General features: G+C 37.6%; 229 protein-coding genes, 1 other RNA gene, 2 pseudogenes, 2 riboswitches and 1 other annotated feature (2 of these 235 running past the window's edge). Of the genes and pseudogenes, 181 read left to right on the forward strand and 51 right to left on the reverse strand.

The genetic code is table 11. The features are described from left to right. Positions 1–81, reverse strand: partial view of a hypothetical protein gene (locus HCB38_RS07850; protein WP_185352204.1) — the 5' end (the start) only. It extends 261 nt beyond the left edge of the window; only the first 81 of its 342 coding nucleotides appear in the window; the start codon lies at positions 79–81; its stop codon lies beyond the left edge, outside the window. A gap of 152 nt (positions 82–233) precedes the next feature. Next, positions 234–1178: a tyrosine-type recombinase/integrase gene (locus HCB38_RS07855; protein WP_185638171.1), complete on the reverse strand. Its 945-nt coding sequence runs from the start codon at positions 1176–1178 to the stop codon at positions 234–236. A 613-nt stretch (positions 1179–1791) separates the two neighbouring features. Between HCB38_RS07855 and HCB38_RS07860 the strand changes: the two genes are divergently transcribed. The 9 genes from HCB38_RS07860 to tsaD all read left to right on the forward strand — a co-directional run bounded on the left by HCB38_RS07860 (position 1792) and on the right by tsaD (position 7735). Beyond that, on the forward strand, positions 1792–2418 hold the full coding sequence (locus HCB38_RS07860; protein ID WP_185319258.1) for a GyrI-like domain-containing protein: 627 nt from the start codon (positions 1792–1794) through the stop codon (positions 2416–2418). Between the two features lie 103 nt (positions 2419–2521). Then, on the forward strand, positions 2522–2911 hold the full coding sequence (gene crcB, locus HCB38_RS07865; RefSeq protein ID WP_185319257.1) for a fluoride efflux transporter CrcB: 390 nt from the start codon (positions 2522–2524) through the stop codon (positions 2909–2911). Further along, positions 2901–3257, forward strand: coding sequence for a fluoride efflux transporter CrcB (gene crcB / locus HCB38_RS07870; RefSeq protein ID WP_185319256.1), 357 nt, complete (start codon positions 2901–2903; stop codon positions 3255–3257). The genes crcB (HCB38_RS07865) and crcB (HCB38_RS07870) overlap by 11 nt, the downstream gene beginning before the upstream one ends. 94 nt (positions 3258–3351) lie before the next feature. Continuing rightward, on the forward strand, positions 3352–3732 hold the full coding sequence (locus HCB38_RS07875) for a hypothetical protein (protein WP_185319255.1): 381 nt from the start codon (positions 3352–3354) through the stop codon (positions 3730–3732). Positions 3733–3864: 132 nt separating this feature from the next. Beyond that, on the forward strand, positions 3865–5007 hold the full coding sequence (locus tag HCB38_RS07880) for an Lmo2079 family surface lipoprotein (RefSeq protein WP_185638173.1): 1143 nt from the start codon (positions 3865–3867) through the stop codon (positions 5005–5007). 106 nt (positions 5008–5113) lie between these two features. Then, complete coding sequence (gene tsaE / locus HCB38_RS07885; RefSeq protein WP_185638175.1) at positions 5114–5575, forward strand: tRNA (adenosine(37)-N6)-threonylcarbamoyltransferase complex ATPase subunit type 1 TsaE; 462 nt, start codon at positions 5114–5116, stop codon at positions 5573–5575. After that, entirely contained in the window at positions 5572–6264 is a 693-nt protein-coding gene (tsaB, locus tag HCB38_RS07890) for a tRNA (adenosine(37)-N6)-threonylcarbamoyltransferase complex dimerization subunit type 1 TsaB (RefSeq protein WP_185319252.1), read from the forward strand. The genes tsaE and tsaB overlap by 4 nt, the downstream gene beginning before the upstream one ends. Beyond that, complete coding sequence (gene rimI / locus HCB38_RS07895; protein WP_185319251.1) at positions 6261–6716, forward strand: ribosomal protein S18-alanine N-acetyltransferase; 456 nt, start codon at positions 6261–6263, stop codon at positions 6714–6716. Before tsaB ends, rimI begins: the two co-directional genes overlap by 4 nt. Next, positions 6713–7735: a tRNA (adenosine(37)-N6)-threonylcarbamoyltransferase complex transferase subunit TsaD gene (gene tsaD, locus HCB38_RS07900; RefSeq protein ID WP_185319250.1), complete on the forward strand. Its 1023-nt coding sequence runs from the start codon at positions 6713–6715 to the stop codon at positions 7733–7735. The genes rimI and tsaD overlap by 4 nt, the downstream gene beginning before the upstream one ends. Positions 7736–7808: 73 nt before the next feature. Here tsaD and HCB38_RS07905 read toward each other — a convergent pair whose 3' ends face one another. Both HCB38_RS07905 and HCB38_RS07910 read right to left on the reverse strand, forming a co-directional pair. After that, positions 7809–8768: an alpha/beta hydrolase gene (locus HCB38_RS07905; RefSeq protein WP_185618253.1), complete on the reverse strand. Its 960-nt coding sequence runs from the start codon at positions 8766–8768 to the stop codon at positions 7809–7811. Between the two features lie 23 nt (positions 8769–8791). Further along, complete coding sequence (locus HCB38_RS07910) at positions 8792–10744, reverse strand: ABC-F family ATP-binding cassette domain-containing protein (protein ID WP_185319248.1); 1953 nt, start codon at positions 10742–10744, stop codon at positions 8792–8794. A gap of 310 nt (positions 10745–11054) precedes the next feature. Here HCB38_RS07910 and HCB38_RS07915 point away from each other — a divergent pair, with 310 nt between their 5' ends. Then, positions 11055–11702, forward strand: coding sequence for a redox-sensing transcriptional repressor Rex (locus tag HCB38_RS07915; protein ID WP_003722329.1), 648 nt, complete (start codon positions 11055–11057; stop codon positions 11700–11702). Positions 11703–11728: 26 nt separating this feature from the next. Here the strand turns inward: HCB38_RS07915 and HCB38_RS07920 are convergent. Next, positions 11729–11933, reverse strand: a pseudogene (locus tag HCB38_RS07920) (DUF4305 domain-containing protein). 1 nt (position 11934) lies between these two features. Further along, complete coding sequence (locus HCB38_RS07925) at positions 11935–12621, reverse strand: CPBP family intramembrane glutamic endopeptidase (RefSeq protein WP_185638177.1); 687 nt, start codon at positions 12619–12621, stop codon at positions 11935–11937. Positions 12622–12855: 234 nt separating this feature from the next. Here HCB38_RS07925 and groES point away from each other — a divergent pair, with 234 nt between their 5' ends. The 4 genes from groES (at position 12856) to HCB38_RS07945 (ending at position 16119) form a co-directional block, all read left to right on the forward strand. After that, positions 12856–13140 (forward strand): co-chaperone GroES, encoded by a 285-nt coding sequence (gene groES / locus HCB38_RS07930; RefSeq protein ID WP_185319246.1) that lies wholly within the window; start codon positions 12856–12858, stop codon positions 13138–13140. 34 nt (positions 13141–13174) lie between these two features. Beyond that, the gene (groL, locus tag HCB38_RS07935) at positions 13175–14803 is read left to right on the forward strand and encodes a chaperonin GroEL (RefSeq protein ID WP_185319245.1); all 1629 of its coding nucleotides are present in this window, start codon (positions 13175–13177) and stop codon (positions 14801–14803) included. A 672-nt stretch (positions 14804–15475) separates the two neighbouring features. After that, on the forward strand, positions 15476–15685 hold the full coding sequence (locus tag HCB38_RS07940; RefSeq protein WP_003763314.1) for a hypothetical protein: 210 nt from the start codon (positions 15476–15478) through the stop codon (positions 15683–15685). Positions 15686–15729: 44 nt separating this feature from the next. After that, complete coding sequence (locus tag HCB38_RS07945; protein WP_185638179.1) at positions 15730–16119, forward strand: hypothetical protein; 390 nt, start codon at positions 15730–15732, stop codon at positions 16117–16119. Between the two features lie 53 nt (positions 16120–16172). Here HCB38_RS07945 and mscL read toward each other — a convergent pair whose 3' ends face one another. Together mscL and HCB38_RS07955 are read right to left on the reverse strand one after the other, a co-directional pair. Beyond that, positions 16173–16565 carry a large conductance mechanosensitive channel protein MscL gene (mscL, locus tag HCB38_RS07950; protein ID WP_185319243.1) on the reverse strand — a complete coding sequence of 131 codons (393 nt, stop codon included), beginning with the start codon at positions 16563–16565 and terminating at the stop codon, positions 16173–16175. A gap of 60 nt (positions 16566–16625) precedes the next feature. After that, complete coding sequence (locus tag HCB38_RS07955; protein WP_185638180.1) at positions 16626–16817, reverse strand: hypothetical protein; 192 nt, start codon at positions 16815–16817, stop codon at positions 16626–16628. A 147-nt stretch (positions 16818–16964) separates the two neighbouring features. Here HCB38_RS07955 and HCB38_RS07960 point away from each other — a divergent pair, with 147 nt between their 5' ends. The 3 genes from HCB38_RS07960 to HCB38_RS07970 are packed head-to-tail and all read left to right on the forward strand — an operon-like array spanning position 16965 to position 19880. Further along, entirely contained in the window at positions 16965–18590 is a 1626-nt protein-coding gene (locus HCB38_RS07960; RefSeq protein WP_185638182.1) for a copper resistance CopC/CopD family protein, read from the forward strand. Between the two features lie 12 nt (positions 18591–18602). After that, positions 18603–19220 (forward strand): YcnI family copper-binding membrane protein, encoded by a 618-nt coding sequence (locus tag HCB38_RS07965; protein WP_185319240.1) that lies wholly within the window; start codon positions 18603–18605, stop codon positions 19218–19220. Between the two features lie 18 nt (positions 19221–19238). Further along, positions 19239–19880 carry an MOSC domain-containing protein gene (locus tag HCB38_RS07970; protein WP_185607851.1) on the forward strand — a complete coding sequence of 214 codons (642 nt, stop codon included), beginning with the start codon at positions 19239–19241 and terminating at the stop codon, positions 19878–19880. Between the two features lie 5 nt (positions 19881–19885). Here HCB38_RS07970 and HCB38_RS07975 read toward each other — a convergent pair whose 3' ends face one another. Together HCB38_RS07975 and HCB38_RS07980 are read right to left on the reverse strand one after the other, a co-directional pair. Continuing rightward, the gene (locus HCB38_RS07975) at positions 19886–20629 is read right to left on the reverse strand and encodes a potassium channel family protein (protein WP_185607852.1); all 744 of its coding nucleotides are present in this window, start codon (positions 20627–20629) and stop codon (positions 19886–19888) included. Between the two features lie 108 nt (positions 20630–20737). Then, positions 20738–21655: a COX15/CtaA family protein gene (locus tag HCB38_RS07980; RefSeq protein WP_003723941.1), complete on the reverse strand. Its 918-nt coding sequence runs from the start codon at positions 21653–21655 to the stop codon at positions 20738–20740. A 235-nt stretch (positions 21656–21890) separates the two neighbouring features. On the opposite strand from HCB38_RS07980, the gene cyoE reads away from it, so the two are divergent. The 7 genes from cyoE to HCB38_RS08015 all read left to right on the forward strand — a co-directional run bounded on the left by cyoE (position 21891) and on the right by HCB38_RS08015 (position 27007). Further along, the gene (gene cyoE, locus HCB38_RS07985; RefSeq protein WP_185319237.1) at positions 21891–22796 is read left to right on the forward strand and encodes a heme o synthase; all 906 of its coding nucleotides are present in this window, start codon (positions 21891–21893) and stop codon (positions 22794–22796) included. Positions 22797–22942: 146 nt separating this feature from the next. Beyond that, complete coding sequence (locus tag HCB38_RS07990; RefSeq protein WP_185319236.1) at positions 22943–23998, forward strand: CAP domain-containing protein; 1056 nt, start codon at positions 22943–22945, stop codon at positions 23996–23998. A 47-nt stretch (positions 23999–24045) separates the two neighbouring features. Then, positions 24046–24495 carry a YlbF/YmcA family competence regulator gene (locus HCB38_RS07995; RefSeq protein WP_185618262.1) on the forward strand — a complete coding sequence of 150 codons (450 nt, stop codon included), beginning with the start codon at positions 24046–24048 and terminating at the stop codon, positions 24493–24495. Positions 24496–24525: 30 nt separating this feature from the next. Beyond that, complete coding sequence (locus HCB38_RS08000; protein ID WP_003726138.1) at positions 24526–24807, forward strand: YlbG family protein; 282 nt, start codon at positions 24526–24528, stop codon at positions 24805–24807. 97 nt (positions 24808–24904) lie between these two features. Beyond that, positions 24905–25462, forward strand: a complete 558-nt coding sequence (gene rsmD / locus HCB38_RS08005) for a 16S rRNA (guanine(966)-N(2))-methyltransferase RsmD (protein WP_185319234.1) — start codon at positions 24905–24907, stop codon at positions 25460–25462. Positions 25463–25464: 2 nt separating this feature from the next. After that, positions 25465–25947: a pantetheine-phosphate adenylyltransferase gene (gene coaD, locus HCB38_RS08010; protein WP_185319233.1), complete on the forward strand. Its 483-nt coding sequence runs from the start codon at positions 25465–25467 to the stop codon at positions 25945–25947. Positions 25948–25966: 19 nt separating this feature from the next. After that, entirely contained in the window at positions 25967–27007 is a 1041-nt protein-coding gene (locus HCB38_RS08015) for a SepM family pheromone-processing serine protease (RefSeq protein WP_185638184.1), read from the forward strand. A 42-nt stretch (positions 27008–27049) separates the two neighbouring features. Here the strand turns inward: HCB38_RS08015 and HCB38_RS08020 are convergent, their stop codons facing one another. Together HCB38_RS08020 and HCB38_RS08025 are read right to left on the reverse strand one after the other, a co-directional pair. Further along, positions 27050–29290 (reverse strand): ATP-binding cassette domain-containing protein, encoded by a 2241-nt coding sequence (locus HCB38_RS08020; protein WP_185319231.1) that lies wholly within the window; start codon positions 29288–29290, stop codon positions 27050–27052. Between the two features lie 83 nt (positions 29291–29373). Beyond that, on the reverse strand, positions 29374–30549 hold the full coding sequence (locus tag HCB38_RS08025; protein WP_185607856.1) for a nucleotidyltransferase: 1176 nt from the start codon (positions 30547–30549) through the stop codon (positions 29374–29376). A 129-nt stretch (positions 30550–30678) separates the two neighbouring features. Between HCB38_RS08025 and HCB38_RS08030 the strand changes: the two genes are divergently transcribed. The 4 genes from HCB38_RS08030 to HCB38_RS08045 all read left to right on the forward strand — a co-directional run bounded on the left by HCB38_RS08030 (position 30679) and on the right by HCB38_RS08045 (position 32905). After that, positions 30679–31215: a YceD family protein gene (locus HCB38_RS08030; RefSeq protein WP_185607857.1), complete on the forward strand. Its 537-nt coding sequence runs from the start codon at positions 30679–30681 to the stop codon at positions 31213–31215. An 82-nt stretch (positions 31216–31297) separates the two neighbouring features. Further along, positions 31298–31471 (forward strand): 50S ribosomal protein L32, encoded by a 174-nt coding sequence (gene rpmF / locus HCB38_RS08035; RefSeq protein ID WP_003726143.1) that lies wholly within the window; start codon positions 31298–31300, stop codon positions 31469–31471. A gap of 149 nt (positions 31472–31620) precedes the next feature. After that, positions 31621–32526, forward strand: a complete 906-nt coding sequence (locus HCB38_RS08040) for a 2-dehydropantoate 2-reductase (protein ID WP_185607858.1) — start codon at positions 31621–31623, stop codon at positions 32524–32526. Continuing rightward, positions 32519–32905, forward strand: a complete 387-nt coding sequence (locus HCB38_RS08045; protein WP_185319227.1) for a DUF3397 domain-containing protein — start codon at positions 32519–32521, stop codon at positions 32903–32905. Before HCB38_RS08040 ends, HCB38_RS08045 begins: the two co-directional genes overlap by 8 nt. Here HCB38_RS08045 and HCB38_RS08050 read toward each other — a convergent pair. Next, positions 32902–34650, reverse strand: coding sequence for an SgrR family transcriptional regulator (locus tag HCB38_RS08050; protein ID WP_185607859.1), 1749 nt, complete (start codon positions 34648–34650; stop codon positions 32902–32904). The two genes, HCB38_RS08045 and HCB38_RS08050, sit on opposite strands and share 4 nt — an antisense overlap. Before the next feature lie 114 nt (positions 34651–34764). On the opposite strand from HCB38_RS08050, the gene HCB38_RS08055 reads away from it, so the two are divergent. The 16 genes from HCB38_RS08055 (at position 34765) to HCB38_RS08130 (ending at position 51704) form a co-directional block, all read left to right on the forward strand. Further along, entirely contained in the window at positions 34765–36012 is a 1248-nt protein-coding gene (locus tag HCB38_RS08055) for an MDR family MFS transporter (protein WP_185319225.1), read from the forward strand. Between the two features lie 203 nt (positions 36013–36215). Continuing rightward, entirely contained in the window at positions 36216–36647 is a 432-nt protein-coding gene (gene mraZ / locus HCB38_RS08060; RefSeq protein ID WP_003763280.1) for a division/cell wall cluster transcriptional repressor MraZ, read from the forward strand. Between the two features lie 12 nt (positions 36648–36659). Further along, positions 36660–37598 carry a 16S rRNA (cytosine(1402)-N(4))-methyltransferase RsmH gene (gene rsmH / locus HCB38_RS08065; RefSeq protein ID WP_185319224.1) on the forward strand — a complete coding sequence of 313 codons (939 nt, stop codon included), beginning with the start codon at positions 36660–36662 and terminating at the stop codon, positions 37596–37598. Between the two features lie 16 nt (positions 37599–37614). Continuing rightward, positions 37615–37977 (forward strand): cell division protein FtsL, encoded by a 363-nt coding sequence (ftsL, locus tag HCB38_RS08070; RefSeq protein ID WP_185319223.1) that lies wholly within the window; start codon positions 37615–37617, stop codon positions 37975–37977. Further along, the gene (locus tag HCB38_RS08075) at positions 37974–40232 is read left to right on the forward strand and encodes a penicillin-binding protein (RefSeq protein WP_185638186.1); all 2259 of its coding nucleotides are present in this window, start codon (positions 37974–37976) and stop codon (positions 40230–40232) included. The genes ftsL and HCB38_RS08075 overlap by 4 nt, the downstream gene beginning before the upstream one ends. A gap of 171 nt (positions 40233–40403) precedes the next feature. Then, a complete protein-coding gene (locus HCB38_RS08080; RefSeq protein ID WP_185638188.1) occupies positions 40404–41879 on the forward strand; it encodes a UDP-N-acetylmuramoyl-L-alanyl-D-glutamate--2,6-diaminopimelate ligase in 1476 nt (491 codons plus the stop codon). Positions 41880–41925: 46 nt separating this feature from the next. Beyond that, on the forward strand, positions 41926–42900 hold the full coding sequence (gene mraY / locus HCB38_RS08085; RefSeq protein ID WP_185319220.1) for a phospho-N-acetylmuramoyl-pentapeptide-transferase: 975 nt from the start codon (positions 41926–41928) through the stop codon (positions 42898–42900). Positions 42901–43039: 139 nt separating this feature from the next. Next, a complete protein-coding gene (gene murD / locus HCB38_RS08090) occupies positions 43040–44407 on the forward strand; it encodes a UDP-N-acetylmuramoyl-L-alanine--D-glutamate ligase (protein ID WP_185319219.1) in 1368 nt (455 codons plus the stop codon). Further along, the gene (murG, locus tag HCB38_RS08095) at positions 44404–45495 is read left to right on the forward strand and encodes an undecaprenyldiphospho-muramoylpentapeptide beta-N-acetylglucosaminyltransferase (protein ID WP_185319218.1); all 1092 of its coding nucleotides are present in this window, start codon (positions 44404–44406) and stop codon (positions 45493–45495) included. Before murD ends, murG begins: the two co-directional genes overlap by 4 nt. Positions 45496–45517: 22 nt before the next feature. Further along, the gene (locus HCB38_RS08100) at positions 45518–46330 is read left to right on the forward strand and encodes a cell division protein FtsQ/DivIB (RefSeq protein ID WP_185319217.1); all 813 of its coding nucleotides are present in this window, start codon (positions 45518–45520) and stop codon (positions 46328–46330) included. A 363-nt stretch (positions 46331–46693) separates the two neighbouring features. Further along, complete coding sequence (gene ftsA, locus HCB38_RS08105) at positions 46694–47974, forward strand: cell division protein FtsA (protein WP_185319216.1); 1281 nt, start codon at positions 46694–46696, stop codon at positions 47972–47974. 66 nt (positions 47975–48040) lie between these two features. Beyond that, the gene (gene ftsZ / locus HCB38_RS08110; RefSeq protein ID WP_003769589.1) at positions 48041–49219 is read left to right on the forward strand and encodes a cell division protein FtsZ; all 1179 of its coding nucleotides are present in this window, start codon (positions 48041–48043) and stop codon (positions 49217–49219) included. Between the two features lie 120 nt (positions 49220–49339). Further along, positions 49340–50029 (forward strand): YggS family pyridoxal phosphate-dependent enzyme, encoded by a 690-nt coding sequence (locus HCB38_RS08115; RefSeq protein WP_185319215.1) that lies wholly within the window; start codon positions 49340–49342, stop codon positions 50027–50029. Positions 50030–50032: 3 nt separating this feature from the next. After that, a complete protein-coding gene (locus HCB38_RS08120) occupies positions 50033–50491 on the forward strand; it encodes a cell division protein SepF (protein WP_185319214.1) in 459 nt (152 codons plus the stop codon). Between the two features lie 22 nt (positions 50492–50513). Then, entirely contained in the window at positions 50514–50804 is a 291-nt protein-coding gene (locus tag HCB38_RS08125) for a YggT family protein (protein WP_003728826.1), read from the forward strand. Between the two features lie 123 nt (positions 50805–50927). After that, entirely contained in the window at positions 50928–51704 is a 777-nt protein-coding gene (locus HCB38_RS08130; RefSeq protein ID WP_185638191.1) for a YlmH family RNA-binding protein, read from the forward strand. A gap of 33 nt (positions 51705–51737) precedes the next feature. On the opposite strand, the gene nadA is transcribed toward HCB38_RS08130, so the two are convergent. The 3 genes from nadA to nadB are packed head-to-tail and all read right to left on the reverse strand — an operon-like array spanning position 51738 to position 55131. Next, on the reverse strand, positions 51738–52838 hold the full coding sequence (gene nadA, locus HCB38_RS08135) for a quinolinate synthase NadA (RefSeq protein WP_185638193.1): 1101 nt from the start codon (positions 52836–52838) through the stop codon (positions 51738–51740). Continuing rightward, positions 52835–53680, reverse strand: coding sequence for a carboxylating nicotinate-nucleotide diphosphorylase (gene nadC, locus HCB38_RS08140; protein WP_185618283.1), 846 nt, complete (start codon positions 53678–53680; stop codon positions 52835–52837). The genes nadA and nadC overlap by 4 nt, the downstream gene beginning before the upstream one ends. Continuing rightward, positions 53677–55131 carry an L-aspartate oxidase gene (gene nadB, locus HCB38_RS08145; protein ID WP_185638195.1) on the reverse strand — a complete coding sequence of 485 codons (1455 nt, stop codon included), beginning with the start codon at positions 55129–55131 and terminating at the stop codon, positions 53677–53679. Before nadB ends, nadC begins: the two co-directional genes overlap by 4 nt. A 131-nt stretch (positions 55132–55262) precedes the next feature. Here nadB and HCB38_RS08150 point away from each other — a divergent pair, with 131 nt between their 5' ends. From HCB38_RS08150 to cspB, 7 genes are all read left to right on the forward strand, one after another. After that, positions 55263–56369: an IscS subfamily cysteine desulfurase gene (locus HCB38_RS08150; RefSeq protein ID WP_185638197.1), complete on the forward strand. Its 1107-nt coding sequence runs from the start codon at positions 55263–55265 to the stop codon at positions 56367–56369. A 4-nt stretch (positions 56370–56373) separates the two neighbouring features. Then, a complete protein-coding gene (locus tag HCB38_RS08155; RefSeq protein ID WP_185319208.1) occupies positions 56374–56895 on the forward strand; it encodes a transcription repressor NadR in 522 nt (173 codons plus the stop codon). A 95-nt stretch (positions 56896–56990) separates the two neighbouring features. Beyond that, on the forward strand, positions 56991–57518 hold the full coding sequence (gene divIVA, locus HCB38_RS08160; protein ID WP_003725769.1) for a septum site-determining protein DivIVA: 528 nt from the start codon (positions 56991–56993) through the stop codon (positions 57516–57518). After that, positions 57515–57748: a binding site (T-box leader), on the forward strand. (Overlaps the previous gene by 4 nt.) 52 nt (positions 57749–57800) lie before the next feature. After that, on the forward strand, positions 57801–60566 hold the full coding sequence (gene ileS, locus HCB38_RS08165) for an isoleucine--tRNA ligase (RefSeq protein WP_185638199.1): 2766 nt from the start codon (positions 57801–57803) through the stop codon (positions 60564–60566). A gap of 111 nt (positions 60567–60677) precedes the next feature. Continuing rightward, positions 60678–61667, forward strand: a complete 990-nt coding sequence (gene dapF, locus HCB38_RS08170; RefSeq protein ID WP_185638201.1) for a diaminopimelate epimerase — start codon at positions 60678–60680, stop codon at positions 61665–61667. Between the two features lie 13 nt (positions 61668–61680). After that, positions 61681–62376 carry a phosphatase PAP2 family protein gene (locus tag HCB38_RS08175; protein WP_185319205.1) on the forward strand — a complete coding sequence of 232 codons (696 nt, stop codon included), beginning with the start codon at positions 61681–61683 and terminating at the stop codon, positions 62374–62376. A 286-nt stretch (positions 62377–62662) separates the two neighbouring features. After that, complete coding sequence (gene cspB, locus HCB38_RS08180) at positions 62663–62863, forward strand: cold-shock protein CspB (protein WP_003723180.1); 201 nt, start codon at positions 62663–62665, stop codon at positions 62861–62863. Positions 62864–62930: 67 nt separating this feature from the next. On the opposite strand, the gene HCB38_RS08185 is transcribed toward cspB, so the two are convergent. Then, complete coding sequence (locus tag HCB38_RS08185) at positions 62931–66029, reverse strand: alpha-mannosidase (protein ID WP_185638202.1); 3099 nt, start codon at positions 66027–66029, stop codon at positions 62931–62933. A 263-nt stretch (positions 66030–66292) separates the two neighbouring features. On the opposite strand from HCB38_RS08185, the gene HCB38_RS08190 reads away from it, so the two are divergent. The 22 genes from HCB38_RS08190 to HCB38_RS08295 all read left to right on the forward strand — a co-directional run bounded on the left by HCB38_RS08190 (position 66293) and on the right by HCB38_RS08295 (position 91265). Further along, positions 66293–68941, forward strand: a complete 2649-nt coding sequence (locus tag HCB38_RS08190) for an alpha-mannosidase (RefSeq protein ID WP_185638204.1) — start codon at positions 66293–66295, stop codon at positions 68939–68941. Between the two features lie 3 nt (positions 68942–68944). Beyond that, positions 68945–70249, forward strand: coding sequence for a glycoside hydrolase family 125 protein (locus tag HCB38_RS08195; RefSeq protein ID WP_185607864.1), 1305 nt, complete (start codon positions 68945–68947; stop codon positions 70247–70249). A gap of 59 nt (positions 70250–70308) precedes the next feature. Further along, positions 70309–70920, forward strand: coding sequence for a YesL family protein (locus HCB38_RS08200; protein ID WP_185319201.1), 612 nt, complete (start codon positions 70309–70311; stop codon positions 70918–70920). A gap of 56 nt (positions 70921–70976) precedes the next feature. Then, on the forward strand, positions 70977–72716 hold the full coding sequence (locus HCB38_RS08205; RefSeq protein ID WP_185638329.1) for a sensor histidine kinase: 1740 nt from the start codon (positions 70977–70979) through the stop codon (positions 72714–72716). Then, a complete protein-coding gene (locus tag HCB38_RS08210; RefSeq protein ID WP_185607866.1) occupies positions 72716–74200 on the forward strand; it encodes a response regulator transcription factor in 1485 nt (494 codons plus the stop codon). The genes HCB38_RS08205 and HCB38_RS08210 overlap by 1 nt, the downstream gene beginning before the upstream one ends. 112 nt (positions 74201–74312) lie before the next feature. Beyond that, entirely contained in the window at positions 74313–75242 is a 930-nt protein-coding gene (locus HCB38_RS08215; RefSeq protein WP_185319199.1) for an ABC transporter permease, read from the forward strand. Between the two features lie 18 nt (positions 75243–75260). Further along, on the forward strand, positions 75261–76232 hold the full coding sequence (locus HCB38_RS08220) for a carbohydrate ABC transporter permease (protein ID WP_185319198.1): 972 nt from the start codon (positions 75261–75263) through the stop codon (positions 76230–76232). 19 nt (positions 76233–76251) lie between these two features. Further along, a complete protein-coding gene (locus HCB38_RS08225) occupies positions 76252–77709 on the forward strand; it encodes an ABC transporter substrate-binding protein (RefSeq protein WP_185618299.1) in 1458 nt (485 codons plus the stop codon). Between the two features lie 186 nt (positions 77710–77895). Next, a complete protein-coding gene (alsS, locus tag HCB38_RS08230; RefSeq protein WP_003769540.1) occupies positions 77896–79590 on the forward strand; it encodes an acetolactate synthase AlsS in 1695 nt (564 codons plus the stop codon). 114 nt (positions 79591–79704) lie between these two features. Then, positions 79705–80700: an aldo/keto reductase gene (locus tag HCB38_RS08235; protein ID WP_185319195.1), complete on the forward strand. Its 996-nt coding sequence runs from the start codon at positions 79705–79707 to the stop codon at positions 80698–80700. Between the two features lie 170 nt (positions 80701–80870). Continuing rightward, complete coding sequence (locus HCB38_RS08240) at positions 80871–81602, forward strand: GntR family transcriptional regulator (protein WP_185618303.1); 732 nt, start codon at positions 80871–80873, stop codon at positions 81600–81602. 2 nt (positions 81603–81604) lie between these two features. Beyond that, complete coding sequence (locus HCB38_RS08245) at positions 81605–82306, forward strand: GntR family transcriptional regulator (RefSeq protein ID WP_185319193.1); 702 nt, start codon at positions 81605–81607, stop codon at positions 82304–82306. Between the two features lie 18 nt (positions 82307–82324). After that, a complete protein-coding gene (locus HCB38_RS08250; RefSeq protein WP_185319192.1) occupies positions 82325–82792 on the forward strand; it encodes a PTS sugar transporter subunit IIB in 468 nt (155 codons plus the stop codon). Positions 82793–82814: 22 nt separating this feature from the next. After that, entirely contained in the window at positions 82815–83633 is an 819-nt protein-coding gene (locus tag HCB38_RS08255; protein ID WP_160466100.1) for a PTS mannose/fructose/sorbose/N-acetylgalactosamine transporter subunit IIC, read from the forward strand. Then, positions 83614–84435 (forward strand): PTS system mannose/fructose/sorbose family transporter subunit IID, encoded by an 822-nt coding sequence (locus tag HCB38_RS08260; protein WP_185319191.1) that lies wholly within the window; start codon positions 83614–83616, stop codon positions 84433–84435. The genes HCB38_RS08255 and HCB38_RS08260 overlap by 20 nt, the downstream gene beginning before the upstream one ends. A 12-nt stretch (positions 84436–84447) precedes the next feature. Beyond that, positions 84448–85512, forward strand: a complete 1065-nt coding sequence (locus HCB38_RS08265; protein ID WP_185618305.1) for an SIS domain-containing protein — start codon at positions 84448–84450, stop codon at positions 85510–85512. Positions 85513–85534: 22 nt separating this feature from the next. Further along, entirely contained in the window at positions 85535–86530 is a 996-nt protein-coding gene (locus HCB38_RS08270) for an SIS domain-containing protein (RefSeq protein ID WP_185319189.1), read from the forward strand. A 16-nt stretch (positions 86531–86546) separates the two neighbouring features. Further along, the gene (locus HCB38_RS08275) at positions 86547–86963 is read left to right on the forward strand and encodes a PTS sugar transporter subunit IIA (protein ID WP_185319188.1); all 417 of its coding nucleotides are present in this window, start codon (positions 86547–86549) and stop codon (positions 86961–86963) included. Positions 86964–87061: 98 nt separating this feature from the next. Next, entirely contained in the window at positions 87062–88009 is a 948-nt protein-coding gene (deoR, locus tag HCB38_RS08280; protein ID WP_185319187.1) for a DNA-binding transcriptional repressor DeoR, read from the forward strand. A gap of 62 nt (positions 88010–88071) precedes the next feature. Beyond that, positions 88072–88743 (forward strand): deoxyribose-phosphate aldolase, encoded by a 672-nt coding sequence (gene deoC / locus HCB38_RS08285; RefSeq protein ID WP_185319186.1) that lies wholly within the window; start codon positions 88072–88074, stop codon positions 88741–88743. A gap of 79 nt (positions 88744–88822) precedes the next feature. Then, positions 88823–89833, forward strand: coding sequence for a substrate-binding domain-containing protein (locus tag HCB38_RS08290; protein WP_185319185.1), 1011 nt, complete (start codon positions 88823–88825; stop codon positions 89831–89833). Positions 89834–89963: 130 nt separating this feature from the next. Beyond that, entirely contained in the window at positions 89964–91265 is a 1302-nt protein-coding gene (locus HCB38_RS08295) for a pyrimidine-nucleoside phosphorylase (RefSeq protein ID WP_185638206.1), read from the forward strand. A 36-nt stretch (positions 91266–91301) separates the two neighbouring features. On the opposite strand, the gene budA is transcribed toward HCB38_RS08295, so the two are convergent. From budA to ilvD, 10 genes are all read right to left on the reverse strand, one after another. After that, complete coding sequence (gene budA, locus HCB38_RS08300; protein ID WP_185319183.1) at positions 91302–92021, reverse strand: acetolactate decarboxylase; 720 nt, start codon at positions 92019–92021, stop codon at positions 91302–91304. A gap of 191 nt (positions 92022–92212) precedes the next feature. After that, positions 92213–93481, reverse strand: coding sequence for a threonine ammonia-lyase (ilvA, locus tag HCB38_RS08305; protein WP_185319449.1), 1269 nt, complete (start codon positions 93479–93481; stop codon positions 92213–92215). Positions 93482–93499: 18 nt separating this feature from the next. Further along, entirely contained in the window at positions 93500–94081 is a 582-nt protein-coding gene (leuD, locus tag HCB38_RS08310; protein ID WP_185638209.1) for a 3-isopropylmalate dehydratase small subunit, read from the reverse strand. Next, positions 94068–95456: a 3-isopropylmalate dehydratase large subunit gene (leuC, locus tag HCB38_RS08315; RefSeq protein ID WP_185638211.1), complete on the reverse strand. Its 1389-nt coding sequence runs from the start codon at positions 95454–95456 to the stop codon at positions 94068–94070. Before leuC ends, leuD begins: the two co-directional genes overlap by 14 nt. A gap of 1 nt (position 95457) precedes the next feature. Then, entirely contained in the window at positions 95458–96510 is a 1053-nt protein-coding gene (gene leuB / locus HCB38_RS08320; protein WP_185638212.1) for a 3-isopropylmalate dehydrogenase, read from the reverse strand. Position 96511: 1 nt separating this feature from the next. Then, on the reverse strand, positions 96512–98050 hold the full coding sequence (locus tag HCB38_RS08325) for a 2-isopropylmalate synthase (protein ID WP_185319179.1): 1539 nt from the start codon (positions 98048–98050) through the stop codon (positions 96512–96514). 156 nt (positions 98051–98206) lie between these two features. After that, positions 98207–99202 carry a ketol-acid reductoisomerase gene (gene ilvC / locus HCB38_RS08330; RefSeq protein ID WP_003723151.1) on the reverse strand — a complete coding sequence of 332 codons (996 nt, stop codon included), beginning with the start codon at positions 99200–99202 and terminating at the stop codon, positions 98207–98209. 96 nt (positions 99203–99298) lie between these two features. Beyond that, positions 99299–99790 carry an acetolactate synthase small subunit gene (gene ilvN / locus HCB38_RS08335; protein WP_003723150.1) on the reverse strand — a complete coding sequence of 164 codons (492 nt, stop codon included), beginning with the start codon at positions 99788–99790 and terminating at the stop codon, positions 99299–99301. Continuing rightward, positions 99791–101512, reverse strand: a complete 1722-nt coding sequence (gene ilvB, locus HCB38_RS08340) for a biosynthetic-type acetolactate synthase large subunit (protein WP_185638213.1) — start codon at positions 101510–101512, stop codon at positions 99791–99793. It abuts the gene before it with no gap. Positions 101513–101529: 17 nt separating this feature from the next. Further along, on the reverse strand, positions 101530–103224 hold the full coding sequence (gene ilvD, locus HCB38_RS08345; RefSeq protein WP_185638214.1) for a dihydroxy-acid dehydratase: 1695 nt from the start codon (positions 103222–103224) through the stop codon (positions 101530–101532). Positions 103225–103912: 688 nt separating this feature from the next. Here ilvD and HCB38_RS08350 point away from each other — a divergent pair. Both HCB38_RS08350 and HCB38_RS08355 read left to right on the forward strand, forming a co-directional pair. Beyond that, positions 103913–104440, forward strand: coding sequence for a GNAT family N-acetyltransferase (locus HCB38_RS08350; RefSeq protein WP_185638215.1), 528 nt, complete (start codon positions 103913–103915; stop codon positions 104438–104440). After that, a complete protein-coding gene (locus HCB38_RS08355; protein WP_185319175.1) occupies positions 104413–104898 on the forward strand; it encodes a DUF6884 domain-containing protein in 486 nt (161 codons plus the stop codon). The genes HCB38_RS08350 and HCB38_RS08355 overlap by 28 nt, the downstream gene beginning before the upstream one ends. Here the strand turns inward: HCB38_RS08355 and HCB38_RS08360 are convergent. From HCB38_RS08360 to zwf, 3 genes are all read right to left on the reverse strand, one after another. Further along, on the reverse strand, positions 104881–105018 hold the full coding sequence (locus HCB38_RS08360) for a hypothetical protein (RefSeq protein ID WP_003727979.1): 138 nt from the start codon (positions 105016–105018) through the stop codon (positions 104881–104883). The two genes, HCB38_RS08355 and HCB38_RS08360, sit on opposite strands and share 18 nt — an antisense overlap. Positions 105019–105049: 31 nt before the next feature. Beyond that, the gene (locus tag HCB38_RS08365; protein ID WP_185319174.1) at positions 105050–105481 is read right to left on the reverse strand and encodes a YueI family protein; all 432 of its coding nucleotides are present in this window, start codon (positions 105479–105481) and stop codon (positions 105050–105052) included. 118 nt (positions 105482–105599) lie between these two features. Further along, a complete protein-coding gene (gene zwf / locus HCB38_RS08370) occupies positions 105600–107075 on the reverse strand; it encodes a glucose-6-phosphate dehydrogenase (RefSeq protein ID WP_003767646.1) in 1476 nt (491 codons plus the stop codon). Between the two features lie 300 nt (positions 107076–107375). On the opposite strand from zwf, the gene rnz reads away from it, so the two are divergent. From rnz to HCB38_RS08420, 10 genes are all read left to right on the forward strand, one after another. Continuing rightward, positions 107376–108296 carry a ribonuclease Z gene (gene rnz / locus HCB38_RS08375; protein ID WP_185618325.1) on the forward strand — a complete coding sequence of 307 codons (921 nt, stop codon included), beginning with the start codon at positions 107376–107378 and terminating at the stop codon, positions 108294–108296. 4 nt (positions 108297–108300) lie between these two features. Continuing rightward, positions 108301–109092, forward strand: a complete 792-nt coding sequence (locus HCB38_RS08380) for an SDR family NAD(P)-dependent oxidoreductase (protein WP_185319172.1) — start codon at positions 108301–108303, stop codon at positions 109090–109092. Positions 109093–109200: 108 nt separating this feature from the next. Beyond that, entirely contained in the window at positions 109201–110271 is a 1071-nt protein-coding gene (dinB, locus tag HCB38_RS08385; protein ID WP_185638222.1) for a DNA polymerase IV, read from the forward strand. A 186-nt stretch (positions 110272–110457) separates the two neighbouring features. Continuing rightward, positions 110458–111207, forward strand: a complete 750-nt coding sequence (locus tag HCB38_RS08390; protein WP_003767639.1) for a GntR family transcriptional regulator — start codon at positions 110458–110460, stop codon at positions 111205–111207. 17 nt (positions 111208–111224) lie between these two features. Further along, positions 111225–111668 carry a PTS sugar transporter subunit IIA gene (locus HCB38_RS08395; RefSeq protein WP_003767638.1) on the forward strand — a complete coding sequence of 148 codons (444 nt, stop codon included), beginning with the start codon at positions 111225–111227 and terminating at the stop codon, positions 111666–111668. Beyond that, positions 111668–111949 carry a PTS sugar transporter subunit IIB gene (locus tag HCB38_RS08400; RefSeq protein ID WP_003767637.1) on the forward strand — a complete coding sequence of 94 codons (282 nt, stop codon included), beginning with the start codon at positions 111668–111670 and terminating at the stop codon, positions 111947–111949. Before HCB38_RS08395 ends, HCB38_RS08400 begins: the two co-directional genes overlap by 1 nt. 15 nt (positions 111950–111964) lie before the next feature. Further along, positions 111965–113233, forward strand: a complete 1269-nt coding sequence (ulaA, locus tag HCB38_RS08405) for a PTS ascorbate transporter subunit IIC (protein ID WP_070024769.1) — start codon at positions 111965–111967, stop codon at positions 113231–113233. 23 nt (positions 113234–113256) lie between these two features. After that, positions 113257–114174 carry a phosphotriesterase family protein gene (locus HCB38_RS08410; protein WP_070024772.1) on the forward strand — a complete coding sequence of 306 codons (918 nt, stop codon included), beginning with the start codon at positions 113257–113259 and terminating at the stop codon, positions 114172–114174. Between the two features lie 18 nt (positions 114175–114192). Continuing rightward, positions 114193–114801 carry a bifunctional 4-hydroxy-2-oxoglutarate aldolase/2-dehydro-3-deoxy-phosphogluconate aldolase gene (locus tag HCB38_RS08415; RefSeq protein ID WP_185638223.1) on the forward strand — a complete coding sequence of 203 codons (609 nt, stop codon included), beginning with the start codon at positions 114193–114195 and terminating at the stop codon, positions 114799–114801. A 12-nt stretch (positions 114802–114813) separates the two neighbouring features. Continuing rightward, positions 114814–115557: a creatininase family protein gene (locus tag HCB38_RS08420; protein WP_185319169.1), complete on the forward strand. Its 744-nt coding sequence runs from the start codon at positions 114814–114816 to the stop codon at positions 115555–115557. Positions 115558–115603: 46 nt separating this feature from the next. Here HCB38_RS08420 and HCB38_RS08425 read toward each other — a convergent pair whose 3' ends face one another. Then, complete coding sequence (locus HCB38_RS08425) at positions 115604–116803, reverse strand: toxic anion resistance protein (protein WP_185638225.1); 1200 nt, start codon at positions 116801–116803, stop codon at positions 115604–115606. Continuing rightward, the gene (locus HCB38_RS08430; RefSeq protein ID WP_003767630.1) at positions 116781–117440 is read right to left on the reverse strand and encodes a 5-bromo-4-chloroindolyl phosphate hydrolysis family protein; all 660 of its coding nucleotides are present in this window, start codon (positions 117438–117440) and stop codon (positions 116781–116783) included. The genes HCB38_RS08425 and HCB38_RS08430 overlap by 23 nt, the downstream gene beginning before the upstream one ends. Positions 117441–117717: 277 nt before the next feature. On the opposite strand from HCB38_RS08430, the gene HCB38_RS08435 reads away from it, so the two are divergent. The 4 genes from HCB38_RS08435 to timR all read left to right on the forward strand — a co-directional run bounded on the left by HCB38_RS08435 (position 117718) and on the right by timR (position 121169). Then, complete coding sequence (locus HCB38_RS08435) at positions 117718–118275, forward strand: NUDIX hydrolase (protein WP_185638227.1); 558 nt, start codon at positions 117718–117720, stop codon at positions 118273–118275. A 574-nt stretch (positions 118276–118849) separates the two neighbouring features. Next, entirely contained in the window at positions 118850–119737 is an 888-nt protein-coding gene (gene timA, locus HCB38_RS08440; protein ID WP_185319167.1) for a macrodiolide ABC transporter ATP-binding protein TimA, read from the forward strand. Continuing rightward, the gene (timB, locus tag HCB38_RS08445) at positions 119734–120549 is read left to right on the forward strand and encodes a macrodiolide ABC transporter permease TimB (protein ID WP_185319166.1); all 816 of its coding nucleotides are present in this window, start codon (positions 119734–119736) and stop codon (positions 120547–120549) included. Before timA ends, timB begins: the two co-directional genes overlap by 4 nt. Continuing rightward, positions 120549–121169 (forward strand): macrodiolide transporter TimAB transcriptional regulator TimA, encoded by a 621-nt coding sequence (timR, locus tag HCB38_RS08450; RefSeq protein WP_185638229.1) that lies wholly within the window; start codon positions 120549–120551, stop codon positions 121167–121169. The genes timB and timR overlap by 1 nt, the downstream gene beginning before the upstream one ends. A gap of 15 nt (positions 121170–121184) precedes the next feature. Here timR and HCB38_RS08455 read toward each other — a convergent pair whose 3' ends face one another. Both HCB38_RS08455 and HCB38_RS08460 read right to left on the reverse strand, forming a co-directional pair. Next, positions 121185–122183, reverse strand: coding sequence for an NAD(P)/FAD-dependent oxidoreductase (locus HCB38_RS08455; RefSeq protein ID WP_185638231.1), 999 nt, complete (start codon positions 122181–122183; stop codon positions 121185–121187). Continuing rightward, positions 122173–122997: an ABC transporter ATP-binding protein gene (locus tag HCB38_RS08460; RefSeq protein WP_010991738.1), complete on the reverse strand. Its 825-nt coding sequence runs from the start codon at positions 122995–122997 to the stop codon at positions 122173–122175. The genes HCB38_RS08455 and HCB38_RS08460 overlap by 11 nt, the downstream gene beginning before the upstream one ends. 165 nt (positions 122998–123162) lie before the next feature. Between HCB38_RS08460 and HCB38_RS08465 the strand changes: the two genes are divergently transcribed. From HCB38_RS08465 to ribU, 15 genes are all read left to right on the forward strand, one after another. Further along, entirely contained in the window at positions 123163–124104 is a 942-nt protein-coding gene (locus HCB38_RS08465; protein ID WP_185607868.1) for an iron-hydroxamate ABC transporter substrate-binding protein, read from the forward strand. Between the two features lie 101 nt (positions 124105–124205). Continuing rightward, the gene (locus tag HCB38_RS08470; protein WP_185638234.1) at positions 124206–125231 is read left to right on the forward strand and encodes a FecCD family ABC transporter permease; all 1026 of its coding nucleotides are present in this window, start codon (positions 124206–124208) and stop codon (positions 125229–125231) included. Beyond that, on the forward strand, positions 125231–126253 hold the full coding sequence (locus tag HCB38_RS08475) for a FecCD family ABC transporter permease (protein WP_185319161.1): 1023 nt from the start codon (positions 125231–125233) through the stop codon (positions 126251–126253). Before HCB38_RS08470 ends, HCB38_RS08475 begins: the two co-directional genes overlap by 1 nt. Positions 126254–126495: 242 nt before the next feature. Beyond that, positions 126496–126954 (forward strand): ferric iron uptake transcriptional regulator, encoded by a 459-nt coding sequence (gene fur, locus HCB38_RS08480; protein ID WP_185638236.1) that lies wholly within the window; start codon positions 126496–126498, stop codon positions 126952–126954. A gap of 145 nt (positions 126955–127099) precedes the next feature. After that, positions 127100–127993: a site-specific tyrosine recombinase XerD gene (gene xerD / locus HCB38_RS08485; RefSeq protein ID WP_185319159.1), complete on the forward strand. Its 894-nt coding sequence runs from the start codon at positions 127100–127102 to the stop codon at positions 127991–127993. A gap of 28 nt (positions 127994–128021) precedes the next feature. After that, positions 128022–129206: a phosphopentomutase gene (gene deoB, locus HCB38_RS08490; RefSeq protein WP_185638238.1), complete on the forward strand. Its 1185-nt coding sequence runs from the start codon at positions 128022–128024 to the stop codon at positions 129204–129206. Positions 129207–129224: 18 nt separating this feature from the next. Beyond that, positions 129225–130043, forward strand: coding sequence for a purine-nucleoside phosphorylase (locus HCB38_RS08495; RefSeq protein WP_185319157.1), 819 nt, complete (start codon positions 129225–129227; stop codon positions 130041–130043). 181 nt (positions 130044–130224) lie between these two features. Further along, complete coding sequence (lysA, locus tag HCB38_RS08500) at positions 130225–131535, forward strand: diaminopimelate decarboxylase (protein WP_185607870.1); 1311 nt, start codon at positions 130225–130227, stop codon at positions 131533–131535. 15 nt (positions 131536–131550) lie between these two features. Beyond that, a complete protein-coding gene (locus HCB38_RS08505; RefSeq protein WP_185319155.1) occupies positions 131551–132300 on the forward strand; it encodes a segregation/condensation protein A in 750 nt (249 codons plus the stop codon). Then, positions 132297–132893: an SMC-Scp complex subunit ScpB gene (gene scpB / locus HCB38_RS08510; protein ID WP_185319154.1), complete on the forward strand. Its 597-nt coding sequence runs from the start codon at positions 132297–132299 to the stop codon at positions 132891–132893. Before HCB38_RS08505 ends, scpB begins: the two co-directional genes overlap by 4 nt. 2 nt (positions 132894–132895) lie before the next feature. After that, a complete protein-coding gene (locus tag HCB38_RS08515) occupies positions 132896–133630 on the forward strand; it encodes a pseudouridine synthase (protein WP_185319153.1) in 735 nt (244 codons plus the stop codon). A 183-nt stretch (positions 133631–133813) separates the two neighbouring features. Next, positions 133814–134530: a response regulator transcription factor gene (locus tag HCB38_RS08520; protein ID WP_185319152.1), complete on the forward strand. Its 717-nt coding sequence runs from the start codon at positions 133814–133816 to the stop codon at positions 134528–134530. 97 nt (positions 134531–134627) lie between these two features. Continuing rightward, entirely contained in the window at positions 134628–136418 is a 1791-nt protein-coding gene (locus tag HCB38_RS08525) for an ATP-binding protein (RefSeq protein ID WP_185319151.1), read from the forward strand. Positions 136419–136433: 15 nt separating this feature from the next. Continuing rightward, positions 136434–136952, forward strand: coding sequence for an acyl-CoA thioesterase (locus tag HCB38_RS08530; protein ID WP_185319150.1), 519 nt, complete (start codon positions 136434–136436; stop codon positions 136950–136952). Between the two features lie 129 nt (positions 136953–137081). Continuing rightward, positions 137082–137204, forward strand: a riboswitch (FMN riboswitch). Between the two features lie 189 nt (positions 137205–137393). Further along, positions 137394–138005, forward strand: coding sequence for a riboflavin transporter RibU (ribU, locus tag HCB38_RS08535; protein ID WP_185607871.1), 612 nt, complete (start codon positions 137394–137396; stop codon positions 138003–138005). Positions 138006–138046: 41 nt separating this feature from the next. Here the strand turns inward: ribU and HCB38_RS08540 are convergent, their stop codons facing one another. Further along, a complete protein-coding gene (locus HCB38_RS08540) occupies positions 138047–138271 on the reverse strand; it encodes a ferredoxin (protein WP_185607907.1) in 225 nt (74 codons plus the stop codon). 153 nt (positions 138272–138424) lie between these two features. Between HCB38_RS08540 and HCB38_RS08545 the strand changes: the two genes are divergently transcribed. The 26 genes from HCB38_RS08545 to HCB38_RS08670 all read left to right on the forward strand — a co-directional run bounded on the left by HCB38_RS08545 (position 138425) and on the right by HCB38_RS08670 (position 164298). Next, positions 138425–139432, forward strand: coding sequence for a YpbB family protein (locus tag HCB38_RS08545; protein ID WP_185607872.1), 1008 nt, complete (start codon positions 138425–138427; stop codon positions 139430–139432). Continuing rightward, positions 139429–140832 (forward strand): RecQ family ATP-dependent DNA helicase, encoded by a 1404-nt coding sequence (locus HCB38_RS08550; protein WP_185638240.1) that lies wholly within the window; start codon positions 139429–139431, stop codon positions 140830–140832. The genes HCB38_RS08545 and HCB38_RS08550 overlap by 4 nt, the downstream gene beginning before the upstream one ends. 319 nt (positions 140833–141151) lie before the next feature. Then, positions 141152–141877, forward strand: a complete 726-nt coding sequence (locus HCB38_RS08555) for a LysM peptidoglycan-binding domain-containing protein (RefSeq protein ID WP_185319145.1) — start codon at positions 141152–141154, stop codon at positions 141875–141877. An 81-nt stretch (positions 141878–141958) separates the two neighbouring features. After that, entirely contained in the window at positions 141959–142921 is a 963-nt protein-coding gene (locus HCB38_RS08560) for an asparaginase (protein ID WP_185319144.1), read from the forward strand. 15 nt (positions 142922–142936) lie between these two features. Continuing rightward, positions 142937–143611 carry a (d)CMP kinase gene (cmk, locus tag HCB38_RS08565; RefSeq protein ID WP_185319143.1) on the forward strand — a complete coding sequence of 225 codons (675 nt, stop codon included), beginning with the start codon at positions 142937–142939 and terminating at the stop codon, positions 143609–143611. A 359-nt stretch (positions 143612–143970) separates the two neighbouring features. Continuing rightward, the gene (gene rpsA / locus HCB38_RS08570) at positions 143971–145116 is read left to right on the forward strand and encodes a 30S ribosomal protein S1 (RefSeq protein WP_185319142.1); all 1146 of its coding nucleotides are present in this window, start codon (positions 143971–143973) and stop codon (positions 145114–145116) included. A 143-nt stretch (positions 145117–145259) separates the two neighbouring features. Next, on the forward strand, positions 145260–146570 hold the full coding sequence (gene der / locus HCB38_RS08575) for a ribosome biogenesis GTPase Der (protein ID WP_003769459.1): 1311 nt from the start codon (positions 145260–145262) through the stop codon (positions 146568–146570). A gap of 22 nt (positions 146571–146592) precedes the next feature. Next, positions 146593–147609, forward strand: a complete 1017-nt coding sequence (locus tag HCB38_RS08580; protein ID WP_185319141.1) for an NAD(P)H-dependent glycerol-3-phosphate dehydrogenase — start codon at positions 146593–146595, stop codon at positions 147607–147609. A 101-nt stretch (positions 147610–147710) separates the two neighbouring features. After that, the gene (locus HCB38_RS08585; RefSeq protein ID WP_185607874.1) at positions 147711–148691 is read left to right on the forward strand and encodes a tyrosine-protein phosphatase; all 981 of its coding nucleotides are present in this window, start codon (positions 147711–147713) and stop codon (positions 148689–148691) included. A 413-nt stretch (positions 148692–149104) separates the two neighbouring features. Further along, entirely contained in the window at positions 149105–149380 is a 276-nt protein-coding gene (gene hbs, locus HCB38_RS08590; protein WP_003720260.1) for a non-specific DNA-binding protein Hbs, read from the forward strand. Positions 149381–149593: 213 nt separating this feature from the next. Further along, entirely contained in the window at positions 149594–150163 is a 570-nt protein-coding gene (folE, locus tag HCB38_RS08595) for a GTP cyclohydrolase I FolE (RefSeq protein ID WP_185319139.1), read from the forward strand. Between the two features lie 57 nt (positions 150164–150220). Beyond that, positions 150221–150988 (forward strand): heptaprenyl diphosphate synthase component 1, encoded by a 768-nt coding sequence (locus HCB38_RS08600; protein WP_185319138.1) that lies wholly within the window; start codon positions 150221–150223, stop codon positions 150986–150988. 22 nt (positions 150989–151010) lie between these two features. Next, positions 151011–151724 carry a demethylmenaquinone methyltransferase gene (gene menG / locus HCB38_RS08605; RefSeq protein WP_185319137.1) on the forward strand — a complete coding sequence of 238 codons (714 nt, stop codon included), beginning with the start codon at positions 151011–151013 and terminating at the stop codon, positions 151722–151724. Between the two features lie 10 nt (positions 151725–151734). Continuing rightward, positions 151735–152700 (forward strand): heptaprenyl diphosphate synthase component II, encoded by a 966-nt coding sequence (gene hepT, locus HCB38_RS08610; protein ID WP_185319446.1) that lies wholly within the window; start codon positions 151735–151737, stop codon positions 152698–152700. A gap of 19 nt (positions 152701–152719) precedes the next feature. Continuing rightward, a complete protein-coding gene (ndk, locus tag HCB38_RS08615) occupies positions 152720–153163 on the forward strand; it encodes a nucleoside-diphosphate kinase (protein WP_185638243.1) in 444 nt (147 codons plus the stop codon). A gap of 203 nt (positions 153164–153366) precedes the next feature. Then, a complete protein-coding gene (gene aroC, locus HCB38_RS08620) occupies positions 153367–154533 on the forward strand; it encodes a chorismate synthase (protein ID WP_185607876.1) in 1167 nt (388 codons plus the stop codon). A gap of 2 nt (positions 154534–154535) precedes the next feature. Beyond that, a complete protein-coding gene (aroB, locus tag HCB38_RS08625; RefSeq protein ID WP_185607877.1) occupies positions 154536–155633 on the forward strand; it encodes a 3-dehydroquinate synthase in 1098 nt (365 codons plus the stop codon). After that, positions 155630–156004 carry a chorismate mutase gene (aroH, locus tag HCB38_RS08630; protein ID WP_185319133.1) on the forward strand — a complete coding sequence of 125 codons (375 nt, stop codon included), beginning with the start codon at positions 155630–155632 and terminating at the stop codon, positions 156002–156004. The genes aroB and aroH overlap by 4 nt, the downstream gene beginning before the upstream one ends. After that, positions 156004–157086 (forward strand): histidinol-phosphate transaminase, encoded by a 1083-nt coding sequence (gene hisC / locus HCB38_RS08635; RefSeq protein ID WP_185638245.1) that lies wholly within the window; start codon positions 156004–156006, stop codon positions 157084–157086. Before aroH ends, hisC begins: the two co-directional genes overlap by 1 nt. 20 nt (positions 157087–157106) lie before the next feature. Further along, complete coding sequence (locus HCB38_RS08640; protein WP_185607878.1) at positions 157107–158210, forward strand: prephenate dehydrogenase; 1104 nt, start codon at positions 157107–157109, stop codon at positions 158208–158210. A 13-nt stretch (positions 158211–158223) separates the two neighbouring features. Then, positions 158224–159510, forward strand: a complete 1287-nt coding sequence (aroA, locus tag HCB38_RS08645) for a 3-phosphoshikimate 1-carboxyvinyltransferase (RefSeq protein ID WP_185319130.1) — start codon at positions 158224–158226, stop codon at positions 159508–159510. 127 nt (positions 159511–159637) lie between these two features. Further along, positions 159638–160891 carry a tetratricopeptide repeat protein gene (locus HCB38_RS08650; RefSeq protein ID WP_185638247.1) on the forward strand — a complete coding sequence of 418 codons (1254 nt, stop codon included), beginning with the start codon at positions 159638–159640 and terminating at the stop codon, positions 160889–160891. A 28-nt stretch (positions 160892–160919) separates the two neighbouring features. Beyond that, positions 160920–161465, forward strand: coding sequence for a proteolytic degradation factor ReoY (gene reoY / locus HCB38_RS08655; protein WP_185319128.1), 546 nt, complete (start codon positions 160920–160922; stop codon positions 161463–161465). A gap of 87 nt (positions 161466–161552) precedes the next feature. After that, positions 161553–162149, forward strand: a complete 597-nt coding sequence (gene lhaT, locus HCB38_RS08660; protein ID WP_185319127.1) for a lipoprotein heptaprenylglyceryl N-acetyltransferase LhaT — start codon at positions 161553–161555, stop codon at positions 162147–162149. A gap of 85 nt (positions 162150–162234) precedes the next feature. Continuing rightward, positions 162235–162918 carry a zinc metallopeptidase gene (locus tag HCB38_RS08665; RefSeq protein WP_185319126.1) on the forward strand — a complete coding sequence of 228 codons (684 nt, stop codon included), beginning with the start codon at positions 162235–162237 and terminating at the stop codon, positions 162916–162918. Between the two features lie 114 nt (positions 162919–163032). Then, positions 163033–164298 (forward strand): BaiN/RdsA family NAD(P)/FAD-dependent oxidoreductase, encoded by a 1266-nt coding sequence (locus HCB38_RS08670; RefSeq protein WP_185638249.1) that lies wholly within the window; start codon positions 163033–163035, stop codon positions 164296–164298. Positions 164299–164343: 45 nt separating this feature from the next. On the opposite strand, the gene pflB is transcribed toward HCB38_RS08670, so the two are convergent. The 7 genes from pflB to HCB38_RS08705 form a co-directional block, all read right to left on the reverse strand. Continuing rightward, positions 164344–166623, reverse strand: coding sequence for a formate C-acetyltransferase (pflB, locus tag HCB38_RS08675; RefSeq protein ID WP_185319124.1), 2280 nt, complete (start codon positions 166621–166623; stop codon positions 164344–164346). Positions 166624–166830: 207 nt separating this feature from the next. After that, positions 166831–167838, reverse strand: a complete 1008-nt coding sequence (locus HCB38_RS08680) for a serine hydrolase domain-containing protein (RefSeq protein WP_185618370.1) — start codon at positions 167836–167838, stop codon at positions 166831–166833. Positions 167839–167840: 2 nt separating this feature from the next. After that, the gene (locus HCB38_RS08685; RefSeq protein WP_185638252.1) at positions 167841–169484 is read right to left on the reverse strand and encodes an NAD-dependent malic enzyme; all 1644 of its coding nucleotides are present in this window, start codon (positions 169482–169484) and stop codon (positions 167841–167843) included. Between the two features lie 108 nt (positions 169485–169592). After that, the gene (locus HCB38_RS08690) at positions 169593–170276 is read right to left on the reverse strand and encodes an EAL domain-containing protein (RefSeq protein ID WP_185319121.1); all 684 of its coding nucleotides are present in this window, start codon (positions 170274–170276) and stop codon (positions 169593–169595) included. 18 nt (positions 170277–170294) lie between these two features. Then, on the reverse strand, positions 170295–171299 hold the full coding sequence (locus HCB38_RS08695; protein WP_185319120.1) for a glycoside transferase: 1005 nt from the start codon (positions 171297–171299) through the stop codon (positions 170295–170297). After that, complete coding sequence (locus HCB38_RS08700) at positions 171296–172423, reverse strand: GGDEF domain-containing protein (RefSeq protein ID WP_185319119.1); 1128 nt, start codon at positions 172421–172423, stop codon at positions 171296–171298. Before HCB38_RS08700 ends, HCB38_RS08695 begins: the two co-directional genes overlap by 4 nt. 20 nt (positions 172424–172443) lie before the next feature. Continuing rightward, a complete protein-coding gene (locus tag HCB38_RS08705) occupies positions 172444–173583 on the reverse strand; it encodes a GGDEF domain-containing protein (protein ID WP_185319118.1) in 1140 nt (379 codons plus the stop codon). Positions 173584–173902: 319 nt separating this feature from the next. Here HCB38_RS08705 and HCB38_RS08710 point away from each other — a divergent pair, with 319 nt between their 5' ends. Beyond that, positions 173903–175009: an NAD(P)/FAD-dependent oxidoreductase gene (locus HCB38_RS08710; protein ID WP_185638254.1), complete on the forward strand. Its 1107-nt coding sequence runs from the start codon at positions 173903–173905 to the stop codon at positions 175007–175009. Here HCB38_RS08710 and HCB38_RS08715 read toward each other — a convergent pair. Further along, complete coding sequence (locus HCB38_RS08715) at positions 174999–175865, reverse strand: YitT family protein (protein ID WP_185319116.1); 867 nt, start codon at positions 175863–175865, stop codon at positions 174999–175001. The genes HCB38_RS08710 and HCB38_RS08715 overlap by 11 nt on opposite strands. Positions 175866–176004: 139 nt before the next feature. Between HCB38_RS08715 and HCB38_RS08720 the strand changes: the two genes are divergently transcribed. The 16 genes and pseudogenes from HCB38_RS08720 to HCB38_RS08795 all read left to right on the forward strand — a co-directional run bounded on the left by HCB38_RS08720 (position 176005) and on the right by HCB38_RS08795 (position 190615). Then, on the forward strand, positions 176005–176340 hold the full coding sequence (locus tag HCB38_RS08720; RefSeq protein ID WP_185638256.1) for a nucleotide pyrophosphohydrolase: 336 nt from the start codon (positions 176005–176007) through the stop codon (positions 176338–176340). After that, positions 176337–177128, forward strand: a complete 792-nt coding sequence (gene dapB / locus HCB38_RS08725; RefSeq protein WP_185319114.1) for a 4-hydroxy-tetrahydrodipicolinate reductase — start codon at positions 176337–176339, stop codon at positions 177126–177128. The genes HCB38_RS08720 and dapB overlap by 4 nt, the downstream gene beginning before the upstream one ends. Before the next feature lie 15 nt (positions 177129–177143). Next, positions 177144–177548: a methylglyoxal synthase gene (gene mgsA / locus HCB38_RS08730; protein WP_185319113.1), complete on the forward strand. Its 405-nt coding sequence runs from the start codon at positions 177144–177146 to the stop codon at positions 177546–177548. A gap of 14 nt (positions 177549–177562) precedes the next feature. Next, a complete protein-coding gene (locus tag HCB38_RS08735) occupies positions 177563–178744 on the forward strand; it encodes a CCA tRNA nucleotidyltransferase (protein ID WP_185618379.1) in 1182 nt (393 codons plus the stop codon). Beyond that, complete coding sequence (locus HCB38_RS08740) at positions 178734–179711, forward strand: biotin--[acetyl-CoA-carboxylase] ligase (protein ID WP_185319111.1); 978 nt, start codon at positions 178734–178736, stop codon at positions 179709–179711. The genes HCB38_RS08735 and HCB38_RS08740 overlap by 11 nt, the downstream gene beginning before the upstream one ends. A 147-nt stretch (positions 179712–179858) precedes the next feature. Then, positions 179859–180332, forward strand: a complete 474-nt coding sequence (locus HCB38_RS08745; protein ID WP_185618383.1) for a thioredoxin family protein — start codon at positions 179859–179861, stop codon at positions 180330–180332. A gap of 167 nt (positions 180333–180499) precedes the next feature. After that, positions 180500–181333: a 3-methyl-2-oxobutanoate hydroxymethyltransferase gene (gene panB / locus HCB38_RS08750; protein WP_185607883.1), complete on the forward strand. Its 834-nt coding sequence runs from the start codon at positions 180500–180502 to the stop codon at positions 181331–181333. 3 nt (positions 181334–181336) lie between these two features. Continuing rightward, positions 181337–182194, forward strand: coding sequence for a pantoate--beta-alanine ligase (gene panC / locus HCB38_RS08755; protein WP_185638258.1), 858 nt, complete (start codon positions 181337–181339; stop codon positions 182192–182194). Between the two features lie 3 nt (positions 182195–182197). After that, positions 182198–182581 carry an aspartate 1-decarboxylase gene (gene panD / locus HCB38_RS08760; RefSeq protein WP_003728013.1) on the forward strand — a complete coding sequence of 128 codons (384 nt, stop codon included), beginning with the start codon at positions 182198–182200 and terminating at the stop codon, positions 182579–182581. 96 nt (positions 182582–182677) lie between these two features. Next, on the forward strand, positions 182678–185464 hold the full coding sequence (locus HCB38_RS08765) for an ATP-dependent DNA helicase DinG, 3'-5' exoribonuclease type (protein ID WP_185638260.1): 2787 nt from the start codon (positions 182678–182680) through the stop codon (positions 185462–185464). Between the two features lie 44 nt (positions 185465–185508). After that, positions 185509–186094, forward strand: a pseudogene (locus HCB38_RS08770) (cell wall elongation regulator TseB-like domain-containing protein). A 22-nt stretch (positions 186095–186116) separates the two neighbouring features. Next, positions 186117–187298, forward strand: a complete 1182-nt coding sequence (locus HCB38_RS08775) for a pyridoxal phosphate-dependent aminotransferase (RefSeq protein ID WP_185638262.1) — start codon at positions 186117–186119, stop codon at positions 187296–187298. 13 nt (positions 187299–187311) lie between these two features. Beyond that, positions 187312–188604 (forward strand): asparagine--tRNA ligase, encoded by a 1293-nt coding sequence (gene asnS / locus HCB38_RS08780; protein ID WP_185319105.1) that lies wholly within the window; start codon positions 187312–187314, stop codon positions 188602–188604. A 140-nt stretch (positions 188605–188744) separates the two neighbouring features. Continuing rightward, complete coding sequence (locus HCB38_RS08785; RefSeq protein WP_185638264.1) at positions 188745–189464, forward strand: DnaD domain-containing protein; 720 nt, start codon at positions 188745–188747, stop codon at positions 189462–189464. A 10-nt stretch (positions 189465–189474) separates the two neighbouring features. Beyond that, the gene (gene nth, locus HCB38_RS08790) at positions 189475–190134 is read left to right on the forward strand and encodes an endonuclease III (protein ID WP_185638266.1); all 660 of its coding nucleotides are present in this window, start codon (positions 189475–189477) and stop codon (positions 190132–190134) included. Beyond that, entirely contained in the window at positions 190127–190615 is a 489-nt protein-coding gene (locus HCB38_RS08795; protein WP_185319102.1) for a YpoC family protein, read from the forward strand. The genes nth and HCB38_RS08795 overlap by 8 nt, the downstream gene beginning before the upstream one ends. Before the next feature lie 44 nt (positions 190616–190659). Here the strand turns inward: HCB38_RS08795 and HCB38_RS08800 are convergent, their stop codons facing one another. Both HCB38_RS08800 and recU read right to left on the reverse strand, forming a co-directional pair. After that, complete coding sequence (locus HCB38_RS08800; RefSeq protein WP_185319101.1) at positions 190660–193152, reverse strand: penicillin-binding protein 1A; 2493 nt, start codon at positions 193150–193152, stop codon at positions 190660–190662. Between the two features lie 30 nt (positions 193153–193182). Beyond that, positions 193183–193788 (reverse strand): Holliday junction resolvase RecU, encoded by a 606-nt coding sequence (recU, locus tag HCB38_RS08805; RefSeq protein ID WP_185319100.1) that lies wholly within the window; start codon positions 193786–193788, stop codon positions 193183–193185. Positions 193789–194034: 246 nt separating this feature from the next. Between recU and HCB38_RS08810 the strand changes: the two genes are divergently transcribed. From HCB38_RS08810 to HCB38_RS08860, 11 genes are all read left to right on the forward strand, one after another. After that, positions 194035–194400 carry a YppE family protein gene (locus HCB38_RS08810; protein WP_185319099.1) on the forward strand — a complete coding sequence of 122 codons (366 nt, stop codon included), beginning with the start codon at positions 194035–194037 and terminating at the stop codon, positions 194398–194400. After that, positions 194397–194945, forward strand: a complete 549-nt coding sequence (locus HCB38_RS08815) for an SLOG family protein (protein ID WP_185319098.1) — start codon at positions 194397–194399, stop codon at positions 194943–194945. Before HCB38_RS08810 ends, HCB38_RS08815 begins: the two co-directional genes overlap by 4 nt. Before the next feature lie 131 nt (positions 194946–195076). Continuing rightward, positions 195077–195418, forward strand: coding sequence for a cell division regulator GpsB (gene gpsB / locus HCB38_RS08820; RefSeq protein ID WP_185319097.1), 342 nt, complete (start codon positions 195077–195079; stop codon positions 195416–195418). 36 nt (positions 195419–195454) lie between these two features. Further along, positions 195455–195836: RNase P RNA component class B (rnpB, locus tag HCB38_RS08825), an RNA gene on the forward strand. A gap of 162 nt (positions 195837–195998) precedes the next feature. Next, on the forward strand, positions 195999–197147 hold the full coding sequence (locus HCB38_RS08830) for a THUMP domain-containing class I SAM-dependent RNA methyltransferase (RefSeq protein WP_185638268.1): 1149 nt from the start codon (positions 195999–196001) through the stop codon (positions 197145–197147). 15 nt (positions 197148–197162) lie between these two features. Next, positions 197163–198671, forward strand: a complete 1509-nt coding sequence (locus HCB38_RS08835) for a carboxypeptidase M32 (RefSeq protein WP_185638270.1) — start codon at positions 197163–197165, stop codon at positions 198669–198671. A 45-nt stretch (positions 198672–198716) separates the two neighbouring features. Continuing rightward, a riboswitch (purine riboswitch) is annotated at positions 198717–198817 on the forward strand. An 81-nt stretch (positions 198818–198898) separates the two neighbouring features. Beyond that, positions 198899–199477: a xanthine phosphoribosyltransferase gene (locus tag HCB38_RS08840; RefSeq protein ID WP_185638273.1), complete on the forward strand. Its 579-nt coding sequence runs from the start codon at positions 198899–198901 to the stop codon at positions 199475–199477. Between the two features lie 6 nt (positions 199478–199483). Further along, positions 199484–200791 (forward strand): nucleobase:cation symporter-2 family protein, encoded by a 1308-nt coding sequence (locus HCB38_RS08845; RefSeq protein WP_185319093.1) that lies wholly within the window; start codon positions 199484–199486, stop codon positions 200789–200791. A gap of 190 nt (positions 200792–200981) precedes the next feature. Further along, positions 200982–202040, forward strand: a complete 1059-nt coding sequence (gene chiA, locus HCB38_RS08850; RefSeq protein ID WP_185319092.1) for a chitinase ChiA — start codon at positions 200982–200984, stop codon at positions 202038–202040. A 122-nt stretch (positions 202041–202162) separates the two neighbouring features. Beyond that, positions 202163–202432, forward strand: a complete 270-nt coding sequence (gene rpsN / locus HCB38_RS08855; RefSeq protein WP_185319091.1) for a 30S ribosomal protein S14 — start codon at positions 202163–202165, stop codon at positions 202430–202432. Between the two features lie 75 nt (positions 202433–202507). Continuing rightward, on the forward strand, positions 202508–203380 hold the full coding sequence (locus HCB38_RS08860; RefSeq protein ID WP_185319090.1) for a 5'-3' exonuclease: 873 nt from the start codon (positions 202508–202510) through the stop codon (positions 203378–203380). 17 nt (positions 203381–203397) lie between these two features. On the opposite strand, the gene HCB38_RS08865 is transcribed toward HCB38_RS08860, so the two are convergent. Together HCB38_RS08865 and cspD are read right to left on the reverse strand one after the other, a co-directional pair. After that, entirely contained in the window at positions 203398–203799 is a 402-nt protein-coding gene (locus tag HCB38_RS08865; RefSeq protein ID WP_185638274.1) for a ribonuclease HI family protein, read from the reverse strand. Positions 203800–203922: 123 nt separating this feature from the next. Further along, positions 203923–204123 carry a cold-shock protein CspD gene (gene cspD, locus HCB38_RS08870; RefSeq protein ID WP_003728273.1) on the reverse strand — a complete coding sequence of 67 codons (201 nt, stop codon included), beginning with the start codon at positions 204121–204123 and terminating at the stop codon, positions 203923–203925. A 373-nt stretch (positions 204124–204496) separates the two neighbouring features. Between cspD and mntR the strand changes: the two genes are divergently transcribed. From mntR to HCB38_RS08920, 10 genes are all read left to right on the forward strand, one after another. Next, a complete protein-coding gene (gene mntR / locus HCB38_RS08875; RefSeq protein WP_185319089.1) occupies positions 204497–204925 on the forward strand; it encodes a transcriptional regulator MntR in 429 nt (142 codons plus the stop codon). A gap of 158 nt (positions 204926–205083) precedes the next feature. Then, a complete protein-coding gene (locus HCB38_RS08880; RefSeq protein WP_185319088.1) occupies positions 205084–206766 on the forward strand; it encodes a formate--tetrahydrofolate ligase in 1683 nt (560 codons plus the stop codon). A gap of 118 nt (positions 206767–206884) precedes the next feature. After that, a complete protein-coding gene (locus HCB38_RS08885; RefSeq protein WP_185638276.1) occupies positions 206885–208777 on the forward strand; it encodes an ABC-F family ATP-binding cassette domain-containing protein in 1893 nt (630 codons plus the stop codon). Between the two features lie 12 nt (positions 208778–208789). Continuing rightward, positions 208790–209734, forward strand: a complete 945-nt coding sequence (locus HCB38_RS08890; RefSeq protein ID WP_185618403.1) for a thymidylate synthase — start codon at positions 208790–208792, stop codon at positions 209732–209734. A gap of 15 nt (positions 209735–209749) precedes the next feature. Continuing rightward, positions 209750–210232 (forward strand): dihydrofolate reductase, encoded by a 483-nt coding sequence (locus HCB38_RS08895; protein ID WP_185638278.1) that lies wholly within the window; start codon positions 209750–209752, stop codon positions 210230–210232. A 52-nt stretch (positions 210233–210284) separates the two neighbouring features. Beyond that, positions 210285–211160 carry a putative RNA methyltransferase gene (locus HCB38_RS08900; protein WP_185319084.1) on the forward strand — a complete coding sequence of 292 codons (876 nt, stop codon included), beginning with the start codon at positions 210285–210287 and terminating at the stop codon, positions 211158–211160. 68 nt (positions 211161–211228) lie between these two features. Next, positions 211229–212740 (forward strand): phosphohexomutase domain-containing protein, encoded by a 1512-nt coding sequence (locus HCB38_RS08905; protein WP_185638280.1) that lies wholly within the window; start codon positions 211229–211231, stop codon positions 212738–212740. A gap of 134 nt (positions 212741–212874) precedes the next feature. After that, positions 212875–213498, forward strand: a complete 624-nt coding sequence (locus tag HCB38_RS08910; protein ID WP_185607886.1) for a DedA family protein — start codon at positions 212875–212877, stop codon at positions 213496–213498. A gap of 94 nt (positions 213499–213592) precedes the next feature. After that, entirely contained in the window at positions 213593–214576 is a 984-nt protein-coding gene (locus HCB38_RS08915) for an aromatic acid exporter family protein (RefSeq protein WP_185618407.1), read from the forward strand. A gap of 3 nt (positions 214577–214579) precedes the next feature. After that, a complete protein-coding gene (locus HCB38_RS08920) occupies positions 214580–214957 on the forward strand; it encodes a VOC family protein (protein WP_185319079.1) in 378 nt (125 codons plus the stop codon). A gap of 48 nt (positions 214958–215005) precedes the next feature. On the opposite strand, the gene ppdK is transcribed toward HCB38_RS08920, so the two are convergent. The 4 genes from ppdK to trhA form a co-directional block, all read right to left on the reverse strand. Continuing rightward, entirely contained in the window at positions 215006–217645 is a 2640-nt protein-coding gene (ppdK, locus tag HCB38_RS08925) for a pyruvate, phosphate dikinase (RefSeq protein ID WP_185638282.1), read from the reverse strand. Positions 217646–217663: 18 nt separating this feature from the next. Further along, positions 217664–218476 (reverse strand): pyruvate, water dikinase regulatory protein, encoded by an 813-nt coding sequence (locus HCB38_RS08930; RefSeq protein WP_185638284.1) that lies wholly within the window; start codon positions 218474–218476, stop codon positions 217664–217666. Between the two features lie 12 nt (positions 218477–218488). Next, the gene (ccpN, locus tag HCB38_RS08935; protein ID WP_185319076.1) at positions 218489–219106 is read right to left on the reverse strand and encodes a transcriptional regulator CcpN; all 618 of its coding nucleotides are present in this window, start codon (positions 219104–219106) and stop codon (positions 218489–218491) included. A gap of 118 nt (positions 219107–219224) precedes the next feature. Then, a complete protein-coding gene (gene trhA / locus HCB38_RS08940) occupies positions 219225–219857 on the reverse strand; it encodes a PAQR family membrane homeostasis protein TrhA (protein ID WP_185319075.1) in 633 nt (210 codons plus the stop codon). Between the two features lie 179 nt (positions 219858–220036). Here trhA and HCB38_RS08945 point away from each other — a divergent pair, with 179 nt between their 5' ends. The 13 genes from HCB38_RS08945 to HCB38_RS09005 all read left to right on the forward strand — a co-directional run. Then, complete coding sequence (locus HCB38_RS08945) at positions 220037–220876, forward strand: fatty acid kinase binding subunit FakB (RefSeq protein ID WP_185319074.1); 840 nt, start codon at positions 220037–220039, stop codon at positions 220874–220876. A gap of 14 nt (positions 220877–220890) precedes the next feature. After that, positions 220891–221676 carry an SGNH/GDSL hydrolase family protein gene (locus tag HCB38_RS08950; RefSeq protein WP_185319073.1) on the forward strand — a complete coding sequence of 262 codons (786 nt, stop codon included), beginning with the start codon at positions 220891–220893 and terminating at the stop codon, positions 221674–221676. A gap of 15 nt (positions 221677–221691) precedes the next feature. Further along, the gene (locus HCB38_RS08955) at positions 221692–222306 is read left to right on the forward strand and encodes a YpmS family protein (protein ID WP_185319072.1); all 615 of its coding nucleotides are present in this window, start codon (positions 221692–221694) and stop codon (positions 222304–222306) included. A gap of 35 nt (positions 222307–222341) precedes the next feature. Next, the gene (gene msrA, locus HCB38_RS08960) at positions 222342–222875 is read left to right on the forward strand and encodes a peptide-methionine (S)-S-oxide reductase MsrA (RefSeq protein WP_185319071.1); all 534 of its coding nucleotides are present in this window, start codon (positions 222342–222344) and stop codon (positions 222873–222875) included. Between the two features lie 6 nt (positions 222876–222881). Then, the gene (gene msrB / locus HCB38_RS08965) at positions 222882–223319 is read left to right on the forward strand and encodes a peptide-methionine (R)-S-oxide reductase MsrB (RefSeq protein ID WP_185319070.1); all 438 of its coding nucleotides are present in this window, start codon (positions 222882–222884) and stop codon (positions 223317–223319) included. A gap of 82 nt (positions 223320–223401) precedes the next feature. After that, positions 223402–224307 (forward strand): Gfo/Idh/MocA family protein, encoded by a 906-nt coding sequence (locus tag HCB38_RS08970; RefSeq protein WP_185607887.1) that lies wholly within the window; start codon positions 223402–223404, stop codon positions 224305–224307. Positions 224308–224369: 62 nt separating this feature from the next. Further along, entirely contained in the window at positions 224370–224603 is a 234-nt protein-coding gene (locus HCB38_RS08975) for a YozE family protein (protein WP_003720177.1), read from the forward strand. A gap of 13 nt (positions 224604–224616) precedes the next feature. Continuing rightward, a complete protein-coding gene (gene deoD / locus HCB38_RS08980) occupies positions 224617–225318 on the forward strand; it encodes a purine-nucleoside phosphorylase (RefSeq protein ID WP_003723411.1) in 702 nt (233 codons plus the stop codon). Positions 225319–225375: 57 nt separating this feature from the next. Next, positions 225376–226200 carry a M15 family metallopeptidase gene (locus tag HCB38_RS08985; RefSeq protein ID WP_185638286.1) on the forward strand — a complete coding sequence of 275 codons (825 nt, stop codon included), beginning with the start codon at positions 225376–225378 and terminating at the stop codon, positions 226198–226200. Between the two features lie 124 nt (positions 226201–226324). Next, on the forward strand, positions 226325–226618 hold the full coding sequence (gene csoR / locus HCB38_RS08990; RefSeq protein WP_003729496.1) for a copper-sensing transcriptional repressor CsoR: 294 nt from the start codon (positions 226325–226327) through the stop codon (positions 226616–226618). A 14-nt stretch (positions 226619–226632) separates the two neighbouring features. After that, a complete protein-coding gene (locus HCB38_RS08995; protein WP_185319067.1) occupies positions 226633–228846 on the forward strand; it encodes a heavy metal translocating P-type ATPase in 2214 nt (737 codons plus the stop codon). 11 nt (positions 228847–228857) lie between these two features. Next, positions 228858–229064 (forward strand): heavy-metal-associated domain-containing protein, encoded by a 207-nt coding sequence (locus HCB38_RS09000; RefSeq protein WP_185638288.1) that lies wholly within the window; start codon positions 228858–228860, stop codon positions 229062–229064. A gap of 152 nt (positions 229065–229216) precedes the next feature. Then, positions 229217–230686, forward strand: partial view of a lmo1851 family serine protease gene (locus tag HCB38_RS09005; protein WP_185319065.1) — the 5' portion only. 21 nt of this gene lie beyond the right edge of the window; only the first 1470 of its 1491 coding nucleotides appear in the window; it begins with the start codon at positions 229217–229219; the stop codon falls past the right edge of the window.

Consider the following 230686-nt stretch of genomic DNA (forward strand, 5'->3'; position numbering starts at 1 on the left):
TTGCCAGAAACTTACGTTTGTTTGTTCGTATCCCCAACTTGTGCAAAAAATATCGTTTACCTTAATTTCTTCTAATAACATAATAAAATCGCTCCTTTAAATGTGTGGTTTGTTTATAATTACATTATACGTTATAACGTATATAATTGTCAACTATTATTCGCAAATAAGCGAGAAAATATCAAAAAAGAAACCACGTAATAATTAGATTTAAAACGTAGTTTCTTTCACCCTTATTTAAATATATCGCCGTAATCTGCCTTTAGCTTCGCCTGGTTTTTTAAATCACTCCCCCAAAGTTGCACATACTGCTTCGTCACTTCGATTGAGTTATGCCCCAAAAGCGAAGCCAAACTGAATGGATCAATACCCGCAAGTACGGCTTGCTTTGCATAAGTACGTCGGCACATGTGTGGACTTACATTTTTTTTAACCCCGCTTAGTATTGTAATTGACTTCAAATGCTCCTGAAAAGTACGTGAGCGCAACCGTTCATTCTCAATATTAACAAATAGAAACGGTGTAGCAAGTTGTCCACGAACTTTTATATATATTTTTAAGCGTGCAACCATATCCCCAGATAGATATACGACGCGTTGACTTAAGTTTTTAGTCTCTGTAATTACTATATAATCCTCATGCACATCATCAACTTTAATATGCAAGCATTCATTAATACGTATTCCGGTATCAAGCAACAGTTGAAATATTGTCAAGTTTCGAAATGCGCGGAATGTATTTTTTTTCTTGAACTCGCGCACAATTAATTTAATTTCATTGCGTTCTAATGTTTCATATATTTTACGGCGTACTCTCAGTTTGTGCACTTTTTCCGCAACATTGGTCGCAGTTAACCTCTGTTCGTATAAAAAGTTATAAAATGCCCTTATACAACTCAGTTTACTGTTTATGCTTGTCGTTTTTAACCTCGTCATCCAAAGTTCAATAACGCAGTGAATATCAGGTGCAGTAATTTCCGTAAACCTTTTCTCGATAGATAAATCATCTAGTGAGCGTCTAAAAGTATGCAGTCCAACTTCGTAAAATTTCAGTGTCGATGGGCGCACGTTCTTAATATAACGTGATTTAATAAACATTTCAACAACTTCTTCGTCTGAATAAACAGACACTTCACCGAGTAACGCAAGTTCCTGTTGTGTTAGCTCTTTTTTTCGCATAAAAAAACACCCCTCATAAATTTGTAGGCGCGTTATGTTTTCCCTATATATAACTGTGTGTGAGTTGTTTAATTCCGGTCTAAAGCGGGCTATTATGCGATCTAGGCCCTCAACCTAGCGCGTCTGCCGATTCCGCCACGACCGCGTATGCGTAGCAAAACTAATTATAATATTGATTCTGTTATTTTGTCAATAAAATCTAGCAATATACCTAGGGAAAAGTAAACACCTTCTTGTATAATAAGTAGTACTAACTTTAATCATAGGGAGAGTTAATAATGAAAGTATCCCAGCTAAAAATGATACATAATGAAAAAAAGATTTCTAAGATAAAAAAGGATTTTCAGTTACTAGAAAATATCAGATGGAGAAATTAAAAACATCAGATGCGAAAGGAAATATTTTAAGATATATTGGGAAGGAAGAAATTGCAGATTTTTTGGGAGCATTATGCACTTTATACAATAATACATAATATATCAGCTCTTAGTTAGGCAGGACAAGATAAATCACGTAATTTAGAGAAGTTAATAAATTTTGCAGTAAAAATGGCAACTAGTTATGATAATTTTCAAAAGCTAATACCAAAATGGATGAACGAGGAGGAATTCAAATGACTGAAAAGAAAATTGATTTTAAAAAAGAGGAAAAGAAATTCTATGCACCTAAAAGGAAACCAGAGCGTATTTTTGTACCAGAAATGAATTTTTTGATGGTGGATGGGAAAGGTGACCCGGATGGTGAAGAATACCAAAAGGCGGTGCAGTCTCTTTATGCGATTGCGTACACGATTAAAATGAGCAAGATGGGCGAGACGCGTTTGGATGGTTATGCGGATTTTGTTGTACCGCCGCTGGAAGGTTTTTGGTGGTCTGAAGAGAAGTTTGATTTAAAGGACAGAGATGCGTGGCTTTGGACATCTATTCTTAGACAACCAGACTTTGTCACCGAAGAAGTGGTGGAATGGGCGAAAGAGCTTGCTAAGAAGAAAAAGCCTGATGTTGATACGAGTCGTGTGAAATTGATTCGTTTTGAAGAAGGGGAATGTGTACAAATGATGCATATTGGTCCTTTTAGTGAAGAAGTGAAAACGGTCGCGGAAATGCACCAATTCATGGAAACAGAAGGGCTTCATAATGATACGGGGGCTGCTCGTAAACATCACGAAATTTATTTAAGCGATCCACGTAAAGTAGACCCAGAAAAAATGAAGACCATCCTTCGACTTCCAGTGAGTTGAATAATTGGAATGTTTTGCGTTATAGTATAGAAGAAATAGGAAAAGGCTGCTGCCCGGAATGAAATATTTCAGGGCGTTTTTTTGTGAGGTGGGATTTTAAAAGATGTATTTTTTATATGTGGGAATTTTTGGTGCATTAGGTGGGATGTGCCGTTATGCGATGAATTTATTGCTTGGTGGCGGAAGTTTTCCTTATGCAACGTTAACAGTTAATTTAATTGGTTGTTTTTTGTTAGCTTTTTTAATGCGGTTTTTAGCGGGGAAAACGGGTATTTCCTTAGTGCTTTTAAATGGAATTGGAACAGGTTTTATTGGTGCTTTCACTACGTTCTCGGCATTTAGTGTGGAGACGATTCAACTAATCCAAAAGGGTGAAATGTTTTTTGCGATTGGTTATGTTTTTGTTAGCTTAATGGGAGGGCTCGCTATGGTGAAGCTCGGTAATATATTTAGTAATAAGCTTTTGAAAAGAGGTTCGCATCATGTTGGTTAATTTCTTACTCGTTGGTTTTGGAGCTGGCCTTGGTGCGATTTTACGTTACGGAATTTCTGTATTAGTTAAAAGTAAATGGAAGACTAACTTTCCTTATGCGACATTTTTTATTAATATAACAGGGTCATTTTTGTTGGGGTTTGTTGTTTCTTCTGCACTTGGACCAGGTTGGCAGCTTTTTTTAGGCACTGGATTTATGGGGGGATATACTACTTTTTCGACCTTCAAACTAGAAAGCATGGAACTAAAATGGAAAACGAATTATCGTGTATTATTTTCCTATATGGGATTAACATACATATTTGGCTTGTTGGCGGCTTTTAGTGGGATTTTGATGGGTGTATAAGAATTGTTTAAGAAAATAAGAAAACGATTGCCTGAGATTGGTGTAAATGCTATGCTAGAAAGAACGATAAGCTTCAGAGAGGACGAGAACGAGAATGGCAGGTTTTAAGAAGATAATTATACCCATTATACTCAGCGTATTATTTTTAGCAGGCTGTAACCAAGAGGAGGTTCCATATTTAGTGCTTGATGGGACAGTAACGGATGCTAGTTTGTTAGAAAATAATAGTGAACTAACAGTAAATGGCACGTTAACATGGAGCGGCGAGAAGAATAATTATGCAAGTGAACTTATTGTAACTGTTAATAGTAATACAGCTGTGACAAATGAAACGACTGGTAAAGCGATAAAATTAGCTGATATTAAAGACGGGGACACTGTTAAAGCTGTTTTTCCCCAAGGCACGAATGTGACTTCTCCTGCTCCTGGGAAAATTTCTGAAAATGCTACTTCCTTAAAAGTGACTCCAAAATAAAAAGTGTGCCTGTTCTTTGGGCACGTTTTTTTATTTGAAATTGTGTCAGACTAGTGAATTATTGGGGATTTGCTTGTTTTCTATATCCAAATTGTGTTAGTTTTAGTATATTAACTAAGCAGGAGGAAAAAGATGAAAAAAGGGATTTTATTTTCAATTCTGTTAGCTTTAGCGCTTGTAATTAGTGCTTGTGGAGAGAGCCCAGCAGAAAAAGCAGCAAAAACACCACAAGGGAAATTTGTTCAAGCAATAAAAAACGGGGCTAATGTACCGGACCAATCTACTTATACTACTTCGTTTGCAGTTACAGATATTCAAATGGCAAAGAGTGATTCTAGTGCGCAAACATTAGGTATTTTGAAAGATATTAAATTTTCAATAACATCTTCCACGGATAAAAAGTCAGATAAGGCGGAAGCAAAATTAAATATCACGTCTACTAACAACTTATTTCCGATTTCAGTTGATTTAGATTTCTTAGTGGATTCAAAAACTGGTAATACATATATACCACTTAAAACCATTGTACAGCCTGATGAATCGTTACTTAGTTATTTAGACCAAGTTACTGGTGGAATGTGGTCAAAAATTAATACTGAGTACCCAGATTTAAAAAACAAATATATCAGTTCAGAAGAATTAACGAGTTCTTTAACTGGCGAAGGTAAAGCGGAAACAGCTGTTGATACGAAGAAATTTGAAGCTGCAGCAAAAAACTTAAATAAAAAAACAACAAAACTATTGGACAATTATTTTAGTAGCTTAGACCAAGAACGTTTTAAAGAAGCGAAAGATGGAACAGTGAGTGTCACGCTTAAAAATGCGGATTTTGCTAAGATGTGTACAGACTTTGCAAAACTAATGGACGACGAAAAAGTTAAAGCAGATTTCAAAGTATTAGTAGAGAGTCAAGGTTCTGAATCAGTAACAGATTTTGATGCTTCCTACACAGAACTTCAAACAAATCTAGAGGATGCTTCTAAAAAATTAAAAGAAAATAAAAACACCACAATTGATATGAAAGTATCGCTGAAATCTGGAAAAGAAAATACATTAGATACGCTAACTTTGAAAACAAAAATAGAAGAAAAATCAGATGGAAATTCTCCAGAATCAATTAGCTTTACTACGAAAACTAAAGCAGAAAAATTTGTACCTATTGATGATTTCCCAACAAAAGATCAAATTATTTCTAGTGAAGAATTAAATAAAATTATTACAGAAATTACCACTCAAATGTATGGTGGAATGGATTTAACTGAATCTAATTATTAATCTACTTTAAAAACGTAGCGGCTTATAAGTCGTTACGTTTTTTGCTTTTTATTTTGGTACAGCTTTGTGGTATGATATGTAGAGAAAATGATGGACGGGTGAGGGAATGGAATTCGAATTAATAATGGCAAGTGAAGCAAAGACAAGACTTCTTGCAAGACAACTTGGTGAAAAACTTGTAGCTGGAGATGTGATTTTACTCGAAGGTGATCTTGGGGCCGGGAAAACGACTTTTACAAAAGGAATTGGTGAAGGTCTATTGATTCCGCAAATGATTAAAAGCCCAACATTCACCATTATCCGTGAATACAAGAAAGGGCGTTTGCCTCTTTACCACATGGATGTATACCGCTTAGAAGATACGTCAGCTGATGAACTCGGTTTGGAGGAGTATTTTTACGGAGCTGGTGTTAGTGTGGTTGAATGGGCACAATTTGTTCGTGAAGATTTACCAGAAGAATATTTGGAAATTAAACTTTTTCATATAGATGAGAATACACGCAAAATGGTTGTTAAACCATTTGGCGAAAGACACAAGCAACTTGCAATGGAGGTTTTTGGCAAATGATACTTGGGATGGATACGTCCTCAGATACAATGACGATAGCACTCTTTAATAAGGGTGTCGTTTTAGGAGAATATACAACAAATTTGAAAAAAAATCATAGTGTGCGCTTACTTCCAGCAATTGCTGCTTTGATGGAAGAATGCGGCGTAAAACCTACTGATTTAGAAAAAATTGCTGTTGCAAAAGGCCCAGGTTCTTATACAGGGCTTCGAATCGGCGTAACCGTAGCTAAAACAATGGCATGGGATGCGGGAATTCCGATTGTTGGTATTTCCTCTTTAGCACTTTTAGCAGAAAATGGCTTATATTTCCCTGGAAAAGTAGTTGCTTTGATGGATGCCCGTCGTTTGAATGTTTATGCAGGTGTTTATCAAGCGAATCATGGCGAAATGAAGAATCTGATAGCGGATAGCCATACTGCGCTAACTGATTTATTAGAACAGTTAAAACATGGGACGGATACGATTTTATTTATAGGAACATTAACGGAACAAATTTGCTTTACTGTAATGGAAGTTCTTGGAGAACGAGCGATTTTTGCTCAGGCAGATTATTCTTACTCGCGTGCTAGTTCTCTTGTAAAGTTGGCAGAGAATTTGATCGGTGAATCAGCAGATAATTTTGTTCCAGATTATTTAAAACTTGCAGAAGCGGAAAGTAAATGGTTAGAAGCGAGGGGTTCTGAGTGAGTTTGGAAGCGGCTTTGTTATTTCGAGAAGCAACCGTGACTGACTTGAAGAGTATTATGAAGGTAGAAAACGCTGCATTCACGGTACCTTGGACAGAAGCAGCTTTTCGGAATGAATTTATAATTAATCAATATGCTTATTATTTACTTGCGACATACAAGAATCAAGTAGTGGGGTATGCAGGTGTTTGGCTCGTGCTGGATGAAGGACATATTACGAATATTGCGATTCATCCTGATTTTCAAGGTAACCATTATGGTGAGGCGCTTTTACGAGAAATGATTCGTATAGCAAAAGAGCGTGGTACCATTCGGATGACACTAGAAGTTCGTGTTTCCAATAATGTAGCACAAGGGCTTTACAAAAAATTAGGATTTCAAGACGGCGCCATTCGGAAAAACTATTATCCGGATACGAAAGAAGATGCGCTAGTGATGTGGGTGGACTTATGAAAAAAAATACATTAATTCTTGGGATAGAATCAAGCTGCGATGAAACAGCCGCTTCTGTCGTAAAAAATGGCTGTGAAATAGTATCTAGCGTGGTGGCTTCACAAATTGAAAGTCATAAGCGATTTGGCGGAGTGGTTCCAGAAATTGCATCACGACACCATGTGGAACAAATTACTATTGTGATTGAAGAAGCTTTAAAACAAGCAAATGTAACGATGGACGATTTGGACGGGGTGGCGGTAACGGAAGGGCCTGGTTTAGTTGGGGCGCTTTTAATTGGTGTCAATGCTGCAAAAACACTTGCTTTTATGCATAATTTGCCTCTTATTGGTGTCCATCATATTGCTGGACATATTTATGCGAATCGTTTTGAAACAGCATTTAATTTTCCACTGTTATCATTAGTTGTTAGTGGCGGGCATACGGAACTTGTTTTAATGAAAGCAGACAATGAATTTGAAGTTATCGGGGAAACAAGAGATGACGCGGCTGGAGAGGCATATGATAAAGTGGCGCGCACACTTGGTTTAGCTTACCCAGGTGGTGTTCAAATAGACAAACTTGCTAAAGATGGTGAAGACACGTTTCATTTTCCGCGGGCGATGATGGATGATGGTTCGTTCGACTTTAGTTTTAGTGGATTGAAATCTTCTTTTATAAATACACTGCATAATTTAAGGCAACGCGGTGATGAACCAAATCCCCATGATATGGCAGCAAGTTTTCAAGCAAGTGTAGTCGATGTTTTAGTGAATAAGACAATCCGTGCAGCTAAACAATACAAAGTGAAACAATTGCTTCTTGCTGGAGGAGTTGCGGCAAATCAAGGTTTAAGAGAACGGCTCATTCAAGAAGTAAAACTAGAACTTCCTGACACCGAGCTGATTATCCCGCCGTTATCATTATGTGGTGATAATGCGGCTATGATTGCTGCTGCAGGAACAGTTAGCTTCTTACAAGGAAAACGAAGCAATTATGATATGAATGCAAATCCAGGTTTATTGTTAGAGGACATATAAAAAAACATGCGGAATTAAATGCCACATGCTTTAAACTGTAGGCAAAGCGAGAAATCACTTTGCCTACAGTTTTTTACATTGTTTTAGTTAAAAATTGTCGTACTTTTTCTTCGTATGTTTTTGGATCAACGGTGAACGCTTGACCGTGTTCAGCGCCTTTTACAATCCATTTCTCCTTGTAACTTTTTGTTGCATCGTATAGTTCGTCTATCATAGAGGTAGGGACAAATGCATCTGAATCACCGTGAATATAGAAAATAGGCAAATTAGTTTTAGCTACTGCATTAACCGCACTTGCTTCGCTGAAAAAGAAACCTTCTTTTACTTTATTTATGAGGCTCGCTGTTGGAATAATGGGGAATTTTGGTAAATGAAACATTGCTTTTAATTGATAAGATAATTCGGCATCCATGGAAGTATAACCACAATCCGCGATAATACTTTTAACTTGTTTTGGGAGTTTCTCGCCACTTGTCATCAAGACGGTGGAACTACCCATAGAAACTCCATGAAGGACAATTTCTGTATCATCACCATTTTTATCAAGTACTTGCTTCGTCCACTGAACATAATCTTTACGTTCTGGCCAACCAAAGCCTATATTTTCCCCTTCACTTTCGCCGTGAGCTCTCGCGTCAGGCATTAATACGTTGTAGCCGAACTTTTGATGATACATCCTTGCTAGACCGGCCATTTCGACTTTGCCGCTTTTTCCGCGATAACCGTGAGCTAAAATAATGGTTGTATTAGAAGGGGTGGAAGCTTCTAAATAATTAGCGACCAATTTCAACCCATCTGCCGAGGTTTCTGTCCATTTTGTGAGTGGTTGCTCTTTTATCCAAGCGACATTTTCTTCTCGGTTTTTTTTCGCAAGTTTGGCTGTTTCAGTAGTTTGATCTGTAGTTGGTTTGTCATTCATACTTGAATTATCACGAGATAGTGCATAGCTATATAAATAAAAGCTCGCGCAAATAGTAATAATTACAAGTAACCCGACGGTAATTGAACCAGAAATAATTAAAATCTTTTTCATAGTTTGCTCCTTTTTTATGTAGATTACATAGATTCTAGTTCTTCGCTTACTTTCTCCCACTCCTCCATCAGTTTTTCACCACGTGCTTTTACCACATCAAGTTCTTGCGTAATTTCAAAAGCTTTCTCATGGTCCTGAAAAATTTCCGGTTTGGTTAATTGGAGCTCTAGTTCGGCGATTTTTTCATCCGTTTCTTCCATAGATTTTTCTACTTCTTCTAGTTTGCGTTTTCTTTGACGAAGTAGTTTTTGTTGTTCTTTTTCTTCTTGATAGTTCAATTTTCTAACAGATGCGGTTGCTTCGACCTCTTCTCCTTTTTTTCGACGTTCTTCTCTATCAAGGCGCGCTAGTTCTTTTGCTTCGGCGATTTTTTCTTGGTAATAATCGTAATCACCAAGGAAAACAGTCGCTTTCTCTGGAGCTAGTTCGACCACTTTAGAAGCGATTCGGTTAATAAAGTAACGGTCATGAGAAACAAAGAGAATTGTCCCTTCAAAATCGATTAAAGCAGCTTCTAAAACTTCTTTACTTTCAATATCTAAATGGTTGGTCGGTTCATCCAGAATAAGTACATTAGCTTCAAGTAAAGTAAGTTTGGCAAGAGCAAGTCTAGCTTTTTCGCCACCACTAAGGGATTGGACATTTTTTAGCACGTCATCATCTGAAAATAAGAAATTACCCAGTGTTGTTCGAACGTTCACTTCATTTAATTCTGGATAATCATCCCATAGCTCCATTAGAACGGTTTTATTTGATGTTAGTTTGGCTTGTTCTTGGTCATAGTAACCGATTTTGACACCTGCTCCAAAATGGAATTCACCGCTAAGAGCTGGAATATCGCGAATGAGTGTTTTAAGAAGGGTAGATTTACCGATTCCGTTTGGACCAACGAGCGCTAGACTATCTTGACGTTTCATTTCGAACGTTAGATTGGAAGCAATGCGCTTGTCTTTTGTGTAACCAATACTTAATTCATCTACCATTAAAACATCTTTACCAGTTTGCTTTTCAAATTGGAAGCCAAAATGAGCCGCTTTTTCATCGCCTTGAGGTCGAGCGAGTACATCCATTTTTTCCAATTGTTTTCTTCTACTTTGAGCTCGTTTCGTTGTAGAAGCACGAACGATATTTCTTGCGACAAAATCTTCTAGCTTAGAAATTTGTTTTTGTTGTTTATCGAATTCTTTCCACATCTGTTCTAGTTTTGCTTGTTTTTGACTAACAAATGAACTGTAATTTCCTTTATAGTGATCAATTTTTGTGCGACTAATTTCGTATACTTGGTTAACGACTTTATCTAAGAAATAGCGGTCATGAGAAACGATAAGTAAAGAACCATGATAGTTTTGCAAATAGGTTTCTAGCCAAGCTAATGTTTCAATATCTAAATGGTTTGTCGGTTCATCGAGAACAAGAATATCCTGTTTCGCGAGTAATAACTTAGCCAGTGCAAGCCTTGTTTTTTGCCCACCACTGAGTGAGGCAATTTCTACTTCATAATCTTCTGGATAAAAGCGCAAACCGTTTAAAACGGAGCGTATTTCTGCTTCATACGTATACCCGCCAACTTCTTTAAAAGTATGTTGTAAGGTATCATAATCGGTCATCAATGCTTGATATTTTTCCGGATTATTATAAAGCTCAGGTTCCCCGAGACGGAGCTCCATTTTGCGTAAATCTGCTTCCATTTTTCTAAGCGAATCAAAAACACTTAACATTTCATTCCAAATGGTTTTCGTGGATTCAAGGCCGGTATTTTGAGCCAAATAGCCGATTTCGACACTTTTAGGTTTGGAAATAGTTCCGCTATCATAACTCATTTTTCCAGCGATAATTTTAAGTAAGGTAGATTTACCTGCACCATTTCGACCAACTAGGGCAATGCGGTCGCCTGTTTTTACTTCTAATTTAATATTATCTAAAATAACTTCTGCACCGAAGAATTTAGAAATTTGCTGAACTTGTAATAATATCATAATCTCTCTCCTCGAACGTTCTCCTTACTAGTTTATCTTAAAAGCCAAGTAATCGCAATGAGAGAAGAAAAGCTTCACGTAGAAGATAGATTGTGAAAACACTCGCATTATTTGTGATTTTAGCGTAGAATGGAAAAGAAGGAAAACACTAGATATTTTGCAGGACAAACTATTGCTTGAAAATCATGAGCAAAAAGTTTGTGCATTCCTTGTGAAATGTTTATAGTATATAAGCAAGCATGTGAAAGGAAGTACAGTTCACAACAGCTTCAACTTCAGAAAAAATTTAAAAGAAGAAGGGACAGAAGGCATGATGGAGGAAACAACAAAAATTCCACAAGCGACAGCAAAACGCTTACCATTATATCATCGTTACTTGAAATACCTAGATGAATCAGGTAAGGAACGAGTATCATCTGCGGAATTAAGTGAAGCGGTGAAAGTTGATTCAGCGACTATACGACGTGATTTTTCGTACTTTGGCGCTTTAGGTAAGAAAGGATACGGGTATAACGTTTCTTACATACTCGACTTTTTCAGTAAAACACTTAGTCAAGACAAACAGACAAATGTTGCACTAATTGGGGTAGGTAACCTTGGTACAGCATTATTACATTATAATTTCATGAAAAATAATAATATCAAAATCGTTGCTGCATTTGATGTGGATCCAGCGAAAGTAGGTAGTGTTCAACAAGACATTCCAATTTATCACTTAAATGATATGGAAGAAATTGTTCGTGAAAATGGTGTGGAAGTAGTTATTTTGACAGTTCCAGCTGATGAAGCTCAAGTAACAGTAGATCGTTTAATCGAAGCAGATGTGAAAGGTATTCTAAACTTTACACCAGCTCGTATTAGCGTTCCAAAACAAGTTCGTGTACACCATATCGATCTTACAACAGAATTACAAACGTTAATCTATTTCCTAGAAAACTATCCAGCGAAAACAGAATAAAAAAACCTGTAGAAGGTAAGCAACACTTACTTTCTACAGGTTTTTTTTACGTCTTTTAAGCCCAGTGATAATAAGGCCAATACCAATACCAAAATCAATTAACATCATTAGTATGAGTATATAGGCAACAAGGTCATAACCATACTCAGCCACTCGAACAATAACGAAATAGACAAATACAAGACCAAGCGCAAAATAAAGAAAACTTTGCTTTATCAATGAATTTTTCATATTATCCTCCAATGATTCCAAGACTCACGAGCAAAACAATGGTATTCATTAAAATATGTGCACCCATCGAAACGGCAATTCGTTTCGTTTTCGTATAAAGAAAACAAAGAATTAGCCCGATAACAAAATAAGTAAGTAAAAAGGAGATATCTCCGTGAAGTAATCCAAAGAAAAGCGAACTAATAACCGCAGCTACATGAATATTCATCACATTACTTAGTCCACCAAAAACTACTTTTCTAAAGACAAGCTCTTCTAAAATTGGCCCAAGAACAGAAATGAAAATCAAGAAGATAGGTGCTGATCTAGTTAAATCAACTAGTAATTCCGTATTTGCAGAATTACTTAAATCCCCAGAAATCATTGTAATAATAATACTACAAATAATTTGTGCCACGTATAATCCAATGACACCTCCAATAATCCAAACAATACTCAGAAGCGGTTTCGTTTTTTCTCCAAGTTCTATTTTATTTTCTTTCGGTTTCCTGTAGAGCATCGGAATAATAATCGCAAGTGATAATAGATTAGAGAATATCGACCAAATAACCATTCCATACGATGCAGCATCTTCTTGAGAAAGGGATGTCGTACTAAGTAAAAGATGTTGAACAACTGGAATCCCAACAGACGCAGAAAATAATAATAATAAATAAACTAATACAATTGTAATATAACGTTTAGCCAAAAAATACGCATCCTTTCTAAAAACAAACTTCGGCTAAATTCCTTCGAGCAAGCGGAAATAGCTCTCCTTATTGTACTCGTTATCTAGCTTTACCGCAAATAAGAATTCTTCTGTTTTTTAAACGTTTTTGCTTGCAATTTTTATTCAGTTTGGTATCATAATAACTGTATTAGCACTCTAATGTGTCGAGTGCTAAAATGAAAAATTTAATTATATCAGAGGAGGTCATTTACATTGTTAAAACCATTAGGAGATCGTGTTGTAATTGAAGTACTTGAAGCAGAGGAAAAAACAGCAAGTGGAATTGTATTACCAGACTCTGCCAAAGAAAAACCGCAATCAGGAAAAATTATTGCAGTTGGTTCAGGTCGTGTTCTAGAAAATGGAGCAAAAGAACCGCTTGAAGTTGCAGAAGGTGACACAGTTATCTTTGCAAAATACTCTGGAACAGAAGTGACATACGAAGGAACTGACTATCTGATTTTACGTGAAAGTGATATTTTAGCAATTACTAAATAATTTAAAAAAAGAAATAATCGGAGGGAAATATAAAATGGCAAAAGATATTAAATTTAGTGAAGATGCTCGTCGTGCCATGTTACGTGGTGTCGACCAATTAGCAAACGCAGTAAAAGTAACGCTTGGCCCAAAAGGTCGTAATGTTGTTTTAGAGAAGAAATTCGGTTCTCCGTTAATTACAAATGATGGCGTAACGATTGCAAAAGAAATTGAATTAGAAGACCCATTTGAAAACATGGGAGCAAAACTTGTATCTGAAGTTGCTTCTAAAACCAATGATGTTGCTGGGGACGGAACTACAACCGCTACCGTTTTAGCGCAAGCAATGATTCAAGAAGGCTTGAAAAACGTAACAGCTGGAGCAAATCCAGTAGGCGTACGTCGTGGTATCGAAAAAGCCGTAGCAACAGCTATTGAAGAATTAAAAGCTATTTCTAAACCAATTGAAAGCAAAGAGTCTATCGCTCAAGTTGCTGCCATTTCTTCTGGTGATGAAGAAGTTGGTAAATTAATCGCAGAAGCAATGGAACGTGTTGGTAACGACGGCGTTATTACTATTGAAGAATCCAAAGGTTTTGCAACAGAATTAGACGTAGTAGAAGGTATGCAATTTGACCGTGGCTACACTAGCCCTTATATGGTAACTGATTCTGACAAAATGGAAGCAGTTCTTGAAAAACCATACATTTTAATTACGGATAAAAAAATCAACAATATTCAAGAAATCTTACCAGTTTTAGAACAAGTGGTTCAACAAGGTCGTCCAATGTTAATTATCGCGGAAGATGTTGAAGGGGAAGCTCAAGCAACTCTAGTATTAAACAAACTTCGCGGAACATTTAACGTAGTAGCAGTGAAAGCTCCTGGTTTCGGTGACCGCCGTAAAGCAATGTTAGAAGATATTGCTGTTTTAACTGGTGGACAAGTAATCACAGAAGACCTAGGTTTAGAACTGAAAACAGCTACCGTTGACCAACTTGGAACAGCTAACAAAGTAGTTGTAACAAAAGATGATACAACCATCGTAGAAGGAGCAGGCGATTCCACACAAATCAGCGCTCGTGTAAACCAAATTCGCGCGCAAATGGAAGAAACTACTTCTGAATTTGATAGAGAAAAATTACAAGAACGTTTAGCAAAACTTGCAGGCGGAGTAGCTGTTGTCAAAGTCGGCGCTGCAACTGAAACAGAGCTAAAAGAACGTAAATTACGTATTGAAGATGCGCTTAACTCTACTCGTGCAGCAGTAGAAGAAGGTATCGTTGCTGGTGGTGGTACGGCGCTTGTAAGTATTTACAATAAAGTAGCAGCACTAGAAGCTGAAGGTGATGTAGAAACTGGTATTAACATTGTGCTTCGTTCCCTAGAAGAACCAGTTCGCCAAATCGCGCATAACGCTGGACTTGAAGGTTCTGTTATTGTAGAACGTTTGAAACACGAAGCTGTCGGAGTTGGTTTCAACGCAGCAAACGGCGAATGGGTAAACATGATTGATGCGGGTATTGTTGATCCAACAAAAGTAACTCGCTCCGCATTGCAAAATGCTTCATCCGTTGCAGCACTTCTGTTAACTACGGAAGCTGTTGTAGCAGATCAACCAGATGAAAACGGCCCAGCAGCAGTTCCTGACATGGGAATGGGTGGCATGGGCGGCATGATGTAAGAAAGCATCAGCTGACATTTCAAAAAGGTCTCTGGATTTTATTCAGAGGCCTTTTTTATCTTAAATTAATAATAAAAACCGCTTTTATTTTCAAGGATAGAGGTGAAAAACAAAAGTGGAATTACATTATGAAACAATAAATCTAACGGTAGACGAATTATTTCCAGAAATTAACAAATATACAAAAAGTAGTGAGCAAAAAAATGGTCTGAGGAGTTAGGAGACTCTCCATATTTTTATTTTCCAGCACTTTGGATGTTATTGAATCTCAGGTTAACAGAAAAAGATTTTAATAATACATTAAGAGATAGAATGCTCACTTTTATGGAAGAAATGGCGATTAGTAAGGACAAGAGAGTGGTTGAATTAGTTACTGTGGAAATACTAGAACCAATTTTTAGACTGGATTTTAAAACTTACCAACTTGTAAAAAGATTCATCAACAACAGTCAAATTATAGGTGTCCATTCTAGTGAGAGGCTTTAGAAAGTAAGGAGGACCGCTCGTAAATATGACCAATAATTAAGATAGCTATGACAGGGTATCTGCTTGTCATAGTTTTTTTATGCGATAAACCAAAACTTGTTATGAAGCGAACAATTTTGGGACCAAAAAAGTAAGAATTTACCTCTAAACCATTGTTATAATAAAAGAAAAGGAGATGCGCTTATTATGAGAGAAAATTCCATTATTGGTCGAATTATTGCATTTTGTGCGATTTGCTTTGCATTTTTTAATCCGAAAACGGTAACTTATTGGCTTGGAGTTCGCGCAGAATCTGGGCCGGCTTGGTATCTTACAACAGTTGTCGCATGCGGGATTGCGGTTTTCGTACTGATTGATTTAATCAAAAAAATAAAACGAAGAAAAGCGGCAGAATGATAATTTTCGTGGTATACTACTAGAAAAACGACTAGGAGAACGCCATGAACTGGACACGTATAAGTAGTATTTTAATAGTTGGTTTTACAGCAATTGGAGCAATTTATGGTGGCTTATCCATGGTATTTAAGCCAAGCGGTAGTTTACTATCTCTTTCGACAGGGTTGCTTGATGGTTCACCATTTGTCGATTATTTAGTCCCAGGCATATTTTTATTCGTCTTTGTTGGGCTATTCCATTTTGCCGCACTTATTTATTTACTGAAAAAACTGCCACGAACTAAAGAAGTCATGTTTGCAGCAGCCGCTGTTTTGGGTGTGTGGATGGTTGTACAATTACTAATTATTGGTTATGTATTTATTTTACAAATTATCTTTTTAGTAGTCGCTGTGTTTGAAATGTTCTTAGCGCTACAATTAAAGAAACAACAATAAAAAGACAGGAACTTTTAGTCAAAAATAGCTGACTAAAGTTTCTGTCTTTCCTTTTAAATTTCTTTTTGTTGTTCTTTCAATAAATCGCGAATTTCTTTTAAGTATTCTTCTGTTGGTGGCACTGGTGTTTCTTCTGTAGGTTGTTCTTTTTTCTTCATAAAACTAGTAAGTATTTTGACAAATATAAAAATAGCAAAAGCGATGATGATAAAGTCAACAATAGATTGAATAAAAGCACCGTACTGAATAACAGATTTACCCACTGTCACACTTAATTTTGTGAAATCAAGTCCACCAAGAAGTACACCAACAACTGGCATAATGATATTATCTACTAAAGAAGAAACAATTTTTCCGAATGCAGCTCCAATAACAACCGCTACCGCAAGATCCAGTACGTTCCCTTTTAATGCGAAATCTCTAAACTCAAGCAACATTTTTTTCATAAAATTCACCTCCCGCTTCCCAGTATAAAACATCTAACTGTGATGTGAAAGCAACTGAACTTATTTTAGTAATAAACTGCCTATGTAAAGAGTCGGGGCCATTAAAGCATAGCCAATTATAATAAAGGTAAGTGCTCGGAGCCAAAAAGAGCTTAAAATACTTGGTTTCAATTTAGCTAAAAGTGCTTGAAGCCACATCGTGATGAGTGTAACAAAGGCAAACATAAAAAATAATTCGATATAACGAAGCATAGATAAAAATCTCCTTTTCCTTTTCTTTTACTATGCCATAATCTGTGCATCATTTGCAATAGCGAGTGAGCCAATTATTTCCATTCAATTGTTGCACGTGATAAGTTTAAAAAGAGTAAAACCGTGTGTTTGAAAAAGGAGTAGTAAATGAAATTATTAAAAAAGGTCAGTTTTATTCTTATCTTATTATACATATTAATTGTTCCAGTTCAACATGTTTCAGCCCATGCTTATTTGGAAAATTCAAATCCAGCTGATCAATCGCATATTAAAACAGCGCCAAAACAAGTAACGCTCGTTTTTAATGAAGAAATTGAAGCAGATTTTCCTTTGATAGAAGTAAAAGATTCAAATGGGAAGCGGGTTGAGACTGGAAAGACTGCTGTTTCAAAGAAGAATAATCATATGGTGGAAGCTTCTTTGCCAGCTAAATTAAAAGCAGATGTCTATTCCATATCGTGGCGAGTTGTTTCTGCTGATGGTCACGCGGTAAGTGGCGTCTTATCATTTAAATTAGGCGATACAAAAGCGACATTCCAAAGCACAGAAGTACCAACAAATGCTTTCGACCTGCAAATTAGTTCCGTTCAAAAAGCAATACTTTACATAGGCTTTTCATTGTTTATCGGGATGCTAGTTTTTGGACTAGGACTTTATCCGCGACAAGAGCAACTACCAGAAAAAATTACTACACGTTTAAAGAAAATAATCTGGTTTGCGCTCGCCTTTCTTGGCACGGCGCTACTAATGCAACTTTTTGTACAAACGAGCATTACAACGGGTGTTTCTATTAGCGAAAGTTTCCAGCCCGATAAATTAGCGGCTTTCTTAACGACGAAAACCGGCTATATTTGGCTTAGTGAGATTATCTCATGGCTCGTTCTTGTTATTTTTACTGCTATCATGCTTCGTAAAAATAAACAATGGAGCTGGTTCGCGCTTCTGACAGAGAGTGCATTAATTGGTTATTTGATTTTTGCGAAGGCTCAGAATGGACATGCTGCAGCGAGTGCCGATAAAATAGTAAGTATTACAGCAGATATGCTTCATATGATTGCAGCAAGTGTTTGGGTTGGCGGCATTTTAGTACTATTATTCGTATTACCGAAAACTGGGAAAGCGCGTGAAGTTTGGAGCAGATTTGCCATTGTAGCAATCATCGCGGTAGCTTCAATACTAGTTAGTGGCTTACTTATGGCAGTGATGAACATTGGTCAAATGGCAAACTTATTTACAACCAACTACGGCAAAATTCTGCTATTCAAAATAGGTTTATTTTTACTAATGGCATTATTAGGTTTAGGACATTACATCTATCTCAAACTCAAAAACAAAAAGTTGCCATTTAAAACAATATTAATTGAACTTATCATTGGGACAATCATTCTTATCGTTGCAAGTGTTTTAACAAACGTACAAACCCCGCCACCACCTGCCCCAAAAGCATTTGAAGAAACAATTGCAGCAGAAGGCGAAAATGCAAAAATTAATTTACGAGTAGAGCCAGCAACAGTCGGTCAAAACCAATTTATTATCACCTTTACTTCCGCAGATGGAGCCACCAAAACAGATTTCGAACAAGTGACTATCACAACAAAATCTACTAAAACCGTGGAAAAATCTACTTTCCAAGCGAAACTCGCAAATGAGAATCAATATTTTGCAGAAGGACTTTATATTAACCAAACTGGAAAATGGGAAATTACGGTCCATGGTCTAACGAAAGATTTTACCGATATTAATCAAACTTTTACAACCAATATTACACAGTAAAGGGGAAAAACAATGAAAAAAATTATTAGCTCCATTGTCGTTTTATTAGCTACTTTTATGATACCCTTGCAGGCGAGTGCCCACGTCTCTGTTTTACCAAGTGAGTCTACTGTTGACTCTTGGGAAACTTATACGATGAAAGTACCTTCTGAAAAAGACGCTGCATCAAAGAAAATCGTATTAAAAGTAGCAAAAGGTGTTTCATTCGAATCATACGAACCAGTGTCAGGATGGACAACTACGGTAGATAAGAAAAACAGTACAGTAACATGGCAAACTGAAGGAAGCGGGATTGAAAAAGGTCAATTCCAACGTTTTAGTTTTATCGCTAAAAACCCAAGTGAAGAAGGAGAAGTAGCTTGGAATGCCTACCAATATTATGAAGATGGCTCCATAGTTGAATGGGTTGGCGCAGAAGATTCCGAAACACCCCATGCGACTACGAAAATTTTGAAAGAATCTTCAAAAACTACCACAGGGTCACACGGAGAAATGGTTGCAGGAGCCGAGAATACTGCTGCGAATACAAGCGAGTCTAATGACAATACGATTTTATTATGGACGGCGCTTGCCATTGGTGTGCTCGCATTAATTACAAGTATTCTTGCTATCTTAAGCCGAAAAAAATAACATCAAAGGAGTAAATAGATGGAGAGGAAAATCATCCATTTAGCAGTTGGAAAACCAAAAAATTTAACCCTTCCAAGTAATAAACGAATGATGACTGGAATTGAAAAAAAGCTCGTTAAAAAAGCGCAATTAACTATGAATGGCTTTGAAAACGATGCACCTCATAATTTGAAATATCATGGAGGAGCGGATCGAACTGTATGCATTTATCCATATGAGCATTATGCCAAATGGGCTGAAATGTTTGGAGAAGAACTACAAGTAACCGCGTTTGGGGAGAATCTAATAGTCACTAATATGTTAGAGAGCACGGTCCATATCGGTGATAAATTTCAAATTGGTGAAACTGTAATACAAGTAACAGAGGCGCGAAACCCGTGTAGCACGATTGAGAAATTTAATGGAATACCAAATCTCTATAAAGCAATTCGCGAAACAGGCTTGACAGGTTATCTATGCCGAACAATTACCTCAGGAGAAATCAGTGAAACGGATAAGATTAGACAAATACACCAAGAGTCGCACGGGGTAACAGTTGCTTTTTGTCATGAAAAAGTATTGCATAAAAAAGGTACAAAAGAAGACTTTGAGCGAATTTTAGCTGTTCAAGCTTTATCCGAACGTTACCGGAATCAAGTAGAAAAGCTAATAAAAAAGTGATAGCGTCATTCGCTATCACTTTTTTTGGTTTCGTTTATTAATTCATTCTTTCTCAGTGTTAAAAATTGTTCAACTATGGCAATTTCTTCTTTCGTTAAATCAGGTGTGTCGGCAATTAATTGGGTGATTTTACTTGCGCGTTGTGTGCTAGAGGTAGAAGTTTTCTTAGCACGAAAAAAGTTGGTTAATGTACTAGTAATCATCCCAATAAACGCTATTCCAAATAGCATCATTATCGATGCTAAAATTCGTCCGATTGGTGTAACTGGAACGATATCTCCGTAGCCTACTGTTGTCGACGTAACGATTGCCCACCACAGTGCATCAGGATAGTTGTTTATTTCAGGTTCAATAAAAACCATTGGAACCGGAATAATAATCACAAGTAATACAAAAATCATTAAAAAGCGACTTAATCCATTGGAACGGAAAAAGCTATAAATCGGTACAATATAACGTCTTCCCATCGCAGTAATACTTAGAAGATGGATAAAACTTACAATCCGAGCCGCTCTAAATCCGCCGTAAAAAGGAATGATTGCAATCAATTGGAAAGGATGCGTTTTTACATAATGCCACTTATCATCTGCTCGGTGAAACCTAACAAAATAATCTAATGTAAATATCACCCAAATAATCCAATTTAAAATAAAAGTAAAGTTGTTTCTGTATGGCAATAGGGCAAGGGAAAGTACTATGAGACTAAGCATAAAAATCTCATAAATCATTTTTCTCTTTGTTTTATCCAAGTTATTCACCTCGTTTAACGTGTATTCTTATTTATTTTAGCATAAAACCGGCTGAAAACTGTAGATAAATCAAAAACAGCTGATGATATATGTCATCAGCTGTTTTCTTTATTTAATTCGTAGCCGATTACTTTTACTTCTAGATGCGAGCAAGCATAGGTAGCAAAGTAAGGCGAAGAGCATTGTAATAATTAAGCTGTGTGCCAGTGCGATATATAAGTTCACTCCTGTATAAACAGAAAGCGCACCAGTAACCGCTTGAAGAGCGATAAACACAAGTGACAATACCATACTAAAAGTTAACACGCGGTATCTTCTATAATCACGGAACACAAGCCAAGTTACATAAAGTAACCAAACAATTAAAATAAATGCGGCTAACCTGTGGAAATACTGCACATAATCTTGTACAGAAGTAGGCATAATAAAGTGCCCATTTTCAAACGGCCAAACCGGAACGGCCATACTTGCCTTTTCATGACGTACAAGTGCGCCAGTATAAACGGCTAAATAAGTATAAATCGTTAGCGCGTATATATTAATTCGTAATTTTGTCCCCATCACAAGGTTTCTAGCATCAAATTTCCTGTCTACTTCGAAAATCATTAGGGCAAGTAACACAATCGAGGCATAACATATAATGGAAATACCAAAGTGAAGTGCCATAATGTACGGATTTTGACCCCAAACTACTGCTGCCATTCCCATTAACGCTTGAATAATTAGAAACAACACAGCGATAATTGCAAGTGGTTTTGTTTCGCGGCGATTTTTCATATAAATCCAAGCACAAATTGCTAATACAATAACAAAAATCGAACTGATTCCTGTTGTCATTCGGTGCATAAATTCAATGAGTTTTTCTGGGGTAACATCTGTTAAACGAACTAATTGTCCATTACAAAGTGGCCAACTATTACCACAACCATCTGCCGAACCAGTTTTCGTCACCAGTGCCCCGCCAAAAACAACGACCGTCATACAAATAATCGTTAGTACAGACCAAACTTTTAAGAATTTTTTCATTATCTACCAATCTCTCCTTTAGATGCGTGTGAGATTTTACTAAAATTTGTTTATATGTATATGTTCATGAGTACACATCAAACTAATTGTAGCGTGTTTATTTAAAGAAGTAAAGCGTACAAGACTAAAGCCGATTTATTGACAAAAGGGGCGTATTTTTCACATAATAAGGGTATAGGATATGTATCAGTTCGCAATCACTGGTTTATATCAGCAAGTGTTAGGGGGAGAAAAATTGAATCAGATAGAGAAGACTGGGGAGTTAACTTCGAGTAGATTTACTGTCCGTGATTTTACCGAGCTTGTGAAAATCGGAATCGTTAATTCTAATACGATTACTGCTTTTACAGGTATGTGGCTAGCCTTTCAGTTAAATGGAATTTCTTTTATTCAAAATGTAGATGTAATATTTTTTACTATCGTCGGTTCGGCACTTATTGTCGCTGCTTCGGGCGCTTTTAACAATGTCATTGATCGTGATATTGACGGAATTATGGAAAGAACGAAAAACCGACCAACGATGACCGGGAAAATTTCTGGTAAACGTGCACTGATGGTCGCACTTGTGTTAGGTGTTGTCGGGACAATTATGTTATTTATGACGACTTGGCAAGCAGGAGTTCTTGGTGTTATCGGTGTCTTTTTGTATGTAGTCGTTTATTCCCTTTATGCGAAAAGAAAACTAGTTAGTAATACTGTCATTGGTAGTTTTTCAGGAGCTGTTCCACCGCTTATCGGTTGGTTTGCAGTTGAGCCATCATTTAGCATTGTGCCAATTATGCTATTTCTTGTCATGTTTTGTTGGCAACCACCTCATTTTTATGCAATCGCGATTAAACGGAAAGAGGAATACGCAGCCGCTGGAATTCCAATGTTGCCAGTAGTAAAAGGCATTGAACGCACAAAGAAAAGTATGTTTTTCTGGGTGATTTTATTAACTGTTTTACCATTCTTTATGTTTGATTTAGGGCTTGTATATGTTATTTTAGCAACCTTACTCAATATCGGTTGGCTGGCACTAAGTATTTATGGATTTAAAATGGAAGATAGCATCAAATGGGCAAAATGGATGTTTATTTACTCGCTAAATTACATGACAATTTTATTTGTTGCGATGGTCGTTATTTCGATTTTCTTATAAAGACAACTACAATTACGAGAACCGCATTTTGGCGCGGATTTTCGTAATTGTTTTTTTATGATTTTTAAAGCTTTTCAAATGATATGAGAATTGGTAAAATGAAACTTACATCAAGAAAAACAAAATACCGCCGAGGAGGGCAAAATGTGAAGTTTATTATACGAGTAGCTGTGCTATTAATCATTTGCCTGTTCATTGGATATAACACAGATCTTTTTTTTAGTAAATCAGTTGAAAAAAATACGGCCGAAGATACTGCTACAAAATCTAATTTTCCTGATGATAAAAAAACAACAAATGAAAATCCGAAACAAGTACAAGATAGTTCTAGCTTGGCAAGGTTTATTAATAAGAACGTAAGTGAGTTAAACAAAGAATTTGGTGACCCGGTACGTGTGGACAAAACAGCATACGGTTATGATAATTACGTTTATAGCCAACCAGGAACTAGCTACATGTTAGTTGGAGTAACCAATAATGTTATACAAACGATTTATGCGCTCGGTCAAGACTTAAATGTTATGCCTTATACTATCGGAATGTCGACAGAAAAAGTATTTACTGATGCGAATTTACAATCAGAAATATCTTTTAATTATAAAGATAGTTATTATAAATTTGAACTTTCCGAAGAAGATTTAAATGCTCGACCAATTGTCAATATCGGAAGTGGTGTGTATGCGCAACTGAATTTTGATAAATTTAAGTCAAAACTAGTTAGTGTCCGCTACTTGAATAAATTAGCTTTCATAAAAATGCGACCTTATGAATTATCTTATCAAGGTGAAATTTATGAAGAGAAATTATCTCAAGAAGATTGGAATGCGATTGACCAAGCTTCCAGTAAACAGGTATTAGAAATTACAAACGTCATTCGCGACCGTTACGGTATAGAAGAAGTGGCGTGGGATGTTGGCGTAGCAAGAGTAGCATATGGTCATAGTTTTGATATGAAGAAAAATGATTATTTTGATCACAATTCACCAACACAAGGCGATCTGAGCAAGCGGTTAAGCGCGGGTAATATAAAATATACTAAAGCAGGAGAAAATATTGCTTATAATTATGTAGATAGTGCAGCTGCTGTAGAAGGCTGGTTAAATTCGAAAGGGCACAGAGAAAACTTACTAGATGGTTCTTATACCTATATGGGTGCTGGAACTTATCGGAAGTATTATACGCAAAATTTTATTATTAAATAATCGTTCTATGGTATAATAGAAAAGTAAGTAAGATGGAGGTGGCTAGATTGCTCGCTACAATGGAAAATATGGCGCTACTTGACTTATCAGATGAGCTTGCTAGCATGATTCTAGACTCCGAAGAAGCACAGAATTATAAGCATACTAGACAAGTATTACTAAATGACGCCAATTCACAAAAAAATATTCGTCAGTTTATACGAATAAAAGAACAATATGAGGAAGTACAACGGTTCGGCCGGTATCATCCTGATTATAAAGAAGTAACCAGGAAGACTCGTGCGTATAAACGCGAAGTCGACATGGATCAAAATGTGGCAGCTTTTCGCCGAGCAGAGATGGATTTACAATCTCTCTTGGATGAAATTAGTTTGCTTCTCGCAAGTGCAGTCTCAGAAAATATTAAAGTACCGACTGGTAATCCATTTTTTGAAACGAAATCTGCTTGTTCTACAGGCGGTTGTGGCAGCGGGGGAGGCTGCGGTTGTTCAGCGTAAAGCTTATCCTAAAAAGAAGGGGCTTAGACAATGGAAAATGATAGACAAGCTATCGTCGTTTGGATGAATCATCTCAAACAAGTTAGATCTTTGAAGCGATTTGGAAATGTTCATTATGTATCGCGTAAGTTAAAATATGCGGTGTTATATTGTGATATGGCCGAAGTAGAAGATATCTCTAACAAAGTTTCTCGTTTTCATTATGTGAAACGTGTGGAAATGTCTTTTCGTCCGTTCTTAAAAACAGAATACGAATCCAAAAAAGAAATGATGTATGAACATAAAAACGAAGATGTACAAATCAGTATTTAATCAAAACGGCGAGGCTATTTCGACTAGTCTTGCTGTTTTTTTGCATCTATTTATGATAAAGTAAAAAAGACATTGAAGTAAAGGTTGTGCGAAAAACATGAGAGTCATTGCAGGAGAACGAAAAGGGCATGCTTTAAAAGCTGTTCCAGGAAATAATACAAGACCAACTACAGATAAAGTAAAAGAATCCTTATTTTCAATAATCGGTCCATTTTTTGATGGTGATATAGTTCTAGATTTATTCGCTGGAAGTGGTGGACTTGGAATCGAAGCGCTAAGTCGAGGTGCCGAACGTGCTGTTTTTATTGACCAAGCAACACTCGCAATTAAAACAATCCGTCAAAACATAGAAGGATGCCATTTTACAGAGCGCGCAGAAGTATACCGAAATGACGCCGAAAGAGCACTCAAATTACTCCATAAAAATGAGCGGAAATTCGACCTTGTTTTCTTAGATCCACCATATAAAAAGCAACAATTAGAAAAATTACTGGGATCTTTAGAAAAATTAGAATTAGTGAACGAAAACGGAAGAATTATTTGCGAACATGATAAAGAAGCAGTCATGCCAGAGACAATTGGTAAATTCGAGAAAATCAAGTCTGTTTCTTATGGAATTACCGTTTTATCCATATTTGAATTTCAGGAGGCGTAGAAATGGAAGATAAAATTGCTGTTATTCCCGGAACATTTGATCCGATTACAAACGGTCACTTAGATATTATTGAACGTGCAGCAAAGATTTTCGATGTGCTTTATGTTGCTGTATTAAACAATTCATCCAAAAAACCGCTTTTCACTATAGAAGAGCGAATGGGAATGATTAAAGAAGTGACGTCTCATTTATCAAATGTTCAAGTAGAAAGTGCGAGCGGATTGACCGTTGATTATGCTGCTATGCGCGGAGCTACAGCCATTGTCAGAGGCCTTCGTGCTGTGAGTGACTTTGAATACGAAATGCAAATTGCTTCAATGAACCGAACGCTTAATGCAGAAATCGAAACTTTTTTCGTCATGACTAACACGAAATACTCTTTTTTAAGTTCGAGTATGGTTAAAGAAGTCGCGCAGTATCAAGGAGATATCTGCGAACTTGTGCCAGAAGTCGTGAATAAAGCAATACAAGCAAAATTCAAGTAAGTAGGAGATGGAGAAGATAATGCGTAAAGAGTGGAAAAAAATAACGGCAATAGTGCTGTTGATTATTATTATAGCGGGCTTTTTTATTCCAGTTCCGTATTATATTTCAAAACCTGGTGGAACCGAAGAACTTGCACCACTCGTTACGGTTGATAACCATCCAAATAAAAAAGACGGATCACTCAGTCTAGTGACGATTGCGATGGGAAAAGCAAATATTTATACATATGTGACAGCTAAATTTCTACCATATCATGAACTAGAAAAAGATAGCGACATCAAATACGATAATGAATCTGATGAAGAATACAACGTTCGCCAAATGCAAATGATGAATGAATCCAAAAACAACGCCATTCAAGTAGCTTACAAAGCAGCCGGACAAGAAGTCAAAGTTACTTATGATGGCGTATACGTATTAAGTGTAAAAGACGATGTTCCGGCAGCTGATATCCTTCACGCTGGTGATTTAATTACAGAAATTGACGGGCACTCGTTTAAATCAAGCCAAGAATTTATTGATTACATCCACAGTAAAAAAGTGGGTGCCACTGTCAAAATCAGCTATAAGCATGGTGATAAAAACGAGCAAGCCAACATCAAACTAACAGCCATTGATAAAAAAGGTACTCCAGGAATTGGTATCACGCTTGTGGATGATGAAAAAATCACCGCAGATCCAACCGTGAAAATCGACTCTGAAAAAATCGGCGGACCTTCTGCTGGTTTGATGTTCAGTCTAGAAATATACAGCCGTTTCGAAAAAAATGACCTTACAGATGGCAAAAAAATTGCTGGAACTGGCACAATTGATCCTGATGGAACCGTGGGAAGAATCGGCGGTATTGATCAAAAGGTCGTTGCGGCAGATAAGAGTGGTGCAAAAATTTTCTTTGCTCCAAATGATCCAATCACTGAAGAAATGAAAAAAAGCGATCCAAGTATCGAAAGTAATTACGATACAGCAGTCGAAACAGCGAAAGACATTGATACCAAAATGAAAATTGTTCCAGTTAAAACCTTCCAAGATGCCGTGGATTATTTAGAAAAACTAAACTAAAAAAAGTCGTTTTGTCTGCTTTAGACAAAACGACTTTTTAATTTAGAGATATTTCGCAGTCAATGATTGTTGGTTTTCAAGTAAATCAAGTGGGGCACCTTCAAAAATAATTTGTCCACCTGAACTTCCACCTTCTGGACCAAGGTCAATAATCCAGTCAGCATTTCGAATAATATCGACATTATGTTCTATCACAATAACCGTATTTCCTTTGTTTACAAGTGAGTGAATAATCGTCAAAATATGTTCAATGTCTGACATGTGTAAACCAGTTGTAGGTTCATCCATAATATAAATCGACCCTTTTTTATGAAGCTCATTGGCGAGTTTTAAACGTTGACATTCCCCGCCTGATAAGGTGCTAAGTGCTTGGCCAAGCGTGACATAACCAATTCCAACTTCTTCCATTGCTTCAATTTTTTTCAAGATTTTTTTATCCGTAAAGAAATCAAGCGCTTCTGAGACAGTTAGTTCTAAGACGTCACTAATCGATTTACCATTCAGCTTATATTGTAAAACAGAATCCTGGAATCGCTTGCCGTGACATACTTCGCAAGGTGTGCGAATCGAATCCATAAAAGCCAAATCCATTGTCGTGAAACCAAGTCCTTTACAGTTTTCGCAGGCGCCTTTGGAATTGTAACTAAAGAGTGATGGACTGACATCATTTTCTTTTCCAAATGCTTTTCGAATCGGGTCCATTATGCCAGTATAGGTGGCGGGATTGGAGCGGATATTGGCATGTGCGGCTGATTGGTCTATCACAATTGCATCTGGATATTCTTTTAGGAAGACAGAATGAATCAAAGTACTTTTACCCGATCCAGCCACGCCAGTTACTACGGTAAGGACTTCTTTTGGAATGTTGGCCTGAATATCCTTTAGGTTAAAGCGACTACTTTTTTCTGTTGTTAAAAAGCCTTTTGATTGTCGCGGTTTGCTATTAATTGGTAAATGGCGATTGAGGAACTGACCAGTCAATGTGTCCGACTTCAACAAATCTGTATAACTTCCGACGAACTGAATCTCACCCCCATGTTTCCCAGCATGTGGGCCTACATCAACAATATGGTCAGCAATTTTGATGACATCTGGATCGTGCTCTACAACGAGAATAGTATTCCCTTTATCGCGTAATTTCACAAGTAATTCATTCAGGCGATGAACATCCCGTGGATGAAGGCCAATACTAGGTTCATCGAAAATATAAAGTAAATCCGTCAAACTACTATTCAAATGACGAATCATCTTGACGCGTTGTGATTCCCCGCCAGAAAGAGAAGCAGTTTGACGATCTAATGTCATATAACCAAGGCCAATATCAATCAAATGTTGCACTCGTTCAGTGATGCTTTTGACCATTGGAGCAGCGATGGGATTATCAATACTCGCAATCCTTTCTTTTAGTTCGTCTAATTGCATTGCTGTGAAGTCGGCGATATTTGCGCCATTTATTGTACAAGATAATGCTTGCGCGGAGAGTCTCGTGCCTTCGCAAGTCGTACAAGGCGCAATATGGGTGAATTTATCGACACGTTTTTTTGTAGAAGCGGACATTTCACCTTCTTTTTGAATGTACAAACGATTGAATTTTGGAATTAATCCTTCATAGGTTGCGTTCATACTACCCATGGGAGTCTCTAGAAAGACTTTAATATCCTTTCCATTTAAAAGCATATCGTATTCTTCGTCAGTGTAATCTTTAATTTTTTTATTCACATCAAAAAAGCCGGAATAAGCATAGGAATTCCAGTACCATGAATCTACCGAAAACGTCGGAAATAAAATGGCGCCTTCTTTAAGTGATTTATTTGGATCAAGTAATTTTACTAAATCGACCGAAACTTTTTGACCAACACCGTGGCAATCAGGACACATACCAGCAGGATCATTAAAAGAAAACAAATTCGCGGTGCCGATACTAGGTTTACCGACACGTGAGAAAAGCAATCGCAAAATCGAATTAATATCCGTGATGGTACCAAGGGTGGAGCGGGAATTACCGCCAAGTCGTTTTTGATCAATAATAACAGAGGTGGAGAGGTTTTCAATTGAATCTGCATCCGGTTGCGTATACTTCGGAAGGAAATTACGAAGATAGGCGCTGTATGTTTCGTTTAACTGTCTTTGCGATTCCGTGGCAATAGTTTCAAATACAATAGAAGATTTTCCAGAACCAGATACACCAGTAAAAATAGTGATTTTTCGTTTTGGTATATCCAGGGAAATATTTTGGAGATTGTTTTCACGAGCTCCTCTTAATCGAATATATTCTTGTACCATACACATACCTCCTGTTTTTTTGAGTCGGACAAATATCTTAGCAAAATAGAACTATGAAAGTCAACCAAAAACCTTGTAAATGTTTACAAGGTTAGAATAGGTGGAGTATGAAAGTCGCCCGCTTGATAATTTTCTAATCCATTTATTAGTGTATAAATGTCTGTTGCTCGTAGATCTTCTTTTAAAAGACTTGGATCTGCTTTAGAAACAGTCGTAACAATTGGAAGCGAAATATTTTTCTTATGAAGTGATAAGTATTTTTGACCAGCTTTACTCATTCCAAGCACTCGGATATAGGGCTCTGCAGGAGGCGTATTTTGGGCATTTAATAAAATTTGTAAAGCGGTTCGTTGTAAGCGCGCGTTGCTGTATCGTTTTGTTTTCATTATTTCAATAAAATCTGAAAAACTGTGCGCTTTTTTTGCCGCAAGTTGCATTCGATTTTGAATTCCTTCACTAACACCGCGAACCCCATCAAGCTCATCCGAACTAGCTTGGATTAAACGAAACTTTAGAAGCGGCCAATAATCTTCAAACGATAAAAATGGTCCGCTATAATTATTTAAAACTTCTATAGAGTAATCGGGAAGGTAGCGACTAGCTTCTTCTAAATTCCCAGTAAGGAGTAACTTTCGAATCGCAGTTGCACTAGCAATATAATCGTGGCTTGCTTCCGCATCGTGATAACCCGAATGTTCACGCGACATCGTTTGAAGTGCAATCGAAGGATTTTGTTTTTGAATAGCGAGTGCGTAGTGGAAACCAAGAATGTTATTAGGCTTAGTAACATCCAGTAATTCTTTTCCAAATAAGTGTGTAAAAGCTTTTGTATAAGCTCTCGCATACGATGTTTTCTTATCATCTAAAGCAAGCTGAATGGCTTCATTAAAAGCAGCTTCGTTCTCAACAACTGTTTTAGCAGCGGCAGAAAAATCTTCACTAACCCCGTGCTCACTTCCGAAAAAAAGTGTATCTATATGAAGTGCATCTAATAGTCGAATAGACTCGTCTGCAAAAATTGTCGCATGTTGTGTCGCAAACGAAACAGGGAGCTCAATAACCATATCGACGCCAGCTGCAAGGGCCATTTTTGTTCGTTCCCATTTAGGTATAATTGCTGGCTCGCCGCGCTGTACAAAAGAACCACTCATTACCGCAATTACCACATCGCTTTTTGTAAGTTCGCGTGCCTTATTTAAATGTAACTGGTGGCCATTATGAAAAGGGTTATATTCGACCACAATTCCAGTTGCTTTCATTTCGGTTCCCTCCTTTAGATAATCTATTTTAGCATAAAAATCAGCCGGCAGTTTCGGTCCCTGAAAAACCATTGACAAAAGCCTTGAAAAAAGCTATAATATTTTGTGTTGCGCTTGGAGTGATGTAGGATGAAATGGTCTATCAGTCAATTGAAAAAATATCGTGACAGCAACTTCACGATTAATGAAAAAGCTGACCTAAAAAAGTTCTTTCAAGAGAACAATATAGACGTTCGTGATGCAAGCCCCGTACAAGTAACTGGGGAACTTATTGTACACCCAGAAGAAGTTACCGCTAACCTAACTATGAAAGGCGAGTGGACACTTCCATGTGCTCGTACACTTGAGGATGTTATTTATCCTTATGAAGTGCATGCGACGGAAACCTTTGTGAAATCCAAAGAACAAGTTCTAGATGAATCTTGGCATGTGATGGAGCAAGATATGGTGGACTTAACCCCTGTAGTAGAAGAACTTTTACTTGTTGAAATTCCGATGCAAGTTTTCAGTGAAGACGCACTCGAAATGAGTAACCTTCCACGAGGCAAAGAATGGGAAATGAAAACAGAAGAAAGTAATCTACTAGAACAAATAGCAAAAGAACCAAAAGTGGATCCTCGTCTTGCGGGATTAGCCAATTTTTTCGATGAGAAAAAAGAAGACTAAACTTCCCCGTGAAGCTGGAATATATTAAGGAATTTATTTTTCTTAGATTAACGATTAGTTATCGTCAAGGAGGTGTAAGGAAATGGCAGTACCTTTTAGAAGAACTTCAAAAGCCAAAAAGCGTAAGCGTCGTACACACGTTAAACTTCAACTTCCGGGCATGAACGAATGCTCGAATTGCGGCGAATATAGACTTTCCCATCACGTATGCCCAGAGTGTGGACAATATGATGGCAAAGATGTAGCAAACAGCTAATACAGTTAAAAACAGGTGACGTTTCACCTGTTGAAGACGAACCTCGAAAGACGCCATGGGTCTTTCGAGGTTTTTGTTTGCATACAAAAGTGCAAAGACTCATCACTTCTGATAAAATAAAAGCATCAATCAATATGGAGCTGAAATCAATGGAAAACCAAATAAACGTTGGAATCATTGGCGCCGGAGCAATGGGACTGTTATACGCGGCTAATTTTGCTGATAAATCTAAACTAACACTTTTTACACATCGTGAAGAACAAGCTACTTTATTAAATCAAAAAGGAATTTCATTAATAGATAATGTAACAACGAAAAATATACATATACATGCAGTATCTCTTGCTGAAGAAGAACAATTAACTAATCAGAAGTTATTAATTATTGCCGTAAAGCAGTATTCTTTAAATGAAATACTACCAATTCTTCAAAAGTTACCGTCAAATATTCCAATTTTATTTATTCAAAATGGAGCTGGTCACTTAGGGTATTTAAGTCAGCTTGGACAAACCCGTACCATTTTATTAGGTGTTAGTGAGCACGGGGCAGGTCGTGAAGACGATACGACCGTTATTTGGCGTGGACACGGCCGAACAAAATATAGCATTTACCAAGGAGAACTGAATGACGACCTAGAAGAATTACTAACGTCTAGACCAGTTTTTCCAATTGAAAAGCATGCAAATTATCTAGAAATTATTCAAGAAAAATTATTTATTAATGCAGTTATTAATCCATTAACAGCAGTTCTTGGTGTTCAAAATGGGAAACTTTTAGAAAATCAAGAATGGCATAATTTGTTAATAAGAGTCGTAAAAGAAGTTGGAGCTGTTTTACCTATAGAAGATGCACAAAAGAAAGTCGAAACGATTTGCCGTACAACTGCACTTAATTTTTCCTCAATGGCGCTTGACTGCATGAATAGACGGATGACAGAAATTGATGGGATTGTGCTACCGATTTTAGAAAAAGGGAGTCAAAGAGAAATTTCCCTTCCTACACTTCAAACGCTTTACCAGATTATTAAAGGAATGGAAGGAGAACATCATGTTTGATTGGTTAACTAATTCAACAGCTATTATTATTATTTTACCTGTAGTGGTATTTGTTCTTACATTATTTCTAGCACGTTTTAAATTTCGGAAACCACAACGTAGAATTATGTTAGCAGCAGATTTATCAACAATTTTCTTAATTATCGCTGTTCACTTTTTTATGATTGTCATCTTTAATCATTCGTTTTTATTGTATATATTGTTGTTTTTATTTGTCTTAGGAATCATTATTGTTGTATTAGCAGCCAAAAAAGAAGGCGAAATTAAGTTTCGCAAAATCTTTCGTGGTTACTGGAGACTTTGTTTCTTTATTTTCGCCCTACTATATGTTGTTCTTTATTTATACGGAATTATTTATAGCTTAATATTACTTTTTTAAGGAGTTTTTGTTTCAATCCATACTTTGCTTAAATCGAAGTAGCCATATGGATTTTCAGCAATGCCTTTTATCATGGAATGGAGCGATTGGCTTTTTTCTGGATGATGTAAATAAATTAAATAATTATTTTCGGTTAGATAACGATCAATGTTCGTTTGCAAAACGTCTCTTTTGGAGGCGTTTTTTTCCAATTTCATTTCATCTAATTTTTTTGAAAGTTCAAGAAGAATACTAGCATTAAATAGTTGTTGTGGTAAAAGATAAGGGTTATTTAAGAAATCCAAATAAGCCATTTCGTTATCAGAAGCTGGAATTTCTCCCATCATCATCAAATCTGTTTCCTCTTTTGGCACATTTGTATAAGAAGCTTCTTGATGAGAGATGATTTTTTGCTCAAGATTAATACCGAATTGAGCTGCCCGGTCACGGATCCATTTTGCTTCTTTTAAAGCGGTAGGATGCTGAGTTGTCGCAAATATGACTTTTTCGCCTTGATAATTTGCTTCTTTTAATAAGCTAGCAATTTTTTCAGGATTTTTAATAGGCGTAATCGATTTTTCTGGAAAGTAATTGGAAGCTATTGTGCCGTAATTTTCAAAATCTAGCTCACTCGCTATTTGGCAATCTATTAACTGATAAAGTGCTTCGCGAAATGCAGGATGTTGTGCTGAACCATGCCTATGGGTATTGAAACAAATAAAGTTAACACCAACACCTGGTTTACGGCGCTCGATATAAGCTTTATTTTCCTCGTAATCAACGGAAGTAAATTGCATAGGAATATTTGTTAAAGCATCTCCTGTTTGAGCTGTCCAAAATTCTACCCGGTCAAGAAGTGGACGTTCTAAAAAGTAAGCGTCAAATGCTTCTAAAACAAGCCGTTCGTCATTTCGCTCTACTATGCGAAAGGGACCGGTTGAAATCCATTTATATTCATCAAAAATAACATCCCGAGGTAAAATAGCCATATTGGCTGTACATAAATAGCGAATAAAAAAAGGATCCGGTTTGTTTAAATAAATCGTAATCGTAAATTTATTTAAACATTGAATTGATTTAATGGATTTTAATTGCCAGGAGCTGACAGAATTTTTTTCCATCGAACGGAGTAAGGTGTATTTGACGTCTTCGCTATCAAGCATGCGACCATGATGAAATAAAACACTTTTTCGTAAATAAAAAGTCCATTCTGTATAATCATCGGATACTTTCCAATTATGCGCAATATGTGGAGTAATAGTCTTTTTTATTTCATCATATTTTACGAGAGTATCACTGATTTGCGTAATCAAAAAAGCTTCCATAGATACAGAAGTTTGCAGGGGATCTAAGGTAGTGAGCTTACGTCGAACAATAGAGCGGAGTATTTCTTGTTGATTTTCTGTTACTTGTAAACCAAACATATGCTGAATTTCAGTAGATATGTTAGAAAACCAACTTTTAGGAATAGGTAATTGTAGCAGAAATAATATATCACTAAATGCATCGTTTGCTAAACTTTGCTCCAAAACTTCAAGCACTTCTTCTTCTAATTGTTTAGGAAAAATAAGTCGTGAAATATTTCCTCGACCAAGTCCGGGCAAATAAGTGAGTATTTTCTTTGTTTGATATTGTTGTAATTTTCGCTTGGCATTTTTAGTAGTACAAAACCAAATCTCTGCTAAATTACTTAGTTTAAAAGGCACATCTAAATCTGTTGTTTGCGTATATAAATACGCACGCATAGTGAAATAATCTTTGTCCATAAGTCAACTCCAATCTAAAAGGGGACAATATATGTTTCTAAATACCCTTTTTATCTTTCTATTCCCCCTTTATACTAACAGAGAAGTTAAGAAATTTGCAATGGAGGGGATTTCATGTTTAAAGAGTTACACCCAAATATTCGTGCACGGATTTTGATTCAATTTTTAAGTAAAGTAATCGGGTCAATGATTTTTCCTTTTATGGCAATTTATTTTTCAATGGAGATTAACAGCGGGGTTGCGGGAATTCTCTTGATGATTAATGTATTGGTACAGTTTCTTGCTGGAATGTACGGCGGACATTTGGCAGATATTATTGGTCGTAAAAAATTAATGGTATCTGGAGAAGTGCTAAAAGTGTTTGCATTTCTAGGAATGGTGCTTTGCAATTCGCCGATTTTTCATTCACCATGGATAACTTTTGTGATGTTACTTCTTATTGGTGTGGCACAAGGACTCATAAATCCTGCGGGAGAAGCAATGCTGATTGATGTAAGTACGCCGGAAAATCGTTCCTTTATGTATTCAGTTAGTTACTGGGCAAATAATTTATCTATGATGATAGGGATTATTGTTGGTGGTTGGTTTTTCGTGGATTACTTATTTCCCTTGCTGATTGTGCTTTTTGTTATGTCATTCGTTACTGCATGGCTTACTATAAGCTTGATTTCAGAAACTTTAAAGCAAAAAGCAGTATTACAAAAAGGAACTTATGGTTTAGTAGGTATGTTTAAAAATTATGGGCAAGTGTTACATGATTATCGTTTTCTTCTATATACTATCGGTGGAATTGCAGTTATGTCGATTGAATTTCAACGAACCAATTATATCTCCGTGCGTTTAGCAGAAGATTTTCAAGCGTTACTCGTTCATTTTGGCCCCCTTGGGAATATTACATTAAATGGTGTGCAAATAGTTAGTGTTTTAACAGCTGTGAATACACTGTTTATCGTTCTTTTTACAGTACCAGTTGCAAAGTTTGTCACAAAACGAGCCCAACAACCTATTATGTACGTTGGTTTTACTTTATTTGCAATAGGTTTTGCTGTTTGTGCTTTTGCAAATAATCTTGCGGTGTTATTACTAGCGACTGCAGTTCTTTCTATCGGGGAGTTGCTTTACGTACCAACGCGCCAAACAATTTTAGCAGCAATTGTTGATGATGACAGACGTGGAGCATACATGGCGTTTAACGGTATTATTTTCCAAATTGGTAAAATGATAGGTTCGGTGAGTCTTGTATTTGCACCTTTTATTGGTAAATATGGCATGGGGGCTTTTACGATTTTACTTGGGATTTTAAGTATTGTATTTTCTGCTGCTGCATTAAAAGCTGGCTGGGAAAAAGTATTAGCAAAATAGCTTTTTGGGTAAGAAGTGGGGAATCCCTCCACCTGGTCCCACAATCATTTTAAAAAGAAATTTTAGTTAAAATGGCTTTAAATAAAGGTTTAATCATTCTACTTAAATAGTAGAATGATTTTTTTTTACTCTTTTTTAAGTTTTTGGTGGTACGAAGTGGGGAGATGTGGTAAAGTGGTATGTAGGAAAGTGGGTGAAGTCTAATGTTCATGGGAGAATATCAACATAACATCGATATAAAGGGCAGATTAATTGTGCCAGCTAAATTCCGTGAGCTTTTGGGGGATAATTTTGTTATAACCCGAGGACTTGATAAGTGTCTATTTGCTTATCCACAAGAGGAATGGAAAAAGCTTGAAGAAAAGCTCCAAACCTTACCACTTACTAAAAAAGATGCTCGTTCCTTTACACGTTTCTTCTTTTCCGGTGCGTCTGAATGTGAACTAGACAAACAAGGACGGATAAACATTCCATCCAACTTGCTACAGTATGCGGATTTGGAAAAAGAAACAGTAATTATCGGGGTTTCAAGTCGTATTGAAATTTGGAGTAAATCAGAGTGGGATAATGTCTTTAATGAGGCAGAAGAATCCTTTGCTGATTTAGCTGAAAATATGATTGGCTTTGATATTTAAGGGGGAATTTGCATGTTTAAGCACGAAACCGTATTACTACATGAAACAGTCGATATGCTTGAAGTAAAACCAGATGGAATCTATGTCGATGCAACACTTGGCGGCGCAGGTCACTCAGAGTATTTACTAAATAAGCTTAATGAACAAGGGCACTTATTTGCTTTTGACCAAGATCAAACAGCAATTGACAATGCAAAAATTAAATTAGCAGATTATAGCGATAAAGTAACTTTTATTAAAGCCAATTTTCGCGATATGAAAAAAGCATTAAATGAGCGTGGTATCGAAGCAGTTGATGGGATTTTGTATGATTTAGGTGTTTCTTCCCCTCAGTTGGATGAGAGAGAACGCGGTTTTAGTTATCATCAAGATGCTGAACTTGATATGCGAATGGATCAAGAACAAGAATTGACAGCTAAAATAGTGGTCAATGAGTGGTCTTATCAAGACTTAATCCGTATATTTTTCCAGTATGGTGAAGAAAAATTCTCGAAACAAATTGCTAGAGAAATCGAACGTCGTCGTGAAGTGAAACCAATTGAAACCACTGGCGAACTAGTAGATATTATCAAAACAGCTATCCCGGCGCCAGCAAGAAGAAAAGGCGGACACCCAGGGAAACGCACTTTTCAAGCTATCCGAATCGCTGTTAATGACGAATTAGGTGCAGTAGAAGATTCGCTTGAAAAAGCCTTAACTTTATTAAAACCAGGCGGCAGAATTAGCGTAATTACGTTTCATTCTTTAGAAGACCGCATTACAAAACACTTATTCCAAGAAGCGACAAAAGGACCAGATTTACCACCAGGTCTTCCTGTCATTCCAGATGAATATAAACCAGATTTCAAACTTGCGACAAGGAAACCAATCGTACCAAGTGAAGAGGAACTGGAACAAAATAATCGAGCGCGTTCTGCAAAACTACGTGTGATCGAAAAAATTATTAAATAGCAGGAGTTGAAAAAATGTGAGCAATGTCGCCTATAAATCGAATCTCGAACCAAATAGAGTACATAGAGAAGCGGAACAACCTAAAAAACAAATCCTAAGACGAGGACAAATGACACTCGGCGAAAAAGTAATCATCACGATAGCGCTTGCGATTGTTTTAGTTGTTGCTTTCCGTATCATCAGTGTACAGGCACAAATTTATACAGTGAATCAAGAAATCCAAACAAAAGAAACAAAAATCCTTGAACAACAAAAATCAAATGAAGATTTAAAAGTAGAAGTAAAAGATTTAGGGAGATATGAACGTATTTTAAAAATCGCTAAAGAAAAAGGGTTAAAACTTGATGGCGATAATGTGAAAGTGGTAGATGGTCAATGAAACGGCGTATAGGTAACATGAGAAGGGGAGCTTTAGTGCTTTTTATCTTTTTCACTATTCTCTTTCTCTTAGTTTCTGGCCGTTTTCTTTATTTGCAAATTACGGGAGAAGCAAATGGGGTTCCGCTAGCAGCTAAAGCATCTAAACAACATTTAAAAAGCAGTGTTCTCGAAGCAAAACGCGGCTCCATTTTAGATCGAAAAGGAGAAGTGCTAGCAGAGGATACGGCTTCTTACACGATTGCAGCGGTAGTTAGTGATAAATTATCCAAAACAACGAAAAATCCGATGCGAGTAGTTGATGAAGAAAAAACAGCTCGTATTCTTGCAAAATATATTCCTATGGACGAATCTGACATTCTAGATAAACTCAATGAAAAAGGAAAATATCAAGTGGAATTTGGTTCTGCAGGAAAAAACATTTCTACAGAAACAAAAGCTAAAATCGACAAAGAAAATTTACCAGGTATTGAATTTACTCGTCAATCAGAGCGTTTCTATCCTAATGGTACTTTCGCAACGCAATTAATCGGCTTTGCGCAACAAGAAGAAGAAAAAAACACTACTAAATTAGAAGGTAAAATGGGCATCGAATCCAGCTATAACGATATACTAACAGGTAAAAATGGGAAAATCGATTATAGTACCGACCGAATGGGCTATATTTTGCCTAATTCAAAAAACAAAGTAACAGAAGCAAAAGACGGTAAGGATATTACATTAACATTGGACAAAAAAATCCAAACCTTCTTAGAAGATACAATGACAACTGTCGATGCAAAATATAAACCGAAAAATATGATGGCCGTAGTTGCAGATCCGAAAACAGGAGAAATTTTGGCCATTAGTCAACGTCCTTCATTTAATCCAGCTGATAGGTCGACAATTACTGGGAATAGTTCGAGTATTTGGCAAGATTTACCAGTAGAATATGCTTATGAACCAGGTTCAGTAATGAAAATCATCTCCTTAGCATCTGCCATTGATACAAACGTATATAATCCAAACGAATATTACCAATCAGGATCTTACAAAGTTGGTGATATAGCAATTCATGACCATAATAATGGGAATGGTTGGGGTTCAATCCCATACCGCGAAGGCGTAGAACGTTCCAGTAACGTTGCATTCGCTAAACTTTTAAACAAAATGGGTACTGATACATTTAAAACCTATTTAGATAAATTTGGTTTTGGTAAGAAAACAGGTATTGCTTTGCCAAATGAAACTAAAGGAAAGATTCTTTATAACTACCCGATTGAAAAAGTAACGACTGTCTTCGGTCAGGGAACAACAGTTTCAATGATGCAAATGATCCAAGCTGCATCAGCAATTGCAAGCGATGGTACAATGAAAGAGCCATATGTAGTTTCGAGCGTCAAAGATACTAATACTGGAGAAGAGACAGAAACAAAAACCAAAATCGCTGGAAAACCGATTAGTGCCGAAACAGCTAAGAAGACTCGAAATGAATTAAAAAATGTTATTAGCGGACGAAATGGAACAGGTAAACTATATGCGATTCCTGGTTACGATGTTGCTGGTAAGACAGGAACGTCACAAATTCCAAATTCAAAAACAGGTAAATATATGACTGGGGCAGAAAATTATATTTTTTCTTTCTTAGGAATGGCCCCAGCAGATAACCCTGAGCTAGTGATATATGTGACAATGCAACAACCGCAATTATCTGGTAGTCAAACAGGTGGAGAAGCAGTTTCAGAAGTATTTAATCCAGTAATGAAAAACAGTTTGCAATATATGAACATTAAACCAGGTGATGTTGAAAAACTAGCGAGCGAAAAAGTTCCTGTAGTAGCTGAAAAAACAGTAGATGAAGCAAAAAAAGCTGTACAGGCAAAAGGGCTGGAACCAGTAATTGTTGGTAATGGTAAAAAAATTGTTCAACAACTTCCGCTGGCGAACAGTGAAATAATGCAAGGGCAAAAAGTAATACTAATGACTGACGGAGATATGACTGCTCCAAATATGGTGACTTGGTCAAAAGATGACGCGCTAAAAGTATCAGAAATCACTGGTATCCCATTTGAGTTTAGTGGAAGTGGCTATGTGAAGAGTCAAAGTGTTTCAGCAGGTAGTGTAATTAATAGTGAAACGAAAATGAAAATAACGCTCGCCTTACCAGAACAAATTAGCGAATTTAATCAAAATCATGATCAAGATACCGCGAATGAAAATAAAAAAGCGACAGACATCCGAGAAAATGCAGGAATTGGTGATTTACTGAATGAATAATAGGAAGATAGAAGTATGTCAGCTGAGTAAAGTGGCATACTTCTAACTTTAAAAGCAAACTGTGTCTTTAGTCGTGGTAGATATACTTTGTTGTTTTTGCTAAGATAGAAAAGAATTCTTTTTGATTTTAGCAAAATTAACAGAAAGAATAAGTTTGAGGAGATGGCAAGAATGAAGTTAAATGAACTAATGCAAGCTATCCCGGTTTATACTGGAAACGCAAGTGCAGCAATTGAAGTTAGCCACATTGCACAAGATAGTCGTAAAGTACAATCAGGTAGCTTATTTATTTGTATAGATGGTGAAATAGTAGATGGACATCAGTTTGCTCAACGTGCTGTAGAGCTCGGCGCAGTAGCGATTATCGCTGAAAAACAACTAGATGTTTCCGTGCCAGTTCTTTATGTTAGAGATTCTAAACGAGCAATGGCAATGCTAGCAGATTATTTTTACGGTTCTCCAACCCAGGCATTAAAACTTGTTGGGATTACAGGGACAAATGGTAAAACAACGGTTAGCCATTTAGTGGAACAAATTGTTCGCGAAAACGGCGAGCAAACTGGCTTAATTGGTACGATGTATCGTAAAATTGGTGATGAAATTTTAGAAACAAAAAATACGACGCCAGACAGCTTAACATTGCAAGAAACTTTTCGAGATATGCTTTTAAGTGGTGTTAGTACAGCTGTAATGGAAGTCTCCTCTCACGCCTTAGTTCAGGGTAGAGTATATGGTTCGGATTATGACGTAGCAGTATTTATGAATCTATCTCAAGATCATTTAGATTATCATCATACAATGGAAGAATATGCTTACGCTAAAAGCTTATTGTTCGCGCAGCTCGGTAACAGTTATAACACGAGTAAGCCTAAAATCGCTGTTTTAAATGCAGACGATGCGGAAAGCGTGCGGATGCAAACAGCGACTGCCGCACATATTATTACTTTTGGAATAAAAGAACCAGCTGACTTTGCCGCATCCAACATCCAAATTACAAGCCACGGATCCACTTTTGATTTAAAAACACCTGTGGGAAATTTCTCATTAAAAATAAAAATGATTGGGAATTTCAGCATATATAATGTATTAGCAGCAATTGCAACAAGCTTTGCGCTTCAGATTCCTGTAGAAAAAGCAATTGCCACTGTTGAACGTATTCCAGGCGTGAAAGGACGTTTTGAACTGGTGAATGCAGGGCAAGATTTTCCAGTAATAGTGGATTATTCTCATACGCCTGACAGCTTGTTAAATGTTCTACAAACGATTGCTGAATTTGCCAAAAAACGTGTTTTTGTTGTTGTAGGATGTGGTGGTGACCGTGATAAAGGAAAACGACCACAAATGGCAAAAATTGCTGTTGACTATGCGACAAATCCAGTCTTCACATCAGATAATCCGCGTAGTGAAGACCCACATGCGATTATTGAAGATATGATTCAAGGTGTTCTGGATAGCGATTCATATGTTGTTCATGAGAATCGTCGCGATGCCATTCGTTATGCTGTAAATATGGCAGAAGCAGGGGATGTTATTCTGATTGCTGGTAAAGGGCATGAAGATTATCAAGTAATTGGTGACGAGGTTATTGATTTCGATGATCGCGTAGAAGCTCGAATAGCTATTGAAAAAAAACTCGGACTCGAATAAAATATGAAGTGAAGTGCTTTGACAAACAGATTGGGGAGAATTTATTGTGTCTTTATACATGTTAGTATCAACTTTTGCAGTGGCTTTTATCATCACGGTGATAGGTGTCCCACTATTTATACCATTTTTAGTGAAATTGAAATTCGGTCAAAGTATCAGGGATGAAGGACCGAAGATGCACGAAAAGAAATCAGGAACGCCAACTATGGGTGCAGTTGTTTTTATTACTGCTATGCTCATTAGCTTTTTGATTTTTTCATTCATCAGTGGTGAAGCTAGTGCGGCTACTTGGCTGCTATTTATCGCGCTGGCATTATTTGGCGCATTAGGTTTTCTGGACGACTATATCAAAGTAGTTCAAAAACGGAACCTAGGCCTCACTTCGAAACAAAAATTCTTAGGTCAAGTTGCGATTTCGATTTTATTTTATCTGGTGTATCATTTTAGTGGTTTTGCCGAAACACTTAATATTCCATTTACGAATATAGAAGTGAATCTTGGGTGGTTCTTTGTTATCTTTATTTTGTTCTGGTTAGTTGGTTTCTCCAATGCAGTTAATTTAACAGACGGTTTAGACGGACTTGTTTCTGGTTTATCTGTGATTGCGTTCTCTGCTTTTGGTGTGATTGCTTTTTACCAAGAGCAGATGGATGTAGCGATTTTCTGTTTCGCGATTGTAGGCGGAATGCTTGCGTTTCTCCTATTTAATAAAAATCCAGCGAAGATTTTTATGGGAGATACTGGATCACTTGCGCTTGGTGGAAGTATTGCAGCAGTTTCCATTTTAGTACATCAAGAATGGCTATTACTTTTAATCGGAATTATTTTCGTAATCGAAACTGCGTCTGTTATTTTACAAGTTTTTTACTTTAAGGCAACAGGAGGAAAACGAATTTTCCGTATGACGCCAATTCATCATCATTTTGAGCTTGGTGGTTGGTCCGAGTGGCGTGTTGTTTTAACGTTCTGGGGAATCGGATTAATTGGCGCAATTATTTCAGTCTGTATCGTTATTTTTTAAATAAAGCGCCGTAATTTTTGCGGCAAAAGCGTCTCTAGTTGGCTGTTTTTTTACAGAATCTGGTTGGCGCTTTCCGTCGTTTTTATGATTTTCATAGAATCGATCGCCAATTTTGATATAAATGGGGGAACCAAAGGAAATGAAAAAAATTGAAATGTACCATCACAAAAAAGTGCTTGTTTTAGGTCTTGCGAGAAGTGGTGTTAGCGCGGCAACAATTATGCATAAATTAGGAGCGTTTGTCACAGTAAATGATCAAAAGCCGTTTAGTGAAAATCCGGAAGCACAAGGTCTACTTGAGCAAGGGATTAAAGTTATTTGTGGATCGCATCCTATTGAGCTGCTTGATGAAGGATTCGAACTCGTAATTAAAAACCCGGGGATTCCGTACAACAACCCTATGATTGAAAAAGCGTTAAAACTTAAAATTCCAGTTATTACTGAAGTAGAATTAGCTTACCAAATTTCTGAAGCGCCGATAGTTGGTATTACTGGAACTAACGGGAAAACAACGACAACAACGATTATTCACCATATGTTAAATGCGCATAAAGAAAATAGCTCTTTACTTGCAGGAAACATTGGTTTTCCGGCATCGGCTGTTGCAGAAAACGCAACAAGCGATCAATACATTTCGATGGAATTATCTTCTTTCCAATTAATGGGGGTTGAAACATTTAAACCGCATATTTCTGTCATTACAAATATCTATGAAGCGCATTTAGATTACCATACAGATCGAAGTGAATACGTACAAGCAAAGTGGCACATTCAACAAAAACAAACAGCAGATGATTTCTTAGTAATTAATTGGGACCAAGAAGAATTGAAAAATTTAACCAAACAAACAAAAGCACAAGTTATTCCTTTTTCAACAACGCAACGCTTAGGGGAAGGAAGTTATGTCCAAAATGGCAATATTATGTTTGATGATGAAGTAATCGGTTCACGCGATAGCATTTTACTTCCTGGAGAGCATAATTTAGAAAATGTTCTAGCATCTGTTGCGGTAGCTAAAACTTTAGGTGTAACTAATGAGGAAATTATGCGTGTTTTAGAAACATTTAAAGGTGTAGAGCACCGGACTCAGTTTGTAGTGGAATGGCAAGATCGTAAATTTTACAACGATTCTAAAGCAACTAATATTCTTGCAACTCAAAGTGCGTTAAAAGGATTTAAAAATCCAGTTGTATTACTTGCTGGCGGATTAGATCGTGGAAACTCTTTTGACGAACTACTACCGTTTTTCAAAAATGTAAAATCACTTATTGTTTTTGGTGAAACGGCAGACAAGATTGGGCGTGTTGGAAAAATTGCAGGAATTGAAGTGCATTATGTAGATAATGTAGAAGCTGCTGTTCCGGTTGCATATCGCGAGTCAGCACCAGGAGATATAATCTTACTTTCACCGGCTTGTGCAAGTTGGGATCAATACCGGACATTTGAAGTTCGCGGGAATGCCTACATGAACGCAATCAGTGAACTAATAGAAGAGGTGGAAAAATGAAAGTAGCAATAAGCGGTGGTGGTACTGGAGGGCACGTTTATCCAGCACTTGCTTTCATCAGAGAATTAAAAAAAATACATCCAGAAGCTGAATTTTTATATATTGGAACAGAAAAAGGTTTAGAAGCAGGAATCGTAAAACGAGAGGGTATTCCTTTTGAATCAATAGAAATTACTGGATTTAAGCGTTCATTATCGCTTGAAAATATCAAAACTGTCATGCGCTTTCTAAGTGGCGCTAAAAAAAGCAAGCAAATTTTACGTGAATTTAAACCTGATGTTGTAATTGGAACAGGAGGATATGTTTGCGGTCCTGTGGTTTATGCAGCAGCAAAATTAAAAATTCCCACTTTAATACACGAACAAAATAGTGTCGCTGGTTTAACCAATAAATTTTTAAGCCGCTATACAGATAAAGTTGCCATTTGTTTTGAAGAGGTAAGTGATTCGTTTGCTTCTGAGAAAATTGTTTTCACTGGAAATCCTCGTGCTTCGGAAGTAGTCGGCGTGGATGGTCTTGGCGCGCTAGAAGCATACGGGCTTGTTTCTGGGAAGCCTACTGTACTTGTTTTTGGAGGTAGCAGAGGTGCTCGAGGTGTGAACGAGGCAGTGGAAGCAATCTTGCCGGAATGGAACAAACGAGATTTTCAGTTATTGTATGTGACGGGAGATGTCCATTTCGAAAAAATGAAAGGTGCTTTAGCGGAAATGAACTTAGGAAGTCATATTAGTGTTCAACCATTTATTTATGATATGCCTAAGATTTTAAATGCCGTGACTCTCGTTATTTCTAGAGCAGGAGCGACCACATTAGCTGAACTTACAGCGCTTGGGGTACCTAGTATTTTAATACCGAGCCCTTATGTAACAGCGAATCATCAAGAATATAATGCACGTGCGTTAGAAAAAAATAATGCGGCTGTAGTTATTACCGAACCTGAGTTAAAAGATACGGATTTAATGGCGACAGTAGATTCTATTTTAACAGACGAAGCAAAACTAAATAGTATGAAATTAAGTGCTAAACAAATGGGACGCCCAGATGCAGCTATAAAACTGGTAGAAGCAGTCCTAAGTATTATGAAATAAATTGCAGAAAGGAGCGAATAAAATGGCTGAAAACAAACGAGTAATTTCCATCGAAAACCGTATACCTGAATTAAAAAAATACCGCAAAAAAAAGTTAATAAGACATTTAGCCATTTTAATCGGAATTTTTGCGATTTTAATCTTAATTACACTTTATTTCCTTTCCCCACTGAGCAAGCTAGATAAAATTGCAGTAAGTGGGAATAAACAATTAACTGAAAATGAAGTGCGTAAAGAAAGTGGGCTTACTATCGGTGAATTTATCCTTGGAATAAGAAATGGAAAAACAGAAGAAACGCTCGAAAAAAATACATTAATTAAAAATGCAACAGTTTCCAAAGTGGGCTTAAATGATGTGAAAATTAATATTACAGAATATAAAACTATTGGCTACCAACAAAATAATGGTAAATACTATGATGTGCTTGAAAATGGTATTATGCTAAAAGACCAACCGAGGCAATTTCCAATAGGAAACGATTTACTGTTCCAAAATTTTAAAAATGGAAAAACACTCGAAAAAATGGTAGAACAAATTAATAAACTTCCAAAAGATGTAGTAAATTCCATTTCCGAAGTGATTTATAGTCCTACAAAAACGGATAAAAGTCATATTAAATTATATATGAATGATGGAAATCAAGTCTCAGCAGATATAAGTAGTTTTGCAGAAAAGATGCAGCATTATCCAGCAATTGTCGCTCAACTAGCGAAGGGACAAAAAGGCGTAATTGATATTGAAGTAGGTTCATATTTCCAAAGTTACTATCAACAAAATGCCGAAAAAAAAGCTACCGAAGAAAAAGATGCAGAGAAGAAAAAAGAAAACGAATAAACCCTTTGTTTCTTCTCTCGTATTTTGAGGAAACAATAAATTAACAGATATGTCAAAAAGATGACAAAATGATAACCTACAAGCGTGTGACGCCAACACTTGTTCGCTTTTTGAATAAAATGAAAAAAATATCTTAAGAATTTGCCAAAAATTGTTCTTTGTGCTTTTATTACCTTCTTTCTTAGTGTAGACTGTAAATAAGTGATTTTGTATGTTAGGCAGAATGGGGAATCATTCTACACTAACACCATATAAATAAAGAAGTAACATGGTTTTTTTAAGCAAGTTAAAAAACCGGCTTTGCTCGGTATAAAAATGAAATATGATACTTTAAATGACTAGAATAAAAGGAGGTGCCGATAAATGGGTGATAGCGAAATTTATGTAAGTTTAGACATTGGAACAGCTTCTGTAAAAGTAATCATCGCGGAAATGGCTGACGATAGACTCAATATTATCGGTGTTGGGAATGTCGAGTCATCCGGAATAAAAAAAGGGATTATTATCGACATAGACAAGACTGTAGAATCCATTAAAAAGGCAATTGAACAAGCAGAGAGAATGGTTGGCGTTGAAATTTCTCAAGTGATTGTTGGGGTAGTATCGAGTCAAGTGCATTTAGAAGCTTGCCGAGGAATTGTGGCAGTAGGTAGCGAAAATCGTGAAATCACAGATGATGATGTCTGGAATGTGATGGATGCTGCTCAAGTCGTTCCTCTATCTCCTGAACGAGAAATTATTAATACTATTCCAGATCAATTTGTTGTGGATGGTTTAACAGGAATTACAGATCCACGTGGAATGATTGGTGTTCGTCTAGAAATGGAAGGCACACTAATTACAGGTTCAAAAACAATTTTACATAATACGTTACGTTGTGTAGAACGTGCTGGTCTCGAGATTTCTGATATTGCTTTACAACCGCTTGCTGAGGCTTCTATTTCTTTATCAGAAGATGATAAAGAATTTGGTACTGCTCTTGTGAATATTGGTGCAGGAACGACAACTATTAGTGTGTTTGAGCAAGGTAGGTTAACATACACTGGTGTTATTCCAGTAGGTGGAGATAATATCACAAAAGACTTATCTCTCGGACTAAACACATCTACTGCCAATGCAGATCGTGTTAAATTAGAACACGGTTATGCATTTTATGATGATGCTTCTCCTGATGAAGTTTTTGCAATTGATGTTATCGGTAGTGACCAAAAACAACATTTCACACAAGTAGAAGTAGCAGATATTATTGAAGCGCGTATGGAAGAAATTTTCCAATTAGTTGTGGAAGAACTGAATCGAGTAGGTAAAACGCATCTTCCAGGAGGCTATGTATTAACTGGTGGCTCAATGGCGATTCCAGGAGCTATTGATTTAGCTGGAAAAACGTTGGCAGCACATGTTAGACTGGCGATTCCTGATTATATCGGTGTTCGCGAACCATCCTTCACAACTGCAGTAGGCTTAATTAAATATGCTTATCAAATGGCTGAATTAGAAGGTCGTGATGTAAGTAGTACTGCTAGTGAGCCACGTTATGATGACGAAGCACCAAAACCAAAACAACCTAAACAAAAACCAAAAAAATCAGATGACGAAAAAGTATCAACGAAAATGAAGAATTTTTTCGGCGCATTTTTTGAATAAAAGCGAATAGCTGGTAAGTCAGCAAGAAAAACGAATCGTATAAATCGGCAAATAGGAGGCAATAATATGTTAGAATTTGACACTAGTTCAGAAAGTTTGGCAACAATTAAAGTAATCGGTGTTGGCGGCGGCGGTAACAACGCTGTAAACCGTATGATTGAGCATGGTGTTCAAGGAGTAGAATTTATCTCCGTTAATACAGACGCTCAAGCACTTAATTTAGCAAAAGCAGAAACAAAATTACAAATCGGTACAAAATTAACACGTGGTTTAGGCGCGGGAGCTGTACCTGAAATTGGTAAAAAAGCAGCAGAAGAAAGTCGCGAACAAATTGAAGAAGCTTTAAAAGGCTCTGATATGGTATTCGTAACTGCTGGAATGGGCGGCGGAACTGGAACTGGTGCTGCACCTGTTATTGCTCAAATCGCTAAAGAAATGGGCGCTCTAACTGTAGGTGTTGTTACACGACCATTTGGTTTTGAAGGACCGAAACGTACGAAACAAGCCCTAACTGGAACAGAAGCAATGAAAGAAGCGGTGGATACTTTAATTGTTATCCCCAACGACCGTTTACTTCAAATTGTGGATAAAAATACGCCAATGCTGGAAGCTTTCCGTGAAGCAGATAATGTTTTACGTCAAGGTGTACAAGGGATTTCTGATTTGATTGCCGTTCCTGGTTTAATTAACTTAGACTTTGCCGATGTAAAAACAATTATGACTAACCGTGGTTCTGCCCTTATGGGAATCGGGATTGCAACTGGTGAAAATCGTGCTGCAGAAGCTGCGAAAAAAGCAATTTCTTCTCCACTTCTTGAAACTTCCGTTGACGGAGCAAAAGGTGTCCTAATGAATATTACAGGCGGATCTAACCTAAGTCTTTATGAAGTACAAGAAGCAGCAGAAATCGTATCAAGTGCATCAGATGAAGATGTAAACATGATTTTCGGTTCTGTTATTAACGACGAATTAAAAGATGAACTGATTGTAACTGTTATTGCAACAGGTTTTGATGAAGAAAAGCAAGCGCAACAACAAGCGCAAGCGAATCGTCGTCCTAACCAATCCATTCAAGTGAATCGTCCAAGCTATGCTGTGCAAGATGAACCACAAAATGATTACGCGCAAAATGCACCGCAACAAGGGAATAATCCGGTACACGAACAACCACAAGCTGAACCACAACAAAATAGTTCAGACGTTGATGTACCTGCATTTATCCGTAACCGTAACCGTCGCGGATAATACTTATAACATAATTTCACCCGGCCACTTTGGAAGCATTGCCAAGTGACCGGGTATCTGATTATAACAAGAAGCGTTTTAATTTAAGCGCTTCGGGAATTATATAAGGTGATTAAATAAATGACAAAACAAGCTAATTTAGAAAAAGTAACCGCACAAATTGAGCGTGTCTGTGAAGAAAGTAATCGTGCCCCGGAAGACGTAACATTAGTAGCTGTTACAAAAACAATTGATGTAACTGGAATTACAGAACTGTATGATTTAGGTATCCGCCATTTTGGTGAAAATCGTGCAGATGTTTTCCTAGAAAAAACAGTAGAACTTGCAGATAAAGGTGACATTAGTTGGCATTACATTGGATCTTTACAAACGCGTAAAGTCAAAGATGTTTTACCAAAAATTGATTATTTGCATTCGCTTGACAGAGCATCACTTGCAAAAGAAATTGAAAAGCGTGCTAATAAACCAGTGAAATGTTTTCTTCAAGTGAATATTTCTGGTGAGGAGAGCAAACATGGCTTTTCTAAAAAAGAGGCGCTAGCTTTTTTACAAGAATCAGATTTCAACTTTATTGAAGTTGTTGGATTAATGACAATGGCACCTATTACAAATAGTGACATAGAGCTGCATCACGTATTTCATGAGTTAAAGCAATTGCAGCAAGAAATTCATGCGCTTCAGTTAAAAAACATTCCGTGCACTGAGTTGTCTATGGGGATGACAAATGACTACGGGATTGCGATTACAGAAGGTGCAACATTTATACGAGTAGGAAGAGCTTTGGTGAGTGACGATAATATGGAGGTGTAACAAATGGGACTATCGAATAAATTTAAGTCATTCTTTTTCTTAGATGAAGAAGAGGAATATTATGAAGAGGAAGTAGCGAGGGAACCTGAACCTATGCAAAAGAAAACGAAGAAAGAAAAACCAAATAAAAATCGTTTTTATGCGGTTGAAGAAGAAGATGCGAAGGTGGTCAGTATGCAGGGAGCTCAGTATTCTAGTCGTATGGTACTCGCAGAACCGCGAGTATATGCAGAAGCCCAAGAACTTGCGGACTATTTAAAAGATTATAAAACAGTAGTTGTAAACTTACAACGCATTAGCCACGACCAAGCGACACGTATTGTTGATTTCTTAAGCGGTACAGTTTATGCATTGGGTGGAGATATTCAACGTGTTGGAAATAATATTTTCTTATGTACTCCAGATAATGTGGAGGTAAATGGCTCGATTTCCGAAATGCTTGATGAACAAAACTTTATGTGATGAATTAGAGGTGTAAACTAGATTGCAAAGTATTTTATATCAAGTGGTGGAAGTCATTTTATTTATTATTAGATGGTTGCCAACACTAATGTTTATTTATTTCTTGATGAGCTGGTTTCCAGGTGCAAGAGAATCGAAAATCGGTCAATTTTTAGCTCGTATTTTTGAACCGATTTTAGAGCCTTTTAGAAGAATTATTCCGCCGATTGGTATGTTTGATATTTCGTCCCTTGTGGCTTATTTCATTTTCCAATATGCGATGAGAGTTTTAACAGGTTTAATTCAAGTGTATGTCATTCCAATGTTATTTTAAAAAGCGCACCCGTTTTCATATGGGTGGCTTTTTTTATCAAGAAGCAAGATTAGCTTAGTAGCAGCTAGTTTCATGGTATAATTGGGCTAAAGAATCGGAACGGATTGAAAGGGAGAAATTATAATGGATGGAATTTATCAGCATTTTCGCGCGGAAGAATACGCATTTATTGATAAAATTTTAGGAGTTACGATGCAAGTTGAAAATGAATATACACCGCAACTAACGGATTTTTTGGACCCGAGGCAACGTTATATTACCGAGACAGTTATTGGTGGTTATGAGCATATTGGCGTCCAGTTTTTTGGTGGGGTGCCGCACGCGGAACGCCGCCGTGCACTGATTTATCCAGATTATTATACACCAACAGAAGCTGACTTTGAGATTACTTTATTCCATATTCGCTATCCGGTGAAATTTACGACACTCACACATCAAAAAATTCTTGGCACATTAATGTCGCTTGGAATGAAGCGCGATATTTTTGGAGATATTTTAAATAATGGCACTGAATGGCAGTTGTTAGTAGAAAGTACGATGAAGGATTATTTAACATTACAGCTTGAAAAAATTGGTAAAGTGAATGTGATGTTAGAAGAGACTGATTTGGCGAATGCTGTCTATGCGCCAGTTGTTTGGGAAGAAATGGGCTTAACGGTTTCTAGTATGCGACTCGATGTAATTATTAGTAATGCGCATCATATCTCTAGGCAGAAGGCGAAACAACTAGTCACCGCGGGACTTGTTAAAGTGAACTGGAAAACAGTAGAAAATCCTGATTTCGAATGTGAGGAAGAAGACGTATTATCGGCTCGTGGATATGGACGAGTGAAAGTATTATCAACTGGCGGTAGAACGAAAAAAGATAAAATTCGGATAGAAATTGGGTATTTAAAATAAAAACGAAAGCAGTTGCTGCTTTCGTTTTTTTGGCTAGCTTAATTGGAGCATTCTTTCTAATGCTTTTAACGCAAATTTGGTTGTATGTTCATCGACTTTGATTTGATTTCTTTGTTCCCCGTTTTGAATAGCTTCGAGTGTCCAAAGTAAATGAGGTAAGTCGATTCGATTCATTGTCATACACGGACACATAAAAGGGTTGAGCGAGACGATTTTTTTATCTGGATTTTCTTGAATAATGCGACCGACCAGATTAGCTTCTGTGCCGACAGCCCATTCGGTGCCAGGTGCTGCGTTACTTATTTCCGTCACAATTTTTTTCGTTGAACCAGCGTCATCTGCTAGTGAAACGACTTCATGAGTGCATTCAGGATGAACAATAATTCGCATGTTAGGATGATTTTTACGAATGTTTTCGATATTTTTAACTGTAAAATGTTGGTGGACGGAGCAGTAGCCTTTCCATAAAATTACTTTACAATCAGCTAGATTACCGTCATATTCCAGTTCGTTTTTTATCGGATTCCAAATGGCCATATGTTCTAACGGAATGCCTAGTTCAAAAGCTGTATTCCGACCTAGATGCTGGTCTGGAAGAAAGAAAATCCGCTCTTTTTGCTGAAGCGCCCATGAGACAATCTTAGTTGCATTACTGGATGTAACTGTTGTACCACCATGCTCGCCAACGAAGGATTTAATTGCAGCCGTGGAATTAATATAAGTGACTGGTAAAATCGTATCGCCAAAAAGGGTTTGGAGCTTTGGCCAAGCGTTGGTTAATTGGTGAATATCTGCCATATCCGCCATCGAACAACCAGCTCGCATATCCGGTAACGTCACAATCTGCTCATTTGTCGTGAGCATATCTGCTGTTTCAGCCATAAAATGAACGCCACAAAAAACGATATGTTTTGCTTTTTTATTATTTGCAGCTATTTGTGCTAACTGTAAAGAGTCACCAATTGCATCTGCAAAAGGAACGACTTCATCTTTTTGATAATGGTGGCAAGGAATAAAAAGGTCTTCGCCAAGTTGCGCTTTGATTTCTGTGACACGAGTTATCATTTCTTGTGGGGGCATATGTTTATAACGAGCCGGCATCGTATCTTGTTCTACAGTCTCTAGTAAATTCATGCTTTTATACCTCCTTTGCTATTAAAACTAATATCAAGGGCAGAAACAGAATGTGTTAATGACCCTAAAGAAATATAATTCGCACCAGAACCTTTATAATGATTAATATTATCTAAAGTGATATTACCGGAAATCTCCGTAGTAATGTGGTCTGGCACTAGTTTAACAAGTTGTTTGATTTCTTCTGGTGTGCGGTTATCAAACATAATGATGTCTGCACCAGCTTGAACGGCTTCTTTTACTTGTGAGGCAGTTTCTGTTTCGACTTCGATTTTTACCATATGTCCCAGTTTTTCACGAGCGATAGAAACAGCTTCGGTTATACCACCAGAGAAGGCGATATGGTTATCTTTTAGCATGACCCCGTCGTACAGACCATTTCGATGGTTAAAGCCACCACCGCTCTGTACGGCGTATTTATCGAAGGTACGGAGACCGGGTGCTGTTTTTCTTGTATCGCAAATTCGGATCGTCGAATCGTCTAACTGTTTTATGGCAATATGGGTTTGGGTAGCAATACCGCTCATTCGCTGCATTAAATTTAAAATAACACGCTCGCCGGAAAGTAAAGTGCGAACTGGGGCCGAGACAGTCGCGATAATGTCTCCTTTTTTAATTGTGTCACCATCTTTTTTTACAGCTTCAAAATGCACGTTTCCACCAAGAATTTCATATACTAATGGCGGGATAGCGATGCCACAAAGAATACCTGTTTCCTTCGCTATAAAAACACCTTCTCCCATCGTTTCACTGGAGAAAATACTATCTGAACTTAAATCATGCTGACCAATATCTTCTAATAAAAATGCTTGAATTGCTTGATTCATAAGTATTGAGTTCATTTCGTTACTCCTTTTAAAATTCTATGTGCGCCAAGGCTTTCAGTTCGTTTTAGGGCGCTTTCGGCAATTAATTTTGAGGTAATAATCATATGACTTATTTCAGCTGTTTCTCTCGTATGGTTAGCGTAATCAAATGTTTCTAACCAATGGAGAAATTCCGTGATTTTCTCAGGTTTTCGTGTAATTCCTAATGTTTCCCAGATTTTTTCTTGGAGTTGTTGTTTTTCAGGTAAATGGGGCGTTGTTGTTTGATAAGTGGGGGGATTCTCTGGAACTATTATTCGGTTGGTTTTTTGCGTGTGAATATATTCAGCAACTTTTTCACCAAAAACAAGTGTTTCAAGAAGGGAGTTGCTGGCGAGACGATTGGCGCCGTGTACACCTACATTTGCCACTTCACCAATGGCATAAAGATGAGGGATATTCGTCTTGCCGTTCAAATCAGTTCGAACACCACCCATTAAAAAATGCGCACCTGGATGAACGGGAATTCGTTTAGTGTCGCGAAATGGTACTTGGTGTTCGTCTAAGCTGGTTGTAATTGCAGGAAATCGCTTTTCAAAATGAGCCACTTTGGTTATATCAAGAAACACTTGGTCACCCCGTTCAATTTCTTCAAAAAGTGTGGCTGCAACGATATCACGTGGAGCAAGATCTGCTAGTGGATGCACGGTTACCATAATAGCCGAACCATCTGCGCGAATAAGTGTAGCTCCTTCGCCACGAACTGCCTCAGAAATTAAACCATGACAACGTCCGTTTAGAAAAAGCAAGGTTGGATGAAACTGAATAAATTCCATGTCGGATAGTGTCGCACCAGCTCGGTAAGCAAGAGCCAAGCCGTCTCCAGAAATAGTTGCAGCATTAGTGGTTACAGGAAAAAGTTGTCCGAGTCCGCCACTCGCTAAAATAATATGTTCGCCGTAATAAGTATGTAGTTGGTTTTCTTTATCTAAACAATGAACACCAATCGCTTTACCGTCATGTTTAATAATCTCTATAGCCATTTTTTGCTCTTGCCAGTTAACCTTTGTCAATTTTTCTTGTAAAAATGTAGTAAGAAATTTGCCGGTTTGATCCCCTCCAGAATGCAAAATACGAGGCAGTTGGTGCGCGCCTTCTAATCCAAGTGAAAGTTCGCCATCTTTTTCGTCAAAAGTCATTCCTTCTTTTATTAATTTTTGGATCACAATCGGTCCACAAGTCACAAGTTGGTTTACAGCGCGAACTTTATTATGAAAACAGCCAGCTTGAAAGGTATCGCTAAAATGTTTTTTTGGTGTATCGCTTTTTGATATAGCCGCGGCGACACCACCTTGAGCGAGCATAGAGTTACTTTGTTCTTTATGACCTTTTGTGATTATTGTCACATCATAGTCCTGCATTAATCTGAGGGCAGCAGTGCAACCTGCGATACCACTCCCAATGATAATCACTCGTTCTTTTGTCATCATTTCCACCTCTTGCATAGTAGGTTCGATTAATTGTATACTTCTTAATGAATATACAGTTGTCTTGTCATCTATAATCACATAAAATTAAACTAAATTCAAGTATAAAATTTTAAGGGAGAGATAAAGAGATGATTTACTTTGACCATGCAGCAACTACGAAAATGAGTGAAGCTTCCTTACAAGTTTTTATGGATGCCTCGCGAGAATTCTTTGCTAATTCGGAGAGTTTACATGATGCCGGGACGAAATCAGCAGCACTTTTAGAAAAATGCCGGGAAAGTTTTGCTGAGTTATTACAAGTTCCAAACCGCGGAATTTTATTTACGAGTGGTGGAACAGAAAGTAACCAAATCGCCATCCAAACGCTACTCCATACAACTGATAAGAAAGAAGTGCTCGTAAGTCCGCTGGAACACGCTTCTGTTTGGCAGCAACTAATGGCACTCGAACAAGCGGGAAAGTGTCGCATTAAAGCATTACCAGTTGATTCGTTTGGGCAAGTAAATCCAGCTACTTTAGAAAAAATGATTTCTGCTGGGACGGGGCTTATTATTATTCAACATGTTAATTCGGAAATCGGAACCATCCAACCAATTGCGGAACTAGCTCACATTGCTAAAAAAGCAGGTGTCTTTTTTCATACTGATATTGTTCAATCTTTTGGAAAACTTGATTTAGAATTAAGTGATGTTACTAGTTTTAGTATTTCATCGCATAAAATTTATGGACCAAAAGGGGCTGGAATCCTTTTTATGAAACCAGATTCTCCTTTGCAGGCGGTTTTGTCAGATGTACATCATGAATTTGGCTTTAGACCAGGGACGGTAAATGTTCCAGCTATTGCTGCCTTTACAACTGCCGCCTATGATATAATAGAAAATAGAGAACAAGAAGCGATTAGAGCTATAAAACTAAAAGCTGCGATTTGCGACACATTAGAAGCGCGAGTAGAAGTGGAAGGTGGACCCAATACATCGCCGTATATTTTAGGACTTACTTTGCCAAATATGCAAGGTCAGGAAGCGTTACTTGCTTTAAACGAAGCAGATATTCAAATCTCGACGACGAGCGCATGTAGTTTACGTGATTTAGCTCCGTCCAGAACATTAATTGCTACTGGAAAAACAACAGAAGAAGCAAACCGTTTTATCCGGCTATCTTTTGGAAAAGAAAATGAATTAAACGATAGTGCTATTTTTAAGGAAGAAATCGATAAATTACTACGAAAAAGGTGATAAGATGAAAAAAATATTAGGTGATACGCGTAGGCAAATGATTTTAAAATGGCTGAAAGAAGCCGAGGTACCAATTTCTGGAAATCAATTAGCACAGAAAACAAATGTTAGCCGCCAAGTGATTGTTCAAGATATTTCTTTGTTAAAAGCTGGCAATGAACCAATTATGGCTACTCCACAAGGTTATATTTATGCGAACGAGACGAGTTATACAGGTGAAAGGCGCGTTATTGCTGTAAAACACACGAAAGAGCAAGCTGCCGAGGAACTAAATATTTTGGTGGATCACGGTGTTTCCATTATTGATGTGATTGTGGACCATCCAATCTACGGCGAAATCACTGCTTCACTGCATTTAAAAAGCCGTTTTGATGTAGAAAAATTTGTGCGGAAATTGCAAACAACAGGAGCGGTCATGCTTTCTGGTTTAACGGATGGAACACATTTACATACGATTGAAGCAGATACGAAAGAACAATTAGAGCAAGCGATTAAAGCGCTAGATAAAGCAGGATTTTTAATCTAACCATTTTTCAATATAAATTCTAGGAAAAAGCTAGTAACTATGATAGAATGTATGTTAGGTATTTATAAACAAATAGTCGTATGGAGGTGCTAGATATGCCATTATCGCCGCTGGATATACATAACAAAGAGTTTACCCGTGGTTTTAGAGGTTATGACGAAGACGAAGTAAATGACTTCCTCGATCAAATCATTAAAGATTATGAACAAGTTATTAAAGAGAAAAAGCGTATTGAGGACACTTTAAATAATAGTGAAGAACGTTTAGGTCATTTTACAAACATTGAAGAAACATTAAACAAATCATTAATCGTGGCACAAACAGCTGCCGAAGAAGTGAAAGCTTCCGCTGAAAAAGAAGCAAAACTTATTATACGTGAAGCTGAAAAAAATGCAGACCGAATTTTAAGCGACTCACTTTCTAAAGCGCGCAAAATCGCGATTGAAATTGAAGACCTAAAACGCCAATCTAAAGTATTCCGTGAGCGTCTGCGTATGTTAGTAGAAGCGCAAATGGATTTAATTAAAAGTGAAGATTGGCAGCAAATGATGGCTTACGATGTAGATGCAACAGAACTAGCGTCTATTAAAGAAGTCGAAGCTGCTGAATCAGAAGAACGTTAAAAACGATTATAAGAGACAAGTAAATTTTTTAGATATAGGATACAAAGCGAGTTGGTGCAAGGTGCGAGACCAGCTATCCTCTAAAAAATCGAAATCACTCTTTAGTTCTAACCCGAAAAAGCAACTGCTTGAGTAAGTGTTAGCGCGAGCCGGCGTTATGGCTTTAATGAAGTGGGCAAGCAATTAACATGCATGTCAACAAGGGTGGTACCGCGAATCTCGTCCCTTTTTTGGGAGAGATTTTTTTGTGTTTAAAAATAAAGATTTAAAGGAGAATAAAACATGGAATATAAAGATACGTTATTAATGCCAAAAACAGATTTTCCAATGCGTGGAAATTTGCCAAACAAAGAACCTGAATGGCAAGCAAAATGGGAAGAAGAAAAACTATATGAGAAAATCCAAGAAAAAAATGCTGGACGCAAGGCGTATATTTTGCATGATGGGCCTCCTTATGCAAACGGTGAGCTTCATATGGGTCATGCTCTAAACAAAACAATCAAAGATATTATTGTTCGTTATAAATCAATGGCTGGCTTCAGCTCTCCGTATGTTCCTGGTTGGGACACACATGGACTGCCAATCGAAACAGCTATCGCCAAAAAAGGTGTTAAACGGAAAGAAATGTCTATCGCTGAATTCCGTAAACTATGTGCTGAATATGCAATGACGCAAGTAGACGGTCAACGTACAGGATTCAAACGTCTTGGAATTAACGGCGACTGGGAAAATCCTTACATTACACTTTTACCAGAATACGAAGCAGAGCAAATCAAAGTCTTCGGTGAAATGGCGAAAAAAGGTTACATTTATAAAGGTAAAAAACCTGTTTATTGGTCTCCTTCTAGTGAATCTGCACTTGCAGAAGCAGAAATCGAATATCAAGATAAAAAATCTGCTTCGATTTTCGTGGCTTTCAAAGTAACAGACGGAAAAGGTGTACTAGATGAAGGAACGAATATCGTTATCTGGACAACAACTCCTTGGACAATCCCTGCAAACATGGGTATTACTGTTAACCCTGATTTGGACTATGTAGTAATTGAATCTGCGGGTGAAAAATATGTTGTAGCAGAAGCACTTTTACCAAGTTTACGTGAAAAACTAGGCTTTGAAGATGCGACAGTTGTTAAAACAGTTCGTGGTTCTGAGCTTGACCGCGTTGTAACTAAACACCCATTCTATGACCGTGATTCCTTAGTAATGAACGGCGAACATGCCACTGCTGAAGCCGGAACGGGTGCGGTTCATACGGCTCCTGGACACGGGGAAGATGACTTTTTAATCGGGAAAAAATACGATTTGGAAATTCTTGCTCCACTAGATGATCGTGGCGTATTTACAGAAGAAGCTCCAGGATTTGAAGGCGTATTTTACGATACAGCGAATAAAATGGTGACAGAAAAACTAGAAGAAGTGGGCGCATTACTAAAAATGGAATTCATCACTCACTCTTATCCACATGATTGGCGTACGAAAAAACCAGTTATTTTCCGTGCTACAGCGCAGTGGTTTGCTTCGATTGATGCATTCCGTGATGATTTACTCGCAGCTGTTAAAGGTGTCAACTGGACTCCTGCTTGGGGCGAAACACGTCTATTCAATATGGTTCGCGACCGCGGCGACTGGGTTATTTCTCGTCAACGTGCGTGGGGCGTTCCGCTACCTATTTTCTATGCGGAAAACGGGGAAGCGATTATCACAGACGAAACAATCAACCATATTTCAGAACTATTCCGTGAGCATGGTTCGAACGTTTGGTTTGAACGCGATGTGAAAGATTTATTACCTGCTGGCTTTACGCATCCAGGTAGCCCAAATGGCGAATTTACAAAAGAAACGGATATTATGGATGTTTGGTTTGATTCTGGTTCAAGTCATCAAGCCGTATTAAACGCTCGTCCAGAATTAAGTCGTCCAGCTGATTTATACATGGAAGGCTCTGACCAATATCGAGGTTGGTTTAACTCATCCCTAACAACAGCTGTAGCAATTACTGGCGAAGCGCCTTACCGTAACGTGCTGAGTCATGGTTTTGCACTGGATGGGGAAGGCCGTAAAATGAGTAAATCACTTGGAAATACTCTTCTTCCAGGCAAAGTAATTAAACAACTTGGAGCGGATATTGTTCGCCTTTGGGTGGCTTCTGTGGATTATCAAGCTGATGTTCGTGTTAGTGATGAAATCTTAAAACAAGTATCCGAAGTGTACCGTAAAATCCGTAACACAATGCGTTTCTTACTAGGAAATATCAATGACTTTAATCCAACTACTAACAGTGTTTCTTATGAAAACTTACGTGAAGTAGATAAATACATGCTGATTAAATTAAATGATTTAGTGAAAAATGTGAAGGATAGCTATGAAGCGTTTGAATTCTCTACTATTTACCACCAAATCAATAATTTCTGTACAGTAGAATTAAGCCAATTTTATATGGACTTTGCCAAAGATGTTGTATACATCGAAGCAGCAGATAGTCATGATCGTCGTGCTATGCAAACAGTCTTTTATGAAGCGGTTGTTACTTTGACAAAATTACTTGCTCCAATTTTACCGCATACGACAGAAGAAGTTTGGAATAGCTTGATTGGTGAGGGCGCGGAAAGTATTCATTTACAAGACTTACCAGATGTAAAAGTATTAGCTGATAGTGAAGAAATTACTGCGAAATGGGACGCGTTCATGCAAATCCGCGATAACGTTCAAAAAGCTTTAGAATTCGCTCGTAACGAAAAATTAATCGGTAAATCAATGCTTGCTAAAGTAACTTTATATGTAGACGGCGAAGCGAAAACACTATTTGATTCTTTAGAAGGCGATTTTGCACAACTATTCATCGTTTCTGATTTTGAACTAGTGGAAGGTTTAGAAAATGCACCAGAATCCGCATTTAAATCGAATCAAGTAGCTGTTCAAATTACTGTAGCAGAAGGCGAAACTTGTGAACGTTGCCGTGTAGTGAAAAAAGATGTAGGCGTAAATCCAAAACATCCAACACTTTGTGGCCGCTGTGCTGATATTGTTGTAAAACACTACGAAGCTTAATGCTCGCTTGGGGAAAATCCTAGTAGTTTAAAAAGGAGGTTCCCCAAGCTTTTTTAATTTAAGATGTGGTATTATAGACGTAATTCCAAATAAAGGAGGTTGCTTGAAGGAATGGCAACAATTCACTTTACAAAAGTACATGGTTCGCAAAACGATTTTTTCTTAGTTGATGAAGAAGAAAATCAAATTATGGATTGGTCGGATACGAAACGTGCTGATTTTGCAATAAAGCTTTGTGATAGAGCGCATTCGCTTGGTGGGGCAGATGGTATTTTATATGTCACAAAAAGTAATGAAGCTGGACCAATTGGCCAAATGCGTGTCGTTAACTCGGATGGATCGATTGCTTCAATGTGCGGCAATGGCTTAAGAACAGTAGCTCGCTATTTACTTGAAAAGCACGCATTAACAGAAGCAAAAGTCGAAACAATGAAAGCGATACTGGATGTCAAAAAAGCAACTTCACTTGGTTTTGATATACCAACGTATCAAGTCGAAATTTCTCCAGTTAAATTTAATGCAAAAAGTTTACCAATGAATGTCGGTATGGAAAAATTATTTAATCAAGTCGTTCCTGAACTAGATTCGGAACTAGCTTTTTCTGCTGTGTCGGTTCCAAATCCACACTTGATTACCTTTGTGGACCAAACCGTGTTAGACACGGATAAACAAGCAACATTAGCGAGTTATTTAAACAGCGAAAATCCTTATTTTCCTGATGGCGTCAATGTTAGTTTTGTGAAACGTTTAAGCGATGATGCAATTTATGTGCGGACATTTGAACGCGGCGTTGGTTTTACGAATGCTTGCGGAACAGCGATGTCGGCTTGTAGTTTAATTAAAAAAATATTAGACCAGGATACTTTTGAAACGCCACTTAATGTTTATAATGATGGTGGGCGGGTGCAAGTGACTGCCAAAAAAGACGAAGCTGGTGAAATTTCGCTACAATTAATTGGTAATGCAACATTTGTTAGTACGGGATCAGTTAGCTACGAAAGAGACACTGTAACTGAACTTACAAATGAAGCGACACCGGAACAAGCGCAGTATCAAGAACTTGTAAAAGAAGTAAAGCAATTTTTAAAAACAACCGAATGAAAAGGAGTTAACCATGAATACAAATCGAAAAAAAGCGACACCATTATTCGTTATTGGCGGATTTTGTCTGATTTTATTTATTACAATCGCCGCAGCCATTGCAACAGAAAGTAACTGGGTAGCGCGTTTTGACCTAAGTTGGATTGAAAAGATTCGCGGCGGGATTCAACCTGATAAAACAGCTATCGTTAAACTAGTGACCAATTTAGGTAGTGCAGAAACAACGATTATTTTAACGATTGTAGTCGTTCTTATCTTATTCTTTTTACGAAAATTTGTTGTCGGACTATGGTTTGGTGGAACGATGCTCGCTTGTGGTGTTGTCCTTAATCTAGTTTTGAAAACATTAGTTGCTCGTACACGTCCAGATAGCGTTAACTGGTTAATAGAGGAATCTGGTTTTAGTTTCCCTAGTGGACACGCGACTGCTACGGCGGTTTTCTATGGCCTTGCAGCGATGTTCTTAATTTTCACAGTGCCAAAAATGTGGCAAAAAATCATTATCGGAATTATCGGCTATGGATTTATCTTGTTTGTAATGTATACACGTGTTTATTTAGGCGTGCATTTCCCAACAGATGTACTAGGTGGATTTTTCCTTGGTACAGCTTCTGTGCTTATTTCTTTAGGCGTTTATTTCTTAGTTCGTAAACCATTACATAATTTACTTGTGAAATGGCGTATTAAAGATAGAAGTATTATCGATTAATAGAAAACCTTGTTATAAGAATTAACTTATAGCAGGGTTTTTTAGTCAATAAACTGAATACTCTATTTTGTAACCGTGCGACTTTTTCACTTGATTTATTTGTCCGTTGGCGTTAATATATAAGTGTTGCAGGAAGTATATTTATGTATTAGCAAGGATATTGATGTAAATGAGTATCTTTACTAATATGTGAATTTTGTAATTGAAAAAATGATTAGCTTGTTGTTAACATCTTTTTCGTTAGTAAAAGAAACATATTAAGAAAATTTTTGGAGGTTTGTGAAATATGCAAACAGGTACAGTTAAATGGTTTAATAGTGAAAAAGGTTTCGGTTTCATCGAAGTAGAAGGCGGAGATGATGTATTCGTACACTTCAGCGCTATCGAAGGTGAAGGATTCAAAACTTTAGACGAAGGTCAAAGCGTTGAATTTGAAATCGTTGAAGGTCAACGTGGCCCACAAGCAGAAAAAGTTACTAAACTTTAATCTGATCACGTTAAACTAATAAAACACGCAGCGGACTTCTTAGGGAGAAGCCTGGCTGCGTGTTTTTTTATTTTAGATAAATTCGGTAAGTTTTAATTTCAAAAGGAGTAATGGCAAATGTTGTTGTTTCAAGAGTTGTTTCGTTTTCCTCCAGTAAGTTACATTCTGTGATGGAAGTAATAGCATAATCGCTAGTTAATGTCACTTCGCCGTGTGTACCTGCGAATTCATGCAGTCGGATGATAAGACCATTACCGTCCTCAGCTTGTTTGACGCTATCAATCATCACATAAGGATTAGTAACTTGGAAAAGCGAGAATGGTTCGATTTCTCCGTTAGATGTGAAAATCGGGTTGTTTAATTCCCAAGCAGTTTGGACTGTTTCTCCGTCTAAGAAATCTCCTTGATGTGGAAAAAGCGAATACGTAAACTGGTGAAGGCCTAAATCGGCTTCTGGGTCAGGGTATCCAGCTGCTTTGAGTAAGGTTAGTCGAATTGTCGAGTCTTTAATATCATAGCCGTATTTGGAATCATTTAACAAACTGACACCGTAATTCTTTTCAGAAAGATCGGCCCACTGATGTCCAACTGTTTCAAAACGAGCATAATCCCAGCTTGTGTTCCAGTGCGTCGGTCGTTTGACATTACCAAATTGAATATCATAACTAGCTTCACTGGCATGAACGGAAACAGGGAAAGCAACTTTAAGCAACTGGTTACGGTCACGCCACTCCACTTCTGTTTCAAATCTGATTTCAGGGGTCTCATGGTAAAAATGAATCCACTGCGTAATTTGTGATTTCTCTGAGTGAAGCACCTGTTTAATAGTGAGCTCAAGTGGTCCATTATTGATTACTTCAAAAGAGTCTAATGTGGTTATTTCCTTTTGTTTTTCTTGATAAAATAAATCAATATCCCAGGCATCATGCCACATCGGCTTATCTTCAAATAATTGAAATACATTACCTCGCGCGTTTTCTGCTAATACTTGACGGTTATTTTTTTTGTCAAAAATGGATGTGAATTGGCCGTTTTCATTCCAAGTTATTTGATAATAGGGTGTTTCTAATTGCTTGTCTTTGTAAGTGAAAGGCGATTTTGCTAGCTCATCAGTTGCTTCTTTAACGGAAACACTTGTGGCACCGAGCGCTGGCAAGTTATGGTGCTGGATGAGCCACGCGCCATTTGCTAATTTTTGTGCAGGGAGGTGCTTGTTTTTTTGATCATAAAAGGCTAAGTTACTAGCGGGATTATCGGATTTAATTTCGATATAGCGCGGCCGATTCCAAGTGGAACTATTCCATAGCGTTATTTTTTCAGAAGCTTGCTGGGTTAATTTTTCCAGTTGTTTAGAGATAATCGCATTATTTTCGGTGAATGCTTCAGTATACTCAATTAGCGCATCATCATATACTTCTTTGATGGAAGAGCCAGGAATAATATCGTGAAACTGATTTCGAAGTAGTATTTGCCAAATGTTCGCTAATTTTTCAGTTGGATAAGTAGTTCCTTCTTTTAGGTTCGCTAAAACAGAAAGCCATTCACTATTTCTTAAACCAAGCTCGATTTTACGGTTCATTTTTTTCGTGAAGGCTTGGCTAGTGTAAGTTCCGCGGTGGTATTCAAAGTAAAGTTCCCCGTTCCAAGTGTGGACATATTGATCAGTGCTCTGAATCGTTTCATGTAAATTATTGAAATAATCGGTAGCACTTTTTGGTTTTACTTCAGGGATTCCTGGCATTTTATCATAGCGACGACGCATCTCAAGCATTTCGCGATTTACTCCGCCCCCTCCATCGCCGTAGCCGTAAGCAAGTAATAATTCTTGGTTTATTTCTTTATCTTGGTATTTATCCCAAAGTCCCACCAGTTCACGCGCGGTCATTTTACCATTATAAGTAGAAATTCGGCTGTTTTTTTCTGGTGCAGTGATGAAGTGAGTTAGGATTTCTGTACCGTCAATACCGCGCCACTGGAACGTATCATGCGGCATACGATTATATTGATTCCAACTAATTTTAGTCGTCATAAAAGTTTTGATGCCTGATTTACGGAGAATTTGTGGCAAGGCCCAGCTATAACCAAACACATCAGGAAGCCATAAAAAACTAGAAGGTTTGCCAAACTCCTCGCGTAAAAATTTCTGACCGTAGAGCATTTGTCTGACGAGTGATTCTCCACTAGGGATATTACAATCGGCTTCAAGCCACATTCCGCCATCAGCTTCCCAGTTTCCTTCCTCGATTTTAGCTTTTATTTTGGCATAAATTTCTGGATAATCTTCTTTGATGTAGGCGTATAGTTGGGGCTGTGACTGTAAAAATAAGTATTCAGGATAATCTTCCATTAAATGGAGCACGGTCGAGAATGATCGTGCTGCTTTTTCTCGGGTATGTTTTAAACGCCATAGCCATGCTACATCAATGTGGGTATGTCCAACTGCTGCCACTTTGATAGGAAAGTTTTTCGGCATTTCTTTTAGTGCTGCTTGCAAGATTCGGTTAGCGTCTTCCATGGAGGCAAGATTTTGGTTAGAGCCTGGTGTTCCCCAATCAATCGCTAGGTAAGCGCGGTTAATAGCTTGAAGTAGGGGAGCGTGCGTCGGATTATTTTCTTCCAGTTGATCGAGTGTTTTTAAGGTAGCTTTACTCGTGAAATACAAATCGTCAATCACGAGGTTTAAATAACCGATAAATGCTTCTTTTAAGTAATGTGTTTGGATGGAAGGAATGCCGCCACCTTCAAGACCAGACCACAAACGAAAGACAAGTTCGGTTGTTTTTCCAGCAAAACTATCTGGGAAAAGAACTTCTTGATGATTTTGGTCGACGCCTTGGAGTGGTTCGCCGTTTACGAATAATAAGGATTCAAAACCAGAATTATGACCGTCGCCGGTATTGCCAAAATCAAAGTAACCGATTAAGCGAGTACCTTGTTTGGTACTGGGGAAGGTAATCGTTGTTTTTAACCAGACGTAGCGATCGCGGCCGGCCCAGTTTTCTCCAATGTTTAATTCGTTATCATAAATGACAGTTTTAGGGCGCGCTGCAATGTTTCCGTCCTTATCCTCAGCTGCTTGGAATTTCTGAATCGGATGCGTTTTTTCATAGCGGTAAAGTGCGACTTCATCGAGTCTGCCGCGTAATTTATCTTTTGTGAAAAACATCTATATACTCAAATCCTTTCTTTTTGTCTAGAACGGTTTCAATATATCATAGCGGGAAAAGAAGTCAATTTGGCTTTTGAAAGGAATTTAGCAGGGCCGTTTTTCTCATCTTTAGAGCGGTAAGGAATAAGCTTTTTCTAAATGGACAAATCAAGGGAAAATGGATTATTCATAGTAGTTTTTGGCGTAGCATTGCAATTCGCTTTAGCCCTTACTATACTTAGCTTGAAAGCGAATACAAAAAGAATATTTGGAGGGGCAAAATGACTAGAAAGAAAGCGCATATTATATCGCATTCTCATTGGGACAGAGAATGGTTTTTACCACTGGAAAGCTTAAGATTTAGGCTCGTTACACTTATGGATGAAGTAGAAGATTTACTTGATAAAGAAACTGGTTTTAATCATTTTCATATGGATGGACAAATGATTATGTTAGAAGATTATTTAGCTGTAAAACCTGCTAAACGAGAAAAAATGAAACAACTGGTTGCGGACGGGAAACTGCGAATCGGCCCTTGGTATATGTTACAAGATGCTTTTTTGACGAGTGGAGAAGCGAATATTCGTAATTTGCAATATGGATTAGAAATGGCGGAAGAATTCGGTCAAGCGGAAAAAATTGGTTATTTTCCTGATACGTTTGGTTTATATGGTCAAGTGCCGCAATTAATGCGTCAAGCTGGTTTTGACACAGTTGTTTTTGGACGAGGCGTTAACCCAACTGGCTTTAATAACCAAGTATTTGATAGTGCTTTTGCCTCAAAATATTCAGAGATGTTCTGGGAAAGTCCGGATGGCTCGAAAGTTTTAGGAATTTTACTCGCCAATTGGTATTCCAATGGTAATGAAATTCCAACTGATAAAGAAGCAGCAAAAAAATTCTGGGATAAAAAATTGGCAGACGTGGAACGATTTGCGTCAACAGATGAATGGTTATTTATGAACGGTTGTGACCACCAGCCTGTCCAAACAGATTTAGCAGAAGCGCTTGAAGTAGCGCGGGAACTGTATCCAGAGATTGATTTTATTCATAGTCATTTTGAAAAATACCAAGATGCTGTCAAAGCCGGGCTTGAACCTGAAAAATTACAAACAGTTCACGGAGAACTAACGAGCCAACAATCAGATGGTTGGTCAACGCTTGCTAATACGGCTTCCTCGCGTATTTACTTGAAACAAGCCAATGCTAAAATGGAACGTTTATTAGAGCGTTTAGCGGAACCAATTTCAGTAATGGCGACAGAAGCAGGTGTTAGTTATCCGCATGAATATCTGGCTTTTGCTTGGAAATTACTCATGGAAAATCAAATCCATGACAGCATTACAGGATGTAGTTTGGATGAAGTGCACCGCGAAATGGAGACTCGTTTTGAAAAAGTCGAACAAACAACTATGGCGATTATTCAAAACGCAGCACGTAAAATAACGGGACAAATCGTAACGAATGATGCGGGTATTCCAATTACTGTTTTCCATGCAGGTGGGATAGAAGCAACTAGAACTGTCGAACTTAAACTTGAAACAGACGCGATTCATTTTTCTGAGATGCCTTTTGAACTGATACCAGATGAATTAGCAAAACTTCCCGAACAAAGTTTTCGGATGGAAACAAGTAATGGGGAGGAAATTCCGGTTGTGGTTGAGTCACTTGGTATTCATTTTAACTATGATTTACCAGAGCGAAAATTCCGTGATTCTTATTTTGCAAGAAAATATAAACTAACCTTTACTGTGGAACATTTACCAGCTGTTGGTTATCAAACAATCTATGCGCATCCGGTCGCAGTTTCGGATGATAAAAAAGAGCTAACAAAGGACTTACAGTTAGAAAATCAATATTTAAAAGTAGAAATCGCGCCGAACGGAACTTACTCCATTTTGGATAAAGAGACTGCTGTAGAAGTCGCGGGGCTTGGTGCATATGAGGATGTTGGCGATATTGGTAACGAGTATATGTTTAAAGAAACGGGCGATAATTTACGAATAAATACCTATAATTCAAAACCTGAGATTCGCGTGTTGCGTGAAGATAAGCTTGGAAAGACAATCGAAATTAAACATGAAATAGAAATCCCAGTAAGCGCAAGTGCGACATTTGCTGAAGAAAAACGCCGACTAGTTTGGCATCCGGCACGGAAGTCACATCGTTCGGACTATCGTACTACTTTTAAAATCACTACAGAATTGACGCTAAATAAACATGATAAGCAACTAACTGCTCGCGTTAAACTAGATAACCGAGGGGATGACCATCGCCTTCGCGTACTTTTACCAACTGGAAAACAAACAGAAACACATCAAGCGGGCAGTGTTTTTGAAGTAGTAACGCGCGCGAATAAACAAGTGGAAGAATGGACAAATCCTGCTAATGATAACCGGAAACAAGGTTTTGTTGCCAGTGGAAATATCGTTGTTGCAAGCCTTGACTTACCGGAATATGAAGTAAGCGAGCAAGGGGATAGATTGGAACTAACACTGTTACGCGCAGTATCAGAAATTGGCGACTGGGGTGATTTCCCGGCATATGAAGCAGAATGCCACCGCGAAATCACAGCCGAGTTCCATGTATTCCTTACAGACGAATCAAACGTCAATGTCCCTGCACAAGTTAACGCACTCTTAACACCTACTTTTGCCATTCAACACCCTTCATCATCAAAAGAAAAAATCCTTGCAGAAACAAAAGATTTTGCGAAATGGAAAGTAGCAGACGGACTGGTTTTTTCCGCATTTAAACTAGCGAAAGACAATCAACCAATTATTCGTTTTTATCAAACAGCATCCGAGCCAAAACTATTAAACACAGTTGATTTGTGGAGAAAATCGACCATTTTAGAAGAAACAGCAGGAGATGCCAAAAATCAATTTACCGTTAAACCAAACGAAATTATCACATTAAAAGGAGTGTAATTCATGACAAAGAAAGTACCAACAAGTTTTAACAAATGGATTGATATAGTAAAAACGACCTTTCCAGAAAATAAAAAATTACATCGCATGTTTGAAAAATGTTTTACTAACACCTATACAACTACTTTGCAGGAAACAGAAGAGGGGCATCCGTTTGTTATTACAGGCGATATTCCAGCTATGTGGTTACGCGATTCAACAAGCCAAATCCGCCCTTATTTAATTGTTGCAGAAGAAGATGAGGAGATGGCGACGTTAATTGAAAATCTTGTAAAACTGCAAACAAAATATATTCTTCATGATCCTTATGCGAATGCTTTTAATAAAACTGCGAATGGTGCCGGTTTTCAACAAGATAAGACAGCGATGACAGACCTTGTTTGGGAGCGGAAGTATGAAATTGATTCACTTTGCTACCCAGTCCAGTTAGCTTATCTATTATGGAAAAGCACTAATCACACGGGTCATTTTACCGAGGAATTTAGGCTGGCTTTGCATCAGATTATCGATGTATTTAAAACGGAACAAAAGCATACGGAGCAAAGTCCATATCGTTTTGAACGAGAAAATGTGCGTCAATCAGATACTTTAAATAATAATGGCAAAGGAACAGATGTAAGTTATACGGGAATGTCTTGGAGTGGCTTTAGACCAAGTGATGATGCGTGTATGTACGGTTATCTTGTGCCAAGTAATATGTTTTTGGTCGTAGTGATGGATTACGCTAAAGAAATAGCGGCACAGTTTTACCCGGATGATAAGGAATTAACCCAAGCTAGTTCAGAGTTAAGAGAAGAAGTCGCAACTGGAATTGAAACATACGCTAAACAAGCGCACCCGTATTACGGCGATGTTTACGCTTATGAAGTTGACGGAACTGGGCGTAAGTTATTTATGGATGATGCCAATGTACCAAGCTTACTCGCTGCGCCGTATCTAGGTTTTTGTGAGAAAAATGATCCAGCATATCAAGCGACTAGAAAACTCATTTTAAGTCGAGAAAATCCTTATTTTGTAGAAGGTAGCGTACTTACTGGAATTGGTAGTCCTCATACGCCAGATCATTATGTTTGGCCGATTGCGCTCAGTATTGAAGGGTTAACCGCAGGAACAGAAAGCGAGAAACAAGCGATTTTAGAGATGTTAATAGCTGGTGATGGCGGAACGGATTACATGCATGAAGGAGTAAATGCTTCCAACCCAGCTGAATTCACTCGCGACTGGTTTGCTTGGTCGAATGCGATGTTTAGTGAATTTGTCCTAAGTTTATGTGGTGTATATGTAAAGGGAAGTCCATTAAGTAAATAAAAAAGAAAAGTCTGGGCGAAAAACTCAGGCTTTCTCTTACTATCAAAGGAGAAAAAAGAATGAAACTTATTGATAAATTCTCAGTTATTAGTGATTGGATAATACGGCTTGTTTGGACGAATTTAGTATGGCTTTTTCTTGTATTAATGGGCGGGATTGTGCTTGGGTTTATGCCAGCGACAGTTGCTCTTTTTACGATTACGAGAAAATGGGCGAGAGGTGATTTAGACACGCCTGTTTGGAAATCAGCTTGGCAAACTTATAAGCAAGTATTTGTTTCTGCTAATTTAGCAGGTGGGATTTTTGCAGCCATTGGGATATTTCTTTATGCTGATTTACGGATTGTTTTTGAACTGATGCAAGGATTTTGGTCGACCATTTTATACTTTTTCTTGATGTTCTTACTTTTTCTCGTTGGTATTGCCTTTTTACAGTATTTTACCGTATTTGTTCACTTCCAAATGAAAAATGTTCGCGCTTATGTTGGTCAAGCATTCTTACTAGCTATTACAAGTTTTAAAAATACCTTTATGATTGTGGTTGGACTTGTTTTTTGTGCATGGTTGATTTCTAAAATGCCAGCTTTTATTTTGTTTATCTCGGGCGTTTTACCAAGTTATTGGATAATGAAAATCAACTTACACCGTTTCAAACAAATGGAGCCAAAGTAACCCCTTACATTATTTTTGATAGTATGCAATAATCAGAAAGGAAAAGGGGGCAGGGAATTAGAATGACACAAGAATTACCACGTAAGCGCGTTTTTAAAAGGATGTTATTAATTTTTTCTTTAACAAGTCTTTTTACCGTGAGTTTGTTACTTTTTTTCATTTATAAATATTATACCAACATTCAGCTAGATACCAATCTCCAAAGAGCGGAAACTATCGCCAGCAAGCAGTTGGAAGCTTTAACTGAAAAGCAAAAGGCATTAATTAGTTTAACGCAAGATATTTACCGCAATAGTGATTTGATGCAAGATGTTCAAATTGCGATGACAAATGACTACGGTAGCTACACCGAGCAAAATATCGACAACTATTTTAAAAGTAAAAATTTTTATTCTGTAGATATGCAAACCTATTTACAGTCTTATTTTTCGTATGATGAAGATATTATTGCGCTTCAACTCATTTCGGATGACGGAAGCTACTCCTATACATTCCCGAGCCGTTACCGTGAATGGAAAGAAACTGTTGATACATATGGTGAAGAAAATATTGCCAGTCAAGCATCGAAACAAGGAAATTTTTATACGATAGAAAATAAAATTGTCGTGAAGCAGCCGATTAACGATCCGAGTACATTAAAACAAATGGGCTATCTATTGCTTTATATTGATCCGACCTTTTTAAACAAATGGATTACGAAAGATTATAAAAACTCGATTTTCCAAATAAATAATACTAAAGGAGCCGAGTTATATTCCAATCACCCTGCAAAACAAATAACTCCACCCGAAAAACAAGGCTGGATGAATGTAGATAATAAGAAAATCTACTTTCAAAAAACAGAGGATGAAACTACTGGCTTAAAAAATAATACTTTTTTATATCGTGTCACGGATGATAGTGCGCCACTAATAGAGTTGACTTTATTTGGGATTGGTTTGTTACTCGTTATTTTTTCAATTAGCGTTAATTTTGTGATAAGCAGGCGCTACTCCAAGCGGATTTTGACAATTATTGGTGGGATGAACCGAGTAGAAAATGGAACGCTTGATGCAAAACTTCCTGTCGATAATAACGGGGATGAACTGACGATGATTAGTGAGCGATTTAACCATATGACTGAAAATCTCGACGCTTATGTGAAGAAGGTCTATAGTCTCGAAATGGAAGAACAAAAAGCGCGACTCAAAGCGCTTCAAGGACAAATGCAACCTCATTTTCTTTATAATTCTTTAGAAGCAATTAGGATGAACGCGCGGGTAGAAGGGGCAAAAGAAACAAGTGATATGATCTACCAACTTGCGACGTTATTACGCTATACTGCTAACCATCGCGAAATCACGACTTTAGGCGAAGAAATCAATTATGTAAAACAATATGTTCGTTTTATGGAAATGCGCCACGAACAGCCGATTAAGCTAGACATCCATATTGAAAAGCGTTTTAATCATACGCATATTCCAAGATTTGCGTTGCAGCCACTCATTGAGAATTTTTTCAAATATGCCTATAAAGAAAACCAACATCCAGTAGTTACTATTACAGTCATGGCGGAAAATAGCAATTTACAATTTCAAATAAAAGATAATGGCAAAGGGATGGACGCGGAAAAACTAAAAGAAGTGCAAGAAACGATTGAAAGTAAAGCTGAAACAAGCCACATCGGCCTAGCTAATTTAAACAAACGACTGCAACTTTTATATGGTGAAGCTTACTCATTAACGATTACAAGTAAGCCAAATGAAGGTACGATCATTCTATTTCAAGTACCTCAAAATACGGGAGGAGAAAAGTGATGCTAAAAATAGTACTAGTAGACGACGAACCCCTTATCCTTAAAGGTTTAGAAAGCATTATTCCAGAATTTGAGCAAAACATTGAAATTGTTGGGACAGCCAAAAATGGCGCACTAGCCCTAGAGTTATTTGCGGATCAAGAAGTGGATGTACTTTTAACAGATATAGAAATGCCTGTGATGAACGGTTTAGAATTAATCGATGCATGGAAAAAACGCCAACCGACGACTAAAACCGTCGTTCTTTCCGGATTTGAAGATTTTCATTATGTAAAACGTGGGCTTTCAGCGGGAATCGAAAATTATTTATTAAAACCTTTAAACGAACAAGAATTAAAAGAAACATTCGTACAAATAGAGAAAAAACAAGTGACAGATAATGTCGTACCAAGGGAAGAAGCGTACTACATTCTACGGGACAATACAATTTGGCGTTGGCTAAATTTACGAATTAATAAAGAAGAATGGGAAGAGCGCTTGGCGTTATACGATATGACTTTAAATCAAAACGAGAGCGCCGTCCTCATCCAGATTCAACCAACCAAAGAAATCGACATAGCTGAATGGAAAAAGCTTTCTGAATACTACCGGCGCACTTATCCATTTATGCTGCTTACTCCAGAAAATGAAATCATCTTAGGAATAACCGAAAAAATCTCTATATCCGAACAAATTTTAGCGATTCATCAAGAGATTAAAAAACGAATCTCGAATGAAGCTTTTTATATATTTATTAGTGAAAAAGTACAAGGGGAGATAATGTATCCGCAAGCATTTCGTCAACTGACAAGATTACTTCCAGAACGACTTGTAAAAGAGTCCGGCAGCTTAATTGCTTACCAAAAACGTACGAAACATACTTGGCGACCAAAAAGAAAACAACATCAACTTGCAAAACTACTCGTAATGAATAATGAAAAAGAAATCAAAATATGGATCAACAACTTTTTTAAAGAATGGAACGATCATAAATTAGAAAGCGATCCGCATCAAATGCTCCATATTTTGAATGAGCTGCTTGTGATGATGGCAGAATCAGACCCTAAAGAATTAAGTGAGTCAATGGGGCGAATTGCAGAAGAAACAAGTATTGAGGGGCTAGAAGAAGCGACACTTAACTATGCTATTCGTTACTACAATCGTAAAAAACAAACCGATGAATCAAAAAGCCCTATTATCCAAAATGTATTATCATATATTACCGAACATTTTGCAGAAGGGATGTCTTTAAAAACGCTTGGCAACGATTTCCACATTAATGCTGTTTATCTCGGGCAACTTTTTCAAAAAGAAATGGGTGAGCATTTTACGGATTATTTAAATCGCTACCGAGTTAACTATGCGAAGGAAGAATTGCTGCAAACAAAAGATAATTTAACGATCATTGCTGGAAAATCTGGTTATACCGATATGGCTTATTTTTATCGACAATTTAAAAAGCACACAGGAGAAACACCAAATCGCTACCGAAAAATCCATCAATAAGATTATTTCTAATGTTTGTCTATAAATCTAAACATCCGCAACTATTTTAACCCTTGGAAAAACGATAAACTAAAGATGTTGAAAGCACTTACAAAAAAGAGGGGTGGATGGATTGAAAAAAGTTTTATCACAAATTCGAGCTAATCGGATTTGGCTATTAATGGTACTTCCAGGTGTCCTTTGGTTCCTGGTTTTCTCATACTTACCGATGTTTGGTACAGTGATTGCGTTCAAAGATTACAAGATTGATGGGAAAGGATTTTTATCCAGTATTATGAACAGCGACTGGGTGGGGCTTGAAAATTTTAAATTCCTATTCCAAACAAACGACGCTTTTATTATTACCCGAAACACCGTTCTCTATAATTTAGTATTTATTATTGTGGGACTATTTCTTGGTGTCGCACTTGCTATTATTTTTAACAGCCTACTAAATAAACGAGGAGCAAAAATTTATCAAACAGGAATGCTTTTCCCCCATTTTTTATCATGGGTAGTTGTGAGTTATTTCTTATTTAGCTTTTTAAGTGAAGATAGCGGACTCATGAACAATATTTTACTTGCATTCGGACAGGACCCGATTTCCTGGTATAACGATCCGAAATACTGGCCGTTTATCCTTATCATGATGAATGTCTGGAAAGGGCTTGGTTATGGAAGTATTGTTTATCTTGCAGCGATTGCCGGAATTGACCGGACATACTACGAAGCCGCGATGATTGATGGGGCTGGTAAATGGCAACAAATCAGACATGTAACGATTCCTGCACTAACGCCACTGATGGTTATTTTAACGATTTTGAATGTCGGGAAGATTTTTAACTCTGATTTTGGTTTGTTTTATCAACTACCGCGAAATTCAGGACCACTTTATCCTGTGACGGATGTTATTGATACATATGTATACCGTGGTTTAACGTCACTTGGAGATATGAGTATGAGTGCGGCAGCTGGTTTCTATCAGTCAATTGTCGGCTTTATTCTAGTGTTACTCACTAACTACATCGTGAAAAAAATAAATCCGGAATATGGCTTATTTTAAAAAAGGAGGCGAGGCACTTTGGCAGAACAGCTTGAAGCGGTAAGTGAAATAGAACAAGTCCGAGGCGAAATGGAAAAACCAGCAAAAAACCAGCCAGCAAAAGATATTATCGGTTTTGGCAAAAAGATGAATGTGGCGATGAATGTTATGCTCGCTTTCTTAGCGCTCATCTGTATTTTTCCATTTTTATATATTATTGTTATTTCTTTTTCGAGCGAAACATCTCTGGCGGCAAATGGCTTTCAACTAATACCGAAAGAGTGGAGCATGGAAGCGTACGAGTATTTATGGAAGATGAAAGGTCAGCTTTTACAATCATATGGCATCACGATTTTAGTTACAGTTATTGGTACTGTATGCAGTGTTGCAATGATTGCGCTTTATTCTTACGCAATATCCAGACCACAATTTAAATATCGCCGTCAATTCACATTTATTGCCTTCTTCACAATGTTATTTAGTGGCGGAATGGTGCCAGCATATATCGTTATGACACAATTCTTGCACTTACGAAACAGCATTTGGGCGATGATTTTACCACTAGCAATGAATGCTTTTTACATTATGATTATGCGCACGTTCTTTTTACGGTCTATTCCAGAACCAATACTTGAGGCAGCTCGAATTGAAGGGGCTGGGGAACTAAGAATCTTTTTACAGATGGTCGTCCCGCTTTCCTTACCAGGGCTTGCGACAATCGCGCTTTTCTCTACGCTCGGTTACTGGAATGACTGGTTCCAAGCATCACTTTATATTGATAATCCAAATTTAGTTCCGTTACAATCGCTACTTATGAAAATTGAAAACAACTTAGAATTCATGCGGCAAAACTCTGAAATTGCTTATACTGCCGGCGCATTTAAGTCCATACCACAAGACGGTGCAAAAATGGCGATGGTTGTTATTTCGACATTACCAATTGCGATTACCTATCCGTTCTTCCAAAAATACTTCATTAGTGGACTGACCATTGGCGGCGTAAAAGAATAAAAAAGATGGAGGGAATTTAATGAAAAAGAAATGGGGAGTAATCATCGCATCACTCTGCTTGCTACTAGTTTTAGGGGCGTGCGGAAGCGATGAGAAAGCAGATGCAAATGAAGTTCCGACACTGAAATGGTACATGATTGGTACACCTCAAAAAGACACAGAAAAAGTAATGAAAGAAGTAAATAAATATACCGAAGAAAAAATTGGTGTCAAAGTAGAAATGACACAAATCGACTGGGGCGACTACGGCAAGCGGATGCAAACCGTTATTAACTCCGGAGAAAACTTTGATATTGCTTATTCAGCAGCAGGAGAATTCGTTTCTTATTCGCAAAAAGGTGCATTCTTGCCATTAAATAAATACCTAGATAAAGAAGGCAAGAAAATGAAAGCAGAATTAAATGATGTTCTTTGGGAAGGGGCAACGATTGACGGTAATATTTACGGTGTACCTTCCAACAAAGAAGTCGGCGAACAACAAGTCTATGTTTTCAATAAAAATCTAGTCGATAAATATAAAATGGATATATCGAAAGTAAAAAATTTCAGTGATTTAGAACCAATGTTAAAAACAATTAAAGAAAACGAACCAAGCATCACACCAATTGGTGGGAATAAAGACTTTAAGCCAGCATTTTCATATGATTATTTAATCGATAACGCTGTACCACTTCCTTTTGCTGTTAACCAATACGAGGATACTGGTAAAATCGTTAACTTTTATGAACAACCAGATACGTTAGAAACCTTAAAATCGCTTCATAGCTTCTACCAAAAAGGCTACGTTACAAAAGATATTGCGACATCGACAGATCCATGGTCTTACGATAAAGAAAACTGGTTTGTACGTATTGAGAAATACCAACCATACGCAGAAAACATTTGGGATAAAAATACAGGCGGTAAATATAAAGTAGTCACACAACCAATTGCTGAAACACCAATCATTAAAAATAACTCAGTCACAGGCGCAATTCAAGCTGTATCCGTGACAAGTCAACATCCTGAAGAAGCAGTGAAATTCCTTGATTTACTGAACACAGATGAATATTTACGCAATTTGGTTGATAAAGGAATTGAAGGCACCCATTATAAAGAGTTAGATGATGGCAAAATTCAAGATTTACCAGCACGCGTCGAGCGTTATAGTATGCCAACTTATGCACTTGGAAATCACTTCATTTTAAAATTATATGAAGATGAACCAGCAGATAAATGGGATCAATTTAAAGAGTTCAATAAAAAATCAGTAGCATCACCGGGCTTAGGTTTCTATTTCGACTCATCTAAAGTAAGAACAGAAATCGCTTCAATTACAAATGTTTGTAATGAATTTGCCCCAGCACTTTTAACCGGAACAGTCGATCCAGTAGAATATACAGAGAAATTCAAAGCTAAATTAAACGATGCGGGTATGAAAAAAGTAATGAAAGAAATGCAAAAACAATACGACGAATATCGCGCCACGCAAGAATAAGCACCGGAAAGGACTTAGTTTGACTAAGTTCTTTCTTTTTTTGTGTAACAGTTTTTATATAATTGTATAACAGTTTTCGAGACGGTAATCTTGCAATAATTCTTTTGAGTAGTATAATAAGTCTAGTGAATGAGATTTTATTATAATCTGTACTACTTAAATATAAATAATTTATATAACAAAAGGATGATAAAGATGGAAAAGCATGAAAAAGACCAAACAAAAGGTAAATCAGGAGCAGACTTAGTTGTTGATAGTTTAATAAATCAAGGAGTAACGCATGTTTTCGGTATTCCAGGTGCGAAAATTGATAAAGTTTTTGATGTAATGGAAGAACGCGGACCAGAGTTAATTGTCAGTCGTCATGAACAAAATGCGGCGTTTATGGCTGCTGCTATCGGTCGTCTAACGGGGAAACCTGGTGTTGTGCTTGTAACTAGTGGGCCTGGCGCATCGAACCTTGCGACAGGGCTCGTAACCGCAACAGCAGAAGGAGATCCTGTAGTGGCGATTGCGGGAAACGTAACTAGACAAGATCGTTTGAAAAGAACTCACCAATCGATGGATAACGCTGCGCTTTTCCGTCCGATTACAAAATATAGTGAAGAAGTAGTTCACGCTGAAAGTATTCCAGAAGCAATCACCAACGCTTTTCGTTCAGCGGCAGAACCGAACCAAGGCGCGGCTTTCGTGAGTTTGCCACAAGATATAGTGAACGAACCAAATGTACCTGTAAAAGCAATTCGTCCACTTGCTAAACCAGAAAATGGACCAGCTTCTAAAGAACAAGTCGCTAAATTAGTTGCTCGTTTGAAAAAAGCGAAATTACCAGTATTGTTATTAGGTATGCGTGCCTCAAGCCCAGAAGTAACAGGTGCCATTCGTCGTTTACTGCAAAAAACAAGTATTCCAGTAGTAGAAACTTTCCAAGCAGCAGGTGTGATTTCGCGTGATTTAGAAGATAACTTCTTTGGACGTGTAGGTCTCTTCCGCAATCAACCAGGTGATATTTTGCTAAATAAAGCCGATTTAGTTATTACGGTAGGTTATGATCCAATTGAATACGATCCGAAAGCTTGGAATGCTTCAGGCGATAGAACGATTGTACATTTAGATGACATCCGTGCTGATATTGACCATTACTACCAACCAGTGACCGAATTAGTTGGAAATATTGCACTTACATTAGATCGTGTTAATGCGAAATTTAGCGGTTTGGAATTAGCTGATAAAGAACTTGAAACGTTAAAAGAACTTCATGCGCAATTAGAAGAAAGAGATGTACCACCAGAAAGTGATGAAACAAATCGCGTACATCCGTTATCTGTCATTCAAACGCTTCGTTCGGCGATTGATGATAATGTAACCGTGACAGTCGATGTTGGCTCGCACTACATTTGGATGGCGCGTCACTTCCGTTCTTATGAGCCACGCCGTTTACTATTTAGTAATGGTATGCAAACGCTTGGTGTCGCTCTTCCTTGGGGAATTGCTGCAACACTCGTACATCCAGGCGAAAAAGTTGTTTCGATTTCAGGTGATGGCGGCTTCTTATTTTCGGCAATGGAATTAGAAACAGCTGTCCGCTTGCGTGCGCCACTTGTGCACCTTGTGTGGAATGACGGAAGCTATGATATGGTCGCTTTCCAACAAAAAATGAAATACGGCAAAGAAGCAGCTGTTCGTTTTGGCGATGTCGATATTGTTAAATTCGCCGAAAGCTTCGGTGCAAAAGGACTTCGTGTGACTAAACCGTCAGAACTTAGCGACGTATTAAAAGAAGCGCTTGAAACAGAAGGCCCAGTCGTTGTAGATATTCCAATTGATTATCGCGACAACATCAAACTAGGTGAAACATTACTACCGGACCAATTTTATTAAAAAGCAAAAAATCTCTCGGGCTTTCCGGGAGATTTTTTTAGTTAAAGGTTGACTTGGAGTGGACTTCAAGGTATATGCTGTAATAGTACTAGAAATTAACTAGGAGGGTTTCCAATGGAATATGTGAAATTTGGCAATACTGGGATGGATGTTTCGAAAATTTGTTTAGGAACAATGGGCTTTGGCGACAAAGATAAATGGATTCATAAATGGGTTTTGGATGAAGCGAATAGCCGCCCAATCATTAAAAAAGCACTTGATCTGGGTATTAACTTCTTTGATACTGCAAATATTTATTCTTACGGCGAAAGTGAAAAAATTGTTGGTCGAGCACTCAAAGACTATGCTAACCGAGATGATATTGTCTTAGCCACAAAAGTACACCAAACGATGCGCCCTGATCGTCCGAATAGCGGTGGTTTATCGAGAAAAACCATTTTAAGTGAAATTGACCATAGTTTAAAACGCTTAGAAACTGATTATGTCGATTTATATATCATTCACCGTTTTGATGAAAATACACCAATTGAGGAAACAATGGAAGCTTTGCATGATGTCGTTAAGTCAGGTAAAGCACGTTATATCGGTGCAAGTGCAATGTATGCTTGGCAGTTCCAAAAAGCGCAACGAGTTGCTGAAAGAAATGGATGGACAAAATTTGTTTCCATGCAAAATCATTACAACATGATTTACCGGGAGGAAGAACGAGAAATGATTCCGTTTTGCCGAGATGAAAAAATTGCTATTACCCCATATAGTCCATTGGCTTCAGGTCGATTAACACGCGATTTTGCTGAAACAACTAATCGTTCTAAAACAGATCCAATTCAAAAATCTAAATACGATGGCATGATGAATTCGGATAAAGGAATTATTGAACGCGTAGCTGAACTTGCTTTACAACATGAAGTGTCGCGGGATAAAATTGCTTTAGCATGGTTGTTAAATAAAGATGAAATCACTTCGCCGATAATTGGCGCTCAAAAAGAAAGTCATTTGGAAAGCGCGATTGGAGCACTGGATATTAAATTAACGGAGGCGGAAGTTAACTATTTAGAAGAACTATATATCCCGCATCCAGTAGTGGGTGCTCTCCCTACGAGCAAGTAAAAATATTAAGCATGAGTTAGAAGAAAAAACTAACTCATGCTTTTTTTATGGAAAAAGCTATTGACAAATAATTTGCAACCGTTTACAATAAAGTGGTATTAAAAATAGTTAAAGCTGTATCTTTTGAGAACTTGAATATTACAGTTGATTTTGAAATAAGAGGTGGAGAAATGGAGTATAAAGACTTATCACCAGCTGTGCAAAGTGAAGAACAGTTAAGACAGCTTATTCAAGAAAAAGTAGCAGCAAAAGAGACGAACTTTCCATCGGAGCGAGCGCTTGAAAATGAACTAGGTGTTAGCCGGACCACGCTTAGAAGGTCACTCGATACACTCGAAAAAGAAGCTGTTATTCAAAAAAGAAATCGTAAAGGAATCGATATTAACCAAAAGCAAACAATCAATATTTTAAAAATGAATTCCATGAGTAGTCAACTTCCTGGTGAACAAAAGGTAGAGGTATTATCCCAAGAGATAGTGGAGGGCGTAGATGATGTAAATCGCTTTTTGGTACTTGATGAAGACAAGCCTATATTTAAATTAGTACGACGGAGAATTGTTGAAAAAAAGCCATTTTCTTATGAAATTTCATTTGTAGATAGTGTCAGGTTTTCTGGGATTGAGAAGATTGATTTAAATAATTCTTCACTCTACAACGTTTTAGAGAGGGAATTTGGTATTAAACCCACCTATGGACGTGAAGAATTGCGTTTTGTATCTGCGAATGAAAAACTTGCGGAAGCTTTGAAGGTGCCACTTAATACCCCGCTTTTTGAAGTTGTGAGTAAAGCATTTGACCAAAATGATGAACCGTTTGAGTACAGCAAACAATATCTAATCGGTAATCAAATCAAATACAAAATTAATGCGAAAAATATATTTGATTACTTGGAGGATGAGTAAACATGGCAGCTAAACAACCACTATTTGAAGTAATTGCTTCGAAAATAAAAGATAGTATTAATCGTGATGAATATAAAACGGGAATGCTTATGCCAAACGAAACCGCGCTACAAGAAATTTATTCCAGTAGCCGGACAACGATTCGTCGTGCAGTGGACTTATTAGTAGAGGAAGGGCTTGTCGTACGTAAAAATGGTGTGGGCCTTTATGTACAACCAAAATTAACCGCACAAAATATTTTAGAAATGACAGGTGTTATGAAAAATGATACCAATGAAAATTTAAAGAAAGATATGAAAGACTTTTACATTCGTAAAGCTGGAAAATTTTACGCAGAAATATTTGGAATGAAAGAAAATGAACTCGTTTACTCCATTAAGTTTGTACAAAAAAGTGAGCACAGTTCTACACTAGATCGTTTAATTTTACCACTAAGTTTATACCCTGATTTACAAGCAAAGGATTTTCAAATTATTAATATTATTGAGCTTGTTAATTCAGGTAAATATAAATTATTTGAGCTTGAGCAGGAACTTCAACTTATTTTAGCTGGGAATGAGCAAATCAAAAATATGCATTTAAACGAAAATGATCCTGTTTTTAAATTAAGTAGTGTTTTTTATGCAGAAAATAATATGCCAATTGCCATCCAATATCATTATGAAGATGCTGAATCAACCAAATATGTAGTTGATTTTAACTGATAATAAGGAGGAAGAAAAATGATTCAATTTCTAAGAGTAGACCATCGTTTATTACATGGGCAAGTAGCGGTATCTTGGTTTAATGCTTTAGATGTAAATACAATTTTAGTAGCAAATGATGGGGTAGCAGCAGATGACTTTCGTAAATCTGCAATACGTTTGGCTAAACCCGAGGCCGCAAAACTAGTTATGAAAAGTATCGCTGAAAGTATTGACTCCATTAATTCGGGAGTGACTGATAAGTATAATTTACTTATTGTTGTAGAATCTGTTGAAGACGCTTACAAGCTAATCCTTGGTACAAATGGAAAGATTCCAATGCTAAATCTTGGAGGAACTAAGCAAAGAGAAGGGACATCTAACTACTCAAAAGCAGTCAATTTAACCCCTGAAGAAGTGGAAAAACTAACAGAGCTTCAAAAAGAAAAAATTGATGTATTTATGCAACAAGTGCCAAACGAGAAAAAAGTAACTTTTGAAGCATAAAAGACGAAAGAAGGGATAAATTATGGAACAGTTTGGAACAGCAATTTTGCTTGCACTTGCAGCAATGCTTGCAAATGGAGAATATTTATTTGGTTCATCAATGCTATCAAGACCACTTGTAACATGTACGCTTGCCGGACTCATCATGGGCGACGTGCAAATGGGAATTATTATGGGAGCAACTTTAGAATTAGCTTTTGTAGGATCGTTTTCTATTGGTGCATCTATTCCACCAGAAATTATTTCAGGAAGTATTCTAGGAACGGCTTTTGCAATTGCAACTGGTGAGAGCACCGCCGTAGCGTTAGCACTTGGTATTCCAATCGCCTCTTTAGTACTTGTCGTAAAAAATCTATGCTTTATTTTCGTACTACCATACTTTGTTCATAAAGCGGACAAATACGCACTCGAGGGAAATTCAAGAGGGATTAGCCGAATGCAATTACTAGGTGGATTTTTATCAATTAACTTACCAATCGGTATCATTGTTGCAACGTCCTATTTAGTTGGAAGTCCAGTGATTCAAAACGTACTTGATGCCATCCCAGCTTTTGTTATAGCAGGACTTGGTATTGCGACAGGTTTACTACCAGCATACGGTTTTGCTTTGCTACTAAAATTAATGGTCAACAAGAAGAATGCAGTATTTTTCGTATTTGGCTTTGCTTTAGCAGTTTACTTAAAAGTACCTGTAACAGGAGTAGCAATTTTCGGAGCTTGTTTAGCACTAATTTTAACAGGTTATGCAACACTTAAAAATGACAATGGACCAACGAAAAATAATACAGAGCCAGCACTTGCGAATGATGGAGGTATTAACTATGAAGATGAAGAATTCTGATGTATTAACAAAAAAAGACTTAATGAAAGTTTTCTGGCGTTCGTTCACAATGGAATGGTCATGGAACTATGAACGACAATCCAACCTAGGTTACGGCTTTTCCATGTTACCTGCCTTAAATAAAATTTTTAAAAATGATAAAGATAAACGAATTTCTTCCTATCAAAGACATTTAGAATTTTATAATGTAACGCCTTGGCTTTCCACTTTTCCACTTGGGATTTCGATTGCGATGGAAGAGCAATCAGCGAAAGATAATAACTTTGATACCGACTCCATCAATAATATAAAAGTAGCTTTAATGGGACCTTTAAGTGGAATTGGGGATTCATTCTTCTGGGGAACTTTACGAGTAATCGCTACAGGTATTGGAACTTCCCTTGCTTTACAAGGAAATATGTTAGGACCGATTTTATTCCTTCTTATTTTTAATATTCCAGCTATTCTGACTCGTTATTATGGGTTATTCATTGGTTACAATATTGGCGCTAATTTTATCGAAAAAATTCAAAAAACTGGATTAATGGATAAACTGTCTTATGGTGCTTCGGTTATTGGGCTAGCTGTAGTCGGAGCCATGGTCGCCACGATGGTAAACATTAATATGCCAATGAAATTTGGTTCTGGTGATGATGCAGTAACGATTCAAAGCGTTTTTGATGGTATCGTTCCAGGAATACTAGCACTTGGTTTTACTTTCTTTATTTTCTGGTTAGATAAAAAAGGACTTAAAGCACACTGGATTCTTTTATTAATCGCAGGAATTGGGATTTTAGGAGCATTCACTGGTTTATTAAAATAAGTAGGTGAAAAAATGAAAAATATGGATTACTATATCCGGTCAGAACAAGATGTTTATGAAAATATAATCCGAAATCGGAAGGAACTTTTACAAGACATCCTTCAGATGAAGCATACGGATTATGAAGCTATCGTAATTTTTGCAACAGGATCAAGTTCTAATGCAGCGTTCTCGGCACAGTTATACATGTCGGCGAAACTAGCTGTACCGGTTTATGTAGAAGAACCGTCTACAGCAGCTAACTACATGCTTCATTTAAACAAAAACACATTATATATCGCTATATCCCAAGGCGGACACAGTTACTCCACTATTCATCTTGTAAAAGAAATTGAGCGTCAAGGCGGTATTGTTTTCACCTTAACGAGCAATTTAACGAGTCCAATTGCGAAAGCAGGTACGCACACAATTGATCTTGGAATGGGCATAGAAGAAATGCCATATGTCACACTTGGCTACAGTGCAACGATTCTAATGTTGAATTTAGTGGCGCTTGAGATGGCTCTTTTACAAAATAAAATGTTGGAGACGGAATATCAGACGGAAATTGCAGAATTGAAAAAAATTACCGCTCATTTACCACAAGTGATAGAGAAATCAGCTATTTGGGTAGAAGAGCATACACAAGAATTGATGGAAGCTGAGCGGATTTTCTTTATCGGTTATGGTGCCGCTTATGGTGTAGCTCGTGAAGGAGAAACAAAAGTAACGGAAACCATCCGAATTACTTCTTTTGGTAAAGAACTAGAAGAATATATGCATGGTCCTTATATAGGTTTATCCGAGAAGGACTATATTATCTTCATTGAGCCACAAGGATTACTAGAAGATCGTGCTCAAAAACTAAAACAATTTTTAAAAGGTCATGTAAAGAAAATCCGGACAATTTATGCAGATACAGGCGGAGAAAATGCGGATGACTTATTACTTGGTGTGCGGGCAGCAGAACTTCTAACACCATTATTTATGACTATCCCTGTTCATTTATTATCCTTTAAAATTTCTAAGGAAAAAGGCATTAATTTAGAAGTGTCTGCTTTTCCGGAATTCGACCAAATAACAAAATCCAAAATTTAATCATAGAAAGTAGGAATGAGTAGTGCTAAAATTTGATGAACAAAAAATGAAAGAAAACATGGAAGGGGCGCTGAAATTACGCCCACAAATTAATGAAGTGGTAGACCAAATACACAACCGAGGATTTAGCAATATTTGCTGGCTAGGAATTGGCGGAACATACGCCTCTGCCATGCAAGCGGTGGTTCATATGAAAGAAAAAACAGCGCTAGAGACTTTTTATGAAAACGCAGCGGTATTTCTAACTACAGGTAATAAACGTGTCACCAAAGATACACTTGTAGTTATCTCATCAGTAACCGGAAGCACGCAAGAAGTAGTAGATGCAGTGAAAAAATGTAATGAAATTGGCGCGACTGTATTTGGATTTATTGATAAAGCAGAAACAGAACTTGCAAATTTAGTAGATCACTTAATCTCGTATCCGTTAAATGAACAATTGAAATTCTTTATGGTAGCAGATCGTTTTATGTATTTAGCAGGTGAATTTGATGATTATGATGCGTTTTATCAAGAAATGGATCAACATTTTGCTAAAGGGATTGTAGAAGTAGAAAAAGCGGCAGATAAATTTGGGCAAGAATTTGCCCTAAAACATCATCAAGACGACATTCATTATTTCGTTGGTGCTGGGAACCAGTGGGGTGCGACCTATTCTTACGCAATGTGCTACTGGGAAGAACAACACTGGATTAAAACAAAATCGATTGAGTCACATGAGTTTTTCCATGGCATGTTTGAAATTGTGGAGCGGGATACACCAGTTACTATTTACGTTACCGAAGACAGCCAGCGCTCATTAAGTGAACGGGTAGTTAATTTCATTCCGCAAATTTGTGCTAATTATACAGTAATTGATGCAAAAGATTACGATATGCCAGGTATTTCCGCTAAATTCAGAGGGGCGTTGTCGCCATTTATTATCCACGCAGTTAACAATCGTATTGATGTACACGTGGAAAAAATCAACTGTCATCCAATGGAAATTAGAAGATATTATCGTCAGTTAGACTATTAAAAAGGCGGTTTAGAAAATGAAAGCAATTTTTGTTTGTACTCACGGAAATGCCGCAAAAGAACTCATACAATCTGCTGAGATGATTTGTGGTAAACAAGAAAATACAAGTTTTGTTCCTTTTGAAGTAAATGAATCCGCGGAAAATTTACAGGCGAAAATTGCCAGTGAAGTAGCTAAACTCAATTTAACAGAAGGAATCCTATTTCTAACAGATTTAAAAGGTGGCACGCCATTTAATGTACTCGTTCGCCTACTTGATAATTTTAATGAAGTAGAACTTGTTGCAGGAGTGAATATTCCGCTTCTATTAGAGGCATTCCTCAGTCGGGAAGTACTATCCTTAAAAGAACTTGCGAATCAAGTTGCCGAAACTGGGCGGTTAGGCATTTATGAATATACCGCGCCACTTGAGGAAATAGAAGAAGATTTTTAAGAAAAAAAAAGACAGCCCAGGCTGTCTTTTTTTTTTCTTCCCCCTCGAACTCTTTCCGTTCTTACGTTATACTAAAAAGAAAACGATGGAGGGATGAAATGGATAAACAAAAAGAACAGCTCAGTGTGGAGGTGGCGAGACTTTATTATCAATCCGATCTCGGTCAGCAAGAAATCGCCACGCGCTTAGGTGTTTCTAGACCGACCGTTTCCAGATTGCTCCAAAACGCAAAAATAAAAGGATACGTCAAGATTGAAGTTCAAGATCCATTTTCTAATCTCGCAGAACTAGCGGCGGCTTTAAAAGAAAAATACCAACTAAAAAATGTTACCGTTGCTTTCAGTCAAACAAATGATTATAGTGAAATCACTAAGCAAATCAGCCAAAGTGCTGCAGAATATTTAGAAGAAATTATCCGTGATGGCGATATTCTTGGTGTGAGTTGGGGAACTACAATGTATAAAATTGCCCAAAAACTGACCCAATTAAAAGCAGAAATAAAAGTCGTCCAGCTAAAAGGCGGCGTGAGTCACTCTGATGTGAATACATATGCTGCTGAGACGTTAGCTTTATTCGGTGCAGCCTATGACACAGCACCAGTATCACTACCTCTGCCTGTTGTACTTGATAACCCGCTTACGAAACAAATGGTAGAAGCAGATCGTCATATAAAAAATATCATCGAACTTGGCAAAAAAGCCAATATCGCTATTTTTACAGTAGGAACTGTGCGTGATGAAGCCTTGCTTTTCCGCCTAGGCTATTTTTCTGATGAAGAAAAGGCTCGCCTAAAAGAAAAAGCAGTTGGTGATATTTGTTCGCGCTTTTTCACTATCAATGGAGAAATTGCCGATGGAAAAATGGACGAACGTACCATTGGCATCAATTTGCATGATTTAAAACAAAAAGAAACAGCTATCCTTGTCGCAGGTGGTGAACGAAAAATAAAAGCAATTCACGGTGCGCTTTGTGGTGGTTATGCCAACCATTTTATTACCGACCAATTTACCGCAAAACAGCTACTTGAACAAAATTTCATCAATTAGTTTACAAATGTTCGTTAGTGCGGTATGATGAAACCAAATCCAATTTTAAAGGAGTTTTTACAATGACAATTGCCAAAATGATCGACCATACTGCTTTAAAACCAGACACAACGAAAGAACAAATTTTAACATTAACAAAAGAAGCAAGAGAATATGGTTTTGCTTCCGTATGCGTGAACCCAACTTGGGTAAAACTATCCGCTGAACAGCTGTCTGGAGCAGAATCCGTAGTATGTACTGTTATCGGTTTCCCGCTAGGAGCAAATACCCCAGAAGTAAAAGCTTTTGAAGTAAAAGATGCTATCAAAAACGGTGCAAAAGAAGTGGACATGGTTATCAACATCGGCGCACTAAAAGACAAAGACGACGAATTAGTAGAACGTGATATTCGTGCTGTAGTCGATGCTGCCAAAGGAAAAGCCTTGGTAAAAGTAATTATTGAAACTTGCCTATTAACAGACGAAGAAAAAGTTCGCGCATGTGAAATCGCTGTAAAAGCAGGAACAGACTTCGTTAAAACATCCACTGGATTCTCCACAGGTGGCGCAACTGCCGAAGATATTGCTTTAATGCGTAAAACTGTAGGACCAAACATCGGCGTAAAAGCATCTGGCGGAGTTCGTACAAAAGAAGATGTAGAAAAAATGATTGAAGCGGGCGCAAATCGTATTGGCGCAAGTGCAGGTGTCGCAATTGTTTCCGGCGAAAAACCAGCTAAACCAGATAATTACTAATTTTGAATGAAACCCCTTTATTATTATTCTCAAATGTGGCAAAATAAGGAGAATAGATAATCTGACTGGGGGAGTTTAAATGGCTGCAACCATCCGCGAAATAGCAGAAAAGACAGGCGTTTCAATTACGACGATTTCTCAAATTTTGAATGGTAAAGGGGAACGATTTAGCGACTTAACTCGTGAAAAAGTCCTAAAAACAGCAAAAGAGATGTCTTACAAACCAAACTTTTTCGCTAAAAATATGATTGTTAGTCACACAAACACCATCGGAATGATTGTCCCGGAAGTAACTGATCCTTTTTTCTCCCAAATGGTAAAAGGGGCGGAAGATTACTTAAATAAAGAAGGCTACATGATTATGCTCTGTAACTCTTCTAATGATAAAGAACGAGAAGATTTATATGTAGAAGAATTATTGCACCGGGCTGTCGATGGCTTAATTATCGCCAGCCCTAATATTCTGCTTTCGGGTGTTATTAAACGTATGGAAGAGAAGCGTTCACCGTATATTTTACTTGATCGTCAGCGAAATCCGAGGCAAGAAGGAAATATTGCAATTGATGATTTCAAAGGCGGTTATATGGCGACCGAGCATTTAATAAAGCTGGGCCATGCGCGCATCGGAATCATTATTTCGGATACATCTTTTTATAACGTACATGAACGCTACGAGGGTTACTTGGCGTGCATGAAAGACTATAAACTTACTGTAAAAGATGCTTGGATTGTGAGCGGGGATCAGACGATGAATGGCGGCTATGTTGCAACGCAAAAATTACTCCAAGAAAATCTGAGCGCTATTTTTGCAACCAATGATTTAATGGCGATGGGAACCTACCGAGCAGCACTCGAAAAAAACCTGAGCATTCCTAATGATCTTAGCGTCATCGGTTTTGATGATATTGAACTTTCCGAATATATGACCCCGCCACTTACGACAATCCGTCAACCAATTTATGGTATTGGCGAAATTGCTGCCGAACTATTACTAAAAAATCTCCAAAATCCAACCGAGAAATTAGAGAATCGTTTACTCGATATTTCACTAATCAATCGTAGTAGTACAAAAAGTATTGACAACCAGTAAGAGAGTAAGTTATAGTGAGCATGTTAAGCACATGTTCTTGTTTAGTAAAACGGTTTACTTAAAAAGTGTAACCGTTCTCAATAAAGGTACATAAAATGCTAAAGTGGACAAAAAGAAAGGGTGAAGAGAAATGAGAATGGTGGATATTATTTCCAAGAAAAGGGACGGCAAAGCTTTATCAACAGAAGAAATTCAGTTTTTCATTGATGGCTATACAAATGGGGAAATTCCAGATTATCAAGCAAGTGCTCTAGCCATGGCAATCTTTTTCCAAGATATGAATGACCAAGAACGCGCAGATTTAACAATGGCAATGGTTGGCTCTGGCGATACGATTGATCTATCCGCAATCGATGGCATCAAAGTCGATAAACATAGTACTGGTGGGGTTGGTGATACAACAACACTTGTTCTTGCCCCGCTCGTAGCAGCTGTTGGCGTGCCAGTCGCGAAAATGTCTGGACGCGGCCTAGGTCACACAGGAGGAACCATTGATAAACTAGAATCTATCGAAGGCTTCCACATCGAACTAGATAAGAAAGATTTCATTGACCTTGTAAACCGCGACAAAGTAGCAGTTATTGGCCAATCAGGGAACCTTACTCCAGCCGACAAAAAAATGTACGCGCTTCGTGATGTAACAGGAACCGTGAACTCTATTCCACTCATTGCAAGCTCCATTATGAGTAAAAAAATTGCAGCTGGCGCAGATGCAATCGTACTAGATGTAAAAACCGGTGCTGGTGCATTTATGAAAACCGACGAAGATGCGGAAAACCTAGCACATGCAATGGTTCGTATTGGTAATAACGTTGGTAGAAATACAATGGCAGTTATTTCTGATATGTCTCAACCACTTGGTGAAGCAATCGGAAATGCTTTAGAAGTAAAAGAAGCTATTGATACATTAAAAGGTCAAGGTCCAGAAGACTTAACAGAATTAGTACTCGTACTTGGTAGTCAAATGGTCGTTCTTGCTAAACAAGCGGAAACCCTAGATGAAGCCCGTGCTAAACTAATCGAAGTAATCGAAAATGGTTCAGCACTAGAGAAATTCAAAACCTTCCTTTCTAATCAAGGCGGTGATGCAAGTATTGTTGACCATCCAGAAAAACTCCCACAAGCCAAATACCAGATCGAAGTACCCGCTAAAACATCCGGTTTCGTAAGCCAAATCGTTGCTGATGAAATTGGTATTGCTGCAATGATCCTAGGCGCTGGTCGCGCAACGAAAGAAGACGAAATCAATTTGGCTGTAGGTTTAAAGTTACGTAAAAAAGTTGGCGAACAAGTCAAAGAAGGCGAATCTCTTGTAACGATTTTCGCTGACCAAGAAGATGTCGAAAATGTAAAAGCAAAAATTTACGAAAACATTCAAATTTCCGACCACGCAACAGCACCAACGCTTATTCATAAAGTGATTACAGAATAAAAGAAAGCTCCCAATTTAATTTGGGAGCTTTCTTTTTCAATTTTCCGCGGCTTCAATCTGTTCTAACATATCTGGCGTACTTAAATCGCTTCTAAGAAATTCTGTTGTTTGTGGTAACTGAAGTTCGAATTCAGTTTGTTGTGCAACTTCAACCGTACCTTCAAGCATTTCGTAATCAAATACGTGACCACCAATTTTGCGCATATCATCAATGAAGTGTACATGATAACCCGAAACACCAATACCGCTAATATAAGCAGGTGTCCAGAAACCGACAATTGTACCAGTAATATATTCAAAGTGATACGTTGGCTGTTCCTTCACCGCTTCAATAAGTGGCGGATACGGTCTTTGTTGTTTTGGAACAACACGAGTGTCCACATAACGGAAATTCCCAGTCATTTTCACTGCGTAAAAAACGTTCGGTCCTTGTACTAATTCCGCGATTTTTTCTTCCACTGCTTGTTTCGAAGTAGGTTCTGAAACAGTAAAAGATGTATCGGCTTCAAAAAAAGTAGTGCTCGCATAAGGTGTTGTGTCTTCTGGTTTTACTTTATAAGCTTGACCATCTGAGCGTATTTGAAAAGCTTCCCCGTCCAAAATAATTAGTTCGCCATCAAATTGATCAAGCGTTCCTATACCGAGGTCACCGTGTTGTAGTAATTCTTTAAAACTTGTCGTTCCGCTAAAAAGACCACCAACAAGTGCTGCCATTGTAGAATGCTGAAATAATCGATTTTTTCTTACTGTGTCCATCATTGCCACTCCTTGAATTGTTATATATAAAAAGTTGCTTTTAAATAATACAGTTTAATTTCTATATGTTCATTATACTACTTTATAACCTTAAACAAAAGATTTTAAACCGATTCTCAAAATAAACTGTTACTATAACAGATGAATAAACTGTAATATAAATAGGCTCCCGCTTCATGCGAGAGCCCATTTTAAACAAGTAATGTGTAAAGTGTTTGGTTATCATTAATCGGTATATAACTCGGATCAAAAGCAGCAACCCGGTCAAGCAAACCTTCATAATCATTTTTATTTTGCAACAAAACACCGATAATAACTGGTCCATTACCGCGATTGACTTTTTTCGTATATTCGAATTTGGTGATATCGTCATGTGGACCGAGCACATCGTTAACAAACTCTTTCAAAGCCCCAGGACGTTGCGAGAAATTGACGATAAAATAATGCTTTAATCCTTCATGCAGAAGGGAACGCTCTTCAATTTCTTGCATTCGGTTAATGTCATTATTTCCACCGCTAACGATGCAAACAACTGTCTTGTCCTTAATCTCTTCACGGTAAGTTTCAAGTGCGGTAACGGATAGTGCACCAGCTGGTTCTGCGACAATCGCTTGCTTCGTATACATATCCAAAATCGTAGAACAAACAGCACCTTCAGAAACAGTTGTCACTTCATCGACTAATACTTTCGCATGTTGGAACGTTAAGCTACCAACTTCTTTTACCGCAGCCCCATCGACAAATTTATCAATCTTATCTAGTGCTACGACCTGATTTTGCTTTAAAGCTTCCGTCATCGAAGGCGCGCCGTCAGGTTCCACCCCGATGATTTTCGTGATAGGGCTCTTCGCTTTGAGATAGGTTGCAACACCGCTAATTAGTCCACCACCACCAATTCCAGCAAAAACATAATCTGCTTGCTCATGGGCTTTATTTAAATCTTTTACCATTTCTACAGCAAGAGATCCTTGCCCAGCAATAATATCAGGGTCATCAAACGGTGGGATAAAAGTTTGGCCATGCGCGGCAGCAAATTCTTTTGCAGCAGTTGCAGAAGCATCAAACGTATCACCAACTAAAACTACTTCCACATTACTACCACCGAAAAATTTTACTTGTGATACTTTTTGTTGTGGGGTGGTGGTCGGCATAAAAATCGTAGCTGGAACTGTCATTCGTTTACACGTATAAGCAACTCCTTGGGCATGGTTTCCAGCACTAGCACACGCGACTCCTTTTTCTAATTGCTCGGCTGACAATCTAGAAATAGCATAAAAAGCACCACGTAATTTAAAGGAACGCACTCTTTGCAAATCTTCACGTTTTAGATAGACATTGCAATGATATTTTTCCGAAAGATAAAAATCATATTCAAGCGGAGTATGTTTGACGACCGGCTTTAAGACATCATAGGCTTTTTCGACATCTTCTTCTGATACTAATAAGTCAACTAATTCCATCATCCTCACTACCTTTTCTTATATTGAATCCACTTTTTGTTCGTAGGCTTTAATCGCATCTATATGTTCAAATGTGATGGCGATATCATCAAGCCCGTTAATAAATTTATTTTTCCATGTAGCATCAATTTCAAAAGGGTAGGTACCAACTGAACTAATAACTTGTTGGTTGGGCAAGTCAATTGTCACATTCTCATCAGCAGTAAGTTTGGCTAGTTTTTCACGCGCTTCTCTAGGAAGGACAACAGGGAGCACGCCGTTTTTCGTACAATTCATATAAAAAATATCACTATAACTGCCAGCAATAATCACACGAAAACGATAGTCGAGTAGTGCCCATGCGGCATGTTCCCTCGAAGACCCACAACCAAAGTTATCCCCAGTAATCAAAATTGTCGCTTCTTGGCGGTCCGGAGCATTGAGCGGAAAATCCGGATTTGGTTTACGGTTCGGTAGGTAGCGCCAACTATCAAATAGAAATTCACCAAAACCAGTACGTTCGATTCGTTTTAAGAAACTTTTTGGAATGATTTGATCGGTATCAATATTGTCATTCATTAGTGCTACTGTTTTACCGATGTGTACTTTAATTTCCTCCACTGATAACCGCCTCCTTTCGTACATCAATAAAGTGTCCGTTGATTGCCGCCGCTGCAGCCATTGCTGGAGAAACAAGATGGGTACGTGCCCCTTTACCTTGGCGCCCCTCAAAATTACGATTTGAAGTAGAAGCACAATGGACACCATCTGGAACTTGGTCGGGATTCATTCCGAGACACATTGAACAACCAGGTTCACGCCATTCAAAACCAGCTTCTATAAAAATTTTATCTAGCCCAATAGATTCTGCCGCATTACGAACTTGGCGAGAACCAGGAACAACGAGTGCACGAATGTTATTTTTTACTTTGTTTCCTTTGACGATACGAGCGGCTTCTTCTAAATCAGAAAGTCTGGCATTCGTACAAGATCCAATAAACACATAGCCAAGCTCGATTTCTTCAGCAGTTTGACCAGGTTTTAGGCCCATATATTCATAAGCGCGCTCATAGTTCATATCTTTAATTTCCGGAAATGCTTTTGAAAAAGGGACACCCATCTCTGGATTTGTTCCCCAAGTGACGTACGGTTCTAAAATACTAGCATCCATTTTGATATGAAGGTCATATTCCGCATCTGGGTCTGTTTTAAGTGTTTCCCAATCACGAATGGCTTTTTCCATGTCAGAAGGAGCATATTCACGACCGCGAACATATTCAAAAGTAGTTTCATCTGGCGCCATCATGCCCATTTTTGCGCCGCCTTCAATTGCCATGTTACAAATCGTCATTCGTTCTTCCATGGACATTTTGCGAATCGTTTCGCCATAATACTCGACGGCATAGCCAGTTCCAAAAGCGACACCATATGTGGCAATTAAATGCAAAATAATATCTTTTGCATAAACGCCTTTTGGAAGTTTTCCGTTAATTTCAATCCCCATAGATTTTGGCTTTTGTTGCCAAATAGTTTGAGTGGCAAAAACATGTTCTACTTCACTAGAGCCAATCCCGAAACCAATCGCGCCAAATGCACCATGTGTTGCCGTATGCGAATCTCCACATACAATCACTTTTCCAGGTTGAGTAAGACCAGTTTCAGGTCCAACCATATGAACGATTCCTTGTCGGTCGCTGCCCATATCAGCTAGCGTTACCCCGAATTCCTCGCAGTTAGTCTGTAATGCTTCAATTTGTTTTTTAGCAACTAGATCTTGAATATTGAAAATATCTTCAGTTGGAACATTATGATCCATTGTAGCAAAGGTTTTATCTGGTCTCCGCAGTGGACGATTTTCCATTCTTAATCCTTCAAACGCTTGAGGAGAAGTGACTTCATGAATCAAATGAAGGTCAACATATAATAATTGTGGTTCACCTTCTTTACCATAAATCACATGGCGGTTCCAAAGTTTATCAAAAAGTGTTTTCCCCATTTTATTCTCCTCCTTCAATTTGTTTTAGAACTTCATTTGTAAAATCGGTTGTGGAAGTATTACCTCCAAGATCAGCCGTTAAAAATCCAGCTTGCATTGTTCTTGCTGTAGCAGCATCAATTGCATCTGCTTCTTTAAAAAGAGAGAAAGATTGGCGGAGCATCATTGACACTGAAGAAATCATTGACATCGGGTTGGCAATATTTTGATTAGCAATGTCTGGTGCAGATCCGTGAATTGGTTCATATAAAGAAGGTCCGTCTTCCGCATGGCTAGCAGAAGGGAGCATGCCCAGAGAACCAGTAATAACAGAAGCTTCATCGCTTAAAATGTCACCAAATAAATTTTCCGTTACGATTACATCGAATGTCGTTGGTCGTTGAATCATTAGCATTGCAGCCGCATCAACATATAAATGCTCTAGTGTAATATCTGGATGACGGCTTGCTACTTCTTCAGCAATTTTGCGCCATAATTTACTTGAGGCTAGTACATTTGCTTTATCAACAGAAGTTACTTTTTTATTTCTAGTCGAAGCAATTTCGAATGCCTTTTCTATAATTCGTTCGATTTCTACGCGAGTATAGGTTAAAGAATCAATCGCCGCCTTGTCATCCCAATGTTTCGGTTCCCCAAAATAAAGTCCACCAGTCAACTCACGAACAACAACAAAATCAGTGTTTTCGACAATTTCCTTTTTTAAAGGAGAGAGGTGTGTGATAGAACTTGGAACTTGGATGGGACGGATGTTAGCGAAGAGACCAAGCGCTTTTCGTAGCGAAAGCAAGCCGTCTTCGGGGCGTCTCGGCGCGTTATCCCATTTAGGACCACCAATGGCTCCAAGTAAAATAGCATCTGCATCTTGGCACGCTTTTAAAGTTTCGCGGGGGATTGGATCACCAGTTGCATCAATTCCGGCTCCTCCAAAAGGATGCGATTCAATTTCAAATGTATGATTATATTTGGCAGCGATAGCTTCTAGTATTTTGATTCCAGAAGCCATAATTTCCGGACCAATTCCGTCGCCTGCTAAGGAAGTAATTTTATATGCCACGTTACTTTACCTCCTCGAAATCAGCTTGCTTACTTGTAGTTTTGCTTTTTCCAGATGCTTGCAAATAAGCTTTAGCACTAGCTGTTAAAACGTCAAAATCAATACCGATACCATGGAATTCAGTGCCATTATCATCTTTAATGATGACATGGACTTCTGCTTGAGCATCTTGGCCTGCTGTAATCGCTTGAATACGATAATCGGTTAATTCAATATCTTGTTTCATTAGTCGGTTAATAGTATTATAAATGGCTTCAATACTTCCAGAACCTGTTGCTGCATCTTCTATTAACGCGCCATCACGTTCTTCAATCCGCACGATGGCACCTTGGACACCGCCAGTAACGTACTGTACTTGTAAATGTTTTAATTCGAAAGCATCATGAGATTCAGAAGATTGACCAAGAATTAGCGCATGCAAGTCTTCTTCGGTCACGTCTTTTTTTGCATCTGCAAGTTGTTTGAAACGTTTAAAAGCATCTTTTTGTTCTTGTTCACTTAGCGTATAACCCATTTCTTCCATTCGTGTATTGAAGGCATGTTTTCCAGAAAGTTTGCCAAGGGGAAGAGAATTTTTATCAACACCAACAAGAGCAGGTGTGATGATCTCGTACGTATCTGGGTTTTTTAGAACGCCATCTTGGTGAATACCGGATTCATGTGCGTAAGCATTTCCACCAATTACAGCTTTATTACGCGGAACAGGCATACCAGACAAGCGGCTAATCAAATCACTTGAGTTTTTAAATTGATTTAAGACAATATTTGTTTCTGCTTGATAAAAATCTTTACGGATATGAAGTGCGACGGCTACTTCTTCAAGGGCTGTATTTCCGGCACGTTCACCAATACCATTAATCGTTCCTTCAACGCGTCTTGCACCATTTTCGATTGCAGCAAGCGCATTCGCAGTTGCCATACCAAGGTCATCATGGCAATGGGAAGCGAAAATAATATCATCAAATTGCTTTATTTCGCGGCGCAAATCTTGGAATAATTGCCCGAATTCGGTCGGGTTTGTATATCCGACTGTATCCGGAATGTTGATGACAGTTGCTCCTGCATCAATCGCTGTTTGCACTGCTTCAATCAGAAAAGCACGATCTGACCGTGTTGCATCTTCTGGTGAAAACTGTACTACTTCAAATTTTTGTCTAGCATAATTAATGTGGTGTTTAATGGAAGCAAGAACTTCCGCCCGACTCATTTTTAATTTGTATTCCATATGCACATCGCTCGTTGCTAAGAAGATATGTATTTGCGGGGAAACTGCGTCTTTCAGTGCTTCTTCCGCCCGGTCAATATCCGCTTCAACACAGCGTGCTAGCCCTGTTACAGAACAATGTTTAATCGCTTTTGCAATTGCCTTGACGCATTCAAAATCTCCAGGAGAAGAAATCGGAAAGCCGGCTTCAATCACATCAATTCCAAGTTTTTCGAGTTGTAAGGCAATCTGGATTTTCTCCTTTACGTCAAAATTAACTCCAGGGGTTTGTTCGCCATCTCTAAGTGTAGTATCAAAAAACTGGATTTTCTTCATTCGATTTCACCTCTTGTTTTATATTAGATAGGGAAGCTTGGATTTTTCCTGCTTTCAGTATCAGTTTAAGAAAGAAACGCGTTCTATCTTAAACTCATATGGAAAAAAGATAAACGGTTGCTAGGCGAGTTTTCGCCTAGCAATCCGAGTTAAGTATTAATGTTGTGGTTTGACAAATGGCATCATTTCGCGAAGTTCTGCTCCAACTTTTTCGATTTGATGACCTTGTTGTTCTTTGCGCATTCTATGGAACTCTTTAAAACCATTTTTATTGTCGTTGATGAAAGATTTAGCAAAGTTACCATTTTGAATGTCTGTAAGTACTTCTTTCATGGCTTTTTTCGTATCGGCAGTAACAACGCGAGGGCCGGAAACATAGTCGCCGTACTCTGCTGTATTGGAAATCGAGTGGCGCATTTTTTCCATACCACCTTCATACATTAAATCAACAATCAGCTTCATTTCGTGTAATACTTCAAAATAAGCAAGTTCAGGTTGGTAGCCAGCCTCAACAAGTGTTTCAAAACCAGCTTGGATAAGGTGAGTCGCGCCACCACAAAGAACTGCTTGTTCGCCGAATAGATCGGTTTCTGTTTCTTCTTTGAACGTTGTTTCGATAACACCTGCGCGAGTTGCGCCAATACCTTTTGCGTAAGAAAGAGCCGTATCACGTGCGTTTCCAGTGGCATCTTGGTAGATGGCGAATAGGGAAGGGACAGCGCCACCTTCAACAAATGTGCGACGAACTAAGTGACCAGGACCTTTTGGAGCTACTAGGAAAACATCTACATCGCTTGGAGGATTAATTACATCAAAATGAATATTAAAACCGTGAGCAAAAACAAGTGCGTTGCCAGCTTTTAGGTTAGGTTTAATTTCGTTTTCATATGTTTCGCCTTGCGTTTCATCTGGCAAGAGAATCATGATAACATCTGCTTTTTCAGCGGCTTCGCTAACAGAATAAACATCAAAGCCATCATTTCTGGCAGATTCGGCAGACTTTCCTTCACGAATGCCGATAATAACGTTATTGCCATTGTCACGTAGATTTTGCGAATGTGCATGACCTTGCGAACCATACCCGATTACTGCTACTGTTTTACCTTCTAGTGCGTTGTTTTTTACTGCATCTTCATAATAAACTTTTGTCATTTTTCCTAACCTCCAACTAATTTCTTTTTATATTTCAGAATAGCGATGTGCTTTTCTGATGCTAACAAAGCAACGGGTTGCTCTGTAGTAAATGATTTAACCCATTTTTTTAGGGCTTCTTGTAAAGCCGGTTACGCCGGTTCTAGCCATCTGCTTAATGCCATATGGGCGAACTGTGTCAACGAAAGCATCAATTTTTTCGCTTGTACCAGTTACTTGGATAACAACATTTTTCGTGCCAACATCAATGACGGTGGCGCGAAAAGGTTCGATTACTGCGTTTAGCTCAGAACGTAAAGCAGCAGGGGAGTTGATTTTAAGTAAAGCTAGTTCGCGTTCGATATGCGCATCGTCAGTAATATCGCTAACTTTGAGCACATCAATTTGTTTGTTGAGCTGTTTTGTTACTTGCTCGATTTCGTATAAGGAATCGACATGGACAACGATAGTAATTCGTGAAACATTCGGGATTTCGGTCCAGCCGACAGAGATGCTATCAATATTGTATTGGCGTCTGGAGATAACCCCAGTTATACGATTTAGTACGCCAGATGAGTTATTCACTGTAGCAGTAATGATTCGGCGCATTTATTCCACTCCTTCCATTTGGTGATTTGGTTTGCCGCTTGGAACCATTGGAAGTACTAGTTCATCTTTTGCAACATGAACATCAATGACAATTGGACCAGGGTGCGCAAATGCTTTTCTTAAATCTTTTTCTAGTGTTTCCGGATTCGTCAAGCGAACACCTTTGACACCGTAAGCTTCAGATAGTTTGACAAAATCTGGTTGACTCGTGAAAATCGAATGGGAATACCTTTCGCCATGGAATTTTTCTTGCCACTGACGAACCATACCGAGCGAGCCATTATTGATAATCACCGTTTTTACATTAATTTGATAATCGTTTAAAATTGCCAGTTCTTGATTAGTCATTTGGAAACCACCATCGCCAACAATGGCAACTACTGTTTTATCTGGAAAAGCAAGTTGTGCCCCAACAGCTGCTGGGAAGCCAAAGCCCATTGTACCAAGACCACCACTTGTAATAATTTGATGATCAAATTGGAACGGATAGAACTGTGCCGCCCACATTTGATGCTGCCCAACGTCTGTAGAAACAAGTGCTTCACCTTGTGTAATTTCACCAATTAGTTCAATCACCCGCTGCGGTTTAATTTCTGCTTTTTTCGTTCTGTCAAAATTAAAAGGATGACGGTTTTTACGTGTCATATTTAACTTGTACCAATGGGATGTGTCTAAGTGAACCGGAAGTTCCATTTGCAGTAGTTGTGTGAGCGTTTCGTTAATATCAGCTACAATTGGAATTTGGGTTTCGATAATTTTGCCGATTTCAGCAGGATCAATGTCGATATGCGCAATGGTTGCTTTTGTGGCAAATTCTTTCGGCGCACTTGCAAGCCGGTCGTCAAATCTAGAGCCAAAATTAATCAGTAAGTCACAATCTGTTAGCGCCATATTTGCTGCGTAAGAACCGTGCATTCCTCCCATGCCAAGGAACAAATCGTGGCTTTGCGGGAAACTTCCCAGACCGAGAAGTGTATTAACGATTGGGATTTGATAACGTTCAGCGAATTCAAGTAATTCAGCTGTAGCTCTCGCATGATTAACGCCAGCACCTGCAAGTATGAGTGGTTTGCTTGCGGCGGATAGAGATTGCATTAGTTTTTCGAGTTGAAGCGGGTTCGGTGAATAAGTCGGTTGATAACCTGGCAAATCAATGGTATCTGGTCGAATAGACTCTGTTTGGATAATCCCCATGTCTTTTGGAATATCAATGACAACAGGACCTTTACGTCCAGTACTTGCGATATGAAAAGCTTCATTGACGATTTTTGGTAAGTCACGAACATCACGCACTTGGTAATTATATTTTGTAATGGGAATCGTTAGCCCAATCATATCAGCTTCTTGGAAAGCATCTTTACCAATACCTGGCGTATGAACTTGTCCGGTGAAAATTACTAACGGAATCGAATCACTCATCGCATCCGCAATACCAGTTAATACATTTGTTGCTCCAGGTCCACTCGTTACAACCACCACACCAGGTTTCCCAGTAACTCGAGCGTAACCTTCCGCAGCATGAATCGCTCCTTGCTCGTGTCTTGTTAGAATATGTGGGATATCGCAGTCATAAAAAGCATCATAGAGAGGGAGAACCGCGCCACCCGGATAGCCAAAAATCATCTCGACTTGTTGTTTTTTTAAGGAGTCAATTAAAAGTTCCGCTCCACTTTTATTTTGCTTTTTTGTGGCTTTTTCATTTGTCTTTGTCGTATCAATCACGCTTATCACCCCTTTTTTTAGTCGATTAAATCTTCTGGAATTTGCAAAATACCGCCAGTATGGGCACTAGTTACGAGAGCAGTGTATCTTGCAAGATAACCAGTTTTTACTTTCGCTTTAAATTTTGGTAATTCTTTTCTTCGTTCTTCTAAAACTTCATCAGAAACATCTACATTTAATGTCCGGTTTGGTAAATCAATCGTGATAATATCCCCGTCATGAACAAGTGCAATCGGTCCACCAGCAGCAGCTTCAGGAGAAATGTGACCAACAGCAATTCCGCGTGTTGCTCCAGAGAAACGGCCATCTGTAATGAGTGCCACATCTTTTCCTAGACCGCGACCAACGATACTAGAAGTTGGAGCTAGCATTTCTGGCATTCCTGGTCCGCCTTTTGGACCTTCATAGCGAATAACTACTACATGACCTTCGCGAACCGTATGATTATCAATTGCTTCAACTGCCTCATCATGAGAGCTAAAGCAAATCGCTTCTCCTTTAAAAACTTGTACAGAAGGGTCTACACCGCCAACTTTGATAGTCGCTCCTTTGGGTGCGATATTTCCAAACAACATCGAAAGTCCACCAACTGGGCTATATGGATTTTCTTTTGGATGGATAACGTCTGTATTATTAATTTTTGCATCCGCAACATTTTCTCTAATTGTTTTTCCAGTAACCGTTATTCGATCTGGATGGATAGCGCCGCCAAGATCAACAAGTTCTTTTATAATGGCAGAAACACCACCAGCTTCATGTACATCATGCATAGAGTAAGAAGAAGAGGGCGCGATTTTGGAAAGGTAAGGGACACGTTTAGCGATGTCGTTGATACGTTCCAAATCGTAGTCTTCAATACCAGCTTCATTTGCAAGAGCAAGAGTATGTAAAACGGTATTTGTCGAGCCACCCATTGCCATGTCTAGAGCAAATGCATCATCTATAGCATCCTTCGTAATAATGTCACGAGGACGAATATCTTTTTTCACTAAATCCATTAAATGAAATGCTGACTCTCTAATAAGGTCGCGTCGTGCATCGGATACAGCAAGAGTTGTACCATTTCCTGGGACAGCCATGCCTAGGATTTCCATTAAGCAGTTCATTGAGTTTGCTGTGAACATACCTGCACAAGATCCGCAAGTTGGGCATGCGTTTGCTTCCATATCAAGGAAATCTTCTTGAGACATGCTACCTTCTTTAAAAGCACCAACAGCCTCAAAAACGGAAGAAAGAGTGAGGGCTTTGCCGTGAGCAGATAGCCCAGCTTTCATTGGGCCTCCTGAACAGAAGATAGCAGGCACGTTTGTACGAACCGAAGCTAGAAGCATACCTGGCGTGATTTTGTCACAATTAGGAATGTAGAAAACGCCGTCAAACCAGTGCGCATTGATTACCGTTTCCGCTGCATCCGCGATAACTTCACGAGAGGGAAGAGAGTATCTCATACCAATGTGCCCCATAGCAATTCCGTCATCTACACCAATCGTATTAAATTCAAATGGAATCCCGCCAGCCTCTCTGATTGCTTCTTTAGCCACATCGGCAAGTTCCCGTAAATGAACATGACCTGGCACAATATCAATATAAGAGTTACAAATAGCGATAAATGGTTTATCCATATCACCTGGACTTTTAATTTGACCTGTAGCATGAAGCAAACTTCTTGCTGGTGCTTGTTCCACACCTTTTTTTATTTTGTCACTACGCATATGACGTTACCCCATTTCTAATTAAGAATTATTTGCCGACACTGAATTTTTAGAATTCACTAAATAGCGTGGCATTAATATATATGTTTAAGTATCTGCTTGCTTGATAATGGCTTTTCGATGCTTGAAAACTCGAAATCTAGCTAAAGAAAAAGCACCCCAATGATGAAAACAATGGGATGCTTTGCTAGAATCCCATTTAACGTAAACAGGACTCAAACTACTGTAAAATTCTACAGTGCTCAAAGCCCTTCTAGAGTAATAAAATTGTAATGACTGATTTAGTCGTTTTCATAAGTCATTAACTCCTTCGTTAAATGGTTTTATTTTTTCGATTAGTCGCACATTTTTGAAAAAAATTAATATCAAGAAATGTTATGTTAGTATTTAATATATATGGTTGTAATGCGATTGTCAATTGTTATTTCAAAAGTTTTCCGTCAGTTTGCACAATTCAAGCAACTTACACTTTTAGCTATAATTAGTACCAGGTCTTATATTTGAAGTATAACTTAAATGGAAGCGCATTCAAAAATGAAATGTCAAGTATATAGTCAGAATAGTTTTATTTTTATAGTTTTACTTTATTTAATTAATCAGTCAGAAAAAAACAACACTTTAGTTGCGTTTTTATATCTAATTCTGCTAAATTGAAAGTAACAAATTAGAGGAAAGTCAGGTTTTTGTTGTGAACAATATAGAAACGAATCGATTAATTTTGATTAATTACACACTGGAGATGATTCAATCAACGATAAATGGAACAGAGGCTTTAGAAAAAGCGAGTGGCTATCAAGTATCGCCTGACTGGCCCGGGATTGATTTCTTTTTTTATTTACCTTACGTGCTAGAAAATGTAAAAAAAGATAAAAGAATGATTAAGTGGACACGTTTAGTCGTTTTAAAAAAGGAAAACAAGATTATTGGTGAAATTGGTGGTCAAGGAAATCCTAATGAAACTGGTGAAATAGAGATTGGTTACAGCATCGCTCCAGATTATCAAAATAAAGGATATATGTCAGAAGCGCTTATAGGGATGATTGCTTGGCTGGAAGAACAGCATGAAATAAAGCGTATATTTGCTAGATGCTATGAACAAAATGAAGCATCAATCCAAGTGCTTAAACATAACCATTTCGTACATATAGTAGAAAAAGATACAGAAGAAAGACAAGGAAGAGTGATGATGTGGGAATATCCAATAAAACAAACTTGATTATTATCGCCTCTGGAAAACCAAAAATATGGGATAAGCTACCGGATATTGGTCCAGTCAAAGCAAGTGAAGCATATACAGGAACGTTCCATCGTTTAAGTAAAGCATATGCGGAACAATTTGCAAATGAATATTTAATTTTGTCCCCAAAATATGGTTTTTTACAACCAGATGATATTATTATAAAAACATATGATGTTCGTTTCACCATGAAAGGGACCGGTGCAGATACGATTCAGCTCGAGGAATTAAAGGAGCAGTGGCAGAAACTACAAATAAACCCTACCGAACCAATTCCGATGTTAGGCGGCAACAAGTTCAGAGGGTTATTAACAAGCATTACGGAAGGTAAACAAGTATTTAATTTCCCACTTGAGGGAGCATCAGGAATCGGTGTCATGCAGCAAAAGCTAAAGCAAGCAGTCGAAACGGGGACTTCATTAAATCGTACTGAGTAAAAGAAGTGCAGCCGTGATGAGTAAAAACATAACGCCCATATTCACATTTTTACGAATGAAGAAATAAATCGTTTGTAGCGCCATCAAAATAGCGAGTGACAGAGTGATGATGTGTAGCATAAATCGACCTCCTAAATAGTAAGCGGAAAACTTAATTAAACAGTTTACGAACCTTCTCAAGTAACGAGGCAGGTTCTTCTTTTTGCTCTACTTGTGCCTCTTTATATAAATGAATGTCTTCCTTGTTTACCGCTTTTTGACAGGCGAGGACAAGGTAAACATCTGTTTCTCCTTCTAAACGAGTAACAATCGAAAATTCATGTTTACATTTTTCTGCTAGTTTAATATAAGGGCGTAAAGAATTATAATGGAGTAATCCGTTTAAGAGAAGCTTGGAGTCACTGTTTTCTAGTATTACTTTTTCTAGTTCTGGAAGATACTCTTGGGTCAAAACTTCTTCTTTTGTGAGTGCGACTAAAACGCGTTCGCGATAAGTTCCTAAATATTTTTTCTTCTCAGCGGGATTAATCTCCTTTGCCCCATACATGCCTTTTTCTAAGTAGTCATCAATATTTTCAGCCATTATATGAGCTCCTTTAACTAGTTAGTTTTCCTCTCTATTCTAACATGCATAGGGCTTTTTGCAAGTAAACAAAGAAAACCAGAAATAGGCTAGAGTAGCCATATTTCTGGTTTTTTGATTAATCGATTGGGAACCACTGGAACCCGTCGCGTTGAATAAGGTCATCTGCTTCTTTTGGACCCATTGAACCGGATTTGTAGTTCGGGAAATGATCTTTCGTATTTGTCCAAACGTCTGCTACATGGTCAATAAAGTTCCATGATAGCGATACTTCATCCCAGTGAGAGAAGTAAGTCGCGTCACCACGCAAGCAGTCCAGAATTAATTTTTCGTATGCTTCAGGTGTATTCATGCCATCTGGAGAAGAATGAATGTAATTTAAGTTAACTGGCATTGTTACCATACCTTGACCAGGTTCTTTTACATTCAAATGCAGTGTAATACCTTCATCTGGTTGGATATGAATAACAAGCACATTACCACCAAGCGATTGTTGTTGGCCAAATAAGTTTAGCGGGACATCTTTAAATTGAATCGCAATTTGCGTTGTTTTCTTTGCAAGACGTTTACCGGTACGAATGTAAAATGGTACGCCAGCCCAGCGGAAATTATCGATTTCAAGTTTGGCTGCAACAAATGTTTCCGTATTGGAATGGGGATCCACATTATCTTCTTGACGGTAGCCTTTTAGTTCTTTGCCGCCTACTTCACCAGGACCGTACTGACCACGAATAAAGTTTTGATGCACTTCTTTACCTTCAAAAACGCGTAACGAACGAAGCGCGCGAACTTTTTCATGACGAATCTCGCGTGTCGTTAAATTAATTGGAGGTTCCATCGCAAGTAAGGATACTATTTGTAAGATATGGTTTTGAACCATGTCTCGAAGTGCTCCGCTTTCATCATAATAACGTCCACGGTCCTCAACGCCAAGTACTTCTGTTAAAGTGACTTGGATATTATCAATATAACGATTATTCCAAAGCGATTCAATAATTGAATTGGCAAAACGAATAACCGAAATATTTTGGATCATTTCTTTGCCTAAATAATGGTCGATACGATAAATTTCATCTTCTTTAAATGCTTGTCGAAGCGAATTATTAAGTTCTTCCGCGCTAGCTAAATCATGCCCAAATGGTTTTTCAATAATTAAACGATGAAAACCATCTGTGTCTACAAAGCCTTCTGATTTAATGCGACTTGCAATTGTTCCAAAGAAATTCGGAGCCATTGCAAGATAGAACAGGCGATTACCACCCAATTCATATTTAGCATCTAATTCATCAGATAAATCTTTTAATGTTACATAAGATTCTTTATTTGTCACATCATGAGATTGATAGTAGAAGTGAGAAGCAAATGCATCCGCGTCTTTTTCAGAACCGTCAATGTCTTTGATAGACTCTTTTACTTTATCACGGAAGAAATCATTACTCCATTCACGACGAGCCGTTCCAATTACAGCAAAATTGTCGCCAAGAGACCCCTTACTGTATAAATGATATAGCGAAGGGTAAAGTTTGCGATTTGCCAAATCTCCCGTACCGCCAAAAATAGTAATCAGTGCTTTTTGTTCTAACTCATCTGTCATACGTCATTTACCCTCTTTCTTATTCTCTTAATGGCAAAAATTAACTGCTAAGAAAAAGATTTCTTAGTTTGAAAAGAACCCCACAAAAAAAGGCCTTATTAAATGAGCTATTAATTTTCCTCATTAGTCCATACTATTTTATCCATAAAGAAGCATTTGTGCAACTGTTTGGTTCGAATATTTTTTTAATTTGACAGTTATTTCTGAATTATAAGGGTTTTTAATGTAAAAATGTTTATTTCCTGTTCGTTTAAGAATATGATAAAATAAGACACGAACTGGGAAGGGAATGGAACAAAAATGGAACTTGTTTTTTTAGGAACTGGAGCAGGCATACCGTCACGAGGCCGTAATGTCACATCCATCGCACTTTCAATGTTAAATGAACGAAATACAATTTGGCTTTTTGACTGCGGGGAAGCAACTCAACACCAAATCATGCGAAGCCAAATTAAACTAAGTAAGCTAGAAAAAATCTTTATTACTCATTTGCATGGCGATCATATTTTTGGCTTACCGGGCTTATTAAGTAGTCGTTCTTTTCAAGGTGGCGAGTCAGATTTAACCATCTATGGGCCAACTGGAATTGCCGAATATGTGGAAACTTCTTTAAGAATAAGCGGGACTAGGCTAACATATAAAATCATTTTTAATGAAATTGAACCAGGTTTAATTTTTGAAGACAAGATGTTCTCTATTACAGTCGATGAATTAGATCACGGATTACGTAGTTTTGGTTACCGTATCACCGAAAAGGATAAACAGGGTGCGCTCAATGCGGATAAATTAATAGATGATGGCGTCGAACCAGGTCCTATTTTTCAAAAACTGAAAAATGGAGAATCAGTCACATTAACTGACGGACGTGTAATTGATGGAAAAGACTACATTGATGAGCCACAAAAGGGGAAAATCATTAGTATTTTCGGGGATACTAAAGCAACAGCAAGTGAACTTGGATTAGCGCTAAATGCTGATGTTCTAGTACACGAAGCCACGTTTGAAGGTGGTAAAGAAAAGTTAGCAGGAGAATATATGCATTCAACCACCATACAAGCAGCGACTCTTGCAAAAAAAGCCAACGTCAAAAAATTAATTTTAACCCACATCAGCTCGAGATATGACCGCGAAGCAAGCAGAGAATTATTAATGGAAGCACAATCTGTTTTTGAAAATACTGAAATAGCGTATGACTTAGCTGTTTTCCCAATTGGAGAGTGATAAAATGAACCCTTTTTTGAAAAATAAAACAGTATTAATCACTGGAGCTTCTAACGGCCTTGGTGCGGAAATTACCAGACAAGTGGCCGCATCAGGTGCGAATGTTATTATCACTGCAAGAAGTACAGAAAAACTAATTGCGTTACAGAAAGAAATAAGTAGTAATTTTTCAGTAGAAGCTGTTTATTTTACACTAGATATGACAGACTTTGAGCAAGTAAAACAAGTAAGTACTGAAATAAATGCAGCTTATCAAATCGATGTATTAGTCAACTGTGCAGGTTTTGGTTTGTTTGAAAACGCGGTTGATATTCCATTTGAAACTATTGAAAAAATGTTCGATACGAATGTCCTTGGTTTAATTCAATTAACGCAACTTATTTTACCGCAAATGCAAGCACGTAAGTCTGGTCACATTATTAACATCGCTTCTCAAGCTGCCAAAATTGCCACACCAAAATCAACTGTTTACTCAGCAACAAAATATGCAGTACTAGGTTTCTCTAATGCGCTTCGTTTAGAACTAAGCCCTGATAAAATCAAAGTTACAACGATAAATCCTGGACCTATTGCAACGAATTTTTTCGATGTAGCAGATAAATCAGGTAACTATTTAGAGACAGTTGGAAAATTAGTTTTACAACCAGAAAAAGTAGCACGAAAAACCGTACAAATTATGGGGACTAAACGACGCGAAATCAATTTACCTTTTGTAATGAATATTGCGACTCGTCTTTATCAAATAATGCCACAAGTTATCGAATTTTTCGGCAAAGGGGCATTTTTAAAGAAATAAAACGGAAGAAAATACCTTATGAAAATAGGGTGTTTTTTTCTTGTAATTAATGAGGTTAACCTTTATAATTGAATAAGAACGCTTGTTCGTTTCAAGGGAGATGCAGTTATGGATACGAGTAGAAAAATTATTCATATTGATATGGACGCTTTTTATGCATCTGTAGAACAACGCGACCATCCTGAGTTCCGAGGGAAGCCGCTTATTATTGGCGGGGACCCTAATAAACGTGGAGTTGTTGCGACTTGTTCTTATGAAGCACGCAAATTTGGTGTGCATTCGGCTATGCCCACCAGGCAAGCTGCTAAACTTTGTCCGAATGGCATTTTTATTCACGGCAATATGGCTCATTATGTAGAGGTTTCTAATCAAATCCGCGAAATCTTTTCCAGATATACGGATATTATCGAACCACTCTCCTTAGATGAAGCTTATTTGGATGTAACTGAAAATAAAAAAGGAATGAAATCCGCCACAATGGTTGCACGCGAGATCCAGCAGACGATTTATCATGAGCTTGGTCTAACCGCTTCTGCCGGTGTTTCATTTAATAAATTTATCGCAAAAATCGCTTCTGATTTTAAAAAACCTGCTGGTATTACAGTAGTTACGCCCGAAGAAGCAGAAGCCTTTTTAGAACAAATACCAGTCACTAAATTTTATGGGGTAGGAAAAGTAACCGCAGAAAAATTGCACCGTTTGGGAATTGAAACGGGAGCGGATTTGAAGAAGTGGAGCGAGTGGGACCTTATTCGTGAATTACACAAACACGGCTATCAATTATATCGACATGTTCGTGGCCGTTCAAACAACATTGTGAACCCGCATCGTGATCGCAAATCTGTTGGCAAAGAAACCACTTTTGAATTTAATGTCTTAGATAGCCGAATTCTCGAACAAAGCCTCATGCAATTCGCCAAAAAAGTAGAAGAACGGCTCATCAAATTACAAAAACATGGCAAGACGGTAGTACTAAAACTACGCTACAGTGACTTTACAACCATTACTAAACGACTTACTTTAAACGAATATACCAATGATGCAAGCCAAATTTATCAAGCGGCGGCGTTACTTCTAAGAGAGAGTTATAAAGGACAAGATAGCATTCGCTTGATTGGACTTACCGTAACCAATTTAAAACCCGTTTATTTTGAGAATTTACGTTTAGAAGGACTTTAAAAAAGAAAAGGACATCCAACCTTTTCTTTTTTTATACATATAGATTATAACCTTTAAAAAAATCTTGACTAATTCGTTATGATGTTATACACTGAAAACGACGAAAGGTTATAATGTTTCTTGATTATATTATTGCAAATGTTATAATGAATCAAAAGATAACTTTTCGGGAGGAATGAAATTAATATGAAAAAATTAAATAAATCATCTTCTACACCACTTTATATGCAACTGAAAAATCAACTACAAGAGAAAATTGAACAAGATATGTCGGTTGGAGATTTACTTTTGACAGAAACAGAAATTGAAAAGATGTATCATGTTAGCAGGATGACAGTTCGAAAAGCGATAGAAGAGCTGGTAAATGAGGGAATTGTAAGCAAACAACAAGGCAAAGGAACGTTTGTGAGTCAAACAAAGACTACACAAGGACTTGGACGGATTTTTAGTTGGTCAGAGGAAATGAAATTACAACATAAGGAATCTAAGACTATCAGTGTAGAAATTTCTGCAGCAATCCCATCAAAAAAAATTCGTACAGCACTCCAATTAGGTAAGAATGAAGAAGTAACTTGTATTAGACGCGTGAGAGAAATTGATGGTGAACCTGTTGCGATTATGATTAATTATTTACGCGCCAAATATGTTCCTGGTTTACTCGAAAATGGTTTGAAATCAGATTCCCTTTACCATGATTTGGAAGAAATTTATCATATTAGTTTAGTACATGCAGATGAAATTATTACAGCAAGATTATCCACGCCGATTGAATCTGCCTTGCTCGCAGTTCCTGAAGATTCTGCGGTGCTTCATGTTCGACGTACTTCCTATATGAAAGGCAATACTCCAGTGGAAGTGGTAGATATGGTCGCTCGCGGAGATAGGTATCAATATTTGGCTGAATTAGAAGGTAGAACTAAAAAACATATCATATAGAAAAGGAGGAAGTCGTATTGTTACCAATTACTTTAGAACAAATTGAATTGGATGTGGAGGTGGAAAGTCCGGTAGATGCTATCAGAGCTGCTGGAAACCTCTTGGTAAAAACTGAAAGCGCTTTATCTAGTTATGTAGATGCGATGGTAGCTGGTTATGAAAAATTAGGTCCCTATATAGTCCTAGCACCACATATTGCAATCCCACATGCACGACCCGAACACGGGGTGAAAAAACAATGTATGTCACTTGTTCGTTTGAAAACACCAATAAAATTTGGGCATCCAACCAATGACGATGTAAGTCTTGTTATCGCAATTGGTGGTGTAGATACAAATTTCCACATCAAAATGCTCCAAGCGCTTAGTGAATTATTAACCGATGAAGTGAAGCTAAAAAGATTAAAAACAAGTACCGATAAAGCGGAAATCTTATGTACCATAAATAAGGAGGAAAAGTAGTGGAAATTTTAACGGTTTGCGGAATGGGATTTGGAACTAGCTTGATGTTGCTTATGGAGATTCAAGATATGGCAAAAAAACATGGATTTACAGTTGGAGGGGAAGCAACGGATTTAAGTAGTGCGAAGGGAAGAACGTGCGACATTATTGTTGCTTCCAGTGAAATAGCCAAAGAATTAGCAGAGGAAGAAGTAAAAGTTGTTCCAATCATTAATATTCTCGATAAAAAAGAAATAGAAGAAAAAGTTTTGCCAGCTATCAAACAATACTTTGCTTCATAAAAAAGGAGGATGAAGATGCTTACTTTCATCACAGAAATTTTTTCTACGCCCGCTTTTATTTTAGGAATTATAGCAGCTATTGGGTTAATTGCCTTAAGGAAAACCGGTTCTGATATTGTAAAAGGAACATTAAAAACGATTTTTGGTTTTATTATGTTACAGCAAGGGTCCGCGATTATTGTTGGAAGTCTAATTCCATTTAGCACAATGTTTGAAAATGCTTTTCAACTTAAAGGGGTGGTAGCAGAAGATAATGCTATTGCAGCTGCTGTTCAGCAAATTTTAGGAACGGAAACGTCTTTAATTCTTGTATTTGGTTTTATTATTAATGTTATTCTTGCTAGAACGACCAGATGGAAATATATCTTCTTAACTGGGCATATGATGTTTTCCTTCGCAGCAACAATGGCCATTGTATTTGATCAAATGGGCTTTAGTAGCTGGCAAATTATTTTGTTTGGTTCTATTGCACAAGGTATTTCAAGTATTGTTTTTCCAGCTCTCGCACAACCTTTTGTACGTAAAGTAACAGGAAATGATCAAGTCGGTTTTGGCTTTTGGGGCAGCTCACTTGTCTGGACAACCGGTTGGCTTGGAGGGAAATTAGGAAATAAAGCTAATTCTACAGAGGACTTAAAAGTTCCTAAAAAACTAGATTTTTTGAAAGAAATGTCAGTTTTAATGGGGATTGTCATGGCAGTGATTTATATCTTTACATCTTTCTTTGTGGATGAGCCGGTGATGAAAGAACTAGCTGGCACACAAAGTAATGTACTATTCGCAATATTGCAAGCATTCACTTTTGTTGTCGGAATATTAATACTACTTCAAGGGGTACGGATGTTTTTAGGTGAATTAGTTCCAGCATTTAAAGGTATTAGCGAAAAAATTGTTCCCGGCGCAATTCCAGCTCTTGATGTTCCCATTTTCTATTCATTCGCACCTACTGCAACGACCATTGGTTTTTTATGTGCAGTGGTCGGAGGGCTTGGAGCGACACTAGTTTCTACCATGCTTCCAGTTGTCGTGCTCCCATCTGTAATTGGATTGTTTTTTATGGGCGGAGCAGCTGGTGTATTCGGAAATGCAATGGGCGGTAGACGAGGAGCCATTATTGCTGGTTTATTATTAGGATTTATTTTTCAAATGATTGTAGCAATTGCCTATCCAATTTTAGGATTAGATGGCTATGGTATTCAAGGGTTATGGTTTGCTTCAACTGATGCAATCATTGTTATCGTCATTATTCGATTAATTGGAACACTATTTGGGATACCACTTTAAAAAAATATAGGAGATGGTTTTAAATGGAAAAGAAAATTAGAACAGTTCTTGGTGACATTTCGAAAGAAAGCCTTGGTTTCACATACTCTCATGAACATTTGTGGTGTTGTCCTCCCTCAGTTCAGAAAGATCGTGATTTTGAATTAACCGATTATGAGTCCTCCTTAGAAGAATTAAAAACATTTCAATCTATTGGAGGTCAAACACTCGTAGATGCTTCGACGCTAGATTATGGTCGTGATGGAAATAAACTAAAAGCTATGTCTGAGGAATCTGGTGTGAATGTTCTTGGTGTTACAGGATTTAATAAACATATTTATTTCCCAGAGTGGGTACAGGAGGAAAGTATCGAACAAATTACAGATCGATTAATTTATGATATTGAAAAAGGAATGGATGGGTCCGATGCTCGTGCTGGGATTTTGAAGTCAGGTTCATGGTACAACCTCATTCATCCATTAGAGGATAAAGTAACAAGAGCTGTAGCATGGGCCCAAAAAGAAACTGGTGCACCAATTTGGTTGCATACAGAAGCAGGGACGATGGGCCAAGAAATGCTTGCTATCTTAGAAGAAGAAGGCGTGGATATGGAGCTTGTGGCTGTTGGACATAGCGATCGCAATGCAGATCCATACTATCATCTGAAATTAGCTGAAAAAGGGGCTTATGTTCAGTTTGATGGTTGTGGAAAAGTAAAATACTATCCAGATAGTACACGAGTTGAACTAGTGAAAAATATGCTTGAAAATGGTTTTGAGGATAAATTACTCATCTCTGGAGATATGGGAAGAAAAAGTTATCTGCACGCATATGGCGGTGGACCGGGATTCCGTTTTATAAAAACAAAATTTATTCCAAGGCTTTTAGAAGAGGGAGTAACGGAGCAACAAATACAAGCTATATTTTATGATAATCCTGCAAACTGGCTAGCCAAATTTTAATAAAGGAGTGCGTGTGATTTGTTAACCATGGAGAAAGACCAAATGATGGCAATTATTCGGGATGTAGCAAAAGAAGATGTTATTCCGATTACAGAATTACTTTTAGAAGAAGGGATTACAACGCTAGAAGTCTCGTTGAGTAATGAAACAAAAGGATTAGCTTGTTTAGAAGCCTTAAGTCAGCATTTTTCAGCTAAGCAATTGACAATTGGAGCCGGTACAGTAGTAGAAAAAAAGCAAATTCAAAAGGTGAAAAAAGCAGGAGCAACGTTTATTATTACTCCAGGTTTTGAAAAAAGTATTGTAGAAGAATGCATAAAACAAGATATAGCTGTTTTTCCAGGAGTATTTTCCCCAGGTGAAATTATGGAAGGAATACAATTAGGCGTAGAAATTTTTAAAGTTTTTCCGGCTGGAACACTTGGACCGACTTACATTAAAAGTTTAAGAGGTCCATTCCCTAATATTCATCTGATGGCAGTTGGTGGGATAGATTCAGGAAATATCGAAGAATTTAAAGAGGCGGGGTGTGATTCTTACGCTATTGGAAGTGAGCTTGTTCCACGCGGCGCCACAAAGGCTATGCTCAATCAAATAAGAGAAAATGCAAAAGCTTTTCAAAGATAGGATGGATGTAAAATGGTGCAATCAGCCAACAAAATAATAAACATGACACGAGATGAAGTGGAAAAAGCGATAACTGATTTTCCAGTCGCAATTTTACCACTCGGAGCAACAGAGCAACATGGACACCATTTACCACTTGGGGTCGATATATTTTTAGCAGAGCATTTAGCAGAATTGGTATCGGAAAAAACAGGAGCAATAGTCATTCCACCAATGCCATTTGGCTATTCTTGGGTATGGCGCGATATTCCAGGAACTATCTCTATTCAACAACATCATGTCGAAGCAATTATTAAGGATGTTGCACACAGTGTTTCTCGCTATGGTGTCAAAATGCTCGTCTTAATAAATGGACATGATTCTAACAACAACTCGATGAAATATGCTGTTAGAGAATTAGCAGATGAGTTAGAAATGCCTGTTATGTATCTATTCTATCCATCTCTTTCTGAAGTAATGGAAAAGAATTGTGAGTCTGGTACATGGCACGGAATGATTCATGCCTGTGAATTTGAAACCTCTTTAATGCTTGCGACTAAAAAAGAATTAGTGCAAATGAAAAAAGCGGTTAGAGAATATCCTGAAAAACCAACCCTTTACGGAAAATCAACTATTTCGCTAGGTGATTTAAGCAAAAGTGGTGTATATGGGGATGCTAGCCTTGCCAAAGAGGAGAAAGGGGAAAAGATGATACAATTATTTGCAGAGAAGATGGCTGCACTTCTTTTAGAAGGTTATAGTTATTTAACTAAATAAAAAGGTATTAAAAAAACCACTCTTTTTGGGAAGAGTGGTTTTTCGTTTATTTCATTTCCAGTAAACGTTCTTTCAGTTCTTGCTCCATTGTAACTAGTTCTTTCTCTGCTACAGCACGTTTAGCACGGCCTTCTTGTTGGATTTTAAGTGTTTCTTGCAAGGTTTCAATTAAGCTGGACTGCGTTTCTTTAAGTGTTTCGATGTCCACGATACCTCTTTCATTTTCACGCGCTGTTTCGATCGCGTTTGTTTTTAGCATATCGGCATTTCGTTTTAGAAGTTCGTTCGTTGTTTCAGAAACTTGGCGTTGAGCAGCTACAGCTTGTTGTTGACGAAGCAACGTAAGCGCGATGGCTACTTGGTTTTTCCAAAGCGGAATGGCAGTCATAATGGAAGACTGAATTTTTTCAGCGAGTGCTTGGTTTGTATTTTGGATTAAACGGATTTGCGGCGCTTGTTGGATAGTGATTTGACGACTTAAGCGTAAATCATATACACGCTTATCAAGTCGGTCCGCAAATTGCGTTAAATCATTTACTTCTTGATAATCCATTTGATCGCCAGTTTGTTCTGCTTTTTTGCGAAGTTCCGGGAGCATTTTTGTATTAATTTCTTCTAATTTTAATTCTCCAGCAGCAATGTAAATGTTAAGTGCTTGGAAGTAATCTTTATTTTTATCATAAAGCTGTTCTAGGAAAGAGTTATCTTCCATTAAACGCTTTTTGGAATGTTCCAGTTTCAACGCGATGCGGTCAATTTGGGTACCAATTTTTTGATATTTAGAAGTGATTTCATTGATGGATTGTTTAACTCGGTGGAACATTTTTGTGAAGACGTTTTTGTTGCGAGCAGCTAGTTCATCCGGATCGGCTTCTTGTAAACGATACATTAAATCACTAATAATGTCACCAATTGGTCCAACATCTTGCTTTTGTACATGTGCTAACATTGAATGAGAAAAGTCATGTAGTTTAGCTTGTGCAGGTGCTCCGTAACCGAGGATGGCTGATTGGTTTCCTGGTTCGATTTGTTTGGATAATTCTAAGGCTTGTTTTTTATTAGTTTCTGTAAGCATATCTACTAAGCGGGGAGCCGCATCTGTTTCGCTATTTACGATACTACTTGCTGTTTCAGTGTCTGATCCAAAAGGGTTTGCAAGAAGGTCATCTAATGTTTGGTTAAACTCTTTCTCCACTACTAAATCTTTTAATTCATTTGTTTCTTCACTTGGCTTGTTCGCGGTCATCTTTTGTACCCCTTTCGAATTTCTTTTTCTGTTTGGAAATGGAGTTTTTCGCTACTTCTAATTCAAAATCGAGATTGTTTACATCTTGATTCAAAAGTGTAAATAAATCCTTTTCAATAACACGACTTAAATCATTTAAAAGTGTGCGTGTATCAGAAAGAGTTTGATAAATTTTCTTGTCTTTTACAGGTTGTTTTTCTAAGAAGGCATATTTTTCGGTTAGCTCTACTAAAGAATCAAGATGAGAGAAAAAGAAATCTTCTGCTTCATAAAAACGTTTAGGTTCTTCTTTTACGATGCCGTAAATTCTTTTAGTAAGTAAAAGTGTTTTGTTGCGCTCTTGGAAAGAATATAGCGCTTTGTTTTGTGTCATAATTTTTTGAAGGCGGATAATTTTCACACGAGCTTCTTCTAAGTTAGTACGAATATATTTATATTCTTTCTTGGTTAATCCAGTTGCAATCATTTGCGCCCGGTCTCCAGCTTTAGATGAAAAGAAAAATAGGATAGCTGCAACAGCGATAACAATTGTTGCAATTACCAAGCCACTTTGGATAAGTGAAGTAAGAATACCACCCAAAATAATGACAAGTAAAATAGAACCTGTGAATGCTAATATCTTTTTAAAAACGGTCATTATACATCTTCTCCTTTAAGTACCTGTTTAAAAGGTCCGCTTTTTCTTAATAGTATATTTTTCTAAAAATAAAGATTGATGGAATGTAACTACCATTTAAGTATATTTAGTATGTGAGCACTAAGCAAGTAGCATGGTTTTTATATTTTAGAAAGTGTCCTTTATTTGTTCTTATCATACCATATTTAGAAATCAGATGTTATCAGTCGCGCGATGTAAATTAAACTCGGACTTAGTTATGTTATAATGAAAAAAAAACGAGAAGTAGGTGGCAGAAGTGGATTCACTAGAGGAAAAAACGCTTCATACAGAAAAGATTTTTAGCGGAAATATTATTGAATTGCAAGTAGATGATGTGGAGTTGCCGAATGGGGAAAAGAGCAAGCGCGAAATCGTCAAACATCCTGGAGCTGTGGCAATTATACCTTTTTCAGCAGATGGAAGAATGTACTTAGTAGAACAATTCCGAAAGCCCCTCGAAAAAAACATTATCGAAATTCCAGCCGGTAAAATGGAGCCGGGGGAAGATCCACTCGTGACCGCAAAACGGGAACTAGAAGAAGAAACTGGTTTTCAGTCTGATGATTTAACGTATCTCACTTCTTTTTATACATCACCTGGATTTGCTAGTGAACTTTTACATATTTATGTAGCACGGGATCTTCGGAAAATGGAACACCCTCTAGCGCAAGATGCAGATGAATTTATTAATTTAGTCAAAGTAACGATGGAAGAAGCAGAACAGTTAATAGCACAACAATTCATTCATGACGCAAAAACAATGTACGCGATACAGTACTGGAAATTACAACTATTAATAGAAGAAAACGAATAAACCGGATGAAAAACTTCTTTGGGAATACTTGGCATAAAGAATGGAAATGTGGTATCATAAACATGAAAAGAGAGCCATGCAAGAACATGACCCTCAAACGTAAGCCCATTTAAGGTGGCAGCTAACTTAATAGATTATAAAAATAACCACTAAACCGTCCAAAGTTTATGAGTGGTTATTTTTTTGTGTTATTTTGACTGTTTAGTAACAACATTAAAGTTGTAAAAGCGACTGCAAAAGAGAGTGCTTCATAAACGGTCATGGGTTATCCTTTCCAGGAGTTCTTAACAAAAAAGTCATAGGCATCCCCCTTTCATGTTGAAAGAGCTAGCCACCACCATAAACTTGCTTACGTACTATATTATATCACCTGGAATATAGTTATTCTATCCGGAATAAAGCGATTATTGAAATTAGCATTATCAAGCTAAAAGTGGGATTTTAAAGACTTAAGATAGCATGAAAATCAGTAATTTTGATACTATTACTGATTATAGTTCTTGATTGACTACCTGGTCAAAAGAGGTTATACTCAAGTTGACTAAGTGATCAATTTGAGTTTGGAGGAGAGAACATGGAAGCAATTAAAGTGGAGTCGCTCACAAAAAATTACCATAAAAAGCGAGCAATTGAAAATGTGGATTTGTCTGTAAATGAAGGTGAATTATACGGTTTTATTGGTCCGAATGGTGCAGGGAAATCAACAACTATCAAAGTCTTATTGAATTTTATTTATGCAACAAGTGGGAGTGCAACGGTTCTCGGAAAAGATGTAGTGAAAGAGTCAGCAGAGATTAAGAAAATGGTCGGATATGTGCCGAGTGAAGTTCGTTATTATCCACAAATGACTGCAAATGATATTATTCACTATGCTGCTAAATTCCATCAAATCAAAAATGCAACACAAAAAATGAATAAATATTATGAAATGTTTTCGATTGATCCGAAAAAGCGTTTTGGTGAAATGTCGCTTGGAAATAAGAAAAAAGTAGCGATTGTTGCTGGACTTATTACCGAACCGCAATTATTTATTTTGGATGAACCAACGAACGGTCTTGACCCTTTGATGCAACATTATTTATTTAAAGAAATGACCGAGCGGAATAAAGAGGGGATGACGATTTTTCTTTCAAGTCATAATTTACGTGAGGTTCAAGAATACTGCACGAGAGCGGCTTTTATTCGAAATGGGAACATTATCGCGGTGGAAGACATCGCCAATCAGCAAATGACTGGCAAAGTGATTGCGCTTAAAGGGATGAATTTGCCCCTAGAAAAATTAACGAATGCGGGTGCAAGAATTATCGAAAATGAAACAGGCAAAGCACGACTTATTTTTGACGATGATATTAAAACAATTTTGCCATTATTACAGGAAAAAGAAATTACGGATTTAACGATTACAAATCAAGAATTAGAAGATAAATTTATGACACTTTATGAAGGGGGAGAAATCAAATGAACATCTTACACATTGAATGGAAAACAAGAATAAAAAGCCTTGTTGTTTGGTCCGTTGTAGTGATTGTGATTTTAGGTGTGTTTATGGCTTTCTTCCCTAGTATGCAAACTAGTGGGATGCAAGATTTAGTTAATACGAAGATGAATGCACTTCCGCAAGATATGATGAAAATTTTGCATATGGATTCGATGGCGGATTTAACGAATATTGATGCTTATTTTGCGTATGTTTTTCAGTATATTTTTATTGCAGCGTGCGTGTATGCAGCGTTGATTGGTGCGCAAGCTTTAATAAAAGAAGAAACAGATGGAACAATTGAATTTTTATATGCCCAGCCGGTTACTCGGGCTAGTCTTGTGTTTTGGAAAATGGTTGGAAATTTATTATCTTTCGTGGCTTTTTGGTTGATTACGTTTGTGGCTTCTGTGGTGCTCGTTCTTGTTTTAAAACCTAGTGGGGTAGATAGCGGGGATTTAGTGATGGAGCTTGTTCGAGTGTTTTCGAGTGAATTGCTTGTTGCAGCAGTATTTATGAGTGTAGGCTTTATGGTATCAGCAGTGTTACGTTCCGCTAAACAAGCTTCTCCTGTCGCGCTTGCACTTGTTTTCTTAACTTATATTTTAGGTATAATGGCCGGATTAAATGATAATGTTGACTTTTTCAAATACTTCTCACCAATCAATTATGCGATTCCATCAGAAATTATGGACAAAGGGATTACTGGAACGAATGCACTAATTTCCTGCGCGGTGATTATTGTGGCGGTAGTAGCTACTTTTGTTCTTTATAAGAAAAAGGATTTGAAAGTATAATGGATGAAAAACGCCTAAAAATTTTAGAAGCGGCGATGGAAGAATTTACAGAAAAAGGCTATCAGGCAGCTAGTACCAATAAAATTTGTGTAAAAGCGGGTGTTTCCAAAGGGCTTATTTTTCATTATTTTGGCTCTAAAGAAAAACTTTATATTGCGGCAGTGTCTTACGCGGTTGATTTTGCGACGAATGAGGTTAGTTTGGAAGAGAAACGATGGAGCGATTTTGTTGAGATGGCGATTTGGTCAACGAAAATGAAACTGGATTTTAATCGTAAATATCCTGCGATTTTTGGTTTGATTATGCAAGTTTACGGAAATCCACCATCAGAATTGAAAGGTAAATTAGATGGTTTTTTCGATAAGGCAATTGAGCGGTCTGAAGCGCAAATGAATCAAGTTTTAAACGAAATGCAGTTAAAAAAAGATGTGAACATGGATGCGGCGCGAAAAGTGATGAAAGCACTTTTTCAGCATATTACGGAGAAGAGTACGGTTTTTTTGCAAAGACATCCGAATGCGACGATGGAAGATTTTATTCCACTTGCCAATGATTTTACGGAAATGATGCGAATTGTCGAATTTGGTATATGTGAAGAAAAAAAGGATTCGGGCGAGTGAGACCGAATCCTTTTTTTAACCAATAAAGCTTTCATGATGGGTACTAATCATTGCTTCATCTCTAGCTGTAGGTTCTAAATATTTTTTGGCGCTGTTAATCGCAATAGGACCTTCATGTAATCCAGCTGCGATAATGCGGATTTTTCGTGAATAGGTCGCGCTATCTCCACAAGCAAAAATACCTGGTACAGTCGTTTTCATTTCATCATCCACAACAATACCGAAATCCGCTTGTTCAAATCCCCATTTAGCCATGGTTCCAAGGTCTACTTTTACCCCATGATTAATGAAAAGTGCATCTGTTTCAATTGTTTTTATCGTTTGGGTTTGATTACAGCATACCGTAATTTTATTTAACTGATTGTTCTTTCCGATTAGTTCGCTGATTTCATGGTGGATATGGATTTCAACGCGAGAATTTTTAAGCTCACGGACACTTTCCTCGTGGGCTTTAAAATCTTCACCGCGGTAAATAAGGTGTACTTGTTTGGCGATTGGTTCGAGCGTCTGCGCCCAGTCAATAGCGGAGTTTCCACCACCGGAAACCGCCACTACTTTGTCGCGAAATTGCTCGATGTTTTTTACATCATAATGTATTGCTAATGGAAAATCTTCCGCGTGCACAGCTTCAAGCTTATTGACTTCAAATGTACCACTACCTGTTGCAATAACTATCGTTTTAGAAAAATGAATCGAGCCATTATGCGAAGTTAGTTGAAAAGTTCCGTCTGTTAGTTTGATCACATCAACAATTCGCTCACGGCAAACAATAGTAGGATGAAATGTCTCTGCTTGTTCTTTTAAATTTGCGATAAGATCTGCGCCGGTAATAGCTGGAATACCGCCGACATCGCGAATGATTTTTTCTGGGAAAAAGTAGCGCACTTTGCCACCAACATCTGGTTCGGCATCAATAATTTTTGTTTTCATGGAACGCAGGCCACTATAAAATGCGGAAAATAGCCCGATTGGACCGCCGCCAATAATGGTTACATCATATACTTCATTTAGCAATGGAATCAAGCTCCTTTACAATTTCGCAACCGTTGCAAGTTTCGTATGGGAGACAAAGAGGGACACCGCTGCGTGGGTCAATTAAAATATCTGCTTTAATATTAAAAACGTCTTCTAACGTTTCTTCTGTCATTACATTAACGGGTGAACCTTCTGCAACTACTTTTCCTTCTTTAATAGCAATCATATGATGAGCATAACGAGATGCGTGATTTAAATCATGAACAACCATGACGATTGTACGGTTTTCTGATTGATTTAACTGTTTGAGTAGGTTAAGAACATCTAGTTGGTGGGTCATGTCTAAGAAGGTTGTCGGTTCATCCAGAAATAACACATCTGTCTCTTGCGCAAGAGACATTGCAATCCAAGCGCGTTGCCGTTGCCCCCCAGATAAGCTATCAATCGGCCGGTCTGCAAACTCAGTTAAATTCGTCACGCGTAATGACCAAAAAATAATTTCCCGATCTTTTGCAGTAATTGATTTAAAACTGCTTTGATGCGGAGAACGCCCATAAGAAATTAATTCGAATACTGTCAAACCATCAGGTGCTGAAGGATTTTGCGGCAAGATAGCTAATTGTTTGGCAATTTCTCGTGTCGGTTCATTATGAATTTTCTTGCCGTCTAAGTAAACAGCGCCTTTACTAGGTTTCATCAAGCGGGACATCGTCTTTAAAATAGTTGATTTCCCGGAACCATTTGCACCAACTAAGGCAGTTATTTTATTAGCAGGAATGGCTATATCTAAACCATCAACAATGATTCGTTTGTCGTATGAAATTTGTAAGTTATCTGTATGAAGGTCTTTCATTTTCATCGCTCCAATTTAAAGTTAAGGTGATAATCATTCTCAATTGTTAAGTATAGAGTTTTTACGTTAAAGATGCAAGTGATACTTTGTCAGAGAAGATTTGCACTTTTAGATTAAAGTTGCTATACTAACTGAGAATTATTATCAGTTACAGGAGGGGTTCATTTGAAAAAAGGTTTAAGTTTACTCGTATTAATGCTTTTAACTACAGTAGTTTTGGCTGCTTGTGGAGAAAATAAAACGGCAGGAAATGACAAGGTCGAAATGCGTACATATACAATGGCAAATGGAAAGAAAGTAGAAATTCCGGCACATCCGAAACGTATTGTGGCTTCGGAATACTTAGGAAATATCGTTTTGCTTGGGATAAAGCCGGTTGGGGCTAGGGCGAAACAAATCGAAAATCCGTTTTTGAAAGGAAAAGTGGATGGGATTCAAGATATTGGCGATCCAGTTTCAGCGGAAAAAGTAGCAGAATTAAAACCAGATTTAATTGTCGTTTCCAAAGAAGATGAATATGAAAAAATGTCTAAAATTGCGCCAACCGTGTTAATCCCGTATGCGACTTCTAAAAATGTGGAAGAAGATGTGCGGCAAATTGCAGATTTAGTTGGTGAAAAGAAAGCCGGAGAAGCTTGGCTTGAGAAGTTTCATCAAAAAGCCAAAGAAAGTAGAGCAAAGTTAGCAGGAAAACTTGATTCAAATGAAACAGTCGGAATTTATGAAGTACAAGATAAAGATTTTTATGTAATGGGAGAAAATATGGGCCGTGGTGGTCAAGCGATATATAATGCTTTACAACTAAAAGCACCAGCCAAAATTCAAAAAGATGTATTAGATGGTCAAGACTGGCAAAAAATTTCTCTAGAAGTATTACCTGAGTTTGCAGCAGATAGAATGTTTGTAACAAATACATCTTCTGGAAGCGCTAAAGACGGAGAGAAAACGTTGAAAGAGTTAACCGACTCACCAATTTGGAAAAATCTCCCGACATTTAAAGCAGGACATGTCTACCAAATGGATTTTGACACAATGTTTTATTATGATCCTATAGCTATAGAAGGACAGTTGGATATTATTGTCGAGAAGTTACTTGAATCTAACTAAAGATTGCGCTTAGTGAACGATATTGATATAATTTTCTTTACGATTGATAATTATTATCATTAAAAATGAGCGGATATTATAGATGGAAGGAACATGTACAGATGGATAAGTCAAAACAGATAAAAATGAATACAAGACCAACTGTTGCTATATTCATACTTTCGGGTGGACTTTTGTTGCTTCTTATTCTAGCTTTATTTGGGATTGCAGTTGGAGCGGCCGATATTAATTTATCTACGGTTTGGGACGCGCTTTTTCATTATAATAGTTCTGAGACATCGCACCAAATTATTCGAAGTTTGCGCGTACCTCGTGTTATTGCAGATATAGCAATTGGAGCTGCTTTTGCAGTGGCTGGAGCAATTATGCAAGGCATTACGCGAAATCCACTAGCTGATTCTGGTTTGCTTGGACTTAATGCTGGATCGACGTTTATGGTAGCTGTATGCTTTGCTTTTATGCCGTGGCTTAGTTATAATTCGCTAATTTTATTTTCTTTTGTTGGAGCGGCGATTGGAGCGTTTTTGGTTTTTGGGGTAAGTTCTATTGCTGGAAGTGCGATGTCGCCAACTCGGTTAGTACTTGCGGGTGCGGCGGTTAGTTCACTTCTTACAGCACTTAGTGAAGGGATTGCTATATATTTTCAGTTGAGTCAAGACTTGGCTTTTTGGTATGCAGGGGGAGTCGCTGGTGTGAAATGGAGTCAGCTTGCGGCAATTTGGCCGTGGTTGCTCGGTGCACTTATTGCGGCAATCTTGTTAAGCAAATCCATTACAATTTTAAGTTTAGGAGACGATATTGCAGTTGGACTTGGTGAAAAAACGGCTTTTGTTAAAATAGCTTCAATGATTGTTGTTTTAATTTTAGCAGGACTGGCTGTTTCTGTTGTTGGTCCGGTTGGTTTTATTGGTTTAATTGTGCCTCACTTGGTACGATTTTTAGTCGGAGTTGATTATCGCTTTATTATTCCTTGTTCGGCTGTAGTAGGTGCACTTTTGACTTTAGCGGCAGATATTGTTGCTCGAACGATTAATCCACCATATGAAACGCCTATTAGCGTGATTTTTGCATTAATCGGAGTTCCTTTCTTCTTATATGTAGCTCGTAAAGAAAGGAGGAACTTATAATGTATATGACTGTTGCTGAAAAGCGGAAGAAATCGCGACGTATTTGGACATTAATTATTTTAAGTGTGCTCATTTTTTGTACATTTACATATAGTGTCAATGCTGGTTATTCGAAATTACCTTTTATAGAAGTGATTAAGTCTTTCTTTGGAATGGCGGATGCGGGAACACAACTGATTGTGTCAGAATTTCGCTTGCCGCGCATTGTAATTGCACTTTTAGTTGGTGCAGGACTTGCGGTTTCAGGAACGATTTTACAAGGTATTTCTGGGAACGGGCTTGCTGATCCCGGAATTCTTGGGATTAACAATGGGGCAGGCTTGGCAGTAATGCTTTATATTTCCTTTTTTCCCTCAACGATGGATGTACCGGTTTTATTTATGCCGTTCATTGGCTTTGTGGGAGCTATTTTAACGGCATTTGTTGTATATGGGCTTTCTTATAGTAGGAGCGAGGGATTACTTCCTAATCGCTTGTTGCTTACAGGGATTGCTGTTGCAGCAGCGATTGCCGCTTTGATTACGCTCTTGACTGTTCGACTTGACCCACAAAATTATCAACGATATGCTGAATGGATGGCTGGAAATATTTGGGCTTCAAGCTGGCAATATGTTTATGCGCTTTTGCCATGGTTACTTGTGCTCGGAGCGATTGCTTTTATGAAAGTAAAAACGCTTGATGTGCTGTCATTTGGTGATCAAGTGGCGACAGGTCTAGGTGTTCGAGTAGAGCGCGAAAAATTTGTTCTATTAATCGTAGCGGTTGGTTTGGCAGCGGCTTGTGTTTCAGTTAGTGGTGGGATTGCATTCATTGGTTTGATTGGTCCTCATATTGCTAGAAAACTTGTTGGTTCCGCGCATCGTTGGGTGATGGTTACGGCAGCTCTTTCCGGAGGGTTACTGTTATTACTTGCTGATACGATTGGTCGTTTGATTATTCAACCTTCTGAAATATTTGCAGGAATTGTTGTCGCTATCATCGGCGCTCCGTACTTCTTATTTCTTCTTGCTAAAGCTAAATAATAATTATTATTAATAACGAGAAACTAACTAGTAATTGATAATCATTGTAGACAGTCTATTGCTTTTATGCTATCTTAGTAAACATAAGCAATAGTAATTGGCTACGTGCCTTTTTTTAAATGGAAAAGTGGATTTTGAACTTGCATTTTAATTATAATTACTATAAACTGTATTTATTGTTAAATGATAATGATGATAATTTAGAACGACAACTTGCAACCGCAACTAAGGGAGGAAACATAATGGAAGGTCGTATTGGACGCATTAAAGCGCAACTTCATGATGCTAGTTATAAATTAACCCCACAGCGGGAAGCTACTGTTCGTGTTTTACTGGAAAATGAAAAAGATCATTTAAGTGCAGAGGAAGTTTTTTTACGGGTGAAAGATATTGCGCCTGACACCGGTCTAGCAACAGTTTACAGAACGTTAGAGCTTTTAACAGAACTGCGCGTGGTAGATAAAATTAATTTTGGTGACGGTGTATCTCGTTATGACTTGAGACAAGAAGGCGCCAAACATTTCCATCATCACCTTGTTTGCTTGGAATGCGGATCTGTAGAAGAAATTCAAGAAGACTTGCTGGAAGACGTGGAAAAAATCGTGGAGTCAAAATGGAATTTTCTTGTTAAAGATCACCGATTAACTTTTCAAGGAATTTGTTCGGATTGCAGACAAAAATCTAAAAAAAATAATAATTGAGTTTGGGATTATTCATCTCAAACTTTTTTTTATAGCAAAAATGATGAACTGAATTGTGTGAAAAGTATTATAAGTTTTTTTCATCGCTTAAACGTTTTCACTGAGGAAGGAACATGATAGAATAGGATTTGTGGAGGAAATGCTTATGAATGATTTGATTGATGATTTTTTACACTTTTTAATTGTGGAGAAAGGCTTATCCGCGAATACAATAAAAGCTTACGAACGAGATTTACACTATTTTGTTTCATACATGGAGACTTCTAGAACTTTAACGGACCCGAATACACTCGAACGAAATGATATAGTTGGATTTATGGCATTCGCGAGAAAAGAAGGAAAATCACCAAGAAGCGTTGCACGTTATATTGCTTCACTGAGGTCCTTTTTTCATTATTTAATGCACGATGGAAAAATGGCTCATGATCCAATGATTCAAATTGAAACACCCAAACAAGCGCAAAGCCTACCAAAAGTATTAAACTTAGATGATGTAGAAAAATTACTTAGTTCATCAGATACTAGTACTCCGCTCGGACTCAGAGACCAAGCGATGCTAGAAATTTTATACGCGACGGGACTTCGTGTAACAGAACTTGTAAAGCTTAAAATGGATGATTTACATCTTCAAATGGGCTTTATTCAAACAATTGGTAAGGGTGATAAAGAAAGAATTATCCCGCTTGGAAAAACAGCAACCACTGTATTGGAACAATATTTAAATGAAGCAAGACCTAAACTTAGAAGACCGAAATACCGTAATGATTTTGTGTTCTTAAATCACCACGGGCAAGGACTGACAAGACAAGGATTCTGGAAAATTTTAAAAGGAATCGCGAAGGAGTCGGGCATCGAAAAGCCGATTACACCGCATACATTGCGTCATTCATTTGCCACTCATTTACTTGAAAACGGGGCTGATTTAAGGTCGGTGCAAGAGCTTCTTGGCCACGCCGACATCTCCACCACACAAATTTATACCCACGTAACAAAACTGCGGCTTAAAGATGTTTACAAACAATTTCACCCGCGTGCTTAAAAAATAAAGTTGAAAAGGATGAGTAAATATGCCAGAGAAATTTAAACGAGTACACGTTATTGTAATGGATTCAGTTGGTATTGGAGAAGCACCAGATGCTGCTAAATTTGGTGATTTTGATGTGGATACATTTGGTCATATTGCAAAACACGTTGGCGGCCTAAAAATGCCTGAAATGGGCAAATTAGGATTATCCAATATCCGTGAAATCGAAGGAATTGAAAAAGCTGAAAAACCGCTTGCTTATTATACAAAAATGCAAGAGGCTTCTAACGGAAAAGATACAATGACAGGTCACTGGGAAATTATGGGGCTTTATATTGATACGCCTTTCCGTGTATTCCCTGATGGATTTCCAGACGATTTAATCAACCAAATTGAAGAAAAAACAGGTCGTAAAGTAATTGGTAATAAACCAGCTAGTGGCACAGAAATTATGGCTGAACTTGGGGAAGAACATGTTAAAACAGGTGCGCTAATTGTGTACACTTCTGCTGACTCTGTATTACAAATCGCTGCGCATGAAGATGTTGTTCCTTTAGAGGAGTTATATGAAATCTGTGAATTCTGTCGTGAAATTACATTAGATGACCCGTATATGCTAGGTCGTATTATTGCTCGTCCATTTGTTGGTGAACCTGGTGCGTTTGTCAGAACGCCGAACCGTCACGATTATGCCCTAAAACCTTTTAAACCAACTGTAATGGATGCTTTAAAAGATGGTGGTAAAGATGTGATTGCGATTGGTAAAATTTCGGACATTTTTGATGGTGAAGGTGTAACTGAATCTATCCGTACAAAATCAAACATGGATGGAATGGACCAATTTATCAATGTATTAGATAAAGATTTTAATGGTATGAGTTTCCTTAATTTAGTAGACTTTGATGCGCTGTTCGGCCACCGTCGTGATCCTCAAGGTTACGCGGATGCACTTGTTGATTTTGATGGACGATTAGTAGAAGTAATAGAAAAATTAACAGATGATGATTTATTAATTATTACAGCAGATCATGGAAATGACCCAACGTACACTGGAACAGACCACACGCGTGAATTTGTGCCTTTACTTGTATACTCACCGCGCTTTAAAAACGGAGGTTCTGAACTAGAATTACGCCAAACTTTTGCTGACCTTGGTGCAACTGTAGCGGATAATTTTAATGTGAAGATGCCCGAATATGGAAAAAGTTTCTTAAAAGATTTGAAATAGGAAAGAGGAGGAACAACAATGAGTTTAGTAAAAGTAAATGAAGCTGTTGCGAAAATTAGAGAAAGTTACACTGGAACGCCAACAATAGGTTTAATTCTTGGATCGGGTCTAGGTGTATTAGCAGATGAAGTAAATAATCCAACAAAACTATCCTACAGCGAGATTCCACATTTTCCTGTTTCTACAGTAGAAGGACATGCTGGACAATTCGTTTTTGGTGAATTAGAAGGAAAAGAAGTAGTGGCTATGCAAGGTCGTTTCCATTTTTATGAAGGATATTCTATGCAAGATGTTACTTTCCCTGTTCGTGTAATGAAAGAACTAGGTGTTGGATTACTTATTGTTACTAATGCTGCGGGTGGTGTCAATGAACTTTATTCCGCTGGCGACTTAATGTTAATTTCTGACCATATTAACTTTACTGGTACTAATCCGCTTATTGGACCAAATGATGAACATTTTGGCCCTCGCTTCCCAGATATGTCAGAAGCTTATAACTTGGCTTTACGTGTCGATGCTAGGTTAATTGCACAAGAACTTGATTTAACGATTCGTGAAGGTGTATATGCTGGATTTAGCGGTCCTACATACGAAACTCCTGCTGAAATTCAAATGATGAGAACGCTTGGAGCGGATGCTGTTGGGATGTCAACCGTACCAGAAGTAATTGTTGCAAACCATGCTGGATTACGAGTGCTTGGTATTTCTTGTATTACGAATATGGCAGCGGGAATTCTTGACCAACCACTTTCTCATACAGAAGTGATTGAAACAACGGATCAAGTTCGTAGCACGTTTTTACAATATGTAAAAGCAATTGTTGCTAAAATTTCTTAAAAATAATTGGTCGTTAATCTCAGCCCCAATTTATTATTTTCTGAAGTAAGAAGATAATGGATTGGGGCTGAGTTTTTTACGTATTTGATAATATTTTCAGATAGTTATTGTCGCTCGGCTTCTTAGTATGCTACTATATAAAAGAACTTTTAAAAATCTATAATGTAAAGGTGGGATTGGCGTGACGTTTGAACGGCTTGGAACAATGAATGTAAATGCAGAAGGACATCTCGAAATTGGTGGGGTGGACACTTTAAAGTTGGCTGAAAAATACGGTACACCACTTTACGTTTATGATGTAGCGCTAATCCGTGACCGTGCAAGAGGATTTAAGAAAACATTTGAAGAATTAGGTGTAAAAGCACAAGTAGCTTATGCAAGTAAAGCATTTTCAGCTGTAGCGATTTATCAGTTGATGGCTGAAGAAGGCTTGTCTCTTGATGTTGTATCGGGTGGCGAACTCTATACAGCTATTAAAGCGAACTTCCCTCCTGAAAGAATTCACTTTCACGGAAATAATAAAAGTGCAGAAGAAATACATATGGCACTTGATTATGGCATCGGATGCTTTGTTATTGATAATTATTATGAAATTAGTTTATTAGAAGATATATTAATAGAACGAAACGAAAAAGCTTCCGTTTTAATTCGCGTGACTCCAGGGATAGAAGCGCATACACATGATTATATTTTAACTGGACAAGACGATTCAAAATTTGGTTTTGGACTCACGAATGGTCAGGCAGAAAAAGCGATTAAACAAGTGCTTCATGCAAGTGCATCATTTGATTTGATTGGTTTACACTGTCATATTGGTTCACAAATTTTTGAAACAACGGGTTTTAAGCTCGCAGCACGTCGTATTATGGATAAATTAGTGGAATGGCACCAAACTCTGGGATTTGATTCTAAAGTTCTTAATCTTGGTGGTGGTTTTGGTGTTCGATATACTGCTGAAGATGAGCCGCTCGAACCAAGTGAATATGTGCGTCAAATTATGGATGAAGTGCGCGATGTTGCTAATAGTAATGATATTGCTATCCCTGAAATTTGGATTGAACCTGGTCGTTCACTTGTTGGTGAAGCAGGAACGACGCTTTATAAAGTTGGATCTCGTAAAGAAGTTCCAGGTATTCGGAATTATATTGCAGTAGACGGGGGAATGTCGGATAATATTCGTCCAGCATTATATGACGCACATTATGATGCTGTTCTTGCAGCAAATCCAGAAAAATTCGCAGAAGAAACAGTGGCTATTGCAGGGAAATGTTGTGAGTCTGGTGATATGTTAATTTGGGATTTACCGTTACCAAAATCAAATGCTGGCGAAATTTTAGCAGTTTTTTGTACCGGAGCTTACGGTTATGCGATGGCAAGTAATTATAACCGTATTCCAAGACCACCAGTAGTTTTTGTGGAAAACGGAATGGATAAATTAATCGTTGCCCGCGAAACTTATGAAAATTTAGTGCAAAATGATCTTTCATTATAGTAAGGCGGGACAAACATGGTAGAAATGAATTTTAAAGTAGAAGCTTTTGAAGGTCCGCTTGATTTACTACTTCATTTAATTGGTCAATTAGAAGTGGATATTTATGATATTCCGATGGCAGAAATTACGGACCAATATATGGAATTTGTTCATACAATGCAAGAGATGGAACTAGATATTGCAAGCGAATATTTGGTAATGGCTGCTACTTTACTTGCCATTAAAAGTAAAATGCTCCTTCCAAAACAAGAACTTGAAATTGATTATGATACACTAGAAGAGGAAGAAGACCCACGTGATGCTTTAGTTGAAAAATTAATGGAATACAAACGATTTAAAGAAGCCGCAAAAGAACTAAAGGAAAAAGAAGCTGAACGGAGCTTTTATTTTAGTAAACCACCAATGGATTTGGCCGAGTACGATGATGGGACTAAAGTGGCAGAACTTGATGTATCATTAAATGATATGTTAAGTGCTTTTAACAAAATGTTACGACGCAAGAAATTAAATAAACCACTGCATACAAGAATTACAACCCAAGAAATTTCAATTGATGATAGAATGAATTCAGTACTCGGAAAACTACATCAACAAGAAAATCACCGTTTACGTTTTGATGAATTATTTGAAGAACAAACTAAAGAACAACTTGTCGTAACATTTTTGGCATTACTTGAGTTAATGAAACGAAAATTAGTCGAAGTCGAGCAATCTGCAAGTTTTGCGGATTTATATGTGCAAGGTAAAGGGGAAGAATTATCGTGAACAGAGAAGAACAATTAGGTATATTAGAGAGCTTGCTTTTTGCAGCGGGAGATGCAGGACTTTCCACAGAGCAATTAACAGAAGTCATGGAAATTACGCATATTGAAGCGCTCAATTTATTAGAGCTTTTAAGTGAACGATATAATGAAAATGCAGATAGAGGGCTAATTTTATTAGAACTTGCTGGCACTTTCCAATTAGCTACGAAAAAAGCACATGCGGATTTTTTACGTAAATTAGTGGAAGTTCCTAGTAATACGGTTTTATCACAAGCCTCCTTAGAGACGTTGGCAATTATTGCGTATCGCCAACCTGTGACTCGAATGGAAGTAGATGAAGTTCGCGGTGTACAAACGGATGGACCAATTAGAACACTTGTTGCAAAAGGATTGGTTACTGATAAAGGTCGCGTAGATGGGGCTGGTCGCGCCAAATTATACGTAACGACAAGTGAATTTTTGGATGCTTTCGGGCTTAATTCTTTAGATGATTTGCCAAAGCTTGCTGACCCAGAAGCAGAAGACCCAGACCAAAGTGAAATGGACCTGTTTTTTGACCGGTTTAACCAAAGTAAAGAACAGGAGGAGGAATAAGAATGGAACGTTTACAAAAAGTGATTGCAAATGCAGGAGTAACTTCTAGAAGAAAAGCAGAGAAACTTATTCAAGAAGGTAAAGTAACAGTAAATGGAAAAGTAGTTACAGAACTCGGTGTCAAAGTCACCGGAACAGAACAAATTGAAGTTGAAGGGATTCAGCTCACTAAAGAAGAACACCGCTATTTTCTATTTTATAAGCCAAGAGGCACGGTGTCTGCTGTAACTGATGATAAAGGTCGTACAACCGTAGCAGATTATTTTACAGATATTCCAGAACGTCTTTACCCAGTAGGAAGACTTGATTATGATACATCTGGTTTACTGTTAATGACAAATGACGGTGACTTTGCAAACTTACTTATGCACCCTAAAAATGAAGTTTCCAAAACTTATATTGCTCGCATTAAAGGAATTCCAGAACGAGAAGTTATTCGTGAGCTAGAGCGCGGAGTTGTTATCGATGGTCGCAAAACTGCTCCTGCAAAAGTAAAAGTACGTTCTTCTGACAAAGCAAAAGATAAAGCAATTGTTGAAATCACTATCCATGAAGGACGAAATCGCCAAGTTCGTAAAATGTTCGAAGCAGTTGGTTTTGAAGTACAAAAATTAGCGCGCGAAGAATATTCTTTCTTGAATTTACGTGGTTTAAATGCAGGTGAAAGAAGAGAATTATCCCATCATGAAGTAAAACAATTAAAAACAGAAGCAAGATTTGGCAAGAATAAAAAGTAACATTTCAAGATAAAATATACTTTCTGATAGCGTGTTTTGTGAAAAACATGTATAATTTAAATCGTAGTAAATTTGGTATAGGCAATTGTGTGGTTTCCCGTATGTGGGTACGAGAAATTCCATTTAATTAACTGAATTTAAGTGATGCGTTTTATGTAAATGATAGTTAGGGGATGAGTACTTATGAGTGAACAAGTTAGAGTGCTTGTTGTGGATGATGAGGACCGGATACGACGCCTTCTTAAGATGTATCTTGAAAGAGAAAACTATCGAATTGAAGAAGCTGGTGATGGTGACCAAGCATTAAACATGGCACTGAACAACAATTATGAAGTAATTCTGCTAGATTTAATGATGCCAGGTAAAGATGGTATTGAAGTTTGTCGTGAATTAAGAGAGTTTAAATCTACACCAGTTGTTATGTTGACCGCGAAAGGTGAAGAAGCTAATCGTGTGCAAGGATTTGAAGTAGGTGCAGATGATTATATCGTTAAGCCATTTAGTCCACGGGAAGTAGTGCTACGAGTTAAAGCTGTTCTTCGGCGTGCAAAACAATCTTCTGATGAAACAGCTGGAAGTACACCAGGAGACATTATTACATTTCCGCATTTGAAAATTGATAATGAGGCGCATCGTGTTATTGTGGATGGAAAAGAAATCGGCCTAACACCAAAAGAATACGATTTACTTTATTATTTAGCTAAATCTCCAGATAAAGTTTTTGACCGTGAATCACTTTTAAAAGAAGTGTGGCGTTATGAATTCTTTGGTGATTTGCGTACAATTGATACTCACGTAAAACGTCTTCGTGAAAAATTACATGATGTATCTGAGGACGCTGCTAGAATGATTGTTACAGTGTGGGGTCTTGGCTATAAATTTGAAGTTCCAGAAGATTAATAACGAATATTAAGATAGCGGGCAAAGACGTTTAATCGGCAAGTGTTATGCCGCACGTGCTTTGTTCGTTATTTTTTTGTGAAGTGAGGTGAGATAGATGAAGATTTGGAATAGTATCGTTGGCAAAATATGGAGTACAATCATTTTATTATTGATTGGGATTTTAGTTATATCTGGATTCTTAGTGGCAATGATTTATGAAAAAAATAATATTGCTCATATTACAAAAGAATTAGAAGATACCACATCAAGTATTATCACAATTATGAAAGAAAACGATGAAGTTATTTCCACTAAAAATAATAATGATTCCGCACTGACATTACTTGATAATACGATGGGCGTCATTATTGAAGAAAACGGAAAAAATATTTATCAATCTCAGTCTCCTGACACAATTTCTAGCGTATCTGCAAATAAACTTGTTCAAGATAAAACGTTAGATAAAGCCTTGGAAAAAGACAACAGTATTACGATGAAGTATAATTTCAAAACAAAAGACAGCTCCTTACCTGTCGAAATTTCAGCGCAGAAGTTTGTTTTAAGTAATGGAGAATCGGGTGTTGTCTATGTTTATCAATCATACCATGATATTTTAAAAGTGAATCAAAAAACAGTGAGAACGCTTATTGTTTCGGGTATTATAGCTATCATTATTACTTCCATTTTATCCTTTGTCTTCTCATCCAGAATGGCCTTTCCTCTTCGTGAAATGAAAAAAATCGCTATAGCTGTATCAAAAGGGAATTTCGATAATCGTGTGCCAACTTACACGCATGATGAAATAGGTGAACTGGGAGTAGCTTTTAATGATATGGCCAAACAATTAAAATATAATATTAGCGCCCTTCGTCAAGAAAAAGAGCAATTATCTAACATATTAGTAGGAATGGCGGATGGGGTAATTAAATTTAGTGTAGACAAAACAATTATTTTAAGTAATCCACCAGCAGAAGAATTTTTACATAATTGGTTTTTCTCGCCTGAAAATACAGAAAAAGTACTGATACCAACAGCTTTAAATAATTTATTGAATGACACATTAGAAAAGAAAGAATCGCAAGTGGGCGAAATAACTTTTTCTGACCGGACGTATGTAGCAATTTTGACGTTGTTATATACAGGTGAGCATGTTCGAAGTATTGTTGCGGTTATTCGTGATATGACAGAAGAGAAGCAACTTGAGAAAATGAAGAGTGATTTTGTTAACAATGTGTCACATGAGCTTAGAACGCCTATTTCTATGCTTCAAGGATACAGTGAAGCAATTATCGATGGAGTTGCTCAGTCGGATGAAGAAGTTCGGGAATTTGCACAAATTATTTATGACGAATCCCTTCGTATTGGTCGATTGGTTAATGATATGCTCGACCTTGCAAGAATGGAAGCCGGTTTTAATCAAATGGACAATCAAAAATTACTATTAGCTCCATTACTACGAAAAGTTATTGCTAATTTTGATGTGCTTGCAAAAGAAAACTTTGTAGAACTTGGTTTAGAACTGGAAACACCAGACCTAGAATATTCTTATGATCCCGACCGGATGGAGCAAGTATTAATTAATTTAATTATGAATGCTATCCGTCATACCGGAAAAGAGGGGTATGCTGGAAAAGTTACTTTAAAACAAACTATTGACGAAACAAAAAATAATCTCGTCATTACAGTGTCTGATAATGGTAGCGGGATTGCAGAAGAGGACATTCCCTACTTATTCGAGCGTTTCTATAAAGTAGACAAGGCGAGAAAACGCGGAAAAGCTGTAGGTACAGGAATTGGTCTTGCAATTGTAAAAAATATCGTAGAAGCCCATAACGGCAAAATTTCTGTAGAAAGCGTATTGGGTAAAGGGTCAGACTTTATCATTACCTTGCCGCTATATAAATAGATTGGAGCGAAAATCATGGAAAAAAGACAAACAAAATATTGTAAAGAATCTTTAGTAATTAAAACTAGTCGGGTGTTTCCATCCGATACAAATAATCATAATACACTCTTTGGTGGAAGATTAATGACTTATATTGATGATACTGCTTCTATCAGTGCATCTCGTCACTGTCGAACAGAAATTGTAACAGCTTCGACAGATTCGGTGGATTTTTTAAAGCCAATTAAAAACGACCACTCTGTTTGCTTAGAGTCCTATGTTGCTTCAACAGGTAGAAGTTCGATGGAAATCTTCGTTAAAATCATTGCAGAAAATTTAAAAACAGGAGAACGCTATCTAGCAGCTACATCTTTTTTAACTTTTGTCGCGCTAGACAAAGATGGCAAAACGGTGGAAGTACCTCTAGTTGAACCAGAAACTGATGAACAAAAAAGAATCCATGCTGGGGCCGAAGCAAGAAGCATTGCCCGTAAAATTCGTTTAAAAGAAAACCAATCATTAGCGGAATCGTTGTCTACAAATATTCCTTGGTGAGTTAATAAAAACCAGCCAATCAGCTGGTTTTTATTAACAAACAAAAGAAAGCGCTTACGTGAAAAAATATACAAAAGGACTTGCGAAAAAATTTTTTCATGGTAAAATAAAAATTGTAATAAAATATTCGTTCATCTTCGGGGCAGGGTGCAATTCCCGACCGGTGGTTAAAGTCCACGATCTGCTTTTTTAGCAGTTGACTCTGGTGTAATTCCAGGACCGACAGTATAGTCTGGATGGGAGAAGATGTTGACAGACCTTTTCGTTTGTCTTCACGAGCATGTGTTAGCAAGCTGTGATGCTTATTTGAGTATTTAGCGCTTGTTTATTAAATCACAAACTCTCCCTCAACTTTTTTTAGTTGAGGTTTTTTATTTGCTTGGGTTGCATTCGTCAAGTGATGTCACTCGCTTCTTGGTGAACATCAAGGGAGAAATGACAATGAAGAATTATTCAATGAAAGTTTTTGTAAGTGTAGCGGTTCTTGGCACTTTAGCATTTATTTTAATGATGCTACAATTTCCGTTACTACCGAGTGCACCATTTTTAAAGCTTGATTTTAGTGATATTCCAGCTTTAATTGGTGGCTTATTATTCGGACCACTCGCGGTGATTTTAGTAGAATTAATTAAAAATGTCCTACTTTATATCGTGTCCGGTAGTCCAGTTGGAGTTCCGGTTGGAGAATTAGCCAATTTTATTAATGGTATTTTTTATGTATTACCGATTTATTATTTATTTCACTGGTTCCGCTCGACAAAAGGAATGGTGCTTTCAACAGCAGTTGGAACATTAGTAATGACAGGCGCAATGGTGGTATTTAATTATTTTGTATTATTACCATTTTATATTAAACTTGGTGGACTTCCAGCGGATACAGATGTTGCTTGGTTAGTCACTTATACGATTGTACCATTTAGCTTATTAAAAGGAGTCATCGTTAGTGCTGTATTCTTATTACTATACTCTAGACTTAAAAAATGGATTGCTAAAAATCAAACTGTGAAAGAACGTCGCAAATTTGAAAAAAGACAGCAAGAAACAACTCATTAATATAAATAAAATCCGTGAGTCCACTGCGACTCACGGATTTTTTAATGGAATGGACTATCAGAAACCTTAATAGAAAGCGAAGGACAAGCAAATTCCGCATCCATCACCATTTCCTCTAAGTCTTCTGGAATTTCTTTTATTCCAGTATTATTATCTAATATATTATAAGCAAGACCTTCAGTATCATAATCAAAAACATCAGGAGCATGAATAGAACAAGCACCACAAGCAATACAAGTGTCTTTTTCAACGAGACAATACTTCAATTTTCTACGCTTCCTTTCTAAAATAACAGTTTGAAGCAAGATTTTTTCTTTTTCCATTGTACCATATTTTGATAAAGATTTTTCAGGAAAAGTAATGTAGAACAGGTGTTTCTGTGGTATGATTAATGTTAGAAAAAAGGTGGTGAAAACGTCTTGGATAAGCTTGATAATTATATCGTGACAATTTTAGAAAAGAGTATTACTCCTAGGAAATTGCCATTTTTACATACTATTTTGGCTGGTAGAAGGACTGGTCAGGCTGTTCAGGATGCGCATCTTTTTCAAATGCAGCATTTATTTGGATTAGTACCAAATTTGAAATTAAAGTATTTAGAAACAAGGCTTAAAGAATTAATGCGACAAGGTATAATTACTGTTACTGAAAATGGCTATAAAGTGGAACAGAAGCCCAGTATTTCGTTTGAAAAGAGTTATCCTTCCTTTCATGGATTTGCTTTTCAACAACAAGTTTTTGCCTTCTTTGCACATTTACGACTCGCAGTTCAAGTTGTTAGTAATAAACACCATACAGAGAAATATTATTTACCAGTTATTCGCGATAAGAAAGTACAGCAATTTATCAAAATTTGGTTACAAAATAAGCAACAAGATGACCTTGCTGATAGATTATATATTGAACTTATCAAGTGGTTTAATAGCTTAGCTGTAAGTAGACCAGAATTTTTAGTGGAACGATTTTCCGGCGGGAAACTAATGGGTTATACCACAGAACAAATTGCTACTAAATATCAAGTGGAGAAGTGGGATGTTTATTTTGAAGTATTACATGAACTTCATCGGTTGCTTGCTACCATAAAAGAAAGCGAAGAGGAGTGGCCGCTTTTAGCTAGTTTAATACCAAATGAACTGATGAACCTAACTTCTTCAGCTATAAAAACTTATATATTGTGGGGAAAAGGAATGGATTTGGAGATGGTTGAACGGATCCGAAATTTAAAAACAAGTACGATACAAGATCATTTTGTGGAAATTAGAGCTACTTTGAAAGAAGCAAAAGTTCCTTATTTACCAGAGGAGGAATTAATCAAAGCAATTAATTCGAGAAACTGGCATTTACTTCGGGACATAAAAGCTGCATTTCCAGATTTGGATTATTATCAAATCCGCTTAGCAGTTGTCAGTAAGGAGGACGAACAATGAATTTAGAACAAGAATTAAAGACCTATCTTGGTTTTGAGGAATTTCGTCCGGGACAAAAAGAAGTAATTGAAAAAGTATTAGCAAAGAAAAACTGTTTCGCGATGCTACCGACTGGCACTGGAAAAACCGTTTGTTATCAGCTAGCGGGACATCTAATGGACGGACTAGTATTAATTGTCTCTCCGCTACTATCGCTTATGCAAGATCAGATGGAAAGAATGCGAGCTTACGGGGAAAAACGTGTGGCGGCGCTCAATAGTTTTTTAAAGAAAGAAGAAAAACAGCAAATCATTACAAATATTCATTTATATAAGTTTATATTTTTATCTCCAGAGATGTTAAATAATAAAATTGTTAAAAATACGCTTCTACAACAAAAGATTAGCTTATTTGTTATAGATGAAGCCCATTGTATTTCTCAGTGGGGACATGACTTTCGACCTGATTACTTGATGCTTGGGAAGTTTATTGAAGAGGCTAAATTTCCAGTTTCGATGGTACTTACAGCTACTGCAACCAAAAAAGTTAGAGGAGATATATTAAAACAGCTACATCTAGCTGATTGTGAACAAGTGATTTATTCTGTTAACCGGCCTAATATTTATTTGCAAGTAGAAAAATTTTCTAATCAACTTACTAAAAAAGAACGTTTATATGAGCTAGTTTCCAGGCTAAAAACACCTGGTATTATTTATTTTTCTAGTAAGAAACTAGCAGAAAATACTGCAAAAGAGTTGAATGAAGTACTTGGTTTAAGTGTTGCTTATTATCATGGCGATATGGAAACGGAAGATAGAATTGTGATTCAGCAACAATTTGTATACGGACAGTTAGATATTATTTGTGCAACGAGTGCATTTGGAATGGGAATAGACAAGGCGAGTATACGCTTCGTTATTCATTACCATATGCCAGCAGACATAGAAGCTTATTTGCAGGAAATTGGCAGGGCTGGTCGTGATGGAAAAGAAAGTATTGCTATTTTACTGTATGCTATTGGAGATGAGTTTATCCAAATGCAGTTAGCAGACCAAGATATACCGGATGTTAACCTTATGCATCTACCAAAAGAACAGCTTAAAACACTCCCAGAAACAGAACAACGCTTTATTGATTATTACCAAAAAAGTGGTTTAACAACAACAGAATTAACGACTAAAATGGAATATCGAAAAAGCTGGAAAAGAGCTAATTTACAACAATTTATTGGATATATACATTCAGAATCGTGCCGTAGAAACTATATAATGCGTTATTTTGAAGAAAACCCTCTAGAAGTAACACCCGAAAATTGCTGTGATTTAGATAGTGCTTTTACCATAAGTTTTGAAAAAGAAGAAAAGACAAGTCCAAAAGAAATATTGACCTGGGAAAATTACTTATCTTATCTACTTCAATAGATAATAAGTTACGAAAATTGACAAAAAGTAGCTTATTTCACATTTTTTGTAAAAAAAATACTTGTTTAATAGTGAAAAAATTGTTATTATTTTGTTCAGTAATCTGTGTGAAATGAAAAAAATTATATGCCAGAAGTACTAAATTATACTGATTATTGGTTTTTTCTACTAAAAAAGCGGTTTAAGTGTTGTTGTATATTGCTTTTATGGTTATAATTATTTCAAAGGTATTTCATTTATTAACATCTTATGTAACACTTCTCTGTGCCAATAATAGTGCATAGGATAATAGTAGAAAGCACTAAAGGAGGAACTTTGAGTGGCGAGAACAAGAAAAAGTAAACGGGAATATGAAGAACCGGCTGATTATGATATGAATTCTGAAGGACAAGACGAATTTAATAATGAACCGCCGATGCTATCCCGTTCTGATAGCAGAAAAGGAAAAAAGAAAACTATTTTTAGATATCCACTGCTTAATTTATTAATTGTGTTTTTCCTATTAATTCCAATCGTGATAGTAATTGTATTTGTAACAGTACAAAATATGGGATCAACTAACGAAGTGAAAACAGAAACGGAATCGACAGTTAATGTTTCCGACAACACGAAAACAAAAGAAGAAAAAGAAAAAGCTAAAAAAGCCGCAGAGGAAAAAGCTGCTGCAGACAAAAAAGCTGCAGAGGAAAAGAAAGCCGCGGAAGAAAAAGCTGCTGCTGATAAAAAAGCGCAAGAAGATGAAGCTGCTAAAGCCGCAGCCGCTAAGAAAGAACAAGAAGCTGCCGCAGAAAGAGCGGCAGAAGAAAAGGCCGCAGAAGAAAAAGCTGCTGCTGATAAAGCTGCAAAAGAAAAAGCCGCAACAGAAGCAGCACAAAAGAAAGCGGGAGGTTCTCATACAGTTAAAGCAGGGGATACTCTATATAGCATAGCGCGTTCTGCCTATGGACAAGCTGGAGCTGCTGCTGGCGTGGAAAAAATCAAACAAGCTAACGGACTTGGTGATAACAATGTTCCTGTTGGTACAGTTTTAACAATTCCGCAGTAATAACAACACTAAATGGGTCTGGGAAACGCTTCCGAGACTCATTTGTTTGTTTTAATGGAAAAAGATAGGGGGAAATGATTTATGGCAAAAGTAGCACTTATTACAACAGGTGGCACGATTGCAAGTAAAAAAACAGCATCAGGAAAACTTGCATCAGGGGAATTATCTGGAGAAGAATTAGCTGCATTATGCCAATTACCCACAGAAATCCAAATTGATATTTATTCCACCTTTCAACTCCCTTCTATGCATATTGCACTTTCGGACCTTATTAGTTTAAAACAATTAATAGAATCTATTTTTATGGATGAAACGTATGATGGCATTGTTGTAACACATGGTACAGATTCGCTTGAAGAAACAGCCTATTTTCTTGACCTTGCAATAACGGATACAAGACCAATTGTAGTTACTGGTTCTCAAAGAGCGCCAGAAGAACCAGGGACAGATGCCTACGTGAACATTCGCCATGCTATTTATACTGCATGTGAAGTGAATTTACGACAAGCTGGTACAGTAGTAGTTTTTAATGAGCGTATTTTTGCCGCGCGCTATGTAAAAAAAGTGCATGCATCAAATATACAAGGGTTTAGCGCATTTGGGTTTGGATATCTTGGCATTATAGATAACGATCAAGTATTCCTTTATCAAAAGCCACTGGAACATGAGTGTTTTGATATTCGGCTTGATTTACCAGAAGTAGTAGTTATCAAATGCTATCTTGGTGCAGATAGTTTATTTATAGACGCAGCCATCGATACTGGTGTTGCAGGAATTGTCTTGGAAGGCGTAGGACGAGGACAAGTTGCTCCTAAAATGATGCCAGCAATTATTCGGGCTTTAGAAGCAAAAATTCCTGTTGTTATCACGACAAGTGCGGAAGAAGGAAATGTTTATACTACATATGATTACGAAGGCAGTACATTTGATTTATACAATCGTGGTGTTATTTTAGGGAAAGATTATGATAGTAAAAAAGCGCGGATGAAATTAATGGTGCTATTAGCGTCCCAAGAAGAGATTAATCAAACCAATTTCAGATAAAAGGAGTTTTATTTTATGACTAAGAAAATATGTATCGCAATTGATGGACCAGCTGCAGCGGGTAAAAGTACAGTAGCAAAAATTGTTGCAAAAAAATTGCGTTTTGTTTATATTGATACGGGAGCTATGTACCGGGCAGTTACTTATATCGCGCTAAAAAATAAAGTGGCTTATGAAGACGAAATGGCAATTGATTCTTTACTAAAAAAAACAGTGATTCGTTTCGAGCCAGGTGAAGTGCAACAAGTATTTATAAATGAAGAAAATGTGACGGATGTCATTCGCTCATTAGAAGTAACCAATCATGTTTCTATCGTTGCTGCACATCCAGCTATTCGAGAAGCACTTCAAGAACGCCAACAAGTTTTTGCGACAGAAGGCGGAATTGTGATGGATGGTCGTGATATTGGGACGGCTGTGCTTCCAAATGCAGAACTTAAAATTTTCCTATTAGCCAGTGTAGAAGAACGAGCAGAACGACGTTATAAAGAAAATATGGCTAAAGGCTTTGCAGGCGATTTAAATCAATTAAAGAAAGAAATTGAAGAACGTGATCACTTAGATTATACTCGGGAACATTCTCCGCTAAAAAAAGCAGACGATGCTATTGAAGTAGATACGACATCGATGTCAATTGATGAAGTCGCAAATAAAATTCTTTCACTTGCTGAACAAAAAATCCAAAATTAATGGAAAAGTGCTACATTTTCAGAACTAAATGGAAATGTAGCACTTTTTTAATTTAACCGTGAAACTCTAAACAAGGTGAGCGATTTCACGGTCTATAGGCAATTTAACCCCCTTAAAAGAGCTTGACAAATGTCTGGATTTGTAGGATGTTATAAGAGAGATTTTTTACTTTGTGAAAAGTATCTTGAAAGGATTTTCTAGCTGGAAGATAAGTTTTACTGAGGGTGTATTTGTTATTTTTCTTTATTTAATTAAAAATTGCCTATTGAGGAAAACTAGTCAAGCGGATGAAGCGAACGTGAAAAGTTGCTTCTGAATTAGAAATTCCTAAAATTCGACTAACGAATGGAGGGCTACACATGTCTGAAGATTTATTTGATGTGGAAGTTAGAAATTTTGAAGAAGGAGACAAAGTCACTGGCACAGTTACGAGTGTGGAAGATAAACAAGTTTATGTTGGTATTCCAGATAGCAAACTTGATGGTGTCGTTCCAATAAGTGAACTTTCCAATATACATGTGGAGACAGCTTCTGACGTTGTAAGCGTAGGGGACACACTTGATTTAATTGTCACTAAAGTAGAAGATGATGTACTTGTTTTATCCAAAAGAAAAGTGGATGCAGAAAAAGCATCTGATGATATTAAAGCTAAATTTGAATCTGGTGAAGTGTTCGAAGCAATTGTCAGTGATGTTGTTAAAGGCGGGTTAGTAGTTGATCTTGGAGTTCGTGCTTTTGTTCCTGCTTCTTTAGTAGAAGATCATTTTGTGGAAGATTTTGCAGATTATAAAGGTACAACCCTTACTTTCAAAGTAGTAGAATTTGAACCAGAAAACAATCGAGTAATTTTAAGTCACCGTGCTGTGGTGGAAAATGAAAAAGCTAGTCAAAAGCAAGCCCTTTTAAATGAAATCAAAGAAGGCGATGTAATCGAAGGTACTGTTCAGCGCTTAGCTAACTTTGGTGCTTTCGTGGATATCGGCGGAGTAGATGGACTAGTTCATATTTCACAAATTTCTTATAAACATATAGCTACACCGCAAGAAGCACTAGAAGAAGGACAAAAAGTGAAAGTGAAAGTTATCGGGATTGACCCTGAAAATGAACGTATTTCTCTTTCTATTAAAGCAACTTTACCAGGACCTTGGGATGGTATTTCTGAAAAAGCGCCAGTTGGTTCTGTTTTAGAAGGAAAAGTAGTTCGTTTAGTCACTTTTGGAGCTTTTGTGGAAATTTTCCCTGGGGTAGAAGGTTTGGTTCATATCTCACAAATCTCCCACGAACATATTGGAACACCTCAAGAAGTCCTTTCAGAAGGTCAAACAGTAGAAGTAAAAGTATTAGAAGTAAATGAAGCTGATAAACGTTTATCTTTAAGTATTAAAGAATTGCAAGATGCTCCAGTTGAAGAAGCTGATTATGAACTTCCAGAAGAAAATACTGGATTCCAAATGAGCGATTTAATTGGTGATAAACTAAAAGGTCTTCAAAACGACGAAAAATAATTGTTTAGAAAAGAGTCTAGGGAGACTGTTCCCATAGGCTCTTTTTATTTTTGTAATCGAACTTTTCATTGCCAGTAAGCTGTTTTACTGATAAACTAAAGAAAGTTTGATAAATAGGATTCGAGAAAAAAGAAGGTGAAATAATGGCAAAACCAGTTGTAGCGATTGTCGGACGTCCAAACGTTGGCAAATCGACTATTTTTAACAGAATCGTTGGTGAACGTGTTTCCATAGTGGAAGATGTTCCCGGTGTGACACGTGACCGCATATATAATTCAGCGGAATGGCTTGGAAAAGAATTTAACATTATTGATACAGGTGGTATTGATCTTTCCGATGAACCATTTTTAGAGCAAATTCGGGCACAAGCGGAAATCGCAATTGATGAAGCGGACGTAATTATTTTTATTACCAATGGTCGTGAAGGAGTTACCGATGCAGACGAACAAGTAGCAAAAATTCTTTACCGGTCTAATAAACCAATTGTTTTAGCGATTAATAAAGTAGATAACCCAGAAATGCGAGATCAAATTTATGACTTTTATTCTCTTGGTTTTGGTGAGCCATATCCAATTTCTGGTTCACATGGACTAGGACTTGGCGATATGCTTGATGCTGTTCGTGCTCATTTTCCAAAAGAAGAAGAGGAAGAATATCCAGATGAAACAGTGAAATTTAGTTTGATTGGTCGACCAAATGTTGGTAAATCCTCTATTCTAAATGCACTTCTTGGAGAAGACCGTGTCATTGTTTCAGATATTGCGGGCACAACTCGTGATGCAATTGATACAACTTATACATTTGATGGTCAAGATTATGTCATGATTGATACGGCCGGTATGAGAAAACGTGGGAAAGTGTATGAAAGCACAGAGAAATATAGTGTTTTACGTGCAATGAGAGCAATTGAACGCTCCGATGTTGTTCTTGTGGTTATCAATGCAGAAGAAGGTATTCGTGAGCAAGATAAACGAATCGCTGGATATGCACATGATGCTGGACGTGCAATTATTATTGTTGTAAACAAATGGGATGCCATTAACAAAGATGAAAAAACAATCAATGTATGGACAGAAGATATTCGGGAGCAGTTCCAATTCTTAAGCTATGCACCAATTGTTTTTGTATCTGCTAAAACAAAACAACGCTTAAACAATCTATTCCCACTCATTAACCAAGTAAGCGATAACCATTCACTGCGTGTACAATCCAGTATGCTAAATGATGTTATTAGTGATGCTGTTGCAATGAACCCATCACCAATGGATAAAGGTAAACGACTTAAAATCTTCTATACAACACAAGTGGCTGTTAAACCACCAACATTTGTTGTATTTGTAAATGATCCAGAACTAATGCATTTCTCTTATGAACGTTTCTTAGAAAACCGGATTAGAGAAGCATTTCCGTTTGATGGTACGCCGATTCGAGTAATTGCTCGTAAGCGGAAGTAAAGTTTTCAGGAGGGGAAATACAATGACACAGAAAAAAGTAGCTATTCTTGGCGCTGGAAGTTGGGGAACAGGTCTTGCGCTTGTCCTAGCTGATAATAATCATCAACCTGTTATTTGGGGAAACTTAGATAAAATTGTGAATGAAATTAACGAATCGCACACGAATAGTCACTATTTGCCAGATATTATTTTACCAACTGAGGTAAAAGCGACATTATCACTTGATGAAGCTATTGATGGTGCTGAAATTGTCGTAATTGCTATTCCAACAAATGCAATGCGTATCGTTTGTAAACAATTGAATGAAGCATTAAAAGAACCAACTATTTTAGTGCATGTAAGTAAAGGTATTGAACCAGAAACGAACCTTCGAATGTCGGAAGTGATTGAAGAGGAAATAGATGCTGCAAAACGTAAAGCACTTGTAGTTCTTTCAGGTCCTAGTCACGCGGAAGAAGTAGCTCTTCGTCACCCAACGACGCTTTGTGCTAGCTGTAAAGATTTGAAAGCGGCAGAAATCGTGCAAGATCGTTTTATTAATAACAATTTACGTATTTATACGAATGATGATGTAATTGGGGCAGAAATTGGTGGGGCGCTTAAAAATATTATCGCACTTGGCGCAGGGATTTCTGATGGCCTTGGATACGGCGATAATGCTAAAGCGGCACTAATGACGCGCGGAATGGCAGAAATCACTCGTCTCGGTGTTGCTGTGGGCTCTAATCCACAAACCTTTTACGGGCTAACTGGTATTGGTGACTTAATCGTTACTTGTACAAGTGTGCATTCACGTAATTGGCGAGCTGGAAACATGCTCGGTAAAGGCGAGAATCTAGATGAAGTTTTAGAAAAAATGGGTATGGTCGTTGAAGGTGTTCGAACAGCCAAAGCAGTACATGGCTGGGCAAAAAAACTAGATATTGACATGCCGATTACCGAATCGATTTATGCGATTTTATTTGAAAATAAAGATGCTCGTGAAGCCGTTGATTTATTAATGGGTCGTAAAAAGAAAATCGAAAAAGAATCATTTTAGTAGAAGGAACCAAGGTAAGCTATTCGCTTATTTTGGTTCTTTTTTTATGAACTATGCTAAAATGAAGTGGAAGAATTAAATTCGAAAAAGTAGGTGGAGATATGGAAGTTACTCGTACAGATAAAGCTGTCACATTGACATGGGAAAAAGAAGAAGTCAGCGAAGGGACTTTAGTTTTTGTAAGTAGTAGTCCTATACTTGAAGCAAATAGTGAACCTGTTTTTGAAGTGTTCAGTACCACCAATCATTATACTGTTGAAACAAAAGATGTTCCAATTTATTTCATTTTACAGGCCCCAACTGGAGATAAAAGAGTTATTACTGAACGGATATTACCACTCGAAAGCGTCTTTAACTTTCGAGATATGGGCGGTTATGAAACGAAACAAGGAAAACATGTAAAGTGGGGTAAATTATATCGTTCTTCCAATTTAGTAAATATAAACCAAGCAGATGTTATATTGCTCCAAAAATTACATATTAAATGGATTTGTGATTTGCGAAGTAGCTCTGAAGTAAAGGCACAACCGACCCCGGAAATAGAAGGAGTTCTTAATAAGCATATTCCTATTGGTACAGCAAAAAATGAAAAAACGACGCTTCCTGTATCAGAAGACAAAGCGATTTATGAACCTTTAATGGGGGAAAGCTATCGTGTTTTTGTACAATCGGTAGACGGTTTTAAAGAAATTTTTAGCGAAATTTTAACAGATGCTAAAGCAGGTTTGCCATTTGTTTTTCATTGCACCGCTGGAAAAGACCGTACAGGGGTCTTAGCCGCACTTTTATTAACGTTACTAGATGTACCGGAAAAAACGATTTTTGACGATTATGCAATCACTAATCGTTATCAGGATAACATTCTACAAGAAATGGGTGGGATTGTCTCGCTTTTTTCGAATGGAAATGAAAAAATCGATTTAGAAGCTTTTCGACCGATGGCAGAAGCCCGTCCCGAATATTTGGAAATAGCCTTTGACGAAATGAAAAAACAATTTGGTTCGGTTGATAACTATTTGGAAAAAGGAATCGGAATAACTGCAAAAGAAAAAGCCTTAATCCAACAACAATTGTTAGAATAAAACTAGGCTCAGAAACCTAGAGTTGTCAGGTAATGGCTCTGAATTTGCTTCTATTTTTATGAAAAAAGAACTATTTTAGCTAATTATGGTGGTATCGCTTGCTATTCTAAGGTTTCCAAGTTAGTATTATGGTTAACAGGTTGATACTATCACGTTTTCAAGCCACTAGAGCAAAAATATATGATTGAAAATGTTAAGAAACAGTGTCAGTTTGGCATTATTCCTTGCAGTTGCTGGGATTATGTGATAATCTTTTATCAGAATTACTGTTAAGGCTTGTAGTTAAGCCATTTCAGTCATGATTCTCCTTAGATTTCCAAAAATTAATTTTATTTTTGGAAAAAAAGAGAAATACAGGTACCATCTTATACCTGCTTATTTTGTAGTATTCTGTGAAGGAGGTGAAAAACACAATGGCAAATAAAACTGATTTAGTAAACAGTGTTGCTGAATTAGCTGATCTTTCTAAAAAAGACGCAGCGAAAGCAGTTGAAGCTGTATTCGAAACTATTCAAACTTCTTTATCTAAAGGTGAAAAAGTTCAATTAATCGGATTTGGTAACTTTGAAGTACGTGAACGTGCTGCCCGTAAAGGCCGTAACCCTCGTACGAAAGAAGAAATCGACATCCCTGCAAGTAAAGTACCAGCATTCAAACCTGGTAAAGCGCTTAAAGAAGCTGTTAAATAAGTTACATAGACTTTTTAAGCACTAACTCTAGTCTAGCCTTAATTTTATAATTAAGCTAGGCTAGTTTTTTTTTGGTTATTTAAGGATGAAATAGGGAATAAAATAGTAAATCACTATTATTATCTCTTATTTAAGCAAATTAAATTTACCTTGAAGTTCGGCTGTGTTAAGATATACAAGGTATATAATGCTAAAAAGATAGGGGAATTAAGGATGGAGCAAATAGACAAACAAAAAATTGCTGATGCGATAAAAGTTATTTTAGAAGCAGTAGGAGAAAATCCAGATCGTGAAGGACTTATTGATACACCAATGCGAGTCGCTCGTATGTATGAAGAAGTTTTTGCTGGACTGAAAAAAGATCCTTCTGTTCATTTCGATACTATTTTTGAAGAACAACATGAAGAATTAGTACTTGTTAAAGACATTCGCTTTTCGTCTATGTGCGAACATCATCTTGTTCCTTTTTTTGGCGTAGCTCATGTGGCTTATTTACCTCAAAACGGAAGAGTTGCAGGGCTTAGTAAACTTGCTCGTGTAGTGGATGATGTGAGTCGTCGTCCACAACTTCAAGAGCGTATTACTACAACTGTTGCAGAAATTATGATGGATAAATTAAAACCGCTGGGAGTTATGGTGATAATGGAAGCAGAGCATATGTGCATGACTATCCGTGGTGTGAACAAACCAGGAACTAAAACAATTACAAGTGCAGTACGAGGCGCTTTTAAAAATGACGATAAGCTTAGAAGCGAAGTTTTGGCTTTAATTAAGCATAATTAAATATCCTTATGGTATAATTTATTTTACATAATAAGGAGATTCAAAGGGGAATGTTAAATGACTTATCAGGCGAAGAAGGCTGGGCTAAAGGAAGTGGAGCAGTTGGTACATGAGCAAGCAGTCTATCAATATTTACAAGAGAATAATGAGGGCGTGCAAATGGACAAAGATCAAATGCTGTTTCTTCATGAAGCGATTTCCGGATCTGATTTGGCGGATGCTTCTGCGTATCGCGTAGTTAGTGCAACTCTTTACATGATATTAGCTCATGACACACATGAAAAAATCGATGAACCAGGCGATATTGTACAGCTAACTCGAAAAGAACAAGAGTTGACCGTATTAGCTGGTGATTTTTACAGTGCTCTCTATTACCAGACCCTTGCGGAATTAGAAATGATTCCCTTACTTAGAGCCTTGCAAAGCGGTGTTCAAGAAACAAATACTGCAAAGACTAATATTTACCAATTACATGTAGCGACAGATGAAGAATATCTCACACAACTTGCTTTGACTAATGCGGCGATTTTTGCTAAGTTTGCAAAGTATTTTATGAAAGATGAAACATTTATCGCTTTAGGCTGTCAGTTCTTTTTACTTAAAAGGTTACAAATGGAGCTTGCCACTTATCGAGAAATTGGTGCATCTAGGTTGAAGCGTGCTTTTGAACATGGATATTTTGCGAAAGAAGCCATAACTAGTTTTGAGAGTTGGTTAATAGCCATTATTCGTGATGTAAAGATGGAAGTTAAACGACTTAAAAATGAGTCTGAACCACTTTCTACTATACTTGAAAAAAGAATTACTGAGATTATTAACGACTGATAAATAGAAGGAGATTCGGGATATGACGGAAACTAAAGAAGAAAAAGTACATAAAGTATTTGAGAAAATTTCCCCAAGTTATGACCGAATGAATAGTGTTATTAGTTTTAAACTACATGTGAAATGGCGCAAAGAAACGATGAAGCTAATGCGTGTTCAAAAAGGGACAAATGTTCTTGATGTTTGTTGTGGAACAGCAGATTGGTCAATTATGATGGCGGAAGAAATTGGTCCAGAAGGTCATGTAACGGGGCTTGATTTTAGCGAAAATATGCTAAAAGTTGGCCGTGAAAAAATAAAAGAAGCGGACTTGCATAATGTAGAACTTATTCACGGTAATGCAATGGAATTACCTTTTCCAGATAATAGTTTTGATTATGTGACAATTGGTTTTGGGCTTAGAAATGTACCAGATTATATGCAAGTTCTTCGTGAAATGTACCGGGTGTTAAAACCAGGTGGACAACTTGCGTGTATTGATACTTCGCAACCCAATATTCCAGGGTGGAAACAAGTATTTAATGCTTATTTCCGATATGTCATGCCTGTTTTTGGTAAATTTTTTGCAAAAAGTTATAAAGAATATAGCTGGTTACAAGAATCAACTCGAGAGTTTCCAGGGATGGCAAGACTTGCGGAAATGTTTCAAGAAGCCGGATTTTCATACGTAAGATATATTTCACACAGTGGTGGCGCAAGTGCAACCCACTTTGGATTTAAAAAGAAGGAGCAATAAGGTGGCAAGCATGAAACTTAACTTTTTATACCCAAATATGCAAAAAGACATTGACTTAGTTGAAAAAGAATTGAAAAAAGCTCTTAGTAATGCAGCTGCTGAAACAACTTCTGATGCGTCCCTTCATTTGTTAGAAGCTGGTGGTAAAAGAATTAGACCGATGTTTGTTTGTTTATCTGCAAGACTTGCTCCTGAGACAAATTTTGAAGCAGTGAAAAATGCGGGCGTGGCGATTGAATTAATTCATATGGCATCGATTGTTCATGATGACGTGGTAGATGATGCTGATTTGAGGCGTGGGCGTGAGACAATTAAATCCAAGTGGGGCAATCACATTGCGATGTATACTGGGGACTTTTTGTTTGCTAAGTCATTAGAGTACATGACGGAAATTAAAGAGGTTGCCGCCCATAAAATGCTATCCCATGTAACAGTGGAGTTATCTACTGGGGAAATCGAACAGCTAAAAGACAAATATAACTTTGACCAAAGTGTTCGTAATTATTTACGACGAATCAAAAGAAAAACAGCATTATTAATAGCTGCTAGTTGTGGTCTTGGTGGCATTGTTTCAGGTCAAAGTGAAGCAGATTATAGGAAGTTATATCGTTTCGGATATTACGTGGGGATGGCGTTTCAAATTACCGATGATGTCCTTGATTTTATTGGAACTGAAAAAGAACTTGGTAAACCAGCCGGAGAAGATTTAAGGCAAGGAAATGTGACCCTTCCAGTATTTTTTGCTATGGAAGACCCTTTTCTTAAAAAACGAATCAGCCAAGTTACAGAAGAAACGCAAGCAGCAGAAATTGCCGCTTTAGTTGAAAAAATTAAAAATTCGGGAGCAAAAAAAGCAGAAGATGTCGCAACAGCTTATCTAAAAAAAGCTATAGAAACACTTGATTCTTTACCGCAAGTCCCTGAGTTAAAGCCACTAAAGCAAATTGTTCGTGTTTTAGATAAAAGAAATTATTAGCGTGAGGGAGGACTTTATAATGGAACAAACTTATGTAATGGTTAAGCCAGATGGTGTAGAACGAGGACTTATTGGAGAAATTTTAGCAAAAATAGAGAAAAAAGGAATTAAGCTAGTAGCTGGTAAATTAATGCAAATTGATCGAAAGCTTGCAGAACAACACTACGCCGAACATATCGGTAAGCCTTTTTTTGAGGATTTAATTGGATTTATCACTTCTGGCCCTGTATTTGCGATGGTTTTAGAAGGTGATGATGTGATTAAAACTGCTCGCCAGATGATGGGGAAAACCAATCCACTCGAAGCAGACTCTGGGACAATCCGTGCAGAATATGCGATACATACAAACAGAAACGTCATTCATGGTTCTGATAGCCCTGAAAGTGCAAAGCGGGAAATTCAGTTGTTTTTTGAACCACATGAAATTTTAAGTTATGAAAAAGTAGTAGATGCTTGGATTTAAAATAAGTGAGAGTTTAGGGAAACCTAGGCTCTTTTTTCATAGAGAAAATACCATTTGATGCGGTTTTTTGTTATGATGAAAGAGTGAGACTAAAGTATTGTGTTCTCGCTGGGCTTGTGTTAAGATATTACACATATACTTTAAAGCGCTAAAATATCATTGCTAGAATATCTAGCTTAAATAGAAAAAGGAGAGTTGTTGAAATGAGATACTTAACGGCAGGAGAATCACATGGACCGGGGCTTACGACAATTATAGAAGGGTTACCAGCAGGAATGCCTCTACTTGCAGAAGATGTAAATAAAGAACTGAAAAGAAGACAAGGCGGACATGGTCGCGGGGCGCGTATGCGTATTGAAAAAGACCAAGTACAAATCACGGCAGGAATTCGCCATGGAAAAACATTAGGTGCTCCTGTTGCGATGTTTGTTGAGAATAAAGATTGGAAACATTGGGAAACGGTTATGAGTATTGAGCCAGTTCCAGAAAAAAATGAAAAATCTCGTCGCGTATCCCGTCCACGCCCTGGACATGCAGATTTAGTTGGTGGTATGAAATATGGCCATAATGATATGCGTAATGTATTAGAACGTTCTAGTGCACGTGAAACGACTGTTCGCGTAGCAGCCGGTGCAGTAGCGAAAAAGCTATTACATGAACTTGGCATTGAAGTTGCTGGTCACGTACTTGAAATTGGTGGAACTCGTGCAAATTTGAAGCGTGCTTACGCGGTTTCAGAAATCCAAGAAACATCCGAAGCTTCTCCAGTTCGTTGTTTAGACGAGGTTGCTGCAGAAGAAATGATGCAAAAAATTGATGATGCCAAGAAAAATGGCGACACTATTGGAGGAATTGTGGAAGTTGTTGTCGGTGGTGTACCAGCTGGACTTGGAAGCTACGTACAATGGGATAAAAAATTAGATGCAAAAATCGCTCGTGCAATCGTAAGTATCAATGCTTTTAAAGGCGCTGAATTCGGTGTCGGTTTCGAAGCTGCTAGAAAACCCGGTAGCGAAGTGATGGATGAAATTTTGTGGAGTAAGGAAGACGGCTACACGAGACGTACAAATAACCTAGGTGGATTTGAAGGTGGAATGACAAATGGTATGCCAATTGTTGTTCGCGGCGTAATGAAACCAATTCCAACTTTATACAAACCACTGCAAAGTGTGGATATTGATTCGAAAGAAACGTTTAACGCAAGTGTAGAACGTTCTGATAGCTGTGCAGTACCTGCTGCAAGCGTGGTAGCTGAGGCTGTAGTCGCTTGGGAAGTTGCAGTTGCTGTGTTAGAAAAATTTGATGGTGATCGTTTTGATACACTTAAAAAACATGTGGAGGAACACCGAAACTTAACGAAGGAGTTTTAAACATGCCAGAAATTACGGTCCGTGCAAAAAGTAAAACATATCCAGTATATATTAATGAATTCGCATTAGAAGATGTCCGGGAAAAATGGATAGAGAGCCTTGCTAAATTTTCCCACGTGTTTGTCTTAACGGATGAGCACGTGGCGGAACTTCATAAAGCAAAACTTGACGCGGTTCTAGCTGATTTACCTGTGGTCACTTATTATGTGGCGCCAAACGGGGAAGAAGCAAAAACCTTTCGTGTTTATGAAGATGTGATGACAAAATTGATTGAAACAGGACTTGATCGTAAAGCCGTTTTAATTGCTTTTGGTGGAGGCGTTATCGGTGATTTAGCTGGTTTTGTCGCTGCTACGTATATGAGAGGCATTCCATTTTATCAGGTACCTACGACAGTTCTTGCTCATGATAGTGCGGTTGGTGGCAAGGTTGCTATTAATCATCCCCTTGGCAAAAACATGATTGGGAACTTTTATCAACCGGAAGCTGTTATTTATGATACGCAGTTTTTTGCTACTTTGCCAGAACGGGAAATGCGCTCTGGTTTTGCGGAAATGATTAAACATGCCCTTATTAGCGACCACACGTTACTACGTGCTTTAATGGACACTTTTACAGAGCCGAAAGACTTTTATACGAAGGATTTGACACCATTTTTACAACGCGGGATTGAAATTAAAGCGAGTATCGTTGCACAAGATGAAACCGAGCAAGACGTGCGGGCGTATTTGAATTTCGGTCATACGTTTGGTCATGCGCTAGAAGCTTACGGAAACTTTGGTAAATGGCTTCACGGTGAGGCGATTACTTATGGGATGATTTACGCGCTAACAATGAGTAAGACAATTTATGGACTGGATTTCGACTTAGCAGAATTTAAAATGTGGTTAGAGCAGTTGGGCTATGATACGACTTTTGACACAACTGTTCCATTTAGCAAGATACTGGAAAATATGCGTCATGATAAAAAAACAACTTTTAATGAAATAAGCATGGTTTTACTTGAAGAAATTGGGAGACCAGTTATTTTTAAAGCGGAAGATGACTTGATTTTTGAAACATATAAAAGTGTGATGCGAAAGGGAGGGAATGTCATTTGAGAGCGATTCGAGGGGCAACGACAATAGAAGCTAACACACCTGAAGAAATTTATGTAGCTACGAAAGAACTTTTTGAAGAAATTTTAATACAGAATAAAATAACGGATAGTGAGCAACTTACATCGGTTATTATTACGGTAACGGAAGATATTTTTGCCGCTTTTCCAGCGAAGGCTGTCCGTGAAACACCTGGTTTTGAATTCGTGCCTGTTATGGGAATGCAAGAAATTCCGGTGCCAAATTCGCTTCCTATGTGCATTCGCTTTATGGTATTTACAGATATACATAAGCCATTAGCAGCAATTAATCATGTCTACTTACACGGAGCAAAAGTATTGCGCCCAGATTTAGTGAAAGAGGAGGATGCGTAATGAGATGGAAAAAATCACTTGCAGGTCTATCTTCTTATAAACCTGGAAAACGCGAAGAAGAAGTGATGGCAGAACTTGGTTTAACGAAAATTACTAAGCTATCATCCAACGAAAATCCACTAGGAACTTCTCCAAAAGTGGCGGCAGTACAAGCCAATTCAAGTATAGAAACAGAAATTTATCCCGATGGTTGGGCTTCTAGTTTACGTAAAGAAGTGGCTGAATTCTACCAATTGGAAGAAGATGAATTAATTTTTACTTCTGGTGTAGACGAATTGATTGAACTCTTAACACGAGTTTTGCTTGATACATCGAAAAATACGGTTATGGCAACTCCAACGTTTGTGCAGTATCGTCAAAATGCATTAATTGAAGGCGCAGAAGTAAAAGAAATTCCGCTTCTTGTGGACGGGGAGCATGACTTAAAAGGCATGCTAAACGCTATAGACGACAAAACTACGATTGTTTGGATTTGTAATCCGAATAACCCAACAGGGAATTACATTGAATTAGCAGACATACAAGACTTTTTAGACAAAGTACCAAGTGATGTACTTGTTGTTTTAGATGAAGCGTATATTGAATATGTAACACCTCAGCCTAAAAAACATGAAAAACTAATTCGTACTTATAAAAATTTAATTATCACTCGGACTTTTAGTAAAATTTATGGCTTAGCAAGTGCACGTGTTGGTTATGGTATTGCAGATAAAGAAATCATCAATCAACTTAATATTGTTCGTCCGCCATTTAACACCACAAGTATTGGTCAAAAATTAGCTATCGAGGCAATTAAAGATCAAGCTTTTATTGAAGCATGTAGAACTTCCAATGCAAATGGAATTAAACAATACGAAGCGTTTGCAAAACGTTTTGAAAAAGTGAAGCTATACCCAGCGAATGGGAACTTTGTTTTAATAGATTTAGGTATCGAAGCAGGAACAATTTTTAGTTACTTAGAAAGAAATGGCTATATTACGCGTTCCGGCGCAGCGCTTGGTTTTCCAACAGCTGTCCGAATTACCATCGGAAAAGAAGAAGAAAATAGTGCAGTGATTGCACTTTTAGAAAAATTATTGTAAGTGTTTGGAGGCGTTTTTGAGTGAAAGGGACGGTAGTTATTGTTGGGCTTGGGTTAATTGGCGGTTCTATTGCCCTTGCGATTAAAGCTAAACACCCCAAAGCACATATCATCGGAATTGATGTTTCCTACCATTCATTAGAAGTTGGAAAGTCTCTCGGTGTTATTGATGAAATTGGCGAAAGTATTTTAATAGATGGACCAAAAGCAGATTTACTTATTTTCTGTTGTCCAGTAAAAGAAACAGAACAGTTATTGACACGCTTGCCTGGACTGCGTTTAAAGAAAGGCGTGATTGTTACTGATACAGGAAGTACAAAAGGAACAATTATGGAAGCATCCACAGCGCTCAGAGAAAGTGGGATTACGTTTATTGGTGGTCACCCAATGGCCGGCTCGCATAAAAGTGGTGTCCGTGCTGCGAAAGAACTTTTGTTTGAAAATGCCTACTATCTTTTAACGCCAACCAAAGATGTGTCAGAAGATAAAGTAATAGAATTAAAAACATGGCTATCAGGCACGAATGCGAAATTTTTAGTATTATCACCAAATGAACATGATGAAATTACTGGCATGTTAAGCCATTTGCCACATATTGTAGCAGCAGCATTAGTAAATCAGACACAAAGCTTTACAGAAGAACATCCTGCTGCATTTCGACTAGCAGCTGGAGGATTTCGTGATATAACGCGGGTCGCTTCCTCGGATCCAAGAATGTGGACGGATATTTCTATCAGCAATCAAAAAACGTTAACGAAACAGCTGACGATTTGGCGAGATAGTATGAACCAAGCACTTGATATGCTTCAAAGTGAGGATGCTACTTCGATTTATGCCTTTTTTGACGGGGCAAAAGAATTTCGAGATTCGCTTCCAGTTCATCAAGGTGGTGCGATTCCATCTTTTTACGATTTATTTGTTGACGTACCAGATTATCCGGGGGTTATTTCTGAAGTGACTAGGTATCTCGGCGAAGAGGAAATCAGTTTAACAAACATCAAGATTTTGGAAACACGCGAAGATATTTTCGGTGTGTTACAAATTACTTTCCAATCAGATGAAGATAGGGACCGGGCGAAACGTTGTATTGAAACAAGAAGTAATTATACATGCCATTACGAATAGGAGAGAAATGACGATGAAATTAATTACAAATAAACAAGGGCTGGTTGGCGCAATCACAGTCCCTGGAGATAAATCAATGTCCCATCGCAGCATTATGTTTGGGGCAATTGCAGAAGGAAAAACGGTCATTCGTCATTTCTTACGTGCAGATGATTGCCTAGGAACGATTAAGGCATTTAAAGCGTTAGGTGTGAAAATTGAAGAAACGGATGAAGAAATTATTGTGCATGGTACTGGTTTTGACGGGTTAAAACAGGCGGATGGGCCACTTGATATCGGTAACTCAGGTACGACAATTCGTTTGATGATGGGGATTTTAGCTGGGCGAGATTTTGATACTGTAATTTTAGGAGACGAGTCCATCGCGAAACGTCCGATGAACCGCGTTATGCTGCCACTACAACAAATGGGGGCAAAAATGCACGGTAAAGATGGTTCTGAATTTGCCCCGATTACGATTATAGGGAAGCAATCACTAAAACGAATGGAATACCATATGCCAGTTGCTAGTGCGCAAGTGAAAAGTGCGATTATTTTCGCAGCCTTGCAAGCGGAAGGTGAAACGATTATTCATGAAAAAGAAAAAACACGTGATCATACGGAACATATGATTCGCCAATTTGGCGGTCAAATTGAAATGGATGGTTTGACCATTCGTGTCAAAGGTGGTCAAACATTCACTGGACAAGAAATGACAGTTCCCGGTGATGTTTCATCAGCAGCTTTTTTTATCGTAGCTGGCTTAATCACACAAGGAAGTGAAATTGAACTAACACATGTTGGTTTGAATCCTACAAGAACAGGGATTTTTGATGTGGTAGAACAAATGGGTGGAAGTTTAGTTGTTAAAGATTCTAGCAGAAGTACTGGGAAATTAGCGGGTACTGTTGTGGTTAAAACAAGCGATTTAAAAGGAACGGAAATCGGTGGAGATATCATTCCTCGTCTAATTGACGAAATTCCTGTTATCGCACTTTTAGCAACACAAGCAGAAGGAACGACGATTATTAAAGATGCGGCTGAATTAAAAGTTAAAGAAACAAACCGAATTGATGCAGTTGCTACCGAATTAAACAAAATGGGTGCCGATATTACACCAACCGAAGATGGCTTAATTATTCGCGGTAAAACACCTCTTCATGCGGCAAATGTGACTAGTTACGGGGATCATCGAATCGGAATGATGCTTCAAATTGCAGCTCTTCTAGTAGAAGAAGGCGATGTGGAATTAGACCGGGCTGAAGCGGTATCTGTTTCTTACCCAACTTTCTTTGAAGATATTCGCTCCCTTTTAAAATAAGAACAATTACCAGTGCTGTGTGCAAAAACACCAGCGCTGGTATTGCATTTAATAGGCAATCACTTTTTCTTATAAGCGAAGTAATGGTATAATAGAAAAACGACTTATTATTAAAGAAGGTGCAGAAATGGAATTAGCGAATAAAATGTTACATGCATTAGAGCATGAAGATATGGCACTTGCGAAGAAGTACTTTGATGAAGTAGTACAAGCGGGGACAGACGAGGAGCAATATTATCTAGCAGAAGAGTTGTTCGCTCTTGGATTCTTAGATGAAACTGAAGATTTATATGAACTTCTGTTAGCAAAATATAAAGATGAGGGCGAATTACTTGTCCGTGCAGCGGAAGTAGCGCTTGAAAAAGACGATATGGATTCTGCGCAAGATTATTTAGAAAAAGTAAACAAAGAAGATGAAGCCTATATTGAAAGTTTACTTGTATTAGCTGATTTATATCAAATGCAAGGTTTGTTCGAAGTTAGTGAACAAAAACTACTCGAAGCCAAACAATTGGCACCAAATGAACCGATTATTGATTTTGCTTTAGGAGAATATTATTTATCACAAGCACGCTTTGCTTCTGCTGTGCAGTCTTATCAAACTGCCGTAGAAGCAGGGTTAACGATTATATCAAATGGCGCTGTGTCTGTATATGAACGTATCGCAGAAGCTTTTGCAGCTAGCGGAGCATTTGAAGAAGCGTTACCTTACTATGAACGTGCCCTAGAAGATAAAGAATCGGTGGATACACTTTTTGGGATGGGATTAACGGCTTATCAGGCAAAAGATTACACAAAAGCAATTCACGCCTTGGAACATTTACGCGAACATGATCCGTCATATACTACTTTATATTCCTATTTAGCAAAAAGTTATGAAGAAAATGGTGAACCAGAAAAAGCTATCGCAGTACTTCGGGATGGTTTAACACAAGATGAATACAATAAAGAGATGTTCTTAGAAGCAGGGAAACTCGCGGTTACACTTCGTTTGCCGGAAGAAGCAGAAGCGTTTTATCGTCAGGCAATTGTGCTTGATGAAGAGTACTCAGAGGCAATCATGGAACTGAATAAATTATTGCTTGCAAAAGAAAACTATGAAGGTGTTATTGAATTAGTAGAAGGTCTAGGAGAAGATGTTATTTCAGAACCACAAATTTTCTGGGACGTAAGTGTTGCATATCAGGAAACAGAACAATATAATAAAGCAAAAGCAAATTTTGAACTGGCTTACTCGCACTTTACAAATAATCCTACCTTCTTAAAGGAATATGGTTTATTTTTAAGAGAAGAAGGAGAACATGTGAAATCTCAAGAAGTCTTACGTAACTATTTAGAATTTGAACCAGAAGATACGGAGATTTTATCTTTATTTGATTAACCAAAAAGAATGAGGGGACTGAGGAAAGATGAAGGCATCCATTTCAATAGACGAGAAGAAAGATTTTATTCGCTGGTTTTTAAACAAACACCAGATGAAAACTAGAGAAGCAATGTGGGTTTTAAATTATATTGCTGGCCATGATCAAATTGTAAAATATGTTCATTTTGTTGATAATTTGGAAGGGTGTGCACGTGGGCTTTCGCTTAGTGCTCATGGGGTTGAATCCGAACCATTCCTATTTTTCAAAGGTAACATTATGACAACAGATCCAGAAAAAGCTTTTCATGATATTCGACTAAACTGGGACGAGGAATTGTATATTGAGCTTCATTTTGAAGAAGCAATGACTTCACCTGAATATGCTCTTGTTCGTGAAGATAATCCTTTTACTGCAGTGAAGCTTGCTGAAGAGGAAAAAGAAATGGCGGATGCGCTTATTTATCAATCTGTTCACCAATTTTCAAGAGAAAAAGTGTTACAACAAATCGATGATGCGCTTGATAATCGTGACGAAGCGACATTCCATAAGCTAGTCCGGATTTTACAGCAAATGGATACAGAAAAAGAATAACGGATAAATCCTAGTTAGTGATAAAATGGAGTGAAGTAGTGCTCCATTTTATTGTTATGCTAGGTTTTTTTAAGGAGTTGGAATCGTTTGTTTTATAATTTACTTGCAAATCGCTCTTTTTTGCGATTACTATTTTTCGGTAATTTACTTGGGGCGGTTTACGGATACATATGGTATATACCGCAATTACAAATTACAGAGCCGCGTTTTTGGTTATTTGTTCCTGATAGTCCAACCGCGATTTTATTTTTTACTTTAGCTTTAGTAGCTTTTCTCGCAAAAAAACACTGGCCGCTAATGGAGGCGCTAGCTTTTGTTTGTTTAGTAAAATATGGTATATGGGCGATTGGCATGAATATGTTTTATATGTTTGAACAAAAGACAATCGTTTGGGCGGGGATAGTTCTAATTTTAACCCATGGTTTTATGGCATTAGAAGGGATTTTATATGCCCCGTTTTATCGTTTTCGTATTGGACATTTTATGATAGCTGCTATCTGGGTATTTCACAATGATGTGATTGATTATCTATTTGGTCAAATGCCAATTTATATGGGATTAGAAAAATACTTACCAGAAATCGGTTATGCAACTTTTTGGCTAACAGTTATTGTTTTATGGCTTGTATATGATAAAGCAATAAAAAAAGGCCATCATACATTAGAATTTCCTCATCATGAGTGAAAGAGGTTGAGTCTTAACATGGGTTCATCTATACTAAGAGATAAGGATATTCACTGAAAAATTGTAGTAGGAGGAAGATGATTAAATGTCGTTTAGTCAATATATTATTTATTTTATTATCGTCGCAGCAATCCCACTTTGGGCACAGTACCGGGTAAAAACTACCTATGCTCACTATTCTAAAGTTGGAGTGGCAAATGGTCTAACTGGAGCCGAGGTTGCACGTCATATTTTGGATACCAATGGTTTAACGAATGTTCCTGTTCATGAAACAAAAGGAATGTTAAGTGATCACTATGACCCTCGTAAAAAAGCAGTTTTTCTTTCTGAAGCTAATTTCCGTGGTCGTTCTATAGCCGGAGCAGCAGTTGCCGCCCATGAAGTAGGACATGCAATTCAAGATCAACAAGATTATGCGTTTATGCGTTTTCGTTCCGCGCTCGTTCCAATAACAATGTTTAGTTCTAATATTTCTTGGGTGTTCCTCATTATAGGGATGCTTGCAAACTTTGCAAGTTTCATGTTGCTTGGTATTATTTTAATGGCAGTAGGTGTACTTTTCCAATTAATTACATTGCCAGTCGAATTTGACGCTAGTAAACGAGCACTTGTTCAATTAGAAAGTGGTGGACTGGTTCAAGCATCAGAACTTCCACAAGCGAAAAAAGTACTAAGTGCCGCTGCAATGACTTATGTTGCTGCGATGGCCGTAGCTGTACTAGAACTCCTAAGATTGCTACTTATTTTTACGAATATGAATCGAAATTAGAATAAATAAAAACCTGAGAATCTTCTCAGGTTTTTGTTTGGTGAAAAAAGCTTGGCAGTGAGATGAATGCTTGCTATACTTATACTCGGATAAAGTAAAGGAGCGGGACAATCAATGGATTATGATGTAATTGTCATTGGTGGTGGGCCATCTGGACTTATGGCAGCGATCAGTGCAGCGGAGAAGAACAAACGCGTTTTGTTAATTGAGAAAGGTCCAAAGCTAGGGCGTAAATTAATTATGTCTGGCGGTGGCCGTTGTAATGTAACGAATAGACGACCAGCAGAAGAAATCATTAAACATATTCCAGGTAATGGTCGCTTTTTATATAGTGCTTTTCATGCATTTGATAATGAGGATATTATTCGTTTTTTTGAACGACTTGGAGTGGCATTAAAAGAAGAAGATCACGGAAGAATGTTTCCTGTATCAAATAGCGCACGTTCTGTTGCAGAAGCGATGATTCAACGGATGGAAAAACTTGGTGTAAAAATTTATATGCAAACGACGGTGAAGCAAGTTGATTACGAGGGTGGCCATGTCAAAGGTGTGACTTTAAAAGATGGTCAAGAAATTTCAGCAAGTGCTGTTATTGTTGCAGTGGGTGGTAAATCTGTTCCTCGGACGGGTTCGACAGGGGACGGCTATGCTTGGGCAAAAAAAGCGGGCCATACTATCACAGAACTTTATCCGACAGAAGTACCGATTACATCCAGTGAGCCTTTTATTAAACAAAAAGTGTTGCAAGGAACGTCGCTTCGGGATGTATCGCTTTCCGTTTTAAATGCAAAAGGAAAGCCAATTATAACGCATCAAATGGATATGATTTTTACGCATTTTGGCGTATCTGGACCAGCAGCACTTAGATGTAGTATGTTTGTCCTTCGTGAACTAAAGAAGACGGGTGCAGATACTGTGAAAATGCGTCTTGACTTATTCCCGAATATACCCGCTGCGGAACTTGCGAAAAATGTGTATAAATTATTAGAGGAAAATCCGAAGAAAGCATTAAAAAATTCGTTAAGTTCGCTTTTACAAGAGAAAATGTTGTTATTTTTACTAGAAAAAGCAGAATTAGATGAAACAGCTGAATATAAACAAGTAAGTCCTAAAAAAATTGAACAGTTTATTCAGTTATTAAAGGATTTCACTTTTGAAGTGAACGGCACACTTGATTTTGAAAAAGCGTTTGTGACAGGAGGCGGGGTTTCTGTAAAGGAAATCAAGCCGAAAGAGATGCAATCGAAATTGATGGAAGGATTATTTTTCTGCGGAGAAATACTTGATATTAATGGCTATACAGGGGGATATAATATTACTTGTGCGCTAGTGACTGGGCATACGGCAGGAGCTTATGCCGCAGAAGTTTCAAACGCATAAAAAAAGTACCAAATCTGCGAAAAGCAGATTTGGTACTTTTTCTTATTAACCGATTAATTTTTCATGGAACATTCTTTGGCAAAGTTCCATTTTTTGTTCTTCATTTAGATCTTTCGTATTTAAGCAGTAGCCGCTGATACGTAAGATTACTGGGATACCAGCTTTGATTTTTTCGATTACTTCGTCGTGGTTAAGAACGTTTAAGTTGATGTGTTGACCACCTTTTGTAAAGTAACCATCAAGAATACCAACGAGGTTATGATGTTGTTCTTCGGTTGTTTTACCGAACATTTTTGGAGCTCCTTGGATTGTTAAGGAAATTCCATCATTTGCATAGTGGAATGGTAATTTAGATAGACTAGCAAGGTTATCTAAGAAACCACCTTTTGCTTTGTTAGAAGGGTTAGCTCCTGGGCTGAAGAATTCTGGTTCTTTGATGATTTTGCCATTTTCATCGAATACTGGTCCTTTATGCACTGGGGAGTTACCACATTGTTTAGAATAAGCAACATTTGAAGTGATTGTTAGTACAGAAACAGTTGCTTCACTATCTTTGTAAAGTTTATGGGAGTCTAATTTGTCTTTAAACATTTTTAGAACCATTACAGCGATGTCATCGGCACGGTCATCATTTTCACCGTAACGAGGGAAGTCTCCTTCTACTTCATAGTCATATACAAAACCATCTTCATCGCGAATTGTTTTTACTTTGGCATATTTAATCGCACTTAAGCTATCTACTACATTCGCGAATCCACAAATACCGAAGCCCATGTTTGCTGTTACTTTGGATGGTAAGAAGGCCATTTGCATGCTTTCATAGTTGTATTTATCTGTCATGAAGTGAATGATGTTCATTGCATCAACATATGTGTCTGTTAACCAATCCATTGATTTATCGAATTTTTCTAGTACCTCGTCGTATTCAAGGTATTCGGTTGTAATTGGTTCTACAACGTCAAATACTTGGTTTTTATGAAGATCATCTTTGCCACCATTGATAGCACCAAGAAGACATTTAAGCACATTGACACGAGCACCGAAATATTGCAGATTATGAGTTTCACCTTTGTCTTTGTCTGCTTCCGGGTTAAGTGGGCTTACACAACAACTGATACATTGCATATCACCATAGCCTTCTTCTTGCATTAATTTATCATTTTCATATTGAATGGAGGAATGTTTTACACTCATTTTCATACAATATTCTTTAAAGCTTTCTGGTAAACGAGCATCCCATAGGACAGTTAAGTTTGGTTCTGCTGAGTTTCCTAGGTTATCTAAGCAGTGTAAGAAACGATAATCTGTTTTAGTCACACGATGACGACCATCTGCACCCATACCAGCCATAGAAGTAGTTACGAATGTTGGGTTGGAAGCATAAAGTTCATTGTAACCATCTGTTCTTGCAAAACGAACCATTCTTAATTTTAAAGTTAATTGTTCGATTAATTCTTGCGCATCGAATTCGGTGATAATTCCTTTTTCTAAATCACGTTGGATATAAATATCAAGGAAAATTGGAATACGACCGAATGAGCTTGCAGCACCGTTTGCTTGTTTAATTGAAGCAAGGTAGCCCATGTAAGTCCATTGCACAGCTTCTGTTGCATTTTCAGCAGGACGGCCAAGTTCTAAACCGTATTCGTTACCTAAAACGATTAAGTCTTTAAGTGCTTTGATTTGTAACCAAATTTCTTCACGTAAACGAATGTTTTCATCAGAAGAAATCGCGATTTTTTTCAAGTCTTGTTGTTTTTCAGCGATTAAACGATCCACACCGTAAAGTGCTGGTTTTTGGTATAAGCCGATGATTCTTCCGCGGGAGTATGCATCAGGAAGACCACTAACGATATGCGAGTGACGCGCACGTTTGATATCGTCTGTATATGCTCTAAAAATACCATCATTTGCTGTGGAACGATTTTTCACATAAAAGTCATGTAATTCTTGATCAATCGAATAGCCATTGTCTGTTAAACACTGTTCTGCAGTTCTAAGGCCACCATTTGGCATAAAGGCTAATTTAAAAGGCTTGTCTGTTTGTAAACCAACGATTACTTCATTTTCTTTGTCCACGTAACCGGCTTTGTGAGAGGCAACGTTTGATACGATTGCATTATCCATATCTAGAACGCCACCTTTTGCGTCCATTTCTTCTACTAGTTTATTTATTTTTTCATTTAGTGTAGTTGTTCTTGGTGTGCTCTTTTCTAAAAAGCTTTCATCGCCATCGTAAGGAGTGTAGTTGTCTTGAACGAATTGCCCTACACTAATGTTTTCTTGCCATGCGGTTCCTTTAAAACCATCCCATGCTTTTGTCATTATAATTTCCTCCTTCAATTGTGTTCCTTTTCACTTACAATCAGAAACTTGTTCTTAGAATCTTTCTTCATTGAACAGCATACTCCTTTGTGAAAACGAAAACAATATAAAATTAGAAAGAAAATAAATTTCTTTTATATAACTAGAAAATGCTTTCATTGACTGTGTTAATACAGATTTTTATAGAAAAAAAGCCTAGCGTTAAGGCTAGACTTCTTTGTTTGCAGTAACTTCTTCTAAAAAAGTATCGACTATGCTATCTCTTTTTAAGACGAAATTAGGATTGGCACGGCTTGGGTGAACGCGATTAGATAAAACAATGAGACTTGCTTGATGCTTTAAATCGAGCACCATAAAAGTGCCGGTAAATCCTGTATGGTATAAAACAGAGTCACCACGGAGATCCCAGCCAAGCCCGCGTGTCCGGTTTAACCTAGGCGTATGATTAATTTGCATTATTTGAAGTGTTTTTTCAGTAAGGATAGGGGAGCCGTTTTGTAAAATTAGCGCATCTCGAAATTTTGAAAGATCAGCGAGTGTGCTAAAAAGTCCCGCGTGTCCAGTGCCTGATTTAGCGGTCCACGCTTTAAAATCATGCACATCACCTTGAATTAAACCACGTGTTTGGTCTAGTTCAGTTGGAATGACTTGGCTTTTATCAGTTGGGTGAAAACTAGTTTGTGACATTTGTAGCGGTTCTAAGATGTTTTTTTGAATTGATTGCTCATAATTTCCATCAAACTTACTAATCAAATAACCGAGTAAGAGAAAATTAGCATCAGCATAGGAGACCTGAGTTCCAGGTGGATTTACTTGAGGAGTAGCAAAAACATATTTTCTAACATCTTCTCTAGCATCCATTTTGTAGTTAGGGATATTTTGTGCCAGACCTGAGCTATGGGTGAGTAAATGTAAAATAGTAACATTCTCATACTTAAAATCAGGAAGATAGGCTTGTACTGGATCTTCTAACTGGAAATGTTTTTGTTCAATAAGTTGTAAAACACGTGTTGTCGTAGCAATTACCTTGGTCAAAGAAGCAATATCATAAATGTTGTCTGACGTTCTAGGGAGGATTTGCGCTTCAGGGAAAACGGACTTTAATCCCATTATTCTATTTTCTTCGAGGTTATTTGTTTTGATTTGATAGCTAATTCCTGGAGTGGACCCGTTTTGGACAAGTTGATCTAGTAATTGCTTCGTTTTATAAAACATACTTAAACTCCTTTATAAGTTGGTTGCCACATCTCACGTTCGACAGCTTTTGTGACACTTGCTAACTCGACTTGGTGGATATTTTCTTTGATTGCTTGGTTCGCTACCGCAATAGCAACCGCGCGGGAAGTTTCTCTAAGTGTGCGAACATGTGGTAAGAGGGCAGCTCCAAGTTCGTTTGTAGAAATTTGATCGCTAACGGCACTTGATGCAACGGCTAGCATGCTGTCTGTAATAAATTTAGACCGTGTAACAAGTGCGCCAAGTCCAAGCCCTGGATAAAGAAGGGCGTTATTTGCTTGACCAATTTCATACGTAATATTTTGATAAGTCACGGGCTGGGACGGACTTCCTGTTACGATTAGCGCTTTTCCATCTGTCCATTTAATCAAATCTGCGGCAGTTGCTTCAGCTAATTTGGTTGGATTTGACAGTGGCAAAATTGCAGGTCGTTCTGTATGCTCTGCCATTTTTTTAACGATGCTCTCTTTAAAGGCTCCAGTAACGCCAGAACAGCCTATTAACATTGTTGGATGAATTGCTTCAACTAAGTGTTCTAATGTATCAGTAGGCACGCTTGACCAGTCAGAAGCAAGGTGCGCATATTTCTTTTGACCATCTGTTAAGCCGGTCATATTATCAAGTACTAAGCCACTTCGGTCCATTAAGTAAAAATGTTTTTTGGCACTTTCAAAAGGGAGACCGGTTTCACGCATCAATTGTCCACTGAGTTGATCAGCAATACCGATCCCAGCAGTTCCAGCACCGAAAATAATAATTTTTTGTTTGTTTAAAGGAATGTTTGAAACGTTAATTGTTGCAAGAGCAGCAGCAACAACCATCGCGCCAGTTCCTTGTATATCATCATTAAACGTACATATTTTATCACGATAATTGTGGAGGATACGACTTGCATTTCTTCGACCAAAATCTTCCCAGTGAAGGATAGCACTTGGGAAAACATCGCTCATAACTTTCACAAATTGATTGATAAAAGTATCATAATCGCTTTCTGACAGGCGCGGACGTTTATTTCCTAAGTATCGCGAGTCTTCAAGTAGTGTTTTGTTATTTGTTCCTGCGTCAATGACAACTGGGAGAACACGATCAGGGGAAAGTCCAGCTGCAACCGTATAAACCGCTAATTTTCCAACTGCTATTTTGACTCCATTCACGCCCCAATCACCAATGCCAAGCACGCCTTCACCATCTGTAATCACGATCATATCAATATTTGGATTGTTTTGCGCATAATTTTCAACGGATGCTCTTAGTTTTTCAGGTGTAAATGCATCAATAAATAAAGCTTCATCCGGAGCAGTGTAGTCTGTATGATAATTTATTACCGCATCCCCAATCGTTGGCGTATAAATAATTGGCAAATATTCGCTCACATTTTTTGTAACAACGTAATAATAAAGTGTGCGATTTTCGTTATATAAGTTCGTTAAAAGTTGGTGTTTATGTAGAGGGGATGCTAAATTTTTTAGTTGGTTTTCGGTGCGCAGAGCTTGTTGTTCGATTGTTTCGATAATTGGCGGCAGTAATCCGTCTAATTTATAACGTTCTCTTTCTTCTTTTGTAAAGGCTGTTCCTTTATTTAATAATGGGTTATTCATATAGTCAAAACCTGATTTTAAAGTCATTTCAAGCACTCCTTTTCATTCTATTCTATTTTACATGGGGGAGAGGAGAATAACAACTGATTCCAAAAAAAGAAAACCTGAAACCAATCAGATTTTCTTTTTTACATATCAATGAAAATAGTAACCTTGTGCATAGGGGATGCCGATTTCTTGAAGGAACTTTAGTTGTTCTTTTGTTTCTACTCCTTCAACAATCAAGGATTTATGATGCTTTTTAACGTAATGATGAAGTTGCTCAAAGAAGTTTCTCTTGCCGTCACTTTCAAATAAATCTCGAAGTAATAAGCGATCAGTTTTGACAAAGTCAGAATGGTGCGCAAAAACGCGATGCAAGTCGGCATAACCGGAGCCAAAATCATCAATAGCAAATTTAGTTTCATGTTTTTTCTGGAATAAGTGTAGTTGTTTTTCTAAGTCATTCATGCGTTCTTGAGGTAACTTGGATGTTTCCAAAAATTCAAAAACTATTTTCCCGTTATCAAGAAGGGTATCATGTAATTCTTCTTGATTTTCTAAAAACGTGTCATAGGAAATATTGACAAATAATGGCGTATTTTCGCCTTTTTTAAAGCACTTGACTGCATTATGAAGCGTGAGCAGTTCAAACGCTTTTTGCAGACCATCCTGTTCCGCTTCTTCAATAAAATCACTAATAGCATTCCAGTGATTTGTTTTTAAGCGGGTGAGTGACTCATATCCGAAAACTTGTGTATTTGAGACAGCAACAATCGGTTCGTATATTGTATCAAAAAGGTTTTGATCAATAATCTCACTTACGGAGGGCTTTTTCATTTGTCCAACTTCTTTCCGTTATTTCTTAAGAGTTATTTCTTTATTTATATAATCGAAAAAATGGGTTGTTTCAGGATTTGACGTGTCCATTTTCTCTAACAACTCTTTGGTGATTTTACCATTTTTAGCTTGATTTGTCTTGTTAAAATACTGTGTCAAAAAGGCATAAACGGCGGTTGATTCGTTTTTAGAGTTCGGATTTTTTGTTTCTCTATTATATCTAGCATAAATTCTTCCTGTTGAAGCGAGTTCTGTTTGCAGAAATTGATCGAATTTTGGCTCTACTATACCATTTTCGTCATAATAGGCGATGGCTATGAGCATTTGATCAATCATGTTGACCTCGTTTGCATTAGCATTTTGAAATTGGTTATTTTGAAACACTTCTGTAAAAAAAGGTGTGGCGCTAACATTTCTAATAGGTGTATAGGCTTTTGCGCTATAGTTAATGTGTTGCATTGCTTGGATATTTAGATAACTTAAATGAAGTGTATCTGCTTTTTTCTTATGAACAAAATCATAGAAATCCACTGGAATTCCTTGATTGGTACTATATTTCTTCGTGTTAAAGAGAATTTTATTGGCAAGCGTTTGATAGGCTTGATGGTTCCATTTTTCACTAGCTTGATATAGCGCTTCTGTAATCCGAAAATCATCTACAATAGCGTTGGTCGTTGTACTATCAGTTGCTTCCCATTTAATAAAATTATCTGTAGTTATAAAATATTTTTGTAAAGTAGTTACTTGTTCTTGAAAAGTTTTGCTGTCATTCACTTCTACTAAATACTCCATATAAAGTCCGATGCTCTCAGCTAAATAGTGCGGTTCTTGGGCATTTTTGTAATCCATAATTAAACCGTTTTTGGTCATATAATTTCCTTTTACATAACTTTGTACCGAGCTTGAAGTAGGCTTTGTTTCTTTAGGTGCACTTAAAGTATTTTTTTGTTCTGGGCGGAGAAAGATGTATATTCCAGTGCCAATAAAAAGTAGTAATACAACTATAAGAATTATCCGTTTCATTCGCTTGCCTCCTGATGAATGGCAATTTGGTTACGCCCGTTTTGTTTTGCTTGATAAAGTGCTTGATCGGCAGCCTCAAAAAGTGATTCCGTTGTTGTAAAATGACAATCCATGGATGCAACTCCAATAGAGACCGTTACATTACCACTAACCGGGTTATATGGAAACTTGGCTCGTTCAATTTCATCTCGTAAAAAATCAGCAATTAAGGAAGCTTGCTCTGTACCGACATTTTGCAGTAAAACAGCGAACTCTTCTCCGCCAATTCGAGCTAGCATCGTTCTTGGTGGAAAAGTTCGATTTTTAAGGATACTGCTAAACTGGGCCAAAACAGTGTTTCCAGCTTGGTGTCCATGAAAATCATTAATTTCTTTAAAATGATCAATATCAATAATAAAGAGTGATAATGCTTTTTTTCTTTTTTGTGATTTACTAAAAATCCAACCAAATTGCTGTGTAAAAAAGCGCATGTTAGGTAAGTTAGTTAAACTATCGGTCATCGCTGTTTCGGTCAAATTTTGAATGACTAAATTACTTTTATCAATATAATTACATGCATAAAATACGAGCAAAGCAGTTACAAAAAATAATAAGAAGTACTCTATAATTTCAACGCCTCGCAAAATTCGATTTTCGTCAAAATTATTTACAAAATAGTAAAGGATTGCTGGGAAATTCAAAATAATTAAAGCAACAAATTTTGAAAAGCGTTGTTTTTTCCAAAAAGTAATAAGTAAACAAGCTGCGAAAATAAGTGTCATTAAAATAATATAGCGACTAGTAACAGGTGAAGCGATATCAAAACTGATTCTTCCAAAAAGCATTATTATATATGCAACAATTAGTGGAGTGCGACCTGCAAATACACTAGTAACCATCAAAATTAAAATCCGCATATTCGTATAAATAACAGGATTATTTTCGTAAGCACCTTCATAGATAAAATAAATGCCTGCTAAACCATAATAAACACCAAGGAGAATAGAAAGAAAAAGCCGCCTATTCCCATTTTGGAACCAATTAGGACGATATTGTCTTATTTTTCGAAAAGACATACCTTGGATAAAAAGGATAGCAAGAAAGAGCGCTAAACTATCTATGTAGGAATTAACTAGCTCAAACAAATGGACTCATCTCCTTTTTATTAAATAATTGGATCTGTTGTTTCACGAATATGCACTTGATTTCGTCCATTTCGTTTTGCATTGTAAAGTGCTTGGTCTGCTGCATGCATTAGTTCACGCGCACTCGGATAATTTTTGCCATCATAATTCGCAATGCCAGCAGAAATGGTGATAACCGACCCTGATGTCGCAATCGGAATATCGATTTTTTCGACTTTTCGCCGAATCTTCTCTGCTAAATGTTCCGTTTCACTTACATTTATATTCGGTAAAATAATAGCGAATTCCTCTCCACCAATTCGAGATATAACTGTATTTGGTGGAAAACTAATTTTTAAAAGCAACTGGCTAAAAGTAGATAAAACACCATTTCCAACTAAATGACCGTACGTATCATTTACCCGTTTAAAATAATCAATATCAATAATGATTAAACTTAAGTTCGATTTTTTTAAAGTTGCATAGTTAAAAGCAGCTTCGAACGTTTTTTCAAAGTGGCGAAAGTTTGTAAGACCAGTAAGTGGATCAAGAATAGTCGATTGTTGCAAATCATAAATTAGCTTATTTGATGTATCAATATAATAAGCCGCTGAAATAATAATAAAGGTAATAAAAAAAGAAACCAAGAAATAGAGTATCCACACTGGCAAATCATTCAACGTATATGTTAGATGTATTTTTTGATGCAAATAAAAAAGCATTAGTGGAATGGCGCTAAGTTTGACGAGCACTACTTTTTGAACAGAGCTAAGACGTAGTTTAGCTACTTCCATACAAACAAAGTGAAAACCAATAATTAAAAACACATAAATTAAATTGGCAAAGAGAGCATCACCTAGAAAGAGTTTTCCTGTCACAATGAGTAACAACGCCATTGTAGCAGGCCCCGCTGATGAAAATAAGTGTAAAACAATTAAAATATTTAATAACATATCTGTATAAATCCCAGAATCCGTTCCGGGTAATCCGCGGATAATAAAATAAACACCTAGAAAGCCGTAGTAAATGCCCAGTGAATAATTAATAATTTCATTTGCAAATTTAATTTGGAACCAAGCAGGCTTTTTTTCTCTAATTGACCGCAGTGCCATTCCGTGAAAAAAAAGCGCTGATAAAAAAAGCGCCATGCTGTTCCATAATGAATCAAGAATATTTGGCATAAAAAAATCTCCCATATCTCAGCATAACGAATCAGCTGAAAAGTTAATATAGGCAGAATAAAAAACAAATGAATTTTTAGCTGAGACGCAGTACAAAGAACCAACTTATAGGCGAAAATAATCTCTAAGAGGATATGTGGTAATGACAACGAGATGAGCCAAAATCTGCCTTTTTGTAATTAAAGCTGGATTTCAGTACAATGGATAGAATGAAGTAGAGGATTTTTAGTAGTCTGTAAACTTAACTATTTTCACATATTATTACAAAGAGTTATAAAAAAGTCAACTTGTGTCACAATTGATATAGAGGGGTGTAACAATGCAAAAAATAGTAATAATTGGTGGCGGAATTGTTGGATCAAGCGCAGCATATTTATTATCAAAAGAAAACGTCCAAGTAACGCTAATTGATTCGAATGAACCTGGACAAGCAACGAGAGCAGCTGCCGGAATTATTTGTCCGTGGCTTTCCAAAAGACGGAATAAATATTGGTACGAACTAGCAAGAAATAGTGCAGCTTTTTACAAAGAGATAGCAGAGCGACTTAGTAAAGAAACTGGAAGAGATTCAGGGTATAAACAAGTTGGTGTACTTGCGCTTCGGGAAACCGAAGAAAAAGTAACGGAGCTTTTTAACCTTGCTATAGAAAGACGAACAGAAGCAAATGTAATGGGTAATATTGAAAAACTATCAGAAGACGAAACAAAACAAAAATTTCCTTTAGTAAAACCTGGTTTTGGTTCTGTATATGTAAGTGGGGCAGCACGGGTTAATGGCGGTTTATTTTGTGAAACTTTATTATACGCGGCAAAAGAAAATGGAGTGGAAATCAAAGTTGGTCGCGCTCACTTTTCGTCAAAAGGAGAGGTCTTGGTTGATGGGAAAAAAGAAAGTTACGATAAACTAATTATCGCAGCAGGCGCTTGGCTACCTAATTTGCTAAAGGAGGCTGGTTTTCATACGGATGTTTTAGCGCAAAAAGGGCAATTACTTGAACTTGATTTTAGTGAGTATGAAACAGCGGACTGGCCAGTTATTTTACCTCCAAGCGCAAAATCGATTGTTCCGTTTGAAAATGGAAAAATAATTGTTGGTGCTACCCATGAAAAAGCTGCTGGCTTCAATACGGAGCCAACAGCAGAAGGTAGGACTGAAGTATTATCAGAAGTTACCCGTTTTATGGAAGGGGATTTGGAAAGTAAAGTCACTAATGTAGCGGTTGGAACAAGACCATACACCTCTGATTTTGCACCACTAATCGGACAGTTACCTGGTTTTGAATCTATCTTTTTAGCCAATGGACTTGGTGCTTCTGGCTTAACGACTGGACCGTATGTTGGTAAATTGCTGGTAGACTTGGCGCTTTTAAACACGACCGATTTAGCTTTAGAAAATTATGACCCAAGAAAGTACATTAGTAAATAGGATTTTTGTTTTCGTCGAGTGTGAAACCTTCGCCCATCACATCATGAACAACGCTAACCGAAACAAAAGCATGAGGATCGACCGCTTGCACAATATTCTTTAATTGCACAATTTCATTTTTCGCAACTACAATATAAAGCACATCTTGCTCGTTTTTAGAAAAACCACCACGACCTTCGAGTACCGTTACACCACGATTCATCGAGAGCATTACGTGGGAAGCGATGGCATCATTATCTTTAGAAATAATCAAGGCACCGCGAGCAGCATAAGCACCTTCTTGCACAAAATCAATAACGCGTGAGCCAATGAAAACAGCGACAAGTGTATACATCACTTGGCGAACATCTAAATAAGATAGAGAAGCCGCAAGCACTATCGCATCAATTGCAAAAAGAGTCCGTCCCATACTAATGCCTTTTGTGTGATTAAGTAATTTGGCGATAATATCACTGCCGCCAGTAGTACCACCATAACGAAACACAAGGCCTAGACCAATACCACTAAAACCCCCAGCAAACAGGGCAACTAAGAGTAAATCGCTATGTAAATCTAATGTATAGGGAATGCGCTGGAAAATCCATAAAAATAAGGAAAGGCTAACAGTACCAATTCCGGTATAAATGAGGGAACGACTACCTAATACACGCCAACCTATAATAAACAAAGGAATGTTCAAGACTAAGTTGGAATAGGCAGGGTCGATTTGGAAAAAATGGAGTAGGAATAGTGTCACCCCTGCAAGGCCACCCTCACCGAGATTATTTGCGATATTAAAATTGACTAATCCAAATGCATAAATCGCTGTACCAAGCATAATAAAGCAAATATTTTTTGTGCGAAGTGTTTTTAACATAGCGTTTTCCCTCCTTGAATCTATTTAATAAGTAAGTAAAAAATCATGGACTTGTATGTATTTGTTTAGGTATAATGAAATGAAGTTAACAATTAGACTTAAAACCTATTTTAGTTTAACACAAAAAGGGGGAAAACCTATGGCGAAAACCATGGCAGAAATACAAAAAGAAGTGGATGATTTCATTGGTGGATTCGAGGAAGGTTACTTTTCCCCGTTAGCAATGATGGCTCGGATTACAGAAGAAACAGGGGAACTAGCTAGAGAAATCAACCATTATTATGGTGAAAAACCGAAGAAAACAAGTGAACCGACTAAAACCGTAGCAGAGGAACTGGGCGATTGTCTTTTTGTTCTTACATGTATGGCAAATTCACTTGAAATTGATATGGAAAAAGCACACGATACGGTCATGGCGAAATTTAAAGAACGCGATAAAGACCGCTGGACAAAAAAGGAGGAAAAATCAGAATGAAAGTAGCAGTATCAGGATTTAAAGGAAGAATGGGACACGAGGTTGTAAAAACGGTTTTAAAAGAAGCAGATTTAGAGTTGGTGGCAGTAGTTGACCATGAACCAAAAGAAAAAAATATACGTGAGATTACAGAATTCAGCACACTAGATGTGCCTGTTTTTGGCAATTTAAGCGAAATGTTAGACGAAATAAAACCCGATTGCGTTGTTGATTTTACGACACCTAAAGTAGGGTATAGTAACACGAAAACTATTTTAGAGCACGGGGTAAGTGCGGTAGTTGGTACAACAGGCTTTACACCAGAGCAAATCGAACACTTAAGAGAAATTGCAGAATCGAAAAAAATTGGAGCTTTAATTGCGCCAAACTTTGCTGTAGGAGCAGTTTTAATGATGCAATTTGCTCAAAAAGCAGCCAAATATTTCCCGAACGTAGAAATTATTGAATTGCACCATGATAATAAATTAGATGCGCCAAGTGGTACAGCTGTGAAAACTGCGGAAATGATGGCAGAAACACGTGAATTCGTTAAACAAGGTGCAACAGATGAAGTAGAACTTATTGAAGGGGCAAGAGGAGCAGAATATGAAGGCATGCGTATTCATAGTGTGCGTTTACCAGGACTTGTTGCACATCAAGAAGTGATTTTCGGAGCAGAAGGACAAGGCTTAACGGTTCGTCATGACTCTTATGACCGGATTTCCTTTATGTCTGGTGTTGCTCTTTCTGTTCGTAAAACTAAAGAACTTGAAACACTTATTTATGGCTTAGAAAATATTTTAGACTAAGGATAGGTGAATGAGATGCATATCGCATTAATCGCGCACGATGAAAAGAAAGATTTGATGGTTGGATTTGCAACCGCATATAAACATTTGCTCGAACCACATCAGTTGTACGCAACAGGCACGACTGGTTTGCGGATTATTGAAGCAACTGGCTTAACGGTGCATCGTTTTAAATCTGGGCCGCTTGGTGGCGATCAACAAATTGGTGCGCGCATTTCGGAAAATAAAATGGACTTAGTTATTTTCTTGCGTGATCCGCTGACCGCTCAGCCTCATGAACCAGATGTGACAGCACTAATTCGATTATGCGATGTATACGAAATCCCTTTAGCGACAAATATTGGCTCAGCAGAAATTTTAATTCGTGGCTTAGGAGCTGGTTTTCTAGATTGGCGAGATTTAAGACGGAATGATGAATAAAGGAGCGATGACAGATGAATGACGTGTTTCTAAAAGCGCTTCCTGTATTGCAAAAATTAACTACAGCGGGATTTGAAGCGTATTTTGTGGGCGGATCTGTCAGAGATTACTTACTAAATAGATCTATTTCCGATGTAGATATTGCAACTAGTGCTTTTCCAGAAGAGGTAAAAGAGATTTTTCAAGCAACTTATGATACTGGAATTGCACATGGAACAGTTACAGTTAGAGAAAATAATGAATTTTATGAAGTGACTACTTTTCGAACAGAGGGGACGTATGAAGATTTTCGGCGTCCGAGTGAAGTAACATTTATTCGCTCGCTGGAAGAAGATTTACAGCGTCGCGACTTTACGATGAATGCGATTGCGATGGATGAACATTTCGATTTACATGATCCATTTTCCGGACAATTAGCGATTCAAAACAAAGAAATTAAAGCAGTTGGCAAAGCTTCTGAACGTTTCCACGAAGATGCGCTTAGAATGATGCGAGCAGTGCGCTTTCTAAGCCAGCTTGATTTTCAGTTAGATAAGGAAACCGAAACCGCCCTAGCAAACCAAATTGCTTTATTACAGCATACTTCTGTTGAAAGAATCACTGTCGAATGGATAAAAATGATGAAAGGTCAAGCTGTCAAACGCGCCATAGATTTACTTTTAAAAGTAGAAATGGAAGTCTATTTGCCAGGTTTAAAAGGCGAAAAAAAAGCCTTAAAGGAATTCGCTAGTTGGAACTGGGAAAAACGGACGACCGAAACCGCTATTTGGCTTGGACTAGTAGTCGCCGTTAAACCGAGTAATATTACCACATTTTTAAAAGCGTGGAAACTACCGAATAAAACCATTCAACTAGTGAATAAAGCGTATCAAGGTGCACTTAATATGAAAGAAACTTGGCTAACAGAAGAATTATATCATGCTCAGGAAGCAGTTTTTTTGTTAGTAAACGAACTAAATAACATTCGTGGTCAAGTGGACAAAGAAGATGAACTGAAAAAAGCATACGAATTATTACCAATTCACTCCAAAAAAGATTTAGCGATTACTGGTGCTGACTTATTAAAATGGACAGGGGAAAACGCTGGTCCTTGGGTAAAAGAAACGCTTGAAAAGGTTGAATGCCAAGTTTTATCCAACAAAATAAGCAATGAAAAAAATCAGATTAAAAGGTGGCTTGGCTATCATGAAGAATAATCGGGAAAAACTACTTGCACTATTTACAGAAAGTGATGGCGCTTATTTATCCGGTCAAGAAATTGCAGATAGTCTAGGTTGCTCACGTACAGCGGTTTGGAAACAAATGGAAGCACTACGTAAAGAAGGTTTTGAAATCGAAGCAGTCAGAAATCGGGGTTATCGCTTATCAGCTACAGCCGGACAATATACGAAAGACGCACTACTACTTGGTTTGGAAACAAAATTTATCGGGCAGCATTTAGAAGTATATGAATCGGTGAATTCCACGCAAATCATAGCGCACCAACAAATGGAAATAAGCCCAGAAGGAACCGTTATTGTAGCAGATGAGCAGACCGCTGGGAAAGGGCGTTTGCTTCGTCCATGGAATTCTAAAAAAGGGGAAGGTATTTGGATGAGCGTAATCTTAAAACCGCAAATTCCAATTCAAAAAGTACCCCAATTCACTTTTATCGCCTCGCTTGCGATTACAGAAGCGATTGAAAATATCACACAGCTAGAGCCAAAAATCAAATGGCCGAATGATATTTATATTGGTAAACGAAAAATTTGTGGCGTACTAACAGAAATGCAAGCCGAAGCAGAAACAATTCATGCGGTCATTATTGGCATGGGGATTAATGTAAATCAACAAGCGTTTCCAGAAGAAATCAAAGAGAAAGCCAGTTCACTTAAACTTGAACTAGGCGAAAGTATATCGAGAAAAGCATTATTACAAGCAATATTAACTTCATTAGAGAAGTATTATGAACTTTTCTTAGATAAAGGATTTGCACCGATAAAGTTATTATGGGAAACAAAAGCAATTCCCTTTGGTGAAAAATTAACAGCCAGCACGACAAAAGGAAAAATTCACGGACAAGTAAAAGGTATTTCTGATGAAGGCGTGCTCTTACTTCAAGATTCACTAGGCGAGGTTCATTCGATTTACTCAGCAGATATTTTGCTAGATAATGAAAAATAACAAAATCGCTATAAAAAGATTGTTTTGACCCTAATAAAATAACCTAAAGCATATCTTTTAACTCGAAAATGCAGTGTGAAAATCACTTTTTCGAGTTTTTCTTTTTTGAGAAAAATCTAGTACAATAAGCACGAAGGAGTCGTTGTTATGAAAAAAATTATATTACTATTAGCACTGTTTACCATAGTTCTCACTCTAGGGGCATGTGGCGATAATAAAAAAGAAACAGAAGAGAAAACAAAGCAAACCGAAAAGGAGAGTGCGACCTTTTTAAATATAATTTCCACGAAAGACTTTAAACAAAAAATGGCTGACAAAACAACTGGTTTGGTTTATGTTGGGCGTCCAACATGCGAAGACTGCCAAGCATTCCAACCTATTTTGAAGAAAGAACTTGAAAAAAGACAACCAAATCAAAAAATGGCTTATTATAATACAGATAAAGCATCCGAAAAGAGCCGTGATGATATGGTTGCGCTTTTAAAAAAGATGGATATTGATTCCGTTCCAACAATGGTATATTTAAAAGATGGAAAGGTTGCATCTACTTATGCTGCAACAGATGAACCAGCGAAGTTGACTAAATGGATGAATAAAGTGAGCGGAGAGGTTTCAGAGTAAACCTCTCTTCAATTTACATACTTTAAGTAAGCATCTATTTATGTTATTATACATATGGTAGCAAAGAATGGATGATACCTTTACTGGATCATACTAACGCTACTTACAAAAATTTGTTTTTTTGCCTTGATTAATTCATTTAACAGGGACGAAAAGGAGCTAAGAAAATGAAAAAACCAGTAGACTTTTTTGCTATGAAGGAAAATGGAGAAAAAATCACGATGATTACCGCTTACGATTATCCTTCTGCTAAGAATGTAGAACAAGCAGAAGCCGACATGATTTTAGTTGGTGATTCACTTGGAATGGTAGTATTAGGCTACGATTCAACTGTACCAGTAACAATGACTGATATGATTCATCACACGAAAGCGGTGAAACGAGGGGCGCCAGATACTTTTGTTGTAACGGATATGCCTTTTATGACTTATCACGGTTCAGTGGATGAAACTATTCAAAACGCGCGCAAGATTATTCAAGAAAGTGGCGCTCATGCAGTAAAATTAGAAGGCGCAGGAGAAGTTGTTAACAAAATTGCTCGTTTGACAGAGGCCGGTGCACCAGTTGTCGCTCACCTTGGCTTAACGCCACAAAGTGTAGGCTTAACAGGAAGCTACAAAGTTCGCGCAAAATCAGTTCAAGAAGCGCAAGAGTTGATTGATAATGCGTTAGCTGTTGAAGCAGCTGGAGCTATTGCCCTCGTACTTGAAGCGATTCCTCGTCAGCTAGCTGAAAAAGTATCTAAGGCACTTACTATTCCAACTATTGGTATTGGAGCAGGTTTAGAAACAGATGGTCAAGTTCTTGTATACCATGACATTATCGGTTACGGTATCAATCGTCGAGCAAAATTTGTGAAAGCTTATGCCGATATTGACGAAACTATCGAACCAGCACTTAAAAACTATGTGAATGACGTAAAAGAACTAGCGTTTCCAGAAGTGAAACATAGCTTTACAATGGCAGAAGAAGACTTAAAAGGCCTTTATGGAAGGGAATAGCCAATGTTAATCATTCGAAATAGACAAGCACTTAAAGAGGCAATTTTAAAACAAAAAAAAGCGAATAAAACAATTGGTTTCGTGCCAACAATGGGTTTTTTACATGAAGGGCACATGACGCTTGTAAGCCATGCAAAAAAAGAGACGGATTTTATCGTTATGAGCGTGTTTGTTAATCCAACCCAGTTTGGTCCCAACGAAGACTTTGACGCATATCCACGCGATGAAGCACATGATGCAAAGCTTGCTGAGGCTGGTGGTGTCGATATTTTATTTGTGCCGACAGTTGAGGAAATCTATCCAACTGATTTAGCAACGAAATTGCACGTCATTAAACGTGTTTCCGTACTTGATGGTGCTGACAGGGAAGGCCATTTTGACGGTGTAGTTACAGTTTTAACGAAGCTATTTCATTTAGTAAATCCAGATAATGCTTATTTTGGTCAAAAAGACGCTCAACAAGTAGCAGTAGTTTCTGGTCTTGTAGAAGATTACTTTTTCCCGGTGAATTTGCGAATCATTCCTACAGTTAGAGAGGCTGATGGACTTGCGAAGAGCTCGCGAAATGTCTACCTCACAGAAACCGAACGTAAAGAAGCGCCAGTAATTCACGCTGCTTTACAACTTGGTCGGCAATTAATTGAATCTGGCGAGACAGATGAAGCGAAAATAGTACAAGTTATGACAGACAAAATTAATGAGCAAACATCTCATGAGAAAATCGCCTACCTAGCGTTATATTCTTATCCTGAATTTACTCCAGTGAAAGACTGGGCCAAAGGGATAATTATAGCTGCGGCAGTAAAATATTCGAAAGCTCGTTTAATCGATAATGAATTAATAAATGTGAAGAGGCGGTAAAAAATGTTTAGAACAATGATGAATGGCAAAATTCACCGAGCGACTGTAACAGAAGCCAATCTGAATTATGTAGGAAGTATTACGATTGATTCTGCTATTTTAGAAGCGGTGGATATGCTTCCAAATGAAAAAGTTCAAATTGTAAATAATAATAATGGTGCGAGAATAGAAACCTATATTATCCCAGGTGAGCCTGGTAGTGGTGTGATTTGTTTAAACGGAGCTGCTGCAAGACATGTTCAAGTTGGTGATGTAGTCATTATCATGAGTTATGGGATGTTTACAGCGGAAGAAGCTAAAACGCATGAACCCAAAATTGTGGTATTAGACGAAAAAAATCATATTGAAATGATTCTTCCAGAAGAAAAAGCGCATACGACTTTATAATCAGTTCGGGGAGCTTGAGCGGATTTCTGCTCAAGCTACTCGTTTGTTTGAATCGTTATTTTTGAATAAAAGCAGTGAAGGAAAGAGGTGGAGAAAATGAAACAGAAGCGTTATATTGTCGTTGATTTAGAAACAACTGGGAACCAAGCCTCGCGAGAAGATCGTATTATTCAGTTCGCTGCATGTTTTGTCGAATCAGGAAAACGACTGGAAACATACTCCACTTTTTTAAATCCAGAAAAGCCTATTCCTGCTTTTATTCAAGAGTTAACGGGAATTTCTCCAAAAGATGTTAAAAATGCGCCACTATTTGAAGATGTTGCCCCGATTATCGCTACTCTATTAGAAGATACTATTTTCGTAGCGCATAATGTCTCGTTTGATTGGACTTTTTTAGAACGAGAAATGACACGTGCTGGAATTTCATTAGGCAAAATGAAAAAGCTAGATACTGTTGAACTCTCACGTATTATGTATCCTGGGATTGATAGTTATAAATTACAAGATTTGTCAGATGAATTTGGTCTAGGACATGATAAACCACACCGCGCAGATAGTGATGCAGAAGTTACAGCGGACTTACTTTTACTACTCTTAAATAAACTTGAAAATTTACCACTTCCGATTATTCGACAAATGGCCACTATTTCAGGGAGCCTAAAAAGTTACTTACCAGAACTTTTATTTGAAATAGAGATGAAAAAAGAACGCGAAAATAAACCACTTGATCCAGCTTTTATCGAACACCGTGGATTGGTGATTCGAAAAAAAGAAGTCAAAAAACCAATGTATAGTCGAGCAGATTTGCTTGAATTTCCTGAGACTGCTGATGCAAAGATGGCATTGTTTAAAAAAGCAGGGGCCCCACTTTATGCAAGAAGTGGCCAGTTTGAAATGATGAATCTAGTTTTCCAAGCTATGAAATCAGGGAAACATGCGTTAATTGAGGCTGGAACAGGTATTGGTAAGTCATTGGGCTACTTTTTGCCAGCTATTTATCAAGCGAAACAAGCTGAATTACCTGTTGTAATAAGTACATATACGAATCTACTTCAAGCACAATTGTTTGAAAAAGATGTGCCCCTTTTGACAAAATTAACTGGTTTTGAAGTGAAAGCGAGTTTACTCAAAGGTCGGGATCACTATTTGAACTTATTTAAATTCGAACAATTGCTTCGAGAAGTTGATCCGCAATATGATGTGGTTGTAACCAAACTAAAACTACTTGTATGGCTAACTGAAACTACAACCGGTGATATTGATGAAGTAAATTTATCAAGTGGTGGAGAACTATTTTGGAATCGAATGAAGCATACTGGTTGGTTTTTATCAGAGAAGCATGATCCGTGGTTACTATATGATTTTTATAAATTTAACATCGAACAAGCTAAAAATGCTGATTTAGTTATTGTGAATCACGCACTTCTTTTGAGTGACCATTTTTCTGGGAGACAGACATTACCCAAATATGCGTTTGCGGTCATTGATGAGGCGCATCATTTTGCTGATAGTGCTAGAACACAAGGTAGTTTTATCCTTTCCTACCGTAAACTAAAATATTTTTTAAATCAGCTTGGTTCACTAGAAAAATATTCTTTACTCACAAGGCTCGCAATGGCTTTTCCAGAAGCAGATAGTTTATATGACTTAGATATTGCTGCGATGAAGTTAGGCGAGGCAGTAGAAGAATTTTTTACACTCCTAAAAATGCAACTAAAATATGCGCGTAAAAACTTACAAGAAGTTGTTTTAGTTGAAAATAGCGAAAAAGACGCTTGGAATGACGCGATATATTATGCAGCTGAAAAAGTACTTCGCTTACTTCAAGAATCTGAAAAAAATATGGAAACTTTACTCGAGCAAGGTAAACAAGAAGAAAATGAATTAGGGGAAGCCGAGAGCGCTTTTTTAGAAGAAATGTATGCCTTTTTACTTGATTGGAAAAACATCGTGAAACAATTAGAGCAAATGCTTCACAAAAAATCCCCTATTCTAACTATCTATTTGCAAGCAGATAAAAACCATTCTATCTCAAGTATCCGTCTGAAAGCGGTACTTATGGAAGTCGAACCAACGCTTGGTAAAGAATTTTTCGCCAAAAAAGAAAGTGTCATTATGACTTCAGCAACGCTTACTGTAAATGGGAAATTTGACTATTTGCGAAAGAGTATTGGGTTAGAAAAGGAACAGCTAGTTGAAAAACGCATTCCATCACCATTTGATTATAAAGAAAATGCGCGTGTGATGATACCTGATGATATGCCACCAATTAAAGATACACCCATTGAACGTTATACGGCAGAACTTGCTAAATATATTCGGCATATAGCTGTGAAGACAAATGGGCGGATGTTAGTTCTTTTTACAGCCTCAGAAATGTTACAAAAAACATATTATCATATGAAAAATGAGAAATCATTAGAAGAATATGTAGTTCTCGCGCAAGGTGTTTCAGCGGGAAGTGCCGCCCGTTTAACCAAGCAATTCCAAATGTTTGATAAAGCTATTTTACTTGGAACAACGAGTTTTTGGGAAGGGATAGACATTCCAGGAGAAGATTTATCATGTTTAGTAATTGTAAGGCTTCCGTTTGCACCAATGGATGATCCTTATACGAAAGCACAAATTGCCCTTCGAAAAGAGCGCGGTGAAAATGCGTTCCAAACGTATTCCTTACCAGAAGCTGTTTTGCGATTTAAACAAGGATTTGGTCGGTTAATTAGGCGAGAATCAGATCGTGGAATTGTTTTCGTTTTTGATAACCGCGTGGACACAACAAGATTTGGTAAAGCCTTTTTAGAATCTATTCCTAGTGCACCAATTTTAAAAGGAAACCAAGCCGATTTACTGAAAGAAGTAAGTGAATTCTTTAAGGAAGGTTAAATTTTTCCTAATATGACTTCAAATCTATGGCTGCTATTGCTATAATGTATCTATGCGAAAATGAAAATGCATATCACCGGGCATAATTCCGGTAATTTAGAAATAGAAATGAGCGAGATTACTTTGCGAAATAGAAAACCTAAACGTAAGATTGGCAAATGGATAGCGATTATTCTCGGCATAATTATTGTGCTTATCGTGGCGGCTTTTCTGTACTTTAGATATGCAGAAAAACCCGTAACCAACGCAGAAAAAGAAGCTTTAGATCGAATAAGTGGCCAAGTTGATTTGAAGACCACGGATAAATTTTATTTATACAATGGTCCAAAAGAAGTTTATTATGTACTTACTGGCAAAAACAGTAAGAATAAGAAAATCATTGTCTGGGTTCCAAAGAAAAAATCCGACAAAGTATATGTTAAATTCGCATCTGATGGGATTACAGAAAGTCAGGCACACGACAAAGTAGTAAAAGAAAAAAATCCAGCAAAAATTTTACATGTCACTCTAGGCATGGAAAAAGAAACACCTATTTGGGAAGTTGCCTACTTAGATAAGAATGACAAGCTAAACTATTTTGATATTAACTTTGAAACAGGTGAATGGTACAGAGAAATTGAGAACTTGTAATTAAACTAGAGGAGGGAATAACATGGACTTACCGTTATCAAAACGTGTCAAAGGAGTTGCCCCGTCGCCAACACTCGCGATTACGGCAAAAGCAAAACAAATGAAACAAGAAGGAATTGATGTTATCGGATTAGGCGCTGGGGAACCAGATTTTAATACCCCGCAAAATATTATCGATGCAGCTACCGAGTCCATGAATAAGGGATTCACAAAATATACTCCTTCAAGCGGAATACTCGAACTTAAACAAGCAATTGTGGATAAGCTCAAAAAAGACCAGTCATTAACCTATGAAACTAATCAGGTTTTTGTAGGTACAGGGGCAAAACATGTATTATATTCTGCGTTTCAAACGATTTTGGATCCTGGCGATGAAGTCATTATTCCCGTTCCATACTGGGTTACTTACCCAGAACAAGTAAAATTAGCTGGTGGAGTTCCGGTATTTGTCGAAACTGGCTTTGATGCAGATTTCAAAATATCAGCAACTGATTTTGAACAAGCTATCACCAAAAAAACAAAAGCAATTGTGTTGAATTCTCCCAATAACCCATCTGGCATGTGCTATACAAAAGATGAATTAGTAGCAATTGGAGCAGTTGCTGAGAAACATCAGATTTACATTTTATCGGATGAAATCTACGAAAAATTATACTATGGAAATAAAGCAGACTTAGTTTCTATCGCTAGTCTGAGTGATCGTTTATATGATTTGACGATCGTCATTAACGGCGTGTCTAAAGCATATTCTATGACTGGATGGCGTATTGGTTACGCAGCCGCAAATAAAGAAATCATCGCTGGTATGAGTAAGCTTGCAGACCATTTAACAAGCAATCCCACTGTTAATTCGCAGTATGCAGCGCTGGAAGCTTATGTGGGTAGTCAAGAAGTTCCAGAAAAAATGTACAAAGCTTTTGAAGAGAGAATGGAACGCTTTTATCCAGAACTAAGTAGCATTCCAGGGTTTAAACCGAAAAAACCAGATGGCGCTTTTTATTTCTTTATTGAAGTAAAAGAAGCGGCACATAAAAAAGGTTTTCAGGATGTAGATGCTTTTGTAGCAGCTCTTTTAGAAGAAGCGAAAGTCGCAGTCATTCCAGGCTCAGGATTCGGAATGCCAGATTATATACGCCTTTCTTATGCAACAAATCCAGACTTATTCCAAGAAGCTATAAATCGAATCAAAAGTTTTATGAAATAGGGAGTGTAGACAAGTGAAAATTACAATCAATCAAGCATCCGAATTTGTCGGAAAAGAAGTAACAATTGGAGCATGGCTTGCGAATAAGCGTTCAAGTGGAAAAATTGCTTTCTTACAATTACGTGATGGAACAGGATTTATGCAAGGCGTTGTCGTAAAAGCAGAAGTAGGCGATGATATTTTTGCTACTGCCAAAGCTTTAACACAAGAAACAAGTTTATATGTCACGGGTACAATTAATGAAGATACTCGTTCACCATTTGGTTACGAAATGGCTGTATCTGGGGTTGAAGTAATTAGCGAATCACATGATTACCCGATTACACCGAAAGAACATGGTACTGAATTTTTAATGGATCACCGTCATTTATGGTTACGTTCTAATCGCCAACACGCTATCATGAAAATTCGTAATGAAATTATCCGCGCTAGTTATGAATTTTTCAATAAAGAAGGATTCTTAAAAATCGATCCACCTATCTTAACTGGTAGTGCACCTGAAGGAACAACAGAACTGTTTCACACGAAATATTTTGATGAAGATGCTTTTTTATCTCAAAGTGGTCAATTATACATGGAAGCAGCAGCAATGGCTTTCGGGAAAGTATTCTCATTCGGTCCAACTTTCCGCGCTGAGAAATCAAAAACACGCCGTCATTTAATTGAGTTCTGGATGATTGAACCAGAAATGGCATTTTACAAATTAGAAGATAGTTTACAAGTACAAGAAAACTATGTGGCTTTCCTTGTAAAAGCGGTACTTGATAACTGTCGCTTAGAACTTGATCGCCTTGGACGTGACGTTAGTCATTTAGAAAAAATGGTTGCTCCGTTCCCGCGTATTACTTATACAGAAGCAATCGAACGTTTACATGAATTAGGCTTTGATGATATTGTGTGGGGAGACGACTTTGGGGCACCACATGAAACAGCGATTGCGGATAGCTTCGAAAAACCAGTCTTTATTACACATTATCCAAAAGCAATTAAACCATTTTATATGCCAGAAGATCCGGAAAATGATCAAGTGGTTTTATGCGCTGATATGATTGCTCCAGAAGGTTACGGAGAAATTATTGGTGGATCTGAACGTATTCATGATTTAGAGACACTACAAGCTAGAATGAAAGATTTCGATTTAGACCAAGAAGCATACAGCTGGTATCTTGATTTAGCTCGTTACGGCTCGGTACCGCATTCTGGTTTTGGACTTGGTTTAGAACGTACAGTAGCTTGGATTTCCGGAACAGAACATGTTCGCGAAACAATTCCATTCCCACGTTTACTTAACCGTTTATATCCTTAAAAAAAGTGAAGCCATTTAATGGCTTCACTTTTTTTATCTTTTTATAAAAACAGTTTTTCCACTTGATTTAGTGATTTTATCATTACTTTTATATTTTTCCCTTGAAAACCATGTTATAATTTGAGGGTGAGGTGTTTAAAATGGATTATAAAATGCTTGGAAAATGGATGGCTGAAGGACAAGTAACTTTGCCGCAAGTTTTAGTGAAAAACTATGCAGTGCTTGGCTTAAATGAAAGCGAACTAGTACTTTTACTTCAAATACAATCATTTGCAGCAGAAGCAGAATTTTTTCCTTCGATGGAGATGTTAACAGATAGAACAACGCTTCGACTGGAAGATACTATTAAAACAATGGATTCACTCCTAAAAAAAGGCGTGATTGCTATTGAACAAAGCAAGGATAATTCGCTAATGATTTCGGAACAATACAATTTAGAGCCGCTATGGTGTAAATTAGCCGCGTTATATGAAAATATGGAAGCAGATATTAGACAAGACCAAGAAGTTGAACAACAAACGAATTTATACAGTTTATTTGAAGCAGAATTTGGCAGACCGCTTTCACCAATGGAAGCAGAAATGTTATCTGCATGGGTGGACCAAGACCGAACAAGTCCTGATTTAATTAAAGAAGCCCTTAAGGAAGCAGTTATTTCACAAAAATTAAATTTTCGCTATATTGATAGGATATTGCTTAATTGGTCTAAACAAGGTGTCAAAACAACAGAAGACGCTAAAAGAGTAGCGGAAGAATTTCACCAAAACGGGCGAGCTAACCAAACGATGAATAAAAGCGAAGTCAAAAAAAGTGCAGGGTCTATACCATTATACGACTGGCTCGAAAAAAGAAAAGGGTGACGTAAACAAATTGTTATCAAATAAACAAACTGTATTATGCATAGAAGAAATGGCGAAAATGTTTCCAGCAGCACATTGTGAACTAATCCATAAAAATACGTTTGAATTACTAGTTGCAGTTGTGTTATCCGCGCAGTGTACAGATGTTTTAGTCAATCGTGTAACAGCTTCACTTTTTGAAAAATATCACCGACCAGAAGATTATTTAGCCGTACCATTAGAGGAATTAATGGACGATATACGTTCGATAGGTTTGTACCGAAATAAAGCAAAAAATATTCAAGGGTTATCTGATAAAATACTTACTGAATTTAATGGAGAAGTCCCACGCACTCATGCTGAACTGGAAAGCTTACCCGGTGTTGGCAGAAAAACCGCCAATGTTGTTTTATCTGTTGGTTTTGGTATCCCAGCGATTGCAGTCGATACACATGTAGAGCGGATTAGTAAACGTCTTGGCATTTGTAGGTGGAAAGACTCTGTTGTAGAAGTAGAAGAAACACTCAAACGAAAACTACCAAAAGAACTATGGTCTGACGCGCATCATTATATGATTTTTTTTGGAAGATACCATTGTAAAGCAAAAAACCCAGAATGTCCGACATGCCCTTTACTGTATCTATGCAGAGAAGGAAAGAAGCAAGCGAAAGTGAGGGGATTTGATGGCTGAATTTAAGTATGCAATGGAATTATCTCATCCAGATTTTCCAGCACCTGATGTGATAGCAGAAGAGTATGATCCGGAATCAATTTATGTGAGTGGCTTACCTTTTTGGCAAGAACAACAATTTTTTACAAAGGGCGGGGGCGTTATCCCGTGGAAACATGAAACAGATAGAGCTTGTCGAAAATTAGCTAAACATATGACCAATTTAGCTGAAAGTATGGAAGCTGATTTAAAGACGCATAAAAAGCCATCTCCAGTTACTGTTAGAGATGCATTAGGAATATTTTTATCCATTTTGTTCTGGAGTAATCATCGACCTGTTCAACTTAATAATTTAATGGAACAAGTGAAAACACTTGAAATGAAGCCACTTAATTTAGATGAGCGATTGGAATATGTTTTGAATCGAGGAAATACTTTTTTAGGTTTTCGCCAATTAAATGAATTAATGTTAGAGCAGCGTAAATTAATTGCTAAGAAATAAAAAAAGAGAAGACGAATTTTCGTCTTCTCTTTTTGTGTTATTTATTAATCGGGTGCCTGTTCAGCTGGAACTTTGACAGTAGTGGAAGCAGCAGGACTCTTCTTGCCATCTTTTACGGCGACAACATTGATAGAAATTGTATCACCTGGATTACCACCACTTACAGAGACGGAGGTTGAAGAGACAGTAGTCGTGCTACCATTAACTGTTACCTCGTAGGTTGCACCATCTACTGGAGACCAAGAAGCGTTAATCTGTTTCGAATTTGCGTCATAACTTGCTCTTAAGCCGGTAGGGGCAGTAAGATTTTTGGCTTCTTCTTCTTTTTTCTTTTTCTCTTCTTCAGCCTTTTTCTTTGCTTCTTCCTCAGCTTTTTTCTCTGCATCTGTTTTTTTCTTGTTCTCTTCTTCAGCTTTTTTCTTAGCTGCTTCTTCTTTTTTCTTCTTCTCGTCTTCTGGAGTAGAAGCTGTTTTTGTTGGGGCAGTTCCAGCTAAAAATAATTCATAGCTTACTTTGTCACTTGATGTACCAGATGCAGCACGAGCGATTGGGTTACTACCTTTTAGAATTGGAACAGAAACGACATTGCTTGGCATTTTGAAGTCTGCTGTAGTTTTCCCAGCAGATGCATGAGCCATTAATTTACTAAACATATATTGTGCAATTTTTTGCTCGCTTGCGGAAACATATTTTTTCTTATCATCATAACCAGTCCATACAGCAATTGAATAGTTTGTTGTATAACCAGCAAACCATGAATCACGAGCAGCCCCACTAGGATAGTAATACTTCGAAGTGAATTCTGGTGGAATATTCGTTGTACCTGTTTTACCAGCAGCAGGGACACCAGGCACGGCTGCTGAAGTACCTGTTCCGATAGAAAGAACGTCTTTTAGAACATCCGATACCATATAAGCTGTAGATTCTTTCATTGCTACTGTACTGTTTGGTTCTGTGTCAATTTCAGTTTCCCCATCTGATAAAACAATCTTGGTAATTGTATGAGGGGTATTGTAAATTCCTTTATTACCGAATGCGGCATAAGCACCTGCCATTTGCATTGGGTTGGAACTATTAGCCCCAATGGCATTAGATTCTACATTTTGACCTTCATCATAAGTAATACCAAGTTTGTTTACAAATTGTTCGGATTTTTCTAGCCCAACAGCTTGAAGCGTTTTTAGGGCAGGAATATTACGAGATTGATAAAGTGCTTGTCTTACAGAAATTGGTCCCTTGTAACCGAAATCCCAGTTGTTGATAGGAGTTCCGCCTGTATACGTATAAGGTTCATCTTCTAAAATATGAGCTGTAGACCAGTCTAAATATTCAAAAGCTGGGCCATAATCGGCAATTGGTTTCATGGTGGAACCTACAGAACGTTTAACCTGAGTAGCATAGTTATAACCACGAGTAACTTTTTGGTTACGTCCGCCACCAATTGCTTGAACACGGCCAGTTTTTGTATCTTGTAGAACAATTCCGGCCTGCATTTCATCATCAGTGAAGTTAATGATTTCATTAGTATTCAACATTTTTTCTGTATATTCTTGTGCATCGCGGTCAAGTGCAGTATGAATTGTTAAACCATCACGATAAACATCGTATTCTTTCGGAATTTCACTTAAAACTTGTGTTACATAAGCATCGTATTTGTAAATTTTATCTTCACGATCTTTTTTAGAGCGAAGTCCGGTAGCAACAGGTGTTTTTTGTGCAGCAGTCATCTCATCTTTAGTGATTTTATCATGAGTATACATATTAGTTAAAACTTGATCACGACGTTTTTTTGCAGCTTCTGGATGATCGTATGGGTTATAATTATTCGGACTTTGTGGCATACCTGCAAGAAGCGCTGTCTGAGCTAAAGTAAGATCTTTGAGACTCTTACCGAAATAATGCTCTGAAGCTGTTTGCATCCCGTGAACACGGTCAGACATATAGACTTTATTGACATAGATTTCAAGGATGTCATTTTTGCTATATTTTTCCTCTAATTGAAGTGCAAGCCATGCTTCTTGTGCTTTTCGCGCGAGTGTTTTATTGGTGTAATCAAGATAGGACATTTTGATGATTTGTTGGGAAAGTGTACTTGCACCTTCTGCACCAAATCCGTCTTTAACATTAGCGATTACAGCCCCACCTAGTCGAATAGGATCAATCCCGTCATGTTCGTAAAAACGCGAATCTTCAGTTGTAAGAATTGCATTTTTAAGTGTTTCCGGTATATCTTTGTATTCAATATATTCCCGCCGTTCGGTTCCAATTTCTGCGAAAACCTTCCCATCCTTATCAAGTAACTTGGATGAAAGGGGATCTCGTAGCTTGGAGTCGGTCAGTTTTGGTGCGTCTTTTGCATAACCGTAAAAGACAGTGGCACCAGCCGCAACACCAAAGAAAGCTAAAAATAACCCGAGAAAGAAAATAGTTTTGAAAATATTTACTGCAACTCTTTTTCCTCGTTTTGGTGGATTCTTTTTAGAATTTCCATTTTGCTTGCTGCGATACTGAGATCTTGTCTGCGGTTTATCTGCCATTAAAAATCTCTCTCCTTTAAAAAAGGTTGACTAGAAGTATAGTTTCTCGATTAATTTCAAAAAGTCAAGCCTTGGATTTAGACCATAAGGAATTTGGTCTGATACATCTTGTATTTCTGCAATGGTAACGGATTTTCTGCCACCATTCTGCATTCTTTGCCAAAATGGATAAAACTTTTCAAAGGGAATGAAGTAGGTTTTACCGATTTTTTGGAAGGCAATGATGACGAAAACAATGCCATCTTGTTTTAATACATTTGCCATATGGTTCATTTGGTGATCGTGAAAATTACTAAGTGGAAAGGAAGTAGTGTTTTGTGTTTCTTTTGCCTCGAAATCAATATACTTTCCTTTGTAAACACCGTTGTAATCGGTTGTGGATGGTGTTTTGAAGTAGGCTTCCTTAATTTTTGCGCTACTTCTTTTTGGATAATCCACACTGACAATTTGGACTGGTGTAGGTTTTTTGTGGATGACAGCGATATTTTGTGCTAAATAGTAAGCAATTGTATCATTTAAATCATCTTCCAAAGACATACCACGTTTTCCATAAGTAACAGGTGCTTTCCGTTTTTTTTGCGGAATTCCCTCATGACCTGCTGCATATTTTTTGCCGTTCGGATAGCCAATAGCCATTTTTTTCACCTCAATCAGAAAATGTCTATTCTGAATTTTAGACTATCATCTATTATAACAAATAAAAATGAAAATGATAGTAGCAAAAAAATGCAAAACAACTCTTTTCGGCAACGAACTACTTAATAAATAGAACGTACCTTCGTCTATTTTACCATATTTTAGCTAATAATCTAATTTTAGGCAAGATTTCCCTTCCTATGCTATTCTTGAGGTAAGTGAAATTGTAATGAAAAGAGTGATATTATGGAACTTTTAGAACGTACGGAAAAATTGCTTCTACAAAACGAAAAAAACTGGGAACTCTATTTAAGTAATCGTGAAGAGGCAAAACCGTTCGATTTTTATAAAGATATGAAACCATTTGTAGATGAGGCTAAAGCTTGTGCAGATAATTTTTTAGAACTAGCAATTCCCTGGGTAAACAAAGAACGCCCACCCTACTTAGGGGAATTACAACTTAGACAAGCTTGTGATAATATCCAAATGACTGCAGTGAGTGCATTTAATGGAAAGTCTTTTTATAAACATTTCCTAGATCACTATCAGTCATCCAAGTATACACTAACTAGAGTAAGAGATTTCTTAAAAAGAAAAGAGGAATTGATGTGAAATCCATCGCAGTGACCGGGTATAAAAATTTTGAACTGGGAATTTTTAAAAAGGACGCAGATGAGGCTGTTTATATTAAAGAAACTATTAAACGTCATTTAATTCCACTTATAGAAGACGGATTAGAATGGGTAATTATTTCTGGACAGCTGGGGATTGAACTATGGGCGGGAGAAGTAGTGGCTGAATTAAAAAAAGAAGAATATGCTATTAAACTTGCACTATTAGAACCATTTGAAAATCAAAGTAATAACTGGAATGAAGCTAATAAGTTATGGGCAAGCGAAGTGCTTAGTGTAGCGGATTACCATGCTTTTATTACAAAAAGACCTTATGAAAGCCCATCCCAATTTGCAGCGAGAGATGGTTTTATAATTGATAACACGGACGGAGCAATACTTATTTATGACTTAGAAAAAGAAGGTTCACCGAAGTTTTTTTATGATCGTGCCAAATTAGCTAAAGAAAGAGCGAATTACTACTTAGAGTGTATTGATTTTTATGCACTACAAGATGTGGTGGAAGATATGAATCAAGCATTTTAATATATGGAAGTAAGTAGTAATTTTGCAAAAAACACCCGTATAGATTGACAAATGGTGTGAGATTTGGAAAAATAAGAGTAAGTATATTATTAGAACAAAATACGTAAGAATAGAGATAGAGGTGGAGTTACATGACTTCGGAACAATTTGAGTATAACTTAACTGGCAAAGAAATTTTGGAAAAAGAATTTAAAACTGGACTTCGTGGTTATAGCCCAGAAGATGTAGATGAGTTTTTAGACATGGTTATTAAAGATTACAGTACATTTACACAGGAAATTGAAGCACTGCAAGCGGAAAATATTCGTTTAGTGCAAGAATTAGATAATGCACCAGTGAGAACAGCAGCACAACCAGCACCAACTTTTCAAGCAGCGGCACAACCTGCTGGAACGACCAACTTTGATATTCTAAAACGACTTTCTAATTTAGAAAAACATGTTTTTGGAAATAAGCTGGACGATAACGAATAGGTGTGCTAGTATAAGTAAGTTAAGAGTAAATGAATAACGTTCGGATAATCGCTGTTTTCTTTTGAAAGCAGAGGAAAGTCCATGCTCGCACGGTGCTGTGATGCCCGTAGTGATCGTGCCTGGTCAAACAATAAGCCAGGGCATTCCGGATTTCCGGTTTGACGGCAGGTGAAGGACCTAAGTCTTTGGATATGGTCTTATAACCTTGAAGGTGCCACAGTGACGAAGTTCCGGCAGAAATGCTCGGAAGTGGAACGAGGTAAACCCCACGAGCGAGAAACTCAAACTTATGGTAGGGGCACTTTTCCCGAGGAATCAAGAACAAGGGACGAGGTGCGAATTAATTTTCGCGCAGATAGATGGTTATCTCTTTACTATTACCCTGTACGTAGTAAAGAACAGAACATGGCTTATAGAGCGTTATTTACAGGATTTAATTTAACATTGAAGGCTGTTTTAGAAGGCCGGAGCGCAAGTTTTAAGGTGGGTGTTCGACCTGGTTGAATGCCTATTTAAAACAAACCTCCTCCTCTTAAAACAGCTTTTTTTCATTAGAAATTTAATTAAAGGATGGGACACAATGAAAACATTTCAGTTGGTGGCAACGGCTGCTTCCGGTTTAGAGGCAATTGTTGGAAAAGAAGTAGCGCGTTTAGGCTATAACCCAAAAGTAGAAAATGGTAAAGTATATTTTGAAGGAGACTTATCTGCAATTGCTCGAGCGAATCTATGGCTTCGTGTAGCTGACCGGGTGAAAATTGTGGTTGGCGTTTTTAAAGCAACAACATTTGATGAACTATTTGAAAAGACGAAAGCTTTACCTTGGGAAGATTATTTGCCGCTAGATGCACAATTTCCTGTCGCTGGAAAATCGGTTAAATCAACGCTTTATAGTGTTCCTGACTGCCAAGCGATTGTGAAAAAAGCAATTGTAAACCGTGTCAGTGAAAAATATCGTCGTTCTGGCCGTTTGATGGAAACAGGGGCGTTATTTAAGCTAGAAGTTTCTATTTTAAAAGATGAAGTGACATTGACAATTGATACTAGTGGTGCGGGATTACATAAACGTGGTTATCGTCTAGCACAAGGAAGTGCACCAATTAAAGAAACGATGGCGGCGGCACTTGTGTTACTTACAAGTTGGCATCCAGATAGACCATTTTATGATCCTGTTTGTGGTTCTGGAACGATTCCAATTGAGGCAGCACTTATTGGGCAAAATATTGCGCCTGGTTTTAACCGAGAGTTCGTGTCGGAAACGTGGGACTGGATGCCGAAACAAATCTGGGAAGATGCCCGTCAAGAAGCAGAAGATTTAGCCAATTATGATCAACCGTTAAATATTATTGGCGGAGATATTGATGCTCGTTTAATCGAAATCGCGAAACAAAATGCGGTTGAAGCTGGTCTTGGCGATTTAATTACTTTTAGACAACTTCAAGTGGCTGATTTCCAAACAGAAGATGAGTACGGGGTCGTTGTTGCGAATCCACCATACGGAGAACGGTTAGAAGACGAGGAAGCAGTGCGCCAACTATACCGTGAAATGGGTATCGTTTATAAACGCATGCCGACGTGGTCTGTGTATGTGCTTACTTCTTATGAGCTTTTTGAAGAAGTTTATGGTAAAAAAGCAACGAAAAAACGGAAATTATATAATGGTTATTTGCGTACCGATTTATATCAATACTGGGGACCAAGAAAACCGCGTCCTAAAAAAGAAGACTGAATGGAGGAGTTAAGTTTGGTAGAAACATTAGAAGAGGAATTTTTAGCATATATTAAAAAGATGGAAGCTTTAGAAGAAGCACTCGCATTAGTTTATTGGGATCTTCGTACAGGCGCGCCGGCAAAAGGAATGGAAGGTCGCTCTGATGTTATTGGCGTTCTATCTGAAGAGATTTTCAATATGCAAACTTCTGAAGAAATGGCTGCTTTTATTGCTGGACTTAACCTTGATAAAGAAAATTTAGCCGAAATCACTCGCAAAACTTTAGAAGAATCACAAAAGACATATGATTTAAATAAAAAAATCCCAAGTAAAGAATATGCGGAATATACGAAACTAGTAGCACAAGCAGAAACCGCTTGGACAACAGCCCGCGAACAAAATGATTTTGCGGCTTTTGAACCGTTCTTAACTAAAATCCTGGAAATGAAGCGTAACTTTGTTGAGTATTGGGGTTATGAAGAAAATAAATATGACACATTACTTGATCAATATGAGCCAGGTGTAACCGTATCTGTGCTTGATTCCGTATTTGAGAAAGTACGTGATGGCATTATGGCGATACGTGAAAAAATCGCAAAAGAAGGCGTGAAGCCAGATGGGACGATTTTAAATACAAAAATTTCCGAAGCAAAACAAAAAGAATTTAGTATTCGTATTTTGAATAAAATGGGCTTTGACTTTGAAGCTGGTCGTTTAGATAAAACAGTTCATCCTTTTGCCACTGGTTTAAATAGAGGAGATGTCCGCATTACGACACGTTATAATGAAAATGACTTTAAAATGGCTGTGTTTGGTACAATTCATGAAGGTGGCCATGCGATTTACGAACAAAATTTTGATGCTGCACTTGTTGGAACACCACTTGCAAATGGTGCGTCTATGGGGATTCATGAATCACAATCATTATTCTATGAAATTATTATCGGTTCTAGCTTAGCATTTTGGAAAAGCAATTATGCAGAGTTTCAAGCGGTAACAAAGCCAGCTTTTGGTAACGTGACATTAGAAAGTTTTTACCGCGCAGTAAATATCTCTGAAAGTTCGCTGATTCGAATTGAAGCGGATACGTTAACTTATCCACTACACATTATGATTCGTTATGAACTAGAAAAAGCACTTATTAACGGTGAATTAGAAGTGAAGGATTTACCAAAAGCTTGGGGAGATAAATACGAAGAATATCTTGGCATTCGTCCAGATAATGATACAAATGGTGTCTTGCAAGATATTCACTGGGCTGGTGGCGACTTTGGTTACTTCCCATCATACGCACTTGGCTTAATGTATGCGGCGCAGTTCTTTAACCAAATGCGAAAAGAAATTCCAAATATTGATGCAATTATCGCCAGTGATGATTATTCGGAACTAAAAACATGGTTGACTGAACATGTGCATAAATTTGGTAAAACGAAGAAACCGCTAGAAATTTTAACAGATACAACAGGAGAAGGCTTGAATCCAACATATTTGCTAGATTTGCTAGAAAAAAGATATGCATACGTTTACCAATTTAATGAGTAAAAAATTAGCTTGACCCCGCTCCTTTAGAAAGCTATAATAAACAACATAACTTAAAACCGAAATACTTATATAATAGTTGCGATTGGGCGACGAGTTTCTACCTGGTTACCGTAAATAACCGGACTATGAGTAGTTTGTATAAAGAAGTCACTATGAAAATTGGTGGCTTCTATACTGCTTCTCTAAATTTAGAGAAGCAGTTTTTTTATTTTGAAAGGAGAATATCTTTGAAATTACTGGAAGCGTTTATTCAAGAAAAAGGTACAGTTTTACCAGGAAATGTTTTAAAAGTAGATGCATTTTTAAATCATCAAATTGATCCTGGCTTAATGCAAGAAATGGGAAAAGCGTTTGCTGAACGTTTTAAAGACTTAGGTATTACAAAAATTATCACAATCGAATCTTCTGGTATTGCACCCGCTGTTTTTGCAGGATTAGCTCTTTCAGTACCGGTTGTTTTTGCTAGAAAGAAAAAATCTGTGACCTTAACGGATAATTTGTATACAAGTACGGTTTATTCCTACACGAAAAAAGAATCAAATGATATTTCTGTATCCAAGCAATTTTTAACAGATGCAGATACGATTTTAGTTATTGATGATTTTCTCGCAAATGGTCAAGCAGTTCTTGGCTTACTTGAAATTGCTGAGCTTGCTGGAGCAAAAGTTGCAGGAATTGGGATAGTCATTGAAAAGTCCTTCCAGCAAGGTCGCGAATTATTAAATAAAACAGGGATTCCAGTTTATTCACTAGCACGAATTGCCTCACTTGAAAACGAAGAAATCTTATTTTTAGAGGAGGAATAGGAATTAATGTTAGGTAAAGGGAAAATTGCAGCTTTAGGATTTCAGCATGTTCTAGCGATGTATGCTGGAGCAGTTATTGTTCCACTATTAATCGGTGGAGCGCTTGGTTTTAATGGAGAAGAAATGACTTACTTAGTTTCGATTGATATTTTTATGTGTGGGATTGCGACATTGCTACAATTAACAGTTAATCGCTTCTTTGGTATTGGCTTACCAGTTGTACTTGGATGTGCAGTTCAGGCCATTGCACCAATTATTTTGATTGGCCAAGATATGGGCATTGGCGCGATTTATGGATCAATTATTGTTTCAGGACTTTTTGTATTATTAATAGCACCATTTTTCTCCAAAGTTGTACGATTTTTCCCTCCTGTAGTGACGGGCTCCGTTGTAACTGTGATTGGTTTAACGCTAATTCCAGTGGCGATTAATAATCTTGCCGGTGGAGAAGGGGCAAAAGATTTTGGCTCAATGTATAATCTCGGCCTTGGTTTTGGGACTTTACTTTTAATTATTTTAGTGTATCGTTTTGGACAAGGGTTTTCGAAGGCAATTGCTGTTTTAATAGGACTGGTTGGGGGTTCGCTTTTTGCAGCGCTTTATAAAGGAATCTCGCTTGGGCCTGTGAGTGAGGCGAGCTGGTTCCATATGCCGAAACCATTTTATTTTGGCATGCCGACATTTGAGTGGCCAGCGATTATTACGATGATTTTAATTGCACTAGTCAGCATGGTGGAATCGACTGGAGTATATTTTGCTTTATCTGATATTACCGAACGAAAATTATCGCAAAAAGATTTAACGCGTGGTTACCGAGCAGAGGGCCTTGCGATTATGCTTGGTGGGGTATTTAATACATTCCCATATACTGCTTATTCGCAAAACGTGGGACTTGTTCAGCTTTCTGGTATTAAAACACGTAAAGTGATTTATGCAGCGGCTGGTTTCCTTATCGTCCTTGGTCTAATTCCAAAAATTGGCGCAGTAACTACGATTATTCCAACTCCAGTCCTTGGGGGCGCTATGGTCGCAATGTTTGGAATGGTTGTTGCACAAGGTATTAAGATGCTTGGAAAAGTTAATTTTACCTCTCAAGAGAACTTGTTAATTATCGCATGTGCAGTTGGGGTTGGCTTAGGCGTAACAGTTGTACCAGATTTATTTAATGCTTTTCCATCCTTTGTTCGTTTGTTTACGAGTAATGGAATTGTTGCTGGAAGTGTGACTGCAATCACATTAAATATCATTTTCAATATGATTCCACACAGAAAAGATAAAAAAGTAGTAGATTCAGAACTTCAACATGCTGAGTAAAAAATAAAACAGTTTTAATTGGGCTATTTTTTCTCATATACTTTTACACATTCATTTATTTGAAAGCGGAATTGGTCTATATCAATTTCGCTTTTTTGCTGTTTTTCTAGTTTTATTTTCATACTGATGGGTATTTTCAAGTAGCTCCAAAAAGCAAGTTTGGGGTAGATAAAGTAAGGGGGAAAAGTAGATGAATGGAAAACAAGTAATGGTTGGTGGTTTGTCTTTACTTTTAGTTGGTACGGGACTGGGAGCGTTTGGCAATACAGTTCAAGCAGCGACTGATGATGCTTCTGTTATGCCAGATATTTCTAACAAACAGGTGCTAGTTGGGTACTGGCATAGTTGGAAATCTTCCGGAAAAGATGGCTATCAACAAGGGACTTCGGCTGATATTGCGCTAAAAGATACACCAAAAGCTTATAACGTGGTAGATGTTTCCTTTATGAAAGGGGACGGTGTAAATCGCATACCAACTTTTAAACCAGTGGGAATAACTGATAGCGATTTCAGAGCACAAATTGGCGCATTAAACAAAGAAGGTCGAGCAGTACTTTTAGCGCTTGGTGGTGCAGATGGTCACGTGGAACTGAAGGCTGGGGATGAACAGGCGTTCGCGAATGAAATTATCCGCCAAGTAGAAACATACGGCTTTGATGGACTAGACATAGACTTAGAACAAAGTGCCATTACCGCGGGAGATAATAAAACCGTTATTCCAGCAGCGCTAAAAATCGTCAAAGATCATTACAAAGCAGAAGGCAAAAACTTCTTAATTACGATGGCGCCAGAATTTCCTTATTTAAAACCAGGTAGCGCTTATGAAAGCTACTTAACTTCCCTTGCTAATTACTATGACTATATTGCTCCACAACTTTACAATCAAGGTGGTGACGGAGTTTGGGTAGATGAAACTAACCAATGGATTGCGCAAAATAATGATACTTTAAAAGAATCTTTCTTATATTACATGGCTGATTCTTTCATTAACGGGACGCGCGGCTATTTAAAAATTCCTGCGAATAAATTTGTCTTTGGTTTACCAGCTAATGTAGATGCAGCGGCAACTGGTTACGTTAAAGACCCTCAAATCGTCCAAAATGTATTCAATCGTTTACAAGCAAAAGGAACTCCAGTAAAAGGTGTTATGACCTGGTCCGTTAACTGGGACGCTGGTAAAAATAGTGCTGGAGTAGCTTATAATAATGGTTTCTCTAATGCTTATGGACCAATCGTTGGTACTAATTAAATAACGAACCGATACCCATTTTAAGTGGGTATCGGTTTTTTTAAAACAAGAGACTTGCATTCATTTTAAAATCGGCGTATGATATAAATCGGAATGATTATTATTTATGAAAGGAGAGACAGATGGCTAAAAAATCAAAAGTTGCTAAACATGAACGTCAAAAAGCGCTTGTAGAACAATATGCAGAACTTCGCCGCAAGCTTAAAGCGGAAGGCCATTTTGATGAGTTGCGTAAGCTGCCAAGAGATTCTTCACCAACACGACTACACAATCGTTGCGAGCTAACAGGACGTCCGCATGGTTATATGCGTAAATTTGGAATGTCACGGATTCGGTTTCGTGAACTAGCACATCAAGGACAATTACCCGGCGTGAAAAAAGCAAGCTGGTAAATGCTCCTTTTTTCTGCGAGCCAGATATAATTATGCTACAATAGATGGCAGTAGAAGGAAATAGGAGGATTATATATGAACGAAAATCGAGAAAATTTGCTCGTTGTAGATGGAATGGCACTACTTTTTAGAGCATTTTATGCAACAGCTGTTTCCAAACAATTTATGTTTAATCAACACGGGATACCGACAAACGGCGTGCAAGGTTTTATGCGTCATATGTTTGCAGCGATCCGCCAAAGTAACCCAACGCATACACTTATTTGCTGGGATATGGGGTCACAAACATTTCGTAATGAATTATATGATGGTTACAAAGCGGGCAGAACGGCGCCACCAGAAGAAATGATACCACAATTCGATTTAGCAAAAGAAGTAGCTGCTGGGTTTGGCTTTGTTAACTTGGGTGTACCTGGCTTTGAAGCAGATGACTGCATTGGTACGATTACAGTTCAGGCTAGTAATAGTATTTCGACAACTGTGTTAAGTGGCGATAAAGATTTACTACAGCTAATCGCACCGACGAATGATGTGTGGATTATGCAAAAAGGTTATGGCAATTATAAACGATATAATGAAGCAACTTTTTTTGAAGAAATGGGCATTACACCGAAACAGTTTATTGATGTGAAAGCCTTGATGGGAGATACTTCTGATGGTTATCCTGGAGTGCGTGGCATCGGTGAAAAAACAGCGATTAAACTTATCCAAGAATTTGAATCAATTGAAGGAGTTTTAAATAACTTAGATAAACTTAAACCCGCCCAACAATTGAAAATTCAAGAAGATTTAGCAATGCTTGAACTGAGCCAAAAATTAGCTAGAATTCATACCGAAGTGCCGTTAGAAATGAATATAGCAAGCTTAAAATATAATGGTTTCAACGATGATGCTTTTGCAGTTGTTGAAAAATATGGATTGAAAACGTTAACGCGCGATATTGAATAAAAATAGAAGCAATCTGGTTATTTGACACCAGGTTGCTTTTGTTTTTTTATAGCCTGACGCGCGAGTTGGTCGGCTTGTTTATTTTGGCTAACGTTACGCCATTCTGCAAAAAATAACTCTACCGAATCAGCCATTTCTAAAATTGCTTCTAAATGGGGTTTGAATAAAGGATTTTTAGCGTGTCGTTTATGGATTGCTTCAATGGCGACTTTCGAATCAGAGCACAGTCGAATAAAAGTTGCTTGTTTTTTTAAAGCTTCTTCTAGGCCTAGTTTAATCGCGATAAATTCAGCTTCATGATTGGTCATAACTTCTAGAGGGATGGCGAATTGTTCATAGATACCAGCTGCTTTTAGGACAATACCTGCACCACTAGGACCAGGATTTCCAGCACTTGCACCGTCAACGAAAACTTCCATATTGTGCGCCTCCTATTATTTGAGTAGATGTGGCTTTATTATAGAAGGAAAGCTCTATTTTTGCAATAAAAAAACCGGTAAAAGAATACCGGTTTCTAAGTCTGTGTCTAATTGGCAACTGGATTAGGCTTTTTCTACATTGGCTGCTTGAGCGCCGCGATTACCTTCTACTACTTCAAATGTTACCGCTTGGCCTTCTTCTAAAGATTTGTAGCCGTCACCTTGGATCGCTGTGAAGTGAACGAAAATATCTTCGCCGCCGTCTGATTCGATAAAACCGTAACCTTTTTCATTGTTAAACCATTTTACTTTCCCATTTTGCATTGAAATAAATCCTCCTAAGTATGGCTAATAATTGCTAGAATCATTTTTAAAACGCTTTCATTTTTGTTAAAAATTTTTCTTGCAAATACTACCTTTTCAGTTCATAGCGTTGCCGCATATGATACTAACACTATAAATCAAAATACCTATATACGTCAAGCTGATTTTCAATATTTTTTAAATTTTTGGACTTGTAAAGCCTTACTTTTTACTTGAATGTTATATTTTGTCTCTTTATGTTAGATAGCATGCGAAAAAAAGTACTTGAATATCCTAGGAGAAATTTCGTTTTAGAAAGGGTAATTGCTTTTAGAAAGTCAGATATTATAGTACAATTGGCTGTGTGAAAGAATTTAAGTTGGAGGGTATAGCTATGCCAACACCTAGTATGGAAGATTATATTGAAAAAATCTATTCCCTTATTGAGACGAAAGGTTATGCCAGAGTTTCAGATATTGCTGATGAGTTATTTGTCCATCCTTCTTCTGTAACAAAAATGGTACAGAAACTAGATAAAGACGAATATTTAATCTATGAAAAATATCGTGGATTAATTTTAACACCAAAAGGAACACAAATGGGGAAAAGGCTACTAGAAAGACATGCATTATTAGAAAGTTTTTTAAGTATTATTGGTGTGGAACCGTCTCATATTTATCATGATGTGGAAGGCATTGAACACCACTTGAGTTGGAACTCGATTGACCGTATTGGGGATGTTGTTCAGTTTTTTGAAAATCATCCGGATGCGCTTAAGGCGCTTAAGGCGATGGAGACGACGAAACCAGAAACAAAGGAATAACGGTAATCCAAGGTTGAGATGTTGATTTTTGCGCAATCAAGGCCTTACTTTAGAATCAAAATGGTGTTACATCGCTTGGTGTCGCGCTTTTTTGATGCACTAAAGAAGCCAAAATATCTTAATTCTTTGTTACAATATACATATTCGGAGGGGATATCATGTCAAATAAAGTGAAATCAGATATTGAAATTGCATCAGTAGCAGAAATTCTACCAGTTACAACGATTGCAGAACAATTAGGACTAGACACAGATGCACTCGAACTTTACGGAAAGTATAAAGCAAAGTTATCCTATGATACGATTCACTCGTTAAAAGACAAAGCGCCAGGTAAACTTGTACTTGTAACAGCTATTAATCCAACACCAGCTGGTGAAGGGAAATCAACTGTGACAGTTGGTCTTGGCGACGCACTCTCTAAAAAAGATAAGAAAACTGTTATTGCACTTCGCGAACCATCACTTGGACCTACTATGGGTATTAAGGGTGGGGCGACTGGCGGCGGTTATGCGCAGGTTATTCCAATGGAAGATATTAATTTACATTTTACAGGTGATTTTCATGCCATTACAGCAGCTAACAATGCTTTATCGGCATTTATTGATAATCATATGCAGCAAGGAAACGATTTAAATATTGATGGCCGAAGAATCGTTTGGAAACGTGTGGTTGATTTGAACGATCGTGCGCTTCGAAAAGTAGTTGTTGGTCTAGGTGGGCCAATCCAAGGCGTTCCACGTGAAGATGGTTTTGATATTACAGTTGCTTCTGAAATTATGGCAATCATTTGTTTAGCAAGTGACTTAAAAGACTTAAAGAAACGCTTAAGTGAAATTGTGATTGGCTATAATTATAAAAAAGAACCAATAACTGTTGGCGAAATGGGTTATGAAGGTGCATTAACATTACTATTAAAAGATGCGTTAAAACCTAATTTAGTGCAAACATTAGAACATACTCCAGCGATTGTACATGGCGGTCCTTTTGCTAATATTGCTCATGGTTGTAATAGTGTTTCTGCGACAAGTACAGCGCTTAAACTTGGCGAATATGTAGTAACGGAAGCTGGTTTTGGAGCGGATCTCGGTGCGGAGAAATTTTTAGATATTAAAGTTCCTGCCCTTGGAAAAGCACCAGATTGTGTTGTTATTGTAGCAACGATTCGCGCACTGAAAATGCACGGTGGCGCTTTAAAAACAGAACTTAGTGAAGAAAATGTTGATGCCTTAGCAAAAGGCTTTACTAATTTACAAAAACATACGGAATCGATTCAAACATTTGGGATTCCTTACGTAGTAGCAATTAATAAGTTCATCACCGATTCTGACGCTGAAGTAGCGAAATTAGAAGCGCTATGCGAAGAACATGGTATTCCATTCTCCTTGACAGAAGTTTGGGAAAAAGGTGGCGACGGTGGACTGGAACTGGCAGATAAAGTTATTGCAGCTGTTGAAAGCGGGGAAGCAGACTACAAACGTATTTACGATGATGCCTGGTCGATTGAAGAAAAACTAGAAGCGATTGTGACGAAAGTATACGGTGGTATTGGCGTGGAACTTTCAAGTAAAGCACAAAAACAAATCGTTGAATTCAAAAAATATGGTTGGGACCGCTATCCAATTTGTATGGCGAAAACACAATATTCTTTATCGGATGACCCAACATTACTTGGTCGTCCAACTGACTTTGTTATTCATATTCGCGAATTTATTCCAAAACTTGGCGCAGGCTTCGTAGTTGCTTTAACTGGCGATGTGATGACAATGCCTGGTTTACCGAAGAAACCGGCGGCATTAAATATGGATGTCGACGAAAACGGTAATGCACAAGGTTTATTTTAAAAGTAAAAGTTCCAAAAGCGGAAAGCCGCTTTTGGAACTTTTTTCATCTTAAGCAATTGCTATGTTCTATATTTTCAGCTAGAATAGATAAGGACGAAACGGAAATGGATGGGACTAAATGAAACAATTAAAAGTGGAAAATTTAACAAAAACATATGGCGAAAAAAGCCTGTTTGAGAATATCTCATTAACGGTAACAGAAGGCGAACGCATTGGTTTGATTGGCGTGAATGGTACTGGGAAATCCACGCTATTACAAATTATTTCTGGAAGCGAATCTGGAGACAAAGGTACTGTTACGAAAGCGAAAGATTATACGATAGGCTACTTGGCGCAAGATCCTGAGTTTAATGAAAATGATACGGTTCTTTCAGCTGTTTTTGACGGAGATACTGCGGCGCTTCGGGCAATGCGTAAGTATGAAGAAGTGTTACTTGCGATGACCCTTGATGCAGAAAATACTAAATTACATGATGCTTATACAGCAGCTAGCCAAGAAATGGATGCTAGTGCGGCTTGGGATATGAATACAGAAGCGAAAACGATTTTGGAGCGTTTAGGCATTACAGATTTAACCGCGAAAATAAGCGAGCTTTCTGGTGGGCAACGAAAACGGGTAGGTTTGGCGCAAGTCTTAATCGAGACACCTGATTTGCTTATTTTAGATGAGCCTACTAACCACTTGGATTTTCAGTCGATTCGTTGGTTAGAAGAATATTTAAATCGCTTTAAAGGAGCCGTATTGCTCGTTACTCATGATCGTTATTTCCTTGACCGGGTGACAAATCACATGGTGGAGCTGGACCGAGGTTCGGCTTATCGATACGTTGGGAACTACGAGAAATTCATGGAATCTAAAGCGATTCGGATGGAAAACGAAGTCCGTGAATCTGAGAAAAATAAAAACCTTTATCGCAAGGAACTGGCTTGGATGCGACGCGGTCCTCAAGGTCGCGCCACTAAACAAAATGCCAGACAAGACCGTTTCCATGATTTAGAGAAAAAAGTGAAAACAAAAATAGATGACTCGGAACTGGCGATTGATTTTGTTACTAGTCGTCTTGGAAAAGATGTTTTTGAACTAAAAAACTTGGAAAAACGATTTGATGAAAAGCAAGTGTTACAGGATTTTAGCCTAATAATTCAACCAGGAGAACGACTTGGTATTACTGGAAATAACGGAACGGGAAAATCCACATTACTGAATATGTTAGCTGGAAAACTAGCGCCGGATGCTGGGGAAGTAGTCACTGGACAAACCGTACAAATTGGTTACTATACGCAACAAAATGAAGAAATGGACCCGGATATGCGAATGATTGCTTATTTGCAAGAGGCAGGGGAGCAAGTAACGACTTCTGGTGGAGAAGTGATTAGTGTGAGCGCCATGCTAGAACGATTTTTATTCCCACCGAATTCCCACGGGAAGAAAATCGGTAGCTTATCGGGTGGAGAAAAACGTCGGTTATTCTTACTACGCATTTTGATGGAACGACCAAATGTCTTATTACTAGATGAGCCGACTAATGACTTAGATACGCAAACGTTAACCGTTTTAGAGGATTATTTAGAATCATTCAATGGGACGGTTATTACGGTCAGCCATGATAGATATTTCCTCGATAAAGTCGTGAACAAATTGCTCGTTTTCCGGGCGATTGGTGAAGTAGAAATTTTCTACGGAGAATATAGTGATTATTTGAAAGAGCTGGAGGCTAAAGGAAAACCAGCGAAATCAATGAAAAAAATGGCGAATACTTCGGTCGAAAAGAAAGCACCTGAGAAAAAAGAGAAAGTTAAACTCACTTACCAAGAACAACTCGAGTGGGACGGGATTGAAGATACCATTAGCGAATTAGAACAAACGATTGAAACGCTCAATGAAACATTAGAACAAACTGGAGCAGATTTTACAAAAGCAGCAGAAATTAGCGAACTCATTACAGCGAAAGAATCGGAGCTGGAACAAATGATGGAACGCTGGGAATTTTTATCACAATACGCGGAATAAGGAGTGCGAACGATGAAACAATATTTGGATTTAGAAAAGTACGTTTTAGAGAATGGCACACAAAAAGGAGATCGCACTGGGACTGGAACAATCAGCACATTTGGTTATCAAATGCGATTTGATTTACAGGAAGGCTTTCCAATTATGACAACAAAACGTGTACCATTTAAACTTGTCGTAAGTGAACTATTATGGTTTTTACATGGAGATACGAATATTCGCTACCTTTTACAGCATAATAATAACATTTGGAATGAGTGGGCTTTTGAGCGTTTTGTGAAAAGTACTGATTATAATGGCGAGGATATGACTGACTTTGGACTGCGTGCTGAGCGTGATCCAGCATTTAACGAAGTGTATCAAGCTGAAATGGAGAAGTTTAAAGCGCGGATTTTAGAAGATGAAGTGTTCGCGAATAAATACGGCGAACTAGGTAATATTTACGGTAAGCAATGGCGTGAATGGAAAACTTCGCAAGGGGAAACAATTGATCAGTTAGCTGACTTAATTGAAATGATTAAAACAAATCCGAACTCGCGTCGTTTGATTGTGTCTGCTTGGAATCCGGAAGATATTCCGAATATGGCTTTACCACCTTGTCACTCGCTATTCCAATTTTATGTAGCGGACGGAAAATTATCGTGCCAGCTGTATCAACGTAGTGCCGATATTTTCTTAGGAGTACCGTTTAATATTGCGAGTTATGCACTTCTCACACACTTAATTGCACGTGAAGTAGGGCTTGACGTTGGTGAGTTTATCCATACTATGGGAGACGCGCATCTTTATAACAATCATATTGAGCAAGTGAAAGAACAGTTGTCTAGAACACCGCACAAACTTCCAAAATTAGTGCTTTCAGATAAACCTGCAACCATTTTTGATTTTGAAGTAGCGGATATTTCACTAGATGGTTATAATCCAGATCCAGCTATTAAAGCACCAATTTCAGTATAAGGGAGGTTTTCTTAGATGATAATTTTTGTTTGGGCACAAGACCGCGCTGGTAATATTGGAAAAGATAACAAAATGCCGTGGCACTTACCAGGAGATTTGCAATTTTTCAAAAAAACGACAACTGGAAAAACGCTCGTCATGGGACGGAAAACCTATGAATCACTAGGTAAAGCTTTACCAAATAGAAAGACAATTGTGTTGACTAGGGATAATGAATTGCAACTAGACGACGCAGAAATTCTTCATTCACGTGATGAGGTTATGGCGCTTGCCGAAACCGGCGAACCGATTTATGTGGTTGGTGGAGCGGAAATTTATCGTTTATTTATGGATGTGGCGGATAAGTTAATTGTCACAAAAATTGATGCCGAATTTGATGCAGATACCGCATTTCCAGAAGTAGACTGGGAAAACTTTTCAGAAGTAGCGAGAGAACTTCATGAAAAAGATGAGAAAAATAAATATAATTACACATTTTATACGTATGAAAGAAATTAGTAGAAACGTTGCCTGTTTTTGGGCAACGTTTTTCGAGTGGAGTGACGTTTAATTGTTATCGAAAATGGAGATTAATAAGCTTGCAATGAAAGAAAGTATGACACTGCTTGCTTGCCCGATTTGTGGAGAGGAATTCTCATTTAGTGAACCGAATGCATTTGTATGTAAAAACCATCATGGGTTTGATATTGCCAAGCCTGGATATTTACATTTACTCAAGCAAGGACATAAAACCAAATATGATCAAGCCTTATTTGAATCACGAAAAAAAGTGATTGCGAGTGGCTTTTTTGAAAAATTGATCGAACGAGTGACAGAAATCATTGCAGAGACAAAAAAAGAAGAAGTAGTTATATATGATGCTGGTTCCGGGGAAGGGAGTCATTTAGCGCAAGTTGTAAAGATTCTTCAAGAAAAAGGACGCCGTGTCCAAGCAATGGGGCTAGATATTGCTAAAGAAGGCGTGAAACAAGCTGCGCGAGATTACCCCGGGATTATTTGGACAGTAGCTGATTTAGCCAATTGTCCCACTCAATCAGAAACGGCAGATGTGATTTTAAATATTTTATCACCATCAAATTATGAGGAATTTAAGCGGCTGTTAAAAACGGATGGCTTTTTGTTAAAAGTAGTTCCAGAGGCGAATTATTTGCGGGAGATACGCGAATTTATTTATGTTGATGAGAAGAGTAGTTATTCGAATGAGTCTGTTACATCTCGATTAGCGGAAAAATTAACAGTCGAACATGTTGAACGGGTGACATATAAAGCGCCAATCGCTAAAAAATTATTTGCCGATTTTCTTGAAATGACGCCACTTGGTTGGCACATGGATAAAGATAAAAAAAGCGAATTATTAATAAATCCGCCAAAAGAGTTAACGGTAGATCTAAAAATCATTATTGCAAATCGAGCACATCTTTTGTAAAAGCTATGTGAATTATGCGCAATTTAAGCTATAATGAAGGGGAAAAATACAGAAGCTGGAGGAATGACATGAATCAATCAGAAACGAAAGCGTTAGAAGCACTGCAAAACGGGTCAGACATACGTGGAATAGCAATCGCTACGGAAAAATATCAGATTACGCTGACAGACGAACGTGTAGAAAAGATTGCTTATGGCTTTGCGAAATGGCTAAAAGAGGAGAAAAAAGTGGAAGGTCAAGCAAAAGTGGCAATTGGCCATGATAGCAGACTTTCAGCTGAACGATTAAAAGCGGCACTTGTCAAAGGGTTAACTTTTGCTGGTATAGATGTCGTGGATGTTGGGCTTGCAACAACACCAGCTATGTTTATGGCTACTCAGTACGCAGACTACCACTGTGATGCCGGCATTATGATTACAGCGAGTCACTTACCTTTTATGTATAATGGACTAAAATTATTTACAAAATCTGGTGGAGCTGAACACGAGGATATTGATTATATCATAGCCCACACAGATAAATCATTCATCGAAAATGGAATAAATCTTGGTAAAGTAACAAAACAAGATTTACTTTCTACATATGCAGCGGACTTAACAGATAAGATTAGAGCAGGGATCACAGGTGCAACTGACAAAATGAAACCACTCCAAGGAAGCCATATTATTGTTGATGCAGGGAACGGCGCTGGCGGCTTTTTTGCTGAGAAAGTATTGGCAGAACTTGGCGCAGACATTTCTGGAAGCCAGTTTTTAGATCCGGATGGCAATTTTCCTAATCATATCCCGAACCCTGACAATGAGGAAGCAATGGCTAGTTTGAAAAAAGCGGTCTTTGCTAGTGGGGCGGATTTAGGTGTGATTTTTGATACGGATGTAGACCGTGCTGCGATTATGGATAAAAATGGCGAAAGTTTAAACCGCAACCCATTAATTGCTGTTATCTCTAGTATTATTTTAGAAGAAAAACCAGGAACAACTATCGTGACTGACTCCACAACATCTGGGCATTTGCAAACCTTTATCGAAGCAAAAGGCGGGAAACAACACCGTTTTAAACGTGGTTATCGTAACGTTATCAATGAGGCTCTTCGCCTAAATGCAGACGGAATCCCATCGGAAATTGCTATTGAAGTAAGTGGGCATGCCGCATTAAAAGAAAATTATTTCTTGGATGATGGCGCTTATCTTATTGCCAAAATTTTAATGACGTATGCCACTTTACGAAAAAATGGAAAAGATTTGCCAGACTTAATAGCAGACTTAAAAGAGCCAGCAGAAAGCGAAGAAATCCGGTTAAGCATTACAGCAACCGATTTTAAAGCTTATGGAAAAGAAGTTTTAGCTGATTTTCTGACATTTGTAGAAGCTGACGCGGACATGAAATTAGAACCGGTGAACCAAGAAGGAATTCGTGTGAATACGAGCGGTGCACTTGGCGAAGGTTGGTTCTTACTTAGAATGAGTTTACACGAACCAGTGATGCCGATGAATTTAGAAAGTGATGAAGCAGGCGGCATCAGGAAAGTGAAAGATCGTTTAGCAGAATTTTTCGCGAGTAAAGCAGAATTAAAGATGTAAAAATAAAGAACTTGGTACTTTGTGGCTACCGAGTTCTTTTTTTACCAAATCAATTGAAAAAGTAGAGCTAGTATAGTAAAATTAAAAAGCAAGCACTTACTTTAAAAGGGAAATAAAGTACAGGAGTGTGTTTTTTGGAAACTTGGATTACAAGTATTATGGCTGATTTTGGGTATATAGGTATTTTTGTTTTGATTATGGTTGAAAACTTGTTTCCACCCATTCCCTCTGAGATTATCTTAACTTTTGGTGGATTTATGACGACAGTTACATCACTGAATGTCGTGATGGTGATTATTGTAGCAACTCTAGGTTCTGTTGTGGGCGCAATTTTACTGTATAAAGTCGCTTCTTATTTTGGCAAAGAACGACTCACGAAGATTGTGTTAAAATACGGTCGGATTTTGCGACTGAAGGAATCTGATATTGAGCGCGCAGAAAGTTTCTTTTTGAAATATGGAAGTTGGGCTGTATTTTTATGTCGGATGATTCCGCTAATACGAAGCTTAATTTCGATTCCAGCAGGGATGACGAAGATGAAAATGTCGCGGTTTCTAATTTTGACGACCGCGGGAAGCTTACTTTGGAATACAGTTTTAATTGGACTTGGCGCCATGCTTGGTGAGTCATGGAATGAAATTGTGGTTTTTATGGATAGCTTTTCAACTATAATTTATAGCGTCATTGCGATACTTGTTGTTGTCGGCTTAGGTTTCTTTTTCCGAGCACGTTTCAAAAAAACACTAGATGAAGAATAGTGTATGACCTTGAGGAATGATCTTCAAGGTTTTTCTTTTGCGAATTTTGCTTTCGTGCTATGATAAGTTGGACATAGAAAGGGGACGGGAATATATGCGGATTGGAATGCGAACGGTGAAAACCGCGATTGCAGCGACACTGGCGATAGTTTTGGCGGAATGGCTACACCTGGAATATGCTGTTTCGGCAGGGATTATCGCAATTTTAAGTGTACAAAATACGAAAAAAGGGTCTTTACAATTAGCAATTCAGCGGGTTTATTCGACTGTTTTGGCGCTTTCTATTGCTGCCGTGTTTTTCATGCTCATTGGTTATAACGCGGTGAGTTTTGGACTTTATTTACTGATTTTTATTCCGCTTGCAGTAAGACTACATGTTGCTGACGGAATTGTTGTGAGCTCGGTACTCGTATCGCATATTTTACTCGAACAATCATTATCCTTCTTTTGGTTTAAAAATGAACTGTTACTTATGGCAGTTGGCGCTGGTATTGCGATTATTTTAAATTTATATATGCCAAAAATGGAAGACGAATTAAAACGTAGCCAACAAAAAATAGAAGCAATTATGCGACAAATTTTAACGGAAATGACACAAGGACTCCGAAATCAGTCGGAGTACCATGATGAATTTGGCTTATTAAATCAATTAAAGGGTACATTAGACTATGCACAAGAAAAAGCAGCAAGAAACTTAGATAATCAGTTTTTTGCTTCCTCCCATTATTATTCACAGTATGTCGATATGCGGCTTGTACAATATCGAATTTTAACACAGATGAAACGACATTTAGTTGCGTTCGAACATTCTTCTGAGCAAAGTATGGCGCTGGCAGAAATTACAGAAAAAACAGCACAGACACTAGATGAGCATAATACAGCAGAGGATTTAGTAGCGGAAATTACTAAGATGGTGCATGAGTTTAGAAGTAGCAAACTCCCAGAGACACGAGCGGAATTTGAAAATAGAGCGATTTTATTCCAATTTATGAATGATTTACGCTATTTATTAGAAATGAAGCGTGACTTTTATGCGGAGTTTGGATTAAAGGAAAAAGAAATGACGAGAGGACGATGAACGATGATTGAAAAAATTGGTCAAGTGATGTTATATGTGGACAATCAAGCTGCAGTAAGAGATTTTTGGGTAGAAAAATTGGATTTTGTCGTAGTTTCAGAAGAAGTTGTAAATGGCGAAATTCAGTGGATTGAAATAGCGCCAACAAAAGGTTTAGAAACTACCTTTGTTCTTCAAAATAAAAAGAAAGTTGCCGAAATGAATCCAGAAATGAATCTTGGAACTCCGTCCATTTTATTGTTTGGAAAAAATGTTGCGGAACTTTATGAAGAATATAAAAATAAAGGTATTACGGTCGGTGATTTAGTAGATTTACCAATGGGACGGGTGTTTAATTTTTCGGATAACGAAGGAAATTATTTTGCGATTTGTGAAAAATAGTTAGAAAAAAGCCAGATGACAGTCTATACGATTGTCATCTGGCTTTTTTTAGTTAGTTGAAACTAGTTGCTTTTCTGCTAATGCGGCTTGAGCTGCTGCGAGACGTGCAATGGGAACGCGATACGGGGAGCATGATACATAGCTAAGCCCTAATTGATGGAAAAACTGGATAGATTCTGGATCGCCACCATGTTCGCCACAAACTCCCATTTTTAAATGTTCTGAAGTCATTCTTCCACGGGTAACCGCCATTTCAACAAGTGACCCGACACCATTCTTATCAATCGTGACAAATGGATCTTTTGGTAAAATATCTTTTTCATAATAATCTGCTAAAAATTTAGTTGCATCATCACGTGAAAAGCCATAGGTGAGTTGAGTTAGATCGTTGGTTCCAAAGCTAAAGAACTCTGCTTCCTCGGCGATTTCATCTGCTGTTACACATGCTCGCGGAATTTCAATCATTGTACCAATATCATATGGGAGCATCACTCGTTCTCTATCAAAAATAGTATGAATCGCTTGTTTCATCTCTTTTTTTATATAGCTTAATTCGCTTTTCGTCGCGATGAGCGGAATCATGATTTCTGGATGAACGTCAATTCCTTCATCATGAAGCGTGACGGCGCTCTCAATAATAGCTTCCGTCTGCATCCGGTAAATTTCTGGAAACGTGATAGCAAGCCGACAACCGCGGTGTCCGAGCATAGGATTTGCTTCTCTTAGTTCATTAATTCGTTTTGTAATTTGGGGAACTGTTCGACTCATTGCACTCGCTAATTGCTCTATTTCTTGCTCCGTTTTTGGTAAAAATTCATGTAATGGTGGATCAAGCAAGCGAATGTTTACCGCGCGACCGTCTGCAATACGGAATAACTCACTGAAATCAGCTTTTTGCATTTCTTTTAAAGTAGCTAAAATGGATTCGCGCTCGCTTAATGACTCTGCCAAAATCATTTGGCGCACATAGGGAATTCGTTTTTCATCAAAAAACATATGCTCGGTGCGACACAGGCCAATGCCTTCTGCGCCAAACAAAAGAGCTTTTTTAAAGTCAACTGGAGTATCTGCATTAACACGGATTATCAATTTTTTTTCTGCATCAGCCCAGGCCATTAACTCGTCAAAATGTCCGCCAATTTGCGCTTCTCTAAGTGCAATTTCTCCAAGATAAACTTTACCGGAACTACCATCGAGCGAGAGAGAGTCCCCTTCATGCAGCATTTTTCCAGTAGGGAGAAGAAGCGTTTTTTCTTTTTCATTAATAGTAAGTTCAGCACAACCAGCTATACAGCATTTTCCCATTCCACGAGCAACAACGGCAGCGTGGGAAGTCATACCACCATGAGCGGTTAAGATAGCGTTACTCTGCGCCATACCTTCAATATCCTCAGGAGAAGTCTCATCACGGACTAAAATGACAGGAATACCACGTTCGGCTGCTTGGACAGCTTCTTTTGCTTCAAAGAAAATTTGACCAGTTGCAGCGCCAGGACTTGCAGGTAAACCAGTTGCGATAATTTGCCCTTTTTTAAGAGCGCTTTCATCAAAAGTTGGATGAAGTAATTGATGTAGTTGCTTAGTTTCTACGCGCATAATGGCTTCTTGGCGGGAAATTTTTCCTTCATGGACAAAATCGACAGCTGATTGAATTGCTGCTTTGGCTGTTCGCTTGCCACTCCTAGTTTGTAAGACATAAAGTTTGCCTTTTTCGATGGTAAATTCAATGTCTTGCATGTCTAAATAATGATTCTCAAGGAGTTCACAAGTATGGATAAGCTCATTGTAAACGGCGGGCATTTTTTCTTCAAGCGCACTAATCGGCTCAGGTGTACGGATTCCTGCAACCACATCTTCACCTTGCGCGTTAAGTAAAAATTCCCCAAAAACTTTCTTTTCACCAGTGGATGGATTACGAGTAAAAGTAATTCCGGTTCCACTCGTTTCTCCAGTGTTTCCAAAGACCATTGCTTGAATATTAACAGCTGTACCAAAACTCGCATCAATATCATGTAATCTCCGGTAAATAACGGCGCGAGGGTTCATCCAGGAATCAAAAACAGCGATAATCGCAAGTCGCAGTTGTTCCATTGGATTTTGCGGGAAATCGGTACCAGTTGCTTGATTAAAAATTAGTTTATAAGCATCAATGAGTTTGCTTAAATCAGTCGCAGTTAATTCTGTATCTAAGCGATAGTTGTTTGCTTTTTTTATGCGACTAAGGGCCTGTTCAAATTGATAGCTCGGAATTTCATAAACAACATCACCAAACATTTGTATGAAACGGCGATAAGAATCGTAGGCCGAACGAGCGTCACCAGTAAGATTGGCAAGTCCTTCAGTCGCTTGGTCATTTAACCCAAGATTTAGCACAGTGTCCATCATGCCAGGCATCGAAAAGGGGGCGCCAGAACGTACGGAAACGAGCAGAGGATTTTCTGCGAATCCAAAAATTTTCCCGGTTTGCTTTTCGAGTTCCGCCAAATGAATTTTCACTTCTTCAAAGATGGATTCAGATAAATGTTTGTTATTAATCGTATAATCATTACAAGCCGCAGTTGAGATAGTAAATCCAGGAGGGACAGGTAAACCGATATTCGTCATTTCGGCCAAATTAGCGCCTTTTCCTCCTAAAAGATTTTTCATTTCCTTAGAACCTTCACTGAACTGATAGACAAATTTTCTCACATTATTCACCTCTTCTAATTAGTGGTAACTCGTGATAATTTCTGTGATTAGGGCAGCAGTTTCTTCAATCGCTTTATCTTCTACATGAATGACTTGGCAACCAAGTTTTTTGAATGTATCATAACCATATTCTAGTTCCTCTAAAATACGTTTTTCACTGGAATAACTACTTGCTTCGTCTAAACCGATAGATTTCAAACGAACTTTGCGGATTTGTGCTAGTTTTTCTGGGGTAGTTGTAAGGCCAATAATACGCTCCGCTGGGATTTGGAAAAGTTCTGTTGGAATCGGAATTTCGGGAACAAGTGGGACATTAGCAACTTTCCAATTTTGATTGGCGAGAAAGCTACTCAGTGGGGTTTTACTCGTTCTTGATACGCCGACGAGAACAATATCTGCATCTAACAGGCCACGAGGATCTTTGCAGTCATCATACTTTACAGCAAACTCAATGGCAGCAATGCGATCAAAATAATTGCTATCAAGACGGCGCATATTTCCTGGGTCTTGTTTTGATTTTAAGCCAGTTTTTGCTTCAACAGCAGCAGTTAGTGTATGTAATAAATCTACGTTCGGAATATTGTTTTGAACACAAAAATTAGTTGCGTACTCAGCTAGTTTGGCTTGTACGAGTGTTTGAACGACGATGCCATCAGCAGCTTTTGTTTCCTCTAGTGTTTCTAGTAAAGCGTTCTCATCGCGAATAAAAGCATGGCGCCGAATGTCAGCAGGTTTATTAAGTGAAAACTGAGCTGTTACCGCGCGAATAATATGTTGAGCAGTTTCTCCGATAGCATCTGAGATAACGTATATAATAACCGGATTTTCCATATTTTCCTCCTATTAAACCTTTTTTATCGTATCTACAAATAATGCAGTAATACGAGTTTTTGAAATTTTTCCGACGACTTTTGCATTTTCTAGAACGGGAAGTGAATCAATTTGATGGAAAACAAGTTGTTCTGCGGCATGTAACACAGTGTCGTTTTCTGTAACAGTAACAAGGTTGGGCATCCGGGTCATAATTGTCGCAATGGGAGTCGCTTTCGTGTCCGCATCAGCAAGCGCACCTTTTAGTAAATCTTTTCTGGAGACAAGTCCAACTAAAAGCTCTTCATCAATGACATATAAACTACCAATATCTTCCATAAAGAGCATAACGATGGCGTCATAAACACTTGTTTCTTTTTTTGCAAAAAATGGTTGGGTCATAATGTCAGCAACTTTTAACTGCCGAATTTCATCAAAGTGAATCGGATTAGTTTCTAAACCAGAGTAAAAGTAACCCACTTTTGGACGCGCATCTAAAATGCCAGTCATTGTCAAAATCGACAAGTCAGCTCGAATCGTAGCCCGTGTTAGTTTTAAATGGGCAGCGATAGAGTCGCCAGTAGCTGGTTCATTCGCGCGAACATAGGCAACAATCTTATGTTGTCTTGGGGAAAGTTCGATGGGAATCACATCCTTTATTATGTTATGCTAAATATTATATAGTATGACATAATTAAAAACAAGTCTTAATTGTGTCATACTATATAAAAACCTTCTCATAGTAGAGAAGGTTTTTAAAATGCCCTATTTAAACATAAAATAAAATACAGAAATACATAAAAGCTGTTCCCGCGATAACAAATAAATGCCAAATCGCATGCATATACGGGACACGAGGAATACTGTAAAAAACAGCACCTACGGTAAACATAATACCACCAGTTGCAAGTAGCCAAAATCCAGTCGGGGTAAGCCCGGCATAAAGTGGCTTAATGGCAAACATAACCATCCAGCCCATTAATAAATAGACACTTGTTGATAAAAGTTTTAATTTGCCAGTCATAAATATTTTATAAATAATTCCGGCGATTGCAAGTCCCCAGATAATACCAAACAGCGTCCATCCGAGGGTTCCTTGAATGGTAATTAAAACAAATGGTGTATAACTGCCAGCAATTAATACATAAATTGCAGCGTGGTCCATAATATTAAAAACCGTTCGTGCTTTTGAAGGCTTAAAGCTATGAAGCAGTGTAGAGCAAATATAAAGTAACATGAGGGAAATTCCATAAATTAAAAAACTTGTTAAATAAAGAGGATTATCTTTTCCGGCGGCGAATACAATAAGTAAGACGAGCGCGGGAATACTAAGAATAAATCCAATACCATGTGTAACTGCATTTGCTACTTCTTCTTTCCAGTTGTAAGAAGTGACATTCATTTTATCACCATACTTTTCTACAAATTTTTAAGTGTATTGTATATCTATCATACGCTAAAAAATACAGAATAGAAAGACAAATAACATTTCTTTCTCTTTTCTTAAAACTAGTTTATAGGTTGTGTATACCGATGGGGATGTTATAATAAGATAAAATAAGCAAAACTGGATGTGGCTATATGAGAAAAATAAAAATTATCACAGACTCAACTGCTGGACTAACATTAGAAGAAGCAGCAAAATGGAATATCGACGTTTTATATTTAACCGTAGAAATCGATGGACAAGTTTACAACCCTAAAACAGACATTACACCAGAAGAATTTATGGTACGAATGGCAGAGACTAAAGAATTACCAAAATCTTCCCAGCCTGCTATCGGTTCTTTTGTAGAAGCATACGAAAAATATACAGCAGAAGGCTACGAAATTCTTTCTATCCACTTAACCGAAAAACTAAGTGGTACCGTAAATGCAGCTCGTCAAGCAGCTGATATGGTGGAAGGAAACATTACTGTAGTAGACTGCGATTATACAGCTCGCGGCCAAGCATTCCAAGTATTAAAAGCAGCTGAAATGGCTCAGTCAGGTGATTATTCTGTGGAAGAAATTCACGCAAAAATTAATGATATTCGTGATAAAACAAAACTTTATATCGTTGTCGTTACACTCGATAACTTAATTAAAGGCGGGCGTGTTGGCAGGATGCAAGGCTTCTTAGGTAGTCTTTTAAATATCAAATTAATTGCCAAACTAACTGACGGTCAATTAGAAGAAGAAACCAAAGTTCGTAGCAATAAAAAAGTGTTACAATATTGCTTGAATTTAATTAAAGATGAACCGAAAAAAATTCAGCAGCTGGACGTTGTTCATGCAAACGGACTTAATCTGGCAGATGATTTCATCGCTGAATCAAAAGAAATAACTGGTTTAAAAGAAATTCCACTATTTTTTGCAGACCCAGTCATTTCCACACATGCTGGAACTGGTGCGTTTGCATTTATGTACTATACTGACTAAGCGAGTGATTGCATATGACAAAGAAAAAATGGCTGTGGCTTACAGGGGGCGTGCTTGTTATCGCGCTTCTTGTTGGCGCAGTTTTTGGTATCAAGTATTATAAAGAATCAAAAGAAATTCCGATTAACCTCGTTGCCATGGGTGATTCATTAACAGAAGGCGTCGGTGATGAAAACAAAGATGGCGGTTATGTAGGTATTATTCCGAAAAAACTAGAAGAAGAACCAAATGTCCCAAGTGTGAAAACAAGTAACTACGGGGTATCTGGAAATAAAATAACCCAACTGGAAAAACGTTTAAAAACAAATAAAGACTTCCAGAAAGACGTCAAAAATGCGAATGTAATAACAATTACCATTGGCGGAAATGACGTCATGGCTATTTTGCAATCACGTCTTTTAAATGTAAATGTAGATGATTTTAAAAAAGCAAACAAAGAATTCCAACAAGAGCTAGAAACACTTCTAAAAGATATTCGTTCCTATAATAAAGATGCAGCGATATTTTTAATGGGTATTTACAATCCATATACAACTTATTTCAGTGATATCAAACAATTTGACGCGATTATCACTGATTGGAATAATGCTTCTAAGAAAACTATCCAGCAAGATAGTAATGCCTATTTTGTTCCTATCGCAAAAGTCTTAGAGGACCGAAATAAAGATAGTAAAGATCAGCCTAATTCATTACTGTCAGATGACTATTTCCATCCTAACCATACTGGATATGAGAAGATGACAAAAGAATTAGATAAGGCCATTGTAAAACAATTAAACGAAGGTAATATTCCCAAATAGAAAGGTGTTAATATCGTGCAAAGAGAAACACGATCAGCTCCAAAAAAACCAAAACGTAATTACTGGAAATGGGTTTGTATTACACTAATTAGTATACTTCTTATTTCAGCGGGTTGGATTTATGTTGCTGTATTTAAACTCAGTCCACAAGAGGAGCCCACGCCATCCCTTATAAGCAATAAATCGGCGGTTGAATTTCAAACGAGTACAACGAAAGCAGATTTAAATCAATTGATTAGTTCCTATATAGAAGATTTCAGTAAAGATCAAGATATCGGTTATAAAGTTTTCGTAGCAAATAACGTTAACTTCACTGCAGAAGCGAAAATTTTTGGGGAACCTGTCGAGCTTCGGTTAAAATTCTCACCAAAAGTAGTAGATAATGGCAACGTAGAATTGACGCTTAAAGATATGTCTGTAGGTGCTCTACCACTTCCTGTGTCTTACGTAATGAACTATGTAAGCAAAAACTACAAATTCCCTAACTGGGTGACAATTATGCCTAAAAAGGAAAAAATCTATCTATCGCTAGACAAACTAAAGCTTCAAGGTGACACAAAAGTACGTGTTGATACGCTAAATTTGAAGAAAGACGACATTTCGTTTACACTTTTAGTACCAGTTAAGTAATTTAGCTGGCTGAATCCTAGTTAGGGGGCATTTTTATGACAAAAGAATCACTGGAAAAAGCAACATTTGCTGGAGGATGCTTTTGGTGTATGGTAAAACCTTTTGATACGCAACCGGGAATTGAAAAAGTTGTTTCGGGTTACACAGGCGGTCATACAGTTAATCCAACCTATAAAGAAGTTTGCAGCGGGACAACAGGACACACAGAAGCAATTGAAATCACATTTGATCCGGCAGTTTTTCCATACGAAAAATTAGTCGAAGTATATTGGCAACAAACGGATCCAACTGATGCAGCTGGCCAATTTGTTGACCGCGGGGATTCGTATCGACCAGTTATTTTCTATCATAATGAAGAACAGAAAGAAATCGCTGAAAAATCAAAGGCGGCACTTGAAGCAAGTGGCAGATTTAAAAAACCAATTGTGACAGAAATTACCAAAGCAGAAACTTTTTATCCAGCAGAAGAATATCATCAAGATTTCTACAAAAAAGAAAAAGCGCACTATGAAGGTTATCAAGTTGCTTCAGGTCGTGCTGCATTCATAGATGCCAACTGGAAAGGGTGAAATCAAATGGATGAGCGTAAAAAGAATGAGCGTCTTAAGCAACTTACAGATATACAATATAATGTGACCCAAAAAGCGGGTACCGAACGCCCATTTCAAAATGAATTTTATGATAATGAGGCAAAAGGAATTTATGTAGATATTGTTTCAGGAAAGCCACTTTTTTCATCCAATGATCAATATGATGCTGGCTGTGGTTGGCCAAGTTTCACCAAGCCAATTGACGAGACAGAAGTAATTGAAAATAGAGATTTAACCCATGGGATGATTCGGACGGAAGTGAAATCTGCTGATGCTAATTCTCATTTAGGGCATGTTTTTCCAGATGGACCACAAGATAAAGGTGGACTTCGCTACTGCATCAACTCTGCAGCCCTCCGATTCATACCTGTGGATAAATTGGAAGAAGAAGGCTACCAAGCATATAAAAAAATCTTTGAATAAACAAACAATGCCAGAAAATGAAATGCGTAGAATAATATCGCGAAATCATTCTCTGGCATTGTTCTGAAAAGGAGCGATACACATGTTAAAAGTAGCAGTAGTAGGACTTGGCGGCATTGCGCAAAAAGCGTATTTACCAGTTTTTGCCGAAATGGAAAATATCGAGGTACATCTTTATACAAGAAATGCACAGAAATTAAAGCATTTAAGTGAGAAATTTCGTTTTGATCATTACCATCAAAGTATTCATTCTATGATTGAATCTGGTGTGAATGCTGCGTTTGTTCATTCATCTACGGCGAGTCATCCGGAAGTCATTCGGACATTTTTAACACATCATATTCCGGTTTATGTGGACAAACCAATTGCGGATAATTTAGCAGAAGTAGAAGAATTAACAAATCTAGCAGAGGAACAAAATACGCTACTTATGACTGGTTTTAACCGTCGTTATGCGCCAAAGTATCAAGAATTAAAGGCACTAGCAGATACCAATATGATTATTATGCAAAAAAATCGCGCAGCCCAACCAGCTGAGGCCCGCACATTTATTTATGACGATTTTATTCATGTAATTGATACAGTGCGATTTCTACTGGATGCCGAAATGGAGCAATTAAATGTCTTTCCAGTTTGGCAAGAGGAGCTTCTTGCAAGTGTAACGGTTCAAGTAACAGCAGGAAGTAAAGTGGCGACAGCGATTATGAACCGGGATAGTGGTGTGAATGAAGAGCGGTTAGCGGTCATGACACCAAGTGCGAAATACGAAGTGGAGAATGTCACGGAAACGCATATTTATGAAGGTACAACAGAACGTTTCGAGCGTTTTGGTGATTGGGAAACAACACTCTATAAAAGAGGTTTTGTATCCATTATCCAAGCCTTTTTAACAGCTGTACGGAATGGGGAGAAAGCGCCAATTTCCAAAGAAGATGCACTAGAAACGCATCGCCTTGCAGAAGAAATTCTACGTAAAATCGAAAATTAACTTTATTTTTTCTGAGAAATCAACTATAGTTAAAGCATAAAAAGAGCGGAGTGTGTTGTACGTTGGGAAGATCATTTTATCATTTTTTAATGACATATCGGGACCCGAAACTAACAGATCAGAAAACGGAATTTGCCAACAATGCATACCGAGATCATAGTTTTCCAAAGCAAACTAGAAATTATCATATTCTTTGTGACTATCTTGAGTTTAATGCGCCGTATTTACCAGGAATGTCTATTTTTGATGAACTTTGGGATGCTTACTTGCTAGATGAAGAGAAAAACAAACACTAGGAGGAATAAAAGTATGAGCGTACATATCGAAGCAAAACAAGGGGAAATTGCAGAAACTATTTTATTACCAGGAGATCCACTAAGAGCAAAATATATTGCGGAAACGTTCTTGGAAGATGTAGTGTTATTTAACCAAGTGCGTGGCATGTTAGGATTTACCGGTACATATAAAGGGGAAAAAGTTTCTGTTATGGGAACGGGGATGGGTATTCCATCTATTTCGATTTATGTAAATGAATTAATCCAAAGCTATGATGTGAAAAATTTGATTCGTGTTGGTACCATGGGCGGCATTCAAGCGGACGTAAAAGTGCGTGACGTTGTTATTGCACAAGCAGCTTCAACAGATTCACAAATTAATCGCAATACTTTTGCAGGAGTTGATTTTGCGCCAGTAGCAGATTTTTCTCTTCTAAAAAAAGCCTATGATGCAGGTATCGAAAAAGGGTTATCTCTTAAAGTAGGGAATGTTTTTTCTGCGGATCGCTTTTATAACGATCAATTAGACAAGCAACAATTAGCTGATTACGGAGTACTAGGAATTGAAATGGAAGCAGCGGCTCTTTATACGTTAGCGCAAAAGTATGGACGTCGTGCACTTGCAATTCTAACAGTAAGTGATCATATCTTCACCGGGGAAGAAACATCAGCTGAAGAGCGTCAAACCACTTTTAATGATATGATTGTCGTAGCATTAGAAGCAGCAATAAAATAATCAAAATTACTAACTTAGATTTTGACTTAATGTATACAGGAAGGTTGATAATCATTTATGAGTTCTTTATTAACAATTGCTTTAGCCGTTACAATCAGTTGTGTGCACACGGTGGAAGATCAATATTTCGGTGGGCAAAATGCAGAGCCAGTCGCTAAAGTGGAGCAAAAGGAAACAAGTAATAAAACATTAGCTGACTTAGAAAAAGATCCACTTTATCCTTACATTGATAAACAAAATAAATTAGTCGAAAAAAATGGGATTCAGTATATAGAAAATGAAGAAAACATACTTGTACTTGCTAACAAAGATTATTCCTTACAACCAACGTATACCCCGCCTGATTTAGTTCGGCCGAATGTCACATTTTCTTTTGGTAGCCAACAAGTCGAAAAAGCACAATTAAGAAAAGAAGCAGCAACTGCATTAGAAGAAATGTTTGCAGCTGCAAACCAAGATGGGAAGAAATTATTTGCTGTATCTGGTTATCGCTCGTATAAACGGCAACAAGAAGTATTCCAAGCTGAAGTAAATTCAAAAGGAGATACAAAAGCTAGAGAAGCAGTGGCTTACCCAGGTACAAGTGAGCATCAAACTGGATTAGCTATGGATATTTCCTCAGAAAATCAATCCTATGAACTTACGGAAGCATTTGGAAATACCCCAGAAGGTAAATGGTTAGAAGAAAATGCCCATAATTATGGCTTTATCCTTCGTTATATGAAAGGTAGAGAAGCTATTACGAAATACCAATATGAGTCTTGGCATTATCGTTACGTTGGAAAAGATGCCGCAACAATTATTTACGAAAATAACTGGACATTAGAAGAATTTTTTGAACATGTAAAGGCACTGCAAAAGAATGTAGATGCTGCAAAATAACAAGTTTTAGAGTCATAAACATTTAGTTGTTTATGGCTCTTTTTTTAATTTTAGAAATTAAATGTTTGCAAAAAATACCTATAGGGGGTATACTGTTAATTGTAGAAACAAAGGAGGAGAAAAAATGAAACATGACCAACCAATTGTTCCACGTAAAGAAGAAGAAACAAAATTACTTCAAAATCGTTTGCGACGTATCGAAGGTCAGATTCGTGGTATTGCTCAAATGGTCGAGGATGATCGCTATTGTACAGACATTTTAGTCCAAATTTCAGCAGCTAATAAAGCACTCAAAAATGTTGGTTTGCAAGTATTAGAGCATCATACAGCACACTGTGTAGTGGATGCTGCAAAAAATGGGGAAGATGACGTAATGGAGGATTTACTTAAAGCAATACGTCAATTTTCTAAAACCTGAGGGGGGTATATAGAATGAACGATAAATATGTAAGACAAGATTTGAATATTTTTGGGATGACTTGTGCAGCTTGTTCAACGAGAATTGAAAAATCATTAAATAAAGCAGAAGGCGTTGAAAAAGCCAATGTCAATTTAGTAACTGAAAATGCTGCTGTATATTATGATCCAGAGGTAACATCCACAGAAGCATTAATTAAAGTAGTAAAACATGCGGGTTATGATGCTGCGGAAAAAATGTCCAAAGAAGAAAAAGATGCTGTGTTAGAAAAGAATTTCAAAAAAGAAGTGAGACGTTTTATTCTTTCTGCTATTCTTTCCTTGCCGTTACTTCTCACAATGGTGACACATATTCCGTATATTCATGAAATGGCATTTGCGGAATCAATTGGCAACTGGATTAATCCGACCATTCAATTAGTACTCGCAACTATCGTCCAATTTTATATTGGTTGGCGATTTTATGATGGGGCTTATAAAGCGCTTCGTGGTAAAAGCGCAAATATGGACGTATTAGTTGCACTTGGTACTTCTGCCGCTTACTTCTATAGTGTAGTGGAATACATCCGTCATATGATTGATCCAAGCATAATGCCACATTACTATTTTGAAACAAGTGCTGTATTAATCACATTAATCTTATTAGGTAAATTGTTGGAATCATATGCGACTTCTAGAACGACAGAATCTATTGCTGGTTTACTCGAACTACAAGCCAAAGAAGCAACTGTTATTCGTGAAGGAAAAGAATGGTTAGTGCCGGTAGACTCATTAAAAATTGGCGATGTTATTCTTGTTCGTCCAGGTGAAAAAGTTCCAATGGATGCAGAAATCATTTCCGGCGAAACTAGTATTGATGAAGCGATGATTACTGGTGAACCTGTGCCTGTAGAGAAAAAACCAGGCGATTCAGTTATTGGTGCAACTATCAACTTTGACGGAGCCTTTCAAGCAAAAATTACTAAACGAATGGAAGAAACAGTTTTAGAATCTATTATCCGTTTAGTGGAAGAAGCACAAGGAATTAAAGCACCCATCCAACGTTTGGCAGATAAAATTTCCGGTATCTTTGTACCAATCGTACTTGGCATTGCTGCTCTCACCTTTATTATTTGGTACCTTGTAACCGGAACAGTAGATGGCTCATTAGAAGCGGCCATTGCCGTATTAGTTATCGCTTGTCCTTGTGCGCTTGGTCTTGCAACTCCGACTGCTATTATGGCCGGAACTGGTAAAGGTGCCGAAAGTGGGATATTATTTAAAGGTGGCGAACACTTAGAACGTACTTCTAAAGTTGACACAATTGTTTTTGATAAAACTGGTACTTTGACAGAAGGTAAACTAGAAGTTAGTGATAAAAAAGCAACAAATGATAAATTTTTCCCGTATTTATTCTTGATGGAACAACAATCAGAACATCCAATTGCCAAAGCAATTATTAAGATGTTAGAATCTGAAGACATTAATGTATCAGAAGTAAAACAAGGGAAAATTCGTGCAAAAGCTGGACATGGGATGACAGGTAATTTAGATGATAGTAAAGTGGAACTAGGCGCTTATCGCTATGTTTCTTCCCTTACAACTATCCCAAGCGAAGAAGATGAATTAATCAAAAGTTGGATGAATGCAGGGAAAACAGTCGTAGCAATGGCAATCGAAGGCGCTTATGCTGGTGCACTTGCTTTATCTGATACACCACGACCAGAGGCAAAAGAAGCAATTCAAAAACTGCAAGCACAAGGTATTAAAACCGCTATTTGTTCCGGCGACCAATCTGTTGTAGTAGAAAATATGGCGAAAGATTTAGGAGCCGATATGTTTTTTGCGGAACAACTACCAAATGATAAAAGCGCATTAGTAGAAAAATTACAACAAGAAGGTCATATCGTTGCTTTCGTTGGCGATGGCATTAATGATGCTCCAGCTCTTGCAGCTAGTGATATTGGAATTAGTATTGGAACAGGAACAGATATTGCGATTGAAACAGGTGATGTAACGCTCGTCAGTCACCGATTAACACTTATTCCAGAAACAATTGAACTTTCAAAAGCAACGATGCGAAACATAAGACAAAACTTTTTCTGGGCACTTGCTTATAACTGTGCGGGCATTCCAATTGCTGCATTAGGGTTACTTGCTCCGTGGGTAGCAGGACTTGCAATGGCATTTAGTTCCGTTTCTGTTGTAACTAACGCGTTACGTCTAAAAAGATATAAATTTAAATCATAGGAGGAAAAAAAATGGAAAAATTAACTTTAACTGTAGAAGGTATGACTTGTGGACACTGCGAGGCTCGTGTAACTAAAGCATTAGCAGAAGTGAGCGGTGTGAAAAGTGCGGTAGTTTCTTTAGATGAAGGAACGGCAACTGTTGAATTCGAAAAAGGACAAGTAACAGAAGATGCTTTGATTTATGCTGTAGAAGAAGCAGGATATGAAGTAGCTTAAATTAAGAAGTGAGAGGGATTCTTGAGTAGATCCCTCTTTTTTCTTTGTCATGAAAAAAAGATACCAAAATGTTTGGAAAACTGGTAAAATAAATGAGTTAAATAAAATGTACTATTATTAGCTACATTTTACATAGAAAGTGGTGAAGAAAGATGGAACAATCCCCACAAAACAAAGAAGATAACGTGGAGAAAAACGAAGAAGAAAAAATAAAACCTGGTAATGGTTACATAAAGATGAAATTATTCCCTTTTATAATGCTTTTATTTGCTTTTGTATTTGTTACAGCATTAGTGACAACTATCGTCATGTCTTTAGGGGATGATAAACAAGTGAAAGTGAGTATCCCTGAACGAAAAGAATTTACAAAACTCTATGATGTCTATGATGAAATCACTGAAAAATATTATAAAGACACAAAATCAACTAACATGATAGACGGAGCAATCACAGGTATGGTAAATTCTTTAGATGATCCGTACTCTACTTTTATGTCGAAAAAAGAGTCGACGGAATTTAATGATACAATTTCTTCTAGTTTTGAAGGGATTGGTGCTGAAATTCAAGAAAAAGATGGAGCAATAGTAGTTGTTTCTCCAATTAAAAACTCCCCGGCTGAAAAAGCTGGTTTGCGCCCTCAAGATATTATTACACAAGTTGATGGTAAATCTGTCAAAGGGGATACAGCGACAGAAGCAACAAAAAAAATCCGTGGTGAAAAAGGAACAGATGTCACTTTAACTATTCAGCGCTCCAATGAGGATAAACCTTTTGACGTAACTATTACACGCGATGAAATTCCAATCGAAACGGTATATAAAGAAATGGGAAATGATAAAATCGCCCACGTAACTATTAGTACCTTTTCTGAAAATACGTATGATGAGCTTGAAAAAACGTTAAAAGCTTTGGAAAAAGACGGAATGAAAGGACTTGTGATTGATTTACGAGGAAATCCAGGTGGGTTACTCGATCAAGCAGTCTCCATTTCTAGTTTATTCGTACCTGATGGCAAAATTGTCGTTCAAGAACAAGGTAAAGACGGAGAAAAAACAGCCATTAAAGCTGACAGTAGCTCGCATGGTGACTATAAAGTTAAAGTCCCAACAACTATGCTTATTGATGGCGGGAGTGCAAGTGCATCCGAAATTCTGGCGGCGGCAGCCAAAGAATCTGGAGGAATAAAACTTGTAGGAAATAAATCATTTGGTAAAGGGACTGTACAAACAGCAACCACATTATCGGATGATTCCACACTCAAATTGACTGTCGCGAAATGGTTGACGCCAAACAGCGAATGGATTCATGAAAAAGGTATTACGCCAGATGTGGTTGTGAATATGCCAAATTATGCAACTATGACTATTCCATCTTCCACAAAAGTCTACAAAAATGGTGATTTCGGTGATGACGTTAAAACCATAGAAACATTGCTAAAAGCGCTAGATTACAATGTTGGAAAAGTAGACGGCTTATACGATATAGACACAGAATATGCTGTGCAAAGATTCCAAGCAGCAAATAAGTTAGATGTTACAGGAATAATGACAGGGGTGACAACAGACAAATTAGTCGAGTTAACGCAAAAACATCTAAACGAAACAGATCCACAATTACAAAAA

This window comes from Listeria farberi (assembly GCF_014229295.1).
Taxonomy (GTDB): Bacteria; Bacillota; Bacilli; order Lactobacillales; family Listeriaceae; genus Listeria; species Listeria farberi.

Coding starts and splice junctions, on each gene's coding strand:
- HCB38_RS07855 (WP_185638171.1), bottom strand. CDS start 1,178: ATGCGAAAAAAAGAGCTAACACAACAGGAACTTGCGTTACTCGGTGAA.
- HCB38_RS07860 (WP_185319258.1), top strand. CDS start 1,792: ATGACTGAAAAGAAAATTGATTTTAAAAAAGAGGAAAAGAAATTCTAT.
- crcB (WP_185319257.1), top strand. CDS start 2,522: ATGTATTTTTTATATGTGGGAATTTTTGGTGCATTAGGTGGGATGTGC.
- crcB (WP_185319256.1), top strand. CDS start 2,901: ATGTTGGTTAATTTCTTACTCGTTGGTTTTGGAGCTGGCCTTGGTGCG.
- HCB38_RS07875 (WP_185319255.1), top strand. CDS start 3,352: ATGGCAGGTTTTAAGAAGATAATTATACCCATTATACTCAGCGTATTA.
- HCB38_RS07880 (WP_185638173.1), top strand. CDS start 3,865: ATGAAAAAAGGGATTTTATTTTCAATTCTGTTAGCTTTAGCGCTTGTA.
- tsaE (WP_185638175.1), top strand. CDS start 5,114: ATGGAATTCGAATTAATAATGGCAAGTGAAGCAAAGACAAGACTTCTT.
- tsaB (WP_185319252.1), top strand. CDS start 5,572: ATGATACTTGGGATGGATACGTCCTCAGATACAATGACGATAGCACTC.
- tsaD (WP_185319250.1), top strand. CDS start 6,713: ATGAAAAAAAATACATTAATTCTTGGGATAGAATCAAGCTGCGATGAA.
- HCB38_RS07905 (WP_185618253.1), bottom strand. CDS start 8,768: ATGAAAAAGATTTTAATTATTTCTGGTTCAATTACCGTCGGGTTACTT.
- HCB38_RS07910 (WP_185319248.1), bottom strand. CDS start 10,744: ATGATATTATTACAAGTTCAGCAAATTTCTAAATTCTTCGGTGCAGAA.
- HCB38_RS07915 (WP_003722329.1), top strand. CDS start 11,055: ATGATGGAGGAAACAACAAAAATTCCACAAGCGACAGCAAAACGCTTA.
- groL (WP_185319245.1), top strand. CDS start 13,175: ATGGCAAAAGATATTAAATTTAGTGAAGATGCTCGTCGTGCCATGTTA.
- HCB38_RS07940 (WP_003763314.1), top strand. CDS start 15,476: ATGAGAGAAAATTCCATTATTGGTCGAATTATTGCATTTTGTGCGATT.
- HCB38_RS07945 (WP_185638179.1), top strand. CDS start 15,730: ATGAACTGGACACGTATAAGTAGTATTTTAATAGTTGGTTTTACAGCA.
- mscL (WP_185319243.1), bottom strand. CDS start 16,565: ATGAAAAAAATGTTGCTTGAGTTTAGAGATTTCGCATTAAAAGGGAAC.
- HCB38_RS07955 (WP_185638180.1), bottom strand. CDS start 16,817: ATGCTTCGTTATATCGAATTATTTTTTATGTTTGCCTTTGTTACACTC.
- HCB38_RS07960 (WP_185638182.1), top strand. CDS start 16,965: ATGAAATTATTAAAAAAGGTCAGTTTTATTCTTATCTTATTATACATA.
- HCB38_RS07965 (WP_185319240.1), top strand. CDS start 18,603: ATGAAAAAAATTATTAGCTCCATTGTCGTTTTATTAGCTACTTTTATG.
- HCB38_RS07970 (WP_185607851.1), top strand. CDS start 19,239: ATGGAGAGGAAAATCATCCATTTAGCAGTTGGAAAACCAAAAAATTTA.
- HCB38_RS07980 (WP_003723941.1), bottom strand. CDS start 21,655: ATGAAAAAATTCTTAAAAGTTTGGTCTGTACTAACGATTATTTGTATG.
- HCB38_RS08000 (WP_003726138.1), top strand. CDS start 24,526: ATGGAAAATGATAGACAAGCTATCGTCGTTTGGATGAATCATCTCAAA.
- rsmD (WP_185319234.1), top strand. CDS start 24,905: ATGAGAGTCATTGCAGGAGAACGAAAAGGGCATGCTTTAAAAGCTGTT.
- coaD (WP_185319233.1), top strand. CDS start 25,465: ATGGAAGATAAAATTGCTGTTATTCCCGGAACATTTGATCCGATTACA.
- HCB38_RS08015 (WP_185638184.1), top strand. CDS start 25,967: ATGCGTAAAGAGTGGAAAAAAATAACGGCAATAGTGCTGTTGATTATT.
- HCB38_RS08020 (WP_185319231.1), bottom strand. CDS start 29,290: ATGGTACAAGAATATATTCGATTAAGAGGAGCTCGTGAAAACAATCTC.
- HCB38_RS08025 (WP_185607856.1), bottom strand. CDS start 30,549: ATGAAAGCAACTGGAATTGTGGTCGAATATAACCCTTTTCATAATGGC.
- HCB38_RS08030 (WP_185607857.1), top strand. CDS start 30,679: ATGAAATGGTCTATCAGTCAATTGAAAAAATATCGTGACAGCAACTTC.
- rpmF (WP_003726143.1), top strand. CDS start 31,298: ATGGCAGTACCTTTTAGAAGAACTTCAAAAGCCAAAAAGCGTAAGCGT.
- HCB38_RS08040 (WP_185607858.1), top strand. CDS start 31,621: ATGGAAAACCAAATAAACGTTGGAATCATTGGCGCCGGAGCAATGGGA.
- HCB38_RS08045 (WP_185319227.1), top strand. CDS start 32,519: ATGTTTGATTGGTTAACTAATTCAACAGCTATTATTATTATTTTACCT.
- HCB38_RS08050 (WP_185607859.1), bottom strand. CDS start 34,650: ATGGACAAAGATTATTTCACTATGCGTGCGTATTTATATACGCAAACA.
- HCB38_RS08055 (WP_185319225.1), top strand. CDS start 34,765: ATGTTTAAAGAGTTACACCCAAATATTCGTGCACGGATTTTGATTCAA.
- mraZ (WP_003763280.1), top strand. CDS start 36,216: ATGTTCATGGGAGAATATCAACATAACATCGATATAAAGGGCAGATTA.
- rsmH (WP_185319224.1), top strand. CDS start 36,660: ATGTTTAAGCACGAAACCGTATTACTACATGAAACAGTCGATATGCTT.
- HCB38_RS08075 (WP_185638186.1), top strand. CDS start 37,974: ATGAAACGGCGTATAGGTAACATGAGAAGGGGAGCTTTAGTGCTTTTT.
- HCB38_RS08080 (WP_185638188.1), top strand. CDS start 40,404: ATGAAGTTAAATGAACTAATGCAAGCTATCCCGGTTTATACTGGAAAC.
- murD (WP_185319219.1), top strand. CDS start 43,040: ATGAAAAAAATTGAAATGTACCATCACAAAAAAGTGCTTGTTTTAGGT.
- murG (WP_185319218.1), top strand. CDS start 44,404: ATGAAAGTAGCAATAAGCGGTGGTGGTACTGGAGGGCACGTTTATCCA.
- HCB38_RS08100 (WP_185319217.1), top strand. CDS start 45,518: ATGGCTGAAAACAAACGAGTAATTTCCATCGAAAACCGTATACCTGAA.
- ftsA (WP_185319216.1), top strand. CDS start 46,694: ATGGGTGATAGCGAAATTTATGTAAGTTTAGACATTGGAACAGCTTCT.
- ftsZ (WP_003769589.1), top strand. CDS start 48,041: ATGTTAGAATTTGACACTAGTTCAGAAAGTTTGGCAACAATTAAAGTA.
- HCB38_RS08115 (WP_185319215.1), top strand. CDS start 49,340: ATGACAAAACAAGCTAATTTAGAAAAAGTAACCGCACAAATTGAGCGT.
- HCB38_RS08120 (WP_185319214.1), top strand. CDS start 50,033: ATGGGACTATCGAATAAATTTAAGTCATTCTTTTTCTTAGATGAAGAA.
- HCB38_RS08130 (WP_185638191.1), top strand. CDS start 50,928: ATGGATGGAATTTATCAGCATTTTCGCGCGGAAGAATACGCATTTATT.
- nadA (WP_185638193.1), bottom strand. CDS start 52,838: ATGAATTTACTAGAGACTGTAGAACAAGATACGATGCCGGCTCGTTAT.
- nadC (WP_185618283.1), bottom strand. CDS start 53,680: ATGAACTCAATACTTATGAATCAAGCAATTCAAGCATTTTTATTAGAA.
- nadB (WP_185638195.1), bottom strand. CDS start 55,131: ATGACAAAAGAACGAGTGATTATCATTGGGAGTGGTATCGCAGGTTGC.
- HCB38_RS08150 (WP_185638197.1), top strand. CDS start 55,263: ATGATTTACTTTGACCATGCAGCAACTACGAAAATGAGTGAAGCTTCC.
- HCB38_RS08155 (WP_185319208.1), top strand. CDS start 56,374: ATGAAAAAAATATTAGGTGATACGCGTAGGCAAATGATTTTAAAATGG.
- divIVA (WP_003725769.1), top strand. CDS start 56,991: ATGCCATTATCGCCGCTGGATATACATAACAAAGAGTTTACCCGTGGT.
- ileS (WP_185638199.1), top strand. CDS start 57,801: ATGGAATATAAAGATACGTTATTAATGCCAAAAACAGATTTTCCAATG.
- dapF (WP_185638201.1), top strand. CDS start 60,678: ATGGCAACAATTCACTTTACAAAAGTACATGGTTCGCAAAACGATTTT.
- HCB38_RS08175 (WP_185319205.1), top strand. CDS start 61,681: ATGAATACAAATCGAAAAAAAGCGACACCATTATTCGTTATTGGCGGA.
- cspB (WP_003723180.1), top strand. CDS start 62,663: ATGCAAACAGGTACAGTTAAATGGTTTAATAGTGAAAAAGGTTTCGGT.
- HCB38_RS08185 (WP_185638202.1), bottom strand. CDS start 66,029: ATGTTTTTCACAAAAGATAAATTACGCGGCAGACTCGATGAAGTCGCA.
- HCB38_RS08190 (WP_185638204.1), top strand. CDS start 66,293: ATGACTAGAAAGAAAGCGCATATTATATCGCATTCTCATTGGGACAGA.
- HCB38_RS08195 (WP_185607864.1), top strand. CDS start 68,945: ATGACAAAGAAAGTACCAACAAGTTTTAACAAATGGATTGATATAGTA.
- HCB38_RS08200 (WP_185319201.1), top strand. CDS start 70,309: ATGAAACTTATTGATAAATTCTCAGTTATTAGTGATTGGATAATACGG.
- HCB38_RS08210 (WP_185607866.1), top strand. CDS start 72,716: ATGCTAAAAATAGTACTAGTAGACGACGAACCCCTTATCCTTAAAGGT.
- HCB38_RS08225 (WP_185618299.1), top strand. CDS start 76,252: ATGAAAAAGAAATGGGGAGTAATCATCGCATCACTCTGCTTGCTACTA.
- alsS (WP_003769540.1), top strand. CDS start 77,896: ATGATAAAGATGGAAAAGCATGAAAAAGACCAAACAAAAGGTAAATCA.
- HCB38_RS08235 (WP_185319195.1), top strand. CDS start 79,705: ATGGAATATGTGAAATTTGGCAATACTGGGATGGATGTTTCGAAAATT.
- HCB38_RS08240 (WP_185618303.1), top strand. CDS start 80,871: ATGGAGTATAAAGACTTATCACCAGCTGTGCAAAGTGAAGAACAGTTA.
- HCB38_RS08245 (WP_185319193.1), top strand. CDS start 81,605: ATGGCAGCTAAACAACCACTATTTGAAGTAATTGCTTCGAAAATAAAA.
- HCB38_RS08250 (WP_185319192.1), top strand. CDS start 82,325: ATGATTCAATTTCTAAGAGTAGACCATCGTTTATTACATGGGCAAGTA.
- HCB38_RS08255 (WP_160466100.1), top strand. CDS start 82,815: ATGGAACAGTTTGGAACAGCAATTTTGCTTGCACTTGCAGCAATGCTT.
- HCB38_RS08260 (WP_185319191.1), top strand. CDS start 83,614: ATGAAGATGAAGAATTCTGATGTATTAACAAAAAAAGACTTAATGAAA.
- HCB38_RS08265 (WP_185618305.1), top strand. CDS start 84,448: ATGAAAAATATGGATTACTATATCCGGTCAGAACAAGATGTTTATGAA.
- HCB38_RS08275 (WP_185319188.1), top strand. CDS start 86,547: ATGAAAGCAATTTTTGTTTGTACTCACGGAAATGCCGCAAAAGAACTC.
- deoR (WP_185319187.1), top strand. CDS start 87,062: ATGGATAAACAAAAAGAACAGCTCAGTGTGGAGGTGGCGAGACTTTAT.
- deoC (WP_185319186.1), top strand. CDS start 88,072: ATGACAATTGCCAAAATGATCGACCATACTGCTTTAAAACCAGACACA.
- HCB38_RS08290 (WP_185319185.1), top strand. CDS start 88,823: ATGGCTGCAACCATCCGCGAAATAGCAGAAAAGACAGGCGTTTCAATT.
- HCB38_RS08295 (WP_185638206.1), top strand. CDS start 89,964: ATGAGAATGGTGGATATTATTTCCAAGAAAAGGGACGGCAAAGCTTTA.
- budA (WP_185319183.1), bottom strand. CDS start 92,021: ATGGACACAGTAAGAAAAAATCGATTATTTCAGCATTCTACAATGGCA.
- ilvA (WP_185319449.1), bottom strand. CDS start 93,481: ATGGAATTAGTTGACTTATTAGTATCAGAAGAAGATGTCGAAAAAGCC.
- leuC (WP_185638211.1), bottom strand. CDS start 95,456: ATGGGGAAAACACTTTTTGATAAACTTTGGAACCGCCATGTGATTTAT.
- HCB38_RS08325 (WP_185319179.1), bottom strand. CDS start 98,050: ATGAAGAAAATCCAGTTTTTTGATACTACACTTAGAGATGGCGAACAA.
- ilvC (WP_003723151.1), bottom strand. CDS start 99,202: ATGACAAAAGTTTATTATGAAGATGCAGTAAAAAACAACGCACTAGAA.
- ilvN (WP_003723150.1), bottom strand. CDS start 99,790: ATGCGCCGAATCATTACTGCTACAGTGAATAACTCATCTGGCGTACTA.
- ilvD (WP_185638214.1), bottom strand. CDS start 103,224: ATGCGTAGTGACAAAATAAAAAAAGGTGTGGAACAAGCACCAGCAAGA.
- HCB38_RS08360 (WP_003727979.1), bottom strand. CDS start 105,018: ATGCTACACATCATCACTCTGTCACTCGCTATTTTGATGGCGCTACAA.
- HCB38_RS08365 (WP_185319174.1), bottom strand. CDS start 105,481: ATGGCTGAAAATATTGATGACTACTTAGAAAAAGGCATGTATGGGGCA.
- zwf (WP_003767646.1), bottom strand. CDS start 107,075: ATGACAGATGAGTTAGAACAAAAAGCACTGATTACTATTTTTGGCGGT.
- rnz (WP_185618325.1), top strand. CDS start 107,376: ATGGAACTTGTTTTTTTAGGAACTGGAGCAGGCATACCGTCACGAGGC.
- HCB38_RS08380 (WP_185319172.1), top strand. CDS start 108,301: ATGAACCCTTTTTTGAAAAATAAAACAGTATTAATCACTGGAGCTTCT.
- dinB (WP_185638222.1), top strand. CDS start 109,201: ATGGATACGAGTAGAAAAATTATTCATATTGATATGGACGCTTTTTAT.
- HCB38_RS08390 (WP_003767639.1), top strand. CDS start 110,458: ATGAAAAAATTAAATAAATCATCTTCTACACCACTTTATATGCAACTG.
- ulaA (WP_070024769.1), top strand. CDS start 111,965: ATGCTTACTTTCATCACAGAAATTTTTTCTACGCCCGCTTTTATTTTA.
- HCB38_RS08410 (WP_070024772.1), top strand. CDS start 113,257: ATGGAAAAGAAAATTAGAACAGTTCTTGGTGACATTTCGAAAGAAAGC.
- HCB38_RS08420 (WP_185319169.1), top strand. CDS start 114,814: ATGGTGCAATCAGCCAACAAAATAATAAACATGACACGAGATGAAGTG.
- HCB38_RS08425 (WP_185638225.1), bottom strand. CDS start 116,803: ATGACCGCGAACAAGCCAAGTGAAGAAACAAATGAATTAAAAGATTTA.
- HCB38_RS08430 (WP_003767630.1), bottom strand. CDS start 117,440: ATGACCGTTTTTAAAAAGATATTAGCATTCACAGGTTCTATTTTACTT.
- timA (WP_185319167.1), top strand. CDS start 118,850: ATGGAAGCAATTAAAGTGGAGTCGCTCACAAAAAATTACCATAAAAAG.
- timB (WP_185319166.1), top strand. CDS start 119,734: ATGAACATCTTACACATTGAATGGAAAACAAGAATAAAAAGCCTTGTT.
- timR (WP_185638229.1), top strand. CDS start 120,549: ATGGATGAAAAACGCCTAAAAATTTTAGAAGCGGCGATGGAAGAATTT.
- HCB38_RS08460 (WP_010991738.1), bottom strand. CDS start 122,997: ATGAAAGACCTTCATACAGATAACTTACAAATTTCATACGACAAACGA.
- HCB38_RS08470 (WP_185638234.1), top strand. CDS start 124,206: ATGGATAAGTCAAAACAGATAAAAATGAATACAAGACCAACTGTTGCT.
- HCB38_RS08475 (WP_185319161.1), top strand. CDS start 125,231: ATGTATATGACTGTTGCTGAAAAGCGGAAGAAATCGCGACGTATTTGG.
- fur (WP_185638236.1), top strand. CDS start 126,496: ATGGAAGGTCGTATTGGACGCATTAAAGCGCAACTTCATGATGCTAGT.
- xerD (WP_185319159.1), top strand. CDS start 127,100: ATGAATGATTTGATTGATGATTTTTTACACTTTTTAATTGTGGAGAAA.
- deoB (WP_185638238.1), top strand. CDS start 128,022: ATGCCAGAGAAATTTAAACGAGTACACGTTATTGTAATGGATTCAGTT.
- HCB38_RS08495 (WP_185319157.1), top strand. CDS start 129,225: ATGAGTTTAGTAAAAGTAAATGAAGCTGTTGCGAAAATTAGAGAAAGT.
- HCB38_RS08505 (WP_185319155.1), top strand. CDS start 131,551: ATGGTAGAAATGAATTTTAAAGTAGAAGCTTTTGAAGGTCCGCTTGAT.
- HCB38_RS08515 (WP_185319153.1), top strand. CDS start 132,896: ATGGAACGTTTACAAAAAGTGATTGCAAATGCAGGAGTAACTTCTAGA.
- HCB38_RS08520 (WP_185319152.1), top strand. CDS start 133,814: ATGAGTGAACAAGTTAGAGTGCTTGTTGTGGATGATGAGGACCGGATA.
- HCB38_RS08525 (WP_185319151.1), top strand. CDS start 134,628: ATGAAGATTTGGAATAGTATCGTTGGCAAAATATGGAGTACAATCATT.
- HCB38_RS08530 (WP_185319150.1), top strand. CDS start 136,434: ATGGAAAAAAGACAAACAAAATATTGTAAAGAATCTTTAGTAATTAAA.
- ribU (WP_185607871.1), top strand. CDS start 137,394: ATGAAGAATTATTCAATGAAAGTTTTTGTAAGTGTAGCGGTTCTTGGC.
- HCB38_RS08550 (WP_185638240.1), top strand. CDS start 139,429: ATGAATTTAGAACAAGAATTAAAGACCTATCTTGGTTTTGAGGAATTT.
- HCB38_RS08560 (WP_185319144.1), top strand. CDS start 141,959: ATGGCAAAAGTAGCACTTATTACAACAGGTGGCACGATTGCAAGTAAA.
- cmk (WP_185319143.1), top strand. CDS start 142,937: ATGACTAAGAAAATATGTATCGCAATTGATGGACCAGCTGCAGCGGGT.
- rpsA (WP_185319142.1), top strand. CDS start 143,971: ATGTCTGAAGATTTATTTGATGTGGAAGTTAGAAATTTTGAAGAAGGA.
- der (WP_003769459.1), top strand. CDS start 145,260: ATGGCAAAACCAGTTGTAGCGATTGTCGGACGTCCAAACGTTGGCAAA.
- HCB38_RS08580 (WP_185319141.1), top strand. CDS start 146,593: ATGACACAGAAAAAAGTAGCTATTCTTGGCGCTGGAAGTTGGGGAACA.
- HCB38_RS08585 (WP_185607874.1), top strand. CDS start 147,711: ATGGAAGTTACTCGTACAGATAAAGCTGTCACATTGACATGGGAAAAA.
- hbs (WP_003720260.1), top strand. CDS start 149,105: ATGGCAAATAAAACTGATTTAGTAAACAGTGTTGCTGAATTAGCTGAT.
- folE (WP_185319139.1), top strand. CDS start 149,594: ATGGAGCAAATAGACAAACAAAAAATTGCTGATGCGATAAAAGTTATT.
- HCB38_RS08600 (WP_185319138.1), top strand. CDS start 150,221: ATGACTTATCAGGCGAAGAAGGCTGGGCTAAAGGAAGTGGAGCAGTTG.
- menG (WP_185319137.1), top strand. CDS start 151,011: ATGACGGAAACTAAAGAAGAAAAAGTACATAAAGTATTTGAGAAAATT.
- hepT (WP_185319446.1), top strand. CDS start 151,735: ATGAAACTTAACTTTTTATACCCAAATATGCAAAAAGACATTGACTTA.
- ndk (WP_185638243.1), top strand. CDS start 152,720: ATGGAACAAACTTATGTAATGGTTAAGCCAGATGGTGTAGAACGAGGA.
- aroC (WP_185607876.1), top strand. CDS start 153,367: ATGAGATACTTAACGGCAGGAGAATCACATGGACCGGGGCTTACGACA.
- aroB (WP_185607877.1), top strand. CDS start 154,536: ATGCCAGAAATTACGGTCCGTGCAAAAAGTAAAACATATCCAGTATAT.
- hisC (WP_185638245.1), top strand. CDS start 156,004: ATGAGATGGAAAAAATCACTTGCAGGTCTATCTTCTTATAAACCTGGA.
- aroA (WP_185319130.1), top strand. CDS start 158,224: ATGAAATTAATTACAAATAAACAAGGGCTGGTTGGCGCAATCACAGTC.
- HCB38_RS08650 (WP_185638247.1), top strand. CDS start 159,638: ATGGAATTAGCGAATAAAATGTTACATGCATTAGAGCATGAAGATATG.
- reoY (WP_185319128.1), top strand. CDS start 160,920: ATGAAGGCATCCATTTCAATAGACGAGAAGAAAGATTTTATTCGCTGG.
- HCB38_RS08665 (WP_185319126.1), top strand. CDS start 162,235: ATGTCGTTTAGTCAATATATTATTTATTTTATTATCGTCGCAGCAATC.
- HCB38_RS08670 (WP_185638249.1), top strand. CDS start 163,033: ATGGATTATGATGTAATTGTCATTGGTGGTGGGCCATCTGGACTTATG.
- pflB (WP_185319124.1), bottom strand. CDS start 166,623: ATGACAAAAGCATGGGATGGTTTTAAAGGAACCGCATGGCAAGAAAAC.
- HCB38_RS08680 (WP_185618370.1), bottom strand. CDS start 167,838: ATGTTTTATAAAACGAAGCAATTACTAGATCAACTTGTCCAAAACGGG.
- HCB38_RS08685 (WP_185638252.1), bottom strand. CDS start 169,484: ATGACTTTAAAATCAGGTTTTGACTATATGAATAACCCATTATTAAAT.
- HCB38_RS08690 (WP_185319121.1), bottom strand. CDS start 170,276: ATGAAAAAGCCCTCCGTAAGTGAGATTATTGATCAAAACCTTTTTGAT.
- HCB38_RS08695 (WP_185319120.1), bottom strand. CDS start 171,299: ATGAAACGGATAATTCTTATAGTTGTATTACTACTTTTTATTGGCACT.
- HCB38_RS08705 (WP_185319118.1), bottom strand. CDS start 173,583: ATGCCAAATATTCTTGATTCATTATGGAACAGCATGGCGCTTTTTTTA.
- HCB38_RS08710 (WP_185638254.1), top strand. CDS start 173,903: ATGCAAAAAATAGTAATAATTGGTGGCGGAATTGTTGGATCAAGCGCA.
- HCB38_RS08715 (WP_185319116.1), bottom strand. CDS start 175,865: ATGTTAAAAACACTTCGCACAAAAAATATTTGCTTTATTATGCTTGGT.
- HCB38_RS08720 (WP_185638256.1), top strand. CDS start 176,005: ATGGCGAAAACCATGGCAGAAATACAAAAAGAAGTGGATGATTTCATT.
- dapB (WP_185319114.1), top strand. CDS start 176,337: ATGAAAGTAGCAGTATCAGGATTTAAAGGAAGAATGGGACACGAGGTT.
- mgsA (WP_185319113.1), top strand. CDS start 177,144: ATGCATATCGCATTAATCGCGCACGATGAAAAGAAAGATTTGATGGTT.
- HCB38_RS08735 (WP_185618379.1), top strand. CDS start 177,563: ATGAATGACGTGTTTCTAAAAGCGCTTCCTGTATTGCAAAAATTAACT.
- HCB38_RS08740 (WP_185319111.1), top strand. CDS start 178,734: ATGAAGAATAATCGGGAAAAACTACTTGCACTATTTACAGAAAGTGAT.
- HCB38_RS08745 (WP_185618383.1), top strand. CDS start 179,859: ATGAAAAAAATTATATTACTATTAGCACTGTTTACCATAGTTCTCACT.
- panB (WP_185607883.1), top strand. CDS start 180,500: ATGAAAAAACCAGTAGACTTTTTTGCTATGAAGGAAAATGGAGAAAAA.
- panC (WP_185638258.1), top strand. CDS start 181,337: ATGTTAATCATTCGAAATAGACAAGCACTTAAAGAGGCAATTTTAAAA.
- panD (WP_003728013.1), top strand. CDS start 182,198: ATGTTTAGAACAATGATGAATGGCAAAATTCACCGAGCGACTGTAACA.
- HCB38_RS08765 (WP_185638260.1), top strand. CDS start 182,678: ATGAAACAGAAGCGTTATATTGTCGTTGATTTAGAAACAACTGGGAAC.
- HCB38_RS08775 (WP_185638262.1), top strand. CDS start 186,117: ATGGACTTACCGTTATCAAAACGTGTCAAAGGAGTTGCCCCGTCGCCA.
- HCB38_RS08785 (WP_185638264.1), top strand. CDS start 188,745: ATGGATTATAAAATGCTTGGAAAATGGATGGCTGAAGGACAAGTAACT.
- HCB38_RS08795 (WP_185319102.1), top strand. CDS start 190,127: ATGGCTGAATTTAAGTATGCAATGGAATTATCTCATCCAGATTTTCCA.
- HCB38_RS08800 (WP_185319101.1), bottom strand. CDS start 193,152: ATGGCAGATAAACCGCAGACAAGATCTCAGTATCGCAGCAAGCAAAAT.
- recU (WP_185319100.1), bottom strand. CDS start 193,788: ATGGCTATTGGCTATCCGAACGGCAAAAAATATGCAGCAGGTCATGAG.
- HCB38_RS08810 (WP_185319099.1), top strand. CDS start 194,035: ATGGAACTTTTAGAACGTACGGAAAAATTGCTTCTACAAAACGAAAAA.
- gpsB (WP_185319097.1), top strand. CDS start 195,077: ATGACTTCGGAACAATTTGAGTATAACTTAACTGGCAAAGAAATTTTG.
- HCB38_RS08830 (WP_185638268.1), top strand. CDS start 195,999: ATGAAAACATTTCAGTTGGTGGCAACGGCTGCTTCCGGTTTAGAGGCA.
- HCB38_RS08845 (WP_185319093.1), top strand. CDS start 199,484: ATGTTAGGTAAAGGGAAAATTGCAGCTTTAGGATTTCAGCATGTTCTA.
- chiA (WP_185319092.1), top strand. CDS start 200,982: ATGAATGGAAAACAAGTAATGGTTGGTGGTTTGTCTTTACTTTTAGTT.
- rpsN (WP_185319091.1), top strand. CDS start 202,163: ATGGCTAAAAAATCAAAAGTTGCTAAACATGAACGTCAAAAAGCGCTT.
- HCB38_RS08860 (WP_185319090.1), top strand. CDS start 202,508: ATGAACGAAAATCGAGAAAATTTGCTCGTTGTAGATGGAATGGCACTA.
- HCB38_RS08865 (WP_185638274.1), bottom strand. CDS start 203,799: ATGGAAGTTTTCGTTGACGGTGCAAGTGCTGGAAATCCTGGTCCTAGT.
- cspD (WP_003728273.1), bottom strand. CDS start 204,123: ATGCAAAATGGGAAAGTAAAATGGTTTAACAATGAAAAAGGTTACGGT.
- mntR (WP_185319089.1), top strand. CDS start 204,497: ATGCCAACACCTAGTATGGAAGATTATATTGAAAAAATCTATTCCCTT.
- HCB38_RS08880 (WP_185319088.1), top strand. CDS start 205,084: ATGTCAAATAAAGTGAAATCAGATATTGAAATTGCATCAGTAGCAGAA.
- HCB38_RS08885 (WP_185638276.1), top strand. CDS start 206,885: ATGAAACAATTAAAAGTGGAAAATTTAACAAAAACATATGGCGAAAAA.
- HCB38_RS08890 (WP_185618403.1), top strand. CDS start 208,790: ATGAAACAATATTTGGATTTAGAAAAGTACGTTTTAGAGAATGGCACA.
- HCB38_RS08895 (WP_185638278.1), top strand. CDS start 209,750: ATGATAATTTTTGTTTGGGCACAAGACCGCGCTGGTAATATTGGAAAA.
- HCB38_RS08905 (WP_185638280.1), top strand. CDS start 211,229: ATGAATCAATCAGAAACGAAAGCGTTAGAAGCACTGCAAAACGGGTCA.
- HCB38_RS08915 (WP_185618407.1), top strand. CDS start 213,593: ATGCGGATTGGAATGCGAACGGTGAAAACCGCGATTGCAGCGACACTG.
- HCB38_RS08920 (WP_185319079.1), top strand. CDS start 214,580: ATGATTGAAAAAATTGGTCAAGTGATGTTATATGTGGACAATCAAGCT.
- HCB38_RS08930 (WP_185638284.1), bottom strand. CDS start 218,476: ATGGAAAATCCGGTTATTATATACGTTATCTCAGATGCTATCGGAGAA.
- trhA (WP_185319075.1), bottom strand. CDS start 219,857: ATGAATGTCACTTCTTACAACTGGAAAGAAGAAGTAGCAAATGCAGTT.
- HCB38_RS08945 (WP_185319074.1), top strand. CDS start 220,037: ATGAGAAAAATAAAAATTATCACAGACTCAACTGCTGGACTAACATTA.
- HCB38_RS08950 (WP_185319073.1), top strand. CDS start 220,891: ATGACAAAGAAAAAATGGCTGTGGCTTACAGGGGGCGTGCTTGTTATC.
- msrA (WP_185319071.1), top strand. CDS start 222,342: ATGACAAAAGAATCACTGGAAAAAGCAACATTTGCTGGAGGATGCTTT.
- msrB (WP_185319070.1), top strand. CDS start 222,882: ATGGATGAGCGTAAAAAGAATGAGCGTCTTAAGCAACTTACAGATATA.
- HCB38_RS08970 (WP_185607887.1), top strand. CDS start 223,402: ATGTTAAAAGTAGCAGTAGTAGGACTTGGCGGCATTGCGCAAAAAGCG.
- deoD (WP_003723411.1), top strand. CDS start 224,617: ATGAGCGTACATATCGAAGCAAAACAAGGGGAAATTGCAGAAACTATT.
- HCB38_RS08985 (WP_185638286.1), top strand. CDS start 225,376: ATGAGTTCTTTATTAACAATTGCTTTAGCCGTTACAATCAGTTGTGTG.
- csoR (WP_003729496.1), top strand. CDS start 226,325: ATGAAACATGACCAACCAATTGTTCCACGTAAAGAAGAAGAAACAAAA.
- HCB38_RS08995 (WP_185319067.1), top strand. CDS start 226,633: ATGAACGATAAATATGTAAGACAAGATTTGAATATTTTTGGGATGACT.
- HCB38_RS09000 (WP_185638288.1), top strand. CDS start 228,858: ATGGAAAAATTAACTTTAACTGTAGAAGGTATGACTTGTGGACACTGC.